We start from the raw sequence: 206,778 nt of genomic DNA on the forward strand, positions 1-206,778 counted from the left end.
GGGCGGTCCCGCAGGTGCTTCAGGATCAGGGGATTCTCCGGGAGATGCCGGACCGGCCGGGCACCGGAAAGGGCGGTGCCCGGGCAGGTGACCTGCCCGGGCATCGCGGGGTGTAGCGGTGATCAGCGGCTCAGGAGAAGCGGACCTTCATCGAGGTGCCGTTCTGCTGGAGAACCTTGATCTTCACACCGGCGGCCGGGAGCTTGACGCCGTGGTTCGGCAGCTCCGGGTACCAGTACTGCTTGGTGTCGTCGAACAGCGGCTGCGCGGCCTGGCCACGGATGTACTGCGGCTGGCTGTTGATGTGCAGCGTGAACGAGTCCGCCTTCTTGAGGCTGAACGGCGCGTCGTAGACCTGGACGCGGGCCCGCCACGGGGCGCCGGTCAGGTTGTAGATCGGCCGCGGGTGCGCGTCGATGTAGAGGTTACGACCCTCACCCGGGTGCTCGAAGGTGTCGTTGTCCGCGTACCGGAGGTTCCAGTACGAGATCAGCAGACCCTCCTGGTACGCGTAGTGGTCCACCCAGTCCGGGCGGGTGTTCGCGTAGCCGAAGTAGTACGGGCCGGTCTTCAGGTACTTGTCGTACGAGACGTACGACCGGTTGCCCGCGATGTAGTAGTTGTCGAAGAGCCGGGTGTAGCTCTCGCCGGTGATGCTCCAGCCGGCGAGCGCCCAGTCGCCGGCACCGGTCTCGGCGCCGTCGCTGAGCAGGGTCTGGCCGTCGGCGGTCACGGTGATGGCGTCACCGAAGAAGCCGCCCGAGGCCACGCCACCGTCGGTGACGTAGTGGAACCGGAACTGCGCAACCTTGCCGGCCGCCGCGTCCATCGGGATGTTGATGTCCACCCACTTGCCCGCGCTGCTGCCGGTGAGGCCCGGCGTCGGGTCGGTGTTGGACACCGGCGGGATCGGCTTGCCGTTGACCGTGCCGTTCAGCGCGTTCCACGTCTTGCCGCCGTCCAGCGACGCCTCGAAGAAGAGGTAGTCGTAGCCGGTCTCGATGTTGAAGCGGCCCTTCATGGACAGCGCCGCCGAGGTCTTCCCGGTGAAGTCGAGCGTCCTGGTCATGGTGTTGTTCAGGTCGTCGTCGTTACCGGAGAAGTACTGCTTGGTGCCCTCGAACGGAGCGCCGTACTGGAAGGTGTACTCCCGCTGTGGCAGCACCACGACCGCGGCCTGCGCCTTCTTGGAGTTGTACTCCTCCGGGCCCAGGTCCAGGTCGCGCTTCTGCCCGGCCTTGACCACCTCGTAGTCGAGCCAGCCGAGCTGGAGCTTGTTCCAGGCGCCGAGGTCGCCACCGCGCTCGCCGATGCCCTGGTCGTTCTTGTCACCGAGCCGGCTCTGGGCCATCAGGGTCCAGTGCTCGTTGTTGTTGTCGCCGCCGTTGATGTTGTTGTAGTCGTCCGGCAGGCCCAGGTCGTGGCCGTACTCGTGGTAGAAGACGCTGCGGCCACCGTTCTCCGGCTGGATCGTGTAGTCGCGGATCCAGACGCCGGTGTCGCCGATCTGGGTGCCGCCGATCGGGAAGTTCGCCGGACCCACGCGGGAGGTGTTGTACGCCGCCCAGCGGTGGCTCCAGATGGCGTCCTCACCCTGGTGCGGGTCACCGTCGGCCTGGTCGCCGCCGGAGTGGACGATCTGGAAGTGGTCGATGTAGCCGTCCGGCTCGTTGAAGTTGCCGTCGCCGTCGTAGTCGAACCGGTCCCACTGGTCGAACGACTGCATGTCGGCCTTGATCTGGGCGTCGGTGCGGCCCTTGGCCTTCTGGTCGGCGACCCACTGGTTCGCGGCGTCGCGGATCAGGTCCCAGGTGTTCGGGCAGACGTTGTCCGCGCAGACCGCCGGGTCGCCCGTGGGGTCGTCGTCGGCCTTCGGGTCGTCCGAACGGCCGTAGCGGGCGGCGTTGTACTTGACCTTCACCCAGTCGGTGACCGTGCCGTCGACGGTGTAGCGGCCGGACGACTGGGCCTCGTAGTACTGCTTGAGCGACTCGTCGCCCGGCTTGGTGCCGAAGTACAGCTGCCGGAAGTGCTCGGCGCTGTAGTCGGCCTGCCAGACGGTGGAGTTGTCCACCGCCCGGTTGGGCTTCGGGATCTCGTTGTGCTGCGGACCGTCGTACCCGGTCGGGCCGGCGATGTCCGGGTTGATGTCCTTGTCCGGGTAGGCCGGGTCGCGGTCGTCACCGAACTCGGCGAGGATCACGAAGATCTTGTCGGTCCGCTCCCGGGCCAGCTCGACGTACTGGTCCTTCTTGCCTGCCTTGGCGGTCCGGGCGCCGGCCGCCGCCGCCGCGCCGCCGGCGGTCTCGCCGACCTTGACGACGGTGCTGCCGTTGATCTTCTGGGCCTTGGCCCGGCCGGACAGGACCTCGCTGAGGCCCTCCTGGCGGAGTGCCCGCCGCTTGTCCTCGAGCTTGTCCGGCAGATCGTGAGGGGCCTGCGGCTCGGCGACCGCCGGAGCGGCAGCCGGCAGCTTCGGGGTCGGCGCCGCGCTGGCGGCCGCGGAGCCGGCCACCAGTCCCGTCGCCGTCAGCGAAAGCCCGAGCAGACCCACTGCGACTTTGCGCACGTGGTACCTCCGGTGTGAGGGAACCGGCCCAACGGGGGTACGGGCCGGTGGAAGATCCCATTAGTGGGACCACTGGTGAAGATAAACATTCCCGTGACGCGTGGGAAGACAGACGCGTCAATTTGTAGCAACTTTTTGTTGGGAACGCTCCTCACCGTCACATCAGGATCGGTCAATCGGGTCGCGTGAGCTGGGGCGAAAGGCTTCGGGGTACGCGAAAGGGGCCGCCGGCGTCGCCGCCGACGGCCCCTTCCGTGTGGTGCTACCCGATCAGTTGCTGACCTTGACGACCATGTCGCTGGTCGGGGTGGTGCCCTGCTTCAGGATCTCGATCTTGGTGCCGGTGCCGGCGACCTTCACCGAGTTCCACGGGTTGTTGCTGTTCCAGTACTTGTTGACCCCGCTGTCGGTGAACACCGGCGTCGGGTCGAGCTTCGGCACGGTGACCGCCACGCCGTTCAGGTGGAAGGTCTGCGCCGGCTTGGCGTACCGGCTGAAGGTGCCGTCGTAGCCGTTGCGCCGGTTGGTGATGGTGCCGACGCCGCCGACCTGGATCTTGCCCGGCCGAACGTCGACCGGCAGGTTCAAACCGTAGCCCGGGTGCTCCGACGTGTTGTTGTCGCCGTACGCGTAGTTCACGTACCAGACCAGCAGACCCGGCTGGACGGAGAACCGCTCCACCCAGTTCGGCCGGCTGTTGTTGAACCCGTAGTTGTACCCACCGGTCCGCAGCGTGTCGTCGTAACCGAAGTAGGTCCGGTTCTCGGCGATGTAGAAGCGGGGGTAGGTGTCGGTCACCGAACCGCCCATCCGGGTCCAGCCCTTGGCGGTCCACTCCGCGGCGAGGGTCTCCGCGTCGTCGGTCCAGGCCACCGCGCCGTTCTTGGTCAGCGAGATGTTGTCCAGGAACGGACCGGCGAAGTGCACGCCGCCGTCGGTGGCGTACCGGTAGCGGAACAGCACCGACTTGCCGGCGTACGCCGACAGGTCGTAGGTCGAGTCGACCCAGGCGCCGTTGCTGGAGCCGTCGATGCCGCTGTCACCCGCATCGACCAGGTTGTTCTTGACGTCGGCCCAGGTGGCGCCGCCGTCGGTCGACACCTCGGCGTAGAGGTAGTCGTAGTCCTCTTCGATGTCGTACTGCAGCTTGGAGGTGATCGACGCGGAGGTCGCGCCGGTCAGGTCCAGGGTGCGGGTCAGCGAGGCGTTCAGGTCGTCCGCGCTGCCGCCCCACCACTCGTACGACCCGCCGAACGGCGTGTTGTAGTTCGTGGTCTGGGTCTGCGCGGGCAGGTTCACCACGACCGCCTGGGCCTTCGGCCCGTCACTGTCGCCCGCCGGGCCGAGGGTCACCTGGGTGGTGCCCGAGCCGTAGTCGACGGTCGAGTGGTTCAGCCAGCCGAGGAACAGCTTCGACCACGGGTCCATGTAGCCCGGGGTCGAACCGATGTCGTCGGTGCCGTGGCTCAGCCACGAACCCGAGGACATCAGGCTCCAGAAGCCGACGCCGTTGTCGCCGCCCGCGGTGTCGTACAGGTCCGGCAGACCGAGGTCGTGACCGTACTCGTGGGCGAAGACCCCGAGGCCACCGTTCTCCGGCTCCGTGGTGTAGTCACGGATCCACAACCCGGTGTCGCCGATCTGCACACCGCCCGCGAGGTTGCCGGCCGGGCCGGCCTTGCCCTCGAGGTTGGTGAACGCCGCCCAGCGGTGCGACCAGATGGCGTCCTCGCCCTCGGCGCCGCCGCCGGCCTCCTCGCCCTCACCGGCGTGCACCGCCTGGAAGTGGTCGATGTAGCCGTCGGGCTCGTTGAAGTTGCCGTCGCCGTCGAAGTCGTACCGGTCCCAGACGTCGAACTGCTTGAGGTAGTCCTTGATCTCCTGGGACGACTTCCCGGCCGCGGCCTGGGCCTGGTACCAGGACGTGGCGCTGTCCCGGACGAAGTTCCAGTACCCCTCGGCCTCGGAGATGTTGTCGTTCGGGTTGTCCGGGTCGTCGTTGTGACCGTAACGGGCCTCGTTGTAAGGCACCGTGATCCAGTCGCTGACGTCACCCTTGACCGTGTAACGACCACCGGACTGCTTCAGGTAGAAGTCCCGGAACGACTCGCCCTCACCGTAGAACATGTCCATGTAGTGCTCGCGGTGGAAGTCGGAGCGCCACAGGGTGCTGTTGTCGTCGGTGGAGCTGCCGTCCCAGTTGCGGTCCGGCTCCGGGATCTGGTTGACCACCGGGCCCGCGGCGCCGCCGGCGCGCGGGTCGGTCTTGTCGCCGAAGTTGACCAGCATCGTGAAGATGGGGTCTTCCTTCGGCGCCTGCTGGTACTCGACGAACAGGTCGTCCTTGACCTGGATGACCTTCGAGCCGTTGCGCGTCTGAAGCTTGGCCTTGCCCCTGAGCAGGTCGGAGATCGCCTGCTTCTTGAGCTCCCGCTGCTGATCCGCCTTCGGATCCGCGAGGTTGTCCTTGCCGTGCTTCGCCTTCTCGACGCCAGGCGTGGGCTCCGCCGCCGGGGCGGCGGACACCGGCGTCGTGACGACACCGGCTGCCAGCAGCGCGGCCGCGGCCGAGGCCAGGCCCGCTGTGACTCGTCTCCTCAAAGGTCCTCCTCCTTTGTGGATGTGTTACATGGCAGGGGCAGCCAAAGCCATCACTGTCATGTCAGGCGTCACTCACAATGACAGGTGTTTGCATCGTTGTCACCGGTCAATCACCCGATGATTCGCCTTTTTTTCCTGGGCAAATCAGGGCAAAAGAGCGCAGCGATTCAACACCGATTCGCATTACGGTTCGGCCACGATCACTCTGAGTGATGGTGATTATGAGGCCCCCAAAGGGGAGCGCAGTGGCCCCGGAAAATGTCACACCAGCCGGAAGAAGAATTGTCCGCGTGTAAGAAGGGCGGGGCCCGCCCGGAGCAGTGTGCTCCAGACGGGCCCCGCCGTGTGGTTCCGACGCGCCCCCGGCGTGTCAGGTCACGGTTTCGGTGGGGTCACCCACACCATGGCGTACGCGTTGTCCCTGGGCGCCCACTTGATGGTGATCGAGACGCCGTACGCGACGCCTGCGTCACCCGGGTTGCCGGTGCCCAGCACGATGGCCCCGCCGCCGAGCGTCGAACCGTAGTAGTCCGTCGCCGGCGTGCCGTCCGGGTTGGTCACCCGGGTCGTGTACTTCGCGTTGCCCTTCGACGGGACGACCACCGAGGCGTCGTTGTCCCGGGCGTACGCGGCACCGTCCCGGATCTCGATGCCCGGGTACCAGCCCTTGGCGTCGGTGAATCCCTTCACCGGGCCCTGGGCGGGGAACTTCGTGCAGTACTCGCTGTACGGCTCGTCGGCCGCCTCCAGGCACTCCCGGAACGGGTACGTCGGCTTCAGGGTGAAGGCCGCGTTGGACGACTGCGGGCGGCTGGGCAGGTTGTCCAGCACCGACGGGTCCTTGACGGCCGCCTCGCCCTTGCGGCGCAGCGGGTCGTTGTGCGAGTCGACGATCAGCAGGCCGCCCTTCGCCCCGTAGCTGGGCAGCGCGGTCATCTGCGCGGTGACGTGGTTGACGTCGCCCAGCTCCGTGTCCCGGTACCAGACCAGCATGCCCGGAGCGTTGTACGCGATCCGGTCGACCTTCCACGCCTCGTGCGAGTAGATCGTGTCGTACGCGTACTTCAGGCCCTTGTCGAAGCCGTCGAAGTTGCGCCACTCGGCCAGGTAGTAGTGCGACTTGACCTGGGTGCCCGAGTCGGTGTGCCAGCCCGCGCCGCTGGTGTCGGTGAAGGTGCCACCGGTCTGGGTCCAGCCGTTGGCGCCGCCCTCGACGTCGTCGCTCCAGGTGGTGGCGCCGCCGCCGGTGACCGAGAAGTCGTCGGCGAACCAGCCGCGCTCCTGGAACGCCTCGTCGGTCGCGTACCGCAGCCGGACCTGGACGGTCTGACCGGCGTACGACGACAGGTCGACGTAGTCGTGCCGCCAACCGCCGGTGGTGCCGGTCAGGCCGTACTTCTTGTTGCCGAAGTCGACCATCCGCCCGTTCGGGTCGGCGTAGCCGTCGTCGGTGGTGACGAGCTTGCCGGTGTCGTCGTAGACCTTCCGCTCGGTCCAGGTGTTGCCGCCGTCGGTGGACACCTCGACGAAGCCGTAGTCCCAGTCGGCCTCGATGACGTAGTTGTTCCACATCCAGAACTTCGCGTCCGCGGCGTTCGGGACGGTCACCGTCCGGCTCAGCTTGACGTCCGCCCAGGCCTGGTCGGCGCCCGAGTACCACATGTTGGCGCCGCTGTGCGGCTGCGCGAGCGTGATCACCTTGTCCGGCAGGTTGATCTTGATGCCGTCCTCGGTGCCCACCGGCGTCCGCGACGTCTGGCCGAGCTTGACCAGCCGCGAGCGGTCACCCGCGTTGACCTCCAGCGGGTCGGCCCAGCCCAGCACCCACTTGTCCCAGAGGCCCATGTGGGTCGGCAGCGCCTGGAAGATCTCGCCGCTGTGCGAGCCCGAGGCCATCAGGTCCCAGAAGTCGACGTCCGAGTCGGCGTTGCCGGAGGTGTCGTACAGGTCCGGCAGGCCGAGGTCGTGGCCGAACTCGTGGGCGAACACGCCGACGCCGGCGTCCTCCGGCTGCACGATGTAGTTCGACACCTTGAGGTTGGTGCCGGGGATCGTGTAGCCGCCGGCCACGGTCGAGGAGTGCGCCCAGACCGAGTAGACGCCGATGTCGCCGCCGCCGCGGGACTTGCCCTGGTTGGCGTGCACCAGCACCAGGTGGTCGATCACGCCGTCCGGCTCGTGGACGTTGCCGTCGCCGTCGCGGTCGCTCTGGTCCTCGATGTCGTAGTCGGCCCACGGGAAGCTCGGGTCCGCGGCCGCCAGCGCGTCGATGGCGTCGGTGGCGAGGCGGCCCGCGCCCTGCGGGTTGTCCGGGTGGCCGTTCATCGACTGCTCGCGACCGGCGACCCAGTTGCCGTTCTCGTCCTGGAAGCAGCGGGAGGCCGCGTACCAGCCCTCCGAGTGCGGCACCGTGATCCACGGGCTGGCCTGCCCGTCAACGGTGTACGCGCCCTTGGACATCTCCAGGTACATGTTGTGCATGGTCCGCCCGGCGAGGCTGATGCCCGGCTTGCCGTCCGGCCCCTTGAGGTCCTTGCGGACCCGCTCGGTGATGCCCTTCTTGGTGTAGAGCATCTTGTCGTAGTGGGCCGGCGAGAAGTCCGGCACCCACATCGAGTTGTTGTCCTTGTGCGGCAGCGTCGCCGGGTTGGGGATCGTGTTGTGCCGCGGTCCGTTCTGGACCGTGCCCGGCACGCACGTCCGGTCCTCGAAGACGGTCTTCGGGACCATCACGTTGGTGAAGTCGTCGTTCGCCTTGTCGTTGAACTCGACCAGCAGGGTCAGCAGCTTCGCCGTCTGGGTGCTCTTGGCCTTCTTGATCCGGCGGGGGCTCTGGCCCGTCCGGATCGCCTTGGCCTCCACCTTGGCGAGTTCCCGCGCGGCAATGGGGTTGCCCCCGGCGTACTTGCGGTCGTAGGCCTGGGCCTCGTCCGCCGCCGAGGTGAAGACGCCGTCCCGACCCTTGACCTCCTTGCCGCCGGTGTCCGGCTGCACCTCGGGTTCGGCGTAGTTGATGTAGTACTCGTCCGCCCCGATCGTGACCGGCGCGGGGCCGGACGTCTGGGCGGCCGCGCTGCCCGTCACGGTCAGCGACGTGGCGGCGAGGGCGATGGCGGGCAGCGCGACGAGTAGGCGTCGGCGTGACCCGGTCCGTGGAGATGTGTGCATGCCACTCCGTTCGTAGGGCATGGGGGGAGAGAGTCGGCCGGCCGGCCGTCGTAGTGACGTCCGTCTAACCCGTCCGATGCGGCTGAACCTAAATGAGAAGGGTCCCTCACCGACAGGGGTGAACTGCCCCTCTGCCCGTTCAGCCCGCAGCGCCTCCACCGAACTTCCGACGCGTGGCGGGAAAACGACGATGGGTGACGGCCCGTCCGGACCGTCACCCATCTCGGGGTACGCCTGCCGTCAGTCCTCGTCGGACTTGCCGCCACCCATGCCGGAGGAGATCAGGTCCATCACCGAGGAGTCCTGGAGCGTGGTGACGTCACCGAGCGACCGGTTCTCCGCCACGTCGCGCAGCAGCCGCCGCATGATCTTGCCGGAGCGGGTCTTCGGCAGCTCGGGCACGAGCATGATCTGCCGCGGCTTGGCGATCGGGCCGAGCGTCTTCGCCACGTGGTTGCGCAGGTCGGCGATGAGCTTCTCGCCGGCCTCGCCGGAGATCTCGGTGCTGCCGCGCGGGATGGCGAACGCCACGATCGCCTGGCCGGTGGTCGGGTCGGTCGCGCCGACCACCGCCGCCTCGGCCACCGACGGGTGGCTGACCAGCGCCGACTCCACCTCGGTGGTGGAGATGTTGTGGCCGGACACCAGCATGACGTCGTCGACGCGGCCGAGCAGCCAGATGTGCCCGTCGTCGTCCTTCTTCGCACCGTCACCGGCGAAGTAGACCCAGTCGTCGCCCTGGTTGGCGCCGGCGCCGAAGCGCGACCAGTAGGTCTCGATGAAGCGGTTGTCGTCGCCCCAGATGGTGCGCAGCATCGACGGCCACGGCTCCCGGAGCACCAGGTAGCCGCCACCGCCGTTGGGCACCGACTGGCCCTGGTCGTCCACCACGTCGGCCACGATGCCGGGCAGCGCGGTCATGGCCGAGCCGGGCTTGGCCTCGGTGACGCCCGGCAGCGGCGAGATCATGATCGCGCCGGTCTCGGTCTGCCACCAGGTGTCCACGACGGGCAGCTCGCCCCGGCCGATGTGCTGCCGGTACCAGATCCACGCCTCCGGGTTGATCGGCTCGCCGACGCTGCCCAGCAGGCGCAGCGAGGACAGGTCGTAACCGGCGGGGATGTCCTCGCCCCACTTCATCATCGTGCGGATCAGGGTGGGCGCCGTGTACAGCAGGGTCACCTTGTACTTGTCGACGATCTCCCAGAACCGGCCCTTGTGCGGGGTGTCCGGAGTGCCCTCGTACATGACCTGGGTGGCGCCGTTGGAGAGCGGGCCGTAGACGATGTAGGAGTGCCCGGTGACCCAGCCGATGTCGGCGGTGCACCAGTAGACGTCGGTCTCCGGCTTGAGGTCGAAGACCGCGTGCGTGGTGTACGAGACCTGGGTGAGGTAGCCGCCGGTGGTGTGCAGGATGCCCTTCGGCCGGGCGGTGGTGCCGCTCGTGTAGAGGATGTACAGCGGGTGCTCGGCGTCGAACGGCTGCGCGGTGTGCTCCGGCGAGGCCGTGTCCACCGTCTCGTGCCACCAGTGGTCCTTCGCCGACCAGGCGACCTCCTCGCCGGTGCGGCGGACCACCAGCACGTGCTCCACCGACGGGCAGTTCGCCACCGCCTCGTCGACGGTCGGCTTGAGCGCGGACGGCTTGCCCCGGCGGAAACCGCCGTCCGCGGTGATGACCACCTTGGCGCTGGCGTCCTGGATCCGGTTGGTCAGCGCGTCGGCCGAGAAGCCACCGAAGACCACGCTGTGCGTGGCGCCGATCCGCGCGCAGGCGAGCATCGCCACGGCGGCCTCGGGGATCATCGGCAGGTAGATGGCCACCCGGTCGCCGGCCGTGACGCCCAGCTCGGTCAGCGCGTTCGCCGCCTGGCAGGTGAGCCTGTGCAGGTCCGCGTAGGTGACGGTGCGGGTGTCACCCGGCTCGCCCTCCCAGTGGATCGCCACCTTGTCGCCGCGGCCGGCCTCCACGTGCCGGTCCAGGCAGTTGTACGCCACGTTGAGCTGGCCGCCCACGAACCACTTCGCGAACGGCGCGTTGGACCAGTCGAGCACCTGGTCCCACTGCCGGGCCCAGTGCAGCCGCCCGGCCTGGCGCTCCCAGAAGGCGAGCCGGTCCCCGGCCGCCTCGGCGTACGCGTCCGCGGTCACGTTGGCGTTCGCGGCGAGTTCGGCCGGCGGCGGGAACTGGCGCGTCTCGTTCAGCAAGTTGGCCAATGCCTCGCTCATGCGGTGACTCCTTCATCGCGTGACCTGCGTCTCCTACCCGGGAGAGGTTAGTCGGGGCGCACCTCCGCCGCGACCGTCCGGTCAGCCGTCACGCGCCCAGTGGCCCTCGGCACGCGCCGAGCAGTAAGGAGGATCCCCCTGTCAACGCCTCCGGTAGCGAAGGGCTCCCTTCTCACCGCCGGGCCGGCGGCCGGCGGGCGTGGTGCTGGTCGCCTTCCTGGCGGCTGGCGCTCCGGCGACGTACGGGGATCGCTAGCGTGGCGGGGTGACCACCGACCCGCTCGCCCCGCTGCTCGCGCTCGCCGACATCGCGCCCGCCGTCGAACGCGCCCGCGACCGGGTCGACCAGGCCCACCGGCACCGCGCGCTGCGCCGCCAGGGCGGCCAGGTCGCCGCCGAGGTCAGCCTCCGCTCGGCCGTGGCCAGCGCCGCCCTGGAGGGCCGGGCGCACGAGCGCGAGGAGGTACGCGCGGGCACGGTCACCGATCCGCTGCTCCAGGGCGCGCTGCGGGTGGCCGGGGTGCTGCCCGGCCTCAGCGACCTCTGGCCGAAGGCGCCCCGCCAGGCCCTCGCCCGGCTGCACGTGCTCGCGGCCCGCGACGTCGTGGCCGAGGCGGAGCTGGGCCGCCCGGTGGCCGACCCCGTGGTGGCGGCCCGCCTCGACGGGCTGGCCGGGCTGGTGGCCGGAGGCACGAAGGTGCCGCCGCTCGTGCTGGCCGCCGTGGTGCACGGCGAGCTGCTCAACCTGCGTCCGTTCGCCGGGCCGTCCGGGGTGGTGGCGCGGGCCGCCGCCCGGCTCGTGCTGATCTCCACCGGGTTCGACCCGCGCGGGCTGGTCGCCGTCGACGTCGGCCACCGGGAGCGGGAGCCCGAGTACGTCGGCGCGGCCGGCGCCTTCGCCACCGGCACCCCGGACGGGCTGCGCTCCTGGCTGCGCCACTACATGGCGGCCGTGGAAGTCGGCGCGGAGCAGATCACGCTCATCGGCGACGAGATCCTCGCCGCGTCCTGATCCTTTTCGGCGTCCCCCGGGCTGCCGCGGTCGCGCGACGGGCGGTTCGCCCGGGACGGTCAGGCGGTCGGGGTGGCGGCGCGGGTGCGCCGGTGCCGCCCGTACCAGGCGATGCCGATGGCGACGCCCACGCCCACGCCGAGGGCCGCCGCCGCGACCGGCACGGCCGGGCGCTCCCGCAGCCGCCGGCCCAGCGGGATGGGGTGCCGGAACTCCAGCACCGGCCAGGAGTTCTCCACGGCCAGCTTGCGCAACGCCCGGTCCGGGTTGACCACGGTCGGGTGCCCCACGCACTCCAGCAACGGCCGGTCGCTGTACGAGTCGGAGTAGGCGTACGAGTCGGCGAGGTCGTAGCCACGTGCCAGGGCCAGCTCGCCGACGGCGTCGACCTTGCGCGGGCCGGCCGCGTAGAACTCGACCTCGCCGCTGTAGCGGCCGTCCGCCACCGCCATCCGGGTGGCGATCACGTCGGTCACCCCGAGCAGCTTGCCGATGGGGCGGACCATCTCCTCGCCCGAGGCGGAGACCAGCACCACGTCCCGCCCGGCGGCCTGGTGCTCCTCGATGAGGGCGGCGGCCTCGGCGTACACGTAGGGGTTGATCAGCTCGTGCAGCGTCTCCGCGACGATCTGGCGGACCTGTTCCACCGGCCAGCCCTTGCAGAGCGTGGCGAGGTAGTCCCGGGTGCGGGCCATGGTCTGCTCGTCGGTGCCGCCCAGCCGGAACATCAGCTGCGCGTACGCCGACTTGACCACGTCACGGCGCGTGATCAGCCCGTCCCGGTAGAACGGCCGACCGAACGCCAGTGCGCTCGACTTGGCGATGACGGTCTTGTCGAGATCGAAGAAAGCGGCACTCCGGCCCACGGCGCGAAAGTCTAGCCGGACGGGGCACGATCGTCGGGTCCCCGGGCCCTCCGGGACCGGATCGATCGGGGTCCGCCACTCCTCTGAGTGACGGCGGTCACACACTCGTACCACGAATTAGCGTTGCGTGGAGTGGACACCACTCGACGTATAAGGGTCCATTGCGGCATGCTTGTGCTCGCGACGAGAGTTCACTTCCCGTCGATCACAAAGGCTCTCGGCGGTTGCACCCCCCGTGACCGCTGAGTGGGTTCGGCTCGACCCCCCCGGAGCCGAACCTCACGACGACCCCCGTCTCCCCCCGACGGGGGTCGTCCCTTTCCCGGGGTGATCCGGACCGGACTCGGAGAACCGGCTCAGAGGCCGGCGGCCACCGCGAATCCGAGGAAGATGACGGCGGCGAGGGGCAGGGCGACCGCCAACGCGAGCGCCCGCTGCCGGTTCGACCGGCCGACCAGCACGACGGCCAGGACACCGAGCGCGACGTCGATCGCGACGTTCCAGCCCGCGCCCGGTGGCCGGCCAGGGTCGCCGATCCTGCCGGCGAACCGTGCGGCCTCCTCGAAGAAGACGGCGGCCGGCAGCGCGGTCCCGACGACCTGCCACGCGCCCTCCCGGCGCGCCCAGGTGCCGCCGACGCCGAAGACCACCCCGGCGAGAACGCCGAAGGCCATCCAGAGCAGCGACGTCGGCGCCCACACCACGGCCAGGTCGTCACCCTGGAGGAGTGTCGCCGTGAGGTAGTAGCTGGGCACCGCCACGACGAGCAGGACGGCGGCGCCGAGCGCCGCGCGCACCGGGCCCGACCGGACCAGGTAGCCGAAGGCGAAGGCCGCGACGGCCCAGGTGGCGGTGGAGTTGCCGAGCTCGGCGAAGGGGTACGGGACCCACTTGATCCACACGAAGTCGAGGGAGCCGAGCAGGAGGCCGCCCAGCACGGCGGTGAGCGCCACCGCCCGATGATCGGCGCGCACGGCGGGAAGCATACTCAGTATGCGGTTCGGCTCGGGCGCGACCTGGCTCCCACCGCGAACACTCCCGCCGCCATCGGCGAAGTAGGGATGAGCCCTCGGCCGTGCGGGAGGGATGCGGACCAGAAGGAGAGTTCATGGGTGTGGTGACACGAGACGTGTGCACCGCCGCCGAGGAGACCGACGCGGAGATCATCCGCCGGATGCACGGGGATCCGGCGGTGTTCGACGCCATCTTCGAGCGCTACTACCCGGCTGTCCACGGCTATGCCAGCCGGCGACTGGGCCGGGACCTGGCCGACGACGTGGCGGCGGAGACGTTCCTGGTGGCCTTCGACCACTGGCGGCGGTACGACACCACGCAACGGAGCGCCCGACCCTGGTTGTTCGGCATCGCGTCGAACCTCATCGCCGGGCATCAGCGGGCGGAGGCGCGGCGGTACCGGGCGCTGGCCCGGGCCGAGCACACCGACAGCGCCGAACGGGACAGCCACGACGGGCCGGCCGACCAGGTGGCCGTCCGGCTGGACGCCCAGGCCGTGCGGGGACGGCTGGCCGCGGCGCTGGAGGGGATCGCACCGGCCGACCGGGAGGTGGTGCTGCTGATCGCCTGGGCGGACCTGACCTGCGAAGAGGTCGCCCGCGCGCTGGAGATTCCCGCCGGCACGGTCCGATCCCGGCTGCACCGGGCGCGCACGAGACTGCGGGCGGCGCTGGGTGGCGCCGACCCGACGGCAACGGGAGAGGATTCCGAGTGATCGACGACATCACCGCGCTGCGGGAAAGTTGGAGCGAGGTCGAGCCGCCCTCTCCGGGCGCTCAGGACCGGGCCCGGGCGGCGCTGCTGGCTCGGATCACCGAACGCCAGGCCACCGTACCGACCGCGCCGGAGCGGCACCGCCGGCGCCTGCCGGCCTGGACCTGGCGGTCCGGCCTCGCCGCTCTCGGGGCGGCCGCCCTGGTCGCCGGGGTGGTCGCGGCCGGCGGCCTCGGTCCGGCGACTCCGCCGGCCCGCCCGACGCCGTATGTGGCGAGCGGGCCGGTCGCGCAGACCTTCGAACTAGCCGCCGTGCACGCCGAGACCGAACCGTTCACGCCACCACGCCTGGACCAGTGGACCTACGTCGAGCTGAGGATGGTCCGCGGCAAGATCGCCCAGGACAAGGGCCAGGCCACCCGCGAGACCACGCGGTCGTGGCAGCGAGCCGACGGGCGACAGAGCGCCGACCTGGTCGACGGCAGGCTGCAGGTCCTCCCGGAGAGCGCCGACCTGCCGCAGGTCATGCCGCCGCAGGACTACCCGACGCTGGCCGGGCTGCCCACCGATCCGCGGGCGCTGCTCGACTGGCTGCGCGCCCGGAGCTTCTCCGACCGGGATGGCGACGCCGTCTCGTACGTCCTGATCGAGTCGATGCTGCGGGACAACGTGCTGCCGCCCGGCGTGAAGGCGACCCTGCTGCGGGCCCTGGCCCTGATCCCGGGCGTCACCCGGTCCAGCGAGCCGGTCGACTTCGACGGCCGCCCGGCGATCGCGATGGGGATGGTGCAGGACGGCTGGCGGCAGGAGGACATCCTGCTCGACCCGACCACCCACGAGTTCCTCGGCAGCCGGACCGTCGTGGTCAAGGACCACACGACACCCGAGGGGGTCAGCCTCAAGAAGGGCGACGTCGAGGTCGAGCTGATCCGCGTCGCCGGCAGGATCGTGGACGCGCCGGGACGCACCAACTGACCGCGGACGGCCGGACCAGGATGGTCCGGCCGCCCGCGTCACCGGCAGTTCAGGACTTGGCCAGGTTGACGATCGACGTGTCGTGGACCGAAACGTACTGCTGGTACTCGCTGTCGTAGCCGGTCGCCTCGGTGCTGACCTCAGCGGCGCCCTTGCCGAAGGGGGTGCTGCCGTTGGGGGTGGCCGAGGCCGTCCACGGCACGGCGGCACCCGGGGTGCAGGTGACCAGGGCGGAGAAGTTGCCCCGGACCAGCACCTTCTTGACCACCTGGTCGACCACGCCGGTCATCGTCACCGAGGTCGGCTGGTTGCAGGTCACCGTGCCGTGCACGACCGCCTTGCCGCTGATCGTGCTGGCCGTGCCGTTCGTGGCGACGTCGAGCTCCAGGTCGAGCGGCGCGGGCGCCGGCGGGTTGGCGATGTGCACCTCACCCCGGGCCGCCGCCTCGCCGCCCTCGCAGTGCTGCTCGAAGGTGGCGTCGAACGTCTGCACGTAGCCGTTCGGGCCGAACACCGCGTTGAGGACCGTGAAGGTGCCGGTCAGCTCGTTGCAGCCGCGCCCGTTGCCGTCCAGGCTGAGGCCGGGACCGGCGCCGTTGAACGGGTAGCGGGTCGCGTTGTCGTAGGTGCCCGGCGTCAGCGGCTGGCTGCCCGGGGCGTCGAAGTCGAGATACCACCAGTCGCCGTTGTAGCCGTTGACGTTGACCGACACGTGGCTGCTGTCGGTCGACGCGGCGGTCGTGAGCTGGTCGCCGTCGCCGGTGGAGTACGCGTACGACCCGCCGCCGGTGATGTAGTCACCGGGGTCACCGCTGAAGGAGACCGAGCCGGACTCCACCGTCTGTGCCTGGACCGGCGCGGCGGCGACCAGCCCGCCCAGCGCCCCCGTGATCGACAGGCCGGCCGCGAGGGCCGCCCTCCGCCAGGTTCTCTGCATCCCCGTTCCTCTCTGTGTTCGGACGGCCGGGCGTCCATCGCCCGAACATTGCCGTCAGTCAATTACCGCGAGAACGATCGACGTCGTTACATCGCGCGGACGAACCGGTGCATTGAGGACGGTGGTGAGCGACCTCGCCATAGCAGATCGACCCCGCGGCCGAGGGCCGTCCACAGCGGTCGTCGCTGTCCACAGGAACGTGGTGCCGGGTGTCGGCCCGCCGGATCCGGCGACAGGCTGCTCCGCGGCACGTCCGAGTCCGACCGCTGGAGGCCGCCATGCCGCCCCGTACCCCGCTGCCGCCGTACCGCCGGCTGCCCCTGCTCGTCACCGCCGACGGCGACCTCCTCGACGAGCTGCTGCGGCTCGCCGCGGCGGGCGGCACCGAGGTCGAGCTGGCCGCCGATCCCGCCGCCGCGCGGGCCCGCTGGACGCCGGCGCCGCTGGTGCTGGTCGGCGCGGACCAGGCACAGGCCTGCCTGCGGGCCCGGCTGCCCCGCCGGTCCCGCACGGTCCTGGTCGGTCGCTCCGGCCAGCTCGATCCGGGTACGCAGCTCGCCGAGCTGATCGGCGCCGAGCACGTCGCCACCCTGCCCGCGGCCGAGCCGTGGCTGGTCGACCGGTTCGCCGAATGCGCGGGCGAGCCCCCAGGCGCCGGCCCGTCCCGGGTGGTGGCGGTGCTCGGCGGGCGGGGCGGCGCCGGGGCCAGCGTGCTGGCCGGGGGCCTCGCCGTCACCGCGGCCCGCGCCCGGTTGCGCACCCTCCTGGTGGACGCCGACCCGCTCGGCGGTGGCCTCGACCTCGTCCTCGGCTGGGAGCAGCTCGAAGGGCTGCGCTGGCCCGGGCTCACCGGCACCGACGGCCGGGTGGACCCGCCGTCGCTGGTCCGGGCCCTGCCCAGCCGAGGCGACCTGGTGGTGCTCTCGTGGGACCGCGGCGCACTGCGGCACCTGCCGGCCGAGGCGATGGCCGCCACCGTCGACGCCGCCCGCCGGGGCCGGGACATGGTCGTCCTCGACCTGCCCCGGCACCTGGACGACGCCGCCGTGGTCGCCCTCCAGGCGGCCGACCGGGCGCTGATCGTCGTGCCCGCCGAGCTGCGGGCCACCGCCGCCGCGGCCCGGGTGGTCGCCGTGGCCGCCCCGCACTGCGCCGACCTGGCGGTGATCGTGCGAGGCCCCGCCCCGGGACGGCTCAAGGCCGGCGAGGTGGCCCGCGCGCTCGGGTTGCCGCTCGCCGGCACGCTCCGACCCGAGCCGGGGCTCTGCCGGGGGCTGGAGCGGGGCGAGGCGCCGGCCGCCAGCGGGAAGGGTCCCCTGGCCGTGCTCTGCCAGCGACTCCTCGACGAGCTGACCGGCATGCCCGCGGCGGGTGCGGCATGAGTGGCCCGGCCGACTCCGAGGACCTGGCCGTCCGCGTCCGGCACCGGTTCGCCGCCGAGGCCACGCCGGTCACGCCCGCGGCCATCGTCTCCGCCGTACGCGCCGAGCCGGACGCCGCCGTGCTCGGCGACACCGCCCTGCTCCGGATCGCCGACCGGGTCCACCACGACCTCGTCGGCGCCGGGCCACTCGCACCGCTGCTGGCCGACCCGCAGGTGACCGACGTGCTGGTGAACGGCACCCGGGTCTGGGTCGACCGGGGGCGGGGGCTGCACCAGGTGGCCGTGCCGCTCGGCACGGTCGACGACGTGCGCCGGTTGGCCCAGCGCCTCACCGCGGCCGCCGGGCGCCGGCTCGACGACGCCTCCCCGTACGCCGACGCCCGGCTGCCCGACGGCACGCGCCTGCACGCCGTGCTGCCACCGGTGGCGACCGACGGGCCCTACCTGTCGCTCCGCACCTTCCGGCAACGGCCGTTCACGCTCGACGAGCTGGTCCGGCAGGGCACCGTGCCCCGGCCGGTCGCCCCGCTGCTCGCCGCCGTGGTGGCCGCCCGCCTGGCGTACCTGGTGACCGGTGGCACCGGCTCCGGCAAGACCACCCTGCTCAACACGCTGCTCGGGCTGGTGCCGGGGACCGAGCGGATCGTGCTGGTGGAGGATGCGGCCGAGCTGCGGCCCGTGCACCCGCACGTGATCGGCCTCCAGGCGCGGACGTCGAACGTGGAGGGAGTCGGGGCGGTCGGGCTGAGTGACCTGGTCCGGCAGGCGCTGCGGATGCGGCCGGACCGGCTGGTGGTGGGCGAGTGCCGGGGCGCCGAGGTGGTCGACCTGCTCGCCGCGTTGAACACCGGCCACGACGGCGGGGCCGGGACGTTGCACGCCAATTCCCCGGCGGATGTGCCGGCCCGGCTGGAGGCGCTCGGGATGCTCGGTGGCCTGCCCCGGGCCGCACTGCACGCCCAGGTCACCGCCGCGCTCCAGGTCCTCCTTCAGGTCCGGCGGACCACGGAGGGTCGGGTGCTGGAGTCGGTCGGCCTGCTCCTCCCCGAGGGACCCGAGCGGGTGGTCACCGTGGTCCCCGCCTGGATGCGCGGGCGCGGGCTCGGCCTGGCCGCCCGACCGCTCGGTGCCCTGCTCCGGGAGCGGGGCGTGACGGTGCCGCCGATCCTCTGCGCGGCGTGGCCCGGCTCGGCGGGTCCGTCGTGACCGGGCAGGTGTGGCTGGTGGCCGTGCTCCTGGCCGGTGCCGGGGCGACGATCGCCTGGCCGTTACGCGCCAGCCGGGTCCGGCAGCACGCCGTCCTCGACCTGGCGGACCGCCGCGCTCCGGGCGACCCCGGGTCGGTGTGCGCCCGCCCGGGCGCGGGGCCTGGACCGGCGGTGCGGACACCCCGCTCCGGCGTTCCCCACCGGCCCGGCACCGGCTTCCCCACCCGGGACACCCGCCCGGCCCCGCTCGGACGTCCCGCCGAGCGTCCCCTTCCGGGCCGGCCGCCCAGGCGGCGCGACCCGACGCGCCCGACCACCGGACCCGCCCCGACCGATCGCGCGCGCCGGCCCCGGATGGGCGCCGCTCTCGTCCCTACCTCCGCTCGTGCCCGGTTGTCCGGGCGAACCGCGCTGCCGGCGGCGGCCGTGGTCGGCGCCGGGGCCGGTGCGCTGGTCGGCGGCCCGGTGGCCGCGCTGGTCCTGGCCGCCTACGGCGCGCTCGCCGCCCGGGCAGTGCTGCGCCGGCGGGCCCGCCGGGCGGTCGAGCTGGTCCACCGCCGCGACCTGGACCAGATCGGCGCACTCGCCGCCGATCTGCGGGCCGGGCTGCCGGCCGGCGACGCGATCGGCGACGGCCCGGGGCGCGTCGTCCGGTTGGCACGAGCCGCCGTGCGACTGGCCGACCGCACCGGGGCGCCCCTGGCGGAGCTGTTGGAACGGGTCGAGGCCGACGCCCGGGTGGCGGACCGGGGCCTGGCCGCGGCAGCCGCGCAGGCGGCCGGCGCGCGGGCGACCGCCTGGCTGCTCGCCGCGCTACCGCTCGGCGGGATCGGGCTGGGGTACGCCATCGGCGTCGACCCGGTGGCCGTGCTCCTGCACACCCCCGTCGGCGGCGGGAGCGCCCTCGCGGCCGTGGCGCTGCAGATCGGCGGGCTGCTCTGGGCGGAGCGGCTCGGCACGGCACCCGGGCGGGCCGACTGATGTCGCGGCAGGCGGTGGCGGCGGCCTGCCTGGGCGCGGCGGCGTTGCTCCTGGTCGCGTCCGGGTCGGCCGTCCGTCCGGCTCGGCGGCTGCGCCTCCTCGCGCTCACCCGGCGGGCGGAGCGGAGCCGACCGGCCTGGTGGCCGGACCGCATCCGGCTCGGCGCCGGCCTGGCGGGCGTGGCGGCACTGGTGGTGGTGGGCGGCTGGCCGGGTGTGCTCGTCGGGGCGCTGGCCGTGGTGGCCGCCGACCGCCTGCTGCGCCGGATCGAGCCACGGGCGGTCCGGGACCGCCGGCTCCGGGAGACCGCCGACCTCCCCCTCGCCGCCGACCTGCTGGCCGCCGCGCTCCGGGCCGGCGCACCGGTGGACCGCTCGGTGCTGGCGGTGGCCGAGGCGCTCGGTGGGCCGCTCGCCGACCGGCTCGGCCGGGTCGGGCGGACGCTGGAACTCGGCGGCACGGCGGCGGAGGCGTGGGACCACCTGCGAGCCGTGCCCGGAGCGGAGCGCCTGGTGACCGGCGCGGTCCGGTCATCGAGGAGCGGCGCGGCGCTGGCCGGCGCACTCACCCGACTCGCCGACGACCTGCGGTCCGACCGCTCGACCACGGCCGAGGCGGCCGCCCGCCGCGCCGGCGTGCTCATCGTGCTGCCGCTCGGGCTGTGTTTCCTGCCCGCCTTCATTCTCGCCGGTCTGGTGCCGGTGATCGTCGCCGTCCTCGGCGACGTGCTGTGAACCCCTCAGAAAGGAAGTACGCCATGCGCAAACTCCTCACCCGCCTGCGCGGCGACGCCGGAATGAACACGGCCGAGTACGCCGTCGGCACCCTCGCGGCGGTCGCCTTCGCCGGGATCCTGCTGAAGGTGCTCACCTCCGGCAACGTGCAGTCCGCGCTCACCGCCGTCATCGACCGGGCCTTGAAGTGACCGGTCGCCGGTGGGCCGGCCGCCAACCCGGTTCCGACCCGGATTCGCCGTCGAGCCGGGCCGGCAACGGCCGATCGTGGGGTGCGCGGGAGCGGGGTTCCTTCACGGCCGAGTTGGCGGCCGGCCTGCCGGCGCTGATGCTCCTCCTCTTCACCGGTCTCACCGCGGTCGACGCGGTCACCACGCGGGCCGGCTGCCTCGACGCGGCCCGCGAGGCGGCGCTCGCCGCCGCCCGGGGCGAGCCGGGGTCGACGGTCGGCTCCCGGTACGCGCCGGCCGGAGCGGACATCTCGGTGACGGTGGCCGGCGACCGGGTCACCGTGACCGTCCGGGCGCCGGTCCGGAGCCTGGGTGCGCGGCTGCCCGGGCTCACCGTGACGGGCACCGCGGTCGCCGCCGTCGAACCCGGCGCCCCCGGACCGCGACCGTGACGGTGCGCGGCGGGATCCGCCCGGCCGGTCAGGGGAGCTGGTGGGCGGGCCGGGCGGCGGGGGTGGTCAACGGGCCGCCGGACCCGGGCGGCGACCGGGGTGGGGCGACCGTGTGCCTGCTCGCCGTGGGGTTGGTGCTCGTGCTGGTCGGGCTCTCCGGCGCGGGGCTCGGCGCGGCCCGGTGCGCACGCCACCAGGCCCGGAACGCCGCCGACTTCGGGGCGCTCGCGGGTGCTGGCCGGGCAATGGAAGGTGCCGAGGCGGCCTGTGGACGGGCCACCGACCTGGCCGCGGCCAACGGCGGCCGGCTCACGGCCTGCCGGCTCGACGGCCTCGACGTCGTCGTCACCACGGAGGTGAGGGTCGCCCCGCTGCCCTGGCTCGCCCGCGCGGCGACCGCCACCTCCCGGGCCGGCCCGACCCGAGGCTGACCGCCCGCGGCGGTCCCGGAGCGGAAGCTCACCGCCGCGACGGCCACGGCGGGTGCCGGAGCGGAAGCCCACCGCTCCGACGGCCACGGCCGGTTGTCGGAGCGGAAGCTCAAGGCCCCGACGGCCACGGCCGGTGCCGGAGCGGCAGCTCGCCGCCCCGACACCGGCCGGGCCGATCAGGTACGGCGGCCGAGGCGGCGCGTCAGCGGGACTGGAGGGCGTCCAGGCCGACCGCCATGGCGATCACGAGTCGCCGGTCGATCTGCGGGTGGTGGATGTCGACCACGTACCGGTCGCGCAGGCCCCACTTCTTGTCGACCGAGAACACCGGCTGGCCGTTGGCCACGAAGTCGAAGTGGTAGGGCAGCCAGGAGAGCGAGTCGACGAAGCGGCGCAGCAGGGCCACCGGCAGGCTCCGCTCCTGGCCGGTCATCTGCGGCAGGCCGGCCTGCTCGACGTGCCAGGTGGAGCGCAGCAGCGACTGGGCGAAGTCCTTGCGGAACAGGCCGATGGGGGTGCCCGCGTGGTCGGTCACGTCGTACGTGGCGCCGAGGTCGAGGCGCTGCCGGGCCTTGAAGCCGAGCAGGGGGTACTGCTTGGAGTCGTCGGTGTAGATGGTCACCTGCTCCTTGAAGGCGAGCCGCTTCTGCTGCGCGAACGCGAGCAGCCCACCTTCCGAGCCGTCCGGTGCCACCGAGTGGACCTCGTACTGGTTGACCATCATCCGGATCCGCTGCCGGACGATGAACCGCTGCTGGGCCTGCAAGCTGTCGAGCTGCATCTGGTCTCCTTGAAGAGGTGAACGCCGGAGTCTCGCACAACCCGGCCGTCACCGTCCGCCCGCGGCGGGCACGTTCCGGACCGTGCTCCGATCGACCGCCGTCCACGCGCCGCGCGACGGTCAGCGGCCGCCGTCGACCGTCGCCTTCATGGCCCAGGCGTTGAGCACCTGGTGGATGCCGCGCAGGCGCTCGTTGATCTGTTCCAGGCGTTCCGCCTGGGCCAGGTTGGCCAGCGCGACGCCCAGCGCGATCTGCTGGTCGGGGGTGAGGTTCTCCTGGTCGATCGTGTAGAGCAGGTCGACGGTCTCGGCGATCGTGTCGGCCATGGCCGCACCTCCGGCGGGAAGAATCTCGGGGACATGGAAGCGCTCCCATGCATCAATGCCCCGATGTGGCGCCACTCATGCGTCCGTCCCACGAACCAGGAGATCAGTCCGCGGCCCGCCCCTCCTGCCGGGGCAGCACCGCCCCTCGCCGGCCCTCCGCCGCCGCCAGGTTGGCGAGGACCACGTCGAGGACCTTGACCGCGCCCGGCTTGGAGAGCGGGTTGTTCCCGTTGCCGCACTTCGGGGACTGCACGCAGGACGGGCACCCCGACTCGCAGCCGCACTCGGCGATCGCGTCCCGGGTGGCGCGCAGCCAGGCGGCCGCCGTCCCGTACGCCCGCTCGGCGAAACCCGCCCCGCCCGGGTGGCCGTCGTAGACGAAGACGGTGGGCGCCTCGGTGTCCGGGTGCAGGGCGGTGGAGAGCCCGCCGATGTCCCACCGGTCGCAGGTCGCCATGAGCGGCAGCAGGCCGATCGCGGCGTGCTCGGCGGCGTGCAGGGCACCCGGGATGTCCGCCGCCTCGACGCCGGCAAGAGCCAGCGACTCCGGCGAGAGCGTGAACCAGACCGCGACCGTGCGCAGCTCGCGCGCCGGCAGGTCGAGCGGCCGGGTGTCGATCACCTCGCCGGAGGCGATCCGCCGCCGCTGGTACGACACCACCTGGCTGGTCACGTCGACCTCGCCGAGGAAGAGCCCGACCGGCCCGGCGTCCACGTAGGAGCGGACGGACACCACGGACAGCGAGGTGACGTCCCGGGCGTGGGTGGACCAGTCCGGCTCCTCGGCGTGCACCAGCGCGCACCCGTCGGCCAGGTCGAGCGAGTCGACCACGTACGAGACGCCCTGGTGCAGGTAGACCGCGCCGGAGTGGAGCAGGAAGTGCGACGACCCGCCGTCGACGGTGCCGAGCAGCCGGCCGGTGGACTCCTCCACCACGCAGACCGGCGCCCCGCCCTCGCCGCGCAGGTCGACCTCGGGGCGTTCGCGGTGCCGCCAGTACCAGCCGGTGGGCCGCTGCCGCAGCGCCCCCGCCTCGACCAGCGAGTCGACCGCCTCCTTCGCGCCCTCGCCGAAGAGTTCCAGGTCGGCGGGGGTGAGCGGGGCCTCGTGCGCGGCGCAGGCGAGCTGGGGCGCGAGCACGTACGGGTTGGCCGGGTCGAGCACGGTCGCCTCGACGGGCCGCCCGAACAGCGCCTCGGGGTGGTGCACCAGGTAGGTGTCGAGCGGGTCGTCCCGGGCCACCAGCACCGCGAGGGCCTCGTCGCCGGAGCGGCCGGCCCGGCCGGCCTGCTGCCAGAGCGAGGCGCGGGTGCCCGGCCAGCCGCAGATCAGCACGGCGTCCAGCCCGACGAGGTCGACGCCGAGTTCCAGGGCGTTGGTGGAGGCGAGCCCGAGCAGGTCGCCGGTGAGCAGCGCGCGTTCCAGCTCGCGGCGCTCCTCGCGCAGGTAGCCGGCGCGGTAGGCGGCCACCCGGTCGCCGAGCCCGGGCACCGCCTCGTCGAGCGCCCGCCGGGCGTTCGCGGCGACCACCTCGGCGCCGCGCCGGGACCGGACGAAGGCGAGCGTGCGTACCCCCTCGATCACGCTGTCGGTCAGCAGGTCGGCGGTCTCCCGCAGCGCCGAGCGGCGGACCTGGAGCAGGTCGGCGTCGGGGGAGGCGCCGTCGGAGGAGGGCAGCAGCGGCGGTTCCCAGAGCGCGAAGGTCACCCCGCCGCGCGGCGAGGTGTCCTCGGTGACGGCCGCGACGGGCAGGCCGGTGAGCCGGCCGGCCGCCGTCGCCGGGTCGCCCGACGTGGCCGAGGCCAGCACGAAGACGGGGGTACGCCCGTAGCGCGCGCACTGCCGCCGCAGCCGCCGGAGCACGTGCGCCACGTGCGAGCCGAACACGCCCCGGTAGGTGTGGCACTCGTCGACCACCACGTACGCGAGCCGGCGCAGGAAGCCCGACCAGTGCGCGTGCCCGGGCAGGATGCCGTGGTGCAGCATGTCGGGGTTGGTCAGCACGAACCGGGAGTGGCGGCGGATCCACTCCCGCTCGGTGCGCGGGGTGTCCCCGTCGTAGGTGGCGGGGCGTACTCCCTCCAGTTCCAGGCCGGCGACGGCGCGGAGCTGGTCGGCGGCGAGCGCCTTGGTCGGGGCCAGGTAGAGCACCGTGGCGCGGGGGTCGGCCAGCAGGGTGCCCAGCGCCGGCAGCTGGTACGCCAGCGACTTGCCGGACGCCGTCCCGGTGGCCACCACGACGTGCTTCCCCGCGTACGCCAGCTCGGCGGCCTCGGCCTGGTGCCGCCACGGGGCGACCACGCCGCGCCGCGCGAACGCCGCCCGGAGCTCGTCGGGGGCCCAGTCCGGCCAGGGCGCCGGCTCGCCGGCCCGGGCGGGCACCCGCTCGACGTGGGTGACCGGGTCGGTGGCGTGCCGCAGGCGCAGCCGGCGGAGCAGCTCACCCGGCGACCGCCCGGGGCCACTTCCCGCCGACCCGGTGGCCGCTGACGACTGCTTCAGGTCGTGGCGCGGCGACAGACGCGCCGAGCCGAAGCTGTCGGTCGACTGCTTCAGGTCGTCGCGCGGCGACAGACGCGCCGAGCCGAAGCTGTCGGTCGACTGCTTCAGGTCGTCGCGCGGCGGTAGACGCGCCGAGCTGAAGCTGTCGGTAGACACGTCCTGCACTCTCGCACTGGTGTTCGGAATTGGAAACCCGGGGGCGGGGGTATGGGGATGCCTGCGCCGGTGACCCGCAGGGGGCCGCGTGGGGGGATGGTTAGATGCCCAGAAGAGCTTACCGAGGAGGGACCGATGGAGCTGTCGCTGGCGACCCGCACCGTGGGGGAGCACACGGTGCTCGAGGTCGGCGGTGAGGTGGACGTCTACACCGCGCCGCGCCTGCGGGAACGGCTCCTGGAGTTGATCGACGGCGGCGCCCGCCGGGTCGTGGTGGACCTGGGCCGGGTGGACTTCCTCGACTCGACCGGCCTCGGCGTGCTGGTCGGCGCGCTCAAGCGGCTGCGCTCGGCCGGCGGTTCCTTCGCGCTGGTCTGCGACAAGGAGCCGCTGCTCAAGATCTTCCGCATCACGGCCCTGGACCAGGTCTTCCCGTTGCATCCCACGGTCGACGCGGCGATCAACGCCGACGCGACCGGCGCCGGCGCGTGATGGCGACCGTCAAGCTCTCGTTCTCCCCGGCTCCGGTGCACGTCCGCACCGCCCGCCTGGTCGGCGTGGCGGTGGCCCGCCGGGCCGGGGTACGCGAGGACCTGCTCGACGAGGTGCGCCTGGCCATCGGCGAGGCGTGCACCCGGGCGGTCGCGCTGCACCGGCAGTACGGGCTGCCCGACCCGGTCTACGTGGAGATGTCCGACAGCGGGGCGTACACGGTGCGGGTGGTGGACCGCGCGCCGATCGAGGCGAGCATCGGCCTCGCCGCGCTGCCCCCGGACGAGCTGGCCAAGGAGTCGCTCAGCGAGGACGCGCTGACCACCGGGGTGGGGTTCGCCCTGCTCGCCGGCTTCGTCGAGGACCTCCAGGTCCGCCCGGTCGACGAGGGCGTCGGCACCGAGGTCCGGATGGTCTGGCCGGTCGGCCGCCCCTGACCCTGTCCTGTCCGCAGGCCGCGTTCCCCTCGGGGGACGCGGCCTCGTCGTGCTGCCCGGTGCTTATATCAGATTTCTTCACATAGCACAGTTACGAAGATCATCAAGACACGGTGGCCCCTGGGTGTGACCCTCACCACGCCGGAGGGCTACAGTACCCGGGTTGTCAGCAAGTGACCCGACTCGCAGCCAGCGGGAATGGGTGTTCATCGCTGGTCCGCCGGGGTGGGTTGGCGCGCGCTTGCGAGTCCGCAATCCAGGCGTCGGTCCGTGCGTCTCCACTGGCCGGCGCGAGTGTTCGGTACAGGAGGACATAGATGTCCGGGACCTTGGCCGCCGACGGCGGCGCACTGTCCCTTACCGGAGCCAACGTGACGTACGTCGTCATCGCCGCGGTCATCGCGCTGGTGGCGCTCGTCTTCGCGGCCGCCTTGACCAAGGCGGTGCTGGCAGCCGGTACGGGAACCACGAACATGCAGGAGATCTCCGGGGCGGTGCAGGAGGGCGCGTCCGCGTACCTGCTGCGGCAGTTCCGCACCCTGGCGATCTTCGTGGTGATCGCCGTCGTGCTGCTGTTCCTGCTGCCGGTGCACGACACCGACGGCAACGAGACCCTCGTGAAGATCGGCCGGTCGGCCTTCTTCGTGGTGGGCGCCGGGTTCAGCGCGTTCATCGGCGGCGCCGGCATGTGGCTGGCCACCCGCGCCAACCTGCGGGTCGCCGCGGCCGCCCGCGAGCGGGAAGGCGGGCGCGAGGGCGCCATGAAAATCGCCTTCCGCACGGGTGGCGTGGTCGGCTTCCTCACCGTCGGCCTCGGCCTGTTCGGTGCGGCGCTGGTCGTGCTGATCTTCCGGGGTGACGCCCCGACCGTGCTGGAGGGCTTCGGCTTCGGCGCCGCGCTGCTCGCCATGTTCATGCGGGTCGGCGGCGGCATCTTCACCAAGGCCGCCGACGTCGGCGCCGACCTGGTCGGCAAGGTCGAGCAGGGCATCCCGGAGGACGACCCGCGCAACGCCGCCACCATCGCCGACAACGTGGGCGACAACGTCGGCGACTGCGCCGGCATGGCCGCCGACCTCTTCGAGTCGTACGCGGTCACCCTGGTCGCCGCGCTGATCCTGGGCCGCGCCGCGTTCGGCGAGACCGGCCTGGTCTTCCCGCTGATCATCTCCACGATCGGCGTGCTCGTCGCGATCGTCGGCGTCTTCATCACCCGGCTGCGCACCTCGGACCGCAACGGTCTGACCGCGATCAACCGGGCCTTCTACCTCTCCGCGCTGATCGCCGCGGTGCTGGTGGCGATCGCCGCGTTCGCCTACCTGCCCGCCACCTTCGGCGAGCTGGAGGGCGGTCTCACCGACGTCGACCGCAACCCGCGGCTCGTGGCCATCGGCGCGGTGGTCATCGGCATCGTGCTCGCCGCCGCGATCCAGGCGCTCACCGGCTACTTCACCGAGACCAACCGGCGCCCGGTGCAGGACATCGGCAAGAGCTCCCAGACCGGCGCCGCCACCGTCATCCTCGCCGGCATCAGCGTCGGCCTGGAGTCGGCGGTCTACTCGGCGCTGCTGATCGGCGCCGGCGTCTTCGGCGCGTTCCTGCTCGGCGGCAGCTCCATCACGCTGTCGCTGTTCGCGGTGGCGCTGGCCGGCACCGGCCTGCTCACCACCGTCGGCGTCATCGTCGCGATGGACACCTTCGGCCCGATCTCCGACAACGCCCAGGGCGTGGCCGAGATGTCCGGCGACATCGACGAGCACGGCGCGCGGACGCTGACCGAGCTGGACGCGGTCGGCAACACCACCAAGGCGATCACCAAGGGCATCGCGATCGCCACCGCGGTGCTGGCCGCGACCGCGCTGTTCGGCTCGTACACCGACACGCTGCGCTCCTCGTACGAGGACGCGGGCGTGAGCGACGTCGGCACCGAGATCCTCAACTCGCTGAACGTGGCCAACCCGCGCAACCTGGTCGGCCTCATCATCGGCGCGGCGGTGGTCTTCCTCTTCTCCGGCCTGGCCATCAACGCGGTCTCCCGCTCGGCCGGCGCCGTGGTGATGGAGGTCCGCCGGCAGTTCCGCGAGCTGCCCGGCATCATGGACCGCACCCAGCGCCCCGAGTACGGCAAGGTCGTCGACATCTGCACCCGGGACGCGCAGCGCGAGCTGATGACCCCCGGCCTGCTGGCCATCCTGGCCCCGATCGCCGTGGGCTTCGGCCTCGGCCCGGGCGCCCTGGCCTCGTACCTGGCCGGCGCGATCGGCGCGGGCACCCTGATGGCGGTCTTCCTGGCCAACTCCGGTGGCGCCTGGGACAACGGCAAGAAGCTGGTGGAGGACGGCGCGTACGGGGGCAAGGGCTCCGAGTCGCACGCCGCGACCGTCATCGGTGACACCGTCGGCGACCCGTTCAAGGACACCGCCGGCCCGGCGATCAACCCGCTGATCAAGGTGATGAACCTGGTCTCGCTGCTGATCGCCCCGGCCGTGGTGGCCTGGAGCGTGGGCACCGACCGGAACACCCCGCTGCGGATCACGATCGCCGTGGTGGCCGCGCTGGTCATCGTGGCCGCGGTGGTGTTCAGCAAGCGCAAGGGCATCGCGATGGACGACTCCGACAGCGGTGCCGGCACGCCGGACCCGCAGGTGGAGACGGTCAACGCCTGACCCGGACGACGCGACGGTTCCCGGTCGGCCTCGGCCGGCCGGGAACCGTGCCGTCCGGCGGTCCCGTGCACGAAACCTGACCGGTGGCACTTCCACCGCAAGGTCGTACGCTGCTTCGCATGCGTACGCGCCGGGCGGCAACCGCCGGAAAGCTCACGGTGGTCCTGGCCACGCTGGTTCTCGTCGTCGCCGGCTGCGGCGGCCCCAGCCCGCAGGCCTGGGCCGCGTCGGTCTGCCAGGCGCTCAGCCCGTGGCGCGCCGAGATCAACAAGCTGACCAGCAGCACCCAGCAGCAGATGACCGCGCAAACCACCCCGGCGCAGGCCAAGGAGAACCTGGTCCGGCTCTTCGCCGGGGCGGAGGAGGCCAGCGAGACCGCCCGGCGCAAGGTCGAGGAGGCGGGCGTGCCGGAGACCGACCACGGCGACGACATCTCCGCCGGGTTCCGCGCCTCGCTGAGCAAGGTGCGGGACGCGTACGGGCGGGCCCGGGACACCATCGACGGGCTGGACACCGCCCAGGCCGGCCCGTTCTACGACGGGGTGCGCACCGCCGTGGACACGCTCAACAAGGAGTACGACGCGAGCGCGCTGGACACCAGCAAGCTCAACTCACCCGAGCTCAAACAGGCCTTCGACGAGGTCCCGGAGTGTCGCTGACCCCACCCTCTCCGAACCCGGCCCGCCAGCCCTCGCTGTTCTCCACCGAGGCGGCCGATCCGTCGCTGGCGGACCTCGCCGGCCTGCTCGCCGGGCCCGGTGAGGTGGTCCGGATGGGCGGGACGGCCCGGGTCTCCGTGGTGGTCGACGCCGCCTGGCGGGTGCACGTGCTGGTGGCCGAGCTGGGCGCCCGGGGGATCCCGGCGAGCTGGGAGCCGACCGGGGACGGGCGGCACCTGGTCCGCACCGCGTACGCCACCACGCTCGCCCCGCTCGCTCTGGCCTGGCTGCGGGGGACGGTGAAGCGGCCCCCACGGGCGTTCCACCTCAACGGGCGGCGGCTGCGGCTCTGGCTCGCTGCCGCCGGGGCGGCCGACCCGGCCGGGTTCCGGCTCCGCCTCGGCCCGACCGACGAGGAGTGCTGGCGGCCGGTGCGCGCCGCGCTGGCCGCGGTGGGGCTGCCGGCCGCGTTCGTCGAGGCGGACGAGGGCGGGCCGGCGTACCGGATCACCGGTCGGCGGCGGGTGAACCGGCTGGTTGAGCTGGTCGGGGACCGGCCCCGGGCCGTGCCGGCGGCCGAGTGGCCGGTGACGCACGGCTGACCTTCCGGCGCAAGCCCGCCGCCTGTCCGATCCCGGACACACCGTGCGGAGGTTTGCGCAGGAAAACGACCTGTGTCCCCTCCGCCGTGGGTGCGTGATCGTCACAGTGACCCGCTCGGCGCCCTACCCACGGTGTACGGTGGCGCCGTCCGGCGGGGTGCCGGCCGATGGTCGACGCCACCTGATCATTTGCCGCCCACGAAACCCGGAACGCGGACGGCGCGTTACGTTGGACATCCGGACCGCCAGTGGTCCGGCAGGGTGCAACACGCCCCCAAGCGGGCATTGCGTAGGAGTGAGGTCGGGGAGAGACGTGCCGAGCAACGCTGGAACCACCCGTCTGGTCATCGTCGAGTCACCGGCGAAGGCCAAGACGATCTCGGGCTACCTCGGCCCGGGGTATGTCGTGGAGGCCAGCTTCGGCCACGTCCGGGACCTGCCCCGCAACGCCGCCGAGATCCCGGCCGCCTACGAGGACAAGCCCTGGGCCCGGCTCGGCGTCGACGTGGACAACGGCTTCGCCGCGCTCTACGTGGTCTCCGCCGACCGGCGCAAGCAGATCACCAAGCTGAAGTCGCTGGCCAAGGAAGTCGACGAGATCTTCCTCGCCACCGACGAGGACCGCGAGGGCGAGGCGATCGCCTGGCACCTCGTGGAGACGTTGAAGCCCAAGGTGCCGGTCAAGCGGATGGTCTTCCACGAGATCACCAAGCCGGCCATCCAGGCCGCCGTGGCCAACCCGCGGGAGATCGACCGGGACCTGGTCGACGCCCAGGAGGCCCGGCGCATCCTCGACCGGCTCTACGGCTACGAGGTCTCCCCGGTGCTCTGGCGGAAGGTCCGCAGCGGCCTCTCCGCCGGCCGGGTGCAGTCCGTGGCGACGCGCATCGTGGTCGAGCGGGAGCGGCAGCGGATGGCGTTCCGCACCGCCGAGTACTGGGACATCCTGGCCACCCTGGCGGTCGCGAACCCCGGCGAGGGGCCGCGCACCTTCAACGCCACCCTGATCGCGCTAGGCGGCGACCGGATCGCCACCGGCAAGGACTTCGAGCCCACCACGGGCCGGGTCCGCGCCGGCGCCGGCGTGGTGCACCTCGACGAGAGCGGCGCCCGGGGGCTGGCCGCGCGGCTGGACGGGCGGCCGTTCACGGTCACCCGGGTCGAGGAGAAGCCCTACCGCCGCCGCCCGTACGCGCCGTTCATCACCTCCACCCTCCAGCAGGAGGCGGCCCGCAAGCTGCGGCTCTCGTCCCAGCAGACGATGCGCACCGCGCAGCGGCTCTACGAGAACGGCTACATCACCTACATGCGTACCGACTCGGTGAACCTGTCGGAGACCGCCATCGCGGCGGCCCGCCGGCAGATCGCCGAGCTGTACGGCGAGCGCAGCGTGCCGCCGGAGCCCCGCCGCTACACCGGCAAGGTGAAGAACGCGCAGGAGGCGCACGAGGCGATCCGCCCGGCGGGGGACAACTTCCGCACCCCGGGCGAGGTGGCCAAGGAGCTGTCCGCCGAGGAGTTCAAGCTCTACGAGCTGATCTGGCGGCGCACCATCGCCTCGCAGATGACCGACGCGGTCGGCTCCAGCGTCTCGGTGCGCATCCGGGCGCTCTCCACCGCCGGCGAGGAGGCCGACTTCGGCGCCACCGGCAAGACCATCACCGACCCGGGCTTCCTGCGCGCCTACGTCGAGTCGAGCGACGACGAGAACGCCGAGGCCGAGGACGCCGAGCGGCGGCTGCCCACCCTCACCAAGGACCAGCCGCTCACCGCCGACGAGCTGGCCCCCCAGGGTCACCACACCCAGCCGCCCGCCCGCTACACGGAGGCGTCGCTGGTCAAGGCCCTGGAGGAGCTGGGCATCGGCCGCCCGTCGACCTACGCGTCGATCATGCAGACGATCCAGGACCGCGGGTACGTCTTCAAGCGCGGCCAGGCGATGATCCCGTCGTTCCTGGCGTTCGCGGTGATCGGGCTGCTGGAGCGGCACTACCCGCGCCTCATCGACTACGACTTCACCGCCAGCATGGAGAACGAGCTGGACGAGATCGCCGGCGGCGACCACGCCGCGGTCGACTTCCTCACCTCCTTCTACTTCGGCAGCGCCAACGGCACCGGCGACCAGGCCATCGCCCACGCGGGCGGGCTGAAGAAGCTGGTCACCGAGAACCTGAGCGACATCGACGCGCGCAGCGTCAACTCGATCCCGCTGTTCACCGAGGACGACGGGCGCGAGGTCGTCGTCCGGGTCGGCCGCTACGGCCCGTACCTCCAGCGGGCGCTGCCGGGCGAGCAGCCCGCGCCCGCCGCGGAGGGCGAGGAGGGCGGCGGCCAGGGCGACCGGGCGCCGATCCCCGAGGGGCTGGCCCCCGACGAGCTGACCCCGGAGAAGGTGCACGAGCTGTTCCTCGGCGGCGGGGGCGAGCGCAAGCTCGGCGACGACCCGGCCACCGGCGAGCCGATCCTGCTCAAGTCCGGCCGGTTCGGGCCCTACGTGGCCAGCGGCGACCGGAAGTCCTCGCTGCTGCGCTCGCAGTCGCCGGACAGCCTCACCCTCGACCAGGCGTTGCAGCTGCTCAGCCTGCCCCGGCTGATCGGCACCGACCCTGAGGGCAACGAGGTGCTCGCCAACAACGGCCGCTACGGCCCGTACGTCAAGCGCGGTGACGAGTTCCGCTCGCTGGACTCGGAAGACAAGATGTTCACCGTCTCGCTGGACGAGGCGCTCGCCCTGCTGGCCGCCCCGAAGACGCGCCAGCGCCGGGCCGCCGCGCCGCCGCTGCGGGAGATGGGCAACGACCCGGCCACCGAGAAGCCGCTGGTCATCAAGGACGGCCGGTTCGGCCCGTACGTCACGGACGGGGAGACCAACGCCTCGCTGCGGCGCGGGCAGACCCCGGAGGAGCTGACCCTCCAGGAGGCCTCCGAGATGCTCGCCGAGAAGCGGGCGAAGGGCCCGGCCCCGAAGAAGAAGGCCGCCAAGAAGGCCGCCCCCGCCAAGAAGACGACCGCAGCCAAGAAGACCGCCGCCGCCAAGTCCACGACCGCCAAAAAGACGGCAACAGCCAAAACCACGGCAGCAAAGAAGACCCCAGCCAAAAAGGCAGCCCCGAAGAAGGCGACCACCTCCCCGGAGTAGGCCGGTTCTTCGAGATCTTGGTACGTGGTTGCCCTTGGAGGGGCGGCGGCGTACCAAGATTCAGCCGGGCCAGCCGGCCGCTCGGAGGGCGGTGCGGAGTTGGGTCAGGACTTCGGTCGGGTTGTGGCGGACGGCCCAGGCGGGGAAGCGGAGTATTCGGTCTCCGCTGGCCCACAGGTCGTTCTGCCGTCGCATGTCGGCCCAGGCGGTGCGCGGATCGAGGTGCTGTCCACCGTCGATCTCGACGTGCACCCGCCACTGGGCGAACCACACGTCGAGATAGCGTCGCCGGCCGTTGGCGTCTCGGCGGATCACCTGCCGCGACGGCTCGGGAAGACCTGCTCGACGGACCAGGCTCAGGAAGTCCAGTTCGGCGAGGGAGTGGGCGCCGCCCGTCGCATCCGACGCGGTCGCCCGGATCAGTTCGCGTCGGCGAGCCCGGGGCAGCCTGGCCAGGACGCGGTGCACGTCGTCTCCGCCGACGAGACGCTGCTGGAAGCCCGCGGCGATCACCGCGCGGGCCTGGTCGTCGGTCGAGGCCCACTGCGCCGCGTCGACAAGCGACCTGGCGGGCATCGTCCGTGGCGGCTGCCCGACGGTCAGCACGTCCTCCGCAGGCAGCAGCGCGGTCCGGTGGAGCCGCACCCACGGTGGTAACGACCTCGCCTGGTGCCGGGCGGGCAGGAGCAGGTGGACGACGGGTGACTCGTAACGGCGTAGTCCCCACGCCTGAGCTGCGGTGAGCCCACCCAGCACGGCCGCCGGGCCGGCCGCGAGCGCGGCGATCCAGCGGATTTGGGCGCGGCCGACGGGCCCGTTGTGGGCGACTTAGATGCCCCGGTACACCTGCCGCCACCGCCCGCTGACCACGCGGTGGCGGACGGCTTTGTCGGACAGGAATCGCCGTGCCTGCGAGGCGCTGAGCACATCCCCCTGCCGAAAGAGCAACCAGCTCAACTCATCAGCGTCATCCGCCGGCACCCGCCGCCCAAACCCCGCCGATTCCCCACCCGCCCGCACACCCTCCATTCCTCCAGACCCCGCCGCCGCCCACCACCCCCTGTGGACAGCCGGCGGATCTTGGTACAGATCCGCCCCTCCAGGGGCGGCTGCGTACCAAGATCTCTAGGAGCCCAGCACCTGGGTCAGGTACGGGTTTGTGAAGCGGCGGTCGGGGTCCAGGCGGTTGCGGACGGTCAGGAAGTCGGTGAACTTCGGGTACGCCGCGGACAGGGACTCCGCCGTTCGCCAGTGCAGCTTGCCCCAGTGGGGGCGGCCGTCCAGGTCGGTGGCGACCTTCTCGAACGCCCGGAAGTACGGCTCGTACGGCATCCCCACGTACTGGTGGATGGCGACGTACGCGGAATCCCGCCCGTACCCGTGGGAGAGCCAGATGTCGTCGGCCGCGGTGAACCGCACCTCGACCGGGAACAGCACCTTGAACGGCAGCCCGGCCACGATGCGCTGCAACTCCGCCAGCGCGGTGGGCAGGGCGGCGCGCGGGAGGCCGTACTCCATCTCCACGAAGCGGACCCGGCGCGGGGTGCAGAAGACCTGGTCGGAGCGGCCGGTGTAGGTGCGTTCGGTGAGCGCCCGGGCGGAGATCGCGCTGATTCCGGGTGCGAGGGCGGGCGCGGCGCGGCCCAGCCGGCAGGCCCCGGCGAAGACGGTGTTGGAGAGGAACTCGTCGTCGAGCCAGCCGCGCCAGCGGGGCAGCGGACGGTCGTCGGCGGGTACCCGGTCGTTGGTCTTGACCTGCACCCGGTCGGTGTAGGGGAACCAGTAGAACTCGGCGTGGTCGTGCTGCTCGACGAGGCCGGGGAGGTCGTCCAGCACGGCGGCGAGCGCCGCCGGGCGCTCGTGCGCGCGGAGGACGAAGGCGTCGACGCACCGGAGCGTGAGCTCGACCAGCACTCCGACGGCGCCGAGCCCGACCCGGGCGGCGGCGAACACGTCGCGGTGCTCGTCGGCGGAGCAGCGCAGCACCTCGCCGGTGCCGGTGACCAGGGTCAGCGCGGTGACGAAGGTGGACAGGCAGCCGAGTTTCGCGCCGGTGCCGTGGGTGCCGGTGGAGAGCGCCCCGGCGACGGTCTGCGCGTCGATGTCGCCGAGGTTGGGCAGTGCCAGGCCGTGCGCGGCGAGCAGGTCGTTGAGCGTGTGCAGGGTCATTCCGGCCGGTACGGTGACCAGGCGGCGAGCGGTGTCGACGGTGACCCCGGTGTCCAGGTCGGCGAGGTCGAGCCGGTGCCCGTCGGCGACGGCGGTGCCGGTGAAGGAGTGTCCGCTGCCCACCGCCCGGATCGTCCGGCCGGTGTCGGCGGCGTGGCGCACCGCCTCGGCGACCTCCTCGACGGTGCGTGGGCGCACCGTCAGGGCGGCGGTGCTGCGCTGGTTGCCGGCCCAGTTGGACCAGGCGGCTGGCGTGCCGGCCATGGGGACGCTCCTCGACGTGAATATGAACTGACTTCATATCAGGAACGTTGTACCTGGTAAATACCGCAATCGAGCCCGGCTCGTTGTACCGGTAGTCACAGACTCGTGACGTGCAGATATGTTCATCCGTCGAAGGGGGGTGGCGAGTGTCCACACCAGCCGCCACGACCGGGCCGCTGCGTCGGGTACCGGTGCAGGGTCGAAGTGTCGCGCGGGTCCAGCGGATGCTGGACGCCTGCGCCGAGCTCGTCGACGAGGTGGGGTACGAGGGCTTGACCACGACCCTGCTCGCCGAGCGTGCCGAGGTGGCGATCGGGTCGGTCTACCAGTTCTTTCCAGACAAGCGGGCCATCGTGCAGGCGTTGACGCTGCGCACGATGGAGTCGTATCTCCAGCGGCTCGACGAGCGGTTCTCCTCCGCCGACCTGACCCACTGGTGGGACGGCGTCGACGCGGCCATCGACGAGTACATCTCGATGCACCGCACGGTCCCGGGCTTTCGTACCCTGCACTTCGGCGACGTGGTCGACCTGCACCTGCTCGACGAGCAGCGGGACAACAACGGGGTGATCGCTGATCAGCTCGCCCGGGTGCTCACGGAACGGTTCGGTCTGGCCGGCGTGCCCGACCTCCGCTTCCACCTGGAGGTCGCGGTGGAGGCCGCGGACTCGTTGATCAAGCTCGCGTTCCGGCGGAAGACCGAGGGCGACGAGCGGGTGCTGGTCGAGGCGAAGGCGCTCATCCGGGAGTACCTGCACCGGCAGGTCGACGCCCGGACGGAGGCCGTGCAACAGGGTTGAGCAGGGCGCCGCCGCCCTGGTGCCGGCGGTGGCGATCACAGGTGCGACGCCCGGGTGCGACCGGGCTGACGACGAACGGCGGGTTCCCGAGGTGTACCGGGACCCGCCGTCACCGTCTAGAGGAACGCGTGGCCCTCGCCCCGGTAGGTCGGCACGGTGGCCACCACGCTGTCGCCGTCGACCAGGTGCACCTCGTTGACATGCTCGCACAGCTCGCCGGCCTTGGCGTGGCGGAACCACACCCGGTCGCCGATCCGCAGGGCGGTGGCCACGTCGCCGGCGAGGGGGGTCTGCACCTCGCCCGCACCCTCCGCGCCCAGCAGCTTCAGCCCGGCTGGCAGCCACGGCCGGGGCAGCCGGCTGTCCGCCGCCGGGCCCGACGCGATCCAGCCGCCGCCGAGCACGGTGGCCAGCCCGGGCCCCGGGCGGCGGACCACCGCGCAGGCGAAGAACGCCGCCGGGGTGGGCCGCCAGGCACGGTACGCGTCGAAGAGCGTCGGCCCGTACAGGCCGGAGCCCGCGGTGACCTCGGTGACCGCGGGGTCGGCGCTGGTGGCGGCCACGCTGCCGGTGCCACCGCCGTTGACGAATTCCAGGTCGGCGTGCTCGCGTACCGCAGCGACCGCGGCGGCCCGGCGGGCCAGCAGTTCCCGGTACGACCCGCGCTGGGTGACCCGGATGGCCGTGCCGAGCACCGCCTGCCCGGGCGGGGCGTCGCCGAGGCCGGCGATCTGCGCCTCGTACGACATGAGGCCGACCAGCCGGAAGCCGGGCCGCCCGGCGACGGCGGCGGCGAGCGTGCCGGCCGCGCCGGCGCTGTGCACCGGTGACCGCCGGACGCCGACGTGAACCCGCCCGCCGAGGGGCCGCCAGGAGGCGTCCAGTTCGAGGCAGACCCGCAGCGCCGGCCGGCGACCGGGCGGGCAGACCTGGTCGACCAGGTCGAGTTGCCCGGCGTCGTCGACCATCAGGGTCACCGCGTCGGCGAGCGCCGGGTCGGCGGCCAGCTCGGCGAGTGCCCGGCGGTCGGCGGTCGGATAGGCGACCAGCACGTCGTCGCTGACGCCGCTGCGGGCGAGCCAGAGCGCCTCGGGGAGGGTGAACGCCATCACGCCGTGCCAGCCGGGCCGGGCCAGCGCCCGGGTCAGCAGCTCCCGGACCCGCACCGACTTGCTGGCGATCCGGACCGGCTTGCCGGCGGCCCGGTCGACCAGCGCGTCGGCGTTGGCGTCGAAGGCGGATAGATCGACCACCGCGTACGGCGGGTCGAGGTGGGCGGTCGCCCGATCGAGGCGATCGCGAAGTTTGTCACGGTCGATGGCCACGTCTGCACGCTAACTGTCTGGACGCCAATGCGAAATACCCTCGCGTCTGTCCGGGCTGCGGGCGGTGGTGCCGGCGGCCTAGGCTCGGCGAGCAGGCGAATGTCGCGGAGGGGGTCGCAGCTCGCCGCGACTAGAGTGTTCCACCGGGGATGCCCAGCTCTGGGCCGGCACGTGGAGGTACGGCCATCGAAAGCCAGAACAACGGCGAGTCGCCCGGCGTGTCGTCGCCCGCCGACCGCTCCGGTGCGGCCGCCATCCGGTCGGTGCTGCGCATCCGGCCGTTCCGCCGGCTGTGGATCGTGCTCGGCGTCGCCTCCTTCGGCGACTGGCTCGGCCTGCTCGCCACCGCCCTCTTCGCCGCCGCCCAGGTCTCGGGCAGCGGCGCCCAGGGTGCCGCCTTCGGTGGCGTGACCGCGATCCGCCTGCTGCCGGCCCTGGTGCTCGGCCCGGTGGCGGGCGTCTTCGCCGACCGGTTCGACCGCCGGTGGACCATGGTCATCTGCGACCTGCTGCGCTTCGTGCTCTTCGCCTCGATCCCGCTCTACGCGCTCACCGGCGCCAGCGGCGGCCTGGTGGTCGGTTGGGCGCTGATCGCCACCTTCCTGATCGAGTCGGTCACCCTGCTGTGGATCCCGGCCAAGGAGGCCGCGGTCCCGAACCTGATCCCGCGGACCCGGCTGGAGACCGCCAACCAGCTCACCCTGATCACCACGTACGGCCTCACCCCGGTGGCCGCCGCCATCGCGCTGGCCGTGCTGGACCGTGGGGTGCGCGGGGCGGTTGGTGGCGACCTGCCCGACTGGGCCGAGCCGGCGCAGCTCGCCCTCTGGTTCAACGCCTTCTCCCGGCTGGCCACCGCGCTGGTGGTGGCCTTCGGGATCAAGGAGATCAGCGAGGCCCAGCGCGGCGAGGCGGAGCGCGTCGAGCAGAGCATGTTCCGCCAGTTCGCCGACGGCTGGAAATTCATCGGCCAGACCCCGCTGGTACGCGGCCTCGTGCTGGGCATCTTCGGTGCCTTCGCCGGCGGCGGCATCGTGGTCGGCACGGCCAAGTTCTTCGCCAACTCGCTCGGCGCCGGCGACGCCGCGTTCTCGCTGCTCTTCGGCGCGATCTTCGTCGGTCTGGCGCTCGGCATCGGGCTCGGGCCGATGATCGTCCGGGACATGTCCCGGCGCCGCTGGTTCGGCATGAGCATCGTGCTGGCCAGCGCCTCGGTGCTGGTGCTCGCCTTCGCCATCCACCTGTCCATGGCGATGCTCGGCGCGATCCTGGTCGGCGCGGGCGCCGGCATGGCCTTCCTGGCCGGCACCACGCTGCTCGGCGGCGAGGTCGCCGACGAGGTGCGCGGCCGGGTCTTCGCGGTGGTGCAGATCGGCACCCGGCTGGTGCTGATCCTGGCCATCGCGCTGAGCAGCCTCCTGGTCGGCGTCGGCGGCTCCCGCCAGCTGACCATCGCCGACCTGGGCATCTCGGTCTCCTCGACCCGCCTGCTGCTGCTCGCCGCGGGCGCCGCCGGCATCTTCGCCGGGATCAGCGCCTTCGGCCAGATGGACGACAAGAAGGGCGTACCGGTCCTGGCCGACCTCTGGGGCTCGATCCGGGGCCGCCCGCTGATGCCGGCCGAGCCCTTCGTCTCCAGCGGCCTGTTCGTGGTCTTCGAGGGCGGCGAGGGCGCCGGCAAGTCCACCCAGCTCGCCGCGCTCGCCGAGCGGCTGCGCGGGCAGGGTCGGGACGTCGTGGTCACCCGGGAGCCCGGGGCCACCGGCATCGGGGAGCGGATCCGCTCGCTGGTGCTGGAGACCTCCGACGACGACGCCCCGTCGCCGCGCTCCGAGGCGCTGCTCTACGCCGCCGACCGGGCGCACCACGTGGCCACCGTGGTCCGGCCGGCGCTGGTCCGCGGCGCGGTCGTGGTCAGCGACCGGTACGTCGACTCGTCCCTGGCGTACCAGGGGGCCGGTCGGACCCTGCCGGTGCAGGAGGTCTCCTGGCTCTCCTCGTGGGCCACCGGCGGGCTGAAGCCGGACCTCGTGGTGCTCCTCGACGTCGACCCGCGCACCGGCCGGTCCCGGGTCGACTCCCGCAACCAGGGCGCCGACCGGTTGGAGGCCGAGTCGCTCGCGTTCCACGAGCGGGTCCGGTACGCCTTCCTCGACCTGGCCGCCGCCGACCCGAAGCGCTACCTGGTGCTCGACGCGTCCCGCCCGGTCGAGGAGATCGCCGCGGCGGTCGCCCGGCGGGTGGACGAGTTCCTCGTCGACCCGGCCGGCATCGTGCACCCCCGCCCGGCCCAGGGCCCCGACACCACGGTCCAGCCCGAGTTATCCGACGCGGAGCTGGTGACGATGGAACGCCCCCACCGATGACGGACGTCTTCGCCGACCTGGTCGGGCAGGACGAGGCGGTGGCCACGCTCCGGCGGGCCGCCGCCTCGGCCGCCGCCCTGCTTCGTGCCGCCGCCCCGGCGGTGGTGCGGGCGGGCGCCCCGGCAGCCGGCGGAGCCGACCCGGACGGTGGGCACGACGACCTCGACGCGCTCGCCGAGGAGCTCGACGGGCCCGGCGGCGCCACCGGTCAGGGCGCGGAGGGCGTGGACCCCGGCGCCGGGATGACCCACGCCTGGATCTTCACGGGGCCGCCCGGCTCCGGCCGGTCGGTGGCCGCGCGCGCCTTCGCCGCCGCCCTGCAGTGCGTGCACGGCACCGGCTGCGGCCGCTGCCCCGGCTGCCACACCACCCTCGCCGGCACCCACGCCGACGTGCGGCTGGTGGTGCCCGAGGGGCTCTCGATCGGCGTGAACGAGATGCGCGCGCTGGTGCTGCGCGCGGCCAGCACGCCGTCCGGCGGGCGCTGGCAGGTCGTCATCATCGAGGACGCCGACCGCCTCACCGAGGCCGCCGGCAACGCGCTGCTCAAGGCGGTCGAGGAGCCGCCACCGCGTACCGTCTTCCTGCTCTGCGCCCCCTCCACCCACCCGGACGACATCTCGGTGACCATCCGGTCGCGGTGCCGGCTCGTGCCGCTGCGGCAGCCGCCGGCCGGCGCGGTGGCCGAGGTGCTCGTACGCCGGGACGGCATCGCCCCCGACGTCGCCGAGTGGGCCGCCGCGGCGGCGCAGGGACACGTGGGCCGGGCCCGGCGGCTGGCCCGCGACCCGGAGGCCCGGCAGCGCCGTGACGCCGTGCTCGCCGTGCCGCGCCGGCTGACCGGGGTCGGGGCCGCGTTCGACGCCGCTTCCGCGCTGATCGAGGCCGCCGAGGCGGAGGCCGCCGCGGCGGTCGCCGAGACCGACGAGGCGGAACGGGCCGCGCTGCAGACCGCGCTCGGCGCGGGCGGCACGGGCCGGGGGGCGGCCGGGGCCATGCGGGGCGCCGCCGGGCAGCTCAAGGACCTGGAGCGGCGGCAGAAGTCGCGGGCCACCCGGGCCCAGCGGGACGCGCTCGACCGGGCGCTGGTCGACCTGGCCGGCTTCTATCGGGACGCGCTCACCATGGCGTTGCGGGCGCCGGTCGCGCCCGTGCACACCGACACCGCGGCGCTGGCCGGGGCCGGCGCGCAGAAGTGGGACGCCGAGGGGGCGCTGCGCCGGCTGGAGGCCGTCCTGGAGTGCCGGGCGGCCATCGAGGCGAACGTCAAGCCCCGGATCGCGGTGGAGGCCATGATGCTCGCCCTGTGGAAGGGCTGACCACCGCCGGTCGCGGTTGTCCACAGGGCATCGACAGGCTTTGTTGACTACGGTACGGTCCGGTGTGGCCGCGTGGTGACGGTGGCGGCACGCTCAGTGACGAGGTCAGCCGGGAGGAGTCCGCCGATGTCACGGGGGGAGATCGACGAGGCCTGGATCGAGGAGGCGGTGCGGCGCTACCGGCGCATCGAGACCCTCCAGGCCGAGTTCGACCAGGCGGTGGCGACGGTCGAGGTCACCGTCCGCTCGCCGGACGGCCTCGTCGAGGTGGTGGTGACCGCCGGCGGGCGGATCACCGACGTGCGCTTCCTCGGCCCGCTGCACCAGCGCAACCCCCGGGACGTCGCCGGCTCGGTGCAGGCCGCCGTGACCGCCGCCGCCGACGCGGCGCAGTGGGCCCGGGAGAAGCTGCACAACGAGACCTTCGCGGCCTACCGGCCGCTGGCGGGAGCCTGAGATGGAGACGTTGCGCGTGCTGGCCGCCCGCCTGGACGAGGCCGGCGCGACCCTCGCCACGCTGGCCCACACGGTCACCGCCACCGACCCGCCCCACCCGGCCTTCGGCGCGCACGCCACCGGCCGGCCCGGCGAGGTCGGCCGCGCCCTGCACCGGCAGTGGACCGAGGCCACCGGCGACCGGGCCCGCGAGGCGCAGGCCGCCGCGAGCCGGCTGGCCGCCGCCGCGGCCGCCCTGCGCAGCGCCGCCGACCGTTATTCGGCGACCGACCAGTCCGCCGCCCGGCGGCTGGCCCGGGAGGCGTGATGGACGCCCTCGACCGCCTCGCCGAGCCGGGTCTCGACCTGCTCGCCCGGGTCGACGCGCTGGTCGCCGCCGGCGCGCCCGAGGGGCACCGGCTCTGGCCGCTGCTGCGCCGGATGCGGGTGCTCCCCGGCGCGGCCGTCCGCGAGTTCCTCGACCTGCACCCCGCGCCGCTCGCCGGCGCCGGCCACGCCGTGCGCCGGCTCGTCCGGGGGTACGACGACACGGCCGCCGTCCTCGCCGACCCGGTCGCCTGGTCCGGGCCGGCCGCCGCGGCCTACGACGACGCCCGCACCGCCCTGCTCCGGCACCTCGACGAGGGGCCGGAGAGCCTGGTCGGGCGGCTGGAGTCGACCGCCGGCTACGCCGACGCCCTGGCCGACTGGGTGGAGGGGAGCCGGGCCGCGCTGGCCCGGGCGCTGGCCGAGGCGCTGCGCTCGGCCGAGGCGGTCACGGTGCACGTCGCCACCCGCCCGGGCGCCGAGGCCGGCCGGTCCGGGGCCCTCGCGGCCGCCGAGATCGCCACCCGGGTGCTCGGCGTGCTCGGCGTGGCCTACGACGGCGCGGAGACGTTGCTGCGGCAGTGGGCGCCGAGCCTGGCCGAGACGACCTGGCGGGAGCGGACCACGAGCGTGCCCCGCTACGGCGGCACCACCCGGATCGGGCACTGACCGGGCCCTCGCAGGCCCACGGCGTCGCACGCCGAACCGGCCGTGGCCGGGTTCCGGCGGCGACGCCGTGGCCTTCTCCTGCACCCCCCGCAGGTATGGCTTCACTCAACGCGGTCGGCCGCCGTTTGTCCCGTAGCTGACTCATGTTTCAGCCGTCCGGGCGAGGACCAACCACACGAGGGGTCGGGGTCGGTTCGGTCGAGTCGACAATCATGGATCGCTGCGCCGGGTGACCGGACGGCGACGGGTGGCCGGCCCCGATCCGTCCGGAGGTCGTAGGGTGGTGGGCATGGGCATGCTCTGCGCGGTCAGTTTCAACCGGTACGGGCGCCTCTTCTACCTCGACCCCGGTGAGCTGCGCCCGCAGGTGGGCGACAAGGTGCTGGTGCCCACCGACGACGGGCCCGAGGTGGCCGAGTGCGTCTGGGCCGCGCAGTGGGTCAGCGAGGACACCGCCGGCTTCCCCCGGCTCGCCGGCCTGGCCGGCGACGACGACCTGCGCCGCGACGAGTTGCTGCGCCGGCGCAAGGCCGACGCCAAGGTGGCCGCCAAGCGGCTGATCCGCGAGCACGGCCTGCCCATGAAGGTGGTGGCGATCGACCACGTCTTCGCCACCCCGGAGACCGGCAGCGACCGGACGACCGTCTACTTCACCGCGCCGCACCGGGTCGACTTCCGCTCCCTCGTCCGCGACCTGGGGGCGACCCTGCACTGCCGGGTGGAGCTGCGGCAGCTCTCCGCCCGGGACTCCGCCCGCGTGCAGGGCGGGATCGGCTCCTGCGGGCGGGACCTGTGCTGCGCCACCTTCCTCACCGACTTCGAGCCGGTGACCATCCGGATGGCCAAGGACCAGGACCTGCCGCTCAACCCGCTGCGCATCTCCGGCGCGTGCGGCCGGCTCATGTGCTGCCTGAAGTACGAGCACCCCCTCTACCAGCGGTTCCAGGAGTCCGCCCCGGCGGTGGGCAGCCGCGTCTCCACCCCGGAGGGCGAGGGCAAGGTCGTCGGCCACAGCGTCCCCCGCGACTCGGTGACGGTCCGCCTGGACGCCGACGGCTCCCGCTGCTCCTGCAGCCGCGCCTCGGTCTGCGCCCCCCGCCAGGCCCACGACCAGCACTACTCGTAACCCCCTTGCGGGCAACCCGCCCTCGGCCTCCCTGGGTTGGGGCGCGCCTCAGCGGAGGACGATGGGGGGCTCGGCCAGGCGCGGGGTCAGCGGGGTCTTCGGGAGGATCCAGCTTGAGGTGGGGGACTCGTCGGGGTTCAGCTGCCAGGCGTGGGAGACCTTGTCGACGGCGATCGGATAGATCGTCAGCGTGCCGTCCGGGTCGATGCGGATGCGGAGGAACGACTTCGAGTCCTCGATGCCCTGGCCGGCGAAGAGCTCGTTGACGTTCACCCCGAACGATCCCGCCACCAGCAGGTAGAGCGCCACCAGCTGGCTCGCCACCAGCCCGCTCACCGGCCCGTACAGGACGGCTGCGGCGACCGCCGGCAGCGGCCACGGCCAGTCGTAGAACGGCAGTTGCAGCCAGAGCCAGGTGCCGCCGGCGGCCAGCGCCACATGGGCCAGCCCGTGCGTCACGCCGAGGATCCAGTGCCGGGCGTGCCGCTTCCCACCGGCGCTGGGCGGCTTGGCGAAGAACGCCGCACCCAGCAGGGTCACCGCCAGCATGATCACCAGCGGCACGCTGAACAGCCGCTGCTCCGTGGTGCCGACATGGTTCCCCGCCACCCCCGCCATGGCCAGCATCAGCAGCGTGTGGAGGGTGCCCAGCAGGGTGGTGAAACCCGGGTTGCGGAACGGCAGCCGGGCGAAGATCCCCCAGCCGTACCGCCGGGAGCGGGCCTTGTCCGGATAGCGGGCGGCCAGGTCGTACTCGCGGGTGCGGCTGGACCGGCGGGCCAGGGTGTCCCGCGGCGGCACCTCCAGCTGCTCGGGCAGCTGATGGGTGGGGTAGAGGTAGGCGCCGCCGCCCCCGCAGGTGATGAGCTGCCGCTCCGGGCCGGTGTAGCGGGCGTAGTGGTGCAGGTCGCCCGAGACCAGCAGCCGCACCTGCGCGCCGGTGGGCGCGACGATCGTACGGATGAAGTAGTCGATCGAGTCGTAGGCCGTGGGATGGTCGTGGGCCTTGACCCAGGTCGGCGCCGGCACCGCCAGGATCACCTTCGACCGCGGGGTGAGCTTCCGGGCAACCTCGTCGAAGTAGGTGAGCTGCGGGTCGTCCAGGTACGACCCGGACTGGTCGTCGAGGCCCAGCAGCCACCAGTCGGCCGGCAACTCCACGGCGAAGTACGAGCGGGACTGGCCGGTGCCCCAGCCCGCGAAGTGCCGGTCCCGCGAGCGGACGAAGAGCCGCAGGAACGCGGTCAGGCCGTCGTACCAGTCGTGGTTGCCCGGCACCGCGAAGAGCGTCGGCCGCTGCGGCGGCGCGATCGGCAGCGCGGCCTGGTACGGCCCCTTGCACCGATCCTCGTACGCCTCGTAGGCCGCCGACGGGTAGACCTGGTCGCCACCCATCACCAGGGTCTGCGCCCGGGGCAGCCGGTGGCCCTCGACCTCCAGCTCCGGCTGGGCGAGCAGGTGCGCCACCGAGTACGTGGCGTCGAAGCCGTCGCCCAGGTCGGCCACATAGTCCAGCCAGAGCCCGCCGTCCGGCCCCACCTGCCGGAACGTGTCGTCGCCGAACGCGTTCTGCAACTCGCGCTTGTCCAGGTACGCCCCGAAAAGCATCGCCAGCAGCGTCCGCAGCCCGGTGCTGATGAGCAGCAGCGGGGCGAGCCACGGAACCGGCTTGCGCGGGGTGAAGCCCAGCTCCAGCGGGTCCAGGCTGCGCGGTCGTCGGCTGGCCCGCTCGCCCGGGTGCGCCTCGGGGATCGGCTGCTGCGGCGGCACGTGATCGTCACTCACCCGCCGCAGGGTAGTCCCGACCGACCGCGAAGTCTCTCCCGCGCACGTGCCGAAACTCCCGGATGTCGGGTTCGAAGGTCGGGGGGATCCCGTTCGGCGTCCCGCGCGGTGTGCCGTACACTTGACGATCGTTGCCGCCTTAGCTCAGTCGGCTAGAGCGACGCACTCGTAATGCGTAGGTCGACGGTTCGATTCCGTCAGGCGGCTCGGTGAAGAAGCCCAGGTCAACGACCTGGGCTTCGCCGTTTCCCGAGCTCGATCACGGCACCACTCGCGGGTCGAGTCCTTGGAATAGTCCTTGTCGCGTGCCGCTACCGCCCCGTCGAGTTGGTTGGCGACCGCGTCCAGGTCGTCACCGAGATGGGCCTTCGGGCAGAGGATCGGTTAACCGGCAGCGCCGAGGGATACCCGCCAAGGACAGCGGCGACGGCAGGGCCAGCGATGAGAGCCGAGCGCGGACTAACCTAGCGCGGTGTCAATCGACAGCAGCGCGTTCGAGGCGTGCCGGCGGCTTTTCACCTACCGCGCAGGCATCTGGGTCTATCGTTTGGCGATCCTCTTTGCTGTTCTTCCGTGGCCGTTCCGGGCGGCGGGTGTACCGCTGATGCCCCCACAGGCGGCGGCACCGATGGCTGCCGTTGGCTTCATCCTGGTGTTCGCCGGCCATCGCCTCGTTCTCCGCTCCCATCAGCGAGCGGGGTATTTCGGTGACGGCTATGACCCGTTGCGGCCGCCGGGCGGCCTGGTTGCCCGAGACGTGTTTCGCCTGACGTACTGGTAGCCGCATCGGTGCCGCGCGGAAGAGCTTGAATTCCCGGTGTGCCCTACCGTCGATGCCCTGCGCCTTATCGGGATTGGCGTGGGCCCTCGGGCGGCCGCCGTTCACCGTCGATGGCGAGCAGGCGCGATGTTCGTTCCCGGCGATGCAGGGCGGCCACGGCGGCCGCGAACGCCAGCACGGGTGCCAGGGCCAGCGCCAGCCACTGCGCGAGGTGGAGCCCGTCGGAGATCCCGTCGTGGACCGAGCGTTGCAGGAGGCCCATCCCGGCCCGAGTCAGCAGCAGCACCGCCCCGACCGGCACGAGCAACGTCAGGAGGCGCCGCCGCAGCGATGCCGGAGTGGACGCGACGGCGAGGGCGCCGATCAGGTAGCCGGCACCGAGCAGCAGTGCCTCGATGTGGTCGACGCCGGTGGTGAATATCCAGCTCGCCCGCACGGCCTCGGACCCTGGTTGGGGCAGGGCGAGCGCCGCGATCGCCGGGGTGCCCGCGCTGAGCAGCGTGGCGCCGATGAAGACGCCGAGCCGCCAGCGCCCGATGATGGCCGCGCCGGACCGGGAGGCGGGGACAGCGAGCGCCGCGGCGGCCATTCCGGCGAGCACTGCCGGCCAGAGGTTGAACACCGAGCGGTACGCGAGGTACTCGCCGGCTGCCCGGGCCACCTCGAGCGCGGCGGCTCCCCCGGCGAGGACGGCAGCGCTCCGGCGCCACCCGAACCCGGCCAGGACGGCCACGACGAGCCAGGCCACGGGCAGGAGCCATGCCTGCCACGGGAGGACCTCGCCGAGCCCGCCGGGATGACCGGTGGCGAGCAGAGCGAAGTGCAGCACCGGCAGGCGCGCGGCGTACGCGAACAGGGCAAGCGCGGCGATGAGGCCCAGGGCCGACGCGGCGTCCCGCCAGTTCCGGTCGGACAGCCGGGCGGCGCTGTAGTGGACGTGGGTTCGCAGTGCCCCGCTCAGGAGGTCACGCACATCGCGGGCTCGGGGCCGGCGCTGGTCCGGCTCGGCGTCGTCCAGCAGCACCCCGAGCATCTCGTCCGCGTACTGCTGGCGGTGTTCCCGGGGGTAGCAGGCCAGCAATAGCCGGTAGGCCCGTTCCATCGTCACGCCGCACCACCCTGGATGAGCAGGCCGGCACGGCGCAGGCGTTCGCTCGCGGCCTCGGCATTGCTGCGCAGCCGCGCGCTCTCCTCGGCCAGCCGTCGCGCGCCCGAGCCCGTGAGCCGGTAGTAGCGGCGCAGCCTGGACTGTACGAGTTCCTCGCGCTCCACCTCGACGAAGCCTCCGGTCCGAAGCCGGTCCAGCGCGGCGTAGAGGGTACCGGCGCGTAGCTCCACACGCCCGGCGGAGATCCGGCGGACTTCCTCCAGAATGGCGTACCCGTGCCGGTTTTCCTCGACCAGTGCGGTGAGGATCAGGTACGTCGATTCCTGCATCGGTGTGCTCGACATGGTCCGCAGTATATGCAGACCGACGGTATATACGGCAACGGTCTCGCGGAATCGGTTCCCGAGGTCGATCGCTTTGCCGCCGACGCGTCTGGTCCTTGAGCCGTGGGGCTGAGGAGCGTCGCAAGGCCGCGGCTCATGGCCGCAGTGGACGGACCGGTCAGCTTGGGGCGAGGAGGCAGAACTCGTTGCCTTCCGGGTCGGCGAGGACGGTCCACGCGACGTCGTGGTCCAGGTCGAGGGCGGTGGCGCCGAGCGTCCGCAGTCTGGCCGCCTCGGCCTCCAGATCGTCACCCGGGTAGGGGCGGACGTCGAGATGGACGCGGTTCCACCCGGTCTTCACGTCGGGTGTGCGGAGGAACTGCAGATATGGGCCGACGCCCTTGGCTGAGCGCAGTACCGCCTTGTGGTCGGTCACCTCGTGCAGGGTCCAGTCCATGGCCTCGCCCCAGAAGCGGGCCATGGCTCGCGGATCCGCGCAGTCCACCACCACCGCGGCGATCGGTCCGGTGTCCCGGTGGAGCGGTCGGGGGTCCAGCACGCAGAACTCGTTGCCCTCCGGATCGGCCAGGACCGTCCATGGCACGTCGCCCTGGCCTACGTCGGCGGGTGTCGCGCCGAGATCCTTCAGGCGCGCGACCACCTCCGCCTGATGGGCCGCCGAGGTCGTGGCCAGGTCGACGTGCACGCGGTTCTTCGCCGCCTTGGGTTCGGGGGAGGCGATGAGGTCGATGCAGACGGCGACGGGGTCGGGGTAGACGAAGCCCTCGGGTTCGAGGTTGGTCACGCCCGGTCCCTCGCTGGAGATTTCCCAGCCGAGCGCCTCCGCCCAGAAACCGCCGAGCGCGGAGTCGTCCCGGGCCTTCATGTTGATTTGAACCAGCCGCGTTGCCACGCCGACGATGCTAGGGCTCGTTTGTTGCGACCGCGGGGACGGCCGCCACACTGATGCTCCGTGCTGTCCGGCCAGGCGAGCGGGCCGCACCTTGTCGGCAAGGGGTCGGCGGAGGGCCGAAAGTGCCGTGAGACCGGGGGTCGCTGGTCGAGGGCGGATCAGAGCCGGCCGTACTGCTCGCGGACCAGCGACTCGACGGTGGTCGCGGCATCTGGCGGCCCGCCGGCCACGGTGACGAGCACGACGATCTCGTCACGGTGCGCGACGGCGCGTACCTCCGTCTGGCCCTCGCCGGTGAAGGTCATCGCCCCCGGCACATCGCGGATCTCCGCCAGGTCGCCGAGGCCGCGAGCCGCCGGCTGGAGACTGACGTAGGACTGCTGGAACTGGTCGGCCGCCGACACCGAGTCGAATTGGAGCAGGGTGACGGTCACCGAGGTGGAGTCCGGTCGGGTCCACGCCGCGCCGGCCGCGTGCAGCACGGTGCTGCGCACCGCCGCAACGAGCACCAGGGACCGGAAGTCCTCGCCGAGCGGCACGATCCGGGTGATGTCGACCCGATCGTCTACCGCGGCCGGCGTGGTGGGCGTCGAGTCGGCAGGGCCCGCCACCACCAGCGCGCCCAGGTCGCGGTCCGGGTCGACGCGCGCATGAACCGCGTACCAGACCACGGTGCCGACGACGGCGGCTCCGGCGACGGAAGCCGCCAGGCCGATCACGGGCCAGGGGCGCCGCCACCAGGGAACCGGCGCCGGGCGGGCGGCCCGGTGTGGATCCGGTGCGAAAACCGGGGCCGGGCCCGCGGGATCTGGCCGATCGACGGCGATGCTCTCGGTGCCCGGCGCCGACTCGGCCGGGGTCGGGTGTGCGGCCGCCGGAGGCGCCGGCGCCGCCGTCAGGGTCGAGACGGCGGCCGCCAGCATCAGCGTCCCGGCCAGCGCGAGCCACGTGCCGGTGAGGAACTCGCTGTGAGGGCGGTCGGCCTGCGGGAAGCCGCTGGCGTCCACGGCGTCGCTGCCGGGAAGGAAGGTGAGGAGCGTCAGTGCCACGCCGAGCAGCCAGGCGGCCAACCGCGTGCCGGTGCGCCATTGGGGCCTCACCCAGGCCGCGACCAGCATCGCCAGCAGCAGTGCCCACCCGGCGTACAACGACGCCCGGGAGCCCGGGAAGTCGGTCAGCGCGTACGTCCGTACCTCGTCGGAGGGCGCCCGGCCCAGCATCAGGTCTTCGGTGCTCTGCCCGGGTCGTACCGCCAACCACGGCGCGGAGTGCGCGGTCGCCAGGACGACCAGGCCGACGATCGCCGTCGCCGCGGCCTGTGCATGGCGTCGGCCGAGCGCGACTGTTGCTGACCGGCCCGACGGCGTCCGCTCCGGCCCGGGAATGATCTTCACGGCGCACATGATGGCAGTGCGGGGGCATGCCGTCGACCCCGAATCTGACCGCGTGTGGGCCGTGTGAATGATGTGCTCGCGTACGATCCGCTGCTGCGGACAACGTGAAGGTGGCTGATGGAAACCGACGGACGGCCCGAGTTGACAGTCAGCGGCGAAACATCGCCGGCACCCCGGCCGACCGACCGGTCGCGCCGTAACAAGGGGGTCACCCTCACGGTCGCGGCGGCCGCCATCGGCTTGGCGCTCGTCGGCAGCTTCATCCTCAGGCAGCAACGCGCGGCCGACCGGGCGGCGCCCGAGCCGGCCGCGGCGCAGTCGGCACCGGCGGACGGCCCCTCCGCCGTGCCGTGGCTGTCGGCGATGGTCGCCCGTGACGGCACATCCGTGACCGTGTACGCCGGAACGAGCGTGCAGTGCAAGGAACTCGTGCAACCCCGGGCGGTGATCTCCGGGCAGGACGGTGCCCGGGTGGTCGTGGCGGTGCAGGCCCGTGTCCTCGACGCGGCCGACTGCAGCACGAGCGGCTCAGCCGTTCCCGTCGTGCTGTCGCTGCCGGAACCCCTCGGTGACCGGGTGCTCCGCGACGCCGCCTCCGCGGACCTGCCGCCGACCTATTTCGAACGTGACCTGCCGGGCCTGGGCTCGGACCAGCGGTGGAGCCCGAACCGAGGGCAGTGGGCGTCCACCGACGAGGGCTGGTACCAGGGCTACAACGGCCCGGAAGGCTTGCATGTCACCGTGACCGCGGGCCGCACGGCCGAGGTGCCGCGGCCCGCCGGCGGCGCGGCCGCCACCATCGGTGGACGTGACGGCGTCATCACCGGCGCGGCGGACAGCTCGTGGACCTTCTGGTGGGCGGCGGGGGAGGTCACCTATTCGCTGCGGCTGACGCCGGCCGAGGGGACCAGCAGCACCCTCACACAGTTCAAGCGGGAGATCAGCAGGTTGACCTGGAGCTGACCGTGGTCAGCCCGGCTGTTGCATGATCCAGGTCGGCAGCGGTTCGGCGACCTCGCGTACCACCTGCCAGCCGGCCCGGCGGTAGATCTCGACGTTGGCCGGGTTGCTCGTTTCCAGCACCGCCGGCAGCCCGTCCGCCGCGGCCCGGCGCAGCCCGGCCCGCATGACGGCGCGGCCCCAGCGCCGACCGGCGCTGGCGGGGTGGGTGCCGAGCACGCCGAGGTACCAGAACGGCCCGTCGGGCAGCGCGGCGTGGACGGCCTCGTCGTAGGCGTGCACCCGGGCCAGCGCGTCGGCGGGCAGGTGGGCGGCGAGCGGGTCGACCGGCCCCGGCTCCGGCGGGGTGGGTGGTTCCCAGATCGCCACCGAGGCGCCCCCGCCGATCGTCCAGATCGTCTCCCGGCCGACGCGCTTGTCGAAGAGGTGCCCGAAGAAGGCGGCGGCGTGCCGGGGGTAGCCGGCCCGGTCGGGGAAGAGGTGGGTCAGGACGGGGTCGGCGGCGAAGGCGGCGACCAGCGACTCGACCACCCGGTCGCGGTCCGCCGGGGTGGCAACGGTGATCTCCGGGAGGCGCGGTCCGAGGTCGGTCACGGCCGGCAACGATACGCGCCACACGAAGCGAGCCCGGCGGGCGCGGCGCGGGGGCCGGTCCACCGGGCTCACTCCGGCAGGGAGGTGAAGGGTCTAGAGGGTGCGGCGCGGGTCCGCCGGGTCGGGCGGGAAGGCGCCGGTCCGCTGGGCGGGGACGTCGGTCACCACGTACTCCGTCTCGGGTTCCGGGGTGGGCTCCTCGTCGGTCTCCGCGCGGTGCCGGGCCGCCGCGGCGGCCGCTGCCGCTGCCGCGCCCGCGGCGACCGCGCCCGCCGCGACCGCCTTGCCGGAGACGCCGGCCTTGCCGTCGTCACCGCGCGAGGACGCGGCGTGCTCCACGCCGGGCGTGCCGAGGGTACGGCCCTCGTCGACGGTGCCGCGCCAGGCGCCCGTCTCGGCGCCCCGACCGTCGATGTACGACTTGAACTTCTCCAGGTCGGCCTCGGCCCGCTTCTCCACGAGGTGCAGCTTGTCGCCGGCCTTCTCGACCAGCCCCTCCGGCTCGTACTCCAGGGTGAGCAGGACCTGGGTGCGGTCGGTGCCGATCGGCTGGAAGTGGACGGCGCCGGCGTTGGTGGCGCCGCTGGTGGCGGCCCAGGCGACCTTGCGGTCCGGGACCTGCTCCAGGATCCGGGCTTCCCACTCGCGCTTCACGCCGGCGATCTCCGCGACCCAGTGCATCCGCCGGTCGTCGAGCTGGCGCACCTCCTGCACGCCACCCATGAACCGGGGGAACTCCTCGAACTGGGTCCACTGGTTGTACGCGGTGCTGACCGGCACGTCGACTTCGATGGACTTCTCGACCTTCGTGGCCATGAGCACTCCTCGTCGTTCAGTCTTCTGTACCGAAATCCGTACCCCAGGGGATCGGGCCTAATCGGAGGGAAGGCGAGCGACGGTCGGGTGGGGAGGATCAGACGTAGAGGCGGCTGGCGTAGTCCGGGCCGTAGTGCCGTTCCAGGTCGGCGAGGTTCGCCGTCGGGGCCTCGACCTCCTTCACCAGCCGGGCGCGGGTGGGCAGCACGTCGGGCCGCCAGGTCTCCGGCTTCCACAGCTCGGAGCGGAAGAACGCCTTCGCGCAGTGGTAGAAGATCTGCTCGATGGACACCTCGACGGCCAGCACCGGGCGGTGTCCCTTGACCACCATCTCTTCGAAGTACGGCGCGTCGACCACCAGCCGGGCCCGGCCGTTGATCCGCAGCGTGTCGGTGCGGCCGGGGATCAGGAAGATCAGCCCGACGTGGGGGTTGGCCAGGATGTTGCGGTAGCCGTCGGCCCGCCGGTTGCCGGGCCGCTCGGGGATGGCGATGGTCGTCTCGTCCAGCACCAGGGTGAAGCCGGCCGGGTCGCCCTTCGGGGAGACGTCGCAGCTGCCGTCCGCGCCGGCCGTGGCGACCAGGCAGAACGGCGAGGCGGCCAGCCACTCCCGGTCCCGCTGGTGCAGCGCCGTGCGCTCCTTGTCCCGCGCCCGCGGCGTCGGTGCGCCCAGCAGTTCCGCCAGTTCCTCCGGGCTGGTGATCTCCCGTGTCGTCACGTCTGCCTCCCCCGTCCGTTGACCTTGACGGCGATTCCGGCCCGCGAACGGCTGGTTTCCGCCATCGTCAGCCTAGGAGAGCGCGTCGACGGCGAGGTTTGCCCCCAGAACCCACGGGTACGGACTGAGCCGCAGCGCGCCGGGACGCGATCGATGGAGGCCGGGATGGAGAGCCGACTGAAGGTGCTCGGTCACCCCGTGCACCCGATGCTGGTGATGTTCCCGGTGGCCCTCCTGGTGACCGCCGTGATCTTCGACGTGATCGACACCGTGGGCGGACCGGACTTCCTCGGCGAGGTCGCGTACTGGAACATCACGGTCGGCCTGGTCGGCGGCCTGCTGGCCGCGGCGGCCGGCGCCTTCGACCTGCTCGCCCTGCCCACCGGCACCCGCGCCAAGCGGGTCGGGCTCACCCACGCCGCCGCCAACGTGGCGGTGATCCTGCTCTTCGCCGCCGTCTGGGCGGTCCGGCTCAACGCCGACTCGCGGGCCGCCGGCGGCGCGCTGATCGCCATCGAGGTGGTCGCCGTGGCCATCCTCGGCGTGAGCGCCTGGCTCGGCGGCGAGCTGGTGGACCGGCTGGGTGTGGGCGTCGACCCGGAGCACGACCTGAACGCCCCCAGCTCGCTGCGACCCCCTTCGGCGACACAGCGGATCGGAGACGTGCGATGACGGAACAGAGTGGCGGCGGCCGGGGCTGGCGGGGCCGCCAGCAGGGCTGGGATCCGATGGGTGAGCTGCAGTCGCTGCGGGCCGAGCTGAGCCGCCTGGTCGGTGGCCGCGGCGGCAGCTCGGACGTGGAGCTGACCGAGGTCGCCGACGGCTGGGAGGTGGTCGTCCGGCTGCCCGGTGTGGCGCCCGAGGAGGTGGCCGTCGAGCTGGACGACCGGGAGCTGTGCGTACGGGCCCGGTCGGAGGCCGAGGTCAACGCCGACCAGGGCATCCCGGGCGGGTTCACCACGCGTGGCTTCGAATACCGGGTGGACCTGCCGTCCCGGGTGGACCCCGAGCGGATCGACGCGGTGATGGACCACGGCCTGCTCCGGGTGCGGCTGCCCCGGGCGGCCCGACCCGCGCCGCGCACCATCACCGTCGGCCGCACCGGCCCGCACGCGACCTCCGGGGGTACGCGGACCTTCGTCGACCCGGCCGCCGACCGGGAACTGCACCACCCGGACACCACGGCCGACGAGATCGACCGGCCGTAGGGGTCGCGTGACCACCCTGTCCGACGACTCCAGCTCGGCGCGTCTGTCGCCGCGCCGCAACCTGGAGCCGTCGGCGCTCGGCCCGGTCGGCGAGCGCGTCCCCGACGTCGAGCGGATCGCCGTGCTGCGGGCGAACGCGCTGGGCGACTTCATCTTCGTGCTGCCGGCGCTTGAGGCGCTGCGGGCCGCGTACCCGTCGGCCGAGATCGTGCTGCTCGGCGCGCCGTGGCACGCGAAGCTCTGGCGCGACCGCCCGGGCCCGGTGGACCGGGTCCTGGTGGTACCGCCCGCGCCCGGCATCCGCGAGCCCGGGCCGGACGAGGCGCCGTCCGGGCTGGCGGACTTCGTGGCGGCGGCCCGCAGGGAGCAGTTCGACCTGGCCCTGCAGCTGCACGGCGGCGGCGCCAACTCCAACCCGCTCATCGCCGGCCTGGGCGCCCGGGTCACCGCCGGCCTGCGGGCCGAGGACGCGCCCCCGCTGGACCGCTGGATCCGGTACGTCTACTACCAGCACGAGGTGATCCGCTACCTGGAGGCGGTCGCCCTGGTCGGCGCGGGGGCGGTGACGATCACGCCGGCACTGGCGGTGACCGACGCGGACCGGGCCGAGGCCCGCGAGGTGCTCGGCGAGCCGACCCGACCCCGGGTGGCGCTGCACCCCGGTGCCACCGACAGCCGGCGGCGCTGGCCGCCGGAGCGCTTCGGCGAGGTGGCCCGGGCGCTGGCCGGCGACGGGTACGAGGTGCTGGTCACCGGCACGCCCGCCGAGCGGGAGACGGTGGACGAGGTGGTCGCCGCGGCGGGCGTGCCGGTCCGCCCGCAGGTCGGCACGCTCAGCCTGGGCGCGCTGGCCGCCGCGTACTCCGGCTGCGCGCTGGTGGTCTCCAACGACACCGGCCCGCTGCACCTGGCCGCCGCGGTGGGCGCCCCGACGGTCGGCGTCTACTGGATCGGCAACCTGATCAACGGGGCGACTCCGCTGCGCGTCCGGCACCGGCCGATCGCCTCGTGGACGATCCACTGCCCGGTCTGCGGCATCGACTGCACGCGGGACATCTACCCGCACCGGCCGGGCGACGGGACGTGCCCGCACCGCGACTCGTTCGTGGCCGACGTGCCGGCCGCGGAGGTGGTCGAGGCGGCCCGCGAGCTGCTGGCGGAGTAGCCGCTCAGGCGGGCTGCGGGGTGTCGGACGCGGCGACCACGACCTCCCACGCCTCCACGTCCCGCTCGGTGACGGTGGTCGGCGACTCCAGGTGGTAGGCCCCGCTGGGCAGTACGCCGGCGCCGCCGTGCCGCTCCAGCACCGCGAGCTGAGCGGCGACGTCCTCGCCCTGGTGCCGCTCCGGCAGCCGGCGCCAGAAGTCGAAGCCGCCGGCGTCGACCAGCTTGGCCCGGTCGTAGAGCACGCACCCGCCGATCCAGGAGACCTTGTACGCCCGCCACGCCCCGGCCGGCAGCCGCAGCTTCTCGGTGACGTGCAGCAGGTTCGCGGCCGGGTGGATGGACGCCCGCTGCCACTCCGGGCTGCCCGGGCGGATCCGTTCGGGCACCGGCTGCCCCTGCCACTCCTCGTAGTGCCCGTGCGTCTCCGGGCGCACGTCGTCGGCGTAGGACAGGCCGTGCACGGCGTTGCCGACGAACCCGCAGCCCAGCTCCCGGATGGCGGTGACCAGGCGGGACAGCGTGCCGGGCTCCAGCCAGACGTCGTCGTCGAGGCAGAGGACGTACCGGGCCGCCGACCGGTCCAGCAGGTAGGCGCGGTGCTCGGCCAGCCCGCGCCGGGGCAGCCGCCGGGTCAGCAGCACCGGGTGGCCCCGGTGGCGCAGCGCCCGGACCATGGTGGCCGCCGCCGGGTGCGCGTACGCGGGGTCGCCGTCGGACTGGTCGCTGACCACCACCCCGAAGTCGGGTACGCCCTCCTGCGCGGCCAGCCCGGAGAGGGTGACCGCCAGTTCGGCGGGCCGGTTGCGGGTGGGGATCAGCACGTCGAGCTGCCGGGGGCGGCGGAACCCGTCGGGCGCGCCGAGGTCGAGCGGTCTGTTCACGCCGGCCTGCCCTCGCCCACCGGCGGGACCACCGGGTGCGCCCGGATCCGGTCGATGATCGCCGAGGTGGAACGGTCCGGCACGTACCCGAGGGTGCGCACCTGGCCGCCCAGCCGGCGCACCAGCGGGGCCTCCGGAACCATCTCGGGCGGGTAGTCGCCGCCCTTGACGTAGACGTCCGGGCGGACCGCCTCGATCAGCTTCGCCGGGGAGTCCTCCTCGAAGACCACCACGTGGTCGACGCACTCCAGCGCGGCGAGCAGGGCCGTGCGGTCCTCGACCGGGTTGACCGGCCGGTCCGGCCCCTTGAGCCGGCGTACGCTGCCGTCCGAGTTGACGGCCACGACCAGCAGGTCGCCGAGCGCGCGGGCCTGGGTGAGGTATCGGACGTGCCCGGGGTGCAGCACGTCGAAGCAGCCGTTGGTGAAGACGATCGACCGGCCGGCCCGGCGGTGCTCCGCGACGAGCGCGGTCAGTTCCTCGGCGCCCACCTGGGTCGGGCGCCCGGCCTCCTCCGGCCCGCTGTCGAGCGCGCCGAGCAGGTCCTCCCGCCGGCACACGCAGGTGCCGGTGTCGGAGACGGTGATGGTAGCGGCGAGCTGGGCGAGCTGCGCGGCGGTCGGCAGGCTCGCCTCCGCCGCCAGCGCCAGGGTCATCGCCGCCAGGTAGGCGTCCCCGGCCCCCACGGCGTGGCTGGCGGGGACCGGCGTGCTGTGGCTGCGCCGGGGTTCGCCGTCGGCCCCGCCGACCACGGCGCCCTCGGTGTCCAGGGTCACCGCCACCACGTCCGCGCCGGTGTGCTCGCGCAGCTCGTCCAGGCGGGACTGGGCCAGCACGGCCCGGTCCACGCCCGCGCCGGCCGCCGCGTTGACGGTCACGCCGGTGCCCGTGACGGTGAGCCCGTCGCCGGTCAGCGCGACCCGCTCCTCGCCGGGCGTCGGCTCGCCGGTTGGCCCGGCGAACCCGCCGCCGTGCTCGGTCCTGCTCGGGTCCGTGGCCGCGCCGGCGGGCCCGCTCCCCGGCGCGCCGGAGGTCGGGTGCGGGGTGCCCGGCTCCCGTTCACCGGCCCCGCCGGGAGCCGCGCCGACGACCAGCTCGGAGGGGCCGTCGGCCGGGTCGGCGAGATGGTCCAGGTGCAGGTCGGCGGCGGTCGCGCCGCGCGGGGCGCTCCGGTGCCCGCCGCCGAAGCCGGCCGCGGCCCGGGCCAGCAGCCGGGTCGCCTCGGCGAAGCTCGGGGTCACCACGGTCGGGTTGAGGCCGCGCCAGTCGGCCAGGTCGTGCGCGTCGAGCGCCACGGTGGCGTAGCGGTCCCGGTTGGCGACCAGCCAGGCGCGCACCCCCGGGGGCAGCGCGCCCAGGCCGTAGTCGCAGACGACCAGGGTGAGGGGCTGCCCGGCGGCCACGGCGCGCAGCTCCTCGGTGGCGCAGTGCAGCGCGGTCAGCAGGCGGGCCACCCCGTCGTCGTCCAGCGCGTCGTCCGGGTCGCCGGAGTCCTCGCGGAGCAGGATCTGGTTGCCGGCGAGCATCCGCCGCTTCACCGGCGTGGGCCGGCCGGGCTGGTTGACCGTGCGGTCCCAGACGCCGGCCCGGTCGAGGCAGTCGTGCAGCTCGTCACCGGCCACGTCGGCGCCGACCGGGGCGACCAGGGCGGCCCGGCCGCCGAGTGCGGCCACGTTGACCGCGGTGTTCGCGGCGCCCCCGGCGGCGGAGATCCGCCGGCGCAGGGTGAGGACCGGTGCGGGCGCCTCGCGGCAGAGCCGCTCCGACTCCGCGAACCGCCACTCGTCCAGCATGGCGTCGCCGACGACCAGCACGGGACGTCCCTGCCAGCCGGCCACGACGGTGGCGAGCCGGCGATCTTCCGCTGCTGCTCCTGCCATGCCCCTTCGGGTCCCCCGAGCGGGACCGGCCAAACCTGCGCCGCGGGCCACCCAGGGCGTCCGGTTTCGGCCGGTCCCGTCCGGGAACGGGTGCAGGCACACCCCGGAGAGGAGAACCACCATGGCAGCGACACTGCAGGGCAAGCGGATCGCGTTCCTGGCCGCCGACGGCGTCGAGGAGGTCGAGTACACCAAGCCCCGCGAGGCGGTGGAGAACGCGGGCGCCCGGGTCGAGCTCGTCTCGATCGAGTCCGGTTCGATCCAGGCCTTCAACCACCTCGACCACGGCAAGCAGTACCCGGTCGACGTGACGACCAAGGAGGCGGACGCGGGGGCGTACGACGCGCTGGTGCTGCCCGGCGGCGTGGCGAACCCGGACTTCCTGCGGACCGACCCGGACGCGGTGCGGTTCGTGAAGTCGTTCTTCGAGGCCGGCAAGCCGGTCGGTGTGATCTGCCACGGCCCGTGGACGCTGGTCGAGGCGGACGTGGTGCGCGGCCGCACGATCACCTCCTGGCCGAGCCTGCGCACCGACCTCGCGAACGCCGGCGCGAACTGGGTCGACCAGGAGGTCGTCACCGACAACGGTCTGGTGAGCAGCCGCAAGCCGGCTGACCTGCCGGCCTTCTGCGACAAGATCGTCGAGGAGTTCGCCGAGGGGAAGCACTGACTTCTTCTCCCACCGGGGGCATGATCCGCCCCCGGTGGGAAAGGAAGCGGGATGACAGCCCAGGCCGCTCGTCCCGTCCTGCACGCCCGCCAGATCCGCCTGCTGATGCTCGGCCTGATGACCGGCATGCTGCTGGCGGCGCTCGACCAGACCATCGTCGGCACCGCGCTGCCCACCATCGTCGGTGAGCTGGGCGGGATCAACCACTACTCGTGGGTGGTCACGGCGTACCTGCTCGCCTCCACGGCCTCGACCCCGCTGTACGGCAAGATGGCCGACCTCTACGGGCGCCGCCCGGTCTTCCTCTTCTCGATCGGCACGTTCCTGCTCGGCTCGTTGCTGGCCGGGCTGTCGCAGAACATGACCCAGCTGATCGTCACCCGGGGCGTGCAGGGCATCGGCGCGGGCGGCCTGCTGACGCTGGCGTTCACCATCATCTCGGACGTGGTGCCACCCCGCGAGCGTGGCCGCTACCAGGGCCTGTTCGGCGCGGTCTTCGGCATCTCCTCGGTCGCCGGCCCGCTGGTCGGCGGCTATTTCGCGGAGACCAACTGGCGGTGGATCTTCTACATCAACGTGCCGCTGGCGATCCTCGCCATCGTGGTCTGCTACCACGTCATGCGGCTGGTGCCGTTCCAGCGCCGGGAGCACACCGTCGACTGGGTCGGCGCCGGGCTGCTGGTGGCCGGGGTGAGCTGCCTGCTGCTCGCGCTGAGCTGGGGCGGCAACGAGTACGCCTGGGGCTCCGGCGTGATCATCGGGCTGTTCGTTGCCGGAGCGGTGCTCGGCGTGCTCTTCGTGCTGCAGGAGGCCCGGGTACGCGAGCCGATCCTGCCGCTGCGGCTGTTCCGCAGCGCCACCTTCGCGCTGGCCAACTCGGCGGGCTTCGTGCTCGGTCTGGTGATGTTCGGGTCGATCATCTTCATCCCGCTCTACCTCCAGATCGTCAAGGGCGCCTCGCCGACCAAGAGCGGTCTGCTGATGCTGCCCATGATGGCCGGCATCATCGTCACCTCGATCATCACCGGGCGGGCCATGAGCCGGATCGGCCGGTACAAGTGGTTCCCGGTGGCCGGCGCTGCCGTGCTGGTCGCCGGCATGCTGCTGTTCCGGCAGCTCCAGGTGGCCACCTCGCTCTGGGTGGCCTTCGGCTTCATGGTGGTGATCGGCGTCGGGCTGGGCCTGTGCATGCAGTCGCTGATCCTGGGCGTGCAGAACGCGGTCGACCCTCGTGACCTGGGCGCCGGCACCTCCTCGGCGACGTTCTTCCGCTCGCTGGGCGGCTCGTTCGGCGTGGCCATCCTCGGCGCGGTGCTGTCGTCCCGGCTCAGCGGCGAGCTGGCCGGCCGGCTGCCGGCGGCGCTCGCCCAGCTCCCGCCGGACCAGCGGGCGGCCGTGGCGGCGAGCGGCGGCGCCAACGTCTCGATCAACGACCCGGCGACCGTCCTGGCGCTGCCCGGGCCGGTGCGGGCCGCCATCCAGGCCTCGTTCGTCGAGTCGCTGCACCTGGTCTTCCTGACCACCGGGCTGATCGCCATCCTGGCCGTGCTGGTCACCCTGCTGATGCCGAACGAGCAGTTGCGCGGCGCCGGCCCGCAGGGCTCGACCGGCGGCGCGGACCCGCTCGGCGGCCCGGCGGCCGCCCCCGGCGGCAAGCCCCTCACCAGGGAGTCGAAGGAGGAGGCCGCCGCCGACATGGAGTCCAAGTCCCAGACGATGCTCTGACCGAACGGGCGGGCGCGGCGGTGGGTCACCCGGCGTCGCGTGGCGGGGCGGTGAGCAGGTCGAGGATGAGCGCCAGCGGCGGCCAGGCCGCCCGGCCGCGGCGGGTCACGGCGTAGGCGCGTAGCAGGGTCTGCGGTCCGGTGAGCGGCAACAGGCGGACGCCGGGCCCGGTGGGCTGGTCGCCGGGGAGCAGGCCGACGCCGAGCCCCGCCACGATGAGGTCCTGGACCAGGTCGAGGCTGTCCGCGCGGTGCACGATCCGGGGCTCGAAGCCCGCCATCGAGGCGATGGTCCGCACCACCACCTCGTCGGCGGTGTTGCGCGAGTTGACGATCCAGTCCGCGTCGCGGAACCGGCCGAACACCGTCGGGGCGTCCGCGTCCGGGAGGGCCACCGCGCCGGCCGGCACCCCGAGGTGCCAGGCGGCCGACCACAGCGGCGTGGCGTCCAGCGCCGGGTCCGGCGCGAGCGGGGCCAGGTTGTAGTCGTAGGTCAGCGCCAGGTCGACGCCGTCGGCGGCGAGCGCCGCGTACGCCTCGGCCGGCTCGTGCTCGTGGATGCGAAGGCGCACCCCGGGGTGGTCCGCCGCGAGCCGGGCGGTGAGCGGCAGCAGCGAGCGCCGGACGGCGGTGGCGAACCCGGCGACGCGTACGGTGCCGGCCGGCTCGGCCCGCGGGTCCAGGTCGAGGCGGGCGGCATCGACCGCGGCGAGGATCGTCACGGCGTGTTCGGCCAGCCGGCGCCCGGCCGGGGTGAGCCGGACGCGGCGGCCGTGCGGCTCGACGAGTTCGGTGCCCACCTCCCGGGCCAGCACGGCGAGCTGCTGCGACACCGTCGAGGTGGTGACGTGCAGCTCGTCGGCGACCTGCCGCATCGAGCCGAGCCGGGCCAGTTCCCGCAGCAGGCGCAGGCGACGCAGGTCCATGCCGACGATTGTTCACGACTGTCGAACGGTCTGTCCAGGAATGGCACGTGGACGTGAGCGGTCCGGACCGGTTCTACTGTCCGCATGAGCACCGTGACCCCGGCCCGCGCCGGCACCGCCATGGCCGTCGCCTCCATGACCTGCGTCCAGCTCGGGTTGGCCGCCTCGGTGGGGCTCTTCGACCGGGTCGGTCCGGAGGGCGCCGCCTGGCTGCGCCTGGCCTGGGCCGGGGTGCTGCTGGCGATCCTGGTGCGGCCCCGCCCGTCGGCCTTCACCCGCTCCGCCCTGTGGGCCTGCGTGGCGCTCGGCGTGGTGACGGCCGGCGTCACCATGCTGTTCATGGCGGCGGTGGCCCGGCTTCCGCTGGGTACGGCCAGCGCGCTGGAGTTCCTCGGGCCGCTGGGCGTGGCCGTGGCGCGTGGTCGGGGCGGCGCCAAGCTCTGGCCGGCGCTCGCGGCGGTCGGGGTGCTGCTGCTCACCGAGCCGTGGCACGGCGGCGCCGATCCGGTCGGGGTGGCGTACGCGCTGGGTGCGGGCGCCTGCTGGGCCGCGTACATCCTGCTCACCCAGCGGGTGGGCGACGAGGTCTCGGGCATCCGCGGCCTGGCGGTCTCCATGCCGGTGGCCGCCGTGGTCGCCACCGTGGTGGTCGGTCCGTCGGTGTTCGGCGACCTGACCTGGCCGGTGCTCCTGGCCGGCCTGGGGCTGGCCGTGCTGCTGCCCGTCGTGCCGTTCGTGCTGGAGTTGCTGGCGCTGCGCCGGCTCACCACGGCCGCGTTCGGCACGCTGATGAGCCTGGAGCCCGCCATCGCCCTGGTGGTCGGCCTGGTCGCGCTGGGTCAGGTGCCGGGCGTCGCCGCGGTGGCCGGCATCGCCTTCGTGGTGGTGGCCGGGATCGGCGCGGAACGGTCCGGCGCCCGGACGGGCGAGGCCGGGGCGGCCCCCGACGAGCGGCCCGTGGCGGCCGGCGCCGTCACTTGAGGATGAGGCGGTTGGTCTGCTCGAAGACGTCCAGATCGGCGAGGGTCTCGATGACGCTGCCGGAGAGCGGGGTGGGCAGCTCCTCCGGGTGGAAGAAGCCCGCGTCGGTCGTCTCGTCGGTCATCCGGGCCAGCTGGCCGTCCCATTCCTCGACGCGGAACGCCGTGGTGAAGACCTGGTAGGTGTGGCCGTACATGTTGGTGTTGGTGAAGTCGGGGCCGGTGTAGAGGGCGAACGCGCAGACCCGCAGCGCACGCAGTCCGGTCTCCTCGCGGACCTCCCGGACGGCGCAGTCGGCGATCGACTCGCCCAGCTCCATGGCGCCGGCCGGCAGCGCCCACTGGCCGTTGTCCGAGCGCTGGATCAGCAGCACCCGGGCGGCGTTGTCCCGCACCACGGCCCGGGCGCCGACGAACATCAGGGTGCGGTCACCGGCCAGGGCCCGGAGCTGCCCGACGTACGAGTCGGCCCACGAGATGCTCACCCGGACAATCTACGCAGCTTCCCCGATCGGCTCGGCCGTTCCGGGGGTTCCGCTCGTGTGACCGGCGACACTACGTTGTTACCCATGCGTAGCACGATGATGGACGCCCCCCTCCAGGTCGCCCGGATCCTCGAACACGGCACCACCGTGCACGGCACGGCCGAGGTCGTCACCTGGACCGGCGCCGAGCCCCGTCGGATGACGTACGCCGAGGTCGGCAGGACGGCCGCCCGGCTGGCCCACGCGCTGCGCGACGAGTGCGGGGTGACCGGCGACGAGCGGGTCGCCACCTTCATGTGGAACAACAACGAGCACCTGGTGGCCTACTTCGCCGTGCCGAGCATGGGCGCGGTGCTGCACACCCTCAACATCCGGCTCTTCCCCGACCAGGTCGCCTACATCGCCAACCACGCCGAGGACCGCGTCGTCCTGGTCGACACCACGCTGATCCCGCTGCTGGCCCGGGTGATCGGCGAGATGACCACGGTGCGGCACGTCGTGGTGGTCGGCGGTGGCGACCCGGCCCCGCTGCTGGCCGCGACCGGCGACCGGATCACCGTGCACCACTGGGACGCCCTGCTGGCCGACCGGCCGGAGTTCTACGACTGGCCCGAGGTGGACGAGCGCGACGCCGCCGCTCTCTGCTACACCTCCGGGACCACCGGCAACCCCAAGGGGGTCGCCTACTCGCACCGCTCGATCTACCTGCACTCGCTCCAGGTCTGCATGCCGGAGGGCTTCGGCCTCGGCCCGAAGGACCGCGAGCTGGCCATCGTCCCGATGTTCCACGCGATGTCCTGGGGCCTGCCCTTCGCGGCGTTCCTCTCCGGCGCGTCGCTGATCATGCCGGACCGGTTCCTCCAGGCCGAGCCGATCGCCGCGATGATCGCCGCCGAGCGTCCCACCCTGGCCGGCGCGGTGCCGACCATCTGGACCGACCTGCTGTCCTACCTGGACAGCCACGAGGTGGACACGTCGTCGCTCCAGGAGGTGATCGTCGGTGGCTCGGCCTGCCCGCCGTCGCTCATGCACGCCTTCCACGACCGGCACGGGATCGAGGTCATCCACGCCTGGGGCATGACCGAGATGTCGCCGCTGGGCTCGGTCTCGCGGCCGCCGGCCGGCGCGACCGGCGAGGACGCGTGGCGCTACCGCTACACCCAGGGCCGGGTGCCGGCCGGGGTGGCCGCGCGGATCGTCGGCCCGCTGGGCGAGCCGCTGCCCGCCGACGGCACGTCCGTGGGCGAGCTGGAGGTCCGTGGGCCGTGGGTGACCGCCCGGTACGTCGGTGACGAGACCCCGGACGAGGAGAAGTTCCGCGACGGCTGGCTGCGGACCGGGGACGTCGGCACGCTCTCGCCGGACGGCTACATCACCCTCACCGACCGCGCCAAGGACGTGATCAAGTCGGGCGGTGAGTGGATCTCCTCGGTCGAGCTGGAGAACGCGCTGATGGCGCACCCGGCCGTGCTGGAGGCGTGCGTGGTGGGCGTGCCGGACGAGCGCTGGGACGAGCGGCCCCTCGCGACCGTGGTGGTCCGGGAGGGCGCCTCGGTCACCGCCGAGGAGCTGCGGGAGTTCCTGGCGACGTCGGTGGCGCGCTGGCAGCTGCCCGAGCGGTGGGCGTTCATCGACGCGGTCCCGAAGACCAGCGTCGGCAAATTCGACAAGAAGGTGGTGCGTTCCCGCTACGCCGAGGGTGGCCTGGACGTGCGGGAACTGACCGCGCCGTAACACTTTCCGGCGTAGCGTCGCCAGCACGGGTAGGACGTGTTCCTCACGAACATTCCTCCCCAGAGGGCGGCCCCGGCGTTCGCACCGCGCCGGGGCCGCCCGTCCAATGCGGGGCGACCCGCAATGTCATTCTCGCGAAACTTGTTCGTCTCTGTCCCGATGATGGCGAAATACGTTTCGCGTTCTCACGTCTCGCTGGTCGTGATGAGCACCTTGCCGACCACCGAGTTCTCCACCGCCTCGTGGGCCGCCCGGGCCGCGTCCAGCGTGTGGTGGTGCAGCGGCAGGCCGGCCTCCTCGCCCACCCGGATCGCGCCCTGCGCCACCGCCGCCGCGATGTCCGTCACGGCCTGCGCCTTGGCCGCCTTCGGCGCCGTGTAGATCAGCACGAACTGCCAGCGCGCGTTCGGCATCATGAGCGCCCGGATCGGCAGGGTCACCTGCTCGCCGCCGTCGTCGGCGTAGACGCAGACCGCACCCCCGGTACGCAGCACCTGCACGTCGGCGGCGGCGTTGCGGGCGGCCGAGACCTCGACGATCGTGTGCACCCCGTCGGGCGCGATCTTGCGGACCTCCTCGACCACGTCCTGCTCGCGGTAGTTGATGACGAAGCTGGCCCCGGCCGCCGCGGCGAGCTGCGCCTTCTCCGGGCTGCTCACCGTGGCGATCACGCACGCGTCGGCCCAGCGGGCCAGCTGGATCGCCGCGTTCCCCACGGCGCCCGCCCCGCCCTGCACCAGTACCACGTGGTCGCTCAGCGCGCCGGCGTGCAGCTTGTCCGGCATGAACTCGCCGGCCGTCAGGCAGCGGTGCGCGGTCATGAACGGGATGCCCAGCGCCGCGCCCAGGTCGAACGAGGCCGACCCGAGGCTCACCGCGTGCCGGACCGGCACCACCGTGTACTCGCTGGCGGTGCCCCAGGGGCGCTGCCAGGCCGCCTCCCAGAGCCACACCCGCTCGCCGATGAGGATCTGGTCGACGCCCTCGCCGACCGCCTCGATCACCCCGGCGCCGTCCTGCCCGGGGATCTGCCAGCCCTGCGGCAGCGGCCAGGCGCGGCGCGCCTTCCAGTCGGTCGGGTTCACCCCGGCCACGGCCATCCGCACCAGCACCTCGCCGGGGCCCGGCTCCGGCACCGGCCGGTCCACCACCTGGAGCACCGAGGGGTCCCCGTTGCTCTCGTACACGATCGCCCTCATCGCCGTCCCTCCGCCGTCCTGCGGCTGCGCTACCCGGACGCCCCGCGATCATTCCGATCCGGCACGCCCCGGAAACCGTACAACCGGGCCGCCGGCGGATAACGCCGTGACGGGCGGGACGCCATGGGTGTGGACGGGCACCGGGGACACCGATGGCGTAACCACTCAGCCGGCCGGAGCCCCGCGCTGCACGTAGTCGATCAGCTCGGGGGAGGGGCCGCCGTACTGCTGGGCGATCTCCGCGCTGTTCTCCGCCTGCATCCCTCGCCGATGGTCTCCAGCGGCAGGCCCAGCTCGCGCAGCGCCACGATCCGGTACAGCCGGCCCACGTCCCGCTCGTCGTAGAGCCGGTGCCCCGACGACGTCCGGGCGGACGGCCGCAGCAGCCCCACGTGGTCCCAGTGGTGCAGGGTCCGGACCGTCAGCCCGGTACGCCGGCGCAGCTCACCGATCCGCCAGGTGGACGCCACGTCCCACTCCCTCTCGCGTCACCGCGCCCTGCGGCGACCTGGGCGACGCTAGGACCTGACGTCGCGTCAGGTGCAAGCCGCGCGTTCCACCACCTCGGGGGTGAGCGCGTCGATCGACGGCAGCAGCACGGCCGCGAGGGCCTCCGCGTCCGGATCGAGGGGGTAGGAGCCGTGCGGCACGGCCACCACCCGGCATCCGGCGGCGGCCGCCGAGCGGACGCCGTTCGAGGAATCCTCCACCGCCACGCACCGGGACGGGTCGACGCCGAGCCGGGCCGCCACCGCCAGCCACACGTCCGGCGCGGGCTTGCCCCGGGTGGTCTCCTCGGTCGACAGGGTCGCGCCGAACGCGTCGGCCAGGCCCGTCGCGTCCAGCGCCGCCGCGATCAGCCGGGTGGGAGAGGAACTGGCCAGCCCGAGCGGCCACCGCGCGGCCGTGTGGCGCACCACCGCGTCGGCGTCGTCGATCAGGGGTACGCGCTGCGCGTACCGCCGGGTCATCTCCGCCACCACCTCGGTGGCGACCTGCTCGGCGGTGCGGTCGACGCCCAGCTCACCGCTGAGGTAGGCGGCCCACTCGCCGGTGCTCATCCCCATGAGCCGGCGCTGGGTGTCCGGCTGCCAGGTGCCACCGTGCTCCGCCACGTACGCCCGCCGGACCTCCTCCCAGACGGGCTCGGAGTCCACGATCACGCCGTCCAGGTCGAAGAGCACCGCGTCCACCACGTACCCATCCTGCCGGACGGCCCGGGGTCAGGTCAGGAACGGCGCCCACTCCCGGACCCGGGTGACCTCCACGCCGGGCGTGGTGAAGTAGGCGTCGGCCGCGAGCAGGCGGTCCAGCTCCGACCGGTCCGGCACGTCGAAGACGAGCACGGCGCCGGAGTCGTCGGCCAGCGGGCCGGCCATCCGGACGACGCCCTTCTCGTGCAGCTCGACGAGGAGCGCGCGGTGGGCGGGGCGGGCGGCGAGCCGCTCCGGCGCCGCGGTGAACGCAAGTTCCACGATCCACATGCCCGGAAGGCTACGCCGCCCGGCACTCAGCGGGCCGGGGCCGCCGCGTCCTTCGCGGACCCGCGCTGGGCCGGCAGGCCGATCGGGGCCTTCGGCGGGATGATCGTGCGGCAGCGGGTGGCGATCGGTTCGAGCAGCTCGCGCAGCCGGGCGCTCCGCTCCGCGCCCAGCGCCCGCCACGGCCCGAGCGCGGCCCGGTCGGTGGCCTCCTCGACGGCCCGGAAGGTCGCGGTGCCGTGCTCGGTCGGCGCCCGGTCGGCGGTCAGCCAGCCCGTCTCGACCAGCCGCTCCTCGGCGGCGGCCCACTCCTCGTCGGTCCAACCCCGGGCCGCCTGGTGGAACTCGCGGGACTGGTCGACCCGGCACCGCCAGGCCACCACGTCCACGGGGGCGAGGCCGGTGGTGACCAGCGCTGCCACGTGTCCGTCGCCCCGGTGCTCGCGCAGCGTGGTGGCGGCCTGCCAGAGCCGGGCCAGCGGGTACTCGCCCCGGGGCAGGGCCGCGTTGACCGACCCGAGCACGCGGCCGGCCGGCTCCACCCGCGCGGCCGCCTCCTCCAGCAGGTCGGCCGCCTCGACCAGGTGCGACTCGGGCAGCTCGTAGGTGAACTCGGCGAGCGCCTGCACGGCGCCGGTGAGCCGGGCGCGCAGCGCCTCCTGCGGGGTGGCCAGCCGCCACACCGAGGGCAGCGCCCGGGCCACCATCGACGGCGCGAAGCTGAAGAACGCGGCCACCACGGTCGGCGCGCCGACCGCCCCCAGCGGGGCGGCCCGGCCGGCGAAGTAGCCCCGCCAGTAGCCGCGCAGCCCGACCGCCTCGTACGCCGAGCGGGCCCGGGGGTGGAAGTAGGTCACCGCGTGGACCGGCTCGAAATGTGTCCACATCAGCCGGGCCAGCCCGGTGTCGTCCAGCGCCGCCACGTGCACCTCCGCGTCGGTGGGCGGGTCGCCGCGGGCGGGTGGACCGCCCGCGGTGACCATGAACCTACTGCCGCAGGGTGACCGGACGGAAGCCTGCTGTGAGCTACTGCGCGGCGAGCACGTCGACGACGAAGCGCAGCGGCCCGGCCGGACGGCCGCCCGACGCGTCGTTGCCGTACGCCAGCTCGGCCGGGATGTCCAGCTGCACCCGGCTGCCGACCGGGACACCCACCAGGCCCTGGTCCCAGCCCGGGATGACCTGCCCGACGCCGATCGGGAAGGTGGCCGGCTGGCCGTTGTTCCAGGAGGCGTCGAACTCCTTGCCGTCCTTGTAGAACACGCCCACGTAGTTCGTGGTGATCTGCTGGCCGGCCTTGACCGCCGCACCCTTGCCCTTGACCAGCGTGGTCACGGTCAGCTTCTTCAGCTCGCCCTTGCCCGCCTCGACGGCCGGCTTGGTCTTCAGCGCCGGGTCGAGGTCGGCGGGGAGCTGCTGCTCCGGGGCGGCGGTGGGCTCGGCCGGGACGGTCGCGCTGGGCGTGGCGGCGGTGCTCGCGGCCTTGTCGTCGTCGCCGTTGTTGAGCCAGACGATGCCGGCGATCAGGGCCGCCACGGCGATCACACCGGCGGCGGCCCCCAACATCGACTGCCGGCGGCGCCTCGCCTCGGCGGCCTTCTTGGCCGCCAGCTGGGCGGCCAGCCGCCGCTCCGCCTTGGTGCCCGGGCTCTGGCCCGCCGACCGGTTCTCCACGCGCTCGCTCACGTCGACTCCCTGCTGGGTGGGGTGGGTGCCCCCGGCGGGCCGCCGCCGAGGCCAGCGCACACGGTACCCGCCCGGACGCCCGCGGTGCTCCTTTGGCCGGGCCGATCCCGACAGGCCGGCCCGGAGGGAACATCGGGTGACGACCCGGTCCCCGGGGGTAGGTTCTCGACCATGGCGATCCTCACCGAAGAAGACCTGGCCCTGCTCGCCGAGCCGCAGCTCGCCCACGTGGCGACGATCGAGTCCGACGGCACTCCGCACGTCACCCCCGTGTGGGTGGACACCGACGGCGAGCACATCGTCTTCAACACGGCCAAGGGCCGGCAGAAGTACCTCAACATCGCCCGCAACCCCGTGGTCGCCGTCTCCGTCGTCGACAAGGCGGACGACTTCCGCACGCTCTGGGTGAAGGGCCGGGCCGAGCTGGTCACCGAGGGGGCGGACGCGCACATCGACCGGATGGCGCAGAAGTATCTCGGGCAGGAGACCTACCCGTTCCGCCGGCCCGGCGAGGAGCGGGTGATCGTCCGCATCACCCCGACGGAGCGCCTCGGCCGAGGCTGACGTGCTGTGCATCCCGCCGGAAACGTCCGGCGGGATGCACACCTCATCGCTGCTTCGTGCAGGTCAGGACCACCAGCTCGTCGAGCGCGACCCGGGCGCCCTTCTTGTGGGACTGCTTGGTCACCGTCCAGTTCGCCGCGAGGATCACGAGGGTGTCGTTCTCGTCCTGGCTGCCGAGCTGGATGTTGGTCAGGCCGAGCCTCTCGAGCTTGTCCTGAGCGACCGCGGCATTCATCCCCACCAGATTCGGCATGACGACGGTGGTCGGCTTCGGTGGGGCCGCCGGAGTGGTCGGGGCGGTGGACACGGTGGGCGCGGCGGTTGTGGGAGCCGCTGCGGTCGTGGGAGGCAGCGACGGGACGACCGGAGCGGCAGCAGCCGTCGGCGCGACCTTCTTGGCCGACGTGGATGCCGGGTCGTCTCCGCCGACCAGCGCAACCACACCGGTGAGGCCGCAGCAGCCGAGGACGACCGCGCCGATCACGATGCCGATGATCGCGCCGGTGCCGAGCTTGCGTCGGGGCGCGGCCGGGGCAGGAAACGGCGGCGAGGGTTGGTGCGCCGGCGGTTGAGGCGGCATCGGCCAGGGCGAGGTGGGGGGTTCGGTTGTCACCGAGCGATCTTTGCCAGCTCAAGCATTCCTGGGAACCTCCGCTCGGCCACTCCCCGTTCAGCGAGTAGCCGAGCTGCAAGATCCAAACGGCTGGCGGAAGGCAGCAGGTCAGGCGGTCTTGCGGGGGGCGGCCTTCTTCTCGGCCGCCTTCTTGGCGGGCGCCTTCTTCGCCGAGGTCTTCTTGGCGGCGGTCTTCTTGGCCGGCTCGGCCTTCTTCTCGGCCGCCTTCTTGGCGGGGGCCTTCTTGGCCGCGGCCTTCTTCTCCGCGGCCTTCTTGGCGGGCGCCTTGGTGGCCTTCGCCGCCTTCTGGGCCGAGCGCGCCGCGGAAATCGGCGTCGGCTCGCCCGCCCCGCCCTCCGGCGCCTCGCCCCGGGCCGCCCGGGCCCGCTCGACCGACGCCTTCAGGGCGGCCATCAGATCCACGGCGGCGGCCGGCGCGGCCTCCTCCTCCTCCGGCTGGACGACCTCGCGGCCCTCGATCTTCGCGTCGATGACCTCCTGCAACGCCGCCCGGTAGTCGTCGGTGAAGGCGTCCGGCTCGAACTCGCCGGCCATCGAGTCGATCAGCGAGCTGGCCATGGCCAGCTCCGGCGGGCGTACCTTGAGGTCCTCGTCGAGGAAGCCGAAGTCCGGCTGGCGGATCTCGTCGGGCCAGAGCATGGTGTTGAGCAGCAGGACGCCCTCGCGGACCCGCAGGGTGGCGAGTTGCTCCCGCTGGCGCAGCGCCACCTTGACGATGGCCACCCGCTCCGAGTCGGACAGGGCGTCGCGCAGCAGCACGTACGGCTTCGTGGCCGAGCCCTCCGGCTCCAGGAAGTACGCCTTGTTGTAGAGGATCGGGTCGACCTGCTCGGCCGGCACGAACTCCAGCACGTCGATCGCGTGCGAGGTGGTCAGCGGCAGCTCGGCGAAATCCTCGTCGGTGAGGATGACCATCTCGCCGCCGCCGATGTCGTAGCCCTTGGCGATGTCGTCGTAGGTCACCTCCTCGCCGCAGACCGAGCAGGTGCGCTTGTAGCGGATGCGGCCGCCGTCCTCGCGGTGCACCTGATGGAAGCGGATGTCCTTCTCCTCGGTCGCCGAGTAGACCTTCACCCCGATCGACACCAGGCCGAACGACACCGCTCCTTTCCAGATCGCCCGCATGACGCGCTCCTCTCCCCGGTTCTGACCAGAATCGCAAATGATCGAACGGGACGCACGCGCTTCCGCGTGCAACTACAGTCAGAAGGTGCCCGGCGCGCCGTTGAAGCCGATGCTCGCGATGACCGGGCAGCTCCCGGCCGGTGACGGCTGGGCGTACGAGTTCAAGTGGGACGGGGTCCGCGCGCTCGCCGACATCAGCCGCGGCCACCAGCACCTGTTCGCCCGCTCGGGTGTCGAGATCACCACCGCGTACCCCGAGCTGATTCCCCTGGCCGAGCAGGTCGACGACGCCCTGCTGGACGGCGAGGTGGTGCTCTTCACCGACGGCCAGCCCTCGTTCACCGCCCTCGCCGAGCGGATGCACGTCCGCAACGCGGTCAAGGCCGCCCGGCTCGCGGCGACCGTCCCCGTCACGTACATGATCTTCGACGTGCTCCGGCTGCGCGGCGTGGACCTGACCGGCCGGCCCTACCGGGAGCGGCGCGCCGCGCTGGAGTCCCTGGGGCTCGGCGCCGCCCGGTGGGCGGTGCCGCCGGTCTTCGCCGACGGTCCGGCCACCTACGCGGCGGCCGGCGAGCACGGCCTGGAGGGGGTGATGGCCAAGCGGGTCGACGCGGTCTACCGGGCCGGGGTGCGCTCGCCGGACTGGGTGAAGGTCAAGCTGGAGGTGACCGGCGACTTCGTGGTCGGCGGCTGGCGGCCCGGCGCGCGGAAGATCGGCGGGCTGCTGGTCGGGGTGCCCGGCCCGGACGGGCGGCTCGTCTACCGGGGTCGCGTGGGCGGCGGGATCGGCGCGGCGCTCGAACGTGAGCTGCTGCGCGAGCTGGAACCGCTGCGCACCGGCGGGTCGCCGTTCGCCGGGGACGTGCCCCGCGAGGATGCCCGCGGCGCGATCTGGGTAAGTCCCCAGGTCGTGGTGGAGGTCAAGTACGGCCAGCGCACGCCGGACGGCCGGTTGCGCTTCCCCCGGATCCTGCGCCTGCGCCCGGACAAGCCTGCCGAGGAGGTCGAGGATGCCAGCTGACCGCTTCAAGGTGGACGTGGAGGGCCGCTCGCTGGAGCTGTCCAACCTGGACAAGGTGCTCTACCCGAAGGCCGGCTTCACCAAGGGCGAGGTGATCGACTACTACACGCGGATCGCCCCGGTGCTGCTGCCGCACCTGCGGGACCGGGCGCTGACCCGGATCCGCTACCCCAACGGCGTCGACGGCGGCTCGTTCTTCGAGAAGAACGCGCCCGCCGCCACCCCCGAATGGGTACGCACCGAGAACCTGCCCGCCCCCGGGTCGAGCAAGGGGCGGGAGACCATCGACTACGTGGTCGCCGACGACCTGCCCACCCTGGTCTGGCTGGCCAACCTCGCCGCGCTGGAGCTGCACACGCCGCAGTGGAAGGTCGGCGAGCACCCGGACATGATGGTGGTCGACCTGGACCCGGGCGCCCCGGCCGCGCTGCGGCAGTGCTGCCAGGTGGCCCTGCTCATGCGGGACCGGCTGGCCGCCGACGGCATCGAGGCGTACCCGAAGACGTCGGGGAAGAAGGGCATGCAGCTCTGCTGCCCGATCGCCGGCACGCAGTCCTCCGACGACGTGTCGGCCTACGCGAAGCGGATCGCGCAGGAGCTGGAGAAGGCGCACGCGAAGCAGATCGTCTCGAAGATGGCGAAGAACCTGCGCCCCGGCAAGGTCTTCATCGACTGGAGCCAGAACAGCGCGGCCAAGACGACGGTGGCGCCGTACTCGCTGCGGGCCCAGGACGTGCCCTCGGCGTCCACCCCGCTGACCTGGGACGAGGTCGAGGCGGGCGCGGCCGGCAAGCGGCCGTCCACTCGCCCCTACACGGCGACCGAGGTGCTGAAGCGGGTGGAGAAGCAGGGCGACCTGCTGGCCCCGCTGCTCGACGGCGGCCCGGAGCTGCCGCTGCGCTGACCCGGCGCCCACCGGAGAAGGGTGGACGCCGGGCCGCGTCAGGGTTCAGCGGCGGCCGAAGACCTGCCGGCTGAAGCCGAGCCGCAGGAACACCGTCTCGCCGGTGGCGTCCTGGACCGCGTCGTTGTCGGTGATCGCGTACACCTGGCCGTCGCCGGCCACGGTCAGGCCCTCCAGCTTCTCCTGGGTCCAGCCGTGCGTGGCGCGCAGCGCCGGCAGCACGTCGACCGCGAGGGTCTTCGGCAGCACGGGGAGCGTGCCGGGCGCGGCGGCCGCGCCGGGCAGCGGCACGGTGTAGACCCGCTTCAGGGCGGCGGCCGGGCCGTTCAGCTTGTCCCGCTCGATCACGGCGAGCCGGTCGCCGACCACGGTGATCTCGGAGAGCCCGATCCAGTCGCCCGCGACGGTGGTGCCGTTCAGCCGGTAGCCGAACCAGCTCCAGGTGCCGGCCGCGACGTCGTACCGGCCGAGCCGGACGGTCCCGGCCGGGTCGGTGGACAGCTCGCGCTGCACAGCCACCCAGACGATCTCCCGGCCGTGCCGGTCGGTGCTGGCCGTGACGCCTTCCAGGCCCTGCTTGCCGAGGCCGGCGGCCACCTCGGCCGGCAGCGGGACGACCTGCCGGGTCACCCCGGCGGCGTCGAGCCGGACCAGCTTGTTCTCCGGTCCCTTAGCGCCCTCGACGGCCAGCCAGAAGCCGCCCTGCGGGCGGGCGAAGATGCCCTCGGCGTCGTAGCCGACCGGCTGGCCGGCGGCGTCCCGCACGGGCAGCGCGGCGGTGACCACGGCCGGCGTGCGCTGCGCGTCGACGGTGAGGATCCGGGTCTGCGCGTACGCGGCGTCGGTGACGCTGTAGAGCTGGTGCGGCTTGCCGGGCACCGCGCTGAGCGCGCCGAGCGCACCCCAGCCGATCGGCGCGCCGCCCGCCCCGGTGGCGGAGACGACGCTCGGGAAGCCGGGTGTGCCCCGGCCCAGCCGGAAGAGGGAGACCGAGGCGCGCACGTTGACCGAGGCGTCGTCCTCCTCGCTGGAGACCGCGAGCAGCCCGCGCGACGGGATGGGCAGCAGCCCCTCCGGCCCGTTGGTGGTGGGCAATACCTGCCGGAACACCGGCCTCGTGGGCTTGCTCAGGTCGTAGACGGCCACGAAGTTGCTGCGCTCCGACCCGACGAAGGCGTAGCGGACACCGTCGTACTCGGCGACGGCCACGCCCTCCGGCTCGGTGCCCTTCTTGCCGGCGCGGTCCTCGTTGTGCAGCCCGTACGTGACGGCCAGCCGCTCGAAGGTGTTGCCGGCGTCCCAGGCGACCGCGCCGGTGCGGCTGTCGAAGATCGTCCAGCCGCGTGTGCCGCCCCGCCAGTCGCCCTCGTTGGCCGTCGCCAGGTGGCGGTCGTCGATCCAGGCCACCGCGTCGGGCTCGCGCGGCACGTCGATGATGCGGCCAGTCAGGTCGATGGTGCCGTCCTTGACGGTGTCGATCCCGCTGACCGTGGCGGTGCCCGCCGAGAAGACCCTGGTGATCCGCCCGGTGGGCAGGTCGATGAGGGCGACGCCGTTGTTCTCCTGGAGGGTCACGGCCAGCTCGTTGCGGCCGTTGATCGAGACGTACTCCGGCTCCGGGTCGGTCGGCGCGGCGAGTCCGGCGCGGACCAGGGCGGGCAGCGCCGTGCCGTCCGGGCCGGTCAGGGGTACGGGCCGCAGCCGCCAGCCGGCCGGGGCGGCGCCGGTCAGGTCGACGATCTGCACGAGGCCGCCGGGAGCCTGGGGCAGGTCGCCCTCCTCGCCGCCGGGCGGGGTGGCCTCCTCGTCGCGCTCGTTCTCGATGGCGATCGCCGCGTAGCGGAGGTCCTTGCTGATGGCGATCGAGTCGGGCTGCCCGCCCAGGTCGAGGCTGCGGACCCGGGTACGGGTCGCCAGCTCGATCACGTCCAGCCGGCCGGACGGCTCGGTGTAGCTGCGGCTGGTGTTGACCACCACCAGCACGTACCGGCCGACCACGGCCACCGAGGTGGGCTCGTCCTCGACGTCGCCGAGCTGGGCGAGGGAGAGGGTGCCGAGGCCGCGAGGCTGGTCGGCCTTCGAGATGTCGAGGAAACCGATCCGGCGCGCCAGCGCGTCGGTGTAGACCAGGGTGCGGCCGTCCGGGCTGACCGCCGAGATCTCCGCGACGGTCGGGGACGCCGGGTCCTCGCCGGCCGGCCGGTTCTGGAAGACCGGGTACGTGGCGACCCGGTCGAACGCGACCGGCCCGCCCGGGTGGTGCCCGCCGGCCGACGCCGGGGTGACGACGGCCAGGCCGGCGACCGCCACACCGGCCGCGATGAGTGCTCTTCTCACTGTCAAGGACTTCCTCCGTAGGTCGTGCCCCGACGGAGGCTGGCACCCGCGGCGGAGCATCAGCTTGCGGGCGCGTGAACACTGGACGAAGGACTCCGCAGCCGCCACCAGGCGCCGCTGACCAGGGCGAGGACGATCACGCTGATCGCCACGTCACCCACGAGGGCCGCCGCCGGCGTCGCCGGGGCATAGGTGGGCACGGCGTACGCGTAGGCGGCCGCGACGAGCAGGCTGGCCGAGCCGGCGGCGAGCACGTGCCGCTGCCCCCAGCCTGGCCGGCGGGACCAGCGCACGAGCAGCACGGCGGCGGCGGCCGCGAGGGCCAGCGCGAGTGCGATCCCGGGCCAGCCCGGCGCGAGCCCGGCCCCGGCGTAGGCGACGGCCACCACGAGCCCGGTCCAGGCAGGACGCGGTGTGGGCCGGGTGGTCGAGCTGATGGACCGCGGGCGGTCTGGCACGGGCTGGTTGGTCGAGCTGACCGGTCGCGCTTGTCGGGGCGGGGTCGGGGTGTCCGGAGTGAGAGGTCGCGGCGCGCTCGGTTCGGTCGGCGTGACGGTGGCGGCGGGACTCGGCCGGTGCGGCGCCGGCCGGGTGGTGTGGTCGACGGGCCGTCGTCTGCGCAGCAGGGCGGTGGCGATCAGCGCCAGTGCGACAACGGTGGCGAACGCCAGCTGGGCCGGTGCGGCCAGGAAGTTCTTGCGGCCGCCGTCGTCGGCGAAAATCAGCAGGCTGCCGGCGAGCCAGAGCAGGGCGACCACGGTCAGCCCCGGCCGTCCGAGCCACGGGCGCAGCCGCCGGTCCGCGCCCAGGAACGACTCGACGAGCGCGATCGGCGCGCAGATGCTCAACGCCACGTGGTTGCCCACGTAGTCGACCGCCTGCCGGGCGCTGAACCCGAGGCCGGGCACCATCGTCTGCTGGGCGACTGCCTGGGTGTCGGCGAACTCGGTGTCGTCGAGGAATCCCGGGTTGAACAGCGACTGGTCGACCAGGCCGGCCTGGATCACGCCGAAGGCGGCGGCGAGCGCCACGATCCCCGGCCAGCCGAGGCCGAGCCGCCGGGCCGTCTCCCGGATCAGCAGGGCGGCGCCCCCGTACATCGGGGCGAGCACGAGCACCACGAACGGCATGCCGGCGAGGGTGAAGCCGCCCCAGGCGCACTCGGCGGCCCAGGGAGCGAGCAGCAGGAGCGCGATGGCGGGCGGAAGGCTGCGGCGCTTGGCTGTCATAGCCGTACCGTGCCCGGCCGGCCCGGACCACCGAAACGGCCATCGGCCGACGGACCCGCGACCAAAGTCGACGGTCGCGGGTCCGGTCGTCGGGTTCAGCGGCGGGCGGCGTCCCAGGCGGCGCTGCTGCGGAAGTACGTGTCGTACAGCTCCTGCACCTCCAGCAGGCTCTCCGGGGGCACCTTGCCGTAGGCGATCCGCTCCAGGTGGCGGAAGTACTCGAACCGTTCGACGCCCGGGGTGATGACGATGAGGATGTCCGCGTTCTCGCCGGGTGCGGCGGCGAACGCGTGCGCCACGCCGGGCGGCACGATCACGAGGTCGCCGCGTCCGGCGGTGACGACCTGCTCGCCGGAGAGCAGTTGCGCGGTGCCGTCGAGCAGGTAGAACAGCTCGGCCGAGTTGCCGTGGTGGTGCGGGCGGGCGCCGTCCGCGCCGTCGGTCAGGGTGACCCGCTGGGTGGAGAGCGCGCCGCCGGTGGCACTGCTGTCGGCGAGCAGCCGGATCGTGGTGGGGGCGCGGCCCACCACCTCGGCGTCGGCGTCGCGCACGATGACGGACCGGTCGAAGTCGGGCGTGATCAGGGACATCGCGCTACTCCTGTCGTGGGGTGCGGGTCAGAGGGCGAACAGCAGGACGGCGTTGAGCAGGACGACCACCGCGGTGGCGAAGTGGACGCCGAAGGCGATGGCCTTCCTGCCGTGGCGCAGCACGATGAGGGTGTCTCCCAGCGGGTTGATCGCGACGATCAGCATGTACCAGGCGACCGCCTCGGCGCTGGTGAAGGCGATCAGCGCGAGGCCGAGCAGGCCGTAGCTGAGGTCGCGCAGGCCCTTGATCGTGAGGTAGGCGGGGTCCTCGTCCGGCTTGACCGGGACGCCGTAGCCGGCGGCCGAGGCCTGCGGCGCGAGGAGGAACCGCGCGCCGATGAAGACGCAGAAGAGGCTGAGGACGACGGCGAGCCCGTAGGCGATGGCGCTGAGCATGTCTGACTCCGATTGCTAGCAGTGCTAGATGCAAGAGCGACGCTAGCAGAGCACCGGCAGATTGGCTAGCGGTGCTAGAGTTCTGGTCATGTCGATTCAGGCGCGGCGGGAGCGGGAGCGGGCGGAGCGGGAGCGGGCGATCATCGCCGCCGCCCGGGAGCTGGCCGAGGCGGAGGGCTGGGACGCGGTCACCACGCGCCGGCTCGCGGCCGAGATCGAGTACAGCCAGCCCGTCCTCTACAGCCACTTCAAGGGCAAGGACGCCATCATGGCGGCCGTCGCCGTGGAAGGCTCCGGCGATCTGGCTGTCGAACTCGCCGCCGCCCGGGCCGCCGCGACCGACCCGCGGCAGGCGGTGGCCGGCATCGCCACGGCGTACGCCGACTTCGCCGAACGCCGGCCCGCGCTCTACGACGCGATCTTCAACCTCCCCGTCGCCCTGTCCTTCGCCAGCCAGGACACGCCGGTCGAGCTGGCCCGGGCCTTCGCCGAGCTGGCCGAGACCCTGCGCCCGTTCGCCGGTGACGACGACCTGGAGACGTTCACCGAGACCTTCTGGAGCGGGCTGCACGGCCTGGTCACGTTGATGCGCAACGGCCGGCTGCGGCGGGAGGAACACGAGCGGCGGCTGGCCATCCTGGTGGACCGGTTCGCCCGGCTAGGGTGAGCTGACCGCCAGGGAGGAGTCACCCGATGGCCGACCACCCACCCGTCGCCGTCGCGACCGACGCGCCGCTGCTCAGCTACCTCGACGGGGCCACCGGCGAGCGCACCGACCTCACCGCGCAGCAGTTGGGCGCGTGGGCGGCCCGCAGCGCCGGGCTGCTCCGGGACGGCTGCGGGCTGCGCCCCGGTGACCGGGTCGCCGTGCTGCTGCCGCCACACTGGCGTACCGCGGCCGTGCTCATCGGGGCCTGGTCGGTCGGGCTCGCGGTCTCGTTCCGGCCCCGGGCCCTGGCCGGGCTGCCGGTCCTCGAACCCGGGGCGGACCTGCCGTACGACGCGGTGTTCGTCACCCCGGAACGCCTCGACGACTGGCTGGAGGACGTGCCCGAGGGGACGCACCGCTACCTCGTCGGCACCGGCCCCGGCCCGCTGTCCTCGGTGCCGCCCGGTTGGTTGGACTGGTCCCCGGAGGTGCTCCGGCACCCCGAGATCGCTCCCGACCTGGGCGCCCTCCGCCCGTCCGATCCGGCCAGCCCGGACGGCACCAGCTACGGGGAGTGGGGCGCGGTGGCCCGGGAGTACGCCAAGCAGCTCGACCTGCACGCCGGCGACCGGCTCCTGGTCGACGCGGCCGAGCACGAGGAACCGCTGAAGTGGCTGCTCGCCCCGCTCGCGGCCGGCGCGTCGGTGGTGCTCTGCGCCAACCTCGACCCGGCCGACCGGGACGCCCGCCTCGCGGGAGAGCGAGTCACTCGGGTGCTGTGACACCCGGTTACGGGTTGCGCGGCACACGGTTTCGGTGGCGTGCAGGTGTGCGCCCGGGTGCTGCTCGGTCGACCCCTGGCCGCCATCTGGGCCGCTGCCTGGGCAGCGGGGCCGGCCGATCCTAGCCATCCCCGGGTCGCGACGAACGCCTTCGCCGGGAACGCCGCCGGTGGCCGTCGCCCGGCTCTAGCGTGCAGACGTCGGTGGGGCGAGCACGAGGAGCGGCCGGATGAACACCAGCGGATGGTCATCGTCGTTCACGGACCTGCGGCAGGTCGACGCCGGTGTGCTCAACGTCGGATACGTCGACGCCGGACCCCCGGAGGGGCCGGTCGTGCTCCTGCTGCACGGGTGGCCGTACGACATCCACAGCTTCGCCGAGGTCGTACCCCGATTGACGGACGCCGGCCACCGGGTGCTCGTGCCGCACCTGCGGGGGTACGGCACGACACGGTTCCTCTCCGCCGACACCCTGAGGAACGGTCAGCCGGCGGCCCTGGCCCTCGACACCGTGGCATTCATGGACGCCCTCGGGGTGCAGAAGGCGACCCTCGCCGGGTTCGACTGGGGCGCCCGGACGGCCGACATCATCGCGGCGCTGTGGCCGGAGCGCTGCCAGGGCCTCGTCTCGGTGAGCGGCTACCTGATCGCCGGCCAGGAATCGGGGCGCAAGCCGCTGCCGCCGCCGGCCGAACTCGCCTGGTGGTACCAGTTCTACTTCGCCACCGACCGCGGCCGGGACGGGTACGAGAAGAACCTGGACGCCTTCGCCAAGCTGATCTGGCGGACGGCGTCCCCCAAGTGGGCCTTCGACGACGAGACGTTCGCCCGGAGCGCGGCCTCGCTGCACAACCCCGACCACGTCGACGTCGTGATCCACAACTACCGCTGGCGCCTCGGCCTCGCCGCCGGAGAGCCGCAGTACGACGAGGTGGAGGAGAAACTGTCGGCGAACCCGAGCATCGGGGTGCCCACCATCACCCTCGAAGGCGACGCGAACGGCGCACCGCACCTCGACCCTTCCGTGTATGCCGGGCGCTTCTCCGGCCGGTACGAACACCGGACCGTTAGTGGCGGCGTCGGACACAACCTGCCGCAGGAGGCGCCGCAGGCGTTCGCCGACGCGGTGTCGCAGGTCGCAACCTGACCCTGGCCCGGTCAACGCTGGCTGGACCGGTCGACGCCCTTGTGCACCCGGACCAGGCGGTCGACCGGGCCACTCCGGTCCTCTGAGGCGTCCGTCACGGATCACGGGCATCCACAGTGCCCGCGGGCTGTGCAAGGCTGGCGATCATGACGAACGCGCTCGTACTCGCCGGTGGCGGCGTGGCTGGGATTGCCTGGGAGCTGGGCGTCCTGCGCGGCCTCGCCGACGCCGACCCCACCCTCGCCGACCGGATCCTCGCCGCCGACCTGGTCGTGGGGACCTCCGCCGGCTCCGCCGTCGGCGCGCAGATCACCAGCGGCGTCCCGCTCGACGACCTGTACGCGGCCCAGCTGCGCCCGGAGACCGCCGAGATCGAGGTCGACGTCGACACGGAGAAGCTCTTCGCCGACTACGCCGCCGTGCTGACCGGCGTGTCCGGGCCGCAGGAGGCCCGCCGCCGGTTCGGTGGGATCGCGCTCGCCGCGCGGACCGTCGACCCGGCTCTGCGGCTCGCTGCGATCGACGCCCGGCTCCCCGTGAAGCAGTGGCCCGACCGGCGCCTGCTGCTGCCCGCGGTCGACGCCGAGACCGGCGACGAGGCGATCTTCACCCGCGAGTCCGGCGTGACCCTGCTGGATGCCGTCGCCGCGAGCTGCGCGGTGCCCGGCATCTGGCCGCCGGTCGCGATCGGCGACCGCTGCTACGTCGACGGCGGAGTGCGCTCCATGACCAACGCCGACCTGGCCGCCGGTGCCGACCGCGTGCTGATCATCCAGCCGACCCTCGCCGACACGCCGCAGCCGTGGGGCGACCTGGACGCCGAGATCGCCGCGCTCGCCCCGGCCACCGTCCACGTGATCAGCGCCGACCAGGCGTCCGTAGACGCGTTCGGTACCAACGCGCTGTCACCCGCGACCCGCGCAGCGTCCGCCCGCGCCGGGCGGGCCGTCGGCGCGGCACACGCCGCCGCGGTGGCGGCCGTCTGGAACTGACGGCCCCCACGCCCCCGGAGGCGGGCACGAGGCTTTCGCCGACGCCCTGTTGAGGGTCGCGACCTGACCCTCGCCTCCGGTCAGCTTTGGCTGGCCCGATCGACGCCCTTGTGCACCCGGACCGTGCGGTCGACCAGCTCCCGCAGGGCGCTCTCGTCCACGTCATCCAGTCGCTTCAGATAGAGGCAGCCCTTACGGGTCTTGTGCGGGCCGAGCCGGGCGAGCACCGACGGGTAACGCTCCTCGTATCCGCCCACCAGGTAGACGACGAGCTGCTGCTTGCGCGGCGAGAAGCCGACCAGCGGCCAGTCGCCCGTGCGCCCGCCCGCGTAGGTGTAGCGGTAGGTGCCGAAGCCCACGATGCTCGGACCCCACATGACCGGGGGCTCGCCGGTGACCTCGCGCAGCAGTGCGCAGAGGCGCTCGGCGTCGGCCCGGCGGCGGTCGTCGGGCACGGCCGCCAGGAAGTCGTCGACGCTGGCGTCGGTCGGCACGGTCACCGGCTGCTTCGAGGTCGCCATGTGCAGATACTCCCAGGCGGGTACGACACCGGCCCGAATCTGGTTGACACCCGCCGGGGATGCGGTGCCTACTGCCTGCCGGGCCACACGTGATTGCTGGCCGGTCGGTGGGCCATTGACGACGGGGGTAGGGATGGACGGGACGGACGCGCTCACCTGGGAAGAGTTCGGCGAGGATCACCTCGCGGAGCTGACCCGGCTGGCCGAGGCGTGCCTGGCCGTCGATGGTGGGCTGCCGCTGTTCGCCCGTACCCCGTTGTTGCGGGCGCGGCTGCTCCAGACGCGTACCCTCGGCGCCTGGCACGACGGCGGCCTGGTCGCGGCCGTGGGCATCGGCCTGGGCGGGCAGACGGCCACCAGCACCGGCCTGGTGCATCCCGATTGGCGGGGGCGGGGCTTCGGTGGGCGGCTGCTGAGCTGGGCCGGCGAGCAGGCGGGCGATGCCGACCTGCTGGTGACCACCGAGTCGTGGAGCCCGGGCGCGGACGCCCTGTTCACGGCGCGCGGCTTCGAGCGGACCTTCGCCGAGTGGGTGCAGCGGCACGACCTCGGCGCGCTCCCGGAGGTCGCCCGGCCCGTCGACGTGACCACCGAGCCGGTGACGCTCGGTCCCGAGCTGTTCGAGACCTACCGGGAGTCGTTCGCCGACCGGCCCGGCTTCGCCTCGCCCACGGCCGAGGAGTGGCTGGGTGAGCTGGGGGAGGACGACGAGTACCGGGCGGACCTGTCGCTCATCGCGCGTGCTCCCGACGGTGCCGCCGTCGGCTTCGTCAACGTCATCGACAACTGGATCGACCAGGTGGGCGTCGTCCCCGGGTGGCGGGGGCGGCGGGTCGGCGCGTATCTGGTGGCTCGTGCGCTGCGGGGTCTGGCGGCCGACGGGGCGCGGGAGGTGTGGCTCTGCGTCAACGACAACAACCCGGCGGCGGGGCTGTACGGGCGGCTCGGGTTCGCAGATGTTGGCCGGCGGGCTCGCTACCTGCGCCGCCGTTCGTAGCCCTGGGCGCGCTCGGCCCTGGTTGAGGCCGAGCGCGCTGGCAGTTCTTGTCTTCACCGGACGGGTGGTCCGGGGTGTCGGGCTTACTGGAAGAGCCGGCCGGGCCGGGTGGCCTTTGCCTTGGTGACCAGGGAGTCTCCCCGTCTACGGCGCACCTGGATGCTCTTTGTCGCCCTTTTGATCGGGGTGAGAATTCTGTCCTTCATCGCGTGCCTCTCTTCTCTCATGCGTCAGATCGGAGATGGCGCTTCCGCGGCATAGCGTCTACCCGCCCTGCCTCCAGTGCGCGTACCCGCTGGGTCAGTCACCATTCCGTGAGCGCTGGCCGCGGAGTCGGTCGTGCTCAGCGGCGGGTGAGCCAGGGTGGGCGTCGCGCGCAGGGTGAGGTGTGGTCGACCGGTAGGGCGCAGCGGCCGCCGATGGGGAGTGGGCGGTCGCAGAAAACCCAGTGGCGTAGGGACTGCTGGTCCTCGGGCGAGACGGTTACGCCGCCGGGCTCTACGCGGGCGCTGAGCTGGGCCAGCAGGCGGGCTGCCGTGCGGGCGAAGATCCGGGCACGGTGCAGGTCGGGGGCGGTGACCGGGAGGTGGATCACCCAGCGGTCGGTCATCGGTAGAGGCGGTTCGCGGATTGGGCGCTCTGCCAGGTGCGCAGGGCGTTCTTGATGCGGAGGTTCTCCTCCTGGACGGCTTGGAGGGCGGTCTGAGCGACGGTGAGTTCGTCGGCGACCTGGTGGAGGAAGGTGCGGATCTCGACAGAGTCAAGGCCGCGACGGCGGACGTTGAAGCAGCGTTCGCGGATCTGCCAGGGACGGAGTGGTTGTCTTCGGTTGGCTTGTGCCGGTGGTTGTCTGTCGTCGCGTCGGCCGGTCAGCCGGCGGATCAGGTTGCGCACGTAGGACCGCCCTTCGTCGGGTCGGGTCGAAGTGTGGTGGGGCGGCCTCCGCCAGGTTGCAGTCGGCGGGGGCCGCACTGCCCTGCGGCCTTGATTCGGGTACGGCGGCAGGGCCGCGCTGGGGAGCGCGGAGGTGTGAGGTCTCGGCGGCGATGCGAGACCGGTACGAGAGGCGCCAACCGACCGCAGCGGCACCGCATCACCGAGAGCGACGCTACCGATGCAACACCACTTACGTCAAGTACCTCTCCATGCTCTTATGTCGAACCTTCATCACCAGCAGCTATGTCACCACCACCACCTCTTCCAGTAGATGCATTGCCTACTTCGAAAGCCTCGACCGATACTGGGTGGGCCAACCGACTGCAAGGGGCCACATCGTGCCTATTCCGCCCACTATGGACGAACTGCTCGACGATCTGCGGAGGAAGATCAAGGACGGGACCTATCCTCCGGGTAGCCAGTTGCCCGCGGGCCGAGTGCTCGCCGACTCGTACGATGTCTCGCACTCGACCATTCAGCGGGCGATCGCCACCTTGCGGGAGCAGGGCGTGCTGGTGGGCCGCCCCGGGCGGGGCGTTTTCGTCGCGGAGCCCCGCCGGCGCTAACTAGTCCTAGAGGGGCGCCTGACAGGTGACCTGTCCCCCGTCGCCCGCCTGCCAAACCGTCGTCAAGAGACGTCACCGGCGGGTGCTGTAGTCGACAGTGCTCCGCCGGAACCCGGGCGAGCCGTTCCTCGCCCACTCTTTGGGCTCGGACGCTAAGTCGACCGCCGGTGAGTCGCCGCCTCATCCAGCGTGAAGTCAAGCCAGCCATCGCCCCCTCGTGCGGCACCTACCCTTGCAAGACACATCCAGCGTCATGGCAGACTGCATGTCACTCCTGCCGAGGACTCGTCCTGACAGAACTTCAGATCGGGGGGCTAGTGACGCACAGCGCCAGACCAGCAACGGCACGTCATGTCCGGCTGGAGATGACTGTGTGATGGGTGCCGCTCGGGCTGACGAGATCGTTCGTGACCTTTGGGGCCTCTGTTCAGTGTTGCGGGATGAAGGCGTCACGTACCACGAGTACCTCAGCGAGCTTTCGTACCCGCTATTCTTAAAGCTTGCCTCGACTCTCAGCATTGAGACGAAAATTCCTGCCGCATATCGTTGGCAGGTCCTTCGTGCCGCACCGGCAGGCGATGCCTTAGCGGCATACCGACGCGTCTTGGCAGGGCTAGCCGAAGCAGAAGACCCCTTTCTTCGTGCGGTTTTCAATGAGTCGGCTACCAGAATCCGGACCAAAGCTGGTCTTAGTCGGTTCCTTGCCGGTATCGATGCGATAAATTGGGGGGAAATCGCCGGCAGTACGCTAGGCGACGTCTATGAAGGATTGATCCAGAAGTCGGCGCAAGAGTCGCGCTATGGCGCTGGGCAGTATTTTACGCCACGGCCCCTAGTGGAAGCCATCGTGGCGGCGGTGCAGCCTACGTCGGCTGACACGGTTTATGACCCTGCTGCCGGTACGGCTGGATTCCTAATCGCGGCAGGTGCCGCTACCAGGTCTCGGCGTCATCCCTCTCTTCATGGGGTGGAATTAGCGACGGATGTTCACCGTCTTGCGCTGATGAATCTGATGCTACACGGAATGCGCGCCGACCTGTATCTCGGTGATGCCCTGACCTCCCGCTTTCCGCCGAAGTCGTGCACAGTCTGTCTGACCAACCCTCCTTTTGGTGTCAAGGGCAGCGTTACGCCCGAGGAAGCGGAGCACCTGGACTTTCCGACATCGAGTAAGCAGCTTGCCTTCTTGCAACACGTATACGCCCGCCTGGCCCCAGCAGGCCGCGCTGCCGTCGTCGTGCCCGACAACGTACTGTTCGAGGAGGGCGTGGCGAAGGCAATTCGGACGCATCTACTGGACACATTCAACCTTCACACCATCCTGCGCCTTCCTACCGGGATCTTCTATGCCACAGGAGTAAAGGCATCGGTCCTATTCTTCCAGCGACCTATGCCCTCACAGGCCCGGACACAACAGGTTTGGATTTACGACCTCAGGAATGGCGGAAAGAGCTTCACGCGTCGTAAGGTGCTTCAGCGTGAGGACTTCGAGGACTTCCTTGAAGCCTACGGTTCGGATCCAAACGGCAACTCGCCACGTCAGCCCAGCGCTCGCTTCTACTCCGTCGACCGAGAAGTGCTGCGATCGTCGGGGGACCGGCTAGACCTCGGGATCCGTGATGCAGGACCAAGCGAACGGGAACAAGAGGGCTCGCCACTAGCCGCGCTTCAGCTACTCAAGGCTGAGATCGACGCAGTCAATAACGCTGTCTCTGCATTGATCGACCTTGTCGCGATGCAGCCGGGCGACCCCCGCAAGTAGGTCCAGATGCCCATAGGAAAGAACTTGCCAGTCCTGCCGGACAGTTGGGTCTGGTGCCAGGTACAGGATGTAGGCGAAGCAATGCTGGGCCGGCAGCGTACGTCGAGGGCTCAAAGTGCAGAGACGATCTTTCCGTACCTTCGCGTGGCAAACGTGCAGGATGACGCAATCGACTTGTCCGAGTTGACCTACATGCACTTCACGGCCGAGGAGCGCGAACGTTATCGCTTGGAGCCGTATGACATCCTGCTCTGCGAGGGACAGAGTCCTGAACTGGTTGGGCGATCAGCGATGTATCGAGGCGAGCTGCCTGAACTGTTCTTTCAGAACCACCTGATCCGGTTCCGGTGCGGCCCGTATCTGGACCCAGAGTACGCCCTGCTGGTATTCCGGTCGTACATGCATGACGGGACCTTTCAATCGGTCGCGACAAGCACGACTAATCTGGCGAATCTCGGCCTGGGTCGCTTTAAAAAGGTCCCATTCCCGCTGCCTCCCTTGAAGGTCCAAGCCCACCTTGCCGAGATGGCTAGGGCAGCACAGCAGGAACTGGACTATCTTAGACAACGACTCTATAGCATCAGGGGCTACTTCGATTCGGCCGCATCGGTTATACGTGACTACGAGATGTTGTCGGGGCCCGTGGACCTGTCCGCTGCGGAGCTCCCGCAGATTCCTGGAGGCGGACGTTGGGTTAAGGCAGCCGAAACCGTTCCAACAGATGCGCCGATCGTATACGGGATCGTGCAGCCCGGCGTACCTCAGGAACCGGGAAACGGAATTCCTTACGTTCGAGGACAGGATATCCGTGATGGCGAGATCTTGATTGACGCGTTGCCCTGGACATCCCACGAAATCTCGGCCAAGTATTCGAGATCCACCGTCAACTCAGGGGATGTTCTCTTAAGCATTATCAGGTACATGCGAGCCGCCGTCGTCCCGAACGCTCTAGCGGGAGCAAACATCTCGCGTGGCGCGGCACGATTCAGGCCAGCGGACGACGTCGATGGGGCCTACCTAGCGCATTGGTTGGAGTCTAGGTCAGCACAACGTTGGCTTCAGGCTCGGCTACGGGGCACCGGAATGCCTGGCCTCAATCTTTCGGACCTGCGGCAACTTCCGGTTCCCGTCCCGCCGCTTGAGGTGCAGCGGCAGGTCGCCGAGCGCCTCGACGGTCAGACGGCCACGACGCGAGAAATTGCCCAACGCCTTGACGCGTGCGAACGGCTAGTCGCGGTGACGGAGCGATCTTTCCTACGCGCCCTCACTGGCGGGGACCCTATCTTCGTGTTGACTGATCGGATTTCGGACGCCGGGCCAGACGGAGCCGAAATCCTGACGCGTCTACGCGCCCTCATGGCGAATCCTGAGTCTCACGCAAGAGCTAGGGAGGCTGGTGTGGCAACGGTCGCGAATCGAAGATCAAGGAAAGGCCGGGAACCAAACCAGAGGCGGGCGGTGACAGAAGTCGTGCGAGACTCAACAACTCCCTTGCCTCCCGAGGAGGTGTTCCGTCGCACGGGGATTCCCGTCGAGTCGGTAGATGAGTTCTTTGCCGAGCTTAGGACTGCGGTACAGAGCCGGCTCATTATCGTTGACCGGCCCGACGACTCAAACGTCTTCATTCGGAGGGCGTCATAGTATGCGGGTCCTATCGCTCTCACTACCTGATTTTAAAAACCTAAGAGACTTTCGCGTCGATTTCGATTCGGCATCCCCGATATCTGTTCTTGTCGGCCGCAATGGCACTGGCAAGTCAAACGTGCTGGAAGCCCTTACGATCATCTTCCGCGATCTGGACCTGGGTGACGATCCGCAATTTCCTTATGCCTTATCTTACGAGTGTCGCGGCCGTCGCATTGACCTCGAGGCTAAGATAGAGGATGAGATCATACGAAGGACTTGCCGAGTAAATGGCAAGAGTGTGTCGCTTTCGAGCGTCGTTGGCCCTAAGGGGCGAAAGAACCGCCCTAGCTATGTATTCGGGTACTACTCCGGCCCGAGTAATAGGCTGGAAGAGCACTACGCGGCTCATCAAGAGCGGTTCTACAGGGACCTGGTTAGTGGCATTGAGCGTCCCCTTCGGCCGCTGTTCTACGCGCGTCCGGTGCACTCGAACTTTGTCCTATTGGCGTTCTTCCTGGACGACGACCCTGCTGTTCAAGAGCTATTGCGGGATCAGTTAGGCATAATGGAGCTTGATTCCGTGCTCTTCGTGATGCAGCAACCGCCATGGACAAGCAAGGGGGGAGACGCTCGGTTTTGGAACGCCAGAGGAACCGTACGAACCCTGTTAGACCAGCTATATCGGCGGGCCCTGGCTCCATTGCGGCTGGAGCGGCGGGTATCGGTGGGCTTGGGGCGTGCCGCTACCCGTACAGAGCAGCTGTTCTTATACTTGCCAGACGGCAACGCGGTTCGTCATCTAGCAGCGACCTATGCCTCGCATCAGGAGTTCTTCAAGGCGCTCGAGAGCACGTACATATCCGAGCTTATCAGCGACGTGCGCATTCGCGTTCGCGTTGGAGAGTCGGCCTCAATGTTGACGTTCCGAGAGCTCAGCGAAGGGGAGCAGCAGTTATTGCTGGTGCTGGGTCTGATGCGATTTACCCGTGAGGATGAATCGCTATTCCTGCTGGACGAGCCCGACACTCATCTCAACCCTGCCTGGAGCCTTCAATACAGAGATTTTCTTAGTGGGTTCGGCGCCCTTGACGAACGATCCCATGTTCTGATGGCGACGCATGATCCATTAGTTGTGGGCGGCTTGCTAAAGAACGAGGTCCGGATCTTGGAGAGGGATCCGAACGGTCGTAGTCGCGCGGTTGAACCTTGGGACAACCCGAGGGGGATGGGTGTCGGCTCCTTGCTGACGAGCGACGTCTACGGCCTTCGCTCGCAGCTTGATCTTCCGACTCTGCGCATCCTCGACGAGAAGCGCCGCCTCGCTGCTCGTTCCGACTTGTCTGATGAGGAACGCGACAGGCTTGATGCCCTCAACGAGCAACTGGAGGAACTGGGCCTACTGACAGAAGAGAGGGACCCTGAATACCAGGAATTCTTGCGCGCCAAGCTGTCTATAGAGGCGGAAGCGCTGCCCGAAGTGACACTTACGCGTGACGAGATCGCCGCACAACGAGAAGAGTCTGAACATATTCTCCGCGATATGCTCTGGGATAATTCGGAGCCGATTGAGGGTAGGCTGTTTTGATCTTCGTCGACTTGGACTCTTTCGTTGACAAGGTTCCGCCTGAGTGGAGCACGCGGGCCCGCTCGCTAAATAAGCAACTCCGAGACGCGCCTGACGCTGAGCGCCGAAAGAAGATAATAGCTGACAACGCGGACATGTGGCGCGAACTGAAGACCTTGATTTCGTCCATCAACTCGAACAAGTGTTGGTACTGCGAGAGCCGGGACATGCGTTCCGACAATGCCGTCGACCACTTTCGGCCCAAAGGCCGAGTGGCACGTGAACGCCATGAAGGTTACTGGTGGCTGGCCTTCGATCCGCGCAACTACCGATTCTCCTGCACGTTCTGTAACAGCCGAAGGGTAGATGAAGAGGGGGGCACATCAGGTGGGAAGCAGGATGCATTCCCGCTGGCAGATGGATCTAAGCGTGCTGTTGCGCCGGATGACACTCTCGAAGGCGAATTTCCTGTCCTGCTCGATCCCTGCTGCATGCCGGACACCGATCTTTTGTGGTTTGATGAGACGGGGCAAGTAGTCCCAAATCCTTCGACGGCAAGGGGTCCTTCGCAAGCTTTGCGCGTCAAGACCTCGATACAGCTCTATCACCTCGATCACGTCAAGCTTGTCGAGAGCCGCCGACGCGTCTATCTCCAGGTTTATCGGCTGATTCGTGCCGCAGATCGAACGTATCGCCGCTGGATGAGCGGCGACGAGGGAGCAAAAGACGTCTACCAGGATCTGCTAGTCCAGATACGCTCACAGGCCGTTCGTGAGGCTGAACACTCAGCAACAGCGCGGTGTGCGTTGCTGGGGTATCGAGTGAGCAGTGGCGCGGCCGATGCCGTGCTGCGGTTCCTATGAATGTTTCCAGGGCATGATTAGGCAACGTCCAGGAGCGGCCAGACGCCTCTGCGGTCGAAGGCAGAACATTCGCCTCAGACCGCCATGCTGAGCTGGCCCTAGTCCACGCTCGGCAGCTTCGGGCCGAGGACGTCGTCGGCGTCCACGATGGTGTAGGCGTACCCCTGCTCGGCGAGGAACCGCTGCCGGTGCGCCGCGTACTCCGTGTCGATCGTGTCCCGGGAGACGACCGTGTAGAAGTGCGCCTGCCGCCCATCAGCCTTCGGCCGCAGCACCCGCCCCAACCGCTGCGCCTCCTCCTGCCGAGACCCGAAGGTCCCCGACACCTGAATGGCGACGGCAGCTTCCGGCAGGTCAATGGAGAAGTTCCCGACCTTGGAGATGACCAACGTCTTCACCTCACCGGACCGGAAGGCGTCAAACAGCCGCTCCCGCTCCCGGTTAGTCGTCGACCCCTGCACGATCGGCGCGTCCAGATACTCCCCAAGCTGGTGCAGTTGGTCGATGTACCCGCCAATGACCAGCACCTGCTCATTCGGGTGCCGCTCCACCAGCGCCCGCACCACCGGCAGCTTCGTCCGCGCGGTGGCCGCCATCCGGTAGCGCTCCTCGGCCTCCGCCGTCGCGTACGCCATCCGCTCGGCGTCGGTCAGCGTGACCCGTACCTCGGTGCATTCGGCCGGGGCGATCCAGCCCTGCTGCTCGATGTCCTTCCACGGCGCGTCGTACCGCTTCGGGCCGATCAGGCTGAACACGTCGCCCTCGCGGCCGTCCTCGCGTACCAGAGTTGCCGTGAGGCCGAGCCGGCGGCGGGCCTGGAGGTCCGCGGTGAAGCGGAAGATCGGCGCGGGCAGCAGGTGCACCTCGTCGTAGACGACCAGGCCCCAGTCGCGGGCGCCGAACAGGTCGAGGTGGGTGAACGCGCCCTTCTTGCGGGAGGTGAGCACCTGGTACGTGGCGATGGTGACCGGGCGGATCTCCTTGCGCTCGCCCGAGTACTCGCCGATCTCGTCCTCGGTGAGCGACGTGCGGGCGATGAGCTCGCGCTTCCACTGCCGGCCGGCGACCGTGTTGGTCACCAGGATCAGCGTGGTCGCCTTGGCCTCGGCCATGGCCGCCGCCCCGACGAGCGTCTTGCCGGCGCCGCAGGGGAGCACCACCACGCCGGAGCCGCCGGCCCAGAACGCCTCGACGGCCTCCCGCTGGTAGGACCGCAGCGTCCACGGCTTGCCGCCGTCCTTGCCGGCCTCGGCCAGCTCGATGGGGTGCGCCTCGCCGTCCACGTAGCCGGCCAGGTCCTCGGCGGGCCACCCGAGCTTGAGCAGTGCCTGCTTGAGTCGGCCGCGCTCGGACGGGTGCACCTGGATGGTGTCGTCGTCGAGCTTCGGGCCGAGCATGCCGGCGAGCTTCTTGCTCTTGGCGACCTCGACGAGCACCACCCGGTCGAGGGCGCGGAGCACCAGGCCGTGCGCCGGGTCGTTGGCGAGCTGGAGCCGGCCGTAGCGGTCCATGGTCTCGGCCACGTCGACCAGCAGCGCGTGCGGCACCGGGTAGCGGGAGTACTTGATCAGCGTGTCCACCACGCCCTCGGCGTCGTGGCCGGCGGCCCGGGCGTTCCACAACCCCAGCGGGGTGAGCCGGTAGGTGTGCACGTGCTCGGGGGAGCGCTCCAGCTCGGCGAAGGGCGCGATGGCCATCCGGCACGCCTGGGCGTCGGGGTGGTCGATCTCCAGCAGCAGGGTCTTGTCCGACTGCACGATCAGTGGTCCACCGCTCACGCCAGTGTCCTCTCCCTATGCCGGAAAATTCTCGCCCGCACGGCGGCTGACCTGCCGAAGGCGGACCATCCAGTGTTGCACGCCCGAGGGTGTCCGGAAAAAGTCTCGCTGGACAGGCAACGTCACACTGCTCCCGTACGTCTAGCAAGCGGGACAACTGTCCAGGGGGAGGGCCCATGAAGCGTGTCCGTTTCGCCGCCCGGGCCGTCGGCCTGGCAGTGGTCGTGCTGGTCGGCGTCGGTGCGTGCGCGCTCGATCCGCAGGGCGACGGGTCCGGGGCCGCCGCCCCGCAGCCCGTCGGCGTGACGGAACGGGCATCGGGGGCGAGCGCGCCGCCCGCGCCGGAGCAGCCGGCCGCGTCCCCGTCGGCGCAGCCCAGCCGGACGGCCACGCCGACGCCCGGTCGCAGCACCACGCCGAAGCCGACCACGCCGAAGCCGTCCAAGTCCGCCGGCTGTCCGCAGGGGGAGCAGCAGCGGGCCGTGGAGACGTACCTGAGCCGGCTGGGCGGTTTCGGGACGTTGAGCGTGGACGGCAAGCAGTCGGCCGCCGACTGCACCGCGATCAAGAAGTTCCAGCGCCGGTACGGGATCAGCCCGGCCTCGGGTCGCGCCGGCCCCACCACGTACGACGTGGCGAAGCGGCTGGCCAGCACCGACACGGGGCGCTGCCGGGCCGGCTCCGGCCTCACCTTCTGCGTCGACCTGACCCGGCAGACCGTCTTCGCTATGCGCGGCGGCAAGGTCGTGATGGGCCCGACGGTGACCCGCACCGGCATGTCCGGCTACGCCACGCCGACCGGCACCTACCGGGTGGGTGGGAAGAACCTGCGCGAGTGGTCCAACCCGTACGAGGTGTGGCTGCCCTACTGGCAGCGGTTCAACGGCGGGATCGGCTTCCACGAGACGACGACGTACATCCACAACTCCTCGATCGGCTCGCACGGCTGCGTGAACCTGCTGCACCGCGACGCCGTCCGGCTCTGGGAGCTGGGTTCGGTCGGCACCCGCGTGGTCGTCTTCGGCCACCGGTCGGGCACCTGATACCCGTCCCCCCGTGACCCGCGCGCCCGGATCAGGGTTTTATCCCCTGTCCGGGTGACCCCCTCCGGTGCCACTCTGGAGGTCGGGTCCACCACGGGGCGGGAGGGACTGGCCATGACCGTCGATCACGACGTGCTTCCCGAGGACGACCGGGCGCGCCAGCAGGAGGTCTCACCGGCGGCCATGTTCGGCTACGCGGCCGCCGCCACCGGCATCTTCGGTTGGTTCCTGTTCGGGCTGCTGGTGCAGCGGCAGGGCTTCGTCGACTCGGTCGGCGAGTCGGCCGGCGCCGCGTTCGGCCTGCTGCTCGCCGTCTCGGTGATCGGCACCCTGCGCCGCAACGGGGACTAGTCCTCCAGCACCGCCGCGGTGATCCGGTGCAGCGCGAAGGTGTGCAGCATCTCGGTGCGGTCGTCCTCGGCGCGCAGGTAGCCGGCCCCGATCGAGACGGGCCGGACCAGCCGGGACGCGGTCGCCCCGTGCGCGTCGACGTAGCCCACCCAGACCAGCGCCTTGTCCCGCACGGCCTGCTGGAGCACGGCGAGGGCGTCGCTGTGGGTGTGCGCCGGCCCCGGGCCGGTGCGCGCCGTCCCGCCGCGGACCACCGCCGGGGCCCGCCGCGCCGCCCGGGCCGCCGCATCGCCCCGGCGGATCTGCTCCACCACCCCGAGCAGCCGGGGCAGCGGCAGCCGCGGCGCCGCGAGCGGGTCGAGGCTGCGGCTGGCCGCCGGGACCCGGGCCGGCGCCCGCCGGGTCTTCGGCCGGGCCAGCACGGCCGCGCCGCCGGCGTCCTCGGCCACCGGCGCGTAACCGGCGTCGCGCAGCGCGATCAACATCCGGTTCACCTGGTACGGGGTGACCAGCACCGTCGGGGCCAGCCGGCGCAACGCCAACGCCTCCAGCCGCCGGTCGGACAGCACCTCGGTGAGCAGCGCCTCGTCGTCGCTGCGCACGTACCCGCCGGCCGAGCCGACCCGAAGCCCGCCGTGCTTGCGCGCCACGTCGTCCACCAGGTAGCTCAACCCCTGCGGCACCGGGGTACGCGACCGGCGGCGGAACAGCGCGTGCAGGTCGTCGGCCGAGTAGCCGGCGTCCAGGGCCCGCCGCACGCTGGCCGTGGTGACCCGGTAGACGCTGGCCCCGCCGGCCGACTCGTGCTCCGCCACCACGTCCAGCTCGGCGGCGAGCGCCGGGTCGGGCGGGCCGGGCACCACGACGGTCAGGTCGGCCTGCACGAGGAAGTGGTCGACCGGGGCGGGGAGCAGCGCGTCCAGCGCGCGGACGGCGGTGGACGGCTCGCCCGACTCGGCCTCGGAGTACAGCCCGAGCGGGTCGTCGGCCCGCTCGTCGGCCTCGTTCAGCTCGGCCAGCAGCAGCCGCCCGTACGAGGTCAGCGCTCCGAGCCCGGTCACCCCGAGCTGGGCCGCCTCGGCCAGCACCTCGCGGTGCGCCGCCTCCCGGCCCCGGGCGCGGCGGGGCGCCCGCCAGTCCAGCAGTTCCAGCACCTCGTCCTGGGTCGGGGCGGTCGCCGGGGGCAGGTCGGCCAGCACGGCGAGCACCGAACGCCGGGCGGCCGGCGCGCCGGCCCGCTCCGCCTCGGCGGAGAGCACCGCGATGGGCCGGTCCCGGTCGTCGCGCTGGCCGACCAGGCCCACCTGGCGGGTCATGGTGAGCCAGGCGCGGGCGAGCTGCTCCCAGCGCTGGGCCAGCGAGGCGGCCCGCCACACCTCGTACCCGCCGGTGGGCAGGATCTGCTGGTCGCCCCCGTACCGGCTGGTCACCGCCCCGGTCAGGTCCAGCTCGCCGACCAGCCCGGCCGCGTACGCCACCTCGAAGATCAGCGCGGTGGTCGGGTCGTCCAGCCCGAGGCCGCGGGCCAGCCGGCGCAGGTCCCGGACGCCCACCCCACCGGAGCGCAGCACCGGGGCCGGCTCGGCGGCCAGGGCCTCCAGCAGCGCCTCGGTGTGCCGGACCACCTCCATGGTCTGCCCGGCGCCGGCCGAGTCGACGGACTTGGCCTCCCGCGGCGGGCTCGACACCTCGGGCGGGCTGGTGCGCAGCGGGCCGAGCGGGCCGGTGTCCCGGCGCAGCAGCAACCCCACCTCGCGGGGCAGCTCGACGGTGCCGCCGCCCTTGACGGCCGACATCCGGACGAGCAGCCGGTGCTCCACGAGCCAGCGGATCGGGGAGCCGGTGGCCGCCCCGCCGTTGACCAGGTCCGGCGGCAGGATGTCCTCCTCGCCGGTGGCGGGGGCGTCCAGCGCGCCCGGGGGCACGGCGCCGACCGGCGGGCCGGCGGCGAGCCGGTCCAGGATCGCCCGGGCCGAGGGCGGCGCGGCCAGCAGCGTCCGCCGCAGCTTCGCCGGGTCCGCGCAGACGGCCGCCGCCCGCGGGTCCAGCTCCGCGGCCGGCCGGCCCAGACCGGCAAGGTACGGGGACACCTCGTCGACGCCGCCCACCACGCGCAGGTCGTGCTCGGGCCCGTACAGCAGGAAGAGCGCGCGGAGCCGGTTCACCGCGCCGCGGACCGCGGTCGGGGCGGGTGGGTGCGGGCCGGAGGTGGCCAGGGCCAGGATGGCCTCGGTGGCGGTGCCGCCGCCCTCCGGGTCCCGGGTGAGCCGGGCGGCGTCCAGGATCTGGAGGGTGAACTGGTCTAGCCCGTCGAGCGCTCGTGCCACGGAGACCCGCGACTGGGCGCGGATGGCGAGGGCGGAGACGTCTGCGGGCACCGGTACGACGAGGTCGGGCCGCAGCTGGAGGAGGGCGGCCAGGGACTCGTCGGGAAGGGTCCGCAGGTGGTCGGCGAATGAGGTGGTCATCGTCGTTCCACGCTAGCCCGGCCGGGGGCTGTCGCGCCCCTCGGACGGGTACGTTCTCGTCGTGCCCTCGCTCATGGTCGGATTCGACCTCGACATGACCCTGGTCGACTCGCGCCCCGGCATCGCGGCCGCCTTCCGGGCGTTGACCGCCCGCACCGGGGTGCCCGTCGACGCCGAGCTGGCGGTCTCCCGCCTCGGCCCGCCGTTGCGCACCGAGATCGCGCACTGGTTCCCGCCGGAGCGGGTCGAGGAGGCGGTGGTCGCGTACCGGGAGCTCTACCCGGCGTACGCGATCACCCCGGCCCTGCCGATGCCCGGCGCGGAGGCCGCCATCGCGGCGGTGCACGCGCGGGGCGGCCGGGTCATGGTGGTCACCGCGAAGATGGGCCGGCTGGCGAAGCTGCACCTGGACCACCTCGGCCTGGCCGTCGACGAGCTGGCCGGCGACCTGTTCGCCGAGCAGAAGGCGACCGCGCTGCGGGACCACGGCGCGACCCTCTACGTCGGCGACCACGTGGCCGACATGGCCGCCGCACAAGCTGCGGGAATCCCGGGCGTGGGAGTCGCGACCGGCCCCTGCACGAGGGACGAGTTGAGCGCGGCGGGCGCACACGTCGTGCTGGATGATCTCGCCGGATTCCCAGCGGCGCTGGACCGGATCATCCGGCTAGCCTTGGAGGGGTAGAGGTTCCGAGCGAAGCAGGGGTTTTCAGGTGCCGACGGGTCGAGTGAAGTGGTATGACGCGGCCAAGGGATACGGGTTCGTCACCAGTGACGAGGGTGGCGACGTGTTCCTGCCGAAGGGCGCGCTACCGGCGGGTGTCGCCGACCTGAAGGGCGGCCAGCGGGTCGATTTCAGCGTGGTGGACAGCCGGCGGGGCGCCCAGGCCATGGGGGTCAAGCTGCTGGAGGCGCCGCCCTCGGTGGCGGAGCTGCGCCGCCGGCCGGCCGAGGAGCTGCACGGCCTGGTCGAAGACATGATCAAGGTGCTGGAGGCGAAGGTCCAGCCGGACCTGCGCCGGGGCCGCTTCCCGGACCGGAAGACCGCGCAGAAGATCGCTCAGCTGGTCCACGCGGTGGCGCGCGAGCTGGAGGTCTGAGGGACGAGCCCGGCGTCGGCGGCCCGGCCCAACAGCGCCTCCACGGCGGCGAAGCCGGCCTCTCCCAGGTCGGCGGTGAACTCGTTGACGTAGAGGCCGATGTGCCGGTCCACCACGTCGGGCTCCATCTCCTGCGCGTGCGCGAGCACGTACTCCCGGCTGGCCTCCGGGTCGGCCCAGGCCTGCCGGACCGACTCGCGGATCCAGGCGGCCGCCTCGACCGGGTCCACCGCGCCCTTGCGGGCCAGGATCGCGCCGAGCGGGATCGGCAGGCCGGTGTCGCCCTCCCACCACTCGCCCAGGTCGACCAGGGCGGTCAGCCCGTGCCGCGGGTAGGTGAACCGCGCCTCGTGGATCACCAGCCCGGCGTCGTACCGCCCGGCGGCCACCCCCGGCATGATCTCGTGGAACGGCACCACCTCGATCCGCGCCGGCGGCTGCTCCGCCGCCCAGAGCCGGAACAGCAGGTACGCCGTGGTCCGCTCACCCGGCACCGCCACCGTCGCGCCGGACAGGTCGGTACGGTCGCCCCGGGTGAGCACCAGCGGGCCGCAGCCCCGGCCCAGCGCCCCACCGCAGGGCAGCAGGTGGTAGTCGTCGAGCAGCCACGGCAACGCCGCGTAGCTCACCTTCACCAGGTCGAACGCCCCGCGCTCGGCGGCCGTGTTGGTGACGTCGACGTCGGCGTAGGTCACCTCGACGGCCGGCGCGCCGGGCACCCGGCCGTGCACGAGGGCGTCGAAGACGAAGGTGTCGTTGGGGCAGGGCGAGATCGCCAGGGAGAGCGCCACGCCCCCACCGTAACCCCGCCCGTTCCGGTGCCCGCCACCCCGCCCCGCCGGCTGTGACGGGCGACCGTCCGGTGCGCGCCCGTGAGCCCCGGCACCTCCTGTTCAGCCGCTACGAACTTGATGACGTGGACGGATCGCAGCGGCCGGTCTTGGATGTGCCGGCTGGCCGGCTGGCCGGCTGCCGGGTGCGGGTGCGGGTGCCGGTGCAGGGTGCAGGGGGTGGGGCTGGTTGGTTCGCTTGGCTGCTTCTTGTTCGGCCGCTAGGTACTTGATGGCGTGGATGGATCGCGGCGACCGGTTGTCGATGTGCGACGGGCGTGGGTTGCCGGGGGCCGGACGCCGGGTGCCGGGTGCTGGTGTCGGGTGTCGGGTGCCGGGTGCTAGGTGCTGGTGTCGGGTGTCGGGTGTCGGGTGCCGGGTGCCGGGTGCTGGGTGCTGGCGTCGGGGTGGGACTCGTGGCTCGGCTTGGCCGCTCCTCGTTCGGCCGCTAGGAACTTGATGACGTGGATGGATCACGGCGGCGCGTTGGCAACCTGCGCCAAGTGCGGGCATCCGCCTCGAGTCCGGCTCTCTCGCGTCACTGCTTGACCGCTCCGGCTGGCCCATCGCGCCGCGAGCGACCATGGCGGCCACAGCAGCCCCACCGGGGACCTGAATCACCGGAGTCAGCGAGTTTGTCGTCGTCCGCGGATCCACCGGCGCCACCTCTGCCCGAGGTCTGACTCGCCTACGTCATCAAGTTTGTAGTCGCCAGCGACCTCACCCGTCCCCAGCCAGCGCCGTTTTCCACAGGGTTTTCCACAGGTGGAAAGCGCGGGGTTGAGGGCGGCTCGGCGCCATCCGAACATGGTTCGGTGAGCGACGCCCCGCCCGTGACCGACCTGGCCGCTGCCTTGAGGGCGTTGCGGCGCGCGGCTGATCTGAGTCAGCGCGAGCTGGCCGGGAAGTCCGGGGTGCCGCAGGCCACGATCGCCCGCATCGAGTCGGGACAGACGGCGGATCCGAGCTTCCGCACCATCGAGCGCCTGGTCGGCGCCGTGGCCGGTCGGATCGTGCTTCAAGGTCCGGCGACCCGTGAGCTGGCAACGGTGCCGCACGAAACGTTGCGGGACGCGGCGGGGCGGCACTGCCCCGCGCACCTGGACGCCCGCGAGGTGCGTGAGCCGAAGGACTGGCCCGGCGCCTGGTGGGCGCACTGGTTCAAGATCCCGTCCAACCGGTGGCCGCCGTTGCCCGCCGTGACGTTCCGGCTCGATCGCGCTGTGCGGGACCGGGAGAGGCTGCGCGAGGCGGTGCGCCGCGATTATTTGGTGCGCCGTTACGTCGATCCGGTGCTGCCGTCGACCTCCTGGCGGTTCGTCGCCGAGCTGCCCGACGGTGATCTCGTCGGCGAGCTGCGCGCGCACGAACGCAGCAGCGACCTGCTCATCGGGCATCCCGAGCCCGGCCAGCGGCAGGTGGTGCTGGACGGGGTGCTCGTCGCGCCGGCCTACCGGTTGCTGGGCATCGGGCGGCGGCTGGTCGCCGCGCTCCTGACGGAGATGGACGGGGCCGGCGTGCGGTCGGCGCACGCGATCGCCGAGAGCGGCGGCGCCAGCTTCCTGCTCGCGTGCGGCTTCGACCTGGAGGCGAGCCGGCCGGCGGCGTTGCGGTTCCACCGGCCGGCCAGCCGAGGGTGGCCGCCGCCGGGCAGCGAGGAGGGGCCGTCACCGGTCAGCGGAGGGCGGCTGCCGCCGCGGTGAGGGCGGCGAAGGCTTCGCGCATGCGCCACGAGTCGCGGTCGCGGGGGCCGATCGGGTTTGACACCGTGCGCAGCTCGGCGAAGGGGAGGTTGGCCTGGGCGGCGGCGACGGCTACGCCGTACCCCTCCATGGCCTCGGCCACGGCGTCGGGGTGGCGGTCGGCGAGGGCCGCCGTGCTCGCGGCGGTGCCGGTCACCGTGCTGACCGTGAGTACCGTGCCGGCGGTGGCTTCCGGCAGGGCGGTGCGCAGGGCGCCCAGCAGGCCCGGGTCGGCGGGTATGACGCTGCCGCCGCCGAGCAGCTCCGGCGGCATGCCCAGCTCCTCCAGCGGGATGAAGCCGGTGGGGGACTCGGCGCCCAGGTCGGCGGCGACACTGCGGGTGGCCAGCACGGTGCCCCCGACCGGCACCCGGCCGACGAAGCCGCCCGCGATGCCCGCGCTGACCACCGCCCGGTACGGGCGTCCGGCCGCCTCGGCGAGCGCCAGCAGCCGCGCGGTGGCGGCGCCGGCGACGGCGGAGCCGACCCCGACCGGCGCGACGGTGACCGTGGGATCGGTGAGGCCCGCCCGGACCGCGTCCGCCTCGGCGGGCACCGCCGTCACCACCAGCAGCCCGCTCACGCCACCGGTCCCCGGGGCTCCCGCCGGTTCTCCTCCTCGCTGCCGCCCGGCCCACCGACGGAGGACGAGGGGCGGTAGATGTGGAACCCGGGCGGTGCCAGCTCGTCGTCGTGGTTCGCGGGCGGCGGGTCGGCCCGGGGCGGGGCGGGCGAGGTGGGGGCGGGGTCGTCGAACTCCGTGCCGGGCTCGGTCGCCAGTTCGTCGTCGCCGAGCGGGCGGCCCACCAGGTGCTCGCCACGCAGCCGGGTGGCCACCAGCACCCCGCGGGCGGCCACCAGCGCGGCCACGCAGGCGGCGACCGCCACCCCGACCGGGCCGGTGAACGGGACCAGCCCGAGCCCGCCGCCGGCCACGAAGGCCAGCATCAGCGCGGTCTCCGAGTGGGCGAAGGAACTGGCCCGCAGCCGCTCCGGGATCCGCTCCTGGATCGAGGCGTCGACCGCGAGCTTGGCGATGCCGCTGAACAGTGAGGTGACCACGCAGAGCAGCGCCACCATGGGCAGCGAGAACTTCAGGGCGGCGAGCACCGCCACCCCGGCTACGATGACCGTGCCGCTGGACTGGATCGCCGCCGGGCGGTGGATGCGCAGCCGGGTGCCGATCGCGGTGGCCAGGAAGGTGCCCACCGCCAGCGCGCCGCCGGCCAGGCCCAGCGCACCCTGGGCGCCCAGATTCCGCCCGAAGAAGTCGGTGGTCAGGTCGCCGGCCTTGATCGCGAAGGCCAGGAAGAGCAGCAGGAAGCCGTAGAGCCCGCGCAGCGCCGCCGCGCCGATCAGGGTGGCGATCACCAGCCGGCCCGCCGGCCGGCCCCGGCCCAGCGGGCGTTCCCCGTCCCGGCGGCGCAGCGCGCGCAGCGGCCTGGGCACCCGCTCCGGCGGCTCCGAGTCGGCCCGCGGCGGCAGCCGCAGCGAGATGATCATGCCGATCAGGAAGATGAGCGAGGCGACCCGGAGCGGCCACTGCGGCCCGAACCAGAACGCGGCCAGCCCGATCGGTGCGACCAGCGCGCCGGCCACCGTGCCGTAGACGCTCGCCCGGGCGCCCACCTGCGACAGCCCGAGCCCCTCGGGCAGCAGCCGGGGAACCGCCGCCGAGCGGGCCACCCCGTACGCCCGGGAGAGGGCGAGCACCCCGAACGCGGCCGGATAGAGCCCGAAACCGCCGATGTAGTCGGAGATCAGCCAGGCCAGGAAGGCCCGGCCGAGCATGGTGGCGGCGAGCGCGTAGCGCCGGCCGTGCCGGAAGTGGTCCAGCAGCGGGCCGACCACGGGGGCGAGCATGGCGAACGGGACCATGGTCACCAGCAGGTAGAGCGCGACCTTGTTGCGGGCCTCGCCGAGCGGGACGTCGAAGAAGATCGTGCCGGCCAGGCCGATGGCGATGAGCGTGTCCCCGGCGCAGGAGAGGGCGTGCAGGTCGAAGAGGCGGACCATGCCGACCTCGTTGCCGGCGCTGCGGGCGCGGGCCGTGCCGGCCCGCCGGGTCATCCACCGCCCGCCGTGCAGCGAGCCCCGGAGCAGCAGGCGGGTGGCACGGATGCCGGTGCCGACGGTCCGCCCGAGGACGGACCGGCCGGAGCGGGAGGACAGCGGCATGTGTCCCATCCTCGCCCATCTGATCCACGCGCGCCGCATCACCCGGAGAGAACGACTCCGGGGAGTGCCTGTCATCCGACCACGGGCATGGGGAACAATGGTCCGGTGAACAGGCCCGCCTCCGCCCGCGCTCCCCGGCTCGACCAGATGTGCGCCGCTGCCGTCGAGGTGGCCCGCGCCGCCATCACCGAGGTGGACCCCGCCGACGTCGGCGATCACCTCCAGGCCGTCGCCGAAGGCGAACGGCTCGTCACCCACTACTTCGAGTGCCGCCTGGCCGGCTACCGGGGCTGGCGCTGGGCCGTCACGGTGACCCGGGTGCCGCGCAGCCGCACCGTCACCATCTGCGAGACGGTGCTGCTGCCGGGCGCCGACGCGCTGCTCGCCCCGGGCTGGCTGCCCTGGCAGGAGCGGCTCAAGCCGGGCGATCTCGGCCCCGGTGACCTGCTCCCCACCCCGGCGGACGACGAGCGGCTCGCCCCCGGCTACCTGCTCTCCGACGACCCGGCCGTCGAGGAGACCGCCTGGGAGTTGGGCCTCGGCCGGGCCCGGGTGCTGTCCCGCGAGGGCCGCACCGACGCCGCCCAGCGCTGGTACGACGGTGACCACGGCCCCGACGCCGCGATCTCGGTGGCCGCGCCGGCCGCCGCCCGCTGCGGCACCTGCGGCTTCTACCTGCCGCTCGCCGGCGCCCTGCGGCAGTCCTTCGGCGCCTGCGGCAACTTCTACGCCCCCGACGACGGTCGGGTGGTCAGCGCGGATCACGGCTGCGGCGCCCACTCCGAGACGCTTGTCGAAGCGGCGGACTCCCCGGTGGACGAGCTGCCCACGGTCTACGACGACAGCGCGGTCGAGGCGATGTCGGTGAGCCGGGCCCCGGGTTCGGTGGAGGCGGCCGAGCCGGCGGAGCCGTACGGCCACCCCTGACCGGTCAGCCCTGACGGGCGGTTGCCGCTCGGCGGCGGCGCCGGTTGGCGTCGTGCCGCATCATCACGGCCAGCCCGGGAAAGCCCCACAGGAAACCGGCCAGGCAGGTCCAGAGCCAGTTCTGGTGCCCGTGCGCGGTGAGCCAGTCACGGAAGAACAGCAGCAGCACCAGCCCGGCCACCGCCCAGGCGACCAGCCCGGCGAGGGCGAACGGCACCATCGGCGGGTCGAGCGGCTCGGGCCGCGGCGGTTGCTCCTGGGGCACGCGCCCAGCGTACGCGATCGTCCTTCCCTGCCCGCGAGTGATCTGGGACGATGCGCGCGACAACCGGTCGATCGATATGTGAGGACCCGATGGCCATCGCGCCGCCGCCGGACCACGGCACGCCACCCGATCCCGCGCACCCGCGCAACGCCTTCGACCGCTTCTTCGAGATCTCCGCCCGCCGGTCGACGCCGGGCCGGGAGGTCCGGGGTGGGCTGGCCACGTTCTTCACGATGGCGTACATCGTGGTGTTGAACCCGCTGATCCTGGGCAGCGCGGTCGACGGCGACGGGCGCAAGCTCGCCATCCCGGCGTTGGCGGCGGCCACGGCGCTGGTCGCCGGCGTGATGACCATCCTGATGGGCGTGGTGGCCCGGTTCCCGATCGCGCTGGCCGCCGGGCTGGGCGTGAACGCGCTGGTCGCGTTCGAGATCGCGCCGCAGATGACGTGGGCGGACGCCATGGGCCTCGTGGTGATCGAGGGTGTGCTGATCGGCATCCTCGTGCTCACCGGGCTGCGTACGGCGGTGTTCCGCTCGGTGCCCACCCAGCTCAAGACGGCGATCGGTGTCGGCATCGGCCTCTTCCTCACCATCATCGGCCTGGTCGACGCCGGGTTCGTCCGACGTGTGCCGGACGTCGCGAACACGACCGTGCCGGTCGGGCTGGGCATCAGCGGCAAGATCGTCAGCTGGCCGCTGCTGGTCTTCGTGGTGGGTCTGCTGCTCACCCTGGTGCTGGTGGTACGCCGGGTCCGCGGTGCGATCCTGATCGGCATCCTGGCCTCCACCGTGCTGGCGATCGCGGTGGAGGCGGTCGGCAACATCGGGCCGTCGTTCGTCAACGGGAAGCCGAACCCCAAGGGCTGGGCGTTGAACGTGCCCGAGGTGCCGGAGAAGGTGGTGGACGTCCCCGACCTCTCGCTGCTGGGCAATTTCAACCTGCTGGACTCGTGGACCCGGGTCGGCTGGCTGGTCCCGCTGATGTTCGTCTTCACCCTGCTCATCACGGACTTCTTCGACACCATGGGCACGATGGTCGCGATCGGCCAGGAGGGCGACATGCTCGACGAGCGGGGCACCCCGCCGCGGGCCCGGGAGATCCTGCTGGTCGACTCGATCGCCGCCGCCGCGGGTGGCGCGGCCTCGGTGTCGAGCAACACGTCGTACATCGAGAGTGCCGCCGGGGTCGCGGAGGGCGCCCGGACCGGGGTGGCCAACCTGGTCACCGGCAGCCTGTTCCTGCTGGCCATGTTCCTGGCGCCGCTGGCGGTGGTGGTGCCGTTCGAGGCCGCGTCGACGGCGCTCGTGGTGGTCGGCTTCCTCATGATGACCGCGGTCCGCACGATCGACTGGACCGACTACGAGATCGCCATCCCCGCGTTCCTCACGATCGTGCTGATGCCCTTCACCTACTCGATCTCGAACGGGATCGGCGCCGGGGTGATCACTTTCGTGCTGCTGAAGGTGGCGAAGGGCCGGTTCCGCGACGTCCACCCCCTGCTGTACGGGGTGGCCGCCCTGTTCATCCTTTACTTCCTGCGCGGGCCGATCGAGGCCGTGGTGCTCTGAAGTCGCTGGTGAGCCTGGTCATATCGCATGTCGTTAGCCAGGCTCATTAGTTAAGCTAACTACTGTGACGGAGCGGACGGTGACGGCGAAACGCGTGCCACCGGCGCAGCTGGCCCCTCAGCTGCGTGATGCGATCACTCGACTCAACCGGCGGGTCCGACAGGCCCGACCGGTCGGCGACCTCACGGTCACTCAGCTCTCGGCGCTCACCAGCCTCAACCTGGCGGGCGCCCTGACACCCCGGGAGCTGGCCGACATCGAGCGGGTGCAGCCGCCAACGATGACGAAGATCATCGCGAAGCTGGAGGACCGCGGCCTTGTGCAGCGGACCCCCCACCCGACCGATGGACGGCAGGTCATCCTGGCGGCGACCGAGGGAGGACGGGCCGTACTCGACCAGTTCGAGCGGGCCCGCAACTCGTGGCTGGCCACCCGGCTGGCGGCCCTGACCGAGGAGGAACGCGACACGCTGCAGCGTGCCGCCGACATCCTGCAGGGCATCGCTCGCGCCTGAGCGGGTACGCGCGTCCCGCGGTCCGCTTCGTCCGTTGTGGATGAGGCGTACATGATCGCGAGGAGGCGCACCTAGAGTGCAGGCCAAGTTGAGCACGATGTTCCAGTCCCTACGAGTCCGCAACTACCGACTCTTCGCCACCGGACAGCTGATCAAGTTGATTGGCGTCTGGATGATGTACATCGCCCAGGACTGGCTCGTCCTCGACCTCAGCGGCAACTCGGCGACCGCGCTCGGCGTGGTCACCGCGCTCCAGTTCACCCCCGTCCTGCTGCTGACACTGATCTCCGGCCGCCTCGCCGACCGCTACGACAAGCGGATGCTGCTCTTCATCGCCAACATCTTCTGGACCGTCCTGGCGCTGGCGATGAGCCTGCTGGTGGTCACCGGGCTCGTGCAGCTCTGGCACGTCTTCGCGTTCGCCGCCCTGCTCGGGGTCTTCAACGCGGTGGAGACCCCGGTCCGGCAGGCGTTCGTCTCCGAGCTGGTCGGCATGCCGCTGCTGCCGAACGCGCTCTCGCTCAACGCGGCCACCTTCAACTCGGCCCGGATCCTCGGCCCGGCCATCGCCGGCCTGGCCATCGCCGCCTTCGACGTCGGCCCCGTCTTCCTGATCACCGCGTTCAGCTCGATCGCCCCGCTGGTCAACGTGGTCCGGATGCGCACCAGCGAGCTGTACCGCAAGGACCTGCCGCCGACCGGCGAGCGCGACCAGGCCAAGGTCGTGGACGGCCTCCGGTACGTCGCGCGCCGCCCCGACCTCCTGCTGCCGATGGCGCTGATGTCGGTGGTCGGGATGACCCTGTTCAACTTCCAGCTCACCCTCGCCGCGCTGGCCAAGACCGTGTTCCACACGGGTGCCGCCTCGTTCGGCCTGTTCACCACCGCGCTGGCGGTGGGCGCACTGGTCGGCGCCCTGTCCGGCACCGGCCGGCGCAGCCGGCCCACCGTGTGGCTGGTGCTCGGCGCGGCGGTCGGCTGTGCCAGCTTCGGCACGCTGGTGGGGCTCGCCTCGTCGTACTGGCTGGTGGCGGCTCTGCTGCTGCCCACCGGGTTCTTCATGGTCTTCTTCGCCCAGGCCGCGAACCAGCGGGTCCAGCTCGGCGTCGACGCCGCCTTCCGGGGCCGGGTCATGGCGCTGTGGGTGCTCGTCTTCCTCGGCACCAACCCGGTCGGCGCGCCGATCATCGGCTGGGTGGCCGAGACGTTCGGCGCCGGCGCGAGCATCTGGACCGGTGGCCTGATCTCGCTGGCCGCCGCCCTGCTGGCGCTCACCTGGCAGCTGCGCCGCTCCGGCGCCCGGCTGCGGCTGCGGGTGCTGCCCATGCCGCGCTTCTACGTGGTGTCGCCCGGGGCGGAGTGACCTGTCGACCGCCCGAAGGACCGGTTCCCGCCCGAGGGGACCGGTCCTTCCTCATTCATTCGCGTCCGGATCTCACCAATCGGGTGGCGGGCGCGGACGGCGCGGCATAGCGTCGATATGTGGGAGTGGGGCAAGGACTACTGCTGGCGCTGGCGATCCTCGCCGTCTGCTGCCTGCCGGCCCTCTTCGCGCTGATCTTCTGCGCCGACGAGATCCTCGACCGGGTGGCCTGCGGCTGGGCCGAGTGGCGCGAGCAGCGCCGGGAACGCCGCACCATCGCCCGGCTGGACCGGGCCATCGAGGCCGAGTCGCTGACCCGCGACATCGACCTCACCGAGTTCGACCGGGAGGACCGCCGCCCGCTGGAGCAGCTCGCCGTCGACCTGCGCCGCTTCGGCGGCCACCGGCTCGCCGCCGCCGACCGCTCGGTGGTGTGGCACGGCTCGGTCATCGACGCGTACGACGAGCGGCTGCGCGCCGCCTGCGGGGCGCTGGGCATCGCCGAGCACCTGGCCGAGCTGGAGGGCGTCGACAAGGAGATCGAACGGGTACGCGTCGAGGGCCTCCTGCACGCCGCCGGGCTCACCCTGCCCGCCGCCCGCCCCGGCCACCACCAGCGGCACCGCTGACCGGTGCGGCTCTTCGTCGCGGTCTACCCGCCGACGCCGGCGATCGACGACCTGAGCGCCCAGGTGGCCCGGCTGCGCACCGGGGCCGCCTCCGCCGCCGGCACCAACGTCCGGCTGGCCGACCCGGCCAACGCCCATCTCACCCTGGCCTTCCTCGGCGACACTCCCGACGACCGGCTGGTCGACGTGGAGAGCGCGCTCGGCCTCGCCGCGCAGACGTTCCGGGACGCCCGGGGCAGCTCCCCGCGGCTGCGGCTCGGCGGCGGGGGCAGCTTCGGGCGCGGCCGGTTCACCGTGCTCTGGGTGGACGTACGCGGCGAGGTCGACGGGTTGACCGTGCTCGCCCGGCTCATCCGCTCCGGGCTGCGCCGGGCCCGGCTGCCACACGACGAGAAGCCGTTCCGGGCCCACCTGACCATCGCCCGCCCCGGCGACCGGATCGACCGCGCCGACGTGCTGGCCGACCGGGAGACCCTGCACGACTACCACGGCCCGGAGTGGAGCGCCGACGAGTTGGTCCTGGTGCGCAGCCACCCGGGCCCGCGCCCCACCTACGACCGCCTCGCCGCCTGGCCCATCTGACGCACCGACCGGGTTGACCGGAGAGGCCCGGCCAACCCGGTCAGCGGGTCACCAGGCCCAGGCCTCCGGGCCCGGGCCGCCGTTGCCGACCGGCGGGAAGAGCTCGTCGAGCTTCTCCAGCGTGGCCTCGTCGAGCCGCACATCCAGCGCGCCGAGGTTGCGGTCGAGCTGGTCCATGGTGCGCGGGCCGACGATCGGGGCGGTCACGCCCGGGCGGGAGAGCAGCCAGGCCAGCGCCACGTCCGCCGGGTCGTGGCCGAGGTCCGCGCAGAGCTTCTCGTACGCCTCGATGGTGGACCGGTGCTCGGCCAGCGCGTCGGCGGACCGGCCGGAGGCGCCGCGGGCCGCGCCGCCCTCGGCCATCTTGCGGATGACCCCGGAGAGCAGCCCGCCGTGCAGCGGCGACCACGGGATGATGCCCAGCCCGTAGTGCTGCGCCGCCGGGATCACCTCCAGCTCGACGTGCCGGGTCATCAGGTTGTAGATGCTCTGCTCGGAGACGAGGCCGAGGAAGTTGCGGCGGCCGGCCGCCGCCTGCGCCTGGGCGATGTGCCAGCCGGCGAAGTTGGACGAGCCGACGTAGAGGACCTTGCCCTGGGCGACCAGGGTCTCCATGGCCTGCCAGATCTCCTCCCACGGCGTGGTCCGCGAGATGTGGTGCATCTGGTAGAGGTCGATCGTGTCGGTCTGCAGCCGGCGCAGCGAGTCCTCGCAGGCCCGGATGATGTGCCGGGCGCTCAGGCCCTGCTCGTTGGGCCACTCGCCCATCTTGCCGTAGACCTTGGTGGCCAGGACGACCTTGTCGCGGCGCCCGCCGCCCTGGGCGAACCAGCGGCCGATGATCTGCTCGGTGACGCCCTCACCGGTCTTCCAGCCGTAGACGTTGGCGGTGTCGAAGAAGTTGATGCCGTGTTCGAGTGCCCGGTCCATGATGGCGAAGCTGTCCGGCTCGGTCGTCTGCGGGCCGAAGTTCATGGTGCCGAGGCAGAGCCGGCTCACCGACAGGCCGGTGCGTCCCAGGTTCGTGTACTCCATAGGTCCACCCTGGCACGCGGGCACTTAGAGTGCCTCGTTACGCCAGGGTGGACCGTCGGTCAGGAGGACTCGCGGGCCGCCGGGCCGGTGCCGAAGAGGACGTCGTCCCAGCTCGGCAGGCGCTTGCGCGGCTTGCCGGCGGCGTCGGTGGACTCGGTGCCGGTGCCGCCGGTCGCCGCAGCGGGACCGGTGCGGCGGGGCCGGAGCACGGCCAGCGACGGCACGGCCGGGATCTCCTTCGGCGCGTCCGAGTCGTCGTCGAACGCGGAGCCCTGGCCGCCGCCGAGCAGCGCGGCCGCGCCACCGGTGACCGCCCGCTGGCGGGGGGCGTCGGACCCGGCCAGCGCGGCCGGGGAGCGGGTGTCCAGACCGCGGCCGGACGTGCCGCCGAGCGGCCGGTCCAGCGAGGCGAGCAGCGCGTCCCGGCCGGCGCGGATCGGGTCCCGCCCCGGACGGGCGTGCTCGGCGGGCGACGGCAGGCCGTGCCCGCCCCGGCTCGGCTCGCCGCGCGACGGGCCGGGCAGCGCGTGGCCGCCCCGCTCCGGCGCCGGCTCCTGGCCGAGGATCGGCGTGGGGCGCTCGGCGCACAGGTATTGCGCCATGTCGTCGTGCGGCGCGACGTTCTGCCGGGTCTTGTCGAGATCCCAGACCGCCTGCGCGGTGGCCTTGCCGGACGGCCAGGTGGCGATGATCCGCCAGGTGCCGTCGTCGCGGCGGTAGGCGTCCCAGGAGATCTTCTCGGTGTCGATCCCGTGCTGGGCCAGCCGGCCGTTGACGACCTCGGCCAGCGGGGTCGGCTTCTCGGCGCCCTTGAGTCGGGTGCGCCGGGCGTGCTGGGCGAGCATGGCCCGCTCCTGGAGGACCGGGCCGGCATAGCGCAGGACGCGGTCGACCGGGACGCCGGCGATCCGGGCGACGTCCTCGGCGGACTCGCCGGAGCGGATCCGGGCCTGGATGTCCCGCGGGGAGAGCGACGGCGTCGGGTCGGCGGCGCTCGGCACCACCGCGAGCGGGGCCGCGCCCGGCTCGGCGTGCATCGCCGAGGCGATGCGCTCGTCGATGGGCAGGGCGAGCAGGCGCCCGACCTCGTCGGCGAGCACCAGAGCCTGGCCGTCCTCCGAGAGGGCGACGAAGCGTACTGGGCGCATGGGCTTGCCTCCGTCCCGCTTCGCTGGCCGTCACGCCACGAGCCGGCCACCCGGGCGTCTCGAACCACCGTACGCTCATCTACCCGAAGGTGGGGGATGCGACACCCCGGCATGTTGCGACTGAGCTGCGGCGATGATCACGGTGGGTGGTCGCCGGAGCCCCGACGACCACCCACCGTCACCACACGATCAGAGCCGCTCGACCACGTAGTCGATGGACGCGGTGAGCGCCTCCACGTCGGCCGGCTCGACGGCCGGGAAGAGCGCGACGCGGAGCTGGTTGCGGCCGAGCTTCCGGTAGGGCTCGGTGTCGACGATGCCGTTGGCGCGCAGCACCTTGGCGATCGCCGAGGCGTCCACCCCGTCGGCGAAGTCGATGGTGGCGACCACGTTGGAGCGCAGCGCCGGGTCGGTCACGTACGGGGTGGCGAACGCCGAGCGCTCGGCCCAGCCGTAGACGATGCCGGCGCTCTCGGCGGTGCGCTTGGCCGCCCAGGCCAGCCCGCCCTGCGAGTTCATCCAGTCGGTCTGCTCGGCGGCCAGGAAGATGGTGGCCAGCGCCGGGGTGTTGTAGGTCTGCTCCAGCCGCGAGTTGTCGATCGCGGTGACCAGGTCGAGGAAGGCGGGGATGTAGCGACCCGACTCCTTGATCTCGGTGGCCCGGGCCAGCGCGGCCGGCGACATGAGGGCCAGCCAGAGGCCGCCGTCGGAGCCGAAGCACTTCTGCGGGGCGAAGTAGTAGACGTCGGTCTCGCCGACGTTGACCTCCAGGCCGCCCGCGCCGGAGGTGGCGTCGACCAGCAGCAGCGAGCCCTCGTCGGCGCCGGGCACCCGGCTGATCGGCACCGCCACGCCGGTGGAGGTCTCGTTCTGCGGGGTGGCGTAGACGTCGACGCCCGCCTCGGCGACCAGGGTCGGCGCGCTGCCCGCCTCGGACTTGCGCACGGTCGGCTCGCCCAGGAACGGCGCGTCCTTGACCGACTTGGCGAACTTGGCGCCGAATTCGCCGAAGCTGGCGAACTGGGCCCGGTCGCGGATCAGGCCGAAGGTGGCGACCTCCCAGAACGCGGTGGTGCCGCCGTTGCCGAGCACCACCTCGTAGCCCTCGGGGAGGGCGAAGAACTCGGCGAGGCCGCGGCGCAGCCGGGCCACCTGGTCGCGGACCGTCTTCTGCCGGTGCGAGGTGCCCAGGTAACTGGTGGCGACGTCGGCGAGGGCGGACACCGCCGCGGGACGGACCTTGGACGGCCCGCAGCCGAAGCGGCCGTCGGCGGGCCTGATGTCGTCGGGAATCCGGATGGTCGGTGCGTCAGCCACGGTTGTCTCGATCCTTCCGCGTGGGCGAGGGCGGGCCCTTCAGCGGGCGCGGAGCGACGGCGGCCACGCGTGGGCGCGCGGCGGAGCCGGGTCCGAGCCCGGTCCGGCGGCACTGCCGGCCTTCATCCTCGCACCCGGGCCGCCCGGCCCGGCGGCTGGTCCCACTCCCGGAGCTGAGGGATGCGCCACACGCGCCAGGGCCCGGTCCGCGACGGACCGGGCCCTGGCGAGGGGTACGCGGGGAAGGATCAGACGCCGTGCGGGATGGCGTCCCAGCCCTCGACCTGCTGCGGCTTGCGGCTGCCCGGCCCGATGTAGCGGGCCGACGGGCGGACCAGCCGCTGGAGCTTCTTCTGCTCCAGGATGTGCGCGGACCAACCGCCCATCCGGGCACAGGTGAACATCGAGGTGAACATGTGCGCCGGCACCTCGGCGAAGTCCAGCACGACGGCCGACCAGAACTCGACGTTGGTGGCGAGCACCCGGTCCGGGCGGCGGGCCTGGAGCTCGGCCAGGGCGGCCTTCTCCAGCGCCTCGGCGATCTCGAAGCGCGGCGCGCCCAGCTCCTTGGCGGTGCGGCGGAGCACGCGGGCGCGCGGGTCCTCGGCCCGGTAGACCCGGTGGCCGAAGCCCATGAGCCGCTCGCCCCGGTCGAGGACGCCCTTGACGTAGCCCTCGGCGTCGCCGCTGCGCTCGACGGCCTCCAGCATGCTGAGCACCCGGGACGGCGCGCCGCCGTGCAGCGGGCCGGAGAGCGCGCCGATGCCGGAGGAGATGCAGGCCGCGGCGTCGGCGCCGGTGGAGGCGACGATCCGGGCGGTGAAGGTGGAGGCGTTCAGGCCGTGCTCGGCGGCCGAGATGAAGTAGGCGTCGACGGCCTTGACGTGCCGCGGGTCGGGCTCACCCCGCCAGCGCTTCATGAACCGCTCGACGATCGTCTCCGCCTTGTCGATCTCCTTCTGCGGCACGGCCGGCAGGCCGAGGCCGCGGGCGGACTGGGCGACGAAGGACAGCGCGGTGACCGACACCCGGGCCAGGTCCTCGCGGGCCTGCTCGTCGGAGATGTCGAGGAGCTGGTTGAGCCCCCAGTACGGGGCGAGCATGGCGACCGCGGACTGCACGTCGACGCGGATGTCGCCGGAGTGCACCGGCACCGGGAACGGCTCGGCCGGCGGCAGGCCCGGGCCGAAGCGCCCGTCGACCAGCAGCGCCCAGACGTTGCCGAAGGAGACCTGACCGATCAGATCCTCGATGTCCACGCCGCGGTAGCGCAGCGCGCCGCCCTCGCGGTCCGGTTCGGCGATCTGGGTCTCGAAGGCTACGACGCCCTCCAGGCCCGGTTTGAAGTCGGACATGTCGTCTCCTGGCTTCCGGCGGTGGTGGTGGCCGCGCGGGCTGGACGGGCCCGCGGTTTGGGCGACCCCTCAGGGATGTGTTCGGAACATCTTGCCTGCTCGGTAACCGGCTCCGCGACCCGCAGCGACTGTGCGCCACATGACATCCCCGCCGGTGGACAAGCTCACGGGCTGGAGAAGACTGGGTGGCGGGGCCTGGCCAGCGTCGGGGGACGCCGGCATCCCCGGGAGAGGGACGACGAGAGTGACGGGTGACACACCTGCCCCGGCCGGTATGCGTAACGAGTACGCCGCCGACCTGGGCCTTTCCGAATCGGATCTCGCGCCGGACTGGCACACCCAGTTCGCCCGCTGGTTCGCCGACGCGGTGGCGCATCCGCTGCCCGAACCGAACGCCATGGTGGTCGGCACGGCCGACGCCGACGGGCGGCCGAGCGGCCGCACCGTGCTGCTCAAGGGGTACGACCCGGACGGGTTCGTCTTCTTCACGAACTACGGCTCCCGCAAGGGCGGCGAGGCGACCGCGAACCCGTGGGCGAGCCTCGTCTTCCCGTGGTTCCCGATGCACCGGCAGGTGACGGTCACCGGTCGGGTGACCCGGGTCGACCGGGCCGAGACCGAGGCGTACTTCGCCGCCCGGCCGCGTGGCTCCCAGCTCGGCGCCTGGGCCAGCACCCAGTCCCGGGTGGTCCCGGACCGGGCGGCGCTCGACGCGGCGTACCGGGCGGCGGCCGAGCGCTTCGCCGACGTGGACGAGATCCCGGCGCCGCCGCACTGGGGCGGGTTCCGGGTGCGGCCGGAGACGGTGGAGTTCTGGCAGGGCCGGGCCAGCCGGCTGCACGACCGGCTGCGGTTCCGGCGTACCGGGGACGGCGCCTGGGTCATCGAGCGGCTGGCCCCGTGACGGGGGTGAAGGAGGCCCGGCCGCGCGGAGCGCGCCGCTGGGCGATCGACCTGCGTCCGCTGGGTGTGCCCGCGTACCGCCGGGTGTGGCTCGGCAACGCCGTGGCGATGTTCGGCTTCCAGTTCACCGCCGTGGCGGTGCCGGTGGAGATGTTCGACCTGACCGGCGGCTCGTTCTGGGTCGGCCTGCTCGGGATCGCCGGCTTCCTGCCGCTGCTGGTCTTCGGGCTGTGGGGCGGGGCGGTCGCCGACGCCCGGGACCGGCGGCGGGTGCTGCTGGGCGGGGGCGCCCTGCTCTGGGCGTCGACCCTGGCGCTGCTGCTCCAGTCGCTGCTGCGGGTGGGCAGCCCGGTGCTGCTGTTGACCCTGGTCGCGGTGCAGTCGATCGCGTTCGCGATCACGTCGCCGACCCGCAGCGCGATCCTGCCCCGCCTGGTGCCGGCCGAGCTGGTGCCGGCGGCCAGCACGCTGAACTTCACCACGTTCACGGCGACCTCGGTGTTCGGGCCGCTCGCCGCCGGGCTGATCTTCGCCACCTGGCCCACCGACGTGGGGCTGCCGATCGCGTACGGGGTGGACGGGCTGCTGTTCACCGTGTCGCTCTGGGCCACCCTGCGGCTGCCCGCCATGCCGCCCGAGCCGGATCCGGACGGCGACGGCACGCCGCGCAAGGCGGGGCTGGCCAGCATCGTCGACGGGCTCCGCTACCTGGCCACCACGCCGGTGCTGCTGCTCTCCTTCGCCATCGACCTGATCGCGATGATCCTGGCCATGCCCCGGGCGCTCTTCCCCGAGCTGGCGCACGAACGCTTCGGCGGCGGGGCGGCGGTCGGCTGGCTCTACAGCGCCATCGCCATCGGCGCGATGCTGGGCGGCCTCACCTCGGGCTGGATCGGCCGGGTGCGCCGGCAGGGGCTCGCGCTGTCGGTGGCCGTGGTCGGCTGGGGCGTGGCGATCGCCGCCGCCGGGCTGGCCCGCCAGCTCTGGCTGGTGGTGGCGCTGCTCGGCCTGGCCGGCGCCGCCGACCTGGTGAGCGCGACCCTGCGGCAGTCGATGCTGCTGGTCTACGCGCCGGACCGGATGCGCGGCCGGCTCCAGGGCGTCAACACGGTGGTGGTCGCGGGTGGCCCGCGCCTGGGCGACCTGCGGGCCGGCACGATGGCCGCCGGATTCGGCACCGGGGTCGCCATGGTCGCCGGCGGCCTGGCCTCCGCTGTCCTCGCCGTCGCGCTGGTCGCGATCTTCCCGGCGCTGCTCCGCTACCGGGCCGCCGCCCAGGCCACCGACCGGGAGCGGTCCTGACGCCGGACGCCGGCCGGCGCCGTTCCCGGTGGCCGGGGTCGCCTCCGGCGAGCCGGGTGGGCCGCCGGCTGGGACGCCGGCCGGCATCCCCTCGCGGCGTCGGGGCGACGGGCTAAGGTCGCCGGCATGGAGACCGACGCGCGCCCGTCCCCGTCCGGCACACAGTGGACCATCGCGGCCGACGGCCACGAGGCCGTCGTGGTCGAGGTCGGCGGTGGCCTGCGGACCTACCGCCACGACGGGATCGACTACCTCGACGGGTACGAGGCGGACGAGCTCTGCCCGGGTTCGGCCGGTCACGTGCTGGCGCCCTGGCCGAACCGGATCCGGGACGGCGTCTACACCTTCGGTGACCGGTCGTTGCAGCTCGACCTGACCGAGCCGGCCCGGCACAACGCCATCCACGGCCTGGTCAACTGGGTGCGGTGGCAGCTCGTCGAGCAGTCGCCGGAGAGCGTGACGCTCGGCTACGAGCTGCCGCCCAGTCCCGGCTACCCGTGGGCGCTGCGGCTGCGGAGCCGGTGGAGCGTCGGGGCGGACGGGCTGCGCGCCGACCACGAGGTGACCAACCTGTCCGGCGAGCCGGCCCCGTTCGGCTTCTCGGTGCACCCCTACCTGCAGCTGCCGAAGGTCGGCGTGGACGAGCTGACCATGCGGGTGCCGGGGCGGACGCGGGTGCTGCTGGACAACCGGCTGCTGCCGGTGGCCGCGACCGGCGTGGCCGGCTCCGAGTACGACTACACGGAGCCCCGCGCGATCGGCGCCGCGGTGCTCGACGTGGCCTTCGGTGACGTGGTGCGGGACGCCGACGGCGGCTCGTCGGTGACCCTGGCGGCCCCGGACGGCTCGGCGGCGGTGCACATCTGGGCCGACGGCGAGTTCGGCTGGTGGCAGGTCTTCACCGGCGACACCCTCACGGGGGAGCGGCACCGGCGTTCGGTGGCGGTCGAGCCGATGACCTGCCCGGCCGACGCGTTCCGCTCCGGCCGGGACCTGATCACGCTGGCCCCCGCGCAGACCTGGCGGGGCACGTGGGGCATCCGGCCCGGGGTCTGAGCGTGGAGTTCGCCGAGGTCGTCCGGCGCCGCCGGATGGTCCGCAACTACGACCCGGACCGCCCGGTCCCGCCCGACGTGGTGGACCGGCTGCTGGACCACGCCGTCCGGGCCCCGTCGGCCGGGTTCGCCCAGGGCTGGGGCTTCCTGGTGCTGGAGGAGCCGGCGGACCGGGAGCGGTTCTGGGCGGCGGCCACCCCGGGTGGCGGCGGCCGGGAACGCTGGCTGGCCGGGATGCGCAAGGCCCCGCTCATCGTGGTGCCGCACGCCAACCGGTCCGCGTACCTCGACCGGTACGCCGAGCCGGACAAGGGCTGGGCGGACCGCTCCGAGGACCGCTGGCCCGTGCCCTACTGGTATGTCGACACCGGCTTCGCCGCCCTGCTGATGCTGCTCACCGCCGTGGACGAGGGGCTGGGCGCCTGCTTCTTCGGCATCCCGCCGCAGCGGATCGAGGCGTACCGGGAGGCGTTCGGGGTGCCGGCGGAGTACCACCCGATCGGCGCGGTCACGGTAGGTTATCGGGCACCCGATCACCGGTCACCATCGTTGCGGCGCGGCCGCCGGCCGGTGGACGAGGTGGTCCGGCGGGGTCGCTGGAATTGAGGGTGGTTCAGCGCGTCCGGCCCGGGTATCGGCGGTAGCGAAACCGACATGAGGGAGTAAAACGCGGTGTGGCGCGTGCGGCTAGGCTGGCACCGACATCATCGGCCCGGCCGGGGGGAGGGGAGCGTGCCGTGATCTTCAGGGCGGTCCGGGACGGGCGTCCCTACCCGGAACACAACCTCACGCTCAAGCAGTGGGCCGAGATCCCGCCGCGTCCGCTGCGGCTGGACCAGCTCATCACCACCAAGCGGGAGCTGGCGCTCGACAAGCTCCTCGCCGAGGACTCCACCTTCTACGGCGACCTCTTCCCGCACGTGGTGCAGTGGAACGGCGGCCTCTACCTGGAGGACGGCCTGCACCGGGCGCTGCGCGCGGCGCTCCAGCAGCGCAACCAGATCCACGCCCGGGTGCTGGTGCTCAGCGGTCAGCCCGAGTGACGCGCCCCTGAGTCTTCGTTAAGGTGACGCCATGACCCCTCTCGACCTGCTGGACATCGACGCGTCGCTGGGCGAGGAGGAGCGGCAGATCCAGGCCGTCGTGCGCCAGCTCGTCGACGACCGGGTCCGCCCGCACGTCGCCGGCTGGTACGAGGACGGCCACGTCCCGGCCCGCGAGCTGGCCAGCGAGTTCGGCAAGCTCGGCCTGCTCGGCATGCACCTCACCGGCTACGGCTGCGCCGGCGCGTCGGCCGTCGCGTACGGGCTGGCCTGCCTGGAGCTGGAGGCGGGCGACTCCGGCCTGCGCTCGCTGGTGTCGGTGCAGGGTTCCCTGGCCATGTACGCCATCTGGCGCTACGGCAGCGAGGAGCAGAAGCAGCGCTGGCTGCCCGCCATGGCGGCCGGCGAGGCGATCGGCTGCTTCGGGCTGACCGAGCCGGACCACGGCTCCGACCCGGCCTCGATGGCAACCCGCGCCCGGCGTGACGGCGACGACTGGATCCTCAGCGGCACCAAGCTGTGGATCACCAACGCGCCGATCGCCGACGTCGGGGTGATCTGGGCGCGCACCGACGAGGGCGTCCGCGGCTTCGCCGTACCCATGGACACGCCCGGGGTGACGGCGCGGGAGATCCGGCACAAGATGTCGCTGCGCGCGTCGCTGACCGGCGAGATCGCCCTCGACGACGTGCGGCTGCCGGCGGAGGCCCGGCTGCCCGAGGCGATCGGGCTCAAGGCGCCGCTGAGCTGCCTCACCGAGGCCCGGCACGGCATCGTCTGGGGCGCGCTCGGCGCGGCCCGGGACTGCCTGGAGACCGCCCTGTCCTACGCGACCACCCGGACCCAGTTCGGCCGGCCGCTGGCCGGCTTCCAGCTCACCCAGGCCAAGCTCGCCGACATGGCCGTCGAGTGGAACAAGGGGTTGCTGCTCGCGCTGCACCTGGGGCGCCTGGCCGACGCCGGCAAGCTGCGCCCGGAGCAGGTCAGCGTGGGCAAGCTGAACAACGTCCGGGAGGCCCTGGCCATCGCCCGGGAGTGCCGGACCATCCTGGGCGCCAACGGCGTCTCGGGCGAATACCCGGTGATGCGGCACGCCAACAACCTGGAGAGCGTGCTGACCTACGAGGGCACCTCGGAGATCCACCAGCTGGTCATCGGGCAGCGGCTGACCGGGCTGTCCGCGTTCGCCTGAGCTGCGGATTCACCCGATCCGGTCGCTCGACGAGCGACTGTCGCACGGTGGCCGTACCGTCATTCTCAGTCGATGTGTCTGACGAGGACGGTGAGGGGCGATGGCCCGCGACGGTGACATCAACGAGCCCACCCGGGAGTTCCCGGAATACCCGACCGGCGAGTCCCTCCGGGCCCGGTCGGACGTTCCGGACGACACCCGGCCCGGTGCCCCGGCGCCGTCCGGGGGGCCGGTGCGGGGCCTGCTCTGGGTGCTCGGCGCGGCCGCGCTGGCCGTGGTGGTGCTGCTCGGCGTGCAGGCGACCGGCCTGCTGCCGGAGTTCCGCAACCCGTTCGCCAAGGAGCAGACCGACCGCAGCCAGCCGCCGCTGCTCAAGTCGATCCGCGACCTGAGCCGCTACGTGGCCGCGGAGGGCAACTTCCAGGTGGTCGTCGACGTGCAGAAGGACCGGCGCAACGTGCCCGACTTCCTGCTCAACGAGCGCACGCTCTTCGTCGGGGCGGGCCGGATCGAGGCGTACGTCGACTTCGCGAAGATCGCCGACGGGGCCGTGGTGGTCTCCGACGACGGCAAGTCCGTGGAGATCAAACTGCCCGCGCCGCAGCTCGGCGAGACCGACCTGGACATGGACAAGAGCTACGTCTTCGCCGAGCAGCGCGGCCTCATCAACCGGCTGAACGACCTGGTCGGCGGCGACCCCAACCGGCAGCAGCAGGTCTACCATCTCGCCGAGGACCGGATCACGGCGGCGGCCCGCGACAGCGGGCTCACCGCCCGGGCCGAGGAGAACACCCGCAAGATGCTGGAGGGGCTGCTCCGCTCCCTCGGCTACCAGAAGGTGACCGTCACCTACACGGCGCCCTGACGCCGGCGGCGCCCGCCCCGGTTGGTCCCGGGGCGGGCGGCACGGGTCAGTGGCGGCTGGTGGCCAGGTAGCGGTCCTCGTTCGGCATGAGGACCCAGAGGATCAGGTAGACGATCACCTGCGTGCCGGGCAGCAGCAGCGACAGCAGGAACAGCAGCCGGACCATGCCGGCCGACATGCCGAACCGCTGGGCCAGGCCGGCGCAGACGCCGGCGAACATGCGCCCCTGGCGGGGCCGGACCAGTTTGCGACTCATCGTCGAACTCCCACTTCTGCGGCGATCCGCCGCGCTGATTCCACGGTAGGAACGGACGCGCCTCCCGCCCTCGGTCCCGAGGAGGATCGGCGACCCGGGAACCCGTAGGTGCTTTACCCCGGCCGGCCATGATCGATTCACCGGCCGGTCAGCCGGTGACGGTGGGTTGACGGCAGGTGCGGAGGGTAGGCTCGCCGGTCGGGCGCCCACACCCCGGGTGCCGCCCGCCGCCTCCCGCACCGGGGAGCGGCACACACCGGGCCGGACCCGCACGACGGGGACGACGGCGAGGAAAGTGCAGCCATGATCAGTGTTTTCGACCTCTTCAGCGTCGGTATCGGGCCGTCCAGCTCCCACACGGTGGGCCCGATGCGGGCCGCCCGGACGTTCGTGGCCGGGCTCAAGGCCGACGGCCAGCTCGCCGACGTCGTGCGCGTGCAGGCCGAGCTGTTCGGCTCGCTGGGCGCCACCGGTCACGGTCACGGCAGCGACCGCGCCGTGCTGCTCGGGCTGGAGGGGGAGATCCCGGAGACGGTCGACACCGACTCGGTCGGGCCGCGGGTGGAGCGGATCCGCGCGCAGCGCCGGCTCAGCCTGATGGGCAGCCAGGAGATCGGCTTCGACCCGGACCGGGACCTGGTGATGCACCGCCGCCGGTCCCTGCCGTACCACCCGAACGGGATGACCTTCGCGGCCTTCGACGCGGCCGGGCAGCAGGTCCGGGCACGCACCTACTACTCCGTCGGCGGCGGGTTCGTGGTCGACGAGGCGGCCGCCGGGGCGGACCGGATCAAGCCGGACAGCACCCGGGTCCGCCACCCATTCCTCACCGGCGCGGAGCTGCTGTCGGTGACCACCGCCACCGGGCTCTCGATCAGCGAGGTGATGCTCGCCAACGAGCTGTCCTGGCGCAGCGAGGCGGACGTTCGGGCCGGGCTGCTGGAGATCTGGCGGGTGATGCGGGAGTGCGTCGAGAACGGCTGCGCTCACGACGGTGTGCTACCGGGCGGGCTGAAGGTGCGCCGCCGGGCGGCCGAGCTGCGCCGCAGCCTGGAGGCGGAGGCCGGCGCCACCGACCCGCTGCACGCCATGGACTGGGTCACCCTCTTCGCGCTCGCCGTCAACGAGGAGAACGCGGCGGGCGGCCGGGTGGTCACCGCGCCGACCAACGGCGCCGCCGGGATCATCCCGGCCGTGCTGCACTACTACACCCGGTTCGTGCCGGACGCCTCCGAGGAGGGCGTGATCCGCTTCCTCCTCGCGGCCGGCGCCATCGGGGTGCTGTTCAAGGAGAACGCGTCGATCTCCGGGGCCGAGGTCGGCTGCCAGGGCGAGGTCGGGTCGGCCTGCTCGATGGCGGCCGCGGGGCTGGCCGAGGCGCTGGGCGGCACGCCCCAGCAGGTGGAGAACGCGGCCGAGATCGGCATGGAGCACAACCTCGGGCTCACCTGCGACCCCGTCGGCGGCCTGGTGCAGATCCCGTGCATCGAGCGGAACGCGGTCGCCAGCATCAAGGCGATCACCGCGGCCCGGCTGGCGCTGCGCGGCGACGGGGTGCACGCCGTGTCGCTGGACAAGGTCATCAAGACCATGCGGGAGACCGGCGCCGACATGAAGATCAAGTACAAGGAGACGGCGCGGGGCGGTCTCGCGGTCAACGTGATCGAGTGCTGACGAACCCGAAGGGGTGACCTGGCGGGTCCGCACGCCGGGCCGGGGCCCACGGGGCGAGGATGGGACGGTGACGTCCGGCGTCGCCGCGCTCTGGTCCGCCCGCACCTCGCTGCGCATCCTGGTCCGGCGTGATCTCGCGGTGAAATACCAGCAGTCCGTGCTGGGCTATCTCTGGTCGCTCATCGAGCCCCTCGGCATGGGCCTGATCTACTGGTTCGTCTTCGGCGTGCTCTACTCCGGCGCCACCCGGCGGCACCTGGGCGACGCGGCGGAGTCGTACCCGCTGTTCCTGATCACCGGGATCTTCGCCTGGATGTGGGCCAGCTCGGCGCTCACCGAGGCGGCCAACGCGCTGACCGGGCAGGCCCGGCTGATCACCACCATGAACCTGCCCCGGCAGGTCTTCCCGATCGGCCGGGTCACCGGCCGGTTCGCCGAGTATCTCGCCGGCCTGCCCATCCTGGCCGCCATCGCGGCCCTCTACGTGGGCCACGGCCGGATCCGCCTCGGCTGGACGCTGCTCGCCCTGCCGCTGGCCGTGGTGGTGCAGTTCGTCCTGTTGGTGGGGCTCGCGCTGCTGCTGTCGGCGGGCAACGTGCTGATGCGCGACATCGAGCGCTTCATGCGGCTGATCATCCGGGTGCTCTTCTACGCCACCCCGATCATCTACCCGCTGAACCTGGTGCGGGACTCGGGCATGCCGGGCTGGCTGAAGATCGCGTACGAGCTGAACCCGCTGGTCGGGATCTTCCAGCTGCACCACGCGATCTGGTATCCGGACGAGTTCCCCGACGCCCGGCTGCTCACCGTCACCGTGGCGGGCAGCGTGCTGGTGTTCGCGGTCGGCTGGTGGTCGTTCCGCCGCCTCGAACCGGCCGTGCTCAAGGAACTGTGAATGGCGGCGATCATCGAGGCGGACGGGCTCGGCATCCGGTTCGTCCGCAACCGCCGCCGCCAGCTCCGGCTGCGGGAACTGCTCATCCACCGGGGCTCCCGCGACCCGGACGCCGGCCGGTTCTGGCCGCTGCGGGACGTGTCGTTCCGGCTCGAGCCGGGCGAGACGGTCGGCGTGGTCGGGCGCAACGGCACCGGCAAGAGCACCCTGCTGCGGCTGATCGCCGGAGTGCTGATCCCCGACGAGGGCGCGATCCGCGTCCACGGCCGGGTGGCGCCACTGCTGGAACTCTCCGCCGGCTTCTCCGGCGACCTGACCGGCCGGGAGAACCTCTACCTCGTGGGCGGGCTGCACGGACTGTCGGCGGCGTACCTGCGGAAGCACTTCGACGAGATCGTCTCGTTCGCGGGTGAGCAGGTGGAACGCGCCATCGACACGTCCGTCCGGCACTACTCGTCGGGGATGAAGGTGCGGCTGGGCTTCGCGGTGATCTCCCACCTGCCGCATCCCGTGCTGCTGGTGGACGAGGTGACCGCGGTCGGGGACGCCGAGTTCCGTGCGAAGTGCTATGCGACCATCGAGCGACTTCTCGCGGAAGGGCGCACGCTGGTGCTGGTGTCACACAACGAAAAGGACCTCGCCCGGTTCTGTCGTCGGGGGCTCTACCTCGACGCCGGCCGGCTGACCGTCGACGGGACGATCGACGAGGCGCTGCAGGCGTACGCCGGCGCGACGCAGCGGTGACGCTCGCGATCGTGCTCGCCGCCGGGCCGGCCGCGGGCCTGACCACCGACGCCGGGGAGCGCCTGGCCGACCGGCTCGCCGGGCAGTGGCGCCGGGCCGGGGCGGACGAGGTGCGGGTGGCCGGCGACCTGTCCGAGCTGGCCGACCTGGTGGCCGCCGCCACGGGGCCGGTGCTGGTCAGCGGGGCCGACCTGGTGGCGCACACCGCCGTACTCAAGCACCTGGCCACCAGCCCGGTGGGGCCGACGGTGGCCCTCGTGCTCACCGATCCGCCGGCCGCCGGGCAGGCGACCGTCCGAGAGGAGCGCGGCCAGGTGGTGGCGGTGGACGACCCGGCGGGTGCGACCGGCGTGTTCGGCGGCGCGCTGCGGGCCGGTCCGGCCGACCTGCCGGCGCTCGCCGACGCGGCCCGCGCGGTGGCCGGATCCGCGACCGGCGGCGCGGCGCCGGCCCCGGACGGCCCGGCGTCCGCGCTGGACCAGACCGTCGCCGGCCTCGTCGGCTGCGGCACCCTGGTCTTCGCCCACCGGGTACGCCTGCTCGTGGCGCACCGGGTCGGCGATCCGGCCGAACTGGCCGCGGCGCAGGCGGCTGTGGCCGCCGTCGACGAGGACCGGGCCGAGCTGAAGCTGTCGGTGAAGGAGCGGGACGACTTCTTCACCACGTTCTTCGTCAGCACCTGGTCCCCGTACGTGACGAAGGCCGCCGCCCGGATCGGCCTGGGCCCGACCGCGGTCACCATGATCTCGGTGGCCTTCGCGGTGGCCGCGGCGGTGCTCTTCGGCGTCGGCGGCCGGTTTGCGCTGGTGGCCGGTGGCATCCTGCTCTACCTGGGCTTCGTGCTGGACTGCGTGGACGGCCAGTTGGCCCGTTACACCCGGCACTTCAGCGCCTGGGGCGGCTGGCTCGACACGATGGCCGACCGGGCCAAGGAGTACGTGGTCTACGCCGGTCTCGGCTACGGCGCCACGCACGCCGGCTTCCGCTACGGCTGGGCCCTGGCGATCGCCGCCATGACCCTGCAGACCGTGCGCCACATGACCGACACCTGGTACGGGGTGCTGCACGACGAGGCGGCCCGCCGGCCCCGCACGTCGACGGGCGACGCGGGCGGCATCGGCGGGAAGCTGAACGCCGCCTCCACCAAGGTGCAGGCGGACACCGGCTCGGTGTCCTACTGGCTCAAGCGGAGCGTGGTCTTCCCGATCGGCGAGCGGTGGGCGCTCATGGCGGTGGCCGCAGCGCTGTTCGGGCCGCTCGTGGCGCTGTGCGCGGTGCTGGTGTGGGGGGTGCTGGCGTTCGCGTACACCGGGGCCCTGCGCACCCTGCGGGCGCGGTGGATGCGGGTGCCGGTGCTCAGCACGGTCGACACCGGCCTGCACCGCGACGATGGGCCGTTGGCCCGGACGCTGCCGGTGGCCCGGCGACCGCTGGCGCTGGCCGCGTTCGGCGCCGTGGTGGCGGCGGTCCTCCTGCTCTGGGCGCTGCTCGCGGTGCACCGCGGCGGCGACCTGCCCGCGTGGACGCTCGGACCCGCCCTGGTGGGCCTGCTCACCGCGGCGCAGGGGGCGCGGGCGACGCACGACGGGCCGTTGGACTGGCTGGTTCCGGCGGCGCTGCGGGCCGGCGAGTATCTGTTCGCGATCGCCGTCGGGGTGGCCGGGCGGGTGCCGCCGTGGCTGATCTTCGGGTACGTCTTCGTGCTGACCCTGCACCACTACGACCTGACCGCGCGGCTGGAGAAGCGGCAGGTGGCCCCGCCGCTGCACGCCGCCACGCTGGGCTGGGAGGGGCGTTCGGCGCTGCTGACCGTCGGGTCAATCGCCGGAATTGCGAGCATCGCTCTGGCTACACTCGGTGCGTACCTTCTCGTGGTTTTTGTCGCGAGTGTGGTCCTCGCCTGGGTGGTCCTGCCGGCCCGCGCCCGTGGGGGTGACCGCTCGCCGGGCTGACGGAGGGCCGGCCGGGATGACCCTGATCAGCTTCGTCGTACCGGCCTTCAAGGTGCAGGGCTACCTCCGGGAGTGTCTCGACTCGATCCTGGACCAGCCGTTCGAGGACGTCGAGGTGATCGGGATCGACGACGCCTCGCCGGACGACAGCGGCGAGATCCTCGACGAGTATGCGGCCCGCGACCCCCGGGTCCACCCGGTCCGGCTCACCGAGAACGTCGGGCTCGGTCCGGCCCGCAACATCGGGCTGGACCGGGCCAGCGGCGACTACGTCTGGTTCGTCGACGGCGACGACTGGCTGGTCCCCGGCTGCCTGCCGCACGTGGCCGACCGGCTCCGCGCCACCCGCCCGGACGTGCTCATCGTCGACCACGTCCGGGCGCACTGGAACAACATCGGCACGCGCAGCGCCATGCGGGACGTGTTCCCGGAGCCGCCCGGCGAGGCGACCTTCCGGCTGCGGGAGCGGCCGGAGACCCTGCGGCTGCTGCACACCGCCTGGAACCGGCTGGTCCGCCGGGAGTTCCTGGCCGAGCAGGGGCTGCGCTTCGCACCCGGCTGGTACGAGGACGTCTCGTTCAGCTATCCGGTCCTGATGGCCGCCGAGCGGATCGGCGTGCTGGACCGGGTCTGCCTCAACTACCGGCAGCGCCGCACGGGGGCGATCACCCGGACCCGGGGCGACCGGCACTTCGAGGTCTTCGCCCAGTGGCACCGGGTGTTCCGGCTCATGGACCGGTGGGGGCCGGCCGTGGTGAACGGCCTGCGTCCGGCCGTCTTCGAGCGGATGATCTGGCACTACCTGACCGTGCTGGGCAACGGCGAGCGGATCGCCCCCGAGCTGCGGCCGCCGTTCTTCGCCCAGATCCACGCCGACCACGCCCGCTTCCTGCCGCCCGAGGGCTACCCGGTCCCGCCCGGGCTGGAAGGGGTGAAGCACCGGCTCGTGGCAGCCGGGCGGTGGCGGACGTTCAGCGCGCTCCGGGCCGCCCACCAGGCCGAGGAGCGGGCCCGGCGCTCGGCCCGGCGGGTCAAGCGGCGGGTGCTGCCGGTCGCCCGGCGCAATGCCCGCAGGGCCCGGGACGCGGCGCTGCACGAGTACTACCGGGCCGAGCTGCACCGCCCGCTCGACCCGACGCTCGCCGTCTACGCGTCGTACTGGTACCGGGGCTACTCCTGCAACCCCGCCGCCATCTACACGGCCGCCCGCCGGCTCGCCCCGCAGGTGCGCGGCGTGTGGATCGTCCGCCGGGACCGCGTGGCCGGGCTGCCGCCGGGCGTGGAGTACGTGGTGGCCGGCACCCCGGACTACTACCGGGTGCTGGCCCGGGCCCGCTGGCTGGTCAACAACGTCAACTTCCCGGACTTCGTCCGCAAGCGACCGGGCTCGGTGCACGTCCAGACCCACCACGGCACCCCGGTCAAGGTGATGGGGCTGGACCAGCAGCGCTATCCGGTCGGCGCGATGGGCATGAACTTCGCGAACCTGCTGCGCCGGGTGGACCGCTGGGACTACAGCGTCAGCGCGAACAGCTTCTCCACCCAGATGTGGGAGCGGGCCTACCCGGCCGACTACACCACGCTGGAGGTCGGCTATCCGCGCAACGACCGGCTGGCGCTGGCCACCGCCGAGGAGTGCCGCCAGGCCCGCGCGGGGCTGGGCATCGGCCCCGACGAGTACGTGGTGCTCTACGCGCCGACCCACCGGGAGCACCTGCCGGGCTGGCGGCCGCCGTTCGACCCGGACCGGCTGCGTCACGTGCTCGGGCCGGCCGGGCGGCTGTTGATGCGCAGCCACTACTTCCACGACCGGGAGCGGCAGTTGCGGGGCGCGTCCGACGGCGCGGTGCTGGACGTGAGCGCGTACGACCGGGTGGAGGACCTGTATCTCGCCGCGGACGTGCTCGTCACCGACTATTCCTCGGCGATGTTCGACTATGCGGTGCTCGACCGGCCGATCGTGGTCTACGCGCCGGACTGGGACGCGTACCGGGTGGCTCGGGGCGTCTACTTCGACCTGCTGGCCGAGCCGCCGGGCGCGGTCGCCGTCGATTTTCCCGGGCTGCTCGACGTCTTCCGCAGCGGTGCGGTGCGCGGAGCGGCCGCGGAGGAGGCCCGGCAGCGGTTCCGGGCCCGGTTCTGCGCGCTGGACGACGGGCACGCCGCCGAGCGGGTGGTCCGACGGGTTTTCCTGGACGAACCGGCCTGAAAAGTCGTTACTGAGCGGTCGCTTTACTGATGGAAGACCGCCAATCTCGTTAATGGTTCTTTCACGAGTCGAACATGGCACGTTTACCCGATGCGCGAAGGCCATGATCCTGGTCACAGTCATTCCCGGGTTCGGCCGAGAGCTGGGGAGGCAGACGGTGACCACCGTCGCGCTCAAGGATGTCACCAAGGTGTTCCAGGACGGGACAATCGCGGTCGACACCATCAATCTGGACGTCAACGACGGCGAGTTCATGGTGCTGCTCGGCCCCTCGGGCTGCGGCAAGTCCACCGTGCTGCGGATGGTCGCCGGGCTGGAGGATCCCACCTCGGGGGCGGTGATGCTCGGCGGCGAGGTGGCCAACGACCTGCCGCCCCGGGAGCGGAAGATCGCCATGGTCTTCCAGGACTTCGCGCTCTACCCGCACATGACCGTCGGCGACAACATCGGCTTCCCGCTCCGGCTCTCCGGCGTCGAGCCCGGGCCGCGCGGCGAGCGGATCCAGGACGTGGCGAGCGCGCTGGGCATCGGCGACGTGCTCGCCCGCAAGCCCAGCCAGCTCTCCGGCGGCCAGCGGCAGCGGGTGGCCATGGGACGGGCCATAGTGCGCCGGCCCGGCCTGTTCCTCATGGACGAGCCCCTCTCCAACCTGGACAGCGGCCTCCGCGCCGAGCTGCGCGCCGAGATCTCCGGGCTGACCCGCGAGCTGGGCGTCACCACCATCTACGTCACGCACGACCAGGCCGAGGCCCTGACCATGGCCGACCGGGTCGCCATCATGCGCAAGGGCGTGCTCCAGGACGTGGGCACACCCACCCAGGTGTACGGGCGTCCCGCCACCCTCTACGTCGCCGCGTTCCTCGGCAGCCCGCGGATGAACCTGCTGGAGGCGTCGGTCTACGTCCACCTCGACCGGTACGTCACGCTGAACCTCGGCGAGCAGTCGCTGTACCTGCCGTGGGACGACATCCGCAGCCGGGCCGTGGCCCACTACCACGGCGAGCGGATCGTGGTGGGCATGCGGGCCGAGGCGCTCACCCCCGTCGCCCCCGACACCGCCGGGGACGTGCTGCACGGCCGGATCCGCTACCTGGAGCACCACGGCCACGAGTCGCTGGCCTTCCTCGACATCGGCGCCACGGCCATTGTCGTGGACGAGATGGGCAGCCGCCCGGACGACGCCGCCCCCGGCCAGCGCGGCCTGCGCCGGTTCGGCCAGGTCATGCAGCGGCTCGCCGGGCGTGCGGCGGACGCACCGGTCTCCGCCGAGCCGAGCGGCGGCGGGGGGAACCGGACGAGCGTGCTTCCCGACCCGGGCCGGCACCACCGCCGCCCGGCGGAACTGGCCGTGCGACTGGCCCCGTACCCGGCGGTGTCGGCCGGGCACCCGCTCGCCGTCCAGGTACGGATGGACGCGCTGCACTTCTTCGACGAGCGCGGCGACCGGATCGACGTCGGCTGGCGCTGAGGCGCCCGGCGGCGCCCTGCCCCTCGACGGCCGCCTTCGCTCCGGTGGGCTTCGTTCCGGCGGCGCCTTGTCCCTCGGCGAGCGCCTTCACGCCGTCGGGGCGCTTTCCTTCCGGGTGCCTTGGATGCCGTTCGCCGCGCGCTTTTCCGCGTTGGTCGCCTTGCGGCCAACCACGCTGTGTCACAGTCCGCGCCGACCCGGGGGAAACCTTTCCGCGCCTTTGCTCTGCAGCCACGGACGCAGCGGTTGCGCTGAGTAAGCGTCATGGATCGGGGACGCGTCGGGCGCGTTTGAGGAACAGCAGCTCAATCGCGTGGTGCGTGGATGGCTGCAGAGCAAAGGCGCGGAGGACTTTTCTGACGGTTCGCCGGGGCGGTTACTCGCAGTGAACTCGGCGGCCCTGCACGCACGGTGATGGCGGGGCGGTGCGGCGGCCGGAGGTGCTGGAGCCCGTCTCAGTGCTGCGACGGGTCCACTACCGGCCGGCGGTAGGGGCCCCACGCCACGAAACGACGGAACAGGTCGGCGGGGGACGGGCCGGCGTCCGGGTTCAGGCGGTAGAGGTCCCGGGCCGCCTCGTGGAGCAGCCCGCACAGGTAGAGCGACAGGCCGATCTGGTCGTCCGCGTACTCGGCCTTGAGCAGCAGGCGGGCCTGCGCGCAGGGCCACGGCTGCCCGCAGGCCCGGCAGCACCACATCGGCCGCAACGGCGTGTGCGCCGGACAAGCCCTCAACCGCTCCCCTGTGGTCGTTTCCGGCGAGATCTTGGTAGGCAGTGGCCCCTCTGGGGGCCTTTTCCCACCAAGATCTGGTCGATCGTCCATGAGGTCTCCTTGAGGCTTGGGTGGGCCCGCCCCGGTTCGGGGGAATTGGGGCGGGCCCCGGAGCGGCCCTCGACGGGTGTGGGCGGCTCCGCTGGGTGACAGTCTGGTCACCGTGGGGCTAGGGTCGGAAGCCGTTCCGCCCCCACCAGCCCGGCCGTCCGACCGGCCGTTCCCCGTTGTGCAGAGGTGTGCAGATGAGCCGGATGCCGATGCTGGAGCTGTTCGCCGGGGAGCTGCGCCGGCTGCGCGGCGACGCCGGGCTGTCCCAGGAGGCGCTGGGCGAGCGGGTCAACTACTCGGCCTCGCTGGTGGCGGCGGTCGAGCAGTGCCGCCGCCCGCCCCGGGAGGAGTTCGCCCAGCGCTGCGACGAGGTGCTGCGGGCGGGCGGCCTGCTGGTGCGCATCCGGGACGCCCTGATCCGCGAGAGCCTCATGCCGTGGTTCCGCGAGTGGGTGTCGATCGAGCAGGAGGCGACGACCTTGCGCAGCTTCCAACCGCTGGTGGTTCCGGGACTGCTGCAGACAGAGGCGTATGCCCGGGCGCTCTATGAAGGAGCGGCGCAGCTCGCCGGTGAGGAGATCGAGCAACCCCTCGCCGCGCGGCTGGCTCGTCAGGCGGTGCTGAACCGGCCCGGACCCCCGCAGTTCGTGGCCGTGCTGGACTACACCGTCCTGGAGCGTCCCGTCGGCGGTCCGGAGGTGATGCGGGAGCAGTTGCGGCACCTCGTCGAGGTGGGCCGGCGACCACGGGTCCACCTGCACCTGGTGCCGCGTGGCACCGGTGCCTACCCGGGTCTGAACGGCGCCTTCGTGCTCGCCACCCCACCCGATGGTGACGACGTGGGCTACCTGGATAACCAGTTGCAGGGCACCATCGTCGAGCGGAGCGTGGACATAAACTCCCTGCGGCAGATCTGGGAGTCCGTGCGGGCGGAGGCCATGCCGCACGGTGCCACCCTGGCGGCGATCTCGGAGGCGGCGGAGCAATGGACCTGACCGGCGCGATCTGGCGCAAGAGCACGCGCAGCAGCGGCAACCAGGGCGACTGCGTGGAGGTGGCCGACAACCTGCCCGGCGTGGTGGCCGTGCGGGACAGCAAGGACCGGCGCGGCCCCGCGCTCAGCTTCACCCCGCTGAGCTGGGCAGCCTTCGTCGCTGCTGCCCGCCGATCGGCCCTTGCCCAGAAAGTTACTCACGAGTAGCGTCTGGGCATGTCCATCGACTCTCGCCAGGTCGCGGCCGGTCTGCTGGAGGCCGTGCCGTTCGCCCGCACGCTCGGTATCGAATTCGTCGAGGTCGCCCCCGAGGCCGAGGGCGGCGTCCGGGCCGTGGTCCGGCTCCCCGACGTCCCGGAGCACCACAACCACGTCGGCGGCCCGCACGCCGGGGCGATGTTCACGCTCGGGGAAACGGCCTCCGGGGCGGTGGTGCTGGCCGCGTTCGGGCAGGTGCTCGACCGGGCCGTACCGCTCGCCGTGACGGCCACCATCCGCTACCAGAAGGTCGCCCTGGGGCCGGTGCTGGCTACCGCGCGGCTGGGGCGCACCCCGGCCGAGGTGGTCGCCGAGCTGGACGCCGGGCAGCGACCGGAGTTCCCGGTCGAGGTGGAGATCGCCACCGAGGACGGCACCGTGACCTCGGCGCTCACCGTGATCTGGACACTTCGCCCGAACCGCTGAGGTCCGAATCGGGTTTGCCCGGCCGGTGCCCTGGATAGATTCAGGCAATGCTGGGTCTACCCGCGCAGGTGACCGCCTGTCTCTTCGATCTGGACGGTGTGCTGACGCAGACCGCCAAGGTGCACAACGCCGCCTGGACCGAGACGTTCAACGCGTTCCTGCAGGCGCGCGCGGCGGCCACCGGCGAGCCGTTCCGCCCGTTCGACCCCGGCCCGGACTACAACCGGTACGTGGACGGTAAGCCGCGGGCCGACGGGGTGCGCTCCTTCCTGGCCTCGCGCGGGATCGTCCTGCCCGAGGGTTCGCCGGACGACCCGCCCGAGGCGGAGACGGTCAACGGGGTGGGCAACCGGAAGAACGTCATCCTGCTCAAGCGGATCCACACCGACGGCGTCGAGGTCTACGAGGGCTCGGTGCGCTACCTGGAGGCGGCCGCCCGCGCCGGGCTGCGCCGGGCGGTGGTCTCGGCCAGCGCCAACTGCCGGGACGTGGTCGCCGCCGCTGGGCTGGACCCGCTGCTGGAGGCCCGGGTGGACGGGCTGGTCGCCCGCGAGCGCGGCCTGCGCGGCAAGCCGCACCCGGACACCTTCCTGGCCGGCGCGCAGATGCTCAGCGTGGAGCCGGCGAACGCGGTCGTCTTCGAGGACGCGCTTGCCGGCGTCGCCGCCGGCAAGGCCGGCGGTTTCGGGTACGTGGTCGGCGTCGACCGGGTCGGCCAGGCCGACGACCTGCGCGCGCACGGCGCCGACGTGGTGGTCACCGACCTGTCGGAACTGCTCACCGGGGCGCACGCGTGATCCGGGAACGGGCGTACCCGGTCGAGCCGTGGCACGTCCGGGAGACCCGGCTCGACATGGACGTGCTGGCCCAGTCCGAGTCGGTCTTCGCCCTCTCCAACGGCCACGTCGGGCTGCGCGGCAACCTCGACGAGGGCGAGCCGCACGGCCTGCCCGGCACCTACCTGAACTCCTTCTACGAGCTGCGCCCCCTGCCCTACGCGGAGGCCGGCTTCGGCTTCCCCGAGTCCGGGCAGACCGTCGTCAACGTGACCAACGGCAAGCTGCTCCGCCTGCTGGTCGACGACGAGCCGCTCGACGTCCGGTACGGCGAACTCATCTCCCACGAGCGGGTCCTCGACCTGCGCGCCGGCACGCTGCACCGCGAGCTGCACTGGCGCTCGCCCGCCGGCCGGGACGTGAAGGTCCGCAGCACCCGGCTGGTGTCGTTCACCCAGCGGGCGGTCGCCGCGATCCAGTACGAGGTCGAGGCGCTGGACGGGCCGCTACGGCTCATCGTCCAGTCCGAGCTGGTGGCCAACGAGACCCTGCCGCCGCAGAGCAAGGATCCGCGCGTCGCCGCCGTACTCGAATCGCCGTTGCAGGCGGAGGAGGAGCTGACCACCGACGACGGCGGCCTGCTCATCCACCGCACCAAGGTCAGCGGCCTGCGGGTCGCCGCCGCCATGGCGCACGACGTGGAGGCCCTGGAGCGCACCACCATCGAGTCCGAGGGCTACGAGGACTGGGTCCGCACCACCATCGGCTGCGTGCTCAAGCCCGGCCAGACGCTGCGGGTGGTCAAGTACCTGACGTACGGCTGGTCCAGCCGGCGGTCGCTGCCGGCGCTGCGCGACCAGGTCGGGGCGGCGCTGGCCGCGGCCCGGTTGGACGGCTGGAACGGGCTGCGCCGGGAGCAGCGGGAATACCTCGACGAGTTCTGGGACGCCGCCGACGTGCGGGTGGAGGGCGACCCGGAGGTGCAGCAGGCGGTCCGGTTCGGCCTCTTCCACGTGCTCCAGGCCGGCGCCCGCGCGGAACGCCGGCCCATCGCCGCCAAGGGCCTCACCGGCCCGGGGTACGACGGGCACGCCTTCTGGGACACCGAGATGTTCGTGCTGCCCGTGCTCACCTACACCCAGCCGGGCGCGGTGCGGGACGCCCTGCACTGGCGCTACGCGACCCTCAGCCTCGCGCAGGAGCGGGCCCGGACGTTGAACCTGGCCGGGGCCGCCTTCCCGTGGCGCACCATCGAGGGGCCGGAGTCCTCGGCGTACTGGCCGGCTGGGACCGCGGCGTTCCACATCGCCGCCGATGTCGCCGACGCGCTGCGCCGCTACGTGCTGGTCACCGGCGACGACGCGCTCGAACGGGAGATCGGGCTGGAACTGCTGGTCGAGACGGCCCGGCTGTGGCGATCGCTCGGCCACCACGACCGCACCGGCCGGTTCCACATCGACGGGGTGACCGGCCCGGACGAGTACACCGCCGTGAAGAACGACAACGTCTACACCAACCTGATGGCGCAGCGGAACCTGCTCACCGCGGCCGACTGCGCGATGCGCCACCGCGACCAGGCCCAGGACCTCGGCGTCACCGAGGAGGAGGCGGCCACCTGGCGGGACGCGGCCAACGCCATGCACGTCCCGTACGACCCGGAGTTCGGAGTGCACGGGCAGGTGGAGGGGTTCACCCGGTTGCAGGAGTGGGACTTCGAGCACACGCCGCCGGAGAAGTACCCGCTGCTGCTGCACTACCCGTACTTCGACCTGTATCGGAAGCAGGTCGTCAAGCAGGCGGACCTGGTGCTCGCCATGCACTGGCGCGGCGACGCGTTCAGCGACGCCGAGAAGGTGCGGAACTTCCTCTACTACGAGCGGCGCACCGTGCGGGACTCCTCGTTGAGCGCCTGCACCCAGGCGGTGATGGCGGCCGAGGTGGGCCACCCTGAGCTGGCTCACCGCTACCTGCGCGAAGCCGCGCTCATGGACCTGCACGACCTGAGCGAGAACACCCGGGACGGCGTACACATGGCGTCGCTCGCCGGGGCCTGGATCGCCCTGGTCGCCGGCTTCGGCGGCCTGCGCGACCACGACGGGACCCTCTCGTTCTCGCCCCGGCTCCCCAGCCGGCTCAGCCGGCTGGAGTTCTCCCTCCAGTGGCGCTCGATGCGGCTACGGGTCGACGTCCGGCCGCACCAGACCACGTACTCGCTGCGCAACGGGGGGCCGCACACCGTGCTGGAGCTGCGCCACCACGGTGAGCCGATCCGGGTCACCGCCGCCCAGCCGGTCACCCTGCCGGTGCCGCCGGCGCACCCGTCCGGACCGCAGCCGGAGCAGCCGCCGGGCCGGGCGCCCCTGCTGCACCTGCCCGAGAACATGACCTGAGCGAAAGCCCCGGCCCGCGAGCTCGCGGGCCGGGGCCTTCCGGCGTACCTCAGAACTGGCGGCCGTTGGACGGCCGGCCGCCGGCATCGCGCGGCGCCGTCGCCCGCGCGTCGTCGGCGGTGCGTGCCACGGAGGCGCGGTCCGCCCAGTCCGGCGAGCCCTTCAGCTCCTGTTTGCGGCGTTCCTGGTCGGTGAGCTCCTGCTCTCGGGACCTGTCCTGTTTCGCCATGACGAGCCTCGCGATCCGTCGGGGTCCGTGGTCACCCCGCGCCTTCCCGATCCCCGCCGGCTCAACCGTCGAGGTGCCGGGCGAAGCTCATCCGCAGGTGGTTCTTGGGCCGGGCACCGACGATCGAACCGATGACCTGGCCGTCCCGAAACACCAGCATCGTCGGCATCGACATCACCTGGTACGCCCGCGTGCTCTGCGGGTTCTCGTCCGAGTTGACGGTGACGAAGCGCAGCGCGTCGCCGAACTCCTGGGCCAGCTCCGCCAGGTGCCTGGAGACCGGGCGGCAGGGCGGGCACCACTCTGCCCAGAAGGCGACCACGACGGGCCGGTCGGCGGCCAGCACGGTGGCCGCGAAGGTCTCGTCGGTGACCGCGGTCAGTCGGCCCTGTTGCGTGTCCTGAGGCATGTTTCCTCCCGATGGGCGATCGCGCGGGCGAGCTGGTCGTGCAGCTGGTGACGGACCGCGCCGAGCCGGTCGAGATAGTCGTCCACCTCGGCGAGCTTGCGCCGCAGCACCGCCACCGAGTCGGGGCAGACGTCGCCGGAGCTGTTGCCGGCCCGCAGGCAGGCCACGAACGGCCGGATGTCGTCCAGCCCGAAGCCGACCGCCAGCAGCGCCCGGATTTCGTGCACGACGCGCAGCTCGGCCTCGTCGTAGATGCGGTAGCCGTTGGCCGACCGGCCCGGGCACACCAGCCCCTGCGACTCGTAGTAACGCAGGGTCCGGGTGCTGGTCCCGGCCCGCTCCGCCAACTCCCCGATCCGCATCCCACCCGCCCCCCAACCGGCCTGCTCACCCTCTGACCACGGCCACGCTAAACCTTGCCGCCGACGTCAAGGCAACCCTCGCGCCCGGCGCCGAACCTCGTCGATCATGAAGTTGGCGGCGAGGGAGAGGTTTCCCCGCCGCCAACTTCATGATCACCACGCTGGTGGGTATGCCGGCAGTGGGAGGTGTGGGGTATGGGGGACGCACGTGAGGTGAGCGTGCCGGTCGTGGACGGTGGGTTGGTCGCCGATGTGATCGTGCCGTCGGGAGCCGTGGGGGTGGTGTTGTTCGCGCACGGGAGCGGCAGTTCGCGGCACAGCCCGCGGAACGTGGCGGTGGCGCACGAGTTCAACGGCCGGGCGTTGGGGACCGTGCTCGTCGACCTGCTCACCCCGGAGGAGGACGAGCGGGACGCGGTCACCGCCGAGCTGCGCTTCGACATCGGGATGCTGGCCGAGCGGCTGGCCGCGATCGTGGACTGGATGGCCGGCGAGCCGACCCTGGGCCGGCTGCCGATCGGGCTGTTCGGCGCGAGCACCGGCGCGGCCGCCGCTCTGGTCGCCGCCGCCGCCCGGCCGGATCAGGTCGGCGCGGTGGTCTCCCGTGGCGGCCGCCCGGACCTGGCCGGCAGCTCGCTCTCGGCGGTACGCGCCCCCACGCTGCTGATCGTCGGTGGCCTGGACGAGCAGGTGATCGTGCTGAACGAGCAGGCCCGGGCGGAACTGGGCGACGTCGCGGAGCTGCGGATCGTGCCCGGCGCGACCCACCTCTTCGAGGAGCCGGGCACCCTGGAGCAGGTGGCCGACCAGGCCGGGACCTGGTTCACCACCCACCTCCGCCAGCCCCATCCGGCCTGACCGGGCCGGACCCGGCGGCGCAGCCGCACCCGGCGGGGCAGCCGCACCCGGTCCCAATCGGGCCGGGCAGCCGGGCGGGTCAGTCGGGCACCGCGGCGCGGTGGCGTTGCACGGTGTCCAGGACCCGCCAGGCGACCGCGGCGATCGGCACCGAAACGAACGCGCCCGCGATGCCGGCGATCAGCGTGCCGGCGGTGACCACCACCAGGATGACCGCCGGGTGCAGCTGCACCTGGCGCTTCATCACCAGCGGCTCCAGCAGGTTGCCCTCGATCTGCTGCACGGCGATCACCGCGGCCAGCGTGAGCAGGGCGGTGGTGGGGCCGTTGGCGGCCAGGGCGACCAGCACCGCGATCGCGCCGGCCACGGTGGCGCCGATGATCGGCACGAAACCGCCGAAGAAGGTGATCAGCGCGAGCGGCAGGGCCAGCGGGACGCGCAGCACCACCAGCGCCAGCCCGATGCCGATCGCGTCGATCGCCGCGATGATCATCGTGCCGCGGCTGTACGCGCTCAGCGTGCGCCAGCCGGCCCGGCCCGCCTCGGCGGTCACGTCGCGGCGCGGCCCGGTCATCCGGCGCAGCACCCAGTGCCACATCGACCGGCCGTCCTTGAGCAGGAAGAACAGCAGCACCAGGCCGAGCAGGAGCGAACCGGCCACCTCGGCGGCCGTCCGTGCCCCGGCGACCGGGTCGGGGGCGCTGCCGCTCAGGCCGTCCCGGACCTGCCGGACCAGCCGGTCGAGCTGTTCGTCGGTCACCGGCAGGCTGGAGGTCACGAAGTCCCGGCTGCGTTGCAGGCCCTGGTCGAGTTGCTGGCTCAGTTCGCCGAACTGGCTCGCGGTCAGGTTCCACACCAGCGCGCCGACGCCGACCAGGACGCCGAGCAGCAGCAGGAGGCTGAGCAGGGCGGCCAGCGCCGGCGGCACCCGGAGCCGGCGCAGCCCGAGCAGCACGGGGTCGAGCAGCGCGGTGAGGAAGAGCGTGCCGGCCAGCGCGACGGCCAGCGGGGCCAGCAGCACCGCGATCTTCCCGAGCAGCCAGAGGGCGGCGACCACCACCACGAGACAGGCGCTCCAGGTGACCGCCGTCCGTACCGGCCAGGGCAGCCCGGCCCAGGTCTGCCGTGGGCCAACCGCCCGGCTCCGCGCCGCCGGTTCCGGCGTCCCCGCGTCCTCGTCCACGTCGCCTCCTCGATCGTGGCCGTAGGTACCCGACGCACGCGAATCCGACACCCGGGCGCCTTGGGGACGCGGCGTGTTTGTGCCTCCGGCACCAGGGAAGGCATTCACGGTATCGAAGGGAGAACCGACATGAGCGACTTCATGGACAAGGCCAAGGACTTCGCCGACAAGCACGACAAGCAGGTCGACCAGGGGATCGAGAAGGGCGGCGACATGGCCGACAAGCGGACCCAGGGCAAGTACGACGAGAAGATCGACAAGGGCGTCGACATGGCGCAGCAGCGAACCGGCCAGGGCGACACCGGCCGCTGACCGCGGTGCGATCCCGGGCCGTCCCGCGTGGGCGGCCCGGGATCGTCGTGTCGAAATCGGAACAACCCTCTGGTCTCCATCGACCGTTCTCGCTACCATCCGCAGTCGGGGCATGACTCAGCGTCGAGTCGTGCGGAGTCGACCCGCACCGCCCGCGGTGCCGTGGACGAGAGCGAGCCAGCCGGTGACCGACACTTCCCAGGCGACCATCCCGCAGCGCTACCCGTTCAACGCCCCTGTCCGGCTCGACCTGGACGCCCGCTACGCCGAGCTGCGCGAGCAGCCGCTGGTGCGGGTCCAACTGCCCTACGGTGAGCCCGCCTGGCTGGCCACCCGGCACGCCGACGTGAAGACGGTGCTCGGCGACCCCCGGTTCAGCCGGGCGGCGTCGGTCGGCCGTGACGAACCCCGGAACACCCCGCGCCAGCAGGAGACCGGCATCCTCTCGATGGACCCGCCGGAGCACACCCGGCTGCGCCGGCTCGTGGCGAAGGCGTTCACCGCCCGCCGGGTCGAGGAGTTGCGGCCGCGTACCCGCGCGGTGGCCGACGAGCTGGTCGACGGGCTGCTCGCCGCCGGGCCGCCCGCCGACCTGGTGGCGTACCTGGCCACGCCGCTGCCGATCCGGGTGATCTGCGACCTGCTCGGCGTGCCGGTGTCCGATCAGGACAGGTTCCACACCTGGTCCGAGGCGATCGTCTCGACCACCTCCCTGGAGCCGGAGCTGGCCCAGCAGTACGTCGACAACCTGCTCGCCTACATGGGCGGGCTGATCGCCCGGCGTCGGGTGGAACCCACCGACGACCTGCTCAGCGCCATGGTCCGGGCGCGCGACGAGAACGCCGACCGGCTCACCGAGGAGGAGATGATCACCCTCGCCGCCGGGCTGCTCGCCGCCGGCCACGAGACCACGGTGACCCAGATCCCCAACATGGTGTACGTCCTGCTCACCACCCCCGGCGCCTGGGACACCCTGCGGGCCCGGCCGGAGCTGGTGCCGGCCGCGGTCGAGGAGCTGATGCGCTTCATCCCGCTCGGCGCCACGGCGGCGTTCCCCCGCTACGCCACCGAGGACGTCGAGCTGGGCGGTGTGCTGGTCCGGGCGGGCGAGCCGGTGGTGGTCAACATCGCGGCGGCCAACCGGGACGACAGCGTCTTCGCCGACGCAGACCGGCTCGATTTCACCCGGGAGGTCAACCCGCACCTCGGCTTCGGGCACGGCGTGCACCACTGCGTCGGCGCCCAGCTGGCCCGGATGGAGCTGCGGGTGGTGCTGGAGACCCTGCTCGACCGGGCGCCGGGGCTCCGGCTCGCGGTGCCGGTGGAGGAGCTGACCTGGAAGAGCGGCCTGCTGGTGCGGGGCCTGCTGGCCATGCCGGTGGCCTGGTGAGCCGGGCCGGGGCGGGGGAGGGCGCGTGAGCGGAGCTGGCGAGTGGCGACTGCACGTCGACCCGACCCGGTGCATCGGGTCGGGGATCTGCGCCGGGGTCGCGCCGGGGCACTTCGTGCTGGTCGACGGGCTGTCCCGGCCGGTGGCCGAGCGGATCGCCGCCGACGAGGCGGTGCTGGACGCAGCGGAGTCCTGCCCGCTGGAGGCGATCATCGTGTCCGAGGTGGACGGCCTCCGCCGGATCGCCCCGGAGGGCTGACCGGTCACCAGCCGGGGTAGCGCGCCCCGTTGACGTTGACCCGCAGGCTGAACAGGGAACTGGAGGCGCAGATGTAGAGCTGGTTGCGCTTCGGGCCGCCGAAGGTGAAGTTGGCGACCACCTCCGGCAGGTGCAGCTTGCCGAGCAGCGTGCCGTCCGGGTCGAAGCAGTGCAGCCCGTCGTGCGCGGCCACCCAGACCCGGCCGGCGTCGTCGAGGCGTACGCCGTCGAAGGAGCCGGCGTCGCAGGTGGCGAACACCTCGCCGCCGCGCAGCGTGCCGCCCTCGGCCACCGCGAACCGGCGCAGGTGCTTCGCCCGGGTGTCGACCACGTAGAGCAGGGACTCGTCGGAGCTGAACGCCAGCCCGTTCGGCTGCCCGAAGTCGTCGGCGACCCGGCGCACCTCGCCGTCGTGCGGGTCGATCCGGTAGACGTGGTTGCCGCCGATCTCGCCCTCGGCCCGGTGGCCCTCGTAGTCGCTGTCGATGCCGTAGCTCGGGTCGGTGAACCAGATCGAGCCGTCGGAGTGCTCCACCACGTCGTTGGGGCTGTTGAGCCGCTTGCCGCGCCAGTGCTCGGCGAGCACCGTGTCGGTGCCGTCGGGCTCGGTCCGGGTGACCCGCCGCCCGCCCTGCTCGCAACTCACCAGCCGGCCGCGCCGGTCGACGGTGTGTCCGTTGGCGTAGCCGGCCGGCTGGCGGAACACCCCGACCGCCCCGGTGGTCTCGTCCCAGCGCAGCAGCCGGTCGTTGGGGATGTCGCTGAAGACGAGGTAGCGCCCGGCGGAGAACCAGGCCGGGCCCTCCAGCCAGCGGCCCCCGGTCCAGAGGCACTCCGTCCACTCGTCGCCGTTGACCCGGCGGAACCGCTCGTCCCGCACCTCGAACCGCGTCCTGAACCGATCCACGTCGACCGCCTCCGCTGATGACTGACGTTCGGCCTGACGCTAACATGACCGAACGAGAATCAGCCATGAGGCAGAACACCGAACGGAGATGTGGTCGTGGACGACGTGGACCGGAAGCTGCTCGCGGCGCTGCAACACGACGCCACCCAGTCGTACGCGACGCTGGCCGGCGCGGTCGGGCTGTCCACCGGGGCGGTGCACGAGCGGGTGCGCAAGCTGCGCGGGCAGGGCGTCGTGCGGCGTACCACGGTGGACGTCGACCCGGCCGCGGTCGGGCGGGGCGTGCTGGCGTTCGTGCTGGTGGAGGCGAACGCCTGGATGGGTGACCGGCCCACCCGCGAGGCGCTCGCCGCGCTGCCCGAGGTGGAGGAGGCGCACGTCATCGCCGGCCCCGCCTCCCTGCTCGTGAAGATCCGGGTCGGCACGCCCGAGCAGCTCCAGGCCAGCCTGCGCCGGCTGTTCCAGGTCGAGGGCGTCACCGGCACGCAGACCGTGGTGGTGCTGGAGAGCTTCTTCGAGCGCCCGCTCGACCCGTACCCCCAGACCCCCTGACACGCGGCGGCGGCCACGCCCCCCGCGCCGGGAGCGTGGCCGCCTCGGCCGGTGCTCAGGACTTCTCGCGAAGCTCCCGCATCGAGGTGGGCCGGCCGCTGAGCGCGTCGCGCATCCGGTCGACCAGCCCGGCGCCCGGGGCGAGCAGCCGGTTCGCCGGCGGGTGGTCCGGCGCGGCCGGGTGCGGGCGGGTCGGCGCCGACTTCTTCGCCGCCTCCACCTTGCCGGCCAGCTCGACCAGCTCCTCGCGGGCGCAGGCCGCGCGCAGCCGGGGGAAGAGGTCGTTCTCCTCGTCTTGCACGTGATGCCGGATGGTCGCCGTGAGCTTGGTCAGCAGCTCGTCGAAGCGCGGGTCGGAGGGGTCCACCGACTCCAGCTCCTTCATGGTCCGCTCGGCGTCGGCGTGCTCGGAGATCTCGTGCTCGGCGAGCTGGTCGCCGTCGGGCAGCGCCTTGCGGGCGGCCGGGTAGACGTGGGCCTCCTCGGCCACCGCGTGCCGGACCAGCTCGGCGATCACCACGTCGGCGAGCTGTCGACGGTGCTCCGGGGTGCCCTGCCGGCTCTCCAGCTCGACGAAGATCGCTTCGACCTCGTGGTGGTCCGTCGTCAGGACGTCCACGACGTCCCGCTCGGTCTGTACGTCGGTCATCTCAACAGCCCCTTACCGGTGGGTTGCGGAACGGCTCGTCTGGCCACTACCCCCAGCCGAACGGTCCAACCAGGCAACTGCCGTTGCCCCGGGCGACAAGAGTCCCGGCAACGGCCGCCCTCCGTTAATCTGACGGTCAACTGTCCGGCCGGTGGCTGCGGTTGCGTGATGGCTGCCCAGCGCGTTCCATCCGCAGGAGGACACCCGTGAATTTCCGTTCCAGCCGCTGGCTGCTCGCCCCCGTCGTCTCGGGGGTGGTGGCCGCCGCCGGACTGAGCCTGGCCAACCCGATCACCGACGCCGACGCCGGCGCGGCGAAGGGCAAGGCCCGCAACGTCATCTTCATCAACGGTGACGGCATGTCCGCCGCACAGCGCGAGGCGGCCCGCCTCTACCTGGCCGGCCTCGACGGCCAGCTCAACATGGACAAGCTGCCCTACTCCGGCCAGCTCACCACCAGCCCGCACGACCCGAAGACGCCGATCACCGACTCGGCCGCGGCGGCCACCGCGTGGGCCACCGGCGAGAAGACCTACAACGGCGCGATCAGCGTCGACGTGGACGGCAACCCGCTGCCCACCCTCGGCGCCCAGGCCAAGGCCGCCGGCAAGTCCACCGGCCTGGTCACCACCGCCCAGGTCACCGACGCCAGCCCGGCTGCGTTCTTCGCCAACACCGCCGACCGCGGGGCGCAGGACGAGATCGCCCGGCAGTACCTGGACGTCACCCGGCCGGACGTGATCCTGGGCGGCGGCGAGGACTGGTGGCTGCCGGCCGGCAACGCCGGCGCGTACCCGGACAAGCCAGCCGAGGACCCGTCCGAGGCCAGCAAGGGCACCAAGGGCGACCTGATCGCCAAGGCGAAGGCCAAGGGCTACCGATACGTCTCCACGGCCGCCCAGCTCCAAGCCGCCAAGGGCGGCAAGCTTCTCGGCCTCTTCGGCAACGAGGAGCTGTTCCAGCAGCGGGCCGAGGGCCAGGGCGACGTCTACGCCCCGCCGGCCAGCCTGGCCACGATGACCGAGAAGGCGCTCTCGACGTTGTCGACGAACAAGAAGGGCTTCTTCCTCCTCGTCGAGGAGGAGGGCATCGACGAGTTCGCTCACGACAACAACGGCACCCGGATGCTCCAGGCCCTCGGCGAGCTGGAGAAGGCCGTGGCGGTCGCCCGCAACTTCGCGGCCACCCACCCGGACACCCTGGTCGTGGTGACCGGCGACCACGAGTGCGGCGGCCTGACCGTCGAGGACACCGCCACCTCCGACGAGTCCGGTGACGGCATCTCGGCCGAGGACGGGCCGTTCCCGATCAAGGGCAGCAGCCAGAGCTTCAACCTGGACTGGACCACCAGCGGCCACACCGGGGCGGACGTGCCGGTGACCGCGTACGGGCCGCTGGCCGAGCAGTTCACCGGCAAGCACCCGAACACCCACGTGCACGACGTGCTGTCCCAGATCCTCACCCGCTGACCTCCGGCTCCCGGCGCCCTCCCGTCCCCGTGGCGGGAGGGCGCCGCCGGTTCAGCGCCCCCGCGCCGGCTCGTGCAGCAGGGCGGGCAGCTCGCGGAGCGCGGTGAGCGCCCGGCCGGCCCAGGTCGGGTCGCCGTCGTGGTGTTCGGTGGTCCGGACCACCGTCATGCCGACCGCCGCGGCGCCGGCCAACTCACCGTCGGCGCCGTCGCCGACGAAGACGCAGTCGGCCGGATCGACGCCGAGGCGTTCGGCCGCCAGCCGGTAGATCGCCGGGTCCGGCTTGGCCAGGCCCACGTCGCAGGAGAAGACCGCCACGTCGAACCGGCGGGCCAGGTCGGTCGCCGGCCACGCCTCGGCGGTCTCCGCGGTGGCGTTGCTGACCAGCCCGATCCGGTGACCGTCGGCGCGCAGCGCGTCCAGCACCGCGACGCTCGACGACGGGACGCCGGCCAGCAGCCGCCCGGCCAGGTCCCGGCGGTGCGCGGCCGCCCGGGCCACCTGCTCCTCGGTGGGCGCGCCGCCGAGCCGCCGGGCCAGGACGCGTACGGTCTCCGCGGCGTCCCAGCCGGTCATCCGGTCCCGCCAGGTGGCGTGGTACGCCTCGACCAGCGCGGCCGGCTCCACCCCCACCATCAGCGCCATCTCACCGACCACCCGGTCCCGCTCGGGGTCCCCACCGGGCACCAGGGTGTGGAACAGGTCGAAGATCACCGGTCGCGGCACGGTCCAGACTCTAACGGGGCCGGTGACCCGGCGGACGCCGAAAGGGCCGGCCTCCCCGCTCGGGGGAGACCGGCCCTGTGCGCTCGGTCAGGAGCTGTAACCGCGGCCGGCGATCCAGTTGGCCAGCTCGGTCACGTCCATCCAGTACGTCGGCTCGTTCGGGCTGGCCGGGTCGGCGATCAGCACCGTGTTGCCGTCGTCCTTGTACTCCACCACGGTCAGGTAGTGACCGGGGTAGCTGTGCTCGACACCGTCGATGTCCAGCGCGCCGCCCAGGATGTTGGCGACGACCGGCCGATCCTGGTCGACGGCTGCCTTGACGTCGGCCCGCAGGCGCTCGACCTGCTCCCTGGTGGCCACGTCGTCCCGGATCTCGGTGGTCTTGTACTTGCCACCGGTGTACTCGTTGAGCACCCGGGTGATGTCGATGGCCGAGTCGGTGCCGTTCTCGGTGGTGCCCAGCTTGGTGGCCAGCTCGTCCTGGCTGACCTCCTTGCCCTCGGCCGACAGCGCGATCCGGGTCGAGGCCGGGCCGCAGTAGAAGAAGTTCGGCTGCGCCTCGTACTCGTAGCCGGCGCTGCGCTCACCCTTGCCCTTGAGGGCGGTCGACGGGGCGGCCTGCGCCGCGACGGCCGGACCCACCACGGTCCCGCCGCACATCACCAGGCCGGCGACGGACAGCATGCTCTTACGGAAGATCGAGTTCATGTCGAAGCTCCATTCGGGGGTTGACGTCCCCGCGGTACGGAGACGCGGCACCGGGAGTGGCGCTCGGCGTGCTCTCGGGGGATCTGAGGTGCGCTCCAGGGCGCGGCCCCGCTCGCTCACCGGGGGCGGCGGGCCTGCCGCCCGCTCGCTCGTATCGCTCGTACGGAAGGTGCAACGGACCGCTGCCGGCCCCGATTTCCGCAGGTGGCGGCCGTCACGGTTTAACCGGACACCCGGCGCGGGCGGGTCGCCGGCGCGGTGACGGGCGGGTCAGATGGTGCCGGTGGGAAGGCTGCCGAGAAGGCGGGTCACGGCGATCTCGATGACGACGCGCTGCGGATTCGGACGCGGGGTGCGATAGCGGGCGGCGTACCGCCGTTCGGCCTCGGCCACCGACTCCGGGTCGCGGCGCAGCACCGCCCGGCCCTCCACGGTCAACCACCAGCGGCCGTCGAGGTGGCAGACCGCCACCGGTGTGCCCGCCGCCCCGGCCGCGGCGACGTGCCGGGCCTTGGCCGAGGCGCCCGAGGTGATCACCCGGGCCAGGCCGGTGTCCGCGTCGAAGGTGACCCCCACGGGTACGACGTGCGGGGTGCCGTCCGCGCGCAGGGTGGTCAGCGTGGCGAGATGCCGGTCCCGGAAGAACCGGGCGACCCGCTCGTCGTGTGGGTCCAGCCGGTGGTCGCCCGCCATGTGCCGTCCTCGGTGCCCTCGTGCGGGCCGACCGCCGGCCCCGCGCCGATCATGACACGGGGCGGTGCTCCCGGCCCGGGCCCGGCGGGGAGTCCGACCGGTCGGGCAGCGCGCGCTGCGCGGCCCGGTGCTTCGCCGCCAGCCGGCCCAGGTAGATCAGCGCTCCGGCCAACACACCCATGTCGTCCAGGTAGATCGGGTCGGGAAGCACGTCCACCGGCAGGATCGTGTAGATCAGCGCGCCGTAGAAGGCGACCTTGCCGCCGACCCCGAGCGCGCCCAGCATGCGGCGGGTGCGGACCACCCGGACGGCGAGCAGCACCGCCCCGACCAGCGTCGCCAGCGCGGCGACGGCGGCGAGCACGACGAGTATCCAGGCTTCACGGGACACGACGTCACGCTAACCGAGCCGGGCCAGCTCCGCCTTCTCGGCCGACCTGTCGATCGGTGACGGCGGTCGGGTGTCGGGTCGGGTCAGTACGCCGGAACGGCCGCCCGCCCCCGGGCCACCGGGGTCAGCTCACGGGTGCTCTCGGCCGCCCGCGTGGACGCCGGCAGCTCACGGGTGGCCTCCGGGCCGGTCAGGTCCACGATGGACAGCTCCGGCCGCGCCTCGGTGACCGGGCGGGTCGCCGCGTACGCCTCGTCGCGCAGGCTCCGTGCGGCGGCGGCGGCCAGCTCGGCGGCCCGCCAGGCGGCCTGCTCCCGCTCCCGGGCGGCCTCCTGCCGTCCCCGGAGGTTGTCCCGGACCAGCCGGCGCAGCAGCAGCTCCTGCTCGACCGGGTGCCGGCGCGGATCCCAGCCCCGGTGGCCGAGGATGTCGCTGAGCTGCTGCACGGTGATCTCCTTGCGCCACTGGGCGTCCAGCGCCGCCCGGTGCAGCCAGCGCTCCCGGTCCACGTACTCGGCGGGGGTCCGGGCGGTCCGGGGCAGGGGCAGCGCCGCGGCGGCGGCCAGCCGGCGGACGTCCTCCTCCGCCGCCTCGTACGCCCGCCACGCCTCCTCGACCTCCTCCTGGGCGGCCAGCCACTCGGCCCGGCGCCGCTCGGCGGTCGCCGCGGCCCGGGACGCGGCCACCGCCACCTCCTGCGCGTACCGGGACTGCTCCCGCGCGTGCTCGCGGGCCTGGGCGGCCAGCTCGATGCTGCTCGGCCGGGCGGCCTCGCTGATCCGCTCGCCGAACACCGACCGGAACCGGTTCGGGCGGACGATCAGGGCGGCGACCACGATCGCCGCCACGGCCAGCAGGGCCAACCAGATCACGGCGGCTCGGGGAACGTCGGGCAGGACGGTGGAGAAGACGGTCTGCATCACCAGCACCTCGTGGTGGAACGGTCGGAGTCAACGGTCGGGGCCCGGTGGGCGGGCGGTGGGTCGCGGCCGGAACGCGACGGGGTGCGCGGCGGGCGCGGTCGAACGGCGCCGGAACGAACCCGAAGGGGCGGCGGGTCAGGCGCGCGGCGGACCGCGGCGGGCGATGGCGGCCCGGCCGGGGTCGGCGGCGACCACGACGTCCGGGCCCGCGACCGGTGCGGCGGCGTCGGCCGTGACCCGGCGCGGCGGCCCGGCCGGAGCCGGCGCGGTGAGCGGGTGCCGGACGGGCGAGTCCGCGGCCGGCGCGGCGGCGGGCCGGACGCCGGACCCCTCCGCGACCCGGCGGTCGGCCGGGCCGAGGTCGACGGCGGCGGACGCGTCGATCCGGATGTCGACGGCGGAGAACGCGTGGATCTGGAGGTCGACGGCGGAGAGCGCGTCGGTCCGGAGGTCGACGGCGGAGAGCGCGTCGGTCCGGAGGTCGACGGCGGAGAGCGCGTCGGTCCGGAGGTCGACGGCCGGGCGGGCCGTCGCGGCGGGGTGGGGATCGGCGGCCGCGATGGCGGCCGGGCCGGTGAGCCCGGCGATGAGCGCCAGGGCGGTCACCGCCGTGCGGGCGATCCTGCGCAGCGTGGCCGTCCAGAGGGACGAGGCGAACGCTACGGGCAGCACCGTTTCAACCTATCGGTCAGGTCCGCATCGTGCAGCTCGACGATCTTCCCGGTCGACGTGACCCGCCCCACCATTCGCTGTGGACGGATCCTGTCCGCCGGTTCGGCGGACGGGCGGCGCCCCGGCCGGACGCGAACGGCGCGCGCCCCGTGGACGCGAACGGCGCGGCGCCCCGGTGGGGACGCCGCGCCGTCGTGAGCCAGCGGTCAGTTGCCGCCGAGCACCGGCGGCGGGGCCGCCTCGCCGTCGGACCAGACCATCTCGTCCTCGGTCAGCCAGGTCAGCCGGCCCTCGGACTCGTCGTCCTCGCCGCCGCGTGCGCCCAGCACACCGTTGCGGCCGGCCATGGCGGGCCGCCCGGTCGCGCCGCTCTTGCCGGTGGAGCGGCTCTCCGTCTCGACCGTCACGCCGCGCCCGGAGGCGAGGCGGCCGGTGCCGGCGGCCGACCGGTTCTCGGCGCCGATCCCGCCGCCCCGGCCGGAGGTCGCCGAGCCGCCGCCCGAGCCGGCCAGCGACCCGGTGCCGCTCAGCACGCCGGGCATGCCGTAGAGCGAGCCGCCGCCCCCGCCGGACGGCAGGGTCGGGTTGGCGCCGCCGAGCCCGGGGCCCGCCAGGCCGGTGGTCGGGCCGGTGGCGGTCAGCGGGCCGGCTCCGGCGAGCGAGCTGCCGGTCGGCTCGACCGTGCCGCCCGCACCGATGGTGCCCGGGCTGCCCGCGCCGGGCTGGCCGCCCGTCGTGCCGTCGCCCGGCGTGCCACCGCCGACCGTGCCGCTGCCCGGTGCGGTGTGGTGCACGCCCGAGGTGGTGGCGGTGGCGTTCGCCGCGGGGCCGAAACTGCCGACGCCCGGCCCGGCCGACGGCGTGCTCACCGACGGGCCGCTGCGCAGCGTCGGGTCCGTCGGGTCGCTGTGGCCCGGGAGCTCCGTGTTCGCCGGCTCCGGCACGACGATCCGGCCGTAGGCCGAGAAGTCGTAGCCCTCGGCCAGCTTGGCGACGACCTGCACCATCCGCTGGTGCGCCTTCTCCTGCTCGGCCTTGTCCTGCTCATGGCCGACGAGGCCGCCGACCAGCGCGCCCGGCACACCGCCGACCAGGAAGCCCTTGCCGGCGCCGGAGAGCAGCTTGTCGTTGTCGTCGGTCTCCTCGGGGCTCTCCGCCTTCGCCTGGGCGGTGCGCAGCTCGCTGGCCATCATGTCGAGCCCCTGTCGGATGCCCGTCATGCCCTCGGCCAGGTTGCCGGAGTAGTCGGCGACCAGGTTGAGCCGGCGGTGGAACTCCCGGGCGGCGTCGCCCGTCCAGGTCTTCAGCAGCGCGTCCAGGTCGCCGGTCAGGTCGCGGCCGAGGTCGTCGAGGGTGCCCTTCAGCGACGTCCACTGGGCGCTCAGCCCGTCGATCTGCTTCGGGTCGCCGGCGTTGACGCCCTGGTAGAGCTCCTTGTGGCTGACGTGCTCGTAGCGCTGGGTGTATTCAGACACGCGGATCCTCTCCCTTCGGCTTCATCGCCTCGGTCAGCCCGGAGAGGGCGGCGGCGATGTCGGCCGCGGCGGCGGCGTTGCGTGCCTCGGCGGTCTTGTAGTTGGTCATGATCGTCTTGGTGGCCTTCTGGGCGGCCACGATCGCCCGCCGCAACCGCTCGACGTGGTTGACGTAGCTCTGGTGCGTCTCGGAGTAGCGACGGGAGTTGTCGGTGGCGTCGGTGAACGTGCCGAGTGCCGGCGGCCGGCACTGCATCTCGGTGTTGAGCTTCTTCAACACCGACTCCGCCTCGCTCAGCCGGCGCTCGAGCCGCTGGTGGAAGTCCTCCAAGGACAGTACGTCCACTGTCGTGCGCCCGGTCATGGCTGCATCCCCGTAGTCATCGTCGAGAACCGTTGGCCACGTTCAGGTTAGTCGACCCGGGCCAACCGGGGCGACCCGTCATTCACCCCTATCCACTTCGGACCGTGTCCGCCCCGCTCATCCACCCTGCGCGGGGGCCGTGTCGTCGCCCGGTCCGGGTGTCGCGTCGCCCCCCGGCACCGCACCCGGATCGAACTGGCTCATCGCGTCCTCGCGCTCCAGGGTCGGCCCGGTCGGCACCAGCGCCAGCAGGGACGCGGGCACCGCGAGCGGCGTCACGTCGCCGTACCCCAGGGCGCTCTTGGCGTCGCCGGAGGCGGTGCCGAGCGGGTAACGGACGCCCTGCGCGGTGATCAGGTAGACCGTCGAGCCGGCCGCCGCCTTGCCGGTCTCCCCGGCGGTGGCCTGCACCAGCACGCCCTTGCCGCCGGGCAGCAGCACGCTCTCGGCGGTCCGGACCGCGTCCCGGTCGCTCTGCCGCGCCGCCACGCCGGTCGCCGCGGTCAGCTCGGCCGGCGGCTGGTCGAAGACCTCCAGCGTGGTGGTCGGCTGGCCGGTCGGCCCGGAGCGGTACGTGGCGCAGAGCACCGTCCGCCCGGCGCGGACCTCGTGCAGGGTGGGCAGCCGGTCCGGCAGGCCCTCGGCCTCCAGCCGCTGGTCGGTGAGGAGCTGACCGGCCTGGTCCGGCGTGATGTCGGTGACCTGGCCGCCGCCGCCGAGCAGCAGCAGCGCGGTGACCTCCCGGATCGCCACCAGGCCCTGCTTGGCCAGCACGTAGTACTGGCCGGCGGCCCGGTAGACCTGCCCGACCCGGGCCGGACGGTCGCCCACCGTCAGCCCGCTCGGGCCGCCCTCCCCGTCGATGGTCGGCTTGCGCAGCGCCGGGCCGACCGGCACCGCGTTGAGCAGCTGCTGCCCGACCGTCAGGGTGGCCGCCCCGGCCATCTTCAACGCCACCAGCGCCTGCTCGTCACCGACCACCCGCAGCCGCGCACCGCCGGTGAGCAGGTAGCGCGCGTCGTTCAGCTTGACCAGGACCGCGCGGTCGGTGAGCGGGGTGCCGCCGGGCAGCGGCCGGTCGATCACCAGGCGGGTGGTGGAGCGCTCCGGGTCGTTCGCGTCGGGCACGTCGCACACCGACCAGGGGAGGCCGACCAGCGACTTCCGGTCCGGCACGGCGTCCGGGGCGCCCACGATGCCGACCGCCCGGCCCCGCGGCCGGTCCTTGATCGAGGCCTGGGACATGGTGCGGACCGGCGCACCGGCGTCGTTGAGGATGAGCCGCGCCGAGGCGTAGTTGAGCGTCGGGTGCAGCACCTTGTCGTCGGTGAAGACGTACGTCGCCCCGGTCTCCCGCTCGATCACCAGCGTGTTCGGCTCCAGCGGGGCGGAGTTGCTGGTGAACTGCCCGTACGCCCCCGCGCCGCCGAGCACGACGGCGGCCGCGATGACGCTGCCGAACACCGCCATGCCGAGGCGCCGCATCGGCAGGTCGTTGGTCTCCGGGTCGCCGGAGAGCAGCGCCGAGACGATCCGGCGGGTGACGAAGCGGTACGCCTGCACCTGATCGCGGCGGGTCCGCATGACTAACCTCCGGCAGGGGTGGGTCCGCGGCGATCAGGTCCGAACTCCGCCGCGGGCTTCCCTACGATAAGGGGCCGTCGACGGTTCACCGGGACCCCGCCCGCCCCCCGGCGACGCACCGCACCGGCGGATGCCCAGGATGTCCAGAAGGGACGCTCACCGATGACCCAGGTCCAGGCGCCACCCGGTCGTACGGCCACCGCCTCCGCCGTGCCGGCGGACCGACCGGTCACCCCGGCCGACCGGCGCCGGCGCGGCCGGCTCGGCCCGGTCGTCGTCGGCCAGCTCGTGGTGCTGGAGTGCGCCGCTCTCGCCGTCTGGTTCGCCACCGGCGGTCCGTCCTGGCTGCTCGCCGCCGTCGCCGCGCTGGCGCTGCTGGCCGTGGTGGCCGCCTTCGCCCGGCGCGGCGGCCGCTGGTGGTACGAGGACCTGACGCTCCGCCGCCGGCTGCGCCGCCGCCGGAACGCGGCCCGGGGTGCGGCGCCGGCCGGCGACCCCCGGTTGGCCGCGCTCGCCCCGGAGCTGTCCGTCGTCGAGCTGACCGAACGCGGCACCCGGCTCGGCATCGGCCAGGACGACCGGGGCTGGTTCGCCGCCGTCGCGCTGACCGGCCGGCCCGGCACCCCGGCCGGGTCGATCGAGGCGGCGCTGGTGGACCGGGCGCTCGCGGTGCTCGCCGACTTCAGCGGGCCGGTCACCCAGACGCAGGTCGTCTCGCACACCCTGGTCTGGTATCCGGCGCCGGGCGCGCCCCCGGCCGCGCACCGCACGGTCTGGGTGGCGCTGCGCCTGTCGGTCGCCGACGCCCGCGCCGAGACGGTGAGTCGGGGCGGCGGCATGCACGGCGTGCACCGCACGGTCGCGGCCGGCGTCGGCCGGCTCGGCAAGGCGCTCAACGCCGCCGGCCTCGGTCACCGGGTGCTCGGCCGGGACGAGCTGCACGCGGCGGTGGTCTCCGGCGCCGGGCTCGACCTGGCCCCGGAGCCACCGGTGGAGAGCTGGAGCAGCCTGCGCGGCGGCGGCTGGACCCAGCGTTGCCTGGCGCTGCGGGTCCGTCCCGGCGGCTCGCTGGGCGCGCTGGTGGACGCGGTGACGGCCACCTCCGCCCCCTCGCACACGGTCGCGGCCGTGGTGCTCCCCGGCGGTCGGCAGCTTCCGCCGCTGCTGCGGGTGGCGGCCATGGACGGTCACGCCGAGGCGCTGGTGAAGGCGGTCCGGGACGTGGCCCGCCGCTCGGGCGTGCCGACCCGCCCGCTGGACGGGCAGCACGGCCCGGCCGTCTACGCCACGGCGCCGGTGGGCACCGCGATGGGCACCGTCACGGTCGAAGGTTGACGATCCAGCCGTAGAGGCCGCACACCCAGACGGCCAGCGGCACCAGGGCGACGATCAGCAGGATCTCGACGATGTCGAGGGTGCGGCCCCAGACCGGCGAGATCCGCTTGCCCGCCACGGTGAGCCCGTAGATCAGGCTGATCACGGCGACCACCAGCAGGCCACCCAGGATCATCCCGAGTCGGACCGGGAGCGGGTTGGCGCCGAAGGTGGCCGCGGCGGCCAGCCCGAGGCCGAGGGTGCCGGCGAGGAGCACCGGGGTGCGCTGGGCGCGACCGAGGAACGGGCGGGCCCGCAGCAGCGCCAGCAGGGCCAGCACCAGGCAGAGCAGCACCGCCGGCAGGCGGCCGTTGTCGGCGAGCACCACCTCGCCGCCGAGGACCAGCACCGAGACCGTCCAGAGCAGACCGGTGAGGAACGCGTCGGCGCGCTCGCTGTTGCGCAGCACCTGCGGGCCGTCCACCGACTCGGTGTCGCTCTTCAGGTCGTCGGGGCCGGTCGGGATCGACGGCACCGGCAGCCGGGCCAGCCGGTAGGAGATCATGGGCAGCGCCGGCAGGGCGCCGAACGCCACCGTCGCCACCACCGCGGCGGCGGCCGCCGCCCCCATGTCGAAGGCCAGGCAGAGGGCCGCGCCGAAGCCGACCGCCACGCCCACCCCGACGGCGCCGAGGAAGAGCGGCAGCCGGTCCCCGACGGCCAGCGCGGCGACCGCTCCGAAGAGCACCACCGCGGTCGCGGCGAGCAGCACGTGGGGGCTGGCCAGCTCGGCGAGCGGCCGGTCCCCGGCGAGGACCAGCAGGCCGCCGATCGCGGCGTAGCCGAGGCCGCCCATGGCCAGCACGGCGCCGGTCCGGCTGTCACCGGCCGCCCGGGAGAGCACCGCGGCGCTGACCAGCAGCGCGACCGCCACCACCAGCGCGGCGAGCGCGCCGGGCAGCTGCGGTGGCCCGGCGAACAGTGTGGCCGCCGCGCCGGCCGCCAGCGCGGCCCCGGCGAGGAGCACCGAGAACGCCCGGGTGGTGCCGACCTGCCAGGCGCCGGCCCGCTGGTTGGTCGACGTGGCGACCGCGTCCACCACGTCGTCGAAGACGATCTCGGGCGCGGCGGCGGCGCGCGGGTTGAAGTAGAGCACCTCGCCGTCGCGGACGCCGAGCTGCGCGGCGGTGCGGCCGCCGTCGAGCGGCTGCCCGCCGAGCCGGGACAGGCTCCAGCCGCCGTGCCGTACGCCCTCGTCGGCGAGATCCTCGCCGGCGTAACGCAGCAGCGTCGGCAGCAGGTCGGCCAGCGGCACGTCGGACGGCAACGCCAGATCCATCCTGGTCCGCGGCGCCACGATGGTGATCCGGCTCAGTCCGCCGGTCGCCGTTTTCGTCGCCACAGTGGCCTCCTCGTGCTCGCCTACGATCCACCTCGGCCGCCCGCGCCGCCCCCGTGGGTCCACGGCGCCTCCGGGAGATTACCTACGATGGCGGTCGCACAGGTTGCCCACCCGACGACTCGGGTGCGTCGGCCGATGACGAGCAGGGCCGCTTCTGGGGAGGAGACAGCCGTGAGCACGGTGGTGTTCCGCCGGCTTCCGCGTCAACCGGGGCCCGCGCTGCCGCGCGGGGAGGTGCTGCTGGAGTCCCCGCCCGAGCTGCCGGAGCCGCAGGCCAAGGGCATGGGTCAGGTGCTGATGATCCTGCCGATGCTCTGTGGCGTCGGCGCGATGGCCTTCCTCTACGCCGGCCGCGGCGGCGGCATGATGACGTACGTGGCCGGCGGCCTGTTCGGCGTGTCGATGCTGGGCATGGCGGTCGGCACGCTCGGCAACGGCGGCAACGACAAGGCCGAGCTGAACGCCCAGCGGCGCGACTACATGCGCTACCTGGCCCAGATGCGCAAGCGCACCCGGCGCGCCGCGGAGCAGCAGCGCGCCGCGATGACGTGGCGGCACCCGGAGCCGGACGCGCTCTGGTCGGTCGCCGCCTCGCGCCGGCTGTGGGAGCGGCGGATCACCGAGGACGACTTCGGCGAGGTGCGGATCGCGCTCGGCCCGCAGCGGTTGGCCGTGGAGATCGTGCCGCCGGAGACCAAGCCGGTGGAGGACCTGGAGCCGATGAGCGCTATCGCGCTGCGCCGGTTCGTGCGGGCCCACTCCAGCGTGCCGGACCTGCCCACCGCGCTGTCGCTGCGCGCGTTCAGCCGGATCGCGCTGCGCGGCGACCGGGAGCCGGTGCTCGACCTGGCCCGGGCCGCGCTGGGCCAGCTGGTCACCTTCCACGCGCCGGACGACCTCCTGGTGGCCGTGGTGGCCGCGCCGGACCGGCAGCCGGTGTGGGACTGGGTGAAGTGGTTGCCGCACGCCCAGCACCCGGGGCGTACGGACGCGGCGGGCGCCCGCCGGATGGTCTTCGCCAGCCTGGCCGAGGCGGAGGCGGCGCTCGCCAACGAGCTGGGCGGGAGGCCCCGGTTCGCCCCGGAGGCGAAGCCGCTCACCACGGCGCCGCACCTCGTGGTGGTGCTCGACGGCGGCGAGGTGTCGTCGACCTGCGCGCTGATGGGTCCGGGCCTGCTCGGCGCCACGGTGATCGACCTCTCCGGCACGGTGCCCCGCGACGCGGGCCGCTGGCTGCTCTGCCTGGACACCGGCAACGGCAGCGGGCTCGACCTGGTCCGCGGCACGGCCACCTCCCGGCTGGGCCGGCCGGACCGGCTCACCATGGCGGCGGCCGAGGGGCTGGCCCGGCAGATCGCCCCCTACCGGCTCTCCCAGCAGCAGGGCGCCAGCACCGAGGAGCCGCTGGCCCGCAGCATGGAGCTGCCGGACCTGCTCGGCATCGGCGACGCGGCCACCGTGGACACCCAGCAGACCTGGCGGCCGCGCAGCCACCGGGACCGGCTGCGCATCCCGCTCGGCGTCGGACCGGACGGCAACGTGGTCGAGCTGGACTTCAAGGAGTCCGCGCACGAGGGCATGGGCCCGCACGGCCTGGTCATCGGCGCGACCGGTTCCGGCAAGAGCGAGCTCCTGCGTACGGTCGTCGGGGCGCTGGCCGTGACCCACTCGTCGGAGGAGCTCAACTTCGTCCTGGTCGACTTCAAGGGCGGCGCCACCTTCGCCTCGCTGGACGCGCTGCCGCACACCAGCGCGGTCATCACCAACCTGTCCGACGAGCTGCCGCTGGTCGACCGGATGCGGGACGCGCTGGCCGGCGAGATGAACCGCCGCCAGGAGGTGCTGCGGGCGGCCGGCAACTACGTCTCGCGCTACGACTACGAGAAGGCCCGGGCCGCGGGCGAGCCGCTGGAGCCGATGCCCAGCCTGCTCATCATCTGTGACGAGTTCTCCGAGCTGCTCGCCGCGAAGCCCGACTTCATCGACCTCTTCGTGATGATCGGCCGGCTCGGCCGGTCGCTCGGCGTCCACCTGCTGCTGGCCTCCCAGCGGCTGGAGGAGGGCAAGCTGCGCGGCCTCGACACCCACCTGTCGTACCGGATCGGCCTGCGCACCTTCTCGGCGGTGGAGAGCCGGATCGTGCTCGGCGTGCCGGACGCGTACGAGCTGCCGAGCGCGCCCGGTCACGGCTACCTGAAGACCGACACCGCCACCATGCTCCGGTTCCGCGCCGCCTACGTCTCGGGCCCGTACCGCGCGCCGGGGCAGGTGCAGCGCTCGGTCCGGGCGCAGGTGCAGCGCCGGATCGTCCCGTACGGCATCGACTACGTGCCGGCGCCGGCCCTGCCGAGCCCGGCCGAGACCGCGCCCGAGCCGGAGCAGACCGGCGACGGCAAGGCCGTGGCGATGCTGGACGTGCTGATCGACCGCCTCAAGGGGCAGGGCCGCCCGGCGCACCAGGTCTGGCTGCCGCCGCTGGCCGAGCCGTCGGGCCTGGCCGAGCTGCTGCCGCCGCTGAGCGTGCACCCGACGTTCGGCCTGACCACCGCGAACTGGCCGGGGCGGGGCCGCCTCACCGTGCCGGTCGGCATCGTCGACCGCCCGTACGAGCAGCGCCGAGACCCGATGATGGTGGACCTGTCCGGTGCCGGCGGCAACGTGGTGATCGTCGGCGCCTCGCTGAGCGGCAAGAGCACCATGCTGCGCACGATGCTCGCCTCGCTGGCGCTCACCCACACCCCGCGCGAGGTGCAGTTCTTCTGCCTCGACTTCGGCGGTGGCGCGCTGCGCAGCCTGGACGGGCTGCCGCACACCGCCGGGGTGGCCGGGCGGCGCGACGTCGAGGCGGTCCGCCGGACCGTGGCCGAGGTGGTCGCCGTCATCGACGAGCGGGAGAACCGGTTCACCCAGCACGGCATCGACTCGGTGGCCAGCTACCGCCGGCGGCGGGCGGCCGGTGAGTTCGCCGACGACCCGTTCGGCGACGTCTTCCTCGTGGTCGACGGCTGGAACACGCTGCGCCAGGAGTACGAGGAGCTGGAGCAGACCATCACCAACCTGGCCAACCGCGGGCTCGGTTTCGGCGTACACGTGGTGGTCACCGCCGTGCGGTGGGCGGAGATCCGGATCAACATGCGGGACCTGCTCGGCACGAAGCTGGAGCTGCGGCTCGGCGACCCGGCGGAGTCGGAGATCGACCGGCGGGCCGCGCAGAACGTGCCGGGCGGCACGCCCGGTCGCGGCCTGACCCGCGACAAGCTGCACTTCCTCACCGGCATCTCGCGGATCGACGGCAAGCGCGACATCGAGGACCTGACTGAGGCGTCGGTCGCCCTGGCCGGGCACGTCGCGGCCAACTGGCCGGGCCGCCCGGCGCCGAAGGTACGGCTGCTGCCGCGCAAGCTGACGGTCGCCGAGCTGGCGAAGGTGATCGACCGGTCGGCACCGGGCATCCCGATCGGCGTCAACGAGTCGGCGCTCGCCCCGGTCCACCTGGACCTGACGAGCGAGCCGCACCTGACCGTGTTCGGCGACGCCGAGTGCGGCAAGACCAACCTGCTGCGGCTGATCGCCCGGGGCATCGCCGAGCGGTACACCCCGGCCCAGGCCCGGCTGGTCATCGCCGACTACCGGCGCGGCCTGCTCGGTGCCGTGGAGGGCGACCACCTGCTCGACTACGCGCCGTCCAACCAGGTCTTCAGCCAGGGCCTCGGTTCGATCCGCAGCGCCCTGCAGAACCGGCTGCCGGGGCCGGACGTGACCACCGCGCAGCTGCGCGACCGGAGCTGGTGGAAGGGCCCGGAGCTCTACATCCTGGTGGACGACTACGACCTGGTCGCGTCCGGCGGCAACAACCCGCTCAGCGCCCTGCACGAGCTGCTGCCGCAGGCGCGGGACATCGGCCTGCACCTGATCATCACCCGCCGGGTGGGTGGTGTGGCCCGCGCCCTCTACGAGCCGGTGCTGCAACGCCTGCGCGAGCTGGACTCGCCGGGCCTGCTGATGTCCGGCAGCCGCGAGGAGGGTGCCGTCTTCGGCAACCTGCGGCCGAGCCCGCAACCGCCGGGCCGGGGCACCCTGGTGCGCCGGCGGGACGGCCAGCAGCTCATCCAGACCGCCTGGACGGAGCCCGCCTGACGGGGGCGGACGTCGGATGACCGGGTCCGGTAGCGTCGGCCCGACCGTCGATCTGAGGAGAGGACAGTCGTGAGCACCTCGTGGGGTTACGGCGGCGCGGGTGGCGCCGTGGAGAGCCTGCTGCGCCAGGCGCAGGAGCAGCAGCGCCGGCTGGCGGAGTTCCAGCAGCAGCGGGCCGAACTGCGGGTGACCGGGGAGAGCCCGGACGGCCTGGTCAAGGTGACGGTCGACGGTGACATGAAGGTCGGTGGCATCGACGTCAACGCCCGGGCCATGCGGCTGGACAGCTTCACCCTGGCCGAGTCGCTCCAGGCCGCGATCGACGCGGCGTACGCGGCGTTCGCCGAGCGGCAGCAGGAGCTGATGACCGAGATGCTCGGCGGCTCGGACCTGGTCCGTCGGGCGCAGGCGGGCAACCTCACCCCGGAGGACTGGTTCCGCCAGTTCGGGGTGGACCTGACCGACCCGACCCGCGGCCTGCGCCGCTGACCAGGGAGGAGACGCGGTGGCGAACAAGGTCGACGTCGACGCGATCCGCAAGGCGAGCAAGAAGCTCGACGCTCCGGACGGCCCGATCCAGTACCTGCGCAACGTGCAGTCGCTGCTGGAGAGCGTGAAGCTGCCGGACGGCGCGCTGACCCTCTTCGGCGGCGCGACCGTGCAGGCGCACAACGCCTCGGTGGACGGTCACCTCAAGAACGTCAAGACGGGCATCGAGCACCTGCACAAGGCGGCCGAGCAGCTCGAGCAGACCGCCAAGAACTGGGAGAAGTCGGACCAGCCCTGGGTGGTCAAGTGACCGGCCGGGTGGACGGGGAGAGCAGCTGATGTCGGAGATCCTGATCGCCAACGCGGCCGGGACGGTGACCGGCACGCACACGGTCGCCGCCGCGACGGCGCCGGTGCGCGGCCTGCTGCCGGCGGCCCGGGCCAACTGGATGTGGCTGGTGTTCGCCGGGGCGCTGGGCGCCGCCATCGCCTACCTGGAGACGTTCGACAACGACGAGGTCAACAAGTCCATCAAGGAGTGGGGCGACGCGGCGCGGCTGCTCGGCGGCGACCAGTTCGGCGCGGCGCTGGAGCAGGTCCCGCCGTCGGACGCCGAGTGGGACTTCGACGACCGGGACGCGTTCGACCTCTTCCTCCGCAAGCTCGGGGCCGAGATCAACTCGCTGGCCGAGGCGTTCAACGCCAACAAGGACACCCTGACCTCCGCCCGGGACGCCTTCAACGACGCGGTGAACGCGCTGGTCGACGCGCTCATCCCGATCCTCATCGCGGTGATCGCGTCGGTGGCCCTCCAGGCGTTCCCGCCGACCGCGCCCATCGCCGAGGCGATCGGCGTGGCCGGGATGGTGGCGAGCGCCGCGATCCTGGCGCTGGTCTTCGGTGACATCAGTGCGGTCTTCTCTGCCGTCATGGCCGGCTTCCAGGGCAACGACAGGTTCGCCTTCGTGTCGGACTCCCGGCCCGGCTGGGCGGCCACCGGTCAGGACCCGGACATCAAGGACATCAAGATCGACTGGGTGCAGGACTCCAAGTTCTACCAGTGACGGGGGAAGGGGGTCCGCGGTGACCTTGGCGCTCTTCGTGTACTTCCTGGTGACCGTGCCGGTGTTTCTCGGGCTGGCGCTGGTCGCCCAGCTGTCCCGCGCCGCCTGGGCGAAGCGGGCCGCCGAAGTGGTGTTGCTCACCGGGGTCGCGGCGCTGATCCCGGTGCTGCTCGACCGGGCGCTCGACAAGCCGGTGCTCTGGCTGTTCGTGGCGCTGCTGGTGGTGGTGCTGGTCTTCGGCGTGGTGATGCACGTGAGGTCGTATCGACGACCGTCCTGAGCGGCGGCTGGCGCCCGTGACCGTCCACGTCGTACGGTCTGACGCCGGACGGCGTTGTGCGCCATGGGGAAGCAGGGCTGCGCGGATTGGACGTCGTCCGCTACGGTTCGATTGAAGTGTCCGTCGGTGGGGTGCGTACGCCTTGCCGCGGGGGAGGGCGCGGCGGATCCGCCGCCACAGAGATGACGGAAGGGTGTGAAGCATGGCGTTCGAGGTCAGTGCAGCGAGCCTGCACACCGCCGCGAGTGACGTGCGGTCCACGCGCAGCGACGTCGACGGTGAGCTCAAGAAGCTGTGGAATGTCGTCGACGACCTGGCCATGGCCTGGAAGGGCGGCGCGTCCACGGGTTTCCAGAACCTGATGCTGCGTTGGAACGAGGACACGAACAAGCTGCTGACGGCGATGGACAACATCGCCGACCTGCTTGACAAGTCCGGCACGACGCACCAGGTCAACGACGAAGAGCAGCAGCAGATGCTGGACAAGTTCCACTCTGCTCTCAACCCGTGATCCGCGAAGACAGGCAGAGGAGGAATCGATGAGCATCAAGGTTGACTACGCTGTCCTCGAGAGCAGCAACCAGCAGATGCAGGCCATCTCGCGGACCATCGACGAGAAGCTGGACACGCTGCGCTCGATGCTGAGCAAGCTCGAGTGGGAGGGCCAGGACCGCGTGGCCTACGAGCAGCACCAGGCTCAGTGGGACGCCGCCGTGCGGGACATCAACAAGGTCCTGAACGAGATCGGCGGCGCGGTGGGCATCGCGCGCGAGAACTACATGACCACCGAGATGAGCAACTCGAAGGTCTGGGGCTGACCCGACCGATCCGCTGCGGCTCCGCTCCGGCTCACGCCGGGGTCGGGGCCGTGGTGCTTTTCCGGGCCCAAGGTCCGGGCTCCGGCCCGGCGTCGACCGGACGCGGCCGGCAGGTCCGGGCTTCGGCCCGGCGCCGAGCGGACGCAGCCGTTCAGGCGTCCTGCGGCGCGCTCCGGCGGCCGGGCCGCCAGCCGCGCCGGCGGCCCCGCACGAGGATCGGCCGCAGCGCCAGCAGGGCTCCGGCCAGCACCGCGCCGATCACGGCGGCCCAGATCGCCACGGTGCGCTGCCAGGCCAGCGGATCGTCGTGGGGCGCGGGCGCCGGCATCGCACCCAGCGGCGGGTCGCTGCGGGTGCCCAGCAGGCTGGTCACCGCCCGGTACGGGTTGACCACCCCGTAGCCGACCAGCGCGTTGTGCCCGTCGGGCGGGTTGTCGGCGGTGCGGGTGAGCCGGAACGCCACGTCCTTCGGGCTGAGGTCCGGGTGCGCGGCGCGCACCAGCGCGGCGACGCCGGAGACGTAGCCGGTGGCGAAGCTGGTGCCGCCCTGCGGCTCGGCCCGGTAGCCGGGGCCCTGCGGGGCCGGGCCGACGATGTTCAGCCCGGGCGCCGCGATGTCCACATAGTCGCCGGTGACCGAGCTGCCGACGTGCCCGCCGCTCTCGTCCACCCCGGCGACCGCGATGACCCCTGGATACGAGGCCGGGTACGCCGGCTGGTCCTGCTGGTTCTCCTGCCGGTTGCCGGCGGCGGCCACCAGGATCACGTTCTTGCCGAGCGCGTAGTCGACGGCCTGCCGCAGCGCCGGGTCGTCGAGCGTCACCAGGGAGAGATTGATCACGTCGGCGCCGTGGTCGGCCGCCCACCTGATGGCCTTGCCGATCTCGGCGGGGATCGACTCGTCGAAGGCCTTCTGGTTGTCGGCCAGCACACGGACCGGCAGGATCTTGGCCTCCGGCGCGATCCCGGTGTACGGCGTGCCGGTGCCCTCCCGGCCGGCGATGATGCCCGCGATCAGGGTGCCGTGGCCGACCAGGTCGCACTGGCCGCCGAGCTTGACCAGGTGGTTGAAGTCCTCCCCGGGGAGCACCCGGCCGCGCAGCAGCGGGTGGGTGGGGGAGACGCCGGAGTCGATGACGGCGACGGTGACACCCTGCCCCTTGGTGACCCGCCAGGCCGCGGCCGGGTCGAGCCGGTTGAGCGCCCAGGGCGCCTCGGTCGGGGCGGGGCCGCCGGGCGGGCCGCACTTCGGGGCCGCCACGGCGGGCGCGGGCACCGCCAGGACTCCGCCGAGCAGGGCGGCGACCGCCGCCCCGGAGAGGACGGATCGGATCCGGTGTCCGGTCCGGACGCGCTCCGTCGTCCCGTCCGGCCGCAAGCTGTCGCGCACGCGGTGAGATTACCGTCGCCGCGCCGTCCGTGCGGTGACGGGCGTACGCGAGGCGCGGTCAGCTCTCGGCGGCCGGCTCCGCCAGCGGCTCGGCGGTGAAGAGGGCGAGCAGGGCACCCACCTGCTGGTCGGCCTCGGCCGGGTGCCGGAAGTGCCCGGCCGCGTTGATCGTGTACTCGTTGCGCCGGCCCACCCGGGTGCGTCGGAGGTAGCCACCGGCTTCCAGGTCGGCGACGATCGCCTGGGCGGCCCGTTCGGTGACCCCCACCTCGTCGGCCACGTCCCGGAGCCGGGCGGTGGGATTGCGGGCGATGGCCAAAAGCACGTGCCCGTGGTTGGTGAGGAAGGTCCAGTTCCGGCCGCTGCCTCTCGCACCCGGTGTCGTCGCCATGATGGTCATCGTATGGGTCCCGCGTTTCCCGGTCCTGTCGAGGCGGCTGCCCGGGGCCGCCGTCAAGGTCCGCGCAACGTATGAAATGCGTATCACGTAAATCTTGACGTACCTTTGGCTGCATGTGACCGTGGGTGCCGAGGCCGCCTCCGTCGCCAGCCGGCTGACCAGGGCGTTTTCGCGCGAGGACGAGGTGAGGACCAGTGTCGCCGACCACTCCCGAGCAGGCGCTCGCCGAGCTCTACGCCGGTAACCACCGGTTCGTCACCGGCGTACCGCGCCATCCGAATCAGGACGCCGGGCACCGGACGGTGGTCGCCGACGGCCAGCACCCGTTCGCCGTGATCGTCGGCTGCTCCGACTCCCGGCTCGCCGCCGAGATCATCTTCGACCGGGGCCTCGGTGATCTCTTCGTGGTCCGCACCGCCGGCCACACCGCCGGCCCCGAGGTGCTCGGCAGCGTCGAATACGCGGTGACCGTGCTGGGCACCCCGCTCGTGGTGGTGCTCGGCCACGACTCGTGCGGCGCCGTCCAGGCCGCCCGCGAGGCGGTCCGCACCGGCACGTCGCCGTCCGGGCATCTCGGCGCGGTGGTGGACGCCGTCGCGCCCAGCCTGCTCCGGGCCGGCCGGGAGGGCGTCGAGGACCTCGACGGGATCGTCGACGTCCACATCGCGCAGACCGTGGAGGCGCTGCTGGCCCGGTCCACCGTCCTCGCCGACGCGGTGGCCGCCGGGCGCTGCATGGTGGTCGGCCTGTCGTACCGGCTCAGCGCCGGCGAGGTGCGCACGGTGGCGCAGGCCCCGGCCGCCGCCCCGGTGCCGGCCCCGGCCGCGCCCGTGGACCCGGCGCTCGCCGGCTGACCCACCGCCCGACAACGTCGAAGGGGCCGGCCCGCGCATCGCGGGCCGGCCCCTTTCGGCGTACGCCGTCAGAGCAGCGACATGTGCACGTGGTCGGTGTGGTCGGAGGGCCCGCTGTAGGACTTCCAGCCGGTGGCCGGGAACCAGATCTGCCGGTTCCAGATCACGTAGTAGATGCCCAGCCGGTCGGCGTTGCGGATGAGGAAGGCGGCGACGTTGTTGCCGTACATCCGCTGGTCCTTGGTGCGCCACGAGGAGAAGCCGCTCTTCTGCAGCGACCAGTCGCAGGCCCGGCCCTTCGGGTGCTCGAACGGCCCGCCGTTCCGGTGGCAGCCCACGAAGCGGTTGAAGCCGGCCCGCTTGACCTCCTTGTACGCGTGCAGGGTGCGCGGGGTGACACAGCCCGACGTGGTCGGGTCGTTCTCGCTGCACGACTCCGGCTTCCAGTCGCCGTCGGAGGTGCGGCCCGGGCCGATCCGGGCGACCGGCGAGGTGGCCGAGACCAGGCCGCCGGTGAAGCCGATCCCGCCGACCAGCTTCAGCGCCTTCTCCGTCTCGGCCTTCTCGCGGGCCATCGCGTTCTTCTGCTTCTCCTGCTCGCGCACCTCGACGTCGAGCGCGATCTTGGCCTGCTCGGCGCGGGTCTTTGCGGCGTTGATGGCGGCGAGCTTCTGCGAGTTCAGCAGGTTCAGCTCGTCCAGGGCGGCCGCCCGCCGGACGAACGAGTCCGGGGTGTTGCTCTCCATCAGCATGGCCATGGCGCCGATCCGGCCGGTCCGGTAGGACTGCGCGGCGATCTGGGCCACCTGCGGGCTCAGCGCGTCGAGTTCGCTCTGTGCCGCCTTCACCTCCAGGGCGAGCTGGAGCTGGCGCTTGCGCGACTTGTCCAGCTTCGACTTGGCCTGAAGGTAGGCCCGGTTGGCGGCGTCGATGGCCTCGGTGATGAGGGGGTCGTCCTCTTCCTCGGAGTGCCCCGAGGGAGTGGGGGTGCTCGGAGCGGCCGTCGCCGGGGTCGGACCCACCAGCACGGTGAGCGCGGCCAGCATGGCCACCACGGGGGTGAGCCAGCGGCGCAGGGGTGCCGTCACAGTGTTCCCTTCCGTCGGCCGCCGACCGGGTTAGCTGACGGGTTCGGGACGGAAGTGGTCCCTACCGCTCGCGCGGATTCACCCCATGTACCTGGTTCCCCGGTTCGCCCGCGGGCGATTGGGCGGCGGCACCGCTGGCGCCGGTGCGCGCCTTCGGCGGTGACCGGCAGCGAGGTTACCCGAGAGTCCTACCGCTGTTCTACGTCCGGAAGCCGACCAATAGCGAGAATTCGTCCTCGCCCTGCGTGACCAGCATCGCGTTTGAGATCCGCCGTCACGCTGCGGAGTGTCACGATGCGGCCTCCGTGCTCCCGGCCCGCCGGACCGCCCGCCGGCGCGGGCCCTCGCAGGCCCGGCCCGGTGGCCGAACCGGTCAGCCCAGGCCGGCGCGACGGCGGCGGTACTCCTCCTCGTCGATCTCCCCGCGGGCGTACCGCTCGTCGAGGATGCGACGGGCCGAGGACGGCAGGGCCCCCGCGGGATATCCGGTGAGCCGGAACACCAGCCAGACCAGTCCCAGCAGCACCAGCAGTCCCAGCAACGACCAGGTCCACATCCAGCCCATCATCGGGCCGTTCCACATCATCTCGGCCGCCCTCCGATCGGGTGTCCTGAGGGTCGGCCGGTCCGGTGCCGTCACCGGCGCCGGTCCCGGTCGCCACCTCGAACGTACGTCGGCGGGGGATTCGCCGCGCCGGGCCGATGGACCCGACGCGGGGGCCGAACGTCCCGGTCAGCCGCGCTTCATGAGGCGGCCGACGGCGGCCATCATCTCGGTGGCCATCTCGTCGGCACGGCCCTCGGCGGCGCCCTCGTGCATGCAGTGCCGGGCGTGCCCGTCGAGCAGGCCGAGGCCGACCTTGTCCAGCGCGGCCTGGATGGCGGAGATCTGGGTCAGCACGTCGATGCAGTAGCGGTCGTCCTCGACCATCTTCTCGATGCCGCGGACCTGGCCCTCGATACGGCGGAGCCGCGCGAGGAGCTGGTCCTTGCTGGCGGTGTAGCCCCGGGTCGGGGTCGTCGGTGCGGTCATGACGTCGAGGATACCGTACCCCTCGGGGGTATGGTACGGTCCTCTCAGTAGCCGATACCCCCACCGGGTAACGGTAACGACAGCGGCGGAAGGGAAGATTCGCGATGGTCACCACCACGTACCAGGTTCAGGGCATGACCTGCGGGCACTGCGTCAACTCGGTCAGCACCGAGGTGAGCGCGCTGCCGGGCGTCACCGACGTCCAGGTCGACCTGGCCTCCGGCCGGGTCACCGTCACCAGTGAGAGCCCGTTGGACACGGACACCGTCCGCGCCGCCGTCGACGAGGCCGGTTACGACCTCGTCGGGGCGTGACGGGTCCGCGGACCCGAAGGAACCGAGGTACCCCATGAACACGGCGACGAAGCTGAGCGGCTTCGCCCTCGGGCTCGCGGCGGTGTTCGGCACGGCGTACGGGGTCGGCCACCTGGCCGGCCCCGTCACCCCGGCCGCCGAGACCCGCCACGACGCCACCGACGCCGGCCACGACTCCGGCGGAACCGACCACGGTGACGGGGGCCACGCCGCCACCGCCACCGCCCACCTGCCCGGCGGGCTGCTCGTCTCCGACCGCGGCTACACGCTCCAGCCCGTGACCGCCCCCACGGGCGAGTTCGCCTTCCGGATCACCGGCCCCGACGGCCGGCCCGTCACCCGCTACGACGTGGCGCACGACAAGCGCATGCACCTGATCGTCGCCCGCCGCGACCTCTCCGGCTTCCGGCACGTCCACCCGGAACTGGCCGCCGACGGCACCTGGCGGGTCGCCTCGCCGCTCGCCGGGCCCGGCGTCTGGCGGGCGTTCGCCGACTTCACCCCGACCGGCGGCGAGCCGCTCACCCTCGGGGTCGACGTCACCGTCCCCGGCGCGCTGGAACACCGGCCGCTCCCGGCGCCGGTGACCAGCACCACGGTCGACGGCTACACGGTCACCCTCGCCGGCGCCCCGCAGCCCGGCCGGACCAGCCGGCTCACCCTGGCCGTCAGCAGGGACGGCCGGCCCGTCACCGACCTCCAGCCCTACCTCGGGGCGTACGGGCACCTGGTGGCGCTGCGCCAGGGCGACCTCGCGTACCTGCACGTGCACCCGGAGGGCGCGCCCGGCGACGGGCGGACCCCGGCCGGGCCGGCGGTGACGTTCGCCGCCGAGGTGCCCTCGGCCGGCGCGTACCGTCTCTACCTGGACTTCCGGCACGGCGACGCGGTGCACACCGCGGAGTTCACCGTGCTGGCCGGGGACCAGGCCACCCCGGCGCCCGCCGCGCAGGCCCCCACGACCGCACCGACCCCGGACGCCGGCCACGGCGCCCCGGGGCACGGGCACAGTTGACCGGAGGTGCCGCGATGACAACCGCCAAGTCCCTGCCGGTCGCGCCGAACCTGATCGAACTCGCGATCGGCGGCATGACCTGCGCCTCCTGCGCCGCCCGGATCGAGAAGAAGCTCAACCGGATGGACGGTGTCGAGGCCACGGTCAACTACGCCACCGAGAAGGCCACCGTCCGGTACGCCGACGAGGTCACCACGGCCGAGCTGATCGCCACCGTGGAGAAGACCGGCTACACGGCCGTCGTCCCGCCGCCGCCCGCGCACGTCGCCGACGGTGCGACCGCCGAGCCGGTGGACGAGCTGCGCGGGCTGCGTACCCGGCTGTGGGTGTCGGTCGTGCTGACCGTGCCGGTGATCGTGCTGGCCATGGTGCCGGCCTGGCAGTTCGACTACTGGCAGTGGCTGTCGCTGACCCTGGCCGCCCCGGTCGTGGTCTACGGCGGCCTGCCGTTCCACCGGGCCGCCTGGATCAACCTGCGGCACGGCGCGGCGACCATGGACACGCTGGTCTCGCTCGGCACCCTCGCCGCGTTCGGCTGGTCGCTCTGGGCCCTCTTCCTCGGCGACGCCGGGATGCCCGGGATGACGCACCCGTTCCGCTTCGACATCACCCGCACCGACGGCGCCGGCAACATCTACCTGGAGGCCGCGGCCGGGGTGACGGTGTTCATCCTCGCCGGCCGCTACTTCGAGGCCCGGTCCAAGCGGGCCGCGGGCGCCGCCCTGCGCGCCCTGCTGGAGCTGGGCGCCAAGGACGTGGCGGTGCTGCGCGGCGGGCAGGAGACCCGGATCCCGGTCGACCAGCTCGTGGTCGGCGACCGGTTCGTGGTGCGCCCGGGTGAGAAGGTCGCCACCGACGGCGTGGTCGAGGAGGGGACCTCGGCGGTCGACGCCAGCATGCTCACCGGCGAGTCCGTGCCGGTCGAGGTGGGGCCGGGCGACACCGTGGCCGGCGCCACCGTCAACGCCGGCGGCCGGCTCGTCGTCCGGGCCACCCGGGTCGGCGGCGACACCCAGCTCGCGCAGATGGCGAGGCTCGTGGAGCAGGCGCAGACCGGCAAGGCGGCCGTGCAGCGGCTCGCCGACCGGATCTCCGGTGTCTTCGTGCCGATCGTGATCGCCCTTGCTGCCGGCACGCTGGGCTGGTGGCTGGGCACCGGGGGTGGCACGACGGCCGCGTTCACCGCCGCCGTGGCGGTGCTGATCATCGCCTGCCCGTGCGCGCTGGGGCTCGCCACGCCGACCGCGCTGCTGGTCGGCACCGGGCGGGGCGCTCAGCTCGGCATCCTGATCAAGGGGCCGGAGGTGCTGGAATCCACCCGCCAGGTCGACACCGTGGTGCTGGACAAGACCGGCACCGTCACGACCGGGAAGATGACGCTTGTCGACGTGCTGCCTGCCGAGGGCGAGGACCGCGCCGGGCTGCTCCGGCTCGCGGGCGCGCTGGAGCGGGCCTCCGAGCACCCGATCGCCCGCGCCGTGGCCGACGGCGCCGCCGCGGCGGGACCGCTGCCCGCGGTGGCCGGCTTCGCCAACGTCGAGGGCCTCGGCGTGACCGGCACGGTCGACGGCCGCGACGTGGTGGTCGGGCGGCTCCGGCTGCTGCGCGAGCGCGGTCTCGACGTACCCGAGGAGGTCGTGCGGGCGGTGACCGGCGCGGAGGCCGCCGGCCGGACGGCGGTCCTGGCCGGCTGGGACGGCCGGGCCCGTGGCGTCCTCGCGGTGGCCGACGTGGTGAAACCGACCAGCGGGGCGGCCGTCGCCCGGCTGCGCGAGCTGGGGCTCACCCCGGTGCTGCTCACCGGCGACAACGCCACCGTGGCGAAGGCGGTGGCCGCCGAGATGGGCATCGACGAGGTGATCGCCGAGGTCCTGCCGGCCGACAAGGTGGCCGTGGTCGAGCGCCTCCAGGGCGAGGGGCGGACCGTGGCCATGGTCGGCGACGGGATCAACGACGCCGCCGCGCTGGCCCAGGCCGACCTGGGGCTGGCCATGGGCACCGGCACGGACGTGGCCATCGAGGCGTCCGACCTGACCCTGGTGCGGGGCGACCTGACGGCCGCCGTCGACGCCATCCGGCTCTCCCGGCGCACCCTCGCGATCATCAAGGGCAACCTGTTCTGGGCCTTCGCCTACAACGTGGCGGCCCTTCCGCTGGCCGCCGCGGGCCTGCTCAACCCGATGATCGCCGGCGCGGCGATGGCCTTCTCGTCGGTCTTCGTGGTGGCGAACAGCCTCCGGCTGCGGCGCTTCCGCCCGGTCGCCTGACGGCCGGGGATTCGCGGGGCGGCCGTCGGGGTACTTCGCTGACGTCACCGAAAGCTGCTGAGTGGAGGTTTTCATGGGCATCGACGACAAGATCGACAACGCGACCGAGAACACCGCCGGCAAGGTCAAGGAGGGCGTCGGCCGGGCCACCGACGACGAGCGCCTCGAGGCCGAGGGCCGCAACGACCAGGCGGCCGCCAACCTCAAGCAGGCCGGCGAGAAGATCAAGGACGCCTTCAAGAGCTGACCACCCCTGTCCGCGGGCCGGGCCGGCAACCCCTTGCCGGCCCGGCCCGCGGCGTGGCAGACGCTCCACATCGAACTGTCCAGAGTCGCGAGCTGCGCTCGCTGGCGGTTCCTGGCGAGCCGCCCGGACAACCCCGACCTCGTCCGCGAGTACCGGCCCGACCTTCCCGTCTGGCAGGCCGAACTCGTGCAGTGGGAGGAGCGGTGGGGCCGGCCCCACCCGTACCGGGGCCGGCTGTTCTGACGCCGACGGGTCAGCGGCGCACCCGGTAGCGGATGTGCGTCACAGTGGGGGCCGCCACGACCCGCACCGGTTCCAGGGGCACGTCCAGCGGGCCGTCGAAGAGGGGCGTGCCGCCGCCCAGCACGATCGGCACGACGTGCAGCCAGATTGAGTCGAGCAGGCCGGCGGCGAGATACTGCCGCACCGCGCTGCCTCCGCCCGCCACGGCCACGTCGAGGTCGCCGGCCGCGGCGCGGGCCCGGGCCAGCGCCGCCTCGATGCCGTCGGTGACGAAGTGGAACTCCGTCCCGCCCCGCATCGTCAGCGACTCGCGCGGGTGGTGCGTCAGCACGAAGACCGGGACCCGCCACGGCGGGTCGTCGCCCCACCAGCCGGTCCAGTCCGGGTCCCAGGCGCCCTCGCCGCCGCCGAACATGCGGCGCCCCATCACGTACGCGCCGACTCCGGCGATCATCTCGTCGACCAGCGCGGCGTCGACGTTGCGCTCCCCGCCGGCCAGCCCGTGCTGCCCGCGCCAGCTCTCGCTGGCGAACAACCACTCGTGCAGCCGCAGGCCGCCCCGGCCGAGCGGGTCCTGGCGGCTCTGCCCCGGCGCCGCGACGTACCCGTCCAGCGACACCGACAGTTGACTGGTGACCTCTCCCATACGAGGTGGACCCTCCGGGCCGGCGGAACTCATCGGTCGCCGGCCAGCCGGGCTGCGCGTACCTCCAGGTAGTGCCGCTCGGGCAGGCTGACGGTGGCGCGGGCGGCAGCCAGGTAGGCGGTGCGGGCGGCCTCCCGGTCGCCGGCCAGTTCGAGAAGGTGGGCGCGGACGGCGGCGAGCCGGTGGTGGCCGGCGGTCCGCTCGTCGGCGTCCAGCGGCGCCAGCAGGGCGAGCCCGGCCCGCGGCCCGTCCACCATGGCCACCGCGGCAGCCTGGTTGAGGGTGACCATCGGGTTCGGCGCGAGCCGGGCCAGCACCCGGTAGAGCGCGACGATCTGCGGCCAGTCGGTGTCGGCCGCGGTGGACGCCTCGGCGTGCACCGCCGCGATGGCGGCCTGCACCTGGTACGGGCCGGGGGCCGACCAGGTCAGCGCCTCGGTGACCAGGGCGACCCCCTCGTCGATCCCGGCCCGGTCCCAGCGGGTGCGGTCCTGCTCGGCCAGCGGCACCAGCTCACCGCCCGGGCCGGTACGCGCCGCCCGGTGCGCCTCGGTGAGCAGCATGAGGGCCAGCAGCCCGGCCACCTCGCCGTCGTCGGGGAGCAGCCGGCGCAGCTCCCGCGCCAGCCGGATCGCCTCGCCGGTCAGCTCGGCCCGGTGCAGCTCGGCCCCGCTGGAGGCGGTGTATCCCTCGTTGAAGACCAGGTAGAGGACGTGCAGCACGGCGTGCAGCCGCGCGTCGCGGTCGGCCACCGAGGGCATGGCGAACCGGGCTCCGGCCGCCTCGATCCGCTGCTTGGCCCGGCGGATCCGCTGGCTCATGGTGGCCTCCGGCACCAGGTACGCCCGGGCGATCTCGGCGGTGCTCAACCCGCCGACGGCCCGCAGGGTGAGCGCCACCTGGGCGCTGACCGTGAGCGCCGGATGGCAGCAGAGGAAGAGCAGCTTCAGGGTGTCGTCCTCGCCCGGCGGTTCCTCGTCGGCGGCCGGGGCGTTCGCCGCGTACGCCGGTTCCCGGACCGCGACGGCGACCTCACGGTCCCGGCGGGCCCGTTCGCTGCGCCACTCGTCGGTGAGCCGGCGGGTCGCCACGGTGACCAGCCACGAGCGGGGATGGTCGGGCACGCCCTGGGCGGGCCACTGGCTCGCCGCGGCGAGCAGCGCCTCCTGGACGGCGTCCTCGCAGGCGTAGAACTGGCCGTGCCGGCGGACGAGCACGCCGAGGACCTGCGGCGCGAGGGCGCGCAGCAGGTCCTCGACCGCCCGGTCGGTCACATCTCCGTCCCGGCCTGCTCCATCACCGGCCGCACCTCCAGCACGCCGACTCCGTGCGCGACGTCCGGCCAGCGCGCGGCGATCTCGGCGGCCCGTTCCGGGGTCTCGCAGTCGACCGTCAGGTAGCCGGCGAACTGCTCCTTGCTCTCCAGGAACGGCCCGTCGGTGACCTCGGTGCCGCCGCCGGCGGCGGCCCGGACGGTGCGGGTCTGCGCCGGGTGGGCCAGCGCCTCCCCGCCGACCAGCTCACCGGACTCGGTCAGCTCCTTCATGATCACGTCGACCTCGCCGAAGATCGCGTTCCGCTCCTCCTCGGACAGCTCCTCGACGAAGCCGGGCCGGTTCCAGATCAGCAGCATGTACTTCACGGTGCACTCCTCGGGTTCGGGCCACCGGCGGTGGCGCCTCTCGCAGACAGGTCGGAGCGGGTTCGTCTGATCCGACATCTTCCCCGAGGAAAAGTCAGCGACCTCCGCGCAACGGGCGGCGCGTCGGGACGCCGGCGTCGAGGGAGGCCCGGTCGGCGGCCGTGGTGCCCGAGGTCCAGCCCTCCGCGTCGCGGACCTGGAGCCGGTGCCGGGTGACGCCGGGGAAGAGCTGGTCGACCCGTTCCCGGACCGCGTCCGAGCGGGCGGCGAGCACCGGGAGCAGCCGGTCGTCGGCCCGCTCCTCGGCCGCCGCCGCGGTGGCCGACCGCAGGCGCTCCCCGATCCGCAGCGCGAACGCGTTGAGGAAGGACTCGTCGTAGCCCTTGGTACGCCGGCCGCTGCCCTTGCGGCGCTCGCCCCGGCCACGCAGCATCGCGGCGGTGGCCTGCACCAGCAGCGAGGTGTGCAGCAGTTCGACCGCGGCCAGGTCGGCCGGGAAGCCGAGCACGGTGGCGAAGCCGAGGTCGTCGGACCAGATGGACTCGCAGCGGTTGGCCGCCGCCACCTCCTGGATGAGCAGCGCCTTCGCCGCGGCGTACGGGGCGTCGGTGCCGAGCCGTACGCCGCCGGGCCGGTCGGGTCGCTCGGCGGCGGCGTCGAGCAGGGCGGCGTCGATGCTGTGCCGGGCCATCAGCTCCTGCGCCTTGCCGGTGAGCGCCTCCGCCTCGGCGGGGAACGTGGTCGACTCGGCCTTGGCCAGCAGCGCGCGTACCCGGTCCAGCATCCGTGAACCGGTCGCCGGGGCGGCGGCGTGCGCGGCGGCGGCCGGTCCGCCCGGCGGCGGGCGCAGCACCGCGATCGGCGGCAACCCCGCCACCAGGGCGAGCGCGTCGACGGCGTCCCGCAGCGCGCTGATCCGGTCGCCTTCGGCGCGCCGGTCCAGCCAGCCCGGATCGCCGTCCCACCGGGCGCCCAGCTCGGCGAGCTGGTCGTCGAACCAGGAGGGGACCGGGTCGGGCATGGCGCGCCGCTGCGCGGCCAGCACGTCCCGGAGCAGCCGGGCGCCCCGCGGGGTCAGCCGGCGGGTGGCGAGCCGCTCCAGGTCCACGGGCTGCCAGCCGCGCGACCAGAGCCGCGCCACGCCGCGCGTCAGCCGGGTGAGGAGCGCCGCGTCCACGTCCGGCGGGTCGCCGACGACCAGCCGGTCCAGGGCCCGCTCGGCCGCGCGTACGTCGGTGCCGCGGGCCGCCGCGAGGGCGTCGGCGAGCGCCTGATCGGCATCCGGCACGGGTGGCTCCCTCTCTGGCGGCAGGCGGCGGGTCGCGCACCCGGCAACGAACGGTACCGGCGCGGGAACGCCTCCGGCCGGTGACCGCGCTCACCGTTCATCCGTCCGGGCCCGGCGTCCGTACTCCTGACCGGATCGGGGCGGGCGCGGCGGACGGAGATCGACGTGGGCGGGCGGGGCAGGCGGGACCGGGGTCTGCACCGACGGCGGCGGGCGTCCCGCGCCGGCACCCTGACCCTGGTGGTGCTGCTGGTCGCGGCCGGCCTCGCCGGGTACGCGGCCCGACGTCACCCGGACCTGCTGGTCGCGGCCGGCGTGCGGCCCGCCGCGCCGGCCGCCGGGCCCGCCCGCCCGGCGGTGACCACGCCCGCCGCGCCGCCGGTCCCGGCCGCCGGCCGGGTGCCGCCGGGCATCAGCTATCCGGACCGGGGTACGGGCCGGTTCCGCACCGCCACCGGCGTCGGCGCGGTGGCGGGTCGAGGTGGTGAGCTGCTCCGTTACCGGGTCGCCGTGGAGGACGGCATCGGCAACCTCGACGTGGAGCGCTTCGCGCGGGAGGTGGCGGCGACGCTGGCCGATCCGCGCGGCTGGACCGGTGGCGGCCGGTGGCGGCTGCAGCGGGTGGGGCGCGACGATCCGGCCGACTTCACGGTGCAGCTGACCACGCCGGTGACGCGGGGCCGGCTCTGCGCCGACACCACCGACCACTACACCTCCTGCCGCAACGGCGACCAGGTGGTGATCAACGTGGCCCGCTGGGTGCGCGGCGTGCCGCAGTTCCCCGACCTGGGCCTCTACCGGCAGTACCTGCTCAACCACGAGGTCGGGCACCGGCTCGGCCGGGGCCACGAACTGTGCCCCCGGGCCGGCGGCCCGGCGCCGGTCATGGAACAGCAGACGCTCGGCCTGCACGGCTGCACCCCGAACGCCTGGCCCCGGGTGGACGGCGAGCTGCACAGCGGCCCCTCCGGCCAGTACGACGACCCGATCCCGGCCGAGGACTGACGGCCTGCGGCGCGCGCCCGCCGGTGGTGAGATGGACCCCATGGAGTACGTGAAGTTCGGGTCCACCGGCCTGGAGGTGTCCCGGCTCTGCCTGGGCTGCATGAGCTACGGCGAGCCCAACCGCGGCGGGCATCCCTGGTCGCTGTCGGAGCAGGAGAGCCGCCCCTTCATCCAGCAGGCGCTGGAGTTGGGGGTCACCTTCTTCGACACCGCCAACGTCTACTCCGACGGCACCAGCGAGGAGATCGTCGGCCGGGCGCTGAGGGACTTCGCCCGCCGCGACGAGGTGGTGATCGCCACGAAGGTGCACGGCCGGATGGGCCCCGGGCCGAACCGGGGCGGGCTGTCCCGCAAGCACATCATGAGTGAGATCGACGCGAGCCTGCGCCGGCTGGGCACCGACTACGTCGACCTCTACCAGATCCACCGGCTCGACCCGGGCACGCCGATCGAGGAGACCCTGGAGGCACTGCACGACCTGGTCCGGGCCGGCAAGGTCCGCTACCTCGGCGCCTCCTCGATGTACGCGTGGCAGTTCGCCAAGGCGCTCTGGGCCGCCGAGCGGCACGGCTGGACCCGGTTCGTCTCGATGCAGAACCACTACAACCTGCTCTACCGCGAGGAGGAGCGGGAGATGCTCCCGCTCTGCCTCGACCAGGGCGTCGCGGTCATCCCGTGGAGCCCGCTGGCCCGGGGCCGGCTCACCCGGGACTGGGGGGAGCGCACCGCGCGGGCGGAGACCGACGAGTTCGGCCGCGCGCTGTACGGGCGTACCGAGGAGAACGACCGGGCGGTGGTCGACGCCGTGGCCGGGATCGCGGCGGCGCGCGGCGTGCCCCGGGCCCAGGTGGCGTTGGCCTGGGTGGCCCGCAACCCGGCGGTCACCGCGCCGATCGTGGGTGCGACCAAGCCGCACCACCTGACCGACGCGGTGGCCGCGCTGGAACTGCAACTGACCGACGAGGAGGTGGCCGCCCTGGAGGCGCCCTACGTCCCGCACCCGGTGGCGGGGTTCCAGTAGCCGGTCCTCGGAATGATTTTCCGGCGCAATTCGCCGGGCCGGCGAAAATGCCGGAAGGAATTCGACGCCCGCGGCGTCAGCGCACAAACAGGGTGTAACTGGGGGCGAAGCCGGTCCGGCAGCGGAACGACACCCAGACCCGGCGCGCGACTCCTTCGGCGCCGACCTGCCGGCATTCGGCCTGGGCGTCGGACACCTGGTCGAAGGCGGCGGTGTAGACCTGCTGCTCCGCCGGGAACGCCTCGGTGCGGGGCCGGTAGGTGACGATCAGGTCGTCGCCGGCGAAGCCCGACCGCACCGAGAACGACTCCCAGGCGCCGGCGGTCCGGCCGGCCTCGCCGATGACCGAAGCGCGGCCGAAGGCGTACGTGCCCAGCAGCGCGGTGGTCGGCTCCGGGGTCGCGGCGTGGGCGGCGGACGGGGCGAGCAGGGCCCCGGCGATGCCGGCCAGGACGAGGGGTCGCGTGAGCTTGCGCATCTGTTCAGGTCCTTTGCGAATAGTCGCGGGGATCTCCCGCGGTTTCTCGGGACGACCGGCGGGAGGGTTTCTCCCGGGCGGTGCGAAAAGGACCCTACGAGTCGTCCACTGCGGACGGTGTAAAGCAGATCACAGCAAGCGGAGAACAATTTGTTAAGCAATTTGTGACGGGTCAGCGGGGGAACGAGGCCCAGATGTTCTTGGTGTCGTCGGTGGCGTACCAGCCGACCGCGAGCGAGACCGACTCGGCCAGCATCAGCCCGCGCCCGCCCGAGTCGAGCGGGTGGATGTCGCCCTGCCCCGGGACGGTGCTGAGGTCGTGGTCGGCCACGTCGAGCAGGAAGCAGTCGTCGGCCGCGAGCAGGGTGACGATCGTCGGCGGCCGGCCGTGCCGCAGCGCGTTGGTCGCCAGTTCGGTGGCGACGAGCACCACGAGGTGGGGCACCTCGTCGAGATCCTCGCCCTGGACCAGGCCGTGCCGGGTCAGCGCCTCGCGCAGCGAGGCCCGCAGGGCGCGCAGTTCCTCGGCCGTGGCGAGCACCCACTGCTCCAGCTCGGCGGCCTGCGGCGGCGGCGGTGAGGTTCGCAGCTGTCCCATGAACAGGCCTTACCCTGCGTAGCCGCTCGCTAAGCCGGCCCGGGCCGGCTCCCGGATCACACCCGGGAGCCGGCCCGGCCGCTCAGCGGCGGAGCAGGGCGAAGACGCCCCAGCCCAGGTACTCGCGCTGGTAGCGGACGTGCCGCAGCGGCTCCTCGGTCAGCTCCCGGCGCAGCTCCCCGGCCAGCTCGTCGTCGGGGTTCGCGTCGAGCCAGCGGCGCAGGTTGAGCCAGTGCGCGGCGGCGTACCGGTCCCAGCTGTGCTGGTCGGCGAGGACCATCTCGACCAGGTCCCAGCCACACTCACCGAAGAGCCCGACCAGCCCGGGCAGGTCCCGGAACTCGTCGCGGGAGCGGGCGTGGCAGGCGGCCACGGTCTCCTCGTCGGGCGGGTCGAGCCGCCAGTACGGCTCGCCCACCAGGACCATCCCGCCGGGGCGCAGGCCGCGCTCCAGGATCTCCAGGGTGCCGGGGACACCCCCGCCGATCCAGGTCGCCCCGACGCAGGCGGCCAGGTCGACGCGCTGCTCCGGTACGTGTGTGGCGGCGTCGCCGTGCACGAACCGGACCCGGTCGGCGACGCCCAGCTCGGCGGCGCGCGCCCGGGCGGCGGCGGTGAAGGCGGTGCTGATGTCCACCCCGGTGCCGGTGACGCCGTGGTCCCGGGCCCAGGTGCAGAGCAGCTCGCCCTTGCCGCTGCACAGGTCGAGGATCGACGTGCCGGGCCGGAGCTTGATCGCCCGGCCCAGGGTGGCGAGCTTGGCGTCGTCGAACGGGTTGAGGATCCGGAGGTCGCCCTCGCGGATGGTGAAGCTACGTGGCAGATCCAAAGCGGTCACTCCAAGGGAAGGGTGCGGAGGTCGGAACGAGGCGGGAATCGCTCGGCACGGGCACCAAAACACCCTCTTCAGGCAGTCGGAGTGACGTTGGCCGCGAGGCTAGTCACCAGCCTGCCGGCCGCCAACCGAATTAACCGGCCGGTTGGTCCACCGGGCAGGCGTACGCGGTCCGGCCGCCCACCTGCCAGGTCCGCACCGGGCTGCCGCAGCGGCGGCAGCGCTCCCGCTTGTACACCCACCGCTCGTCCGGCGCGGCCGGGTCGCTGACCACCTGGCCCAGGTCCCGGCCGAGCGCGAGGTGAACGACGGCGAGGCGCCACAGCCGCTCCGCCGCCGGTGCGCCGACCGTCCGGGCGTCCGGGTCGAGCCCGGCCAGGAAGAGCAGTTCGGCCCGCCACGCGTTGCCGATGCCGGCCCAGACGGCCTGGTCGAGCAGCGCCGCGCCCACGGGCGCGCCGGTCGCGGTGAGCCGCCGGACCGCCTCGGCCGGGTCGGCGTCGGCGCGCAGCGGGTCCGGCCCGAGGGAGGCCCGCAGGGCGCGCTCCGCGTCCGCCGGCAGTGGCTCGCAGCGGATGGGTGCGATGAGGTCGTACGCGACGGTCGGGCCGGCCAGCCGCAGCCGGGTGCCGGGGCGGGGCGGCGCGGCCGGGTCGTCGTAGCGCAGGAACAGGCCGCGCATGCCGAGGTGGACGTGCAGGGCGGGCGCGTCGGGGAAGTGGTAGAGCAGGTGCTTGCCGTCCGCCTCGACCGCCCGCAGCGGGCGGCCCGCGTACGGGGCCGGGTCGAAGCGGCCCTGGGGGCTGGAGAGTGTGACGTCACGCCCGGCCAGCGCGTCGTGCTGCTCCCGCGCGTACCGGTGGATGAGGTGGCCCTCGGGCATGTCCGGCACGTACCCGACCGGCCGGGGCGGAAACGACCGTGGGCCGGCCACACCCTCGCCGTCCCGCAGGTGTCGGCCGCGCGGATATCTGCTGTGGTCTATGTCACGTTAGCGTGCCGGCACGCCGGCCGTCCCGCCGGCGCTCCGACGGGAGAACGCCATGAAGACACCGTGGAAAGCCGCCACCACCCTCGCCGCGGCCCTCCTCCTGATCCTGCCCGGCGGCGTCGCCGCCCGGGCCGCGAGCACGCCCTACACCAAGACCCCGGTCGCCGGCTCGCTGCGCACCTACCCGATCTCCGCCGTGTACGTCGCCGGGGTCTCCTCCGGTGGCTACCTGGCCACCCAGCTCCAGGTCGCCTACTCGGCGGGGATCCGGGGCGCCGCGATCTTCGCGGCCGGCCCCTACTACTGCGCCCAGAACAACGTCGCCCAGGCGCTCTACGGCTGCGGCGACAACCTCTACCCGACCCACGTCGCCACGCTGGAGAGCTACACCCGCACCTGGGCGTCCTACGGCTGGGTGGACGGCACCGGCAACCTCGCCGGCCAGCCGGTGTACGTCTACCACGGCGGCAACGACAGCACGGTGAAGAAGTCGGTCACCGACGACCTGGTCCGCTACTACCAGGACTTCGGGGCGAGCGTCCGCTACGACTCCGGCAGCGCGGCCGGCCACTCCTGGGTCACCCCGTACGGCACGGTCGGCTGCACGGCCACCGCCTCGCCGTTCCTCGCCGACTGCGGCACCGACCCGCAGGGTGCCTTCCTCGGCAAGCTGCTCGGCTCGGTCTCCGCGCCGAACACCGGCCCGCTGGGCGGCACCCTGATCCGTTTCGGTCAGGACACCTTCGCCACCAACGGCTGGGCCAACGGGCTGAGCATGGACGCCAACGGCTTCGCCTACGTGCCGAGCGCCTGCGCCGCCGGCACCACCTGCCGACTGCTTGTCGCCCTGCACGGCTGCGCCCAGGGGTACGCCAGGGTCGGCACCGCCTTCGTCGACCGGGCCAACCTCAACCAGTACGCCGACACCAACCGGCTCATCGTGCTCTATCCGCAGGCGATCTCCAGCGGGGTGAACCCGAACGGCTGCTGGGACTGGTGGGGCTACCTCGGCGCGACGAACTATCCGATCAAGGGCGGCGCCCAGGTCGAGACGATCATGAACATGGTCCGCCGCCTCGACGGCTGAGCCGGGAATCCGGCCCGTACCGGCAGGTGCGGGCCGGTCGGCTCCTGCGATACCGTCACCACGTGATGGTCGAGGAGCACTGGTGGAACGGGGTCACCGCCCCTCGTGGGCGTCGTGACGTCTACATCCGCACCGACGGGCAGCGCTGGGAGGTGCAGGCCCAGATCGGCGGCACCGCCGGCCGGTCGAAGATCCAGGAGTGCCCGAGCCGGGGCTCGGCGAGCATCCTGGCCGGGGCGTGGCGCGGCAGCGGCACCGGCTGGCGCGAGGTGCGTCGCTGAGACCCTGACGGGCCGGTCAGTCCCCCGGCCCGTTCACCGCGCCGTCGACCAGTGACGCGGCGACCTCCCGTAGCTCTCCACCGTCCCACCGGCCACCATGCCGGACATCGCACGGACGGCATTTCCCCGCACGGCGCGACGTGGCCGAAGCCCTGGTCGCCGCCGTTCGACACGGACCGCTGACTCTCGCGCCGGGTGACCCGGCTCACCCGCGGTGCGCTCCGCGTGAAAGGCGCGTCAAGAAACCGGCCGCGGCCGTCACGGTCGCGTTATAGCCCCTGTCCGCGCGCTCGATCCGGCGTTGTGATGGCTCGGCGCGACCCGAAGGCGGTCGCCCGACAACGTCCGGTAAGAGGAGTCAGCCGTGTCTGACGTGGTGTTCGTGCTGGTGACGGTGGTGCTGTTCGCGGCGCTCGCCCTCGTGGTGAGGGGTGTGGAGAAGCTGTGAGCGCGGTGAACGCCGCCGGCCTGGTGTTGGCGATCGGCCTGGGCCTTTTCCTGGTCGTCGCCCTGCTGTTCCCGGAGCGCTTCTGATGACCATGACAACAGCCGGTGTCATCTTCCTGCTGTCCCTGGTGGCGGCGCTGGTCGCCGTTCACAAGCCGTTCGGTGACCACATGTACCGGGTGGTGTCCGGCAGCCGGCAGTCCCGCGTCGAGCGTGGGATCTTCCGACTGGTCGGCGTCAACCCGGCCGCCGAGCAGACCTGGGGCGTGTACGCCCGCAGCGTGCTGGCCTTCTCGGCCGTCTCGATCCTGTTCCTCTACCTGTTCCAGCGGGTGCAGGACCGGCTCTGGCTCTCGCTGGGCTTCGACCCCGTGGTGCCGCACGGCGCCTGGAACACCGCCGTGTCCTTCGTGACCAACACGAACTGGCAGTCGTACTCGGGTGAGTCGACCATGGGTCATCTCGTGCAGATGGCCGGCCTGGCCGTGCAGAACTTCGTCTCCGCCGCGGTCGGCATCGCCGTGGCGGTGGCCCTGATCCGCGGGTTCGCCCGCAGCCGCACCGGCGGGCTGGGCAACTTCTGGGTGGACCTGACCCGGATCACCCTGCGGGTCCTGTTGCCCGTCGCCGTGCTCGGCGCGCTCGCGCTGATGATCGGCGGCGTGGTGCAGAACCTCTCCGGCGGCACCGACGTCACCACGCTGACCGGTGGGACACAGCACCTGACCGGTGGCCCGGTGGCCGGCCAGGAAGTGATCAAGGAGCTGGGCACCAACGGTGGCGGCTTCTACAACGTCAACAGCGCCCACCCGTTCGAGAACCCGACGGCCTGGACGAACTGGCTGCAGATCTTCCTGATCCTGCTCATCCCGTTCAGCCTGCCCCGGGTCTTCGGCCGGATGGTCGGCCAGAACCGGCAGGGCTACGCGATCGCCGCGGTCATGGCCATCCTCGCGCTGGCCAGCGTCACCCTGACCAACGTCTTCGAGCTGGCCGGGCACGGCACCGTCCCGCAGGCCGTCGGTGCGGCACTGGAGGGCAAGGAGGTCCGGTTCGACGTGTCGAACTCCGCGACCTTCGCCGCCGCCACCACCCTCACCTCGACCGGAGCGGTCAACTCGTTCCACGACTCGTACACCGCGCTGGGCGGGATGATGACGCTGGGCAACATGATGCTCGGCGAGGTCGCGCCCGGCGGCGTCGGCTCCGGCCTCTACGGCCTGCTGATCCTGGCGGTGATCACGGTGTTCGTCGCCGGCCTGATGGTCGGCCGGACGCCGGAGTACATCGGCAAGAAGATCGGTTCGCGCGAGATCAAGCTCGCCTCGCTCTACTTCCTGATCACTCCGGCGCTGGTGCTGGCCGGCACGGCGGCGGCGTTCGCCACCGGCAACAACGCCACCGCGCTCAACGTCGGCCCGCACGGCCTCTCCGAGGTGCTGTACGCCTTCACCTCGGCCGCCAACAACAACGGATCCGCGTTCGCCGGCATCACCGTGAACACCACGTGGTGGGACACCGCGCTCGGGCTCTGCATGCTGCTCGGCCGGTTCCTGCCGATCATCTTCGTGCTCGCCCTGGCCGGTTCGCTGGCCCGACAGCAGCCCACTCCCGCGTCCGAGGGCACCCTGCCGACCCACCGACCGCTCTTCGTCGGGATGGTCGTCGGCGTCACGGTGGTCCTCGTGGCGCTGACCTTCCTTCCCGCACTCGCGCTCGGCCCCCTCGCTGAGGGGCTGTGACCACCATGAGGAACGAGGACATGTCCGTCACGCCCGTGACATCCGGCACCGGCGAGGAGCCGGTGGCCGGCACCCCCGCCCGCCACGGCAACCGGGTCGGCGGGGGGTTGCTGGACCCCAAGCAGCTGATCCGGTCGCTGCCGGACGCGCTGCGCAAGCTCGACCCCCGCACCCTCTGGCGCAACCCGGTGATGCTCATCGTGGAGATCGGCGCCGTCTTCACCACCGCCCTGGCGGTCGCCGACCCGTCGGTCTTCGCGTGGGCGATCACCGTCTGGCTGTGGCTCACCGTGGTCTTCGCGAACCTGGCCGAGGCGGTCGCCGAGGGCCGGGGCAAGGCCCAGGCCGCCGCCCTGCGGCAGGCGAAGCAGGACACCGTCGCCACCCGCCTCGTCGGCTGGACGCCCGGTGCGGCGGCGAACGCCTACCGCGACGAGGCGGTCCCCGCGCCGCAACTCCGGCAGGGCGACATCGTCCTGGTCGAGGCCGGCAACATCATCCCCGGCGACGGGGACGTGGTCGAGGGCATCGCGAGCGTCGACGAGTCGGCGATCACCGGCGAGTCCGCGCCCGTCATCCGGGAGTCCGGCGGCGACCGCAGCGCGGTCACCGGTGGCACCCGGGTGCTCTCCGACCGGATCATCGTGCGGATCACCCAGAAGCCGGGCGAGAGCTTCATCGACCGGATGATCGCCCTGGTCGAGGGCGCCAACCGGCAGAAGACCCCGAACGAGATCGCGCTGAACATCCTGCTCGCCGCGCTCACGATCATCTTCCTGCTGGCCGTGGTGACCCTCCAGCCGCTGGCGATCTTCGCCAAGGGCTACCAGGCGGCCGCCCCCGACACCGGCGCGATCACCGATGCCGGTGTCAGCGGCGTGGTGCTGGTGTCGCTGCTGGTCTGCCTCATCCCCACCACCATCGGGGCGTTGCTGTCGGCCATCGGCATCGCCGGCATGGACCGCCTGGTGCAGCGCAACGTCCTGGCCATGAGTGGCCGGGCCGTCGAGGCGGCCGGCGACGTGAACACCCTGCTGCTGGACAAGACGGGCACGATCACCCTGGGCAACCGGCAGGCCGCCGAGTTCCTCCCGGTCGAGGGGGTGACCGCCGCCGAGGTCGCCGACGCCGCGCAACTGTCCAGCCTCGCCGACGAGACCCCCGAGGGCCGTTCCGTCGTGGTGCTCGCCAAGAACGAGTTCGGGCTCCGCGAGCGCGAACCGGGACTCATCCCGCACGCCACCTTCGTGCCGTTCACGGCGCAGACCCGGATGAGCGGCGTCGACCTGGGCCCGGACAGCCCCGGCGGCGGCGTCCGCCGGATCCGCAAGGGCGCCGCCGCCGCGGTGATGAAGTGGGTACGCGAGAACGGCGGCCACCCGACCGAGCAGGTGGGCGAACTGGTCGACGGGATCAGCGGCACCGGCGGCACCCCGCTGGTGGTCGCCGAGCACGTCGACGGCGAGCCGGCCCGCGCCCTCGGTGTCATCCACCTCAAGGACGTGGTCAAGGCCGGCATGCGCGCGCGCTTCGACGAGATGCGCCGGATGGGCATCCGCACCGTGATGATCACGGGCGACAATCCGCGTACCGCGCGGGCCATCGCGGACGAGGCCGGCGTGGACGACTTCCTCGCCGAGGCCACCCCCGAGGACAAGCTCGCGCTGATCAGGAAGGAACAGCAGGGCGGCCGGCTGGTCGCCATGACCGGCGACGGCACCAACGACGCGCCGGCCCTCGCCCAGGCCGACGTCGGCGTGGCCATGAACACCGGCACGTCGGCCGCCAAGGAGGCCGGCAACATGGTCGACCTCGACTCCGACCCGACGAAGCTCATCGAGATCGTGGAGATCGGCAAGCAGTTGCTGATCACCCGCGGCGCGCTGACCACCTTCTCGATCGCCAACGACATCGCCAAGTACTTCGCGATCATCCCGGCGATGTTCGCCGGCATCTACCCGAGCCTGGACACGCTGAACGTCATGCGGCTGTCCAGCCCGGAGTCGGCGATCCTCGCCGCGGTCATCTTCAACGCGATCGTCATCGTCGCGCTCATCCCGCTGGCCCTGCGCGGCGTGCGCTACCGGCCGGCGAGCGCGTCGAAGCTGCTCAGCCGCAACCTCTGGCTCTACGGCCTCGGCGGCATCATCGTGCCGTTCGTCGGCATCAAACTCATCGACCTGCTCATCCAGTTCATTCCGGGGATCTCGTGATGCGCCTCCCTACCTGGCTCGCCCAACACCTGGCCGCCCTCCGCGCGCTGCTCGTGTTCACCGTCCTGCTCGGCCTCGCGTACCCGCTGGCCCTGGTCGCCGCCGGCCGGATCCCCGGCCTCGACGGCCGCGCCGACGGCTCGCTCGTGACCGTGAGCGGCAGGACCGTGGGCAGCTCACTCATCGGCCAGTCCTTCACCGATGCGGACGGCAACCCCGTGCCGCGCTACTTCCAGTCCCGGCCGTCGGCGGCCGGCGACGGCTACGACCCCACCGCCACCTCGGCCAGCAACCTCGGCCCGGAGAGCGTGGTCGACACCATCGCCGCCGACCCCGGCGACTCCACGCAGAGCCTGCTCACCCAGGTCTGCTCCCGCAGCAGGGCGGTCGGCGAGCTCGACGGCGTCGACGGGCGGCGGCCCTACTGCACGCCCGACGGGGTCGGCGCGGTGCTGGCCGTGTTCCGCGCCGGCGGGCTGACCGGCCCGGTCACCCGGGTCGTCAGCGTCAACCAGGCCGCGCCGGCGACGCCCTTCGTGGCGACCTGGCAGGGCGTCCCGGTGGAGCCCGCCCAGCCCGGCCACGACTACGTGGCCGAGGGCGGCGTCGTCACCCCGGTCCGGGGGGACGCGCCGGCGAAGCCGGCCGTACCGGCCGACGCGGTCACGGCGAGCGGCAGCGGCCTCGACCCGCACATCTCCCCGGCGTACGCGGAGATCCAGGTGGGCCGGGTGGCGCGCGAGCGCGGCGCCGACCCGGCGGCGATCCGCCGGCTGGTCGCGGAGCACACCACCGGCCGGTCGCTCGGCTTCATGGGCGAGCCCGGCGTGAACGTCCTGGAACTCAACCTCGCGCTCGACCGGACGTTCCCGGCGCGCTGACCGTTCGGCTCGTCGAGAGGGGGCCCCGCCACATCGCCAGGCGATAAGCGGGGTCCCCTCCGTCGGTGAAGGGAAGATGGTGCCGTGGCCAGGGCAGAACTGCGGATCTATCTCGGGGCCGCCCCGGGGGTCGGCAAGACGTACGCCATGCTCGAGGAGGCCCAGCGCCGCGCCGAGCGCGGCACCGACGTGGTGATCGGGCTGGTGGAGACGCACGGCCGGCCGCACACCGCCGCCATGATCGGCGATCTGGAGGTGGTGCCGCGCCGGTCGATCGGCTACCGGGGCGTCGACTTCACCGAGCTTGACCTCGACGCGGTGCTGGCCCGCCGGCCCGAGGTGGTCGTGGTCGACGAGCTGGCGCACACCAACGTCCCCGGCTCCCGGCACGACAAGCGCTGGCAGGACGTCCAGGAGCTGCTCGACGCGGGGATCAGCGTGCTCTCCACGGTCAACGTCCAGCACCTGGAGTCGCTCAACGACGTCGTCGCGCAGATCACCGGCACCACCCAGCGGGAGACCGTGCCGGACCAGGTGGTCCGTGCCGCGGAGCAGGTCGAGCTGGTGGACATGACGCCGGAGGCGCTGCGCCGCCGGATGGCGCACGGCAACATCTACCGGCCCGACAAGATCGACGCCGCGCTCGGCAACTACTTCCGGGTCGGCAACCTCACGGCGCTGCGCGAGCTGGCGCTGCTCTGGCTGGCCGACAAGGTCGACGAGCAGCTCGACGCCTACCGCTCCCAGCAGGGCATCTCCGACACCTGGGAGGCGCGGGAACGGGTGGTCGTCGCGCTGACCGGCGGCCCGGAGGGCGAGACGCTGGTCCGCCGGGCGGCGCGGATCGCCGCCCGGAGCAAGGGCGCCCAGCTGCTGGCCGTGCACGTGGCCCGCAGCGACGGGCTGGCCGGCGCCGACCCGGCCCAGCTGGCCCGGCAGCGGGTCCTCGTGGAGAGCCTCGGCGGCACCTACCACCAGGTGCTCGGCACCGACGTCCCGGCGGCGCTGCTCGACTTCGCGCGCGGCGTCAACGCCACCCAGCTGGTGCTCGGGGCCAGCCGGCGGGGACGGTTCGCGCAGTTGCTGTCGCGCGGGGTCGGCGTCACCACCACGGCGCTCTCCGGCGCCATCGACGTGCACCTCGTGACCCACGCCCAGGCGGGACGCGGTCGCCGGGGCGCGGCCGTGCCCGCGGCGCTGTCCCGGCGCCGCCGGCTGCTCGGCTTCGCGCTCGCGGTCCTCGGCATGCCGCTGCTGACCCTGCTGCTCGCGGCCCTGCCCGACCTCACCCTGACCAACGACATCCTGCTCTTTCTCACTGGCGTGGTCGGGGTGGCGCTGGTCGGCGGGATGTGGCCGGCCCTGGTCGCCGCGCTCGGCGGCTCGCTGTTGCTGAACTGGTTCTTCACCCCGCCGTTCCACACGCTGACCATCGCCGAGGCGGACAACCTCCTCGCCCTCGGTGTGTTCGTCGGGGTGGCGATCGCGGTGAGCTGGGTGGTCGACGTGGCTGCCCGGCGTACCCGGGAGGCCGCCCGGGCCTCGGCCGACGCGCAGACCCTGGCCACCGTGGCCGGTGGGGTGCTGCGCGGCGAACGGCCGCTACCCGCGCTGCTGGACCGGCTGCGGGAGACCTTCGCGCTCCGCGCCGTGAGCGTGCTGGAACTGGTGGCGGAGGCCGAGGGGCGGCCCGCCCGGGACCGGGAGGCGGCGGCCTGGCGGGTGGTGGCCTGCGTCGGCGACGCCCCGCCGGGCAGTCCGAGCGCCGGGGAGACCGTGGTGCCGGTCGACGACGGGCTCAGCGTGGTGCTCGCCGGCCGGCGGCTGGAGGCCGCGGACCGCCGGGTGGTCGAGGCGTTCGCCGCCCAGGCCGCCGTCGCGCTGCGGCAGGAGCGGCTCGCCGAGGAGGCCGCCACCGCCCGCCCGCTCGCCGCCGCCGACCGGATGCGCACCGCGCTGCTCGCCGCGGTCAGCCACGACCTGCGTACGCCGCTGGCGTCGGCGAAGGCGGCGGTGAGCAGCCTCCGTAGCCACGACGTGGAGTTCGACGCCGACGACCGCGAGGAGTTGCTGGCCACCGCCGACGAGTCGCTGGACCGGCTGAGCCGGCTGGTGGCGAACCTGCTCGACATGAGCCGGCTCCAGGCGGGCGCGTTGGGCGTCACCGCCACCGCGATCGGGCTGGAGGACGCCGTACCCCGCGCCCTGGACGAGCTGGGCTCGCCGGCAGCCGAAGTGACCACGGACATCCCGCCCGACCTGCCCGCGGCCCTCGCAGACCCCGGCCTGCTGGAGCGGGTGCTGGTCAACATCGTGGCCAACGCGCTGCGCCACAGCCCGCCCGGGCATCCTCCGGCGATCACGGCCAGCGCGCACGCCGGCCAGGTCGAGCTGCGGGTGATCGACACCGGCCCGGGCATACCGGAGGACCAGTGGGAGCACGTGTTCCTGCCGTTCCAACGCCTCGGCGACCGGGACAACCAGACCGGGGTCGGGCTGGGGCTGGCGCTGTCCCGGGGGCTCGCGGAGGCGATGGGTGGCAGCATCACCCCCGAGACCACGCCCGGCGGCGGTCTCACCATGGTGCTGCGGCTGCCGGCCGGCAGCGGCGGAATCGACGCGGAGGGGCCGCAGGAATGACCCGCATCCTGGTGGTCGACGACGAGCCGCAGATCCTTCGCGCCCTGCGGATCAACCTGCGGGCCCGCGGCTACGACGTGGCGGTGGCCGACAGCGGGACGGCCGCGTTGAAGGCCGCCGCCGGCCACCCCCCGGACCTGGTGGTGCTGGACCTCGGCCTGCCCGACCTGGACGGCACCGAGGTCATCCGGGGCCTGCGTGGCTGGACCGGTGTGCCGATCATCGTGCTCTCCGGCCGGGCCGGCAGCGAGGACAAGGTCGCCGCGCTCGACGCGGGCGCCGACGACTACGTCACCAAGCCGTTCGGGGTGGACGAGCTGCTCGCCCGGATCCGGGCGGTGACCCGGAGGCTCACCGGCTCCCCGGCCGACCCGGCCGGCGCGGGATCCGTCGCCACGCAGCGGATCGGCCGGCACACCGTCGACCTCGCCGACCGCGTGGTGACCCGCGACGACGGCGTCGAGGTCAAGCTCACCCCCACCCAGTGGGCGATGCTGGAGAAGCTGCTGCGGCACCCGGGCAAGCTGGTCAGCCAGCGCCAGCTCCTGCACGAGGTGTGGGGCCCGGAGTACCACAACGAGACCAACTACCTGCGCCAGTACATGGCCCAGCTGCGGCGCAAGCTGGAGGACGACCCGGCCCGGCCCCGGCACCTGATCACCGAACCGGGCATGGGTTACCGCTACCGCCCGTGAGCCGCCGGGTTTGTCCCGGCCGCCGCGGGGGACTCGGCGAGCCGGCCGACGAGCGGGGGAGGGCATGGCGGACAACCGGTTCCCGGCGCCGTCGGCGGGGTTCGGCCGCCGCCTGGACGAGCACGCCACCGACGGGGGCGCGGCCGAAGGGGAGCGGCCCGCCGGGCTGGTCGACAGCGGGGTCTACGTCGACGGGGTACGGCGTGCCTCACCGGTCAGCCTCGCCGACACGTTCCACTGCCTGCAGGAGCTCGACCGGTCCGTGGCCTGGATCGGGTTGTGCCGGCCCAGCCCGGAGCAGATCGTCTCGTTGGCCGCCGAGTTCCAGCTCCCGGAGCTCGCCGTCGAGGACGCCATCAACGCCCACCAGCGGCCCAAGCTGGAGCGGTACGGCGACACCCTGTTCGTGGTGCTGCGCGCGGCCCGCTACCTCGACGCGCGGGAGGCGGTCGAGTTCGCCGAGGTGCACCTGTTCCTGGGGCCCGGGTTCGTGATCACGGTCCGGCACGGCGGCGCGCCCGACCTGGCCAGTGTGCGGCGCCGGATGGAGGCGGAGCCGGCCGTCCTCGCGCTCGGACCCGAGGCCGTCCTGTACGCGGTGCTCGACCGGGTGGTCGACGGCTACGCCCCGGTGGTGGCCGGGCTCGAGAACGACATCGACGAGATCGAGACCGAGGTGTTCGGCGGCGACCCGAACGCCAGCCGCCGCATCTACGAGCTGAGCCGGGAGGTCATCCAGTTCCAGCGGGCGGCACGCCCGCTGCTGAAGGTCGTCGACGCCCTCACGGCCGGCTTCGACCGGTACGGCACCGACGAGGAACTGCGCCGCCGGCTGCGCGACGTGGCGGACCACCTCACCCAGGTCGTCGAGCGGGTGGACGGTTTCCGGCACCTGCTGCAGAGCATCCTCACCGTCAACGCGACCCTCGTCTCCCAGGCGCAGAACGAGGAGATGCGCAGCCTGACCGCGGCCAGCTTCGAGCAGAACGAGGAGATCAAGCGGGTGTCGGCATGGGCGGCGATCCTGTTCGCCCCCACCCTGATCGGCACGGTCTACGGCATGAACTTCGTGCACATGCCGGAGCTCGGCTGGCGGTACGGCTACCTGTTCGCGGTCGCCCTGATGGCGGCCGTCTGCGGTGCCCTCTACCTGCTGTTCAAGCGCCGCGGCTGGCTGTGAGCCCGTCCACGGCGCCGGCCGGCTACCGGTCCTGACCCGGCCCGCCGGCCGGCGCGAGCCGCCCGGTCGCGTGCCCCCGCCGGTCCAACAGCAGCATGACGACCAGCACCAGCACCAGCGCGATGAGCTGCGCCCGGGCGTTCAGCCGGGTGCCGACCGGGACGGTGGCGAGCACGGCCGCGCCGGTGACCAGCCGGCTGAGCACCGGGGCGGAGTGCAGCGTGCGGCGCAGGCCCACGATCCCGGCCAGGTAGACGGCCACACCGCCGGCCAGCGCCAGCGCCGGACGCCAGCCGGCCGGCTGCCCCGGGTGGGCCACCGCGGCGTGGATGCCGGCCGCCGCCACCACGATGCCCAGCAGCAGCGGGATGTGCGCGAAGCCCACCCGGAGGGCCAGCCGGGTCCGCTCCGTGCCGGTCGCGGCCAGCCGCTCCTCGGCCCCGGACGTGTCGGTGAAGTACGTCCACCACAGCGCGGCCGGCAGCGCCAGCGCCAGGGCGATGACGGCCACCGTGCCGGCGCCGACGTGCGCGGTGTCGACGCCCATCCCGATCGCCACCACGGACTCGCCCAACGCGATGATCACCAGAAGCCCGTGCCGCTCGACGAAGTGCCCCGGCTGGAGCCGGAACAGGGGCAGCACGCGCACCCAGGAGATCCGGGGCACCAGGTACGGGACGACCGACTGGACCGCGAGCGCCGCGAGCCAGCACGCGTACCGGGCCGCGCCGTCGACGAGGCCGCCCACCAGCACCAGCAGGGCCGACCCCAGGTTGTACACGGCGAGCCGGCCGAGTGCCGAACCGATGTGGGCCTGGGTGAACAGGGACAGGTGGACGGTGATCACCACGAGGTAGCCCACGCCGAAGAGGAGCCCGGTGCCGTCGAAGGCGGCCGGCACCGCGACCGCGGCGAACAGGAAGCCGACCATCCCCACGAAGAGCAGCAGTTTCTGCGCGGGCACCCGGGGCGGCACGTGGTTGGCAAGCCACACGTAGCCGTCGAACATCCACCACAGGATGCCGAAGAGCAGCAGCACCTTGCCCAGCCCGGCCGGCGACAGGTCCTCCTCCAGCACCCGGGTGAGCTGGGTCAACGTGAAGACGAAGACGAGGTCGAAGAAGACCTCGACGGCGGTCACCCGGTCGGCCGGCGCCGGGTTGCCGGGCCCCGGACGCGCGGGTGTCATGAGGACCGAGCGTAGACCTCCGCCCCGGGCTCGGTGCCGTTCTCCGGCCGTCGCCGCCCGTCTCCGCGCGAGACGGCCCAGAGCACCACCGTGCCGAGCGACGCGGCGGCGGGGGCCACCGCCAGGCCGTACCGGAGGTCGGTCGACACCAGCGGGCCGGCGAGCGCCGAGCCGGCGGCGCTGCCCACCACGAACGCCGTGCTCACCCAGGCGAACGCCTCGGCCACCGTGCCTCGCCGGGCGAGCCGCTCGGCGGTGAGGAAGACGGCGGTCAGCAGCGGCGGCAGCGCGAGCCCGCTGACCACGAGCAGGGCGGCCATCGGGACCGGGCCGGGGGCGAGCAGCAACGGCAGGAAGCCGACGGTGAGCGCGGCGGCCAGCAGCGGCAGCCGCCCGGGCCGACCCGGCCGGGCCCGGGTGTAGAGCAGGCCACCGGCCAGGGCGCCGGCCGCCTGCGCCGCGAGCAGCCAGCCGCTGAGCCGCCGGTCGCCGGCCGCCTCCGCGTAGCCGGTCACCGCCACCGCGATGCTGCCGACGGCCGCGCCGACGCCGACCACGCCGGCCATCAGAACGGCGAACCGGGGTACGCGCAGCGGGCCGGCCCAGTGCCGCAGGGCCGGCACGCCGCGCCACGCGCGGACGGCGGGGCTGAGCGCGTACGCCGCGGTGCCGGCGAGCTGCAACACCCCGGCGGCGACCAGCCCGGCGGGCGGGCCGGCCAGGGTCACCGCGAGGAGGGTGACCAGCGGGCCGACCACGAAAATCACCTCCTGGACGGCGATGTCCAACGTGTACGCCGTGGGCACCGTGGCGGGCGGGAGCAGGGCGGGCCAGAGGGTACGCAGGCACGCCTCCAACGGCGGCGTGCCGAGCCCGGCCACCGCCGCGCCGACCACGGCGCCGGTGAGGTGCCCTCCGGTCAGCGCCACCGCGCCGAACCCGAGGCCGGACAGGATCGCGGCGGCCCACAGCACGGGCGGCTGCCGCCAGCGGTCCACCGCTCGGGCGAGCAGGGGCGTGCCCACGGCCATCCCGGCGGTGTACGCGGCCACCAGCAGGCCGGCGGCGGCCAGGCTGAGCGACTGGCGGGCGAAGAGGAGCAGGGCCAGCGGCCCGCTGGCGGTGGGCAGCCGGCCGACCTGGCTGCTGAGGAGGACCCGGAGGACCTGGGGTGCGCGCAGCACCGCCCGGATCCCGGAACTGTCGACGGACATGAGGCATCGCTCCCGGTGCGACGTGAGAGGGAAGAGGGGCGTCCGGTGCCGGGGCGCCTCAGGGAGCGAAGTCGGCCCGCTCGTGGTCGTTGCCGTAGAGCGGCAGAGCAGGGGTGAGCCACTGGGCGTACGCGGCCGCCGCGGCCTCCACCGGGATCACCGGCCGACGGTAGCCCACCCCGGGCCTCGGCGGGAAGTGGTTATTCGGTCCTTTTGCAGCGGAATGCCCGGTTAAGCTCGGGCCTGCCGCGCCCAGCCGCCGACCCGGGAGACCGCCATGTCGCACCACCTCGACACCCCGCTCGCCGCCCAGAGTGGCCAGCTCTACCTGGACGACCTCTTCGTCTTCGACGGCGAGCGCGGAACCGTCCTGGTGATGGACGTCAACAGCTCGGTGACCCGGGCCGACATCAAGCCCGGCTTCCACCACGAGGCGCGGTACGAGTTCAAGGTCCACGTCGACGGCAGCGAGATGGAGGCGCTGACCTACCGGGTGGCGTTCGGCGAACTCGACGGCGAGGGCCGGCAGGAACTCACCGTGCACGCCCTCACCGGCGCCGAGGCCTACGACGACGGCGCCACCGGCACGCCGGTCGCCCAGGGGCGTACCGGGGAGGAGGTGACCGGTGGCAACGTGCGGGTCTGGGCCGGGCGGATCACCGACCCCTTCTACATCGACCTGGACCAGCTCGCCACCGTCAACGACGCCTTCAAGAACGGCGCCCGGCTGGACCGCTCGACCTGGCGCCCGGAGAACGCGAAGAACACCTTCGCCGGCACCACCGTCGACTCGATCGTGCTGGAGGTGTCCCGGGACGAGCGGATGCTGTCCGTGGGCACCCGCATCGACGTCTGGGCGGCCACCAAGCTGGCCACCGACGCCGGCGGCTGGCGCCAGATCAACCGCGCCGGCCACCCGATGATGTGGCCGATCTTCTGGCCCACCGACACCGACTTCTCGAACCCCGCCAACACCCGCCACCCCTGCGAGGACCTGCGGGCCGACGGCGCGGAGATCGCGTCGACCGTCGCCCGGGTGGTGGCGGCGAACGGCACGGCGCCCGACCCGGGCGCGTACGGCTGGAGCGTGGCCCGCGAGGTCTACCCGGACGTGCTGTCCTACCAGGTCGGCACCCCGGCGAACTACGGGTTCGCGGTCCGCAACGGGCGCACCATGGCCGACAACGTGCCCGAGGTGATGTTCTCCCTGGTGCTCAACACCGGCATGACGTCCGGCCTCACCCCGGACGTCACGAAGGACGCCCGTGCCGCCTCCTTCCCGTACGTGGTCCCCGCCGGGAAGTGACCCGTTGAGCGAATTCCGCCTGTAGGAAATCTTCGACCCGCCTGTTGACGTAGATGGTTTCTGTCATAACAATCGCCATCTATATCGACATCCATCGTTGTCGATCAACGATCGGGAAGGAGGTATCCATGGCGGCCATACGAGGCGAGGTGTCCTGGTTCTGCTGCGGCACCGCCTGGGGACCGTGCGGCACCGCCGGGGGCGGCGCCTGTGGCACCTGCAGGTCGGGCAACTACCAGCACGCCTGGCCGAACACCTCGGACGCGTGCTGGGCCATCACCCACCCGGACACCTGCGGGCTCAGCATGAGCCGGCGGACCTGCGGCTTCCGCCACTACACCACCAACCTCTGCAACGGCGCCCGGGTCGGCACCACCATCGCCGACTGCGGCCCGCAGACGGACCTGTTCTGCGGCGAGCGCACCTGCTGCGGCTCGGCCTGCGGCAGCAACCGGATCATCGACCTGACGCCCGCGGCGTTCAGTGCGATCGGCAGTCTCTCGGTGGGGCTGCGGCCCTGCTCGGTCGACACCGTCTGAACGGGAGGGTTCGTCATGCCGCAGACCATGGACCGCCGCCGTCTCCTCGCCACCGCCGCGCTCGGCGGCGTCGTAGGCGCCACCGGACTCGGCTCGCTCGCCCCCGAGGCGGCCTTCGCCGCCGAGCCGGCGACCGTCGAGCCCGGCACGCCCGACCCGAACTTCGTCGAGGGCCGGATCAGCAAGATCTCCGGCCACCTGCTGCTGGTCACCGGATCCGACACCGTGCTGCACTCGATCCGGATCACCGACGGCACGAGCATCTGGAAACTGCACCCGACCACGTTCGACCAGGTGGCCATCGGCGACGGGCTCTACGCCCGCGGCGTCCGCCTGCCCGACGGCACGCTCGCCGCCGACTCGGTCTGGGTGAACATCGTCAACCTGCACGCCCACATCGCGGCCGTCGGCCGCAACCTGCTCCACCTCGACCACAAGGGCCAGCGCATCGTCGCCCACGTCGTGCCCGGCCGCTCCGCCGCGGTCTACAACGGCACCCCGGCCATCAGCGACCTGTCCCTGCTCCGGGTCGGCCGGCACGTCCAGGTGCTCGGCGCCTGGCACCCGGACACCAACGAGATCGACATCGCCACCGTCTACGCCGCCGCCTGACCGGTACGCCCGACGGCTCCAGGTCACGGCGCCGGACGCGCCGAGCTGGAGCCGTCGCAGGGCGGGTCACCCTACGGACCGCCCGGGCGCCACCCGTCGGCCTACCCGAGGGGAGAACCCATGATCGAGATGATCGCGGCGCTGCAACCGCTGGTCGTCGGCGCGGTGCTGATCTGGTCCGCCCGCGTGAAGCTTCTCAACCGGCACGCCGCCACGGTCGCCCGGCGGTCCGCGCTCGTCCGGCTGATCGGGGAGCGCCGAGCGCTGCCCGCGTACCGGCTGCTCGGGGCCGTCGAGCTGATCCTCGGCGCGCTCCTCCTGCTGCCGCCCGCGCTGCGGCTGGAGACCGCCGTCGCGACCGCCGTGGCCGTCGGCTTCCTCGGCTACCTGGCGTACGCCCGCCGGGCCGCCCCCACCTCCTCGTGCGGCTGCCTGAGCAGCCGCCCCACCCCGGTCTCCGGTCGCAGCCTCGGCCGCGCCGCGCTGCTCGTGGCGGCGGCCGGGCTGGCCACCCTCGCCCCCGGCGGCTGGCCGGCCGCGCTCACCGACCGTCCCCTGGCCGGCGGCGCCGCGCTGCTGGCCGAGGCGGCGGCCGTGGTGGCGCTGTCCCCCGAACTCGACGCCGCCTGGCTGCTGCCACTGCGCCGGCTGCGCGCCCGGCTGACCAACCCGCTGCGCGGCGGCACCGGGCTGCCGCTGCTCGCCACCGTGCAGCAGGTCCAGCTCAGCGACCCCTATCGCCGGGTCGCGCCGCTGCTCCGCTCCGACGTCCGCGAGCACTGGGACGACGGCGAGTGGCGCTTCGTCGGCCACGCCGCGCGCTACCAGGGCCGGCCGGCCACGGCGGTCTTCGCCGTCCCGCTGGTCGACGGCGGGCCCGACGCGGTACGGGTCGCCGTCGTCGACGACGCCACCGGGCAGACACTGCTGGCCCTGGCCGGCGCCGGGCGACCCGCCGGCCCGCGGCTGGACGTGGTGCCCGTGTGACGGGCGGACGGGACCACCGGCTGCGGTGGTCCCGTCACGCCGGGCTGCGGACGAAGGTCTCCTCGCCCCACGACCCGTCGTCGCCGTCGAACCGGATCACCAGCTCGCCCGGCCCGCACCGGTACGTGCTGGCCGAGTCGTCCACCACCGTGGTCACGTCGGCCTCCCGGCCGTCCACCCGCAGCAGCACGAGGTCACCGGTGGTCACCACGTTCCGCTGGGTGTACCGGCCGGCCCGGGCCGTCCACCGGTAGGTCTGGGTGCCCCGGCGTACCTGCCGGACGGTGTGCCCGTTCAACGTGCCCTCGGCCACCGAGAGGTCGTAGAGGTCGGTCGCCGTGCCGTCGGCCCGGTACGCCGTGGCGAACCCGGTCGACGCCCCGCTGGTGAGGTCGACGGGCGCGGCCGTCGTCAGCCCGGCCAGCCGTCCCAGGACCGAGTCCGTGGCGACCTGCGCGTGGTAGCGGCCCGCGGAGAGCCGCCACACCCCGACCAGGCAGCCGTCCCGCTCCACCGGCACGGTGGCGCTGCCCGGCCCGTCCGCCGAGACGACGGCGGCGGCCAGGCCGAGCAGCACGGCCGCGGCCGTCACCAGGGCCGGCCGGCGCCCGGGGCCCACCCGGGCCAGCGCGGCCGCCGCGGCGGCGCCGAGCGCCGCGGCGAGCGTGGCGAACACCGGGGCGACGAGCAGGGCGTGCCCCAGCGCGCGGGCCACCGCGGCCCGGTCAGGTCCCGCGCACCCCCCGCCCGGCGGGCCCGCATCGCAGGAGAGCAGCACGCCGGCGGCCAGCACCGCCGGCGCCAGCAACAGCCCGGCGGTGAGCGCCGCGAGCGTGCCGTGCCAGATCGACAGGCGCCGGCCGGCCACGACCGCCACCGCGGCGGTGGCCTCGACCAGCGTCACGGGCAGCAGGGTGTGCGCGTCGACCAGGCCGCGCAGCGCCGCCGGCCCGAGGCCCGGGTCGCGGGCGGCCACCGCCGCGCCGGCCACCACCACCGGCAGCGCGACGGCGGCCACCATCCCGGTGACCGCACCGACCCGGAGCGCCCGCCGGGCGCTGGCGCCGGTCGCCACCAGCGGGAAGAGGGCGGCGGCGAGCGGGGCGGCCAGCAGGTAGGGCGCCTGGTCGGCGAGGACCCGTACGTGCAGGGCGAGGGCGTCGGCCAGCGTCACGACGGTGACCCGGTCCGGGTGCCCCTCCCGGGCGGCGAGCAGCCGCAGCATGCTCAGGTCGCCGTCGGCGAGCCAGGTGTCCAGCACCAGCAGCGCGCCGAGGAAGCCGGCGGTCAGCACGGTCGTCGCCAGCGCGGCGGCGGCCCAGACGCGCCGCACCGCGCGGCCCTCGGCGTGCCGGGGGAGCCGGCGCAGCCAGGCGTCGGCGCCCAGCGCCACCCACCGCCCGAGCAGGGCACCGCCGGCCACCGCGCACAGCGACAGCGCCAGCTCCACCCACCAGACCGGCCGGTCGTCGGCGTACCCGGCCGACCAGGCCAGCCGCCGGCCGACCAGCAGGCCGACCAAAAGCGCCGCCCCGAACGCGGCACCCCGGACGGGCCGGTCACCGTGCCGCCGCGCCCACCAGGCCGACCGCCAGAGCGTCCCGGTCAGCACCAGCGCCAGCGGTGCACCGAGCAGCAGCCCCGCCGCCTGCGAGCCGCCGGCGACCGGGTCGAGCCCGGCCAGCGGGCGCGGCAGGTGGGACAGCAGGTCCACCAGCGGGGGTGCGGCGATGCCGGCCGCCAGCCCGGCGCCGAGCGCCTCGACCGGCCGGGCGGACACCAGCCGTCGCGGCCGCTCCAGCTCGTCGGCGCGGGCCTGGGCCAGCGGGTGGAACCGGAACAGGGCGGCCAGCCGGTCCCGCCACCCGCTGGGCCGCCGCCCCACGCCGAGCAGCGCCCGGGCGGTCGTCGCATCGTCGCCGCCCAGCCGGGCGTCCGCGGCGAACTCGCGGGCGCGCAGCACCGACCAGGCGGACACCTGCACCACCACGGCGAACAGCGCCAGCCGCCACACGTTCCGGGCCAGGTCCGGGGCGTGGAGCGCGCTGAGGAAGGTGACCGCGGCCGGTGCGACCACGCCCAGCGGGAACGCCCAGGCCAGCGCGACGGTCAGCCGGGTCAGGTCCACGTCGGCGTTGCGCAGGTGGGCGAGCTCGTGCAGCACGACGGCCCGGAACCGGGCCGGGGCCGTCCGGCGGGCGTGCACCAGCCCCAGGTCGAGCCGGACGTACCGGCTGGCGACGGTGCCGAAGGTGTTCCCGCTGACCCGGGCCGACCGGGACACCAGGAAGGTGGGCGCCCGCCGCAGGCCGGCCTCCCGCACCAGCGCGGCCAGGTCGGCCCGCAGCGCCTCGGTGCCCGGCACCCGGTCCAGCCGGCGCAGGCCGCGCAGCCGTCGCTCGACCGAGGGCGCGGCCAGGTAGACCAGCGCGGTCACCGCCACGAGCACCGCCAGCCCGGTGAGCATCTGCCGCAGCACGTCCGCGCCGAGGGTGCCGAGGCACCGCTGCACGGCGTCCGCCGACGCGGCGTCGACCGTGCCGGCCCGTACGTCGATCGGCGGTGGCAGGCCGGCCAACCCGGCCAGGCAGACGGCGCGCTCCCGGGTGACCGCCGGATCGATGAGGACGATCTGCCAGCCGAACATGCTGGTCCCGATCACCGCCGTCACCACGGCGACGAACCGGCCCAGGGTGGCCGAGGGGAGTGGCGGGTGCGGGGTCCCCGGCCGCGGCTCACCCACCGTCGGCGTCCGTGCCGAACCGCGCCACGAACGCCTCGCGCACCGCCTCCCGCAGGACGGCGACCTGGTCCTCGGTGAGCTCCCAGCGCGGGTCGCGGGCCGCCGCCGTGACCGCCTCCTCGATCCGCAGCAGCTGGCCCGGCCGCAGCCGCACCGGCAACTCCGGCGCACGGCGGGACGGCCACCGCCGGCCGAGCGCCCGCAGGCCACCCCGGACCGCGTCGGTGGCCTCGGCCCGCACGGCGTCCCGCAACGCCGCGAGGCCGACGCCGCACAGCACCATGACGTACGGCAGCACCGGCTCGACGACCTCGGGGAAGCCGCCGCCGCCGGCCTCACCGCCGCCCACCTGGATGAGTGCGCGGGGATCCCGCCGCCACCGGCCCGGACGGCGCCGGTAGGCGGGGCTGAGGTGGGGCAGCAGGTGCTCCTCCTCGGGCGCGACCGCGCGGATCGCCACGCGGACGAGGTCGTCCTCGGTGCTCGTGTCCGGAGCGGACCTGGTCGGGATCATGCCGTCGCGCCTCCTGGCCGGTGGTCGGGAAGCGGCGGCTTCCGGCGTCAGGGTAGGAGCGGAACACCCTGTGTGACGATCAGCAATCGGACAGTAACCTCGGAGATGTGCCGGGGTCGCCGCGCAGCTCTCCGCAGGTTGGGTGCGGTGGCACTCCGTGAGGCGTACGGTGAGCATGTCGCCTGGCGTGGACGACCGCGCCCGCTCCAGGCATCGCCACGACCCCGATCCTTCTTTCGACGCGATGCGCCAATCCGCCCCGGCAGGCTCGCCGGTGCTGAAACTGACGGTGACCGGGGCGGCCGGCCGGGCCGGGCACCGCTGAGTCCACCATCGGGCACGGACCGGCAGGGGAGGCCGTCGTGAGCGACACCGAGATCGGTGCCGAGCCCCGGCGGGGCAGCGACTACGCCGACCTGTCCCGGCAGATCCGCGCAGCGGGCCTGCTCGAACGGCGCCGCGGCTACTACGCGGTACGGATCGGTCTCGTCGTCGGCTGCTACGCCGGGCTGTGGGCCGTGTTCGTCCGGTGGGGCGAGTCGTGGTGGCAGCTCGTGCTCGCGGTGGCTCTCGCCGTGGTCTTCGCGCAGGCCGGCTTCATCGGCCACGACGCCGGTCACCGGCAGATAGCCCGCTCGCGGCGGGCCAACGACCTGATCGGCATCCTGCACGGCAACCTGTTGACCGGGATCAGCTACGGCTGGTGGGTGGACAAGCACAACCGGCACCACGCCCATCCGAACACCGAGGGCAGGGACCCGGACATCGGGGTGGCACCCCTGTCCTTCACCGCCGGCCAGGCCCGGCGACGGCGCGGCGTCGCCGCGCTGATCGCACGTCACCAGGCGTACCTTTTCTTCCCGCTGCTCCTGCTGGAGGGCCTGCACCTGCACGCCAACAGCGTGCGGGCCGTCGTCCGGCCGCGCCCCCTTCCCCGCCGGGCCGCCGAAGCCGGACTGCTGGCCCTGCACCTGGGCGGCTATCTCACCACCGTCCTCCTGGTCCTGAGCCCGGCGCAGGCGGTCGCGTTCATCCTGGTCAACCAGGGTGTGCTCGGCCTCTACCTCGGCAGCTCGTTCGCTCCGAACCACAAGGGCATGCCGATCCTCGACGCCGAGGACGACCTTGACTACCTGCGGCGGCAGGTGCTCACCTCCCGCAACGTGCGCGGCGGAAGATTCGTCGACACGGTGCTCGGCGGCCTGAACTACCAGATCGAACACCACCTGTTCCCGAGCATGCCGTGCCCCAACCTGCGTCGGGCCCAGCCGTTGATCCGGCGGTTCTGCGCCGAGCACGGTCTCGGCTACCACGAGACCAGCCTGGGTCGCTCCTGGGCGGAGGCGCTGCGCCACCTGGACGACGTCGGCTCCCGTGCAGGGTAGGGATGGAGCGCGCGTGGCGGTGAGCGGCAATCGGAGATCAACCCGGGGCCGGTCGGCCGGAGCCTTGTGGAGGGTTGCCATCATCGATGCGTGACGTGGAATGACCTGGCCCGTCCCAGAGGTGCTCCACCCGGCGACGAGGCGGCCGCTGCTCGCGTTGACAACCGCACCAACCTGCTCGTCGCGGAATACACCGCGATCCGGGCCGTCATGGCGCAGAAATCCGCCGCGTCGCACGCTCTCGTCGGCGCCTACCTGACCGTGGTGGCGGTGATCCTGGGGTTCGTGGTCGCCAACCGGGCCGACCCCCGCCTCCTGCTCGCCGTGCCGGTGCTGGCGGCGATCTCCGGGATCACCATCCTCCGGCGGCGGCGGGATCGTGAGGCGGCGAACAGCTACATCCGGGAGGTCCTCCGGCCGGTCGCCCTCGAGTGCGCGGGTGACGACCGGGTCTTCCGCTGGGACGACTTCTACGCACAGCAGAGGGGCTCCCGGTCCCTGCTGTACGAGTTCGGGTTGCAACTGGTCTTCCCGCTGTCCGGGTTCGCCTGCCTGTTCGTCACCCTTCCGCTCCTGGCCTCGGTCGGGGAGTGGCTGGCCTGGCTCGCGGGCCTGAGCTTCCTCGTCGCGCTGATCTCCGCGTACGTCCACCAGAACAGGAATCATCTCGCCCGATCGGTGTCCGGCTCCCGGGCCCTCGGTCTCCGCCTCGCCTGGCGGCGAAGGCGGAGCAGCCGCGGGCGGCACCCCTGATCACAATGAACGGCATTGAGGTCGAGGCCATCAACTTCCAGCACCAGTGGTCCCGGCGCTGACGCGCCCCGAGCCTCGATCGGGCCGCCGACGCCTCGGCGCCGGGCGGCCCGCTCGGTTGCCGGTGCGCAGGTAGCTCGTACCCGGGGCCTTCGCCCGGAACCATCCGGAGGGCTCCTTTAGTCGAGCAGTCGCGCCCGTCATTCCCCGACGGACGGCCAGCCGCCCGCTGACCTATGCCGACATCGCCGCGTACGGGCAGATCGCCGGCCGGGCGAGGCGGCGTCCGGGCTCGCGCAGCCCCGGGCTCCGCCACATCGGGTAGGTCGTGGTGCCGTCGGGGAGAGTGAACGGCTGGTGGGTGACGTAGCCGTGGCGGGCGTACAGGTCCCGGTCGGCCGTGGTGGTCGCCTCCGTGTAGGTGGGAACCCGGGCCTGACCCATCCGGGCGTTGCTGACGGCCAGCAGGGCGGTGGCGCGCCTGATCCGGTGCGGCTGTGCGGTCACCGCAAAGAACGCCAGGTGGTTGTGCGGGCCGGCGGGCCGGTGCGCGCCCAGCGCGTCGTCGAGCTGCAGGAAGCGGTCCAGGTGATCGGCGCAGGCGACGGCGAAGCGTTCCCCGTACCCGTGGGACGCCGGGGTGGGGCCGTACTGGTGCAGCCAGACGGCGGCGGCGGAGCGATCCCGCAGGAGGTAGGCCTCGCCGCAGAGGAGAGCGTGTTCGGTCCAGACGCGGACGACGGCGGTGAGCACCTTCCGGCGGCGGCGGTCGTCGGGCACGAGCCAGGCGCCGGTGGCGCTCTCGGCGAAGGGACCGGCGACGAGATCGACGATGTCGCCGATGTCGCGCCATCCCGCGCGGCAGACAGGCAGGGCGTGGTTCACGGAGTTCTCCTGGTCACGATGCGGATGGTTCGTGGACGGCGGTTGCCGAGGTGCGGGCACGATCGGCCCCGGACGTTTCCGGGGGCCCGGGCCCAGCGGTGGGGGGGCGACACCGGCCGGAGGCGGGCGTCGTCGCGCGGGGGGGGCGGACGGGGAAGTCGGAGGACTGGCGGCGATGGCCGCTCAGCCGGCCCCGATACGGCCAGCCGCCCGACGGCGAGGACGCGCAGCCCTCCGGGCGGACGGACAGCGCGCCGTTGCAGGCGGGGGTCCGGCCGGTTCGCCGGCAGGAGCCTCAGGCGGGTCCGGGGTCCGGCTGACTCGACCGGCTCACGAGGGTGTCGCAGCGACCACGGTCGCAGCCCAGAGCCCGCAGCACCGGCTCCCAGGCACGAGCAGAGCCCTCAGCGGGGATGCCGGGCCCGCCCGCGCCGGCACCGGAATTGGCGCTGGTGCCCGGGGCGGGCGGGGAGGCGGGCGTGTCGCCGGGGGCGGGAGCGGGCTCGCCGGGCGACGGAACCCGCACCCCGGCGTGCCCGGACGGCACCCCGTCGCGGCCCGCGGGCGAGAACGCCGTTCGAGGAGCCGGAGCCTTCACCGGGAGCACGAGGGTCGCCGGAGCAGGGCGAGTGAGCGGTGCGGGAGTGCCCGCCGCCGGCGTGCCGCCGGCCGGCGCGGGTGCGCCGGCGATCGGACCACCGGCGATCGGACCACCGGGCGGAGTGGACGGCGCGGCGGGTGGCCCGATGATCGGCGCGGTCAGGTCGAGCACCGGGGCCAGGACGGGCGGCAGCAGGTCGACGACCGGCTCGGTCAGCGGCCGGAGGACCTCGGCGACCGGCTCCAGCAGCCGGGCCGGTGCGATCTTCTCCAGGACGGGTGCCGCCAGATCCACGACCGGACGCGTTACCGGGGTGATCACCCCCTGCACCGGGAGCACCGCGCGTGCCGCCGGACGTACCGGCCGGTCGCCGGCGGTCGGCCGGCCCGCGGCCCGGGCGCCCTCGGTGTCGGCTCCGCCGCTCCTGGTCGGCGGCGGCGTCGGCAGGTGCGGCGGAGGGAGCACGGATTGCCCGACGATCGTCCGGACGCCGTCGAGCACGTCCCCCAGGACGCAGGGCCGCGCCGGCTCGGCCGCCTGGGCCGCGTCGGGTGCGACGGCGTCGGACAGGGCCCACGCGCCGACGAATCCGCCGCACAGGAGTACGCCCCGCAGCGCCCACCGAGCCAGTCGGCCTGGACACCGTGTCAACGGGCACCTCCGCAGCGAGCACCTCTTGCTCACGTCGATGCCCGTGATTGTGCCCGGCTCGACCGGCCGGGCGCGGCCAACACACCGGGGTGGGCGCCGCCCAGCGAAACAGGCGGCGCCGCGGCCGCCGGAAGGGCAACGCGGGTCGCTCCCGGTCGACGCGCGCACCCGCCGGTCGTCAGGGTCGGGCCGTCTCCGGCGCCGGGCCGACCGGCGCGTCCCAGTCGATGCGGTATCCGTACTGCCAGGCCATTTTCTCCGGCTTGGCGAGCAGCTTCAGCGCGGTTGGCAGGATCAGGTCGCGCAGCACCCGGGCCACGGGTCCGGCCGCTTTGTTGGTGTTGGTACGCGCGGCGGCCGCGATGATTTTCTCGACCCGGGCGCGGCGTAGCCGCTCGTAGGCCGCGAATGCCTGCTCGTGCGGTAGGTCGCGTAGACAGCGGGCCAACTGCACGGCGCCTTCGACGGCCAGCGATGCGCCTTGCCCGGAACTGGGGGAGGTGGCGTGCGCGGAGTCGCCGACGAGCACCATCCGGCCGCGGCTCCAGGTCGGTACTGTCGGGATGTCCTCCATCGGCCCGACGACGAGCAGGTCCTGGGCGCGGGTACGGGCGATCATCCGGGCGGCCGGGATGCGGTCCTCGCCGAACACGCGGGTCAGCTCGCGGATCCAGAACTCGGCGCCGGCGCGCCTGGCGTCGGGCAGGCTTTGCGCGGTCTTCTGCGGCAGGTTGACGAACCAGCCGCCGCTGCCGTCGTCCAGTACCTGGTACCCGAAGAACGCGCGCTTGCCGAAGACCATGTGCATGGCACCGTTGGTCGAGGGCTCGCCGGTGTCCGCCATCCGGCCGGCGAAGCTGGCCAGGCCGGCGTACCGCGGGCTCGGTGCGGCCCCGTCGATCAGGCGCCGTACCGTCGACCGGATCCCGTCGGCGCCGACGAGGATGTCAGCGGTTGCCTCCGCACCGTCGGCGAAGTGCGCGGTCACCGCGTCGGCGGTCTCGGTCACGCGGACCAGCCGCCGCCCGTACTCGGTGCGGATGCCCCGGCGGGCTGCCTCCTCGTGCAGGCCCTGGTAGAGCTCGCCGCGCCAGACGAAGTGCCCGATCGGCTCGGCCGGGTCGGTGCCGCCGAAGGTGGCCAGCCGCTTGCCGGTCCAGCTCTGCATGACCATCGCGGTCATCGGGATGCCGATGCGGCGCACCACGTCCTCGGCGCCGAGCACGGCGAGGGCGGCCTGGCCGTTGGGCGCGATGCTCAGCCCGCCGCCGACGGCCTCGGCGGTGCTGTGGTACGCCTCGTACACCGTGGCTTCGATGCCGGCTTTGTGTAGCGCCATCGCCGTCGCCGGGCCGGCGATGCCGCCGCCGATGACGAGCGCGGATCGGGTGTCGGTCATGTCTGTTGCCCTTCTGCGTCGGGCGGTGCCTGCGCGGGGAGCGTCTCGCCGTGGAATTCGGCCCACATCGGGGCCCAGCCGGTCCGCGGGTCGGTGATCTTCTCGATGAGCGAGGTGACGTAGGAGGACTCGGCGTTGTTCATGGTCAGTCGGTACTGCTCCTCGATGAGGAACAGTTCGGGTACGTCCTGGGCCAGGGCGGTGTCGATCAGGCGCCGGGTTTCTGCGGCCCGTTCGGCGAGCCGTTGCAGCCGGTGGCGCAGGAGAGGCACCGCCTGGCTGGGTGGCAGCGCGCCGATCAGCGACAGCGCTGCCACGAAGCTGGGGTACTCGTGCTCCGGCTCGCCGAGCAGGTCGCGCAGCCACTCGCGCAGCTCGTGGCGGCCCGCGTCGGTCAGCGCGTAGACGGTGCGCTCCGGTCGCTGCCCCTCGCGGTTGGTCTCCTGCGCGGCGATGTAGCCGGCCTTCTCCAGTTGCTGCACGACCATGTAGAGCGAGCCGTGGTTGAACTTGATGCTGCGGTCGTCACCGTTGTCGCGCAGCGTGCGGCTCAGCTCGTAGGGGTGCATGGCCCGCTGCGTGAGGTAGGACAGCACGGCCAGCGCCAGCAGGTTGCTGACCTTCCGCTTGGTCGCCATGGAGCTTCTCCTCGGTGTAGGGGTCAGGCGGTACGAGTCGGATCGTCCACCGTCGGGCGTCCGCCTTCGCGGTGTACCCGACGCAGGTCCGCCAGGTACGCCTTGGAGAACATCGCGGACAGCATCGCGATCCCGCCGCGGTGCACCCGGATCTCGCCGTCCCGCATCGATCCGGTGAGGACAACGCGCCGGCCACCGCCAGCGTTCGGCCCCACCGCATCCTTGATCTTGCCGCGGCCGGAGCGCCGCAGGTCCCAGTCGTCGATCACGGCGTCCTCGGGCAGGAGCAGCTTGACCAAGCCGTGGTCGATGTCCATGTCGATCTCGATGTCGCCGTCGGGGATGCGCGGGGAGCGCAGGTCCAGTACGACGTGGCCGCGGTGGTTGCGCACCTCGAAGCGCCGCTCGGTGGTCCAGTGCCCGAGGTGCTTGGTGACGGTGTGGTTGGCCGGCACGCGGACCGGTTCGGCGACGGGCAGCTCGTTCATCACAGTGCTCCTTTGATCGACAGCGCTCTGGTCACCACCGACTATCCAGGATCGACTAGTCAGAGTCAACTATTTTGCCAAGGTCCTTGAGCCGGCCGCTGGCGCAACGACGAGCTTTCATGTCTTGGCAGCGGCGCGCGCCTCCGCTACCGTCCATGGGAACGCTCCCACAAACTTAGAAACATCTATGCGATCAGGAGGCAACACGTCGTGGCTACCCTCTCCTCGCTCCGCCGCAGATCGGCGGCCATCAGCGTGGCGGTCGTCGCGGGCGCCACCGCCGTCGGCGTCTGCCTCGCCGTCGGCGGCGCGTCCGCCGGCACCGTGTCCGGATCGCTCTACCGCGACCCGAGTTCGGCCGTCGTCCGCTGGGTCGCCGCCAATCCCGGCGACTCGCGTGCCGCCGTCATCCGGGACAAGATCGCGAGTCAGCCGCAGGCCCGCTGGTTCGCCAACTTCAACCCGTCGACCGTGCAGTCCGAGGTCTCCGGGTTCATCGGCGCCGCCAACGCGGCGCAGCAGATCCCGGTGCTCTCGGTGTACGAGATCACCAACCGGGACTGCGGCGGGGCCAGCGCAGGTGGGGCGCCGGACCTCAACCAGTACCAGACGTGGGTGTCCAACTTCGCCAGAGGGCTCGGCAACCAGACCGTCATGATCATCCTGGAAACCGACTCGCTCGCCCTGCAGACGTGCCTGAGCGCAGGCGAGATCAGCGCGCGTAACCAGGCCCTCACGACGGCCACCCAGACCATCAAGTCGGCCAACCCCAACGCCAAGGTGTACCTCGACGGCGGCCACTCCACCTGGAACAGCGCGGGCGAGCAGGCCAACCGGCTCCGGGCGGCCGGCGTGCAGTACGCCGACGGCTTCTTCACCAACGTCTCGAACTTCAACTCCACCTCCGGCGAGGCGAACTTCGGCCGGGCGGTCATCTCCGCCCTCGCCGGCATGGGCATCCCGGGCAAGCGCCAGGTCATCGACACCAGCCGCAACGGGGGTGCCAGCGGGGACTGGTGCGCCGACGACAACACCGACCGGCGCATCGGGACGTACCCGACGACCAGCACCGGCGACGGCAACATCGACGCGTACCTCTGGGTGAAGCCGCCGGGGGAGGCGGACGGCTGCCGGTACACGGCCGGTTCGTTCCAGCCCGACCTGGCCTACAGCCTGGCCAACGGTGCGCCCAACCCACCCACCACCGCGCCGCCGACGACCACGCCGCCGACCACCGCTCCCCCGACCACGACCCCGCCGACGACCACGCCGCCGACCACGGCTCCCCCCACCACCACGCCGCCGACCGGTAACGGCTGCTCCGCGTCGGTGGCGGTCAACCAGTGGTCCGGCGGCTTCACCGCGAGCGTGACGGTCACCGCGGGCTCTGCGGACATCAACGGCTGGACCGTGACCATCACGCTGCCCGGCGGCGCCGCGGTCACCGGCGCCTGGAACGCCCAGGCCAGCGGCGCCAGCGGAACCGTCCGGTTCACCAACGTGAGCTACAACGGACACGTCGGCGCCCGGCAGTCGACCAACTTCGGCTTCCAGGGCACCGGCACCGGCCCGGGCGCGACGGCCACCTGCGCGGCCGGCTGACCCTCACCCGATGCCCCGGCCCGGCGCGGAGGACCACCCTCCGCGCCGGGCCCGTCCCCGTCCTGCGGTACGGGCCGGACCGGCCGTTGACAATCGCTTGGCTGACGGTCCTGGGCTGGGAGAACAGGGGCCTGGGGAACCTGGGTGAACGTGGGCCGCTCCCGGCCAACCCGGGCGAACCCCAAGGTCGCTAGACTGGGCCCTCGCGCCCTCGTAGCTCAGGGGATAGAGCATCGGTTTCCTAAACCGTGTGTCGCAGGTTCGAATCCTGCCGGGGGCACCAGGTCGGCTCTGCTGCCGGTCGGCGGTGCTCTCGTTGCCGACGAGGGCCCTCAGAGTGGGGCGAGACGGCGCTTGAGCAGGCAGAACTCGTTGCCTTCGGGATCGGCGAGGACGTGCCAGGACGCCTCCGCGGGCTGGCCGATGTCGACGAGTTTGGCCCCGGCGGCCAGGAGGCGTTCGAGCTCGGCGTCCTGATCGCGGTCGGTGGCGTTGACGTCGATGTGCAGCCGGGCATGCTCGTTCTTCGGCTCGTCGTTGCGGATGAGGAAGATCGTCGGCTGCGGGCCGCCGAACCCTTCGCGCGGACCGATCTCGATGCAGCCGTCCGCTTCGCGATCGAGCTCTATGAAGTCCAGGACCTCGCACCAGAACCGCGCCAGGACCTCGGGGTCGCGGCACTTGAGCACGAGCTCACTGATACGGCATGCCATTGACGAAACCTACTCTCAGGGCGGGAACTGTCGGGGTGGCCGCACGCGCATCTCATGGGCTCCCGCAGCGAGAACATTTCGCGACCGTACCGGGCGAGGCGAGCAGGGGCGAAGTGATTTCCGCCCCTCGCCCGGCCGGGCTGCCAGGCGAAGGCCGCAGGTCGCGGGGTAGGGCAGCCGACTTTGCGACACACCTCGGAGGCGCCATTTGAGGGAGCCGCGGAGCTGTCGTTCGAGGCGAACCTGGACGTGACACGCGGGCGCGCCCGGCCGGGAGGCCGGGCGCGCCTGGGCGTCGAGGTGGTCAGACGAGGCGGTTGTAGTTGGTCCACCCGGAGCCGATCTGGCGCACGTCGCCGTAGGGGACGC

The 206,778-nt window shown here is 72.9% G+C and carries 201 protein-coding genes, 2 tRNA genes, 1 pseudogene and 1 riboswitch; of the genes and pseudogenes, 113 read left to right on the forward strand and 91 right to left on the reverse strand.

The genetic code is table 11. From position 1 onward, the window contains the following. Positions 1-130: 130 nt before the first annotated feature. From ABZ452_RS08050 to acs, 4 genes are all read right to left on the reverse strand, one after another. A complete protein-coding gene (locus tag ABZ452_RS08050) occupies positions 131-2,554 on the reverse strand; it encodes an immune inhibitor A domain-containing protein (RefSeq protein WP_357941031.1) in 2,424 nt (807 codons plus the stop codon). A gap of 285 nt (positions 2,555-2,839) precedes the next feature. Next, the gene (locus tag ABZ452_RS08055) at positions 2,840-5,170 is read right to left on the reverse strand and encodes an immune inhibitor A domain-containing protein (RefSeq protein ID WP_357940196.1); all 2,331 of its coding nucleotides are present in this window, start codon (positions 5,168-5,170) and stop codon (positions 2,840-2,842) included. A gap of 375 nt (positions 5,171-5,545) precedes the next feature. Then, complete coding sequence (locus ABZ452_RS08060) at positions 5,546-8,338, reverse strand: immune inhibitor A domain-containing protein (protein WP_357940198.1); 2,793 nt, start codon at positions 8,336-8,338, stop codon at positions 5,546-5,548. Between the two features lie 240 nt (positions 8,339-8,578). Beyond that, entirely contained in the window at positions 8,579-10,567 is a 1,989-nt protein-coding gene (acs, locus tag ABZ452_RS08065) for an acetate--CoA ligase (protein WP_357940200.1), read from the reverse strand. Between the two features lie 265 nt (positions 10,568-10,832). Between acs and ABZ452_RS08070 the strand changes: the two genes are divergently transcribed. After that, a complete protein-coding gene (locus ABZ452_RS08070; RefSeq protein WP_357940202.1) occupies positions 10,833-11,579 on the forward strand; it encodes an oxidoreductase in 747 nt (248 codons plus the stop codon). Between the two features lie 59 nt (positions 11,580-11,638). Here ABZ452_RS08070 and ABZ452_RS08075 read toward each other — a convergent pair whose 3' ends face one another. Together ABZ452_RS08075 and ABZ452_RS08080 are read right to left on the reverse strand one after the other, a co-directional pair. Next, positions 11,639-12,445: an HAD-IB family hydrolase gene (locus tag ABZ452_RS08075; RefSeq protein WP_357940204.1), complete on the reverse strand. Its 807-nt coding sequence runs from the start codon at positions 12,443-12,445 to the stop codon at positions 11,639-11,641. Positions 12,446-12,801: 356 nt separating this feature from the next. Beyond that, on the reverse strand, positions 12,802-13,419 hold the full coding sequence (locus tag ABZ452_RS08080) for a DUF6518 family protein (RefSeq protein ID WP_357940206.1): 618 nt from the start codon (positions 13,417-13,419) through the stop codon (positions 12,802-12,804). A 134-nt stretch (positions 13,420-13,553) separates the two neighbouring features. On the opposite strand from ABZ452_RS08080, the gene ABZ452_RS08085 reads away from it, so the two are divergent. Beyond that, on the forward strand, positions 13,554-14,174 hold the full coding sequence (locus ABZ452_RS08085) for an RNA polymerase sigma factor (RefSeq protein ID WP_357940208.1): 621 nt from the start codon (positions 13,554-13,556) through the stop codon (positions 14,172-14,174). Then, positions 14,171-15,148, forward strand: coding sequence for a CU044_5270 family protein (locus tag ABZ452_RS08090; RefSeq protein ID WP_357940210.1), 978 nt, complete (start codon positions 14,171-14,173; stop codon positions 15,146-15,148). The genes ABZ452_RS08085 and ABZ452_RS08090 overlap by 4 nt, the downstream gene beginning before the upstream one ends. Before the next feature lie 49 nt (positions 15,149-15,197). Here the strand turns inward: ABZ452_RS08090 and ABZ452_RS08095 are convergent, their stop codons facing one another. Further along, positions 15,198-16,085, reverse strand: coding sequence for a hypothetical protein (locus ABZ452_RS08095; protein ID WP_357940212.1), 888 nt, complete (start codon positions 16,083-16,085; stop codon positions 15,198-15,200). Between the two features lie 278 nt (positions 16,086-16,363). Between ABZ452_RS08095 and ssd the strand changes: the two genes are divergently transcribed. The 7 genes from ssd to ABZ452_RS08130 all read left to right on the forward strand — a co-directional run bounded on the left by ssd (position 16,364) and on the right by ABZ452_RS08130 (position 21,445). Next, complete coding sequence (ssd, locus tag ABZ452_RS08100) at positions 16,364-17,467, forward strand: septum site-determining protein Ssd (RefSeq protein ID WP_357940214.1); 1,104 nt, start codon at positions 16,364-16,366, stop codon at positions 17,465-17,467. Next, positions 17,464-18,675 carry a TadA family conjugal transfer-associated ATPase gene (locus ABZ452_RS08105; RefSeq protein ID WP_357940216.1) on the forward strand — a complete coding sequence of 404 codons (1,212 nt, stop codon included), beginning with the start codon at positions 17,464-17,466 and terminating at the stop codon, positions 18,673-18,675. The genes ssd and ABZ452_RS08105 overlap by 4 nt, the downstream gene beginning before the upstream one ends. Continuing rightward, entirely contained in the window at positions 18,672-19,658 is a 987-nt protein-coding gene (locus tag ABZ452_RS08110; RefSeq protein WP_357940218.1) for a hypothetical protein, read from the forward strand. Before ABZ452_RS08105 ends, ABZ452_RS08110 begins: the two co-directional genes overlap by 4 nt. Further along, positions 19,658-20,392, forward strand: a complete 735-nt coding sequence (locus ABZ452_RS08115) for a type II secretion system F family protein (RefSeq protein WP_357940220.1) — start codon at positions 19,658-19,660, stop codon at positions 20,390-20,392. Before ABZ452_RS08110 ends, ABZ452_RS08115 begins: the two co-directional genes overlap by 1 nt. Positions 20,393-20,415: 23 nt before the next feature. Beyond that, positions 20,416-20,583 (forward strand): DUF4244 domain-containing protein, encoded by a 168-nt coding sequence (locus ABZ452_RS08120; RefSeq protein WP_013283643.1) that lies wholly within the window; start codon positions 20,416-20,418, stop codon positions 20,581-20,583. A gap of 113 nt (positions 20,584-20,696) precedes the next feature. Continuing rightward, positions 20,697-21,014, forward strand: a complete 318-nt coding sequence (locus ABZ452_RS08125) for a TadE family type IV pilus minor pilin (protein WP_357941033.1) — start codon at positions 20,697-20,699, stop codon at positions 21,012-21,014. A gap of 62 nt (positions 21,015-21,076) precedes the next feature. Further along, entirely contained in the window at positions 21,077-21,445 is a 369-nt protein-coding gene (locus tag ABZ452_RS08130; RefSeq protein WP_357941035.1) for an Rv3654c family TadE-like protein, read from the forward strand. 202 nt (positions 21,446-21,647) lie between these two features. Here ABZ452_RS08130 and ABZ452_RS08135 read toward each other — a convergent pair whose 3' ends face one another. From ABZ452_RS08135 to ABZ452_RS08145, 3 genes are all read right to left on the reverse strand, one after another. Then, complete coding sequence (locus ABZ452_RS08135) at positions 21,648-22,226, reverse strand: hypothetical protein (protein ID WP_212838366.1); 579 nt, start codon at positions 22,224-22,226, stop codon at positions 21,648-21,650. Between the two features lie 120 nt (positions 22,227-22,346). Beyond that, complete coding sequence (locus tag ABZ452_RS08140; protein ID WP_313723462.1) at positions 22,347-22,553, reverse strand: hypothetical protein; 207 nt, start codon at positions 22,551-22,553, stop codon at positions 22,347-22,349. Positions 22,554-22,656: 103 nt separating this feature from the next. Next, entirely contained in the window at positions 22,657-25,056 is a 2,400-nt protein-coding gene (locus ABZ452_RS08145) for a DEAD/DEAH box helicase (protein ID WP_357941037.1), read from the reverse strand. A 291-nt stretch (positions 25,057-25,347) separates the two neighbouring features. Between ABZ452_RS08145 and ABZ452_RS08150 the strand changes: the two genes are divergently transcribed. From ABZ452_RS08150 to topA, 6 genes are all read left to right on the forward strand, one after another. Beyond that, positions 25,348-25,704: an STAS domain-containing protein gene (locus ABZ452_RS08150; protein ID WP_357940222.1), complete on the forward strand. Its 357-nt coding sequence runs from the start codon at positions 25,348-25,350 to the stop codon at positions 25,702-25,704. Continuing rightward, positions 25,704-26,141 (forward strand): ATP-binding protein, encoded by a 438-nt coding sequence (locus ABZ452_RS08155; RefSeq protein ID WP_357940224.1) that lies wholly within the window; start codon positions 25,704-25,706, stop codon positions 26,139-26,141. Before ABZ452_RS08150 ends, ABZ452_RS08155 begins: the two co-directional genes overlap by 1 nt. 317 nt (positions 26,142-26,458) lie before the next feature. Then, on the forward strand, positions 26,459-28,807 hold the full coding sequence (locus ABZ452_RS08160; protein WP_357940226.1) for a sodium-translocating pyrophosphatase: 2,349 nt from the start codon (positions 26,459-26,461) through the stop codon (positions 28,805-28,807). A gap of 119 nt (positions 28,808-28,926) precedes the next feature. Further along, a complete protein-coding gene (locus tag ABZ452_RS08165; protein ID WP_357940228.1) occupies positions 28,927-29,466 on the forward strand; it encodes a hypothetical protein in 540 nt (179 codons plus the stop codon). Then, positions 29,457-30,068, forward strand: a complete 612-nt coding sequence (locus ABZ452_RS08170) for a hypothetical protein (RefSeq protein ID WP_357940230.1) — start codon at positions 29,457-29,459, stop codon at positions 30,066-30,068. Before ABZ452_RS08165 ends, ABZ452_RS08170 begins: the two co-directional genes overlap by 10 nt. A gap of 313 nt (positions 30,069-30,381) precedes the next feature. Beyond that, the gene (gene topA, locus ABZ452_RS08175) at positions 30,382-33,207 is read left to right on the forward strand and encodes a type I DNA topoisomerase (RefSeq protein WP_357940233.1); all 2,826 of its coding nucleotides are present in this window, start codon (positions 30,382-30,384) and stop codon (positions 33,205-33,207) included. Between the two features lie 60 nt (positions 33,208-33,267). On the opposite strand, the gene ABZ452_RS08180 is transcribed toward topA, so the two are convergent. Further along, on the reverse strand, positions 33,268-33,852 hold the full coding sequence (locus ABZ452_RS08180; protein WP_357940235.1) for a DUF559 domain-containing protein: 585 nt from the start codon (positions 33,850-33,852) through the stop codon (positions 33,268-33,270). A 480-nt stretch (positions 33,853-34,332) separates the two neighbouring features. Next, positions 34,333-35,640, reverse strand: a complete 1,308-nt coding sequence (locus tag ABZ452_RS08185; RefSeq protein WP_357940238.1) for a D-arabinono-1,4-lactone oxidase — start codon at positions 35,638-35,640, stop codon at positions 34,333-34,335. A gap of 224 nt (positions 35,641-35,864) precedes the next feature. On the opposite strand from ABZ452_RS08185, the gene ABZ452_RS08190 reads away from it, so the two are divergent. Continuing rightward, positions 35,865-36,440, forward strand: coding sequence for a TetR family transcriptional regulator (locus ABZ452_RS08190; RefSeq protein WP_357940240.1), 576 nt, complete (start codon positions 35,865-35,867; stop codon positions 36,438-36,440). Between the two features lie 116 nt (positions 36,441-36,556). On the opposite strand, the gene ABZ452_RS08195 is transcribed toward ABZ452_RS08190, so the two are convergent. Next, a complete protein-coding gene (locus ABZ452_RS08195) occupies positions 36,557-37,765 on the reverse strand; it encodes an amino acid deaminase/aldolase (RefSeq protein ID WP_357940242.1) in 1,209 nt (402 codons plus the stop codon). A 218-nt stretch (positions 37,766-37,983) separates the two neighbouring features. On the opposite strand from ABZ452_RS08195, the gene tmk reads away from it, so the two are divergent. From tmk to ricT, 6 genes are all read left to right on the forward strand, one after another. After that, positions 37,984-40,131: a dTMP kinase gene (tmk, locus tag ABZ452_RS08200; protein WP_357940244.1), complete on the forward strand. Its 2,148-nt coding sequence runs from the start codon at positions 37,984-37,986 to the stop codon at positions 40,129-40,131. Further along, positions 40,128-41,450 carry a DNA polymerase III subunit delta' gene (locus ABZ452_RS08205; RefSeq protein ID WP_357940246.1) on the forward strand — a complete coding sequence of 441 codons (1,323 nt, stop codon included), beginning with the start codon at positions 40,128-40,130 and terminating at the stop codon, positions 41,448-41,450. Before tmk ends, ABZ452_RS08205 begins: the two co-directional genes overlap by 4 nt. Positions 41,451-41,576: 126 nt before the next feature. Continuing rightward, complete coding sequence (locus ABZ452_RS08210; protein ID WP_262283299.1) at positions 41,577-41,906, forward strand: YbaB/EbfC family nucleoid-associated protein; 330 nt, start codon at positions 41,577-41,579, stop codon at positions 41,904-41,906. 1 nt (position 41,907) lies between these two features. Continuing rightward, on the forward strand, positions 41,908-42,213 hold the full coding sequence (locus tag ABZ452_RS08215) for a type VII secretion target (protein ID WP_357940249.1): 306 nt from the start codon (positions 41,908-41,910) through the stop codon (positions 42,211-42,213). Further along, on the forward strand, positions 42,213-42,881 hold the full coding sequence (locus ABZ452_RS08220; protein ID WP_357940250.1) for a hypothetical protein: 669 nt from the start codon (positions 42,213-42,215) through the stop codon (positions 42,879-42,881). Before ABZ452_RS08215 ends, ABZ452_RS08220 begins: the two co-directional genes overlap by 1 nt. 289 nt (positions 42,882-43,170) lie before the next feature. Beyond that, positions 43,171-44,007: a regulatory iron-sulfur-containing complex subunit RicT gene (gene ricT, locus ABZ452_RS08225; protein ID WP_357940252.1), complete on the forward strand. Its 837-nt coding sequence runs from the start codon at positions 43,171-43,173 to the stop codon at positions 44,005-44,007. Between the two features lie 48 nt (positions 44,008-44,055). On the opposite strand, the gene ABZ452_RS08230 is transcribed toward ricT, so the two are convergent. After that, positions 44,056-45,777 carry a metallophosphoesterase gene (locus tag ABZ452_RS08230; protein WP_357941039.1) on the reverse strand — a complete coding sequence of 574 codons (1,722 nt, stop codon included), beginning with the start codon at positions 45,775-45,777 and terminating at the stop codon, positions 44,056-44,058. A gap of 148 nt (positions 45,778-45,925) precedes the next feature. Here ABZ452_RS08230 and ABZ452_RS08235 point away from each other — a divergent pair. Beyond that, a tRNA-Thr gene (locus ABZ452_RS08235) sits at positions 45,926-45,999 on the forward strand. Between the two features lie 265 nt (positions 46,000-46,264). Continuing rightward, the gene (locus ABZ452_RS08240) at positions 46,265-46,573 is read left to right on the forward strand and encodes a hypothetical protein (protein ID WP_357940254.1); all 309 of its coding nucleotides are present in this window, start codon (positions 46,265-46,267) and stop codon (positions 46,571-46,573) included. A 64-nt stretch (positions 46,574-46,637) separates the two neighbouring features. On the opposite strand, the gene ABZ452_RS08245 is transcribed toward ABZ452_RS08240, so the two are convergent. From ABZ452_RS08245 to ABZ452_RS08260, 4 genes are all read right to left on the reverse strand, one after another. Further along, complete coding sequence (locus tag ABZ452_RS08245; protein ID WP_357940256.1) at positions 46,638-47,681, reverse strand: hypothetical protein; 1,044 nt, start codon at positions 47,679-47,681, stop codon at positions 46,638-46,640. Further along, complete coding sequence (locus ABZ452_RS08250) at positions 47,678-48,025, reverse strand: PadR family transcriptional regulator (RefSeq protein ID WP_357940259.1); 348 nt, start codon at positions 48,023-48,025, stop codon at positions 47,678-47,680. The genes ABZ452_RS08245 and ABZ452_RS08250 overlap by 4 nt, the downstream gene beginning before the upstream one ends. Positions 48,026-48,182: 157 nt before the next feature. Next, positions 48,183-48,917 carry a VOC family protein gene (locus ABZ452_RS08255; RefSeq protein ID WP_357940261.1) on the reverse strand — a complete coding sequence of 245 codons (735 nt, stop codon included), beginning with the start codon at positions 48,915-48,917 and terminating at the stop codon, positions 48,183-48,185. A gap of 158 nt (positions 48,918-49,075) precedes the next feature. Next, positions 49,076-50,311 carry a hypothetical protein gene (locus ABZ452_RS08260; RefSeq protein ID WP_357940263.1) on the reverse strand — a complete coding sequence of 412 codons (1,236 nt, stop codon included), beginning with the start codon at positions 50,309-50,311 and terminating at the stop codon, positions 49,076-49,078. A gap of 117 nt (positions 50,312-50,428) precedes the next feature. On the opposite strand from ABZ452_RS08260, the gene ABZ452_RS08265 reads away from it, so the two are divergent. Next, positions 50,429-51,274: a hypothetical protein gene (locus ABZ452_RS08265; RefSeq protein WP_357940265.1), complete on the forward strand. Its 846-nt coding sequence runs from the start codon at positions 50,429-50,431 to the stop codon at positions 51,272-51,274. Positions 51,275-51,280: 6 nt separating this feature from the next. On the opposite strand, the gene ABZ452_RS08270 is transcribed toward ABZ452_RS08265, so the two are convergent. The 3 genes and pseudogenes from ABZ452_RS08270 to ABZ452_RS08280 form a co-directional block, all read right to left on the reverse strand. Beyond that, entirely contained in the window at positions 51,281-51,865 is a 585-nt protein-coding gene (locus ABZ452_RS08270) for a GNAT family N-acetyltransferase (protein WP_357940267.1), read from the reverse strand. Positions 51,866-52,231: 366 nt separating this feature from the next. Continuing rightward, positions 52,232-52,681, reverse strand: a pseudogene (locus tag ABZ452_RS08275) (SRPBCC family protein); the annotation flags it as partial. Between the two features lie 97 nt (positions 52,682-52,778). After that, positions 52,779-53,399 (reverse strand): pyridoxamine 5'-phosphate oxidase family protein, encoded by a 621-nt coding sequence (locus tag ABZ452_RS08280; protein ID WP_357940269.1) that lies wholly within the window; start codon positions 53,397-53,399, stop codon positions 52,779-52,781. A 165-nt stretch (positions 53,400-53,564) separates the two neighbouring features. Here ABZ452_RS08280 and ABZ452_RS08285 point away from each other — a divergent pair, with 165 nt between their 5' ends. The 3 genes from ABZ452_RS08285 (at position 53,565) to ABZ452_RS08295 (ending at position 55,772) form a co-directional block, all read left to right on the forward strand. Then, positions 53,565-54,071 (forward strand): DUF2231 domain-containing protein, encoded by a 507-nt coding sequence (locus ABZ452_RS08285; RefSeq protein WP_357940271.1) that lies wholly within the window; start codon positions 53,565-53,567, stop codon positions 54,069-54,071. Next, positions 54,068-54,607 carry an Hsp20/alpha crystallin family protein gene (locus tag ABZ452_RS08290; protein ID WP_357940273.1) on the forward strand — a complete coding sequence of 180 codons (540 nt, stop codon included), beginning with the start codon at positions 54,068-54,070 and terminating at the stop codon, positions 54,605-54,607. Before ABZ452_RS08285 ends, ABZ452_RS08290 begins: the two co-directional genes overlap by 4 nt. Before the next feature lie 61 nt (positions 54,608-54,668). Further along, the gene (locus ABZ452_RS08295) at positions 54,669-55,772 is read left to right on the forward strand and encodes a glycosyltransferase family 9 protein (RefSeq protein WP_357941041.1); all 1,104 of its coding nucleotides are present in this window, start codon (positions 54,669-54,671) and stop codon (positions 55,770-55,772) included. 4 nt (positions 55,773-55,776) lie between these two features. Here ABZ452_RS08295 and ABZ452_RS08300 read toward each other — a convergent pair whose 3' ends face one another. Both ABZ452_RS08300 and rfaE2 read right to left on the reverse strand, forming a co-directional pair. Further along, on the reverse strand, positions 55,777-56,655 hold the full coding sequence (locus ABZ452_RS08300) for a glycosyltransferase family A protein (RefSeq protein WP_357940275.1): 879 nt from the start codon (positions 56,653-56,655) through the stop codon (positions 55,777-55,779). After that, on the reverse strand, positions 56,652-58,535 hold the full coding sequence (gene rfaE2, locus ABZ452_RS08305) for a D-glycero-beta-D-manno-heptose 1-phosphate adenylyltransferase (RefSeq protein ID WP_357940277.1): 1,884 nt from the start codon (positions 58,533-58,535) through the stop codon (positions 56,652-56,654). Before rfaE2 ends, ABZ452_RS08300 begins: the two co-directional genes overlap by 4 nt. Before the next feature lie 121 nt (positions 58,536-58,656). Between rfaE2 and ABZ452_RS08310 the strand changes: the two genes are divergently transcribed. Together ABZ452_RS08310 and ABZ452_RS08315 are read left to right on the forward strand one after the other, a co-directional pair. Further along, positions 58,657-59,205 (forward strand): type 1 glutamine amidotransferase domain-containing protein, encoded by a 549-nt coding sequence (locus ABZ452_RS08310; RefSeq protein WP_357940279.1) that lies wholly within the window; start codon positions 58,657-58,659, stop codon positions 59,203-59,205. Between the two features lie 51 nt (positions 59,206-59,256). Beyond that, positions 59,257-60,930, forward strand: coding sequence for an MDR family MFS transporter (locus tag ABZ452_RS08315; protein WP_357940281.1), 1,674 nt, complete (start codon positions 59,257-59,259; stop codon positions 60,928-60,930). Between the two features lie 25 nt (positions 60,931-60,955). Here the strand turns inward: ABZ452_RS08315 and ABZ452_RS08320 are convergent, their stop codons facing one another. After that, a complete protein-coding gene (locus ABZ452_RS08320) occupies positions 60,956-61,855 on the reverse strand; it encodes a LysR family transcriptional regulator (RefSeq protein ID WP_357940283.1) in 900 nt (299 codons plus the stop codon). Between the two features lie 84 nt (positions 61,856-61,939). Between ABZ452_RS08320 and ABZ452_RS08325 the strand changes: the two genes are divergently transcribed. Further along, complete coding sequence (locus ABZ452_RS08325) at positions 61,940-62,836, forward strand: EamA family transporter (RefSeq protein WP_357940285.1); 897 nt, start codon at positions 61,940-61,942, stop codon at positions 62,834-62,836. Here the strand turns inward: ABZ452_RS08325 and ABZ452_RS08330 are convergent. Then, positions 62,829-63,320, reverse strand: coding sequence for an NUDIX domain-containing protein (locus ABZ452_RS08330; RefSeq protein ID WP_357940287.1), 492 nt, complete (start codon positions 63,318-63,320; stop codon positions 62,829-62,831). The two genes, ABZ452_RS08325 and ABZ452_RS08330, sit on opposite strands and share 8 nt — an antisense overlap. A gap of 99 nt (positions 63,321-63,419) precedes the next feature. Here ABZ452_RS08330 and ABZ452_RS08335 point away from each other — a divergent pair, with 99 nt between their 5' ends. Further along, positions 63,420-65,054, forward strand: a complete 1,635-nt coding sequence (locus ABZ452_RS08335) for a fatty acid--CoA ligase (protein ID WP_357941043.1) — start codon at positions 63,420-63,422, stop codon at positions 65,052-65,054. 185 nt (positions 65,055-65,239) lie between these two features. Here the strand turns inward: ABZ452_RS08335 and ABZ452_RS08340 are convergent, their stop codons facing one another. The 6 genes from ABZ452_RS08340 to ABZ452_RS08365 all read right to left on the reverse strand — a co-directional run bounded on the left by ABZ452_RS08340 (position 65,240) and on the right by ABZ452_RS08365 (position 69,420). Then, positions 65,240-66,253: an NADPH:quinone reductase gene (locus ABZ452_RS08340; protein ID WP_357940289.1), complete on the reverse strand. Its 1,014-nt coding sequence runs from the start codon at positions 66,251-66,253 to the stop codon at positions 65,240-65,242. Positions 66,254-66,453: 200 nt separating this feature from the next. After that, positions 66,454-66,723, reverse strand: a complete 270-nt coding sequence (locus ABZ452_RS08345) for a MerR family transcriptional regulator (RefSeq protein ID WP_357940291.1) — start codon at positions 66,721-66,723, stop codon at positions 66,454-66,456. A 66-nt stretch (positions 66,724-66,789) separates the two neighbouring features. After that, complete coding sequence (locus ABZ452_RS08350; protein WP_357940293.1) at positions 66,790-67,449, reverse strand: HAD family phosphatase; 660 nt, start codon at positions 67,447-67,449, stop codon at positions 66,790-66,792. Positions 67,450-67,476: 27 nt separating this feature from the next. Beyond that, the gene (locus ABZ452_RS08355; RefSeq protein WP_357940295.1) at positions 67,477-67,737 is read right to left on the reverse strand and encodes a YciI family protein; all 261 of its coding nucleotides are present in this window, start codon (positions 67,735-67,737) and stop codon (positions 67,477-67,479) included. 26 nt (positions 67,738-67,763) lie between these two features. Next, positions 67,764-68,621: a hypothetical protein gene (locus ABZ452_RS08360; RefSeq protein WP_357941045.1), complete on the reverse strand. Its 858-nt coding sequence runs from the start codon at positions 68,619-68,621 to the stop codon at positions 67,764-67,766. Between the two features lie 139 nt (positions 68,622-68,760). Beyond that, positions 68,761-69,420, reverse strand: a complete 660-nt coding sequence (locus tag ABZ452_RS08365) for an FKBP-type peptidyl-prolyl cis-trans isomerase (protein WP_357940297.1) — start codon at positions 69,418-69,420, stop codon at positions 68,761-68,763. 171 nt (positions 69,421-69,591) lie between these two features. Here ABZ452_RS08365 and ABZ452_RS08370 point away from each other — a divergent pair, with 171 nt between their 5' ends. After that, positions 69,592-69,984: a PPOX class F420-dependent oxidoreductase gene (locus ABZ452_RS08370; protein WP_357940299.1), complete on the forward strand. Its 393-nt coding sequence runs from the start codon at positions 69,592-69,594 to the stop codon at positions 69,982-69,984. A 43-nt stretch (positions 69,985-70,027) separates the two neighbouring features. On the opposite strand, the gene ABZ452_RS08375 is transcribed toward ABZ452_RS08370, so the two are convergent. Both ABZ452_RS08375 and ABZ452_RS08380 read right to left on the reverse strand, forming a co-directional pair. Next, on the reverse strand, positions 70,028-70,468 hold the full coding sequence (locus tag ABZ452_RS08375; protein ID WP_357940302.1) for a PASTA domain-containing protein: 441 nt from the start codon (positions 70,466-70,468) through the stop codon (positions 70,028-70,030). A gap of 237 nt (positions 70,469-70,705) precedes the next feature. Continuing rightward, positions 70,706-71,743: a Ku protein gene (locus ABZ452_RS08380; protein WP_357940304.1), complete on the reverse strand. Its 1,038-nt coding sequence runs from the start codon at positions 71,741-71,743 to the stop codon at positions 70,706-70,708. Between the two features lie 85 nt (positions 71,744-71,828). On the opposite strand from ABZ452_RS08380, the gene ligD (ABZ452_RS08385) reads away from it, so the two are divergent. Further along, positions 71,829-72,767: a non-homologous end-joining DNA ligase gene (gene ligD, locus ABZ452_RS08385; RefSeq protein WP_357940306.1), complete on the forward strand. Its 939-nt coding sequence runs from the start codon at positions 71,829-71,831 to the stop codon at positions 72,765-72,767. Next, on the forward strand, positions 72,757-73,671 hold the full coding sequence (ligD, locus tag ABZ452_RS08390; protein WP_357940308.1) for a non-homologous end-joining DNA ligase: 915 nt from the start codon (positions 72,757-72,759) through the stop codon (positions 73,669-73,671). Before ligD (ABZ452_RS08385) ends, ligD (ABZ452_RS08390) begins: the two co-directional genes overlap by 11 nt. Positions 73,672-73,716: 45 nt before the next feature. Here the strand turns inward: ligD (ABZ452_RS08390) and ABZ452_RS08395 are convergent, their stop codons facing one another. The 4 genes from ABZ452_RS08395 to ABZ452_RS08410 form a co-directional block, all read right to left on the reverse strand. Further along, complete coding sequence (locus ABZ452_RS08395) at positions 73,717-76,008, reverse strand: esterase-like activity of phytase family protein (RefSeq protein ID WP_357940310.1); 2,292 nt, start codon at positions 76,006-76,008, stop codon at positions 73,717-73,719. Positions 76,009-76,067: 59 nt separating this feature from the next. Next, on the reverse strand, positions 76,068-77,237 hold the full coding sequence (locus ABZ452_RS08400; protein ID WP_357940312.1) for a hypothetical protein: 1,170 nt from the start codon (positions 77,235-77,237) through the stop codon (positions 76,068-76,070). A gap of 95 nt (positions 77,238-77,332) precedes the next feature. Next, positions 77,333-77,827, reverse strand: a complete 495-nt coding sequence (locus tag ABZ452_RS08405; RefSeq protein ID WP_357940314.1) for a cupin domain-containing protein — start codon at positions 77,825-77,827, stop codon at positions 77,333-77,335. Between the two features lie 27 nt (positions 77,828-77,854). Further along, positions 77,855-78,223: a DUF4267 domain-containing protein gene (locus tag ABZ452_RS08410; protein WP_357940316.1), complete on the reverse strand. Its 369-nt coding sequence runs from the start codon at positions 78,221-78,223 to the stop codon at positions 77,855-77,857. 88 nt (positions 78,224-78,311) lie between these two features. On the opposite strand from ABZ452_RS08410, the gene ABZ452_RS08415 reads away from it, so the two are divergent. From ABZ452_RS08415 to ABZ452_RS08430, 4 genes are all read left to right on the forward strand, one after another. After that, positions 78,312-78,890 carry a TetR/AcrR family transcriptional regulator gene (locus ABZ452_RS08415; protein WP_357940318.1) on the forward strand — a complete coding sequence of 193 codons (579 nt, stop codon included), beginning with the start codon at positions 78,312-78,314 and terminating at the stop codon, positions 78,888-78,890. Between the two features lie 26 nt (positions 78,891-78,916). Further along, positions 78,917-79,654: a TIGR03089 family protein gene (locus ABZ452_RS08420; RefSeq protein ID WP_357940320.1), complete on the forward strand. Its 738-nt coding sequence runs from the start codon at positions 78,917-78,919 to the stop codon at positions 79,652-79,654. 229 nt (positions 79,655-79,883) lie between these two features. After that, positions 79,884-80,801, forward strand: a complete 918-nt coding sequence (locus tag ABZ452_RS08425) for an alpha/beta hydrolase (RefSeq protein WP_357940322.1) — start codon at positions 79,884-79,886, stop codon at positions 80,799-80,801. A gap of 146 nt (positions 80,802-80,947) precedes the next feature. After that, complete coding sequence (locus ABZ452_RS08430) at positions 80,948-81,793, forward strand: patatin-like phospholipase family protein (protein WP_357940324.1); 846 nt, start codon at positions 80,948-80,950, stop codon at positions 81,791-81,793. Between the two features lie 80 nt (positions 81,794-81,873). On the opposite strand, the gene ABZ452_RS08435 is transcribed toward ABZ452_RS08430, so the two are convergent. Then, on the reverse strand, positions 81,874-82,314 hold the full coding sequence (locus ABZ452_RS08435; RefSeq protein ID WP_357940326.1) for a DUF1801 domain-containing protein: 441 nt from the start codon (positions 82,312-82,314) through the stop codon (positions 81,874-81,876). A gap of 133 nt (positions 82,315-82,447) precedes the next feature. On the opposite strand from ABZ452_RS08435, the gene ABZ452_RS08440 reads away from it, so the two are divergent. After that, positions 82,448-83,311, forward strand: coding sequence for a GNAT family N-acetyltransferase (locus tag ABZ452_RS08440; RefSeq protein WP_357940328.1), 864 nt, complete (start codon positions 82,448-82,450; stop codon positions 83,309-83,311). Between the two features lie 343 nt (positions 83,312-83,654). Here the strand turns inward: ABZ452_RS08440 and ABZ452_RS08445 are convergent, their stop codons facing one another. Both ABZ452_RS08445 and ABZ452_RS08450 read right to left on the reverse strand, forming a co-directional pair. Continuing rightward, positions 83,655-83,921, reverse strand: a complete 267-nt coding sequence (locus ABZ452_RS08445; RefSeq protein WP_357940330.1) for a hypothetical protein — start codon at positions 83,919-83,921, stop codon at positions 83,655-83,657. Next, positions 83,918-84,184, reverse strand: a complete 267-nt coding sequence (locus ABZ452_RS08450) for a hypothetical protein (RefSeq protein ID WP_357941047.1) — start codon at positions 84,182-84,184, stop codon at positions 83,918-83,920. The genes ABZ452_RS08445 and ABZ452_RS08450 overlap by 4 nt, the downstream gene beginning before the upstream one ends. Positions 84,185-84,603: 419 nt before the next feature. On the opposite strand from ABZ452_RS08450, the gene ABZ452_RS08455 reads away from it, so the two are divergent. The 5 genes from ABZ452_RS08455 to ABZ452_RS08475 all read left to right on the forward strand — a co-directional run bounded on the left by ABZ452_RS08455 (position 84,604) and on the right by ABZ452_RS08475 (position 90,628). Further along, positions 84,604-84,813 carry a winged helix-turn-helix domain-containing protein gene (locus ABZ452_RS08455; RefSeq protein ID WP_357940332.1) on the forward strand — a complete coding sequence of 70 codons (210 nt, stop codon included), beginning with the start codon at positions 84,604-84,606 and terminating at the stop codon, positions 84,811-84,813. 376 nt (positions 84,814-85,189) lie between these two features. After that, positions 85,190-86,575 carry an N-6 DNA methylase gene (locus ABZ452_RS08460; RefSeq protein WP_357940334.1) on the forward strand — a complete coding sequence of 462 codons (1,386 nt, stop codon included), beginning with the start codon at positions 85,190-85,192 and terminating at the stop codon, positions 86,573-86,575. 6 nt (positions 86,576-86,581) lie between these two features. Then, positions 86,582-88,216: a restriction endonuclease subunit S gene (locus ABZ452_RS08465; RefSeq protein ID WP_357940336.1), complete on the forward strand. Its 1,635-nt coding sequence runs from the start codon at positions 86,582-86,584 to the stop codon at positions 88,214-88,216. 1 nt (position 88,217) lies between these two features. Then, positions 88,218-89,786: an AAA family ATPase gene (locus ABZ452_RS08470; protein WP_357940338.1), complete on the forward strand. Its 1,569-nt coding sequence runs from the start codon at positions 88,218-88,220 to the stop codon at positions 89,784-89,786. Positions 89,787-89,920: 134 nt separating this feature from the next. Continuing rightward, positions 89,921-90,628 (forward strand): hypothetical protein, encoded by a 708-nt coding sequence (locus tag ABZ452_RS08475; protein WP_357940340.1) that lies wholly within the window; start codon positions 89,921-89,923, stop codon positions 90,626-90,628. 98 nt (positions 90,629-90,726) lie between these two features. On the opposite strand, the gene ABZ452_RS08480 is transcribed toward ABZ452_RS08475, so the two are convergent. After that, the gene (locus tag ABZ452_RS08480) at positions 90,727-92,406 is read right to left on the reverse strand and encodes a DNA repair helicase XPB (protein WP_357940342.1); all 1,680 of its coding nucleotides are present in this window, start codon (positions 92,404-92,406) and stop codon (positions 90,727-90,729) included. 176 nt (positions 92,407-92,582) lie between these two features. Here ABZ452_RS08480 and ABZ452_RS08485 point away from each other — a divergent pair, with 176 nt between their 5' ends. Next, entirely contained in the window at positions 92,583-93,449 is an 867-nt protein-coding gene (locus tag ABZ452_RS08485; RefSeq protein WP_357940344.1) for a L,D-transpeptidase family protein, read from the forward strand. Between the two features lie 114 nt (positions 93,450-93,563). After that, positions 93,564-93,800 carry a hypothetical protein gene (locus tag ABZ452_RS08490; protein ID WP_357940346.1) on the forward strand — a complete coding sequence of 79 codons (237 nt, stop codon included), beginning with the start codon at positions 93,564-93,566 and terminating at the stop codon, positions 93,798-93,800. Here ABZ452_RS08490 and ABZ452_RS08495 read toward each other — a convergent pair. Next, positions 93,797-96,268, reverse strand: coding sequence for a helicase-associated domain-containing protein (locus ABZ452_RS08495; RefSeq protein ID WP_357940348.1), 2,472 nt, complete (start codon positions 96,266-96,268; stop codon positions 93,797-93,799). The genes ABZ452_RS08490 and ABZ452_RS08495 overlap by 4 nt on opposite strands. A gap of 61 nt (positions 96,269-96,329) precedes the next feature. Here ABZ452_RS08495 and ABZ452_RS08500 point away from each other — a divergent pair, with 61 nt between their 5' ends. Further along, positions 96,330-96,953, forward strand: a complete 624-nt coding sequence (locus ABZ452_RS08500) for a haloacid dehalogenase-like hydrolase (protein ID WP_357940350.1) — start codon at positions 96,330-96,332, stop codon at positions 96,951-96,953. Between the two features lie 28 nt (positions 96,954-96,981). After that, positions 96,982-97,368 (forward strand): cold shock domain-containing protein, encoded by a 387-nt coding sequence (locus tag ABZ452_RS08505; protein ID WP_026267952.1) that lies wholly within the window; start codon positions 96,982-96,984, stop codon positions 97,366-97,368. On the opposite strand, the gene ABZ452_RS08510 is transcribed toward ABZ452_RS08505, so the two are convergent. Further along, positions 97,329-98,159, reverse strand: coding sequence for a 1,4-dihydroxy-6-naphthoate synthase (locus ABZ452_RS08510; RefSeq protein ID WP_151465489.1), 831 nt, complete (start codon positions 98,157-98,159; stop codon positions 97,329-97,331). The two genes, ABZ452_RS08505 and ABZ452_RS08510, sit on opposite strands and share 40 nt — an antisense overlap. Positions 98,160-99,013: 854 nt before the next feature. On the opposite strand from ABZ452_RS08510, the gene ABZ452_RS08515 reads away from it, so the two are divergent. Next, positions 99,014-99,901 (forward strand): GNAT family N-acetyltransferase, encoded by an 888-nt coding sequence (locus ABZ452_RS08515; protein WP_357940352.1) that lies wholly within the window; start codon positions 99,014-99,016, stop codon positions 99,899-99,901. On the opposite strand, the gene ABZ452_RS08520 is transcribed toward ABZ452_RS08515, so the two are convergent. After that, positions 99,873-100,523, reverse strand: a complete 651-nt coding sequence (locus ABZ452_RS08520; RefSeq protein ID WP_357940354.1) for a futalosine hydrolase — start codon at positions 100,521-100,523, stop codon at positions 99,873-99,875. The two genes, ABZ452_RS08515 and ABZ452_RS08520, sit on opposite strands and share 29 nt — an antisense overlap. Then, positions 100,520-102,118: an MFS transporter gene (locus ABZ452_RS08525; protein WP_357940356.1), complete on the reverse strand. Its 1,599-nt coding sequence runs from the start codon at positions 102,116-102,118 to the stop codon at positions 100,520-100,522. Before ABZ452_RS08525 ends, ABZ452_RS08520 begins: the two co-directional genes overlap by 4 nt. An 87-nt stretch (positions 102,119-102,205) precedes the next feature. Between ABZ452_RS08525 and ABZ452_RS08530 the strand changes: the two genes are divergently transcribed. Then, positions 102,206-103,045, forward strand: coding sequence for a DUF3027 domain-containing protein (locus ABZ452_RS08530; RefSeq protein WP_357940358.1), 840 nt, complete (start codon positions 102,206-102,208; stop codon positions 103,043-103,045). Positions 103,046-103,049: 4 nt separating this feature from the next. Here ABZ452_RS08530 and ABZ452_RS08535 read toward each other — a convergent pair whose 3' ends face one another. After that, on the reverse strand, positions 103,050-103,310 hold the full coding sequence (locus tag ABZ452_RS08535; RefSeq protein ID WP_357940360.1) for a DUF2530 domain-containing protein: 261 nt from the start codon (positions 103,308-103,310) through the stop codon (positions 103,050-103,052). 89 nt (positions 103,311-103,399) lie between these two features. Between ABZ452_RS08535 and ABZ452_RS08540 the strand changes: the two genes are divergently transcribed. The 5 genes from ABZ452_RS08540 (at position 103,400) to thpR (ending at position 107,969) form a co-directional block, all read left to right on the forward strand. Next, positions 103,400-104,881, forward strand: a complete 1,482-nt coding sequence (locus tag ABZ452_RS08540) for an NCS2 family permease (RefSeq protein WP_357940362.1) — start codon at positions 103,400-103,402, stop codon at positions 104,879-104,881. Between the two features lie 64 nt (positions 104,882-104,945). Then, a complete protein-coding gene (locus ABZ452_RS08545) occupies positions 104,946-105,395 on the forward strand; it encodes a MarR family transcriptional regulator (protein ID WP_357940364.1) in 450 nt (149 codons plus the stop codon). A 76-nt stretch (positions 105,396-105,471) separates the two neighbouring features. After that, complete coding sequence (locus tag ABZ452_RS08550) at positions 105,472-106,758, forward strand: MFS transporter (protein ID WP_357940366.1); 1,287 nt, start codon at positions 105,472-105,474, stop codon at positions 106,756-106,758. Positions 106,759-106,877: 119 nt separating this feature from the next. Next, positions 106,878-107,387, forward strand: coding sequence for a hypothetical protein (locus ABZ452_RS08555; protein ID WP_357940368.1), 510 nt, complete (start codon positions 106,878-106,880; stop codon positions 107,385-107,387). Positions 107,388-107,390: 3 nt separating this feature from the next. After that, positions 107,391-107,969: an RNA 2',3'-cyclic phosphodiesterase gene (gene thpR / locus ABZ452_RS08560; protein WP_357940371.1), complete on the forward strand. Its 579-nt coding sequence runs from the start codon at positions 107,391-107,393 to the stop codon at positions 107,967-107,969. Between the two features lie 48 nt (positions 107,970-108,017). Here the strand turns inward: thpR and ABZ452_RS08565 are convergent, their stop codons facing one another. From ABZ452_RS08565 to ABZ452_RS08580, 4 genes are all read right to left on the reverse strand, one after another. Then, on the reverse strand, positions 108,018-109,004 hold the full coding sequence (locus ABZ452_RS08565) for an aldo/keto reductase (RefSeq protein WP_357940373.1): 987 nt from the start codon (positions 109,002-109,004) through the stop codon (positions 108,018-108,020). Positions 109,005-109,063: 59 nt separating this feature from the next. Beyond that, on the reverse strand, positions 109,064-110,152 hold the full coding sequence (sepH, locus tag ABZ452_RS08570; RefSeq protein WP_357940375.1) for a septation protein SepH: 1,089 nt from the start codon (positions 110,150-110,152) through the stop codon (positions 109,064-109,066). A gap of 189 nt (positions 110,153-110,341) precedes the next feature. Then, positions 110,342-111,469, reverse strand: a complete 1,128-nt coding sequence (serC, locus tag ABZ452_RS08575; RefSeq protein WP_357940377.1) for a phosphoserine transaminase — start codon at positions 111,467-111,469, stop codon at positions 110,342-110,344. Between the two features lie 248 nt (positions 111,470-111,717). Next, the gene (locus ABZ452_RS08580) at positions 111,718-112,824 is read right to left on the reverse strand and encodes a citrate synthase 2 (RefSeq protein ID WP_357940379.1); all 1,107 of its coding nucleotides are present in this window, start codon (positions 112,822-112,824) and stop codon (positions 111,718-111,720) included. Positions 112,825-113,098: 274 nt separating this feature from the next. On the opposite strand from ABZ452_RS08580, the gene pdxH reads away from it, so the two are divergent. The 7 genes from pdxH to ABZ452_RS08615 all read left to right on the forward strand — a co-directional run bounded on the left by pdxH (position 113,099) and on the right by ABZ452_RS08615 (position 119,184). Then, positions 113,099-113,728, forward strand: coding sequence for a pyridoxamine 5'-phosphate oxidase (pdxH, locus tag ABZ452_RS08585; RefSeq protein ID WP_357940381.1), 630 nt, complete (start codon positions 113,099-113,101; stop codon positions 113,726-113,728). Next, on the forward strand, positions 113,725-115,029 hold the full coding sequence (locus ABZ452_RS08590) for an MFS transporter (RefSeq protein ID WP_357940383.1): 1,305 nt from the start codon (positions 113,725-113,727) through the stop codon (positions 115,027-115,029). The genes pdxH and ABZ452_RS08590 overlap by 4 nt, the downstream gene beginning before the upstream one ends. Before the next feature lie 126 nt (positions 115,030-115,155). Then, positions 115,156-116,085 carry an aldose 1-epimerase family protein gene (locus ABZ452_RS08595; protein ID WP_357940385.1) on the forward strand — a complete coding sequence of 310 codons (930 nt, stop codon included), beginning with the start codon at positions 115,156-115,158 and terminating at the stop codon, positions 116,083-116,085. A 2-nt stretch (positions 116,086-116,087) separates the two neighbouring features. After that, positions 116,088-116,690: a nitroreductase family protein gene (locus ABZ452_RS08600; RefSeq protein WP_357940387.1), complete on the forward strand. Its 603-nt coding sequence runs from the start codon at positions 116,088-116,090 to the stop codon at positions 116,688-116,690. 131 nt (positions 116,691-116,821) lie between these two features. After that, complete coding sequence (locus ABZ452_RS08605) at positions 116,822-117,127, forward strand: type II toxin-antitoxin system VapB family antitoxin (RefSeq protein ID WP_073839113.1); 306 nt, start codon at positions 116,822-116,824, stop codon at positions 117,125-117,127. Positions 117,128-117,158: 31 nt separating this feature from the next. Then, complete coding sequence (locus tag ABZ452_RS08610) at positions 117,159-118,319, forward strand: acyl-CoA dehydrogenase family protein (RefSeq protein ID WP_357940389.1); 1,161 nt, start codon at positions 117,159-117,161, stop codon at positions 118,317-118,319. A gap of 100 nt (positions 118,320-118,419) precedes the next feature. Further along, a complete protein-coding gene (locus ABZ452_RS08615; protein ID WP_357940391.1) occupies positions 118,420-119,184 on the forward strand; it encodes a DUF4230 domain-containing protein in 765 nt (254 codons plus the stop codon). 46 nt (positions 119,185-119,230) lie between these two features. On the opposite strand, the gene ABZ452_RS08620 is transcribed toward ABZ452_RS08615, so the two are convergent. Next, positions 119,231-119,440 (reverse strand): PspC domain-containing protein, encoded by a 210-nt coding sequence (locus ABZ452_RS08620; protein WP_355639028.1) that lies wholly within the window; start codon positions 119,438-119,440, stop codon positions 119,231-119,233. Between the two features lie 303 nt (positions 119,441-119,743). On the opposite strand from ABZ452_RS08620, the gene ABZ452_RS08625 reads away from it, so the two are divergent. The 6 genes from ABZ452_RS08625 (at position 119,744) to ABZ452_RS08650 (ending at position 128,382) form a co-directional block, all read left to right on the forward strand. Beyond that, complete coding sequence (locus ABZ452_RS08625; protein ID WP_357940394.1) at positions 119,744-121,114, forward strand: L-serine ammonia-lyase; 1,371 nt, start codon at positions 119,744-119,746, stop codon at positions 121,112-121,114. 67 nt (positions 121,115-121,181) lie between these two features. Next, positions 121,182-122,009 (forward strand): ABC transporter permease, encoded by an 828-nt coding sequence (locus ABZ452_RS08630; RefSeq protein WP_357940396.1) that lies wholly within the window; start codon positions 121,182-121,184, stop codon positions 122,007-122,009. Beyond that, entirely contained in the window at positions 122,010-122,753 is a 744-nt protein-coding gene (locus tag ABZ452_RS08635) for an ABC transporter ATP-binding protein (RefSeq protein ID WP_357940399.1), read from the forward strand. A 38-nt stretch (positions 122,754-122,791) separates the two neighbouring features. Next, positions 122,792-124,705, forward strand: a complete 1,914-nt coding sequence (locus ABZ452_RS08640; protein ID WP_357941049.1) for a DUF5941 domain-containing protein — start codon at positions 122,792-122,794, stop codon at positions 124,703-124,705. Between the two features lie 16 nt (positions 124,706-124,721). After that, complete coding sequence (locus tag ABZ452_RS08645; RefSeq protein ID WP_357940401.1) at positions 124,722-126,914, forward strand: bifunctional glycosyltransferase family 2 protein/CDP-glycerol:glycerophosphate glycerophosphotransferase; 2,193 nt, start codon at positions 124,722-124,724, stop codon at positions 126,912-126,914. A gap of 157 nt (positions 126,915-127,071) precedes the next feature. Then, entirely contained in the window at positions 127,072-128,382 is a 1,311-nt protein-coding gene (locus ABZ452_RS08650; RefSeq protein WP_357940403.1) for an ABC transporter ATP-binding protein, read from the forward strand. A gap of 455 nt (positions 128,383-128,837) precedes the next feature. Here the strand turns inward: ABZ452_RS08650 and ABZ452_RS08655 are convergent, their stop codons facing one another. Beyond that, positions 128,838-129,206, reverse strand: a complete 369-nt coding sequence (locus ABZ452_RS08655) for a hypothetical protein (protein ID WP_357940405.1) — start codon at positions 129,204-129,206, stop codon at positions 128,838-128,840. A gap of 194 nt (positions 129,207-129,400) precedes the next feature. Here ABZ452_RS08655 and ABZ452_RS08660 point away from each other — a divergent pair, with 194 nt between their 5' ends. From ABZ452_RS08660 to ABZ452_RS08680, 5 genes are read left to right on the forward strand one after another with little or no spacing between them, the layout of a single operon-like run. Beyond that, complete coding sequence (locus tag ABZ452_RS08660; RefSeq protein WP_357940407.1) at positions 129,401-130,201, forward strand: helix-turn-helix transcriptional regulator; 801 nt, start codon at positions 129,401-129,403, stop codon at positions 130,199-130,201. Continuing rightward, the gene (locus ABZ452_RS08665) at positions 130,192-130,407 is read left to right on the forward strand and encodes a DUF397 domain-containing protein (protein WP_357940409.1); all 216 of its coding nucleotides are present in this window, start codon (positions 130,192-130,194) and stop codon (positions 130,405-130,407) included. The genes ABZ452_RS08660 and ABZ452_RS08665 overlap by 10 nt, the downstream gene beginning before the upstream one ends. A gap of 9 nt (positions 130,408-130,416) precedes the next feature. After that, positions 130,417-130,884: a DUF4442 domain-containing protein gene (locus tag ABZ452_RS08670; protein ID WP_357940411.1), complete on the forward strand. Its 468-nt coding sequence runs from the start codon at positions 130,417-130,419 to the stop codon at positions 130,882-130,884. 47 nt (positions 130,885-130,931) lie between these two features. Beyond that, positions 130,932-131,681 (forward strand): beta-phosphoglucomutase family hydrolase, encoded by a 750-nt coding sequence (locus ABZ452_RS08675; protein WP_357940413.1) that lies wholly within the window; start codon positions 130,932-130,934, stop codon positions 131,679-131,681. Then, on the forward strand, positions 131,678-134,050 hold the full coding sequence (locus ABZ452_RS08680; RefSeq protein WP_357940415.1) for a glycoside hydrolase family 65 protein: 2,373 nt from the start codon (positions 131,678-131,680) through the stop codon (positions 134,048-134,050). Before ABZ452_RS08675 ends, ABZ452_RS08680 begins: the two co-directional genes overlap by 4 nt. Before the next feature lie 49 nt (positions 134,051-134,099). On the opposite strand, the gene ABZ452_RS08685 is transcribed toward ABZ452_RS08680, so the two are convergent. The 3 genes from ABZ452_RS08685 to ABZ452_RS08695 form a co-directional block, all read right to left on the reverse strand. Then, the gene (locus ABZ452_RS08685; protein WP_357940417.1) at positions 134,100-134,279 is read right to left on the reverse strand and encodes a hypothetical protein; all 180 of its coding nucleotides are present in this window, start codon (positions 134,277-134,279) and stop codon (positions 134,100-134,102) included. A gap of 61 nt (positions 134,280-134,340) precedes the next feature. Next, the gene (locus ABZ452_RS08690; RefSeq protein WP_357940419.1) at positions 134,341-134,688 is read right to left on the reverse strand and encodes a thioredoxin domain-containing protein; all 348 of its coding nucleotides are present in this window, start codon (positions 134,686-134,688) and stop codon (positions 134,341-134,343) included. Next, the gene (locus ABZ452_RS08695) at positions 134,658-135,050 is read right to left on the reverse strand and encodes a MerR family transcriptional regulator (RefSeq protein WP_357940421.1); all 393 of its coding nucleotides are present in this window, start codon (positions 135,048-135,050) and stop codon (positions 134,658-134,660) included. Before ABZ452_RS08695 ends, ABZ452_RS08690 begins: the two co-directional genes overlap by 31 nt. A 195-nt stretch (positions 135,051-135,245) precedes the next feature. Between ABZ452_RS08695 and ABZ452_RS08700 the strand changes: the two genes are divergently transcribed. Next, positions 135,246-135,908: a dienelactone hydrolase family protein gene (locus ABZ452_RS08700; RefSeq protein ID WP_357940423.1), complete on the forward strand. Its 663-nt coding sequence runs from the start codon at positions 135,246-135,248 to the stop codon at positions 135,906-135,908. Between the two features lie 79 nt (positions 135,909-135,987). Here ABZ452_RS08700 and ABZ452_RS08705 read toward each other — a convergent pair whose 3' ends face one another. Beyond that, positions 135,988-137,091: an AI-2E family transporter gene (locus ABZ452_RS08705; protein ID WP_357940425.1), complete on the reverse strand. Its 1,104-nt coding sequence runs from the start codon at positions 137,089-137,091 to the stop codon at positions 135,988-135,990. A gap of 129 nt (positions 137,092-137,220) precedes the next feature. Here ABZ452_RS08705 and ABZ452_RS08710 point away from each other — a divergent pair, with 129 nt between their 5' ends. From ABZ452_RS08710 to ABZ452_RS08720, 3 genes are all read left to right on the forward strand, one after another. Then, entirely contained in the window at positions 137,221-137,403 is a 183-nt protein-coding gene (locus ABZ452_RS08710; RefSeq protein ID WP_357940427.1) for an antitoxin, read from the forward strand. Between the two features lie 184 nt (positions 137,404-137,587). Next, the gene (locus tag ABZ452_RS08715) at positions 137,588-138,793 is read left to right on the forward strand and encodes a cytochrome P450 (RefSeq protein ID WP_357940429.1); all 1,206 of its coding nucleotides are present in this window, start codon (positions 137,588-137,590) and stop codon (positions 138,791-138,793) included. 25 nt (positions 138,794-138,818) lie between these two features. Beyond that, positions 138,819-139,052, forward strand: a complete 234-nt coding sequence (locus ABZ452_RS08720) for a ferredoxin (RefSeq protein WP_357940431.1) — start codon at positions 138,819-138,821, stop codon at positions 139,050-139,052. 4 nt (positions 139,053-139,056) lie between these two features. On the opposite strand, the gene ABZ452_RS08725 is transcribed toward ABZ452_RS08720, so the two are convergent. Continuing rightward, entirely contained in the window at positions 139,057-139,959 is a 903-nt protein-coding gene (locus tag ABZ452_RS08725) for an SMP-30/gluconolactonase/LRE family protein (protein WP_357940433.1), read from the reverse strand. 90 nt (positions 139,960-140,049) lie between these two features. Between ABZ452_RS08725 and ABZ452_RS08730 the strand changes: the two genes are divergently transcribed. After that, complete coding sequence (locus tag ABZ452_RS08730) at positions 140,050-140,511, forward strand: Lrp/AsnC family transcriptional regulator (protein ID WP_357940435.1); 462 nt, start codon at positions 140,050-140,052, stop codon at positions 140,509-140,511. A 55-nt stretch (positions 140,512-140,566) separates the two neighbouring features. Here ABZ452_RS08730 and ABZ452_RS08735 read toward each other — a convergent pair whose 3' ends face one another. After that, entirely contained in the window at positions 140,567-141,160 is a 594-nt protein-coding gene (locus ABZ452_RS08735) for a hemerythrin domain-containing protein (protein ID WP_357940437.1), read from the reverse strand. A gap of 206 nt (positions 141,161-141,366) precedes the next feature. On the opposite strand from ABZ452_RS08735, the gene ABZ452_RS08740 reads away from it, so the two are divergent. Then, entirely contained in the window at positions 141,367-142,629 is a 1,263-nt protein-coding gene (locus tag ABZ452_RS08740) for an alkaline phosphatase (protein ID WP_357940439.1), read from the forward strand. A 51-nt stretch (positions 142,630-142,680) separates the two neighbouring features. On the opposite strand, the gene ABZ452_RS08745 is transcribed toward ABZ452_RS08740, so the two are convergent. The 9 genes from ABZ452_RS08745 to eccB form a co-directional block, all read right to left on the reverse strand. Beyond that, complete coding sequence (locus ABZ452_RS08745) at positions 142,681-143,355, reverse strand: HAD-IA family hydrolase (RefSeq protein WP_357940441.1); 675 nt, start codon at positions 143,353-143,355, stop codon at positions 142,681-142,683. 87 nt (positions 143,356-143,442) lie between these two features. Then, complete coding sequence (locus tag ABZ452_RS08750; RefSeq protein ID WP_357940443.1) at positions 143,443-144,063, reverse strand: C39 family peptidase; 621 nt, start codon at positions 144,061-144,063, stop codon at positions 143,443-143,445. Between the two features lie 270 nt (positions 144,064-144,333). Next, on the reverse strand, positions 144,334-144,756 hold the full coding sequence (locus tag ABZ452_RS08755) for a TIGR03618 family F420-dependent PPOX class oxidoreductase (protein WP_357940445.1): 423 nt from the start codon (positions 144,754-144,756) through the stop codon (positions 144,334-144,336). 49 nt (positions 144,757-144,805) lie between these two features. Then, the gene (locus ABZ452_RS08760) at positions 144,806-145,147 is read right to left on the reverse strand and encodes a YkvA family protein (RefSeq protein ID WP_357940447.1); all 342 of its coding nucleotides are present in this window, start codon (positions 145,145-145,147) and stop codon (positions 144,806-144,808) included. Positions 145,148-145,230: 83 nt separating this feature from the next. After that, a complete protein-coding gene (locus ABZ452_RS08765) occupies positions 145,231-146,067 on the reverse strand; it encodes a hypothetical protein (protein ID WP_357940449.1) in 837 nt (278 codons plus the stop codon). 138 nt (positions 146,068-146,205) lie between these two features. Further along, positions 146,206-146,742 carry a hypothetical protein gene (locus ABZ452_RS08770; RefSeq protein ID WP_357940451.1) on the reverse strand — a complete coding sequence of 179 codons (537 nt, stop codon included), beginning with the start codon at positions 146,740-146,742 and terminating at the stop codon, positions 146,206-146,208. A gap of 206 nt (positions 146,743-146,948) precedes the next feature. Next, positions 146,949-148,217, reverse strand: coding sequence for a WXG100 family type VII secretion target (locus tag ABZ452_RS08775; RefSeq protein ID WP_357940453.1), 1,269 nt, complete (start codon positions 148,215-148,217; stop codon positions 146,949-146,951). After that, entirely contained in the window at positions 148,210-148,581 is a 372-nt protein-coding gene (locus tag ABZ452_RS08780; protein WP_357940455.1) for a hypothetical protein, read from the reverse strand. The genes ABZ452_RS08775 and ABZ452_RS08780 overlap by 8 nt, the downstream gene beginning before the upstream one ends. 117 nt (positions 148,582-148,698) lie before the next feature. After that, positions 148,699-150,165: a type VII secretion protein EccB gene (eccB, locus tag ABZ452_RS08785; RefSeq protein WP_357940457.1), complete on the reverse strand. Its 1,467-nt coding sequence runs from the start codon at positions 150,163-150,165 to the stop codon at positions 148,699-148,701. A gap of 162 nt (positions 150,166-150,327) precedes the next feature. Here eccB and ABZ452_RS08790 point away from each other — a divergent pair, with 162 nt between their 5' ends. Continuing rightward, positions 150,328-151,500: a type VII secretion protein EccE gene (locus ABZ452_RS08790; protein WP_357940459.1), complete on the forward strand. Its 1,173-nt coding sequence runs from the start codon at positions 150,328-150,330 to the stop codon at positions 151,498-151,500. Here the strand turns inward: ABZ452_RS08790 and eccD are convergent. Further along, positions 151,484-152,881 (reverse strand): type VII secretion integral membrane protein EccD, encoded by a 1,398-nt coding sequence (gene eccD / locus ABZ452_RS08795; protein WP_357940461.1) that lies wholly within the window; start codon positions 152,879-152,881, stop codon positions 151,484-151,486. The two genes, ABZ452_RS08790 and eccD, sit on opposite strands and share 17 nt — an antisense overlap. Before the next feature lie 171 nt (positions 152,882-153,052). Here eccD and eccCa point away from each other — a divergent pair, with 171 nt between their 5' ends. The 7 genes from eccCa to ABZ452_RS08830 all read left to right on the forward strand — a co-directional run bounded on the left by eccCa (position 153,053) and on the right by ABZ452_RS08830 (position 159,669). Then, a complete protein-coding gene (eccCa, locus tag ABZ452_RS08800) occupies positions 153,053-157,018 on the forward strand; it encodes a type VII secretion protein EccCa (protein ID WP_357940463.1) in 3,966 nt (1,321 codons plus the stop codon). Positions 157,019-157,087: 69 nt separating this feature from the next. After that, complete coding sequence (locus ABZ452_RS08805) at positions 157,088-157,507, forward strand: YbaB/EbfC family nucleoid-associated protein (protein WP_357940465.1); 420 nt, start codon at positions 157,088-157,090, stop codon at positions 157,505-157,507. A 16-nt stretch (positions 157,508-157,523) separates the two neighbouring features. Beyond that, the gene (locus ABZ452_RS08810) at positions 157,524-157,817 is read left to right on the forward strand and encodes a hypothetical protein (RefSeq protein ID WP_357940467.1); all 294 of its coding nucleotides are present in this window, start codon (positions 157,524-157,526) and stop codon (positions 157,815-157,817) included. 28 nt (positions 157,818-157,845) lie between these two features. Continuing rightward, positions 157,846-158,571 carry a hypothetical protein gene (locus tag ABZ452_RS08815; protein WP_204341671.1) on the forward strand — a complete coding sequence of 242 codons (726 nt, stop codon included), beginning with the start codon at positions 157,846-157,848 and terminating at the stop codon, positions 158,569-158,571. Between the two features lie 19 nt (positions 158,572-158,590). Then, entirely contained in the window at positions 158,591-158,851 is a 261-nt protein-coding gene (locus tag ABZ452_RS08820) for a hypothetical protein (protein ID WP_357940470.1), read from the forward strand. A gap of 202 nt (positions 158,852-159,053) precedes the next feature. Then, positions 159,054-159,362, forward strand: coding sequence for a WXG100 family type VII secretion target (locus ABZ452_RS08825; RefSeq protein ID WP_151462501.1), 309 nt, complete (start codon positions 159,054-159,056; stop codon positions 159,360-159,362). Positions 159,363-159,390: 28 nt separating this feature from the next. Next, complete coding sequence (locus ABZ452_RS08830) at positions 159,391-159,669, forward strand: WXG100 family type VII secretion target (protein ID WP_355057391.1); 279 nt, start codon at positions 159,391-159,393, stop codon at positions 159,667-159,669. A 151-nt stretch (positions 159,670-159,820) separates the two neighbouring features. Here ABZ452_RS08830 and mycP read toward each other — a convergent pair whose 3' ends face one another. Together mycP and ABZ452_RS08840 are read right to left on the reverse strand one after the other, a co-directional pair. Next, positions 159,821-161,059 (reverse strand): type VII secretion-associated serine protease mycosin, encoded by a 1,239-nt coding sequence (gene mycP, locus ABZ452_RS08835; RefSeq protein ID WP_357940472.1) that lies wholly within the window; start codon positions 161,057-161,059, stop codon positions 159,821-159,823. 58 nt (positions 161,060-161,117) lie between these two features. Continuing rightward, positions 161,118-161,459 (reverse strand): helix-turn-helix domain-containing protein, encoded by a 342-nt coding sequence (locus tag ABZ452_RS08840; RefSeq protein WP_357940474.1) that lies wholly within the window; start codon positions 161,457-161,459, stop codon positions 161,118-161,120. Positions 161,460-161,653: 194 nt separating this feature from the next. On the opposite strand from ABZ452_RS08840, the gene ABZ452_RS08845 reads away from it, so the two are divergent. Next, the gene (locus ABZ452_RS08845; RefSeq protein WP_357940476.1) at positions 161,654-162,313 is read left to right on the forward strand and encodes a carbonic anhydrase; all 660 of its coding nucleotides are present in this window, start codon (positions 161,654-161,656) and stop codon (positions 162,311-162,313) included. Between the two features lie 68 nt (positions 162,314-162,381). Here ABZ452_RS08845 and ABZ452_RS08850 read toward each other — a convergent pair whose 3' ends face one another. From ABZ452_RS08850 to ABZ452_RS08860, 3 genes are all read right to left on the reverse strand, one after another. Then, positions 162,382-163,401: a hypothetical protein gene (locus tag ABZ452_RS08850; protein WP_357940478.1), complete on the reverse strand. Its 1,020-nt coding sequence runs from the start codon at positions 163,399-163,401 to the stop codon at positions 162,382-162,384. Positions 163,402-163,404: 3 nt separating this feature from the next. Beyond that, positions 163,405-163,536: riboswitch (cyclic di-AMP (ydaO/yuaA leader) on the reverse strand. A 238-nt stretch (positions 163,537-163,774) separates the two neighbouring features. Beyond that, positions 163,775-163,987 (reverse strand): SHOCT domain-containing protein, encoded by a 213-nt coding sequence (locus tag ABZ452_RS08855; protein WP_357940480.1) that lies wholly within the window; start codon positions 163,985-163,987, stop codon positions 163,775-163,777. Between the two features lie 147 nt (positions 163,988-164,134). Further along, complete coding sequence (locus tag ABZ452_RS08860) at positions 164,135-164,434, reverse strand: metal-sensitive transcriptional regulator (protein WP_046568942.1); 300 nt, start codon at positions 164,432-164,434, stop codon at positions 164,135-164,137. Positions 164,435-164,538: 104 nt separating this feature from the next. Between ABZ452_RS08860 and ABZ452_RS08865 the strand changes: the two genes are divergently transcribed. The 4 genes from ABZ452_RS08865 to ABZ452_RS08880 all read left to right on the forward strand — a co-directional run bounded on the left by ABZ452_RS08865 (position 164,539) and on the right by ABZ452_RS08880 (position 168,277). After that, entirely contained in the window at positions 164,539-164,748 is a 210-nt protein-coding gene (locus ABZ452_RS08865; RefSeq protein WP_091314797.1) for a cation transporter, read from the forward strand. A gap of 34 nt (positions 164,749-164,782) precedes the next feature. Then, complete coding sequence (locus tag ABZ452_RS08870) at positions 164,783-165,763, forward strand: hypothetical protein (protein ID WP_357940482.1); 981 nt, start codon at positions 164,783-164,785, stop codon at positions 165,761-165,763. A 14-nt stretch (positions 165,764-165,777) separates the two neighbouring features. Beyond that, positions 165,778-168,030 (forward strand): heavy metal translocating P-type ATPase, encoded by a 2,253-nt coding sequence (locus ABZ452_RS08875; protein ID WP_357940484.1) that lies wholly within the window; start codon positions 165,778-165,780, stop codon positions 168,028-168,030. 73 nt (positions 168,031-168,103) lie between these two features. Next, positions 168,104-168,277: a CsbD family protein gene (locus tag ABZ452_RS08880; RefSeq protein ID WP_091260889.1), complete on the forward strand. Its 174-nt coding sequence runs from the start codon at positions 168,104-168,106 to the stop codon at positions 168,275-168,277. A gap of 253 nt (positions 168,278-168,530) precedes the next feature. Here the strand turns inward: ABZ452_RS08880 and ABZ452_RS08885 are convergent, their stop codons facing one another. The 4 genes from ABZ452_RS08885 to ABZ452_RS08900 all read right to left on the reverse strand — a co-directional run bounded on the left by ABZ452_RS08885 (position 168,531) and on the right by ABZ452_RS08900 (position 172,096). Then, a complete protein-coding gene (locus tag ABZ452_RS08885; RefSeq protein WP_357940486.1) occupies positions 168,531-169,166 on the reverse strand; it encodes a dihydrofolate reductase family protein in 636 nt (211 codons plus the stop codon). Between the two features lie 29 nt (positions 169,167-169,195). Further along, positions 169,196-170,440: a sigma-70 family RNA polymerase sigma factor gene (locus tag ABZ452_RS08890; protein WP_357940488.1), complete on the reverse strand. Its 1,245-nt coding sequence runs from the start codon at positions 170,438-170,440 to the stop codon at positions 169,196-169,198. Continuing rightward, complete coding sequence (locus ABZ452_RS08895) at positions 170,437-170,799, reverse strand: YciI family protein (protein ID WP_357941051.1); 363 nt, start codon at positions 170,797-170,799, stop codon at positions 170,437-170,439. The genes ABZ452_RS08890 and ABZ452_RS08895 overlap by 4 nt, the downstream gene beginning before the upstream one ends. Positions 170,800-170,902: 103 nt before the next feature. After that, entirely contained in the window at positions 170,903-172,096 is a 1,194-nt protein-coding gene (locus tag ABZ452_RS08900; RefSeq protein WP_357940490.1) for a DUF2786 domain-containing protein, read from the reverse strand. 165 nt (positions 172,097-172,261) lie between these two features. On the opposite strand from ABZ452_RS08900, the gene ABZ452_RS08905 reads away from it, so the two are divergent. Together ABZ452_RS08905 and ABZ452_RS08910 are read left to right on the forward strand one after the other, a co-directional pair. After that, positions 172,262-173,101 (forward strand): DUF3152 domain-containing protein, encoded by an 840-nt coding sequence (locus ABZ452_RS08905; RefSeq protein ID WP_357940492.1) that lies wholly within the window; start codon positions 172,262-172,264, stop codon positions 173,099-173,101. A gap of 40 nt (positions 173,102-173,141) precedes the next feature. Next, positions 173,142-174,122 carry an aldo/keto reductase gene (locus ABZ452_RS08910; protein ID WP_357940494.1) on the forward strand — a complete coding sequence of 327 codons (981 nt, stop codon included), beginning with the start codon at positions 173,142-173,144 and terminating at the stop codon, positions 174,120-174,122. 76 nt (positions 174,123-174,198) lie between these two features. Here ABZ452_RS08910 and ABZ452_RS08915 read toward each other — a convergent pair whose 3' ends face one another. The 4 genes from ABZ452_RS08915 to ABZ452_RS08930 all read right to left on the reverse strand — a co-directional run bounded on the left by ABZ452_RS08915 (position 174,199) and on the right by ABZ452_RS08930 (position 176,916). After that, entirely contained in the window at positions 174,199-174,600 is a 402-nt protein-coding gene (locus tag ABZ452_RS08915) for a hypothetical protein (protein WP_357940496.1), read from the reverse strand. Positions 174,601-174,772: 172 nt separating this feature from the next. Further along, positions 174,773-175,198: an ATP-binding protein gene (locus ABZ452_RS08920; RefSeq protein ID WP_357940499.1), complete on the reverse strand. Its 426-nt coding sequence runs from the start codon at positions 175,196-175,198 to the stop codon at positions 174,773-174,775. Between the two features lie 82 nt (positions 175,199-175,280). Beyond that, positions 175,281-176,036 carry a methyltransferase domain-containing protein gene (locus ABZ452_RS08925; RefSeq protein WP_357940501.1) on the reverse strand — a complete coding sequence of 252 codons (756 nt, stop codon included), beginning with the start codon at positions 176,034-176,036 and terminating at the stop codon, positions 175,281-175,283. 130 nt (positions 176,037-176,166) lie between these two features. Continuing rightward, entirely contained in the window at positions 176,167-176,916 is a 750-nt protein-coding gene (locus ABZ452_RS08930; RefSeq protein WP_357940503.1) for a DNA-formamidopyrimidine glycosylase family protein, read from the reverse strand. Positions 176,917-177,076: 160 nt separating this feature from the next. Here ABZ452_RS08930 and ABZ452_RS08935 point away from each other — a divergent pair, with 160 nt between their 5' ends. The 9 genes from ABZ452_RS08935 to ABZ452_RS08975 all read left to right on the forward strand — a co-directional run bounded on the left by ABZ452_RS08935 (position 177,077) and on the right by ABZ452_RS08975 (position 188,190). Continuing rightward, on the forward strand, positions 177,077-178,111 hold the full coding sequence (locus tag ABZ452_RS08935) for a PHB depolymerase family esterase (RefSeq protein WP_357940505.1): 1,035 nt from the start codon (positions 177,077-177,079) through the stop codon (positions 178,109-178,111). 65 nt (positions 178,112-178,176) lie between these two features. After that, complete coding sequence (locus ABZ452_RS08940; RefSeq protein ID WP_357941053.1) at positions 178,177-178,392, forward strand: hypothetical protein; 216 nt, start codon at positions 178,177-178,179, stop codon at positions 178,390-178,392. Positions 178,393-178,836: 444 nt separating this feature from the next. Then, positions 178,837-178,926 (forward strand): K(+)-transporting ATPase subunit F, encoded by a 90-nt coding sequence (gene kdpF / locus ABZ452_RS08945; protein WP_357940507.1) that lies wholly within the window; start codon positions 178,837-178,839, stop codon positions 178,924-178,926. Beyond that, complete coding sequence (gene kdpA, locus ABZ452_RS08950; protein ID WP_357940509.1) at positions 178,926-180,581, forward strand: potassium-transporting ATPase subunit KdpA; 1,656 nt, start codon at positions 178,926-178,928, stop codon at positions 180,579-180,581. Before kdpF ends, kdpA begins: the two co-directional genes overlap by 1 nt. A 20-nt stretch (positions 180,582-180,601) precedes the next feature. Next, on the forward strand, positions 180,602-182,794 hold the full coding sequence (gene kdpB / locus ABZ452_RS08955) for a potassium-transporting ATPase subunit KdpB (RefSeq protein WP_357940511.1): 2,193 nt from the start codon (positions 180,602-180,604) through the stop codon (positions 182,792-182,794). Further along, on the forward strand, positions 182,794-183,675 hold the full coding sequence (locus tag ABZ452_RS08960; RefSeq protein ID WP_357940513.1) for a potassium-transporting ATPase subunit C: 882 nt from the start codon (positions 182,794-182,796) through the stop codon (positions 183,673-183,675). The genes kdpB and ABZ452_RS08960 overlap by 1 nt, the downstream gene beginning before the upstream one ends. A gap of 84 nt (positions 183,676-183,759) precedes the next feature. Further along, positions 183,760-186,315: a DUF4118 domain-containing protein gene (locus ABZ452_RS08965; protein WP_357940515.1), complete on the forward strand. Its 2,556-nt coding sequence runs from the start codon at positions 183,760-183,762 to the stop codon at positions 186,313-186,315. Then, positions 186,312-187,010 carry a response regulator gene (locus ABZ452_RS08970; RefSeq protein WP_357940517.1) on the forward strand — a complete coding sequence of 233 codons (699 nt, stop codon included), beginning with the start codon at positions 186,312-186,314 and terminating at the stop codon, positions 187,008-187,010. Before ABZ452_RS08965 ends, ABZ452_RS08970 begins: the two co-directional genes overlap by 4 nt. Before the next feature lie 64 nt (positions 187,011-187,074). Then, positions 187,075-188,190: a magnesium and cobalt transport protein CorA gene (locus ABZ452_RS08975; protein WP_357940519.1), complete on the forward strand. Its 1,116-nt coding sequence runs from the start codon at positions 187,075-187,077 to the stop codon at positions 188,188-188,190. A 22-nt stretch (positions 188,191-188,212) separates the two neighbouring features. Here ABZ452_RS08975 and ABZ452_RS08980 read toward each other — a convergent pair whose 3' ends face one another. Both ABZ452_RS08980 and ABZ452_RS08985 read right to left on the reverse strand, forming a co-directional pair. After that, on the reverse strand, positions 188,213-189,379 hold the full coding sequence (locus ABZ452_RS08980) for a low temperature requirement protein A (protein ID WP_357940521.1): 1,167 nt from the start codon (positions 189,377-189,379) through the stop codon (positions 188,213-188,215). Beyond that, positions 189,376-190,593, reverse strand: coding sequence for an MFS transporter (locus ABZ452_RS08985; protein ID WP_357940523.1), 1,218 nt, complete (start codon positions 190,591-190,593; stop codon positions 189,376-189,378). Before ABZ452_RS08985 ends, ABZ452_RS08980 begins: the two co-directional genes overlap by 4 nt. A gap of 277 nt (positions 190,594-190,870) precedes the next feature. Between ABZ452_RS08985 and ABZ452_RS08990 the strand changes: the two genes are divergently transcribed. The 4 genes from ABZ452_RS08990 to ABZ452_RS09005 all read left to right on the forward strand — a co-directional run bounded on the left by ABZ452_RS08990 (position 190,871) and on the right by ABZ452_RS09005 (position 194,037). Further along, positions 190,871-191,899, forward strand: coding sequence for a DUF4331 family protein (locus tag ABZ452_RS08990; RefSeq protein WP_357940525.1), 1,029 nt, complete (start codon positions 190,871-190,873; stop codon positions 191,897-191,899). Positions 191,900-192,027: 128 nt separating this feature from the next. Continuing rightward, a complete protein-coding gene (locus ABZ452_RS08995) occupies positions 192,028-192,438 on the forward strand; it encodes a hypothetical protein (protein WP_151463010.1) in 411 nt (136 codons plus the stop codon). 15 nt (positions 192,439-192,453) lie between these two features. Then, a complete protein-coding gene (locus ABZ452_RS09000; RefSeq protein WP_357940527.1) occupies positions 192,454-193,050 on the forward strand; it encodes a cell wall protein in 597 nt (198 codons plus the stop codon). 120 nt (positions 193,051-193,170) lie between these two features. After that, complete coding sequence (locus tag ABZ452_RS09005) at positions 193,171-194,037, forward strand: MauE/DoxX family redox-associated membrane protein (protein ID WP_357940529.1); 867 nt, start codon at positions 193,171-193,173, stop codon at positions 194,035-194,037. A gap of 34 nt (positions 194,038-194,071) precedes the next feature. Here the strand turns inward: ABZ452_RS09005 and ABZ452_RS09010 are convergent, their stop codons facing one another. Next, positions 194,072-196,780: a M48 family metalloprotease gene (locus ABZ452_RS09010; RefSeq protein WP_357940531.1), complete on the reverse strand. Its 2,709-nt coding sequence runs from the start codon at positions 196,778-196,780 to the stop codon at positions 194,072-194,074. Next, positions 196,773-197,294, reverse strand: coding sequence for a hypothetical protein (locus tag ABZ452_RS09015; RefSeq protein ID WP_357940533.1), 522 nt, complete (start codon positions 197,292-197,294; stop codon positions 196,773-196,775). The genes ABZ452_RS09010 and ABZ452_RS09015 overlap by 8 nt, the downstream gene beginning before the upstream one ends. Positions 197,295-197,656: 362 nt before the next feature. Between ABZ452_RS09015 and ABZ452_RS09020 the strand changes: the two genes are divergently transcribed. Together ABZ452_RS09020 and ABZ452_RS09025 are read left to right on the forward strand one after the other, a co-directional pair. After that, the gene (locus tag ABZ452_RS09020) at positions 197,657-198,679 is read left to right on the forward strand and encodes an acyl-CoA desaturase (RefSeq protein ID WP_357940535.1); all 1,023 of its coding nucleotides are present in this window, start codon (positions 197,657-197,659) and stop codon (positions 198,677-198,679) included. A 90-nt stretch (positions 198,680-198,769) separates the two neighbouring features. Next, the gene (locus ABZ452_RS09025) at positions 198,770-199,432 is read left to right on the forward strand and encodes a hypothetical protein (protein ID WP_357940537.1); all 663 of its coding nucleotides are present in this window, start codon (positions 198,770-198,772) and stop codon (positions 199,430-199,432) included. Between the two features lie 234 nt (positions 199,433-199,666). Here ABZ452_RS09025 and ABZ452_RS09030 read toward each other — a convergent pair whose 3' ends face one another. The 5 genes from ABZ452_RS09030 to ABZ452_RS09050 form a co-directional block, all read right to left on the reverse strand. Next, positions 199,667-200,317, reverse strand: a complete 651-nt coding sequence (locus ABZ452_RS09030; RefSeq protein WP_357940539.1) for a hypothetical protein — start codon at positions 200,315-200,317, stop codon at positions 199,667-199,669. A gap of 295 nt (positions 200,318-200,612) precedes the next feature. Then, positions 200,613-201,569 (reverse strand): hypothetical protein, encoded by a 957-nt coding sequence (locus tag ABZ452_RS09035; protein ID WP_357940541.1) that lies wholly within the window; start codon positions 201,567-201,569, stop codon positions 200,613-200,615. Between the two features lie 178 nt (positions 201,570-201,747). Beyond that, positions 201,748-202,968: an NAD(P)/FAD-dependent oxidoreductase gene (locus ABZ452_RS09040; RefSeq protein ID WP_357940543.1), complete on the reverse strand. Its 1,221-nt coding sequence runs from the start codon at positions 202,966-202,968 to the stop codon at positions 201,748-201,750. Then, positions 202,965-203,606 carry a PadR family transcriptional regulator gene (locus ABZ452_RS09045; protein WP_357940545.1) on the reverse strand — a complete coding sequence of 214 codons (642 nt, stop codon included), beginning with the start codon at positions 203,604-203,606 and terminating at the stop codon, positions 202,965-202,967. The genes ABZ452_RS09040 and ABZ452_RS09045 overlap by 4 nt, the downstream gene beginning before the upstream one ends. 23 nt (positions 203,607-203,629) lie before the next feature. Next, positions 203,630-204,094, reverse strand: a complete 465-nt coding sequence (locus ABZ452_RS09050; RefSeq protein WP_357940547.1) for a hypothetical protein — start codon at positions 204,092-204,094, stop codon at positions 203,630-203,632. Positions 204,095-204,304: 210 nt separating this feature from the next. On the opposite strand from ABZ452_RS09050, the gene ABZ452_RS09055 reads away from it, so the two are divergent. After that, on the forward strand, positions 204,305-205,696 hold the full coding sequence (locus ABZ452_RS09055) for a glycoside hydrolase family 6 protein (protein WP_357940549.1): 1,392 nt from the start codon (positions 204,305-204,307) through the stop codon (positions 205,694-205,696). A 207-nt stretch (positions 205,697-205,903) separates the two neighbouring features. Continuing rightward, a tRNA-Arg gene (locus ABZ452_RS09060) sits at positions 205,904-205,979 on the forward strand. Positions 205,980-206,028: 49 nt separating this feature from the next. Here ABZ452_RS09060 and ABZ452_RS09065 read toward each other — a convergent pair. After that, the gene (locus ABZ452_RS09065; RefSeq protein ID WP_357940551.1) at positions 206,029-206,409 is read right to left on the reverse strand and encodes a VOC family protein; all 381 of its coding nucleotides are present in this window, start codon (positions 206,407-206,409) and stop codon (positions 206,029-206,031) included. Positions 206,410-206,778: the final 369 nt, after the last annotated feature.

The organism is Micromonospora sp. NPDC005707 (assembly GCF_040631005.1).
In the GTDB taxonomy this organism is placed as follows: domain Bacteria; phylum Actinomycetota; class Actinomycetes; order Mycobacteriales; family Micromonosporaceae; genus Micromonospora.

What these genes read in the sequence shown, in the direction of transcription:
- ABZ452_RS08060 (WP_357940198.1), bottom strand. Translation starts at nt 8,338, where the DNA reads ATGCACACATCTCCACGGACCGGGTCACGCCGACGCCTACTCGTCGCG.
- acs (WP_357940200.1), bottom strand. Translation starts at nt 10,567, where the DNA reads ATGAGCGAGGCATTGGCCAACTTGCTGAACGAGACGCGCCAGTTCCCG.
- ABZ452_RS08085 (WP_357940208.1), top strand. Translation starts at nt 13,554, where the DNA reads ATGGGTGTGGTGACACGAGACGTGTGCACCGCCGCCGAGGAGACCGAC.
- ABZ452_RS08095 (WP_357940212.1), bottom strand. Translation starts at nt 16,085, where the DNA reads ATGCAGAGAACCTGGCGGAGGGCGGCCCTCGCGGCCGGCCTGTCGATC.
- ssd (WP_357940214.1), top strand. Translation starts at nt 16,364, where the DNA reads ATGCCGCCCCGTACCCCGCTGCCGCCGTACCGCCGGCTGCCCCTGCTC.
- ABZ452_RS08105 (WP_357940216.1), top strand. Translation starts at nt 17,464, where the DNA reads ATGAGTGGCCCGGCCGACTCCGAGGACCTGGCCGTCCGCGTCCGGCAC.
- ABZ452_RS08115 (WP_357940220.1), top strand. Translation starts at nt 19,658, where the DNA reads ATGTCGCGGCAGGCGGTGGCGGCGGCCTGCCTGGGCGCGGCGGCGTTG.
- ABZ452_RS08120 (WP_013283643.1), top strand. Translation starts at nt 20,416, where the DNA reads ATGCGCAAACTCCTCACCCGCCTGCGCGGCGACGCCGGAATGAACACG.
- ABZ452_RS08135 (WP_212838366.1), bottom strand. Translation starts at nt 22,226, where the DNA reads ATGCAGCTCGACAGCTTGCAGGCCCAGCAGCGGTTCATCGTCCGGCAG.
- ABZ452_RS08140 (WP_313723462.1), bottom strand. Translation starts at nt 22,553, where the DNA reads ATGGCCGACACGATCGCCGAGACCGTCGACCTGCTCTACACGATCGAC.
- ABZ452_RS08150 (WP_357940222.1), top strand. Translation starts at nt 25,348, where the DNA reads ATGGAGCTGTCGCTGGCGACCCGCACCGTGGGGGAGCACACGGTGCTC.
- ABZ452_RS08155 (WP_357940224.1), top strand. Translation starts at nt 25,704, where the DNA reads ATGGCGACCGTCAAGCTCTCGTTCTCCCCGGCTCCGGTGCACGTCCGC.
- ABZ452_RS08160 (WP_357940226.1), top strand. Translation starts at nt 26,459, where the DNA reads ATGTCCGGGACCTTGGCCGCCGACGGCGGCGCACTGTCCCTTACCGGA.
- ABZ452_RS08165 (WP_357940228.1), top strand. Translation starts at nt 28,927, where the DNA reads ATGCGTACGCGCCGGGCGGCAACCGCCGGAAAGCTCACGGTGGTCCTG.
- ABZ452_RS08185 (WP_357940238.1), bottom strand. Translation starts at nt 35,640, where the DNA reads ATGGCCGGCACGCCAGCCGCCTGGTCCAACTGGGCCGGCAACCAGCGC.
- ABZ452_RS08190 (WP_357940240.1), top strand. Translation starts at nt 35,865, where the DNA reads ATGCTGGACGCCTGCGCCGAGCTCGTCGACGAGGTGGGGTACGAGGGC.
- ABZ452_RS08205 (WP_357940246.1), top strand. Translation starts at nt 40,128, where the DNA reads ATGACGGACGTCTTCGCCGACCTGGTCGGGCAGGACGAGGCGGTGGCC.
- ABZ452_RS08210 (WP_262283299.1), top strand. Translation starts at nt 41,577, where the DNA reads ATGTCACGGGGGGAGATCGACGAGGCCTGGATCGAGGAGGCGGTGCGG.
- ABZ452_RS08215 (WP_357940249.1), top strand. Translation starts at nt 41,908, where the DNA reads ATGGAGACGTTGCGCGTGCTGGCCGCCCGCCTGGACGAGGCCGGCGCG.
- ABZ452_RS08220 (WP_357940250.1), top strand. Translation starts at nt 42,213, where the DNA reads ATGGACGCCCTCGACCGCCTCGCCGAGCCGGGTCTCGACCTGCTCGCC.
- ricT (WP_357940252.1), top strand. Translation starts at nt 43,171, where the DNA reads ATGGGCATGCTCTGCGCGGTCAGTTTCAACCGGTACGGGCGCCTCTTC.
- ABZ452_RS08250 (WP_357940259.1), bottom strand. Translation starts at nt 48,025, where the DNA reads ATGTCGAGCACACCGATGCAGGAATCGACGTACCTGATCCTCACCGCA.
- ABZ452_RS08265 (WP_357940265.1), top strand. Translation starts at nt 50,429, where the DNA reads ATGGAAACCGACGGACGGCCCGAGTTGACAGTCAGCGGCGAAACATCG.
- ABZ452_RS08285 (WP_357940271.1), top strand. Translation starts at nt 53,565, where the DNA reads ATGGAGAGCCGACTGAAGGTGCTCGGTCACCCCGTGCACCCGATGCTG.
- ABZ452_RS08290 (WP_357940273.1), top strand. Translation starts at nt 54,068, where the DNA reads ATGACGGAACAGAGTGGCGGCGGCCGGGGCTGGCGGGGCCGCCAGCAG.
- rfaE2 (WP_357940277.1), bottom strand. Translation starts at nt 58,535, where the DNA reads ATGGCAGGAGCAGCAGCGGAAGATCGCCGGCTCGCCACCGTCGTGGCC.
- ABZ452_RS08310 (WP_357940279.1), top strand. Translation starts at nt 58,657, where the DNA reads ATGGCAGCGACACTGCAGGGCAAGCGGATCGCGTTCCTGGCCGCCGAC.
- ABZ452_RS08315 (WP_357940281.1), top strand. Translation starts at nt 59,257, where the DNA reads ATGACAGCCCAGGCCGCTCGTCCCGTCCTGCACGCCCGCCAGATCCGC.
- ABZ452_RS08320 (WP_357940283.1), bottom strand. Translation starts at nt 61,855, where the DNA reads ATGGACCTGCGTCGCCTGCGCCTGCTGCGGGAACTGGCCCGGCTCGGC.
- ABZ452_RS08325 (WP_357940285.1), top strand. Translation starts at nt 61,940, where the DNA reads ATGAGCACCGTGACCCCGGCCCGCGCCGGCACCGCCATGGCCGTCGCC.
- ABZ452_RS08335 (WP_357941043.1), top strand. Translation starts at nt 63,420, where the DNA reads ATGGACGCCCCCCTCCAGGTCGCCCGGATCCTCGAACACGGCACCACC.
- ABZ452_RS08340 (WP_357940289.1), bottom strand. Translation starts at nt 66,253, where the DNA reads ATGAGGGCGATCGTGTACGAGAGCAACGGGGACCCCTCGGTGCTCCAG.
- ABZ452_RS08355 (WP_357940295.1), bottom strand. Translation starts at nt 67,737, where the DNA reads ATGTGGATCGTGGAACTTGCGTTCACCGCGGCGCCGGAGCGGCTCGCC.
- ABZ452_RS08360 (WP_357941045.1), bottom strand. Translation starts at nt 68,621, where the DNA reads ATGTGGACACATTTCGAGCCGGTCCACGCGGTGACCTACTTCCACCCC.
- ABZ452_RS08370 (WP_357940299.1), top strand. Translation starts at nt 69,592, where the DNA reads ATGGCGATCCTCACCGAAGAAGACCTGGCCCTGCTCGCCGAGCCGCAG.
- ABZ452_RS08380 (WP_357940304.1), bottom strand. Translation starts at nt 71,743, where the DNA reads ATGCGGGCGATCTGGAAAGGAGCGGTGTCGTTCGGCCTGGTGTCGATC.
- ligD (WP_357940308.1), top strand. Translation starts at nt 72,757, where the DNA reads ATGCCAGCTGACCGCTTCAAGGTGGACGTGGAGGGCCGCTCGCTGGAG.
- ABZ452_RS08400 (WP_357940312.1), bottom strand. Translation starts at nt 77,237, where the DNA reads ATGACAGCCAAGCGCCGCAGCCTTCCGCCCGCCATCGCGCTCCTGCTG.
- ABZ452_RS08405 (WP_357940314.1), bottom strand. Translation starts at nt 77,827, where the DNA reads ATGTCCCTGATCACGCCCGACTTCGACCGGTCCGTCATCGTGCGCGAC.
- ABZ452_RS08410 (WP_357940316.1), bottom strand. Translation starts at nt 78,223, where the DNA reads ATGCTCAGCGCCATCGCCTACGGGCTCGCCGTCGTCCTCAGCCTCTTC.
- ABZ452_RS08415 (WP_357940318.1), top strand. Translation starts at nt 78,312, where the DNA reads ATGTCGATTCAGGCGCGGCGGGAGCGGGAGCGGGCGGAGCGGGAGCGG.
- ABZ452_RS08420 (WP_357940320.1), top strand. Translation starts at nt 78,917, where the DNA reads ATGGCCGACCACCCACCCGTCGCCGTCGCGACCGACGCGCCGCTGCTC.
- ABZ452_RS08425 (WP_357940322.1), top strand. Translation starts at nt 79,884, where the DNA reads ATGAACACCAGCGGATGGTCATCGTCGTTCACGGACCTGCGGCAGGTC.
- ABZ452_RS08430 (WP_357940324.1), top strand. Translation starts at nt 80,948, where the DNA reads ATGACGAACGCGCTCGTACTCGCCGGTGGCGGCGTGGCTGGGATTGCC.
- ABZ452_RS08435 (WP_357940326.1), bottom strand. Translation starts at nt 82,314, where the DNA reads ATGGCGACCTCGAAGCAGCCGGTGACCGTGCCGACCGACGCCAGCGTC.
- ABZ452_RS08440 (WP_357940328.1), top strand. Translation starts at nt 82,448, where the DNA reads ATGGACGGGACGGACGCGCTCACCTGGGAAGAGTTCGGCGAGGATCAC.
- ABZ452_RS08445 (WP_357940330.1), bottom strand. Translation starts at nt 83,921, where the DNA reads ATGACCGACCGCTGGGTGATCCACCTCCCGGTCACCGCCCCCGACCTG.
- ABZ452_RS08455 (WP_357940332.1), top strand. Translation starts at nt 84,604, where the DNA reads ATGGACGAACTGCTCGACGATCTGCGGAGGAAGATCAAGGACGGGACC.
- ABZ452_RS08460 (WP_357940334.1), top strand. Translation starts at nt 85,190, where the DNA reads ATGGGTGCCGCTCGGGCTGACGAGATCGTTCGTGACCTTTGGGGCCTC.
- ABZ452_RS08465 (WP_357940336.1), top strand. Translation starts at nt 86,582, where the DNA reads ATGCCCATAGGAAAGAACTTGCCAGTCCTGCCGGACAGTTGGGTCTGG.
- ABZ452_RS08470 (WP_357940338.1), top strand. Translation starts at nt 88,218, where the DNA reads ATGCGGGTCCTATCGCTCTCACTACCTGATTTTAAAAACCTAAGAGAC.
- ABZ452_RS08475 (WP_357940340.1), top strand. Translation starts at nt 89,921, where the DNA reads ATGTGGCGCGAACTGAAGACCTTGATTTCGTCCATCAACTCGAACAAG.
- ABZ452_RS08485 (WP_357940344.1), top strand. Translation starts at nt 92,583, where the DNA reads ATGAAGCGTGTCCGTTTCGCCGCCCGGGCCGTCGGCCTGGCAGTGGTC.
- ABZ452_RS08490 (WP_357940346.1), top strand. Translation starts at nt 93,564, where the DNA reads ATGACCGTCGATCACGACGTGCTTCCCGAGGACGACCGGGCGCGCCAG.
- ABZ452_RS08495 (WP_357940348.1), bottom strand. Translation starts at nt 96,268, where the DNA reads ATGACCACCTCATTCGCCGACCACCTGCGGACCCTTCCCGACGAGTCC.
- ABZ452_RS08525 (WP_357940356.1), bottom strand. Translation starts at nt 102,118, where the DNA reads ATGCCGCTGTCCTCCCGCTCCGGCCGGTCCGTCCTCGGGCGGACCGTC.
- ABZ452_RS08530 (WP_357940358.1), top strand. Translation starts at nt 102,206, where the DNA reads ATGGGGAACAATGGTCCGGTGAACAGGCCCGCCTCCGCCCGCGCTCCC.
- ABZ452_RS08540 (WP_357940362.1), top strand. Translation starts at nt 103,400, where the DNA reads ATGGCCATCGCGCCGCCGCCGGACCACGGCACGCCACCCGATCCCGCG.
- ABZ452_RS08565 (WP_357940373.1), bottom strand. Translation starts at nt 109,004, where the DNA reads ATGGAGTACACGAACCTGGGACGCACCGGCCTGTCGGTGAGCCGGCTC.
- sepH (WP_357940375.1), bottom strand. Translation starts at nt 110,152, where the DNA reads ATGCGCCCAGTACGCTTCGTCGCCCTCTCGGAGGACGGCCAGGCTCTG.
- ABZ452_RS08580 (WP_357940379.1), bottom strand. Translation starts at nt 112,824, where the DNA reads ATGTCCGACTTCAAACCGGGCCTGGAGGGCGTCGTAGCCTTCGAGACC.
- pdxH (WP_357940381.1), top strand. Translation starts at nt 113,099, where the DNA reads ATGCGTAACGAGTACGCCGCCGACCTGGGCCTTTCCGAATCGGATCTC.
- ABZ452_RS08595 (WP_357940385.1), top strand. Translation starts at nt 115,156, where the DNA reads ATGGAGACCGACGCGCGCCCGTCCCCGTCCGGCACACAGTGGACCATC.
- ABZ452_RS08610 (WP_357940389.1), top strand. Translation starts at nt 117,159, where the DNA reads ATGACCCCTCTCGACCTGCTGGACATCGACGCGTCGCTGGGCGAGGAG.
- ABZ452_RS08615 (WP_357940391.1), top strand. Translation starts at nt 118,420, where the DNA reads ATGGCCCGCGACGGTGACATCAACGAGCCCACCCGGGAGTTCCCGGAA.
- ABZ452_RS08620 (WP_355639028.1), bottom strand. Translation starts at nt 119,440, where the DNA reads ATGAGTCGCAAACTGGTCCGGCCCCGCCAGGGGCGCATGTTCGCCGGC.
- ABZ452_RS08625 (WP_357940394.1), top strand. Translation starts at nt 119,744, where the DNA reads ATGATCAGTGTTTTCGACCTCTTCAGCGTCGGTATCGGGCCGTCCAGC.
- ABZ452_RS08635 (WP_357940399.1), top strand. Translation starts at nt 122,010, where the DNA reads ATGGCGGCGATCATCGAGGCGGACGGGCTCGGCATCCGGTTCGTCCGC.
- ABZ452_RS08645 (WP_357940401.1), top strand. Translation starts at nt 124,722, where the DNA reads ATGACCCTGATCAGCTTCGTCGTACCGGCCTTCAAGGTGCAGGGCTAC.
- ABZ452_RS08655 (WP_357940405.1), bottom strand. Translation starts at nt 129,206, where the DNA reads ATGGACGATCGACCAGATCTTGGTGGGAAAAGGCCCCCAGAGGGGCCA.
- ABZ452_RS08660 (WP_357940407.1), top strand. Translation starts at nt 129,401, where the DNA reads ATGAGCCGGATGCCGATGCTGGAGCTGTTCGCCGGGGAGCTGCGCCGG.
- ABZ452_RS08665 (WP_357940409.1), top strand. Translation starts at nt 130,192, where the DNA reads ATGGACCTGACCGGCGCGATCTGGCGCAAGAGCACGCGCAGCAGCGGC.
- ABZ452_RS08670 (WP_357940411.1), top strand. Translation starts at nt 130,417, where the DNA reads ATGTCCATCGACTCTCGCCAGGTCGCGGCCGGTCTGCTGGAGGCCGTG.
- ABZ452_RS08675 (WP_357940413.1), top strand. Translation starts at nt 130,932, where the DNA reads ATGCTGGGTCTACCCGCGCAGGTGACCGCCTGTCTCTTCGATCTGGAC.
- ABZ452_RS08685 (WP_357940417.1), bottom strand. Translation starts at nt 134,279, where the DNA reads ATGGCGAAACAGGACAGGTCCCGAGAGCAGGAGCTCACCGACCAGGAA.
- ABZ452_RS08690 (WP_357940419.1), bottom strand. Translation starts at nt 134,688, where the DNA reads ATGCCTCAGGACACGCAACAGGGCCGACTGACCGCGGTCACCGACGAG.
- ABZ452_RS08695 (WP_357940421.1), bottom strand. Translation starts at nt 135,050, where the DNA reads ATGCGGATCGGGGAGTTGGCGGAGCGGGCCGGGACCAGCACCCGGACC.
- ABZ452_RS08700 (WP_357940423.1), top strand. Translation starts at nt 135,246, where the DNA reads ATGGGGGACGCACGTGAGGTGAGCGTGCCGGTCGTGGACGGTGGGTTG.
- ABZ452_RS08710 (WP_357940427.1), top strand. Translation starts at nt 137,221, where the DNA reads ATGAGCGACTTCATGGACAAGGCCAAGGACTTCGCCGACAAGCACGAC.
- ABZ452_RS08735 (WP_357940437.1), bottom strand. Translation starts at nt 141,160, where the DNA reads ATGACCGACGTACAGACCGAGCGGGACGTCGTGGACGTCCTGACGACG.
- ABZ452_RS08750 (WP_357940443.1), bottom strand. Translation starts at nt 144,063, where the DNA reads ATGAACTCGATCTTCCGTAAGAGCATGCTGTCCGTCGCCGGCCTGGTG.
- ABZ452_RS08755 (WP_357940445.1), bottom strand. Translation starts at nt 144,756, where the DNA reads ATGGCGGGCGACCACCGGCTGGACCCACACGACGAGCGGGTCGCCCGG.
- ABZ452_RS08765 (WP_357940449.1), bottom strand. Translation starts at nt 146,067, where the DNA reads ATGCAGACCGTCTTCTCCACCGTCCTGCCCGACGTTCCCCGAGCCGCC.
- ABZ452_RS08780 (WP_357940455.1), bottom strand. Translation starts at nt 148,581, where the DNA reads ATGACCGGGCGCACGACAGTGGACGTACTGTCCTTGGAGGACTTCCAC.
- eccB (WP_357940457.1), bottom strand. Translation starts at nt 150,165, where the DNA reads ATGCGGACCCGCCGCGATCAGGTGCAGGCGTACCGCTTCGTCACCCGC.
- ABZ452_RS08790 (WP_357940459.1), top strand. Translation starts at nt 150,328, where the DNA reads ATGACCCAGGTCCAGGCGCCACCCGGTCGTACGGCCACCGCCTCCGCC.
- ABZ452_RS08815 (WP_204341671.1), top strand. Translation starts at nt 157,846, where the DNA reads ATGTCGGAGATCCTGATCGCCAACGCGGCCGGGACGGTGACCGGCACG.
- ABZ452_RS08825 (WP_151462501.1), top strand. Translation starts at nt 159,054, where the DNA reads ATGGCGTTCGAGGTCAGTGCAGCGAGCCTGCACACCGCCGCGAGTGAC.
- ABZ452_RS08830 (WP_355057391.1), top strand. Translation starts at nt 159,391, where the DNA reads ATGAGCATCAAGGTTGACTACGCTGTCCTCGAGAGCAGCAACCAGCAG.
- ABZ452_RS08840 (WP_357940474.1), bottom strand. Translation starts at nt 161,459, where the DNA reads ATGACCATCATGGCGACGACACCGGGTGCGAGAGGCAGCGGCCGGAAC.
- ABZ452_RS08855 (WP_357940480.1), bottom strand. Translation starts at nt 163,987, where the DNA reads ATGATGTGGAACGGCCCGATGATGGGCTGGATGTGGACCTGGTCGTTG.
- ABZ452_RS08860 (WP_046568942.1), bottom strand. Translation starts at nt 164,434, where the DNA reads ATGACCGCACCGACGACCCCGACCCGGGGCTACACCGCCAGCAAGGAC.
- ABZ452_RS08865 (WP_091314797.1), top strand. Translation starts at nt 164,539, where the DNA reads ATGGTCACCACCACGTACCAGGTTCAGGGCATGACCTGCGGGCACTGC.
- ABZ452_RS08870 (WP_357940482.1), top strand. Translation starts at nt 164,783, where the DNA reads ATGAACACGGCGACGAAGCTGAGCGGCTTCGCCCTCGGGCTCGCGGCG.
- ABZ452_RS08875 (WP_357940484.1), top strand. Translation starts at nt 165,778, where the DNA reads ATGACAACCGCCAAGTCCCTGCCGGTCGCGCCGAACCTGATCGAACTC.
- ABZ452_RS08880 (WP_091260889.1), top strand. Translation starts at nt 168,104, where the DNA reads ATGGGCATCGACGACAAGATCGACAACGCGACCGAGAACACCGCCGGC.
- ABZ452_RS08885 (WP_357940486.1), bottom strand. Translation starts at nt 169,166, where the DNA reads ATGGGAGAGGTCACCAGTCAACTGTCGGTGTCGCTGGACGGGTACGTC.
- ABZ452_RS08895 (WP_357941051.1), bottom strand. Translation starts at nt 170,799, where the DNA reads ATGCTGCTGATCTGGAACCGGCCCGGCTTCGTCGAGGAGCTGTCCGAG.
- ABZ452_RS08910 (WP_357940494.1), top strand. Translation starts at nt 173,142, where the DNA reads ATGGAGTACGTGAAGTTCGGGTCCACCGGCCTGGAGGTGTCCCGGCTC.
- ABZ452_RS08915 (WP_357940496.1), bottom strand. Translation starts at nt 174,600, where the DNA reads ATGCGCAAGCTCACGCGACCCCTCGTCCTGGCCGGCATCGCCGGGGCC.
- ABZ452_RS08920 (WP_357940499.1), bottom strand. Translation starts at nt 175,198, where the DNA reads ATGGGACAGCTGCGAACCTCACCGCCGCCGCCGCAGGCCGCCGAGCTG.
- ABZ452_RS08930 (WP_357940503.1), bottom strand. Translation starts at nt 176,916, where the DNA reads ATGCCCGAGGGCCACCTCATCCACCGGTACGCGCGGGAGCAGCACGAC.
- ABZ452_RS08935 (WP_357940505.1), top strand. Translation starts at nt 177,077, where the DNA reads ATGAAGACACCGTGGAAAGCCGCCACCACCCTCGCCGCGGCCCTCCTC.
- ABZ452_RS08940 (WP_357941053.1), top strand. Translation starts at nt 178,177, where the DNA reads ATGGTCGAGGAGCACTGGTGGAACGGGGTCACCGCCCCTCGTGGGCGT.
- kdpA (WP_357940509.1), top strand. Translation starts at nt 178,926, where the DNA reads ATGACCATGACAACAGCCGGTGTCATCTTCCTGCTGTCCCTGGTGGCG.
- kdpB (WP_357940511.1), top strand. Translation starts at nt 180,602, where the DNA reads ATGTCCGTCACGCCCGTGACATCCGGCACCGGCGAGGAGCCGGTGGCC.
- ABZ452_RS08960 (WP_357940513.1), top strand. Translation starts at nt 182,794, where the DNA reads ATGCGCCTCCCTACCTGGCTCGCCCAACACCTGGCCGCCCTCCGCGCG.
- ABZ452_RS08970 (WP_357940517.1), top strand. Translation starts at nt 186,312, where the DNA reads ATGACCCGCATCCTGGTGGTCGACGACGAGCCGCAGATCCTTCGCGCC.
- ABZ452_RS08975 (WP_357940519.1), top strand. Translation starts at nt 187,075, where the DNA reads ATGGCGGACAACCGGTTCCCGGCGCCGTCGGCGGGGTTCGGCCGCCGC.
- ABZ452_RS08980 (WP_357940521.1), bottom strand. Translation starts at nt 189,379, where the DNA reads ATGACACCCGCGCGTCCGGGGCCCGGCAACCCGGCGCCGGCCGACCGG.
- ABZ452_RS08985 (WP_357940523.1), bottom strand. Translation starts at nt 190,593, where the DNA reads ATGTCCGTCGACAGTTCCGGGATCCGGGCGGTGCTGCGCGCACCCCAG.
- ABZ452_RS08990 (WP_357940525.1), top strand. Translation starts at nt 190,871, where the DNA reads ATGTCGCACCACCTCGACACCCCGCTCGCCGCCCAGAGTGGCCAGCTC.
- ABZ452_RS08995 (WP_151463010.1), top strand. Translation starts at nt 192,028, where the DNA reads ATGGCGGCCATACGAGGCGAGGTGTCCTGGTTCTGCTGCGGCACCGCC.
- ABZ452_RS09000 (WP_357940527.1), top strand. Translation starts at nt 192,454, where the DNA reads ATGCCGCAGACCATGGACCGCCGCCGTCTCCTCGCCACCGCCGCGCTC.
- ABZ452_RS09005 (WP_357940529.1), top strand. Translation starts at nt 193,171, where the DNA reads ATGATCGAGATGATCGCGGCGCTGCAACCGCTGGTCGTCGGCGCGGTG.
- ABZ452_RS09015 (WP_357940533.1), bottom strand. Translation starts at nt 197,294, where the DNA reads ATGATCCCGACCAGGTCCGCTCCGGACACGAGCACCGAGGACGACCTC.
- ABZ452_RS09040 (WP_357940543.1), bottom strand. Translation starts at nt 202,968, where the DNA reads ATGACCGACACCCGATCCGCGCTCGTCATCGGCGGCGGCATCGCCGGC.
- ABZ452_RS09045 (WP_357940545.1), bottom strand. Translation starts at nt 203,606, where the DNA reads ATGGCGACCAAGCGGAAGGTCAGCAACCTGCTGGCGCTGGCCGTGCTG.
- ABZ452_RS09050 (WP_357940547.1), bottom strand. Translation starts at nt 204,094, where the DNA reads ATGAACGAGCTGCCCGTCGCCGAACCGGTCCGCGTGCCGGCCAACCAC.
- ABZ452_RS09065 (WP_357940551.1), bottom strand. Translation starts at nt 206,409, where the DNA reads ATGGCATGCCGTATCAGTGAGCTCGTGCTCAAGTGCCGCGACCCCGAG.